The sequence below is a fragment of the Isoptericola dokdonensis DS-3 genome (genome assembly GCF_001636295.1).
Taxonomy (GTDB): domain Bacteria; phylum Actinomycetota; class Actinomycetes; order Actinomycetales; family Cellulomonadaceae; genus Isoptericola; species Isoptericola dokdonensis.
In genome coordinates, this window is sequence record NZ_CP014209.1 from 2,565,816 (window position 1) to 2,796,501 (window position 230,686).

Sequence of the window (230,686 nt, forward strand, 5' to 3'; positions counted from 1 at the left end):
GTCGATGTCGTCGTACCAGCGCATCATTCGCTCGATGACCGCGCGCGCCGGGACGTAGCCGCGGTTCTCCGCCAGGCTGCGGAAGTCGGGATGCAGGCGGCTCGCCTTGACCACAGGCGTAAAGAAGTCGACCGGTGCTCGGGTGTCGTCGTCCTGCCTGCGCAGCTCGTCGTAGTCGCTGTTCGCGTTAGCCGCCACGAAGCGCTCCATCGCCGCCTGCGCGGAGGCTGCGTCAAGGTGGCCCGGGTCGGCCATGAGAGCTCTGAGCCTCTCCTGCATGTCCGGCGCGAGCACGATTGCGACGAACTCGCTGTCGGTGTCGACCACGATGGTCGCGACGAAGCGCCCGTCCTCGGATTCATACCAGGCGAACTCTCGCCCGAACAGAGCTGCGGAAGGGAGCCGGGAGTAGCCCGCTAGCGCCTCGAAGCGCGCCCTACTGATCGGATGCACAGTCACACGATGGCGCGGGTTCTCACCGCGTGGCAAGACGCCGACTTGGACTCCTTACGATCTAATCGAGCGGCCCGTGCGCAGCGACGGGATCGCCACTGACTCGTCGTCGTGCCCCACCATGTTGCGCCCCGGGTCTGATGGAGGCTCTGGTGTGTCCCGCCTTCCTCGGAGTCGGATTACTGGATTCTTGTGCCACCTGACCCTGGAGGAGGGGCCTCGTGGGACGTCGTGGGTATCCGCCGGAGTTCCGGCGCAAGGTGTTGGACCTGCTCGAGTCGGGCCGCAAGGTCGCCGACGTGGCGCGCGATCTGGAGATCAGCGATCAGACGATCTACTCCTGGCGGCGCCAGGACCGCATCGACAAGGGCCTCGAGCCGGGCCTGACCAGTGCGGAGAAGGCCGAGCTGACCGCAGCCAGGAAGCGGATCACCGAGCTGGAGACCGAGCTAGCGATCCACCGGCGCGCGAGTGAGCTGCTGGGCAAGGTGGTGCCCCCAAAAGGCGGTTCGAAGCGATCGCGGTGATGGCCGACGAAGGCCTGCCGGTCCAGCCCGCGGCGCGGGTGCTGGGGTGCTCGGAGTCGGGCTACTACGCCTCGCGGGTGCGAGCACCATCGGCCCGCCGGGTGCGGCATGCCCTGCTCACCGAGACCATCCGCACCATCCACACCGCCTCGCGGGGCGTCTACGGCGCGCGGCGGGTTCATGCCGAGCTGACCAAAGGCCACGGCGTCCAGGTCTGGCATGGGACCGTGGAGATGCTCATGGCTCGCGCCGGGCTCAAGGGCATGGGCGGGCGCCCGAAGCGGCGTCGCGCCCGCCCGGATCTGATCTCGAACGATCTCGTCGATCGGCAGTTCGCCCGCGAGAGAGTCGACGAGCTGTGGGTCACCGACATCACCGAGCACCCGACCAGGGAGGGCAAGGTGTACTGCACCGTCGTGCTCGATGTGTGCTCGCGGCGAGTGGTCGGGTGGTCGATCGACTCCTCACCGACCGCCGCCCTGGTCACCAACGCGCTCGGCATGGCCATCGAGAACCGCCGGCCACCCGCCGGGACGATCATTCACTCGGACCATGGCGTTCAATTCGGATCCTGGGCCTTCACCACCCGGGCCAAGGAGTCCGGCCTGGTGCCGTCGATGGGATCGATCGGCGACTGCTACGACAATGCCGTCATCGAGAGCTTCTGGTCGCGCATGCAGGTCGAGCTCTTGGACCGTCGCCGCTGGCGCACCCGCCTGGAGCTCGCGAACGCGATCTTCGAGTACCTCGAGATCTTCCACAACCGCCAGCGCCGGCACTCCGCCCTCGGCTGGCTGACACCCGTAGAGTTCGAGAGCACAGCAACGATCACCGTGGCCTAGATTCCAGCAATCTGACTCCACGGAAGCCGGGGCACACCAGAACTCCGCAGGTCAGGCACGCGAGGACTCGCGAAGTTCACCCGGTCAATCGTTCAGCCGCGGCCGATCCAGCGGCGCTGACTCCGATGCCCGCTGTATCGTCGCCGCGTGGCAGCGAGTCTTCGAGTCAGAGACCAGCACATCGCCGTGTTCGGCGGGAGCGGCAGCGGCAAGACTGTTCTCGTCTCCTCGTTCTACGGGGCGACCCAGGAACCGTCGTTTGCCAAGGAGAGCCTGTTCCACGTCATCGCGGACGACACCGGCCAAGGACATCGCCTGCGTCAGATCTACCTGGGCATGAAGAACGACGCGAAGACGCCTCCGACGAATCGGTTCGCCGCCGAGCCCTACAAGTTCACGGTCAAGCTGAAGGACTCGGCGGACGCCAAGACTGCCAAGGCCCGGGCCTTCGACGCGCTGCGTCTGGTCTGGCATGACTACCCGGGCGAGTGGTTCGAGCAGGAGCCCAGCAGCGAGACCGAAGCGACGCGCCGGGTCGACACGTTCCGGTCTCTGCTCCGCTCGGACGTCGCCATGGTCCTCGTCGATGGGCAGAAGCTCCTCGATTACGCCGGGGACGAGGGGAAGTACCTGAAGTCCCTGTTTGGGGACCTGCGCGACGGACTGCTCCGGCTCAAGGACGAACTCCTGGACGACGGCGAGCGGCTGAAGGAGTTCCCGCGGGTGTGGATCATCGCCTTGTCCAAGGCCGACCTGCACCCCGAGTTGCACGCCCACGGCTTCCAGGACCTTCTCATCCAAAAGGCCGCCGGCGACGTCGCCGCACTGCGCGACGTCGTCACCGACCTGGTGCAGTTCCCCGAAGCCCTGTCGCTTGGGGAGGATTTCCTGCTCCTCTCGTCTGCCAAGTTCGAGCCCGAGAGGATCGAGGTCACCAAGCGCGTCGGCCTCGATCTCATCCTCCCGGTGGCCTCGATCCTGCCCCTGCAACGGCTGGTCCAGTGGTCGCAGCACTTCGAGGTCCCTCGCCGACTGCTCGACCACTTCGCCGACAACGCCGAGGCGATCGCGCTGGTTCTGGTGAGTGCGAAGTCTTTCCGGGACGTCATCGGCAAGATCCCCAAGGTCGGTCCACTGCTGGCGTCCGCGCTGCCCATGCTCGCCCAGGCGGCGCAGCTCAGCAGGTCCAAGATCGAAGCAGTGAACGCCACCGCACGGGCCAAGCACGACAACCTGGCAGCAGTCCTCTCGCAGTTCCAGCTCGATCTCGAGCGCGGCGAAGAGGACGGAACCTTTGTGAAGAGCAACAAGTGAACCTCATCTGGGCCACCCGCGGGCGCTCCTGGGGATTTCGGTTCCTCCTCGACAGCGGGTACGCCGACCCGCTGGACGCCTACGAGCGGGCTTTTGCCGGAACCGGCGACGCGGAGTTGACGTGCCGACGGGTGGGCGATCGTGTCGCGCTGCGGTTCCCGGACCCCGACGGTCGACTCGATCACGCAGGACGGGTCATCCCTCATGACGTCGTCGTCATGCCGCCCCACTCCACCGACATCCGCACCGTCCAGGACGGCCTGGCGAAGGTCTGGCCTCTGCTCGCCGCAGCCTTCGCTGCCGTATGGGATCTGCCGACAGCACCCGCCCAGAGGCAGATCGACGACCTGGTCGGCAGAGCGTCCTCGCACTGACGCCTCGACTCGACGGGCAGCCCCCAACCGCACCGCAGGTACCACGAGGGATGCAGACGACTATCGCACCGTCGCACCATTGTCGGACCGGTCTGCCACTCTGGTCGGATGCCGTCACAGATGACAGTCGCAGGCAAGACGATCGCTGACCCGTTCAAACAGCTGACTGAGTACGCGCATCGCTATAGCGGCACCCTCACGAAGTATGACCTGGGCGGTTCCGGAGACGCCAACGTGCTGACTGCCGACGAGGTGACACGAACCCGGATCATCGCGAGCCGAATCTCGGCCACGGAGAGCGCCTGGTTCGTCGAGCGGGGCCGCAGCGCGCCGTGGAGCCAAGTGGCCGCCGACGCCAGCCTGGCTAGTGCGGACCCGGCCGAGCCCGATGGGCTGTACGCAGCGGCCATCGCCCTCTACGACCACTTCCGCGAAGCCGCTCCCAAGGGCGTAGCGACCGCCAAAATCCACAAGGTGCTCCATCTCAAGCGCCCTGCTCTGATCCCGATCCTCGACAGCAGGCTGCTCGCCGCCTACGGGCCAGCCGCAGCCGAGGCCGCTCGACGCCACCCGGACCTCGGCGCTCGACGCCTGAACTGGGTAGCCATCCGCGAGGACCTCATCGACGAGAGCAACGCACGGGCACTCACCGAAGTGCGCGCCCGACTGGCTGCCGACGAGGACGCTACGGTCCGAGTGATGGCGCGGCTGACGGATCTGCGTCTGCTCGATGCCGTGGCTTGGAGAGCCGGCTGATGGAGTCAGGATCCGCGGACGAACGGCGTCCGCCTCGGCCCCGCCAGCTCGACGACCCCTACCCCGAGGCCCTCGAGTCGGCTTTGCACCACGTGGCCGATCGCGACATCGATGGCGCGCGGTCGGTACTGCAGGACATCCAGTTCGCGCCGGTGCCCCGGCGCCCAGAACGATGGCCCTCGACGTCGGTGATCGCGGGGATCTATGCGCGGGACTGCTACCAGTGCCGCTACTGCGGAGAGAAGACCGTCCTCACCCCGGTCATGCGGCTGCTGTCGAGGCTCTTCCCGGACGAGTTCCCCATGCACCCGAACTGGAAGTCCGATCAGACACACCCCGCCTTCGTCTCCCGATCCGCCACACTGGATCACGTCCAGTCCATCGCCGGCGGCGGTGATCCCGTGGCGGAGGACAACCTCGTCACTGCCTGCTGGGGCTGCAACCGTCGCAAGGGAGACCTGCGGCTCGACGAGCTTGGATGGGAGCTGCGCGACCCTGCAGACCCGCACTGGCGTGGACTGACCGAGCTCTACGAACCGGCATGGATCGCCGCCGGGCGACCAAAGCTGAGCGAGACCGAGATGACCTGGATGCGCGCAACCAAAGCACGCTGACACCCGCCAGCGGCGAGAACCCCAGCGCATCCGCCACGGCGAAGACCATAGCCTCGCGGCCCGAAGCGCGCCGCACGGCTGGCACCACAAGCAGATGTCGCCATGTGAGGGCGCTGGCCCGCTAGCGGGCTCGGCGGTCAGTACGCCGGCGGTCGAGCAGGACGACGACGCCGAACGTGAGCGCCAAGGCCACCGCCGCAGCAACCATCGAGAGCACCACGCTGGTACCGGAGAACAGCGCGATCGCGAGGACGACGGCGAACACGACGATCGGCAGGATCCAGTTACCCGTGACCTCGGAGTTCATGGTCCCCGATCCTATTTAGCAGCGACTGCACAGGCCACTCCCCAGCAGCGAGCCAAGACCGCCGGGCCATAAGACTTGATCACGATGTCCCCGATACGACTCGCCACGCAGACCAGCGCTCGCCGGTCACGCTGCACATGCCTTCACGGCAAGCGTGTCGCACGGAGCTAAGCCTCTGGGGCCAAGCGCGACGGGGTCAAGAGCGCGCCAGAGGCACCACATGGTGTCAGACCTGCATGTCGACGAACCGCGAGTAGTGGCCCTGGAACGCAACGGTGATCGTGTCCGTGGGGCCGTTTCGGTGCTTCGCCACGATCAGATCCGCCTCGCCCGCGCGAGGAGACTCCTTCTCGTAGGCGTCCTCGCGGTGCAGCAGGATGACCATGTCGGCGTCCTGCTCGATGCTGTTGTGGACGGCGATGCCGTTGGCGATGAAGTTGTGGGTGTCGAGCACGGTGGCGTCGAACACCTGCTTCTCCCCCATCGGCTCGACGGAGACGACGTCGTCCCAGACGAGATCGTTGACGGCCTCGATCTCCAGGTCGGCCTGGTCGAGCACGTCGGCGACAGCGCCGAGCCGCTGGCGGCCGTCGCTCTCGACGGCGCGGGTTCCGGCAGCCACCACCTGGGCGGTGAGGACGTCGCGGACCTCGTCCCACATGCGACGCGGCCCGAGGTCGCCGGACTTTCCCGATGCGGCCCTGACCTGAGCGAGCAGCTCGCCAGCGGCAGCGGCATCGGTCTCACCGAGGCCGATCTCCTGGAGGAAGCGGCGCAGGTCGTCGTCGCCCACGACGTCCAGGCGGGCGCCGTCGTCGCCGGCGGTGATCCGGACAGAGATGCCGAACCGCAGGAGCAGTCGGCTCAGGCCGTCGAGGACGACCCGGGAACCACGGACGACGACCCGGCCGCTCCCGGTTGTGTCGAGGACGACCTCTCCGCGAGTCTCCGCGATCGTGCGCAAGAACAGTGCGATCTGCTGCTTCGGGAGGTGGTGCACGCTCTCGGGGATGCGCAGCTCCCGGTCGAGCCAGGCCTCGTCACGGAGTGACTGGTACGACTGTTCGACGTCCGCGCCGCTGACGATGCGGGCGAGCATGACGACCTTCCGGTCGTCCCACTCGGCGTTCCGCTCCGGGCCGGGGACGTGCCGCGGCACGCCGACGCGGGAACCGACCTCGAGCTCGCCGAGCGGTGTCCAGCCGTCGTAGGTGAGGAACGGGTGGTTGGCGGTCGCCTCGATCTCCTTGCCGGATGCCAGCCGGAGCCGGTAGACGGGCTTGACCCCGGTCGGGAAGACGTGGGTGAGGTGCCGTCGCACGTACTGGAGGCGGTCGTTGAGCGCCCAGACGGGGACGTCCTTGGCGTTGAGGGCGAAGAGCTCGCCCATCGTCGTCTCGGCGCCGGTGTCCGCGCGCAGGATCCGCGTGTCCTCGGTGAGGCAGCCTGATTCACGGAGGTCCGACATCTGCGGCTTCTTGTCGCCGCGCTGCTCCGGGCCACGGTTCAGCTGCGACAGCGCGATGACGGGGACCTCGATCTCCTTCGCGAGCAGCTTGAGCGCGCGGGAGAACTCGGAGACCTCCTGCTGGCGGGACTCGACCTTCTTGCCGGACGACATCAGCTGGAGGTAGTCGATGACGACGAGCTTGAGGTCGTGCTTCTGCTTGAGTCGCCGGCACTTGGCGCGAATCTCGGTGAGCGACATGTTGGGCGAGTCGTCGATGAACATCGGCGCCTCGGACACCTTGCCCATGACGCCGGCGAGCTTCTGCCAGTCGTCGTCGCCCATGGAGCCGTTGCGCAGCTTCTGCAGGTGCACCCGCGCTTCGGCGGAGAGCAGACGCATCGTGATCTCGTTGCGGCTCATCTCCAGGGAGAAGACGACGGACGCCTTCTGGTTCTTGATGGAGGCAGCACGGGCGATGTCGATCGCGAGGGTCGAGTTGTGCGTCGGGATGCCGGCGTGCGACGCGAGGTAGAGGTGCGTCGGGTGGTCGATCTCGACGCAGCGTACGGGGACGGACTCCACGGCGCGGACGTCGACGATCTTCCAGGCGGCGTCGTGCCGGGCGACGGAGTGTGCGACACCGTCACGCATTGACGCGACGACGTCCTCGGTGGTGCGGACCTCGACGTCGGCTGGATCGCCGGAGGTGCTGGTCGCCCACTCGTGCCAGGCGTCCGCGACGATGGTCGTGCCGTCGTCGAAGACGACCTCGTAGCAGGGGCGGCCGGGCATGACCTCGGTCGCCCGCACGACGCGCGTCGGCGTCCCGTCGACGGCGACCAGCTCGTCGCCGACGGCGACGTCACCCATGGTGGTCCAGCCCGTCGGCGTGGGCAGGGGGTGTCGAGGGCGAGGGCCTTGCCCATGGCCGGACGGGCGGCGATGACGATCATCTGGCCGGGGTGCAGGCCGTTGGTGAGGCGGTCGAGGTCGGCGAACCCGGTGGGGACTCCGGTCATGCCCTCGCCGCGGTTCCCGGCAGCCTCGATCTCGTCCATGGTGCCGCCGATGATGTCGGCGAGCGGCATGTAGTCCTCGGACGTCTTGCGCTCGGTGACGGCGTAGATCTCCGCCTGCGCGTTGTTGACGACGGCGTCGACGTCGCCGCCGTCGGTGGCGTACCCGAGCTGGACGATCTTGGTGCCGGCGGCGACGAGGCGGCGCAGCACGGCGCGTTCCTGCACGATGCGGGCGTAGTAGCCGGCGTTCGCGGCGGTGGGGACGCCGGCCATGAGGTCGTGGATGTAGGAGGCGCCGCCGATGCGGCCGATCTCGCCGCGCTTGGTGAGCTCGGCGACGACGGTGATCGCGTCGGCGGGCTCGCCGCGGCCGTAGAGGTCGACGATCGCGTCGTAGACGGCCTCGTGCGCGGGGCGATAGAAGTCGTTGCCGCGGATCTGCTCGACGACGTCGGCGATGGCGTCCTTGGACAGCAGCATGCCGCCGAGCACGCTCATCTCGGCGTCGATGTCCTGTGGCGGGGTGCGGTCGAACGCGGCTCCGGACGACGAGCCGTAGCCCGCCTCGAGCTCATCGATCGACATGCTTCTCCCCCTTGCCGGCCCCCGCCGCACCTGACCCCGCGGCGAGCCTGCGGCCCGCCGTCGTGGTCTCGTTCTACCGTGCCCCACCGACACTCGGGACGACGCTAGGCGCGCCCGCGACCGTCTGCAACGGCGCCTGTGGACACAGGTGTGGAAGGGGTTGTGGAAGACTACCGACACCCTGTGCACAGACAGTGGACAACCCTGTGCACACCTGGGGACATCTCCTGTGTACAACCCGCGGATCGCCTGTGACCTGCGGTGATGCTGTTCCCAGGCTGTGGAGGAAAGAAAGGTGCGTGACGTGCGTCGGCTCGACCGCGACATCCTCGCCCTCGCGCTCCCCGCCCTCGGCGCACTCGTCGCCGAACCCCTCTTCGTCCTCGTCGACACCGCCGTCGTCGGGCACCTCGGCACCGCCGAGCTCGCGGGCCTGTCCCTCGCCTCGACGCTGCTGCTCACCCTCGTCGGGCTGTGCGTGTTCCTCGCCTACGCGACCACCGCGGCGGTCGCCCGCCGCCTCGGCGCCGGGGCCGAGCGCGAGGCGCTCCAGTCCGGGATCGACGGCCTGTGGCTCGCGCTCGGGCTCGGCGTCGTCCTCGCCGGGCTGCTCGTCGCCCTCGCCCCCGGGGCCGTCACGGCGATGGGCGCCGACGGCGAGGTCGCCGACCACGCCGTCACCTACCTGCGGTGGTCCGCCCCCGGCCTGCCCGGCATGCTGCTCGTGCTCGCCGCCACCGGCGTGCTGCGCGGCCTCCAGGACACCCGCACCCCCCTGTGGGTCGCGTCCGGCGGCGCCGTCTTCAACGCCGTCGGCTCCGTCACGCTCGTCTACGGCGTCGGCCTCGGGATCGCCGGGTCCGCGATCGCGACGTCGACGGCGCAGCTCGCCATGGCCGTCGTCCTCGGCGTCGTCGTGGTCCGCGGGGCGCGGCGCCGCGGCGCCTCCCTGCGCCCCCACCACGCCGGGATCTGGGCCAACGCCGTCGCCGGCGCCCCCCTGCTCGTGCGCACCATGTCGCTGCGCCTCGCCATCCTGCTCACCGTCTGGGTCGCCACCGGGCTCGGCGCCACCGCGCTCGCCGGGCACCAGGTCGTCAACAGCCTCTGGGGACTCGCCGCGTTCGCCCTCGACGCCCTCGCCATCGCCGCGCAGGCCCTCGTCGGGTTCGGGCTCGGCTCCGCCGACACCAGCCGCGTCCGCGAGGTGCTGCGGCGCTGCCTCCAGTGGGGCGTCGGCGCAGGAGTCGTCATCGGCGTCGTCCTCGCCGCCGGCGCCTGGTGGATCGCCCCGCTGTTCACCGCCGACCCCGACGTCCGCGTCGCCATCACCGCCGGGCTCGTCGTCACGGGTCTGCTCATGCCCATGGCCGGCTGGGTGTTCGTGCTCGACGGCGTCCTCATCGGCGCCGGGGACGGCCGCTACCTCGCCTGGGCGGGCATGCTCACCCTCGTTGCGTACGCGCCCGTCGCCCTCGCCGTCCGCGCCTGGGCACCCGACGGCGCCGTCGGGCTCGCGTGGCTGTGGGCCGCGTTCGCCGGCGTGTTCATGCTCGCCCGCGCTCTCACCACCGGCCTGCGGGCACGCGGCACCGCCTGGATGGTGACAGGAGCCTGAGCTTTCTCCGGCTCAGCGCTCGGATGCGCCGATCATCGGGAGGCCGAACGCCAGGCTCGCCGCGACGATGCCGCCCGCGAAGACGAACGGGGCGATGGCCGGGTCGGCGGTCGCGCCGATGCCGATGAGGACCAGGCCGCCGACGAACAGCACCATCGAGACGATGACCCGCCCCAGCATGGCTCCGGGGGCGTCGCTCTTCGGGGCCGGGTTCACCTGGAAGTCGCTCATGGGGAAAAGAGTAGTCCCCGCTCAGGGCAGCCGAGGCCTGCGGGCGGCGACCCCGGCCCGCGACGGGTCGAGCTCCACCGGGCTGACCAGCACCCCCGGCCCGCGGTGCAGCGTCCCGTCGGTCAGCGGCATGCAGCGCACGCCGCCCCGGCCCCGCAGCGCGTGGTGCGCACCGGGCGCGAGGACGCGGTCCATCCACGCGCACGGGTGCGCCGGGCGCCCGACGCGCAGCCGCACGGCACCACCTGCGGTCCGCAGCTCGACCTCCTCCCCCACGAGCGGCCCCAGCTCCGCCCCGCGCACCACGACGTTGCGGCGCGTCGCGAGCGGGTCGAGCGGGCCGGTGCCGAGGTCCTCCGCCACCGCCTCCAGCGCCTCCGCCGCGAACAGCGTCACCGCGGCATCCATGTGCGCCGCCTTGCCGAAGAACCGGTCCCCGACGATGCCCTTGCCCGCCACGACCCGCACCTCGTCCAGGTCCGACGTCGGGACGTCGGCTGCGCCGTCGCGCGGCCGCCCGAAGTAGGCGTGCTCGGGAGACACGAGCAGGTGCAGCACCTCGATCGGGTACTCGTGGACGGGCACCGGGCCAGTCTCCCCCACCCCGCGCCGGGCACGCTTCCGGTCGCGGGATCCGTTGCCCCGCGCGACCGTGGTGAGCCTGGACGTTCCTCCGGCCACCGAGAGGCAGGACCATGGACCACCGTAGTTCCGCACGTCAGACCCGCTCCGCCGAGCGACCGAGCGGCCGGCGCAGCGGCCCCCGGTTGCTCGCCGGCCTCACGGCGGTCACCCTCGCCGCGACCACCGCCGTCGCCACCACCGCGGTCGGCACGACCACCGCGAGCGCCCACCCGCCGTCGTCGAGCGCCGGGAAGGACCACGGCCGCTGGGACGACAAGGTGCCCACGGCGCGCGGGTTCGGAGGGGCGATCAGCACGGTCGACCCGGAGGCGAGCCGCGTGGGTCTGGACGTGCTGCGCCGGGGCGGGAACGCGGTGGACGCGGCGGTCGCGGCGGCGGCAGCGCTGGGGGTGACGGAGCCGTACAGCGCCGGCATCGGCGGGGGCGGGTTCTTCCTCCACTACGACGCCCGCTCGGGCGAGGTGTCGACGATCGACGGCCGGGAGACGGCGCCGGCGGCGATGCCGCGGGACGCGTTCATCGACCCGGCGACGGGCGCGCCCTACCGGTTCACGCCGGAGCTGGTGACGAGCGGGGTGTCCGTGGGGACGCCCGGCACGCCGGCGACGTGGGAGACGGCGCTGGACGAGTGGGGCACGTGGTCGCTGCGCAAGGCGCTGCGCCCGGCGACCACGCTGGCGCGGCGGGGGTTCGTCGTGGACGAGACGTTCCGGCAGCAAACCCTGGACAACGAGGCGCGGTTCGCGGCGTTCCCGGCGACGGCGGAGCTGTTCCTGCCGCGGGGTGACGCGCCGCGGGTGGGCAGCAGGTTCCGCAACCCGGACCTCGCGCGCACGTACGAGGAGCTGGCGAAGCGGGGCACCGACGCGTTCTACTCCGGTGCGCTGGCCGCCGAGATGGTGTCGGCGGTGCAGGACCCGGTCACGGACCCGGCGACGACGCTGCCGGTGCCGCCCGGCCACCTCGCGCTGGAGGACCTGGCGGGCTACCAGGCGCTGGTGCAGGCGCCCACGGTGTCGGACTACCGGGAGTTCGACGTGTACGGGATGGCACCGCCGTCGTCCGGCGGGTCGACGGTGGGCGAGGCGCTGAACATCCTGGAGACGTTCGACCTCGCGGGGATGTCGGACGTCGACTACCTGCACCACTACCTGGAGGCGAGCGCGCTGGCGTTCGCCGACCGTGGCGCCTACCTGGGTGACGCGGCGTTCGTCGACGTGCCGCTGGACACGCTGCTGTCGGACGAGTTCGCGGCCGAGCGCGCCTGCCTGCTCGACCCGACGACGGCCGCCACCAAGCCCGTGCCGCCCGGTGACGTGGACGCCGACGACGGGACCTGCGGCGAGACGCTCGCCCCCGAGCGCGAGGACACGGAGAACATCTCGACGACGAACCTGACGGTCGTGGACAAGTGGGGGAACGTCGTCGAGTACACCCTGACCATCGAGCAGACGGGCGGGTCGGGGATGGTCGTGCCGGGTCGCGGTTTCCTGCTCAACAACGAGCTGACCGACTTCTCGCCCGTGTGGGACGCCGACGACCCCAACCGGATCGAGCCGGGCAAGCGGCCCCGCTCCTCCATGGCCCCGACGCTGGTCCTGCGCGACGACGAGCCCGTCCTCGCGCTCGGCTCCCCCGGCGGGTCCACCATCATCACCACCGTCCTGCAGACGCTGACCAATCACCTCGACCGCGGCATGCCGATCGACCAGGCGCTCGCCGCGCCGCGGGCGACGCAGCGCAACACCGCGAACGTCACCGCGGAACCCGAGTTCATCAGCGCCTACGGCCCGGCGCTGACGGCGTACGGGCACACGCTCGTGGCGTCCGGCGACCAGTTCACCTCGGCCGCGGAGATCGGGGCCGCGACCGCCGTGCAGATCGGCGAGGACGGCCTGCTCACCGCCGTGTCCGAGCCCCGACGGCGAGGCGGCGGCGCCGCGATGGTCGTGCGGCCCGTGCGGGACTGAGGCACGTCCGGGACTGAGGCACGTCCGGGGCTGAGGCGCGTCCGGGGCCGAGGCGCGTCCGGCGGCCGGGCGGCGTCGTGACCGGTCCGCTAGGTTCGCGACGTGCCCGGACGCGCCGATCCGCCCGCCCTGCGCCGCGTCGTCGTCGCGGGCTCCCCGGGCGCGGGCAAGTCCACCCTGGCGCGCCGCCTCGCCGCCGTCCTCGACCTCCCCTACACCGACATCGACGCCCTGCACCACGGCCCGCGCTGGACGCCCCGGCCCGAGTTCCTCGACGACGTCCGGGCGCTCGCGGCGTCCGACGCGTGGGTGACCGAGTGGCTGTTCCCGCAGGCCAGACCCGTGCTGCTGGCCCGCGCCCAGGCGGTGGTGTGGCTCGATCTGCCCCCGTTGCTGGTCATGTGGCAGCTGCTGCGCCGCACCGTGCACCGGCACGTCCACCGCACCGAGCTGTGGGCGGGCAACCGGGAGGCGCCCCTGTGGACGGTCCTGACGGAGCCCAACCACGTCCTGCGGTGGGCCTGGCGCACCCGGCACGACACCGCCGCCCGGGTCGCCCGCTTCCCGCACGACGCACCCCACGTCGTCGTCGTGCGCCTGCGGAGCCACCGCGAGGCCGAGCGCTGGCTCGCCGGGCTCACCCGCTGACGCAGGCAGCGCGGCGACCCGGAGACAGGGCGGCACGCACGCGGTAACGTCGCGCGGTGCCCCACGACCACCGCTCCCCCGTCGGCCGCGCCCGCAGCGCGCGCCGCGTCCTCGTCGCGGGCACGGCCGGCGCGGGCAAGACCACCCTGGCGAGTCGGCTCGGGCAGATCCTCGACGTGCCGCACACCGAGATCGACGCCCTGTTCCACGGGCCCGGCTGGGTGCCGCGACCGGAGTTCCTCGACGACGTGACCGCGCTCGCGGCGTCGGAGGCCTGGATCACCGAGTGGCAGTACCAGCCCGTCCGCCCGCTCCTGCTGGAACGCGCCGAGCTGCTGGTGTGGCTCGACCTGCCCGTCCACGTCGTCATGCGGCAGGTGCTGCGCCGCACCCTCTCCCGCCGCTTCCGCCGCACGGTCCTGTGGAACGGGAACGTCGAGCCGCCCCTGTGGACGATCCTGCGGGACAAGGAGCACATCCTGCGGTGGGCGTGGCACACCCGTCACAAGTTCGACGGCCTGGTGGAGCACCTCGCCGACGTCGCGCCGCACGTCACCGTCGTCCGCCTGCGGAGCCACGCCGACGCCGACCGCTGGCTCGCCGACCTCGCGCTGACTCGCGACGGCCTGCGCTGACTGGCGGGGATGTGCGCTGACTCGCGATGGCCTGCGCTGACTGGTCGGACTCTGCGCTGACTCGGCGTCAGTCGGGCGGCGCGAGGCGCGCCGCGAGGGTCTCGACGATCGGGACGTCACCGTCGAGCCAGTCGACGGTCCACAGGGCGTCGTGCGCGAGCCACTCGAGGGCGTCGTGCTCGACGAGGGGGACGGGGTCACCCTGGTCGACGGTGGCGAACCACAGACGCATGACGTGCCGGTCGGTGATGAACCAGCCGCCGTCGTCGGGGCCGACGATCTCGTCGCCGAGGGTGACGGTGACGCCGAGCTCCTCGCGGATCTCGCGGTGGACGGCGTCGACGGGGGCCTCGCCCGGTTCGGCCTTGCCGCCGGGGAACTCCCACCGGCCGGCGAGCTCTGCCGGGCGGGAGCGGCGCGCGGCGAGCAGGCGGGTGGGGCGGTGCAGCGAGTCGACGATCGCCGTGGCGACCACGAGGCGTCGGGTCATGGGCGCGAGTCTGCCATCCGGCAGGTCACCGCCCCGTCTCTGTCCGGGGACGACACGAGCCCTGCCACCGACATCCCCCGAGTGGTGACAGGGCTCGTGACCGTGACAAGTGTCAGAACTGGCGGATCCCCGCCTCCTCGGCCCAGGCGACCGCGTCGGCGCGGGTCGAGACCCCGAGCTTGCGGTAGACGCTGCGCACCTGCGACTTCACCGTGTTCCGCGTGACGAAGAGGCGGCTGGCGATCTGCTCGAGGGTCACGTCCTCGGACAGGTTGGACAGCACGACCTGCTCGCGGCGGGTCAGACCGGGGTTCATGAACGTCCGGTCGAGCTCGATAGCACTCATCGTTCTTTCCTCCATCGACAGGCGCCGACCGGTGTTCGGTCGACCTGGGGATCTGCCGTCACGGGGAGAGAGTGCGAAGGCGGGGGTTCATGACGCGGATCACGTCGGCGAGTTTTCGCCTCGCGACGCCGCGAAGGCGTCACAAGGCGCCCCGGGCACACGACGACCCGGCATCGTCGCAGGTCAGCGGGCTGACGAACGCGTTGCCGGGTCGACGCGAAACTTACATCACGATATGGTCACGGACGCTCAGGCGGTGTGCTGGGCGTACTCCTCGGCGCTGAGGAGCTGACCCTCGCCCGACACCTCCACCTTGAACAGCCAGCCCGCGCCGAACGGGTCGGCGTTGACCACGGCCGGGTCGTCGACGGCGGCCGTGTTGACCTCGACCACCGTGCCCGACACCGGCGAGTACAGCTCCGAGACGGACTTGGTGGACTCGATCTCGCCGACGACGGTGCCCGCCTCGATCGTCGCGCCCACCTCCGGCAGCTCGAGGTAGACGACGTCGCCGAGCGCGTCGGCGGCCACCGACGTCACGCCGACGGTGGCGGGGGACGCGCCGTCGATCCACTCGTGCTCGACGGAGTAGCGCAGGTTCGCGGGGAAGTCGGCCATGATCAGGGCTCCTCTACGGGGAAGTTTGCGAAGGGTCGGGGACGTGGCTCAGCCACGACGGTAGAACGGCAGCGCCACGACGACGAACGGTTCGGCCCGCCCGCGCACGTCCACGGCGAGCTCGGTGCCCTCGGCGGACACCTCGGGCGTCACGTACGCCATCGCGACCGGGCTGCCGAGCGTGGGCGACGGGGCACCGGAGGTGACCGTGCCGACCTGCGGGCCGGCCGCGCCGTCGGCGCCGGGACGCACCACGGGGTACCCGGCGCGGGCCGGCCGCCGTCCGGTGCCCCGCAGGCCCACCAGCACGCGCGCCGGCGCGCTGTCCTTGCGGGCGGCCAGCGCCTCCCGGCCGACGAACTCCACGGGCGTGCCGTCGTCGGACGTCTTGTCGAGGCGCACGACGCGCCCCAGGCCCGCCTCGAACGGCGTGGTGGTCGTGTCGAGCTCGTGCCCGTACAGCGGCATGCCCGCCTCGAGGCGCAGCGAGTCCCGGGCGGACAGCCCGGCCGGGACCAGCCCGTACGGCTCCCCCGCGGCCAGGAACGCGCGCCACAGCGCGACGGCGTGCGGCACGTCGACCCACACCTCGAAGCCGTCCTCGCCGGTGTAGCCGGTGCGGCCCACCAGCACGGTCTCGTCGCCGAACCGCATGCCCAGGCAGGCGTAGTAGCGCAGGTCGTCCAGCGCGGTCCCGCCGGAGATCTCGTCGTCCTCGACCAGGACGGCGCGCAGGATCTCCTCGGCGCGGGGGCCTTGCACGGCGATCAGCGCCTGGCTCGCGGAGATGTCGCGGACCTGCGCGTCGAACCCGGCGGCACGCTCCAGCAGCGCCACGAGCACCGTGGCGGCGTTCGCGGCGTTGGCGACGACGAAGTACTCCCCCGGCGCGACGTGGTAGACGATGAGGTCGTCCAGCACTCCCCCGTCCGCGGCGCAGATCATCGTGTACCGGGCACGCATGACGGCCAGGCCCGACAGGTTGCCGACGAGCGCGTGGTCGAGGAAGGCTCCCGCGTCCGGCCCGGTGACGGAGATGCCACCCATGTGCGACAGGTCGAACAGCCCCGCGGCCTGACGGACCGCCTGGTGCTCGGCGAGGTCGGACGAGTACCGCAGCGGCATGAGCCAGCCGCCGAACTCGGTGAGGTTCGCCCCGAGGGCGACGTGCTCGTCGTGCAGGGGGGACAGCGTCTCGCTGGTCTCGGTCATGGGGGGTCCTCACTCGGCGTAGGCCGCGACGGGCGGGCAGGAGCACTGCAGGTTGCGGTCGCCGTGGGCCTGGTCGATGCGGCGCACCGGGGGCCAGTACTTGGCGTCCCGCAGGCGGGCGACGGGGAACGCCGCCTCCTCGCGGGTGTAAGGGTGGTCCCAGGCGTCGGTCATGACCGACGCGGCGGTGTGGGGCGCCTGCCGCAGCGGCGAGGACGCGACGTCCCAGCGCCCCTCGGCGACGGCGGCGATCTCGCCGCGGATGTGCACCATGGCCTCGACAAACCGGTCGAGCTCGGCCAGGTCCTCCGACTCCGTCGGCTCCACCATGAGGGTGCCCGCGACGGGGAACGCCATCGTCGGGGCGTGGAACCCGAGGTCGACGAGCCGCTTGGCGACGTCGTCGACGGTCACGCCGGTCTCGGCGGTCAGGGGGCGCAGGTCGAGGATGCACTCGTGCGCCACGAGGCCCGCGTGGCCGGTGTAGAGCACCGGGTAGTGCGCCGCCAGGCGCTGCGCGACGTAGTTGGCCGCGAGGACGGCGTGCTGGGTGGCGCGCACCAGGCCGTCCGGGCCCATGAGGGACAGGTAGGCGTAGGAGATCGGCAGGATGCCGGCCGAGCCGTGCGGCGCGGCGGACACGGCCGTGACCGCGGACGTCGCGGCCTTGCGACCCGGCGTCGGGTCGCCGGGCAGGAACGGCACGAGGTGCTCGGCCACCGCGACCGGGCCGACGCCGGGACCGCCGCCACCGTGCGGGATGCAGAACGTCTTGTGCAGGTTGAGGTGCGAGACGTCGCCGCCGAACTCGCCCGGACGCGCCAGCCCCACCAGCGCGTTGAGGTTCGCGCCGTCGATGTACACCTGGCCGCCAGCGTCGTGTACGGCACCGCACACCTCGCGCACGTGGTCCTCGAACACGCCGTGCGTCGAGGGGTAGGTGATCATGATCGCCGCGACGCGACCCGCGTGCTGCGCGAGCTTCGCGTGCAGGTCGGCCAGCTCGATCTCGCCGTCGTCGGCGGTGGCCACGACCACCGCGCGCAGACCCGCGAGCGTCGCCGACGCCGCGTTCGTGCCGTGCGCGGACGCCGGGATCAGCACGACGTCCCGCTGCGCCTCGCCGCGCGACGCGTGGTAGGCGCGGATGGCCAGCAGACCGGCGAGCTCGCCCTGCGAACCGGCGTTGGGCTGCACGGAGACCGCCGCGTACCCGGTGATCTCGGCGAGCTGGTCCTGCAGCGTCCCGACGAGCTCCGCGTAGCCCAGCGCCTGGTCGGCGGGCACGTACGGGTGGAGGTCGGCGAACTCCGGCCAGCTGATCGGCTCCATCTCGGCCGTCGCGTTGAGCTTCATCGTGCACGAGCCCAGCGGGATCATCGTGCGGTCGAGCGCGAGGTCCTTGTCGCTCAGCGCGCGCAGGTAGCGCAGCATCGCCGTCTCCGAGCGGTGCCGGTGGAAGACCGGGTGCTCGAGGTAGCCGGTGGTGCGCAGCAGCGCCTCGCCGAGGCCCAGGTCCTCGCCGGCGTCGGCGGCGCCCGCGCCGAACAGGCCGAGCAGGACGTCGACGTCCTCGCTGGTCGTGGTCTCGTCGCACGCGATCTGTACGTGGTCGGCATCCGCGATGTACAGGTTGTAGCCCGCCTCGACGGCGGCCGACCCGATCGCCTCGGCGCGGCCCGGCACGGCCACCCGGACCGTGTCGAAGAACGACTCGTGGACGACCGCCACCCCGGAGGCGCGCAGGCCCGCCGCCAGCGCCACGGCCCGGCCGTGGACCCGCTCGCCGATCGCCCGCAGACCCTGCGGCCCGTGGTAGACGGCGTACATCGACGCCACGTTCGCGAGCAGCGCCTGCGCCGTGCAGATGTTCGACGTCGCCTTCTCGCGGCGGATGTGCTGCTCACGCGTCGACAGGGCGAGGCGGTAGGCCACCGCGCCGTCCGCGTCCACGGAGACGCCCACCAGACGCCCCGGGAGCTGGCGCTCCAGCCCCTTGCGGACCGCGATGTACGCCGCGTGCGGACCCCCGTAGAACAGCGGCACGCCGAAGCGCTGCGCGGACCCCACCGCGACGTCGGCACCGAGCTCGCCCGGCGACGTCGTCAGGGTCAGCGCCAGCGGGTCGGTCGCGACCGTCACCAGCGCCCCGCGCTCCTTCGCCTCCGCGACCACGCCGCGCAGGTCCAGCACCCGGCCCGACGCGCCGCTCTGCTGCACGACCACGCCGACCAGGTCGCCGACGGGCAGCGGTCCCGCCGCGGCGAGCCCTGCCTCCAGGCCGTCCGAGAGGTCCGCGACCACGACCGGCAGGCCCACGGCGTCGGCCCGGCCGCGCGTCACCGCCAGCGACTGCGCGAACAGGTCGGCGTCGAGGACGACGAAGCCCTCCTTCGCGCGCGACACCCGCCACATCAGGGCGACGGCCTCCGCGACGGCCGTGGCCTCGTCCAGCAGCGACGCGCCCGCGATCTCCAGGCCCGTGAGGTCCTCGACGAGCTGCTGGAAGTTCAGCAGCGCCTCCAGGCGACCCTGCGAGATCTCCGGCTGGTACGGCGTGTACGCCGTGTACCAGGCGGGGGACTCCAGCAGGTTGCGGCGGATCACGGCCGGGGTGATCGCCGGGTAGTAGCCCTGCCCGATCATCTGGCGCTTGACCTGGTTCTTCGCGGCGATCTCGCGCAGGTGGGCGAGCACCTCGGTCTCCGTGCGCGCCGCCGGGAGGTCCAGCGCGGCGGGCTGCCGGATCGAGGCCGGGACGGCCGCGTCGACCAGGGCGTCGAGGTCCGCGTAGCCGAGGGCGGCCAGCATCGCCGCGGTCTCGTCGGCGCGCGGGCCGAGGTGCCGGTCGGCGAAGAGGTCCGGGTCGGCGGGGGAGTGGGACACGAGGGCGCTCCAGGGTCGGTCGACAGGGGCCCTCCCCGCTCTGTCATGGGACCTGAGAGTTTGGCCGGGCGCGTCGGCGTCCGGGTTGCCCCGTCGGTGGACCCGCCGTCGCCGACGGATCGCTTTTCAGAGGTGCCTCGCCGTGACGGTACTGGGGCCTGAGAGATTCCCGGGGAGGGCTTGCTCCTTCGGCGCTGCCGATCCCTCGGCAGGCTCTCCCGACACGGTTCGAGCGGCTGTGCGGTTGTGCGGGCGAGTCTACCGGGTCACCTCCGCGTCACCCTGAGCCCTTGCTCGGCCGAGGCTGCGGCTCCGCGCCCGGCGAGCGCTCGTTCCTCACCCTCACCGTCCGCTGCACCACCGCCTCAGCCGAGGTCGAGCTCGCGGGCGACGTCCACCATCGCGTCGACCACGGCGCGCACCGCCGGTCCGGGCTCGTGCCGGGTCGAGCGGTGCCGGGCCACGATGCGCCGCGATCCGAGGCCGGGCAGCGCGACGATCTGGGTTCCCTCGGGCGGCTCGGAGCGGCGCACGGCGAGCGCCGGGAGCATGGCGAGGCCCTGACCGGCGCCGACGAGCGCCAGCGCGGTGTCGAAGTCGAAGAACGAGTGCCGCACCTCCAGGGAGGTGCCGAGGGTGCGGCCGAGGCGGCGGAGCGCGAGGTCGGCGGCGGTGTTCGGCATGGCGCCCACCCACGGCATGTCGCGCAGGTCGTCGATCCGTTCGGGCGTGGGCAGGCTGAGCGGCACGACGAGCAGCCACGGCTCGTCGACGAGGGGCACGTCGTGGGAGCCGCGCGGGGCGGGGGAGTCGACGTCGACGTCGCGCTCCAGCAGCACCATGTCGAGGTCGCCGGCGCGCAGCATCCGCAGGGAGTCGGCGGGCTCGTGCTCGCGGACGTCGACGGTGACGCCGGGGTACTGCTCGGCGAGCGTCCCGAGGAGCGGGGCGACGACCGCACGGATCGCCGACTGGAAGGCGCCGATGGCGACGGAACCGGTCACGCCCTCGCCCAGGTTGGCGATGGCCTGACGCGCCTCGAGCAGCTCGGACTCGATCCGCTCGGCGGCGTCGGCGAGGACCCGGCCGGCCGGGGTGAGGGTGACGCCGCGAGGCCCTCGGTCGAGGACGGGGAAGCCCTCCTCACGCTCCAGACGGGCGATTTGCTGAGACACCGCGGACGGGGTCACATGCAGAAGATCTGCTGCCGCGAGCACGCCCCCGGCACGGTGCACGGCAAGGAGAAAGGCAAGTCTTCGTGGGTCCGCAGCCATGTAGCGATGCTAACTCCCGTTCGGAGAAGCATGAAATTGTGCTGAACGAAAATCTGCCGCACCATGGACGCAGCGCAGGCTCCGGGGACCACCCCGGAGGAACCCGGCTCCCGGGACCCTGCGCCTCCCCCTACCCCTGCCCTGGCAGCCTGCTGCCACCGTCGTGCCCGGAGCCAAGATGTCCCCCACCCTGCTCACCGTGATCACCGTCCTCGGCTGGATCGGCGCCGCCGCCGGTCTGGTCGCCTATGCCCAGGTGAGCCGGGGCCGCTGGACATCGAGCTCGTCGGCCTTCCAGGCCACCAACATCGTGGCCGCGATCCTCATGTGCGTCGTCGCGGGCGTCAACGGGGTGTGGCCCTCGGCCGCCGCCAACGTCGCGTGGATCGTCATCGGCATCCAGACCCTCCTCATGGCGCAGCGCGCCCGCCTCGCCGAGCAGCAGGCCGCCACCGCCACCGCCGGGACCGTGGCCGTCGAGCCCGCCGTGGTCTCCGTCGTCGAGCTCGACCTGCCCCTCGTCGAGACGCCGCTCGACCTCGCGACGGCCGAGCGCGTCGCCGAGTCGGTCACCCTCACCGGTGCCCTGCCGGTCGTCACGCCGTCGGTCACGACCGAGACCGCGCCGTCGGCGCTCCGCGTCCCGGCCACGGTCGCCTGACCGGCAGGTCCCCGCGCCCCGCACGCCCCGCCGTCCGTCCGGACCGCGGGGTGTCGGCGTCCCCGGAACAGCCCGGGTCGGCCCGGTTCAGCCGCCGTCAGCACTCGAGGGTCGCCTGCCAGGCGACGATCCGGTCCACGGCCCGCGCGACGACGTCCGGCGCCGCCGCGAACGACAGCCGCACCCAGTCCCGGCCGCGCTCGGCGTCGAAGTCGGTGCCCGGCGTGATGGCGACGTCCGCCTCGGCGAGCAGCCGCGCGCAGTAGGTGACGGCGTCGAGGCCGAACCGCGACACGTTCCCGTACAGGTAGAACGCGCCGTCGGCGGGTGCGACGGGCCGCCAGCCGAGCTCGTCGACGCGGTCCAGCAGCGCGGCCCGCGACGCGGCGTACGCGGCGACGTTCTCCGCGGCCGCGGCGTAGCCCGCAGGGGTGAACGCGGCGATGCCGGCGTGCTGGGCGAGCGCCGGGGGAGACAGGGCCACGTTGCCCGCCAGCGCGTCCACCGGCCCGACCAGCTCGTCCGGCAGCACCAGCCAGCCGAGCCGCCAGCCCGTCATCGCCCAGTACTTCGAGAACGAGTTGACGACGACGGCCCCGCGGTCGGTGTACGAGGCGGCGGTGGACTGCTGGACGTCGTCGGTGTACGCGATGCCGTGGTAGATCTCGTCGCTGATCAGCCGCACGTCGTGGTCGGCGCACCAGCCGGCGATCGCGTCGAGCTCGGCCGGCGTGATCATCGTGCCGGTCGGGTTCGCGGGGGAGGCCACGACGACCCCGTCCAGCCCGCCGCCGTAGTACGCCTCCATGAGCTGCGAGACCGTCGGCTGGTACCGGGTCTGCGGGCCGCAGTCGAGCTCCACGACCTCGCACCCCAGCGCCGACAGGATGTTCTTGTACGCCGGGTAGCCGGGGCGGGCGAGCGCCACCCGGTCGCCGACGTCGAACGCCGCGAGGAACGCCAGCACGAACCCGCCGCTGGACCCGGTGGTGACGGCGATGCGCGCCGGGTCCACCTCGACGTCGTACCAGCGGCGGTAGTGCCCGGCGATCTCGGCGCGCAGCGCGGGCACGCCCATCGCCTCGGTGTACCCGAGGTCCGCGCCGCGCAGCAGGTCGGCCGCGCGCTCGCGCACCACGTCGGACGCGCCCGTCGACGGCTCGCCCGCGCACAGGTTGAGCACGTCGTGCCCGGCGGCGCGCCGCGAGTTCGCGGCGGCGAGCACCTCCATCACGGCGAACGGGGGCACGTGGCTGCGGCGCGACACCTTCATGCGCCCATCATGCCCGCCCCGAGCCGCGCCGCGGGGGCGCCGGCCGGCGGCGCGCGGGTAGCGTGGACACCCGTGACGACGACGACGGCGGGCGACCTGGTCGCCCGCGCCACCGCGGCCCTGGGCGTGGCGGCCCGCCCCACCACCGTCGACGGCATCGACGCCGGCGACCCGGACGCTCGCGTGACAGGTGTCGCGGTCACGACGCTCGCCACCCTGGAGGTGCTGGAGCGCGCCGTCGCGGTGGGCGCCAACGTCGTGGTGACGCACGAGCCGCTGTACTACGACCACCAGGGCACGCAGGTGCCCGACCTCGTCGCCGAGGCCGACCCCGTGCAGGCCGCGAAGGCCGCGTACGTCGCGGCCCACGGTCTGGTGGTGTGGCGGATGCACGACGCGTGGCACGACCGCCGCCCGGACGGCATCGACGAGGGGTTCGCGCGGGCGCTGGGCTGGACTCTCGACGCCGCCGAGGCGGACCGTGGCACCGCGGTGTGCGACGTGCCGCCGACGACGCTCGGGGCTCTGGCCGGGAACATCGCCGAGACCTTCGGGGCGGACCAGCTGCGGTGCGCGGGCGACCCGCAGGCGCCGGTGCGGCGGGTCGCGCTCGACCTCGGGTTCCGCGGTTTCGCCCGCAACCGGGCGCTGCTGCGGCGCGACGACGTCGACGTCGTCGTCGTGGGGGAGGCGCACGAGTGGGAGACGGCGTCGTACGCCACCGACGCGGCGCGCGTGCTCGGCACGGGGCTGGTCGTCGTGGGGCACGTGCCGAGCGAGCAGGCCGGGATGAGCCTGTTCGCGGACCGGCTGCGCGACCTCGTCGACGTGCCCGTGACGTTCCTGGCGACGCCGGACCTGCTGCGCGCCGCCTGACGCCGCGTCGACGCACCGGCCGCACACCGGTCGCGGCCCGCCCGCGTCCCGCCTAGGTTCGGGCCATGGAGCCCGCCCCGCCGCCGACGTCGCCCGGCTGGGACCCGGACGTGCTGCCCGGCTTCGAGCAGCGCACCCTGCGGCTGGCCCCCGACTTCGAGGGCGACGTGGTCGCCACCGTGGTGCGGCGCACCCGGCCGGGCACGGCCGACGGCGTCCCGGACGCACGCACGGACGTGCTGTACGTGCACGGCTGGACGGACTACTTCTTCCAGACGCACCTCGCCGACTTCTGGGAACGCCGCGGCGTGCGGTTCCACGCGCTCGACCTGCGCAAGTACGGCCGCAGCATCCGCGAGCACCAGACGCCCGGGTTCGTCACGCGGCTGCGCACCTACGACGAGGACGTCGAGGCGGCGCTCGCCCTGATCGGGCACGGCCCCGAGAGCGGCCACGGGCGACGGCTGATCCTGCTGGGGCACTCGACCGGCGGGCTCGTGCTCAGCCTGTGGGCCGAGCACCGGCCCGGCCGCGCCGACGCGCTGGTGCTGAACAGCCCGTGGCTGGAGTTCCAGACCCGCCGGGTGGGCCGCATGGTGCTGGAGCCGGGGATGCGCGCCCAGGCGGCGCTCGCCCCGCGCCGGCAGCTCATGAACGTCGACCTCGGCTACTACGTGCGGTCCGTGTCGTCCCGGTTCGACGGCGAGTGGGACATCGACCCCGCCTGGCGTCCCGACGACGGCTGGCGGGCCACCCCCGCGTGGATGGCGGCCATCTTCTCCGGCCACGACCGGGTCGCCCGCGGCCTGCACATCGACGCCCCCGTGCTCGTGCTGCTGTCCAGCCGCTCCACGGCGCCCCTGCGCTGGAGCGAGGACATGCTGCGCACCGACACGGTGCTCGACGTCGAGGGCGTCGCCCGCCGCACCGTGCAGCTCGGCCCGCTGGTCATGCTCTGCCGCGTCGAGGGCGCCCTGCACGACGTCACCCTGTCCGCCGCGCCGGTGCGCGACGTCGTCTGGCGCGAGCTCGACCGGTGGTGGCGCGCCTACGTGCCGCCGCCCGCGCCGGAGGCGGCCCCCGAGCCGGAGCCCGAGCCGCGCGGGTGGCGGCGCTGGTTCGGGCGCCGCTGAGGCGGTGCTCGCCGGGCGCGACCACGACTGTTCTGACAGCGTGTCACCTGGTGTCGCCCGTGATGTCGTCGTGGAGGCTGAGGAATGGATGCTGATCTGACGCGTGCGGGGTCGGCCGACCCGGGCGACGGGGGACCGGCCGGCGACGACCGGGCGTACGCGAACCGGTGGCGGGCCCTCGTCGTGCTGTCGGTGGCGCTGTCGATGGTCGTCATCGACGGCACGATCGTCGCGGTCGCGATCCCGGACATCGTCGCGGACCTGGGCCTCGGGCTCAGCGACGCGCAGTGGGTGAGCGCGTCGTACGCCGTCGTGCTCGCCGGTCTGCTGCTGTCCGCCGGCCGGCTGGGCGACCGGATCGGGCGCCGCCTGCTGCTCGTCGTCGGCGTCGCCCTCTTCCTGGCCGGGTCCGTGATGTCCGCCGCGGCGGACGACGGCGGCACGCTCATCGGCGGCCGACTCGTCCAGGGCCTCGGCGCCGCGGCGATCCTGCCGACCACGCTGTCCACGGTGAACGCGACGTTCCGGGGCAAGGACCGCGCCGCGGCGTTCGGCGTGTGGGGCGCGGTGATCTCGGGGGCGGCGGCGATCGGCCCGCTGGCCGGCGGATGGCTGACGACGTCGTTCACCTGGCCGTGGATCTTCCTGGTGAACCTGCCGATCGGGGTGGCCGTCGTCGTGGGCGCCCTGCTGTGGGTCCCCGAGACCCGGACGAAGGTGGACGTGCCGGGCCTGGACGTCGACGGGCTGCTGCTGTCCGCGCTCGGCTTCGGGGCGCTGGTGTTCGGGCTCATCGAGGGCCAGACGCTGGGCTGGTGGGCGCCGAAGACCGACTTCCAGGTGCTCGGCATGACGTGGCCGGCCACGGCACCCGTGTCACCCGTGCCGGTGCTGCTCGCGCTCGGTCTGGGATTGTTGGTGCTGTTCGTCGTGTGGGAGCGGCACCGGGCCAGGGTCGGGCGCTCCGCGCTGCTGGACCTCGACCTGTTCCGCATCCCCACGTTCCGGTGGGGCAACGTCGCCGCGACCGCCGTGGCGGTGGGGGAGTTCGGCATCATCTTCGTGCTGCCGCTGTTCCTGGTGAACGTCCTGGCCCTGTCCACGATGGGCGCCGGCCTGGTGCTCGCGGCGATGGCGATCGGCGCCTTCCTGTCCGGGGCGTCGGCCCGCCACCTCGCCGCCCGGGTGGGTGCGCCGCTCGTCGTCGTGATCGGCCTCGTCCTGGAGGTGGTCGGTGTCGCCGCGGTCGCGCTCGTCGTGACACCGGACGTCTCGCCCTGGCTGCTCGCCGTCGTCCTCGTGGTCTACGGCGTCGGGCTCGGCCTCGCCTCCGCACAGCTGACGAGCACGACGCTCGCCCAGGTGCCCCCCGCGCAGTCGGGCCAGGGCTCGGCCACGCAGTCCACCGTGCGCCAGGTCGGCTCCGCGCTGGGCACCGCGCTGGTGGGGACGGCGCTCGCGGTGCTCCTCGCGACCACCGTGCCCGCGTCGCTCGACGGGCAGGGGTTGCCTGACGAGCAGGTGACCCAGCTCGCGGACGCGACGGCCGGGTCGGCGGGGAACGTGATCACCGGTCTGCGCGACCAGGGGACCGCCGGGGAGCTGGGCGAGCAGGGCCCGGCCGTGGTGGACGCGCTGTCGCAGGGCTTCGCCGACGCGACCCGCGGGTCGCTGCTGGTGGCCGGGGTGTTCCTGGTGGCCGGGCTCGTCGCCGCGACCGCCGTCGTGCGCGCGTCCCGGCGCCTCGAGGGCGCCGGGACGGGACAGAGCTGAGGCGGGTCGGTCAGGCCCGGGCGAGAGCCGCGGGGTCCTCGAGGCGGGCGTCGAGCATCCGCACGGTGGCGTCGACGGTCGCGAGTGTCGAGGCGTCGTGCGACACCAGCAGCGTCGCCGCCGACGTCTCGCGGGCGAGGTCGGTGATCAGCTCGACCACCTGGGTGCCCCGCTCGTGGTCGAGCGCGGACGTGGGCTCGTCGACGAGCAGCACCTCGGGCCGGCCGACGAGGGCGCGGGCGATCGCGACCCGCTGCCGCTGCCCGCCGGACAGCTGCGCCGGACGCTTCCCCGCATGGTCGGCCACGCCGACGGCGTCGAGCAGCTCCATCGCCCACGCGCGCACGGCGGCCGGGCGCCTGCCGCGCAGGTGGGCGTGCAGCTCGAGCTGCTCCAGCGCGGTGAGCGAGCCGAGCAGCTGCGGCGACTGGAACACCATGCCGATGCGCTCGAGCCGCACGCGCGTCGCCTGCGCCACCGAGGTGTCGGGCGTGAGCACGACGTCGTCGCCGATGGTCACCGTCCCGCGGCTCGGGCGGGTGAGCCCGGCCGCCACGGCCAGGAGGCTGGACTTGCCGGCCCCGGACGGGCCCAGCAGCGCGGTGGTCGTGCCGGCCGGGACGGTGAGGTCGACGTCGTCGACGGCCGTGAGGGTGCTCTCGCCGTCGGGGTAGACGAGGGTGACGTGCTCCAGGTGCAGGTCCACGGGTGGCTCCTTCGGTGCGGGCGAGGACGGTCAGCGGGCGGCGAGGGCCGCGTGCGGGTCGATGCGGGTGATGCGGGCCACGGAGACGCCGGCACCGACGAGGCCGAGCAGGATCAGGCCCGCGGCGGGCACGAGGGTGGTGGTGGCGGTGACGACGACGGGGACGGCGTCCGGCAGCAGGGTCGCGGCGGCCACGGAGAGCCCGGTACCGACGGCGACGCCGCCGACGAGCAGCACGGCGGCCTGGCCGAGCGCGTCGCGCAGCAGGTACCGGGTGGAGGCGCCGAGCGCCTTGAGCACCGCGATGTCGCCCGAGCGGCTGATCGTCCACACGGTGAAGAACGCGCCCACCACGAGGGCCGAGATGACCAGCAGGAACGCCTGCATCGTCGTCAGCGACGTGTTCTCCCCGGCGAACGACGAGACCGCCGAGCGGGCGTCCTGCGTCGTGACGGTCGTCGTGCCGAGCGCGTCGTCCGCGGCGGCCAGGTCGGCGTCGTCGGTCGTGGTCAGCGCGACGACGGTCGCCACCGGCTCCGCCCCGGCACCGGTCGCCGCGGAGCCGCGAGCGCCGATGTCCTGCCAGTCGTCCAGGGAGGTCCACACGACGGGGGTGTGGGAGAACGACTGGTCGGCGTCCACGGTCGCGGCGACGGTCAGCTCGGCTCCGCCGAGGATCACGGTGTCGCCCACCTGTGCGTCGAGGGCGTCCGCGGCCCCGGGGGTGAGCACGACCGTGCCGGGCTCGACGTCCCCGGGCCGGCCGTCGTCGCCCGCGGGCACCAGGGCGGTGCCGCCGGCCACCCCGAGGGCGGTGACGGACGCCGTGGTGCCGTCCGTCGCGGCGCGGGTGGTCGCCACGCCGAGCGGGTCGGCGGACTCGACGCCGTCGACGTCGGCCCAGCCCTCCCACTGGCCGGCCTCGACGCGCGAGGCGGTGAACTCGGGGTCGTCGCCCGCGGCGGGCATCGAGAACGCGAGGTGGTCGGCGGGCAGGTCCGTCACGGCGGACGTCGACTCGCGAGCCAGTCCCGCCGTCAGGGACGCCAGGAACGTGACGAGGAAGGTGATCAGCACGATCACCACGGACATCAGGACGAAGCGGCCTCGGGCATGCTGCAGATCGCGCAGGGCGACGAACACGGGAACCTCCACGGACGGTGCTGGGACTGCCTCCAGCCTCCGCGCCGCCGCGCCCGCGGTCATCGCGATCCGGGGTGATCCCGCGACGCCGGACGGTGGGTCCGCCGATCAACCTTTCGGACGATGCGCGGCCGCCGGGTCTGGCTACCGTGGACAGGTGATCCGCCATCCCTCGCCGTCGGCGACCCGGGGCCTCGTCCTGGGGCTGGACGTGCTGACCGCGGCGCTGGTCGTGGTCGCCGTCGTGCAGGCGCCGCCGGGCGTCGGGGTGCCCGTGCTGCTCGTCGCCGGCGGGTTCGGCGCCCTCTACGTCGCGGGGCGCCTGGTCGTGCGGGTGCACGAACGGCCCGTGGACACCCCGCGGGGGCGATGGTGGCCCGACGCCGCGTGGGTCGTCGCGCTCGTGGTCCCCTGGGCCGCGCTGCTGTGGCTGTCCCCGGCGGCGCTCTGGCTCGCGTTCCCGTTGATGCTGTGGCAGATGCACGTGCTCGGCCCCCACCGTGGCGTCGTCGCGGTCGCCGTCACCACGGCGCTCGCGGTCGCCGAAGGCCTGCTGGTGCAGGCCGGCGACGGCGAACCCTGGACCGGGTTCGTCCTCGGCCCGGTGCTCGGCGCGGCCGTCGCGGTGGGGGTGGTGCTGGGGATCGAGGCGTTCGTGCGCGAGTCCCAGACCCGGCAGCGCACCGTCGACGAGCTGACGCAGGTGCGCCGGCACCTCGCTCAGGCCGAGCGCGAGCGTGCCGTCACCGACGAACGGGCCCGCCTCGCCCGGGACATCCACGACACCCTGGCGCAGTCCCTGTCCGCGATCGAGCTGCTGCTGCGGGCCGCGGACGACGCGGTGGGCACCGACGACGTCAGGGCGCGGACGCTGATCGGCCAGGCGCGGGCGGCTGCGGGCGACGGCCTGGCGGAGGCACGGCGCGTCGTCGAGGACCTCACGCCCGGCGACCTCGACCGCACCACCCTCGTCGCGGCCCTGCGCCGGGTCGCGGAGCGCACCGGGACCACCGGCGACGACACCGACGGACGGCACGGGCCGTCGACCGTCTCCGTCCGGACCAGCGGGACTCCCCGCCCCCTGCCCGTGCCGCTGGAGACCGCGCTGCTGCGGATCGCCCAGTCGGCCCTCGCCAACGTCGCCGAGCACGCGGACGCCGCCCACGCGCACGTGACGCTCACGTACGAGGAGGACGCCGTCACCCTCGACGTCGTGGACGACGGCAGGGGGTTCGACGCCGCGCAGCCGGGCGACCGTGCCCACGGACGAGGGTTCGGCCTCCCCGCCATCCGCTCGCGCGCCCACGAGCTCGGAGGCACCGTGGCGCTGGAGAGCAGCCCGGGCGGCGGGACTGCCGTCGCCGTCACCCTGCCCGTCCGAGGGACGGAGGACGCCCGGTGATCGACATCGTCCTCGCCGACGACCATCCCGTCGTGCGCGCCGGGCTGCGCGCCGTCGTCGAGAGCCAGCCGGACATGCGCGTCGCGCACGAGACCTCGTCCGCCGAGGACCTGCTCGACTGGCTCGACGGCGGCGGCCGGGCCGACGTCATCCTGCTCGACCTCCGCTTCGGCGCCGGGCGCCTGGGCGGAGCGGCCGCCACCGGCACGATCGTCCGCCGGCACGCCGTCCCCGTGCTGGTCGTCACCACCTACGGCACCGACGCCGACATCCTCGCCGCCGTCGAGGCCGGCGCGACCGGGTACCTCCTCAAGGACGCGCCCACCGAGGAGCTCGCCCGCGCCGTCCGGTCCGCCGCCGCGGGGGAGGTCGCGCTCGGCGCCGACGTGCAGCGCCGGCTCCTCGGACGTCTGCGCGCGCCGGGCGAGAGCCTCAGCGCGCGCGAGCTCGAGGTGCTGCGGCTGGTGGCGGCGGGCCGGTCGAACGACGCCATCGCGCGCGAGCTCTTCGTCTCCGTCGCGACCGTCAAGTCGCACCTGGCGCACGTCAACACCAAGCTCGGCAGCCGGTCGCGCACCGAGGCCGCCGCCACCGCCCGCGAGCGCGGCATGCTCTGACCCCGGACGGGCCGCGCCCCGTCCACGGGGTGGAACGCCACGGCCCCCGACCGGCGGGCGCCCCACGTCGCACGTAGCGTGGCTCCATGAGGTGGTCGGCGGACGGGCTGGTGGCGGTGACGGGGGCGTCGGGGAGGCTCGGGTCGCGCCTCGCCTTCCGGCTGGCGGCCGAGGGCGCGCGGCAGCGCCTGGTGGTCCGGGACCTCGCCCGGGCGCCGCGCCTCGCGGACGGGCGGCCGCTGCCCGAGTGCGAGGTCGTCACCGCCGCCGGCTACGACGACGCCGTGGGGATGCGCGCAGCGTTCGAGGGCGTGCAGTCGGTGTTCCTCGTCAGCGCCCGCGAGTCCGCCGACCGGGTGACCGAGCACGTGGCCGCGATCGACGCCGCGGTCGCGGCAGGGGTGGAGCGCATCGTCTACGTGTCGTTCGTCGGCGCCGCCCCGGACGCCGTGTTCACGTTCGCGCGCGACCACTTCCACACCGAGGAGCACCTGCGCGGCACCGGGCTGCGCTGGACGGTGCTGCGCGACAACCTCTACCACCAGGCCCTCGCGTCGTTCGTCGGGCCCGACGGCGTCATCCGCGGCCCGGCGGGCACGGGCCGCGTCGCGTCGGTGTCGCACGACGACGTCGCGGACGTCGCGACCGCCGTCCTGCTCGACGAGGACCCGCGCCGCCACGACGGTGTCGTCTACTCCGTGACCGGCCCCACGGCCCTCACCCTCGCCGAGGTCGCGACGCTGCTGTCCGACGTGACGGGGCGGGAGATCCGGTACGAGGCCGAGACGGTGCGGCAGGCGTACGCGTCACGGGAGCACCTCGGGGCGTCCGCGGTGGAGCTCGCCGGGTGGATCTCGTCGTACGAGGCGATCGCCGCCGGGGAGCTCGCCGGGGTGTCCGGCGACGTCGCCCGCCTGGTCGGGCGACCTGCCCGGTCGTTCGAGCAGTGGCTGGACGACTACCCGGCCGAGTGGGAGCACCTGCTGGTACCGCCGTCGTCGGACGCCGGTGGCACCGACGCGTGACGCCGTCGGCGAAAAACGGTTGGCGGGTGCGGGGCGGGCGCCTAGCCTCGGAGCACGTACCGGAAAGGAGGTGATCCGAGAAGTGAAGACTCTTCGGACCAGCGAGGTGGTCGCGGGCTGAACCCCGCGACCACCGGGACCCGCGGGTGCCGTGCCCTCGTCCAGCACGGCAGGAGACGACCTCCGACCCGCGGGTCTCCCTATGCCCGGTCGCAGAACGTGCTGATGGCGTCGGCCGCGGCGTACTCGGCCACCGGGTCGGGCGTGTCCGTGCACGACGACAGCCCGGTCTCCATCAGCTCGAAGCTGGTCCACGCCACGTCGACGGCCTCGCTGCCGTCGGCGCACGACACGACGGCGTCCTGCGTGGAGTGCCGCGTGTACGAGTACTGGATGTACCTGCCCTTGCTCTTGCCGACCAGCAGCTCGGTCGGGTCCGCGAGCCGGGGCGCCCGCTCCGCCTCGAGCAGCCCTCCGGCGACGGCGTCCTCCACGACGGCGTGCTGGGCGTCCGTGGCTCCCTTCGCGACCCGGACGCCCGCGTCCTCCTGGCGGTCCCAGGAGTCCACGACCTTGATCGCGCCGGACCCGCTGACCGTGGACAGCACGATCGCGGTGTAGACCTTCTTCTCGGTGGGGGAGCCCTGCCACTCGACCACGACGCCGTCGGCGCAGGCGCTGGCCGAGGCGGGAGCGGCGTTCGCGGACGCCGAGGCGGACGACCCGGCGGCGGTCTCGGTGGTCTCGGTGCCGCCCGGCTCGTCGGCGCCGGCGCACCCGGCGACCAGCAGGGTGGTGGCCGCCAGGGCGGCACAGGGCAGGAGGTGGCGTCTCGCGTCGTTGCGTCTCACCCGCGGCAACCTAGCGGATGGAAAGCGCTTAACTCCAGAGTTCGCGGCGATCCGGTGGCAACGATCCCACAACGGTCGGCCATGGCCGGCGGGTCCGCGGCCTCATGCGCCGCCGGCGGCGCGGTGCCGTCGCCGCACGACGAGAGGCATGACCGCCCACAGCCCGAGCAGCAGCAGCGCCACGAACGACCCGACGACGATCCCCGCCACCCGGCCCAGGACGACGTCGAACACCAGCAGGGCGGTCGCCGCGAGCGCCACCGCCAGCAGCACCAGACCCACCCGCGTGAGCCGGTCGCCGCCCGTGACGATCGACGTCTTGAGGTGCTCCCGGAACAGCACCCGGTGCAGCGCGACCGGCGCGATGAACAGGCCCGTCGCGGTGATCGCGACCAGCACGTCGCCGAGGTAGACGGCGACCTGGAACGTGTCGAGCTCGGCGAACTTCGACTGGAACGGCAGGATCAGCAGGAAGCCCGTGAGGATCTGCACGCCCGTCTGCAGGACCCGCAGCTCCTGCAGCAGCTCGTTCCAGTTCCGGTCCGACCGCTCGTCCGGCGTCTCCGCCCGGCCGTCGTGCGACCGGCCCGTCGCGTCTCCGGACGACCGGCTCGTCGCGTCGTCGCTCATCGCGTCCCCCGTCTCGGATCGGCCCGGCGGCGTCCTGCGGCGCCGCCCTGCCGCTCATCGTCGCCGACGACGCCCGCCGCGTCGAGCACCCGTCGGCGCGAGTCAGCGCACACCGGGGCGAGTCAGCGCAGGTCGGCGCGAGTCAGCGCAGCCCGGCGGCTGCACTTCCTCAGCCATCGCCGTCGGGAAGCGTGAGGAGGTCCGACGGCGGACACGGCGGCGCTGCAGTTCCTCCGGTATCGCGGGGCTGATGGCTGAGGAACCGCAGCCCCGTCGACCGGCTCAGTACCCCGCGCGGCCCGGATCCTCGACGCCGACGAACCGGGCGGCGAGCGCCTCGGACCCGCGGGCGAGGAGGGCCACGTCGGCACCCACCAGCACGAACGACGCGCCGGCGGCGAGGTACGCCTCGGCGACGGCGGGGTCGAACGCGTTGACGCCGACCGGCTTGCCGGCGGCGCGGACGGCGTCGAAGGTGCGCAGGACGGCGGCGCGGACGTCCGGGTGGGTCTGCTGCCCGAGCAGCCCCAGGGAGGCGGCGAGGTCGGACGGTCCGACGAACACGCCGTCCACGCCGTCGACGGCGGCGATCTCCGCGGCGGCGGCCACGCCGTCGACGTCCTCGACCTGGACGAACAACGAGACGTGGTCGGCGGCGTCGGTCAGGTACCCGTCGACGCGGTTCCAGCGGCCGGAGCGGGCGAGCGCCGAGCCGACGCCGCGACGTCCCCGCGGCGGGTAGTGGACGGCCTCGACGGCAGCGCGCGCCTGGGCGGCGGACGACACCATGGGCACCAGCAGGTTCTGGGCGCCGAGGTCGAGCACCTGCTTGATCGTCACGGCGTCGTCCGACGGCACCCGCACGAGCGGCGCGACGGGGAAGGCGGCGACGGCCTGGAGCTGGGCCAGCACCGAGGGCAGGTCGTTGGGACCGTGCTCCATGTCGACGAGCAGCCAGTCGAGGCCGGCGTCGGCGCAGATCTCCGCGACGAGCGGGCTGCCCGAGCACACCCACATCCCGGCGAGGGGGCGGTCGGCGGCGGCCAGGGCCGCGCGGAAGGTCGGGTTCAGAGGAAGCGGCACGTGATCGTTCCCATCGGTCCGTAGTCGCACAGCACGGAGTCGCCGCGGGAGATCCACGTCGGGCGGGTGAACGACCCGGCGAGGATCGTCTCCCCGGCCTCCAGCCGGTCGCCGTGCTGGTGGAGCTTGTTCGCCAGCCAGGCGACGCCGGTGGCGGGGTGATTGAGGACGCCGGCGGCGACGCCGGTCTCCTCGATCGTCTCGTTGCGGTACAGCAGGGCGGACACCCAGCGCAGGTCGACGGCGTCGGGCGCGGTGGGGCTGCCGCCGAGGACCATCCCGCCGTACGCGGCGTTGTCGGCGATGGTGTCGACGATGGTGCGTCCCTCGAGCTCGACGTGCGAGTTGAGGATCTCCAGCGCGGGCACGACGTACTCGGTGGCGCGCAGCACGTCGACGAGCGAGCAGTGCGGACCCTCCAGCGGTCGGGCGAGGACGAAGGCGAGCTCGACCTCGATCCGCACGTTGGAGAAGTCGTCGAACGGGATCGTCGCGCCGGTGGACCACACGGTGTCGTCGAACATCACGCCGTAGTCGGGCTCCGTGATGCCGGTGGCGGCCTGCATGGCACGCGAGGTGAGCCCGATCTTGCGGCCCACGAGCCGCCGGCCGGCCGCGACGTTCTGCTCCCGCCACACGCGCTGGATCGCGTAGGAGTCCTCGACGGTCGCCTCCGGCCAGCGGGCGGTGATCCGCGGGACCACGCCGCGCTCACGGTCGGCGACGGCGAGCTCGGCCGCGATCTGCGCGATCGTCTCGGGGGAAGCATCGGTGCTCCTTCGGTGGGGTCGGGCGCCCGGACGGCCGGGGGACCGTCCGGGCGGGCTCAGGGGTTCAGGCGCGGGTGCTGCGCCACGCGTCGTAGGCGGAGCGCCACTCGCCGCTGGGCGGGAACAGGCCCTCGACCGGGTGTCCTGCGGCGACCTGCTCGGCCACCCAGGCGTCCTCGTCCTCCTTGGCGAGCGCGGCGTCGACCACCTGCTCGGCGAGATGGCGCGGGACGACGAGCACGCCGTCCGCGTCGCCCACCAGGACGTCGCCGGGCTGCACCGCGGTTCCCCCGCAGGCGACGGTGACGTCGGACTCCCAGGGCACGTGCCGGCGGCCGAGCACCGCGGGATGGGCGCCCGCGCAGTAGACGGGCAGCCCGACGGCGGTGACCGCGACGACGTCACGCACGCCGCCGTCGGTGACGACACCTGCCGCCCCGTTGCGCCGGGCCCGGATCGCGAGGATGTCGCCGAGCGTGCCCGAGCCAGGGTCGCGCCGGGCCTCGACGACGATCACCTCGCCCGGACCGACGCTGTCGAACAGCCGCTTCTGCGCGTTGTACCCGCCACCGTGGCTCGCGAAGAGGTCGGGGCGCGCGGGAACGAACCGCAGCGTGCGGGCCACGCCGACGAGCTTGCTCGCGGGGTGCAGCGGCGTGACGCCGTCGATCGTGACGTCGTCGTACCCGAGCGCCCGGAGCTGGGCGGACAGCGCCGCGACGGGAGCGCGCAGGTACTTGGCGCGCAGGTCGTCGGCGAGCGGTGCGGGGCGGTCGCCGGCGGTGTCCGACGACGTCGGGGGGCGCGTGGTCCGGCCCGGCGGGGCGGGGGTCGGCGGAGGGGTCGTCATCGTTCTCCTCGTGGTCCGGCGGCGGGCGTCGTCACCCGACCGGCTTCCTGGATCGTATACGATCGACGGTCGTCGGGATCGGGTGCACCTCAGTGCAGACCCAGGTACTGCTCCAGCGTCTCCGGGGTGGCGGTCAGCAGCGGCTCGCGCACCGCCTCGCCCGGGAACTCGCTGGCCTCGAAGAACCAGCGCTCGGAGGCCGGCAACCCCCACTGCTGCGCACGACGAGGGTTCGACACGTCCCAGCGGATCGGCTCGGACTCCAGGTCGATGAACTGGTAGTGCGTCGTGAACAGCTCGATGCGGTGCTGGTCCGGGTCACGCACGTAGAGGAACAGCGCGTTCGACAGGCCGTGCCGCCCTGGGCCACGGTCGATCTCGCGGCCGAACCCCTTCGAGCCGGTGACGTCCGCCGCATGGATCAGCGCCGTGGCGTCCGGGACCGTGTACGCGAAGTGGTGCAGGCGCGGCCCCCGGCCGTTGGTGAACACCAGGTCGTGCGTGTTGCCCTTCACCTCCAGCCAGGTGCCCCACAGCTCGTCGGTGCCGTCCTTCGCCGTGTACTCCGACATCCGCATACCCAGTCCGGCCCAGAAGTCCGTCGCCGTCTGCACGTCGTGCGTGACCACCTGGTAGTGGTCCAGCCGCTGCGGCGCACCGGCCCGGAAGTCGTGGAAGTCCGCCATCTTGCGGCGCACCGTCTCCATGGACGAGGTGATCTCCATGAGCGTGCCCACCGGGTCACGGAACTGCAGGGTCGCACCCTGGTGGTCCTGCTCGACCCGCCGGTGCTCGACGCCGGTCGCCCGGAAGTGGCGCTCGGCCGCCAGCACGTCGGCCTCCGTGCGGACCCGCAGGCCGATCCGGTGCGCCCACGCGTCGTCGGCGCGCTCCAGCACCAACGAGTGGTGGGCGTCCTCCTCCAGGCCACGCAGGTACACCGTGTCGTCGGTCTCCGCGGTGACGACCAGGCCGATGACGTCGGAGTAGAACGTGCGGCTGGCGTCGAGGTCCGTCACCCCGAGCCGGACGTGGCTCGCACGGGTGAGGGTGAACGGCGGTTCGAAGCTGGTCTGGGGAAGCATCGTCGACTCCTCGGGTCCACGGGCCGGGCAGCCCGTCCTGCGACCAGGCTGACACCTGGCGAGCCTTCCGGGAACTACCGATGTCCTCGCCCCGCCATAGCGATCATGTATGGCGCGACGGCGTAGCCTGGGGAGCATGGAGCTGCGCCAGCTGCGGTACTTCACGGCCGTCGTCGAATCCGGCTCGTTCACGGCGGCGGCCGAGGTCCTGCACCTGTCCCAGCCCCCGCTCAGCGTGGCGATCTCGAAGCTCGAGTCCGAGCTCGGCGTCCGGCTGCTCGACCGGGGACCGCGCGGCGTCGAGCCGACGAGCGCCGGCCGGTACCTGCTCGACGCCTCGTCCCGCATCCTCGGCGAGGTGGACGACCTGGTCGCCGGCCTCGGTCGGCACGCCGCCGGCACCGCGGGCACCCTGACGATCGCCGCCGTGCCGGTGCTCATGTGGCACCGGCTGCCCGCGCTCCTGCGGGAGCACGCGGCTTCGGCGCCCGACGTCGAGTTGCGGCTCGTGGACCCGCCGCCGTGGACCGCGATCGAGATGCTCCAGCAACGTCAGGTCGACCTGGCGGCCGTGGTCGTGGCGGACCCGCGCCGCTTCGCCGCCCGGCACCGCGACGTCCTCGACGTCGTCGACTGGGGGCCCGTCCCCCTGGTCGCCGTGCTGCCCCCGGACGAGGTCGACGCGCCCGACCCGTACCCGCTGCGGGCCCTCGACGGCACGGTGCTGCTCCTGCCGACCCGCACCGCGGCCGTGCCGAGCCTGCCGGAGGCGGTCGAGGCGACGCTGCACCGGCACGACGTCCGACCGCGGGAGATCCGCACCGTCCCGACCATCCAGGCCGGGCTCCCGCTCGTCGAGGCCGGCACCGCGCGGGCAGTCCTGCCCGACCCCGACGGGCGGAGCCTGGGACGCTTCGACGTGGTGGTGCGCGAGCTCGCCCCGGCCCCGCGGCCGATGCGCGCGCTGGTGCTCTGCCGGCGGGGCGGCGCCGCCGACCCGAAGATCCGACGGCTCCTCGAGCACGTCGGCGACACCAGCGGAAATCCTGTGTGATCTCCGATATGATCAGCCAGGTCAACTGACGCCCAGCGTGACCCGCGACGACGCGGCGAGTCACCGGCGCCGACACGAGAGGAAGTCCGAGCGTGGCAGCCAGCAAGGCCGACCAGTGCTACGAGATCCTGCGCCAGGGGATCATGGAGGGCACGTTCGCCCCCGGGCACCGCCTGGTCATCGACCAGCTCGCCCGCGACCACGGCATCAGCTCCGTCCCGTGGCGAGAGGCCATCCGCCGGCTCGAGGCCGAGGGGTGGGTCGACATCGTCCGCAACGCCGGCGCCGTCGTGAAGACCTTCGACACCGGCTCGTGGGAGCGCACCATGCAGCTCCTCGCCCGCCTCGAGGGGTACGCGACGGCCCTGTCCGCGCCGCACCTGACCCGGGACGAGCTCGACCGGGCCCGCACCCTCAACCGCGCGATGGGCGACGCCCTCCACGGCTTCGACCCCGCCCGGTTCGGCGAGCTCAACCGCGAGTTCCACCAGCTCCTGTGCTCCCGCTGCGACGACGCCCGCCTGGCCGGCCTGGTCTCCGACGAGTGGACCCGGCTCGAGCTCATCCGTCGCTCCGCGTTCTGGTACGCGCCCGGCCGTGCGCTCGCCTCCCTGGCCGAGCACGACGGCCTCATCGACCTCATCGAGGGCGGTGCCGACCCCGACGTCATCGAGAACGCCGCACGCCGTCACGAGCTCAACACCGTCATGGCGATCCACGAGCACGAGCGCCAGCACGCCGACGACCCCGCCGCGACGCACTGACCGCCGCCGCGCCTCCTCCGGCATCAGCTCCCGGTGCGTGAGGCGGGGCAGCGTGGTGAGGTCCGAGGTCGTGGATCCTCACGCATCAGCCGTCGACGCGTGAGGTTCCACGGCACCGGCTGATGTCCGGCGTCGAGCAGGCGGCCACGCCCGCCGGCCACGACAGCCGGGCACCCGGCACCCTGCACCCTGCACCCTGCACCCGGTCAGTCGTGGGAAGCGTCCCCGAGCTGGGCGAGGTAGGCGCGGCCGTAGTCGTTGCCGTTCGGCTGGCGCAGGGTGGTGTGGACGTGGAACCGGGCGGGCAGCCGGTTGGACAGCCAGACGCCGGCGTGGTGGTCGAGCTCGGCGAGGACGACGGGGCTGTGGATGCGCAGGTAGAAGGGCTGCGACCCGTCGGTGGCGCCGTACCAGGAGAGCCAGGTGTCGTCGCGGTGGGCGTCGACGTCGGCGAGCGTGAGTCGGCGCTGCGGCTCGGTGAGCAGCAGGTGGAAGTCCTCGACGATCGCCCGCAGGAGGGCCCACTGGTGGTCGTCGAGCGACGTGGCACGGATGCCCTCGGGCGGGACCACGCGGTTGTCGCGGAACGCCCCGGCAACGTGCCGCTCGTCGGCGGGGTGGAGTCGACCGGCGGGCATCGACGGGTCCAGGACGGAGCTGTACACCACAGCCTCGGCGCGCTGTACATCGGTGAGCGAGGACGCGAGCTCCAGGGCGGCGCGCTCCCGCGCGTCGAACAGCGGCGGCCGGGCGCCGTCGGACAGCGCGGGCTCGGCGCCGAGGAAGACGGGGGCGACGACGTGCCGCCCGGCCACGGACACGAACGACACGGCGACGTGATGGCCGAAGAGCTGCCATCCCCACGCGCCACCGGCCGACGGCGTCCCGAACACCGAGACCCAGTAGCTGCGCTCGTTCATGAGGTCGGGCAGGTCCACGAGATCGCCGAGGAACCCGTTGAGCGCCATCGCCTCCCGGACCCGCGCGTACCCCTCCGGGCTCAAGGACGCCTCGACCATCGCCAGGGCGGCCTGCGCGACGGGCTCGTCGAGCTCCTCCAGGCGCAGGCCTCCGTCGTGGATGACGAACTCGGGGTTGCTCCAGGCGCGCCAGCGCGGCGAGCCGACCGGGTGCTGCGCGACCGCCCGCCGGTCGTCGTCGAGCAGGGCGAGGAGCCGCTCGGCCGCGCGCGCGGCCTCCGGGGCGGCGTCGGTCACCGGCACGAGCCGGTGCACGTCCCGCACGACGCCGTCGGTCGTCACCCCGACGAACGGCTCGTCGTAGAGGTCCTGCCACGCACCGAGCAGCTCCTGCACGAACCCCGGCTCACGCTTGCGCCGCGAGAACTCGACGTAGTCGAGGCCCCGCCACTGCGCGAGGACGGGGTCGTCCAGGTCGTACAGGTGGTCGCGGTAGCCGCCCTGGTCGAGGGTGACGTCCTCGTCGCGGGCCGTCACCCGGTCGGAGGAGAAGAAGTCGTCGAGGTCGTTCTCGGTGCTCACGGATGCTCCTGGTCGATCAGGCGGCGTCGCGGGCCTCGCGACGGGCGGCCCGGCGCTCGGTGCGGCCCGCGGGGTGGGACGCGGGGCTCGCGGCCAGCAGGGCCCGCGTGTACTCGTGCTGCGGGTCGTCGAAGAGCGCGCGGGTGTCGCCCTGCTCGACGAGCTCACCGTTCCTCAGCACGCCGACCCGGTGGGAGATGTGCCGCACGACGCCCAGATCGTGCGTGATGAACAGGTAGCTGACGCCCGACGCGTCCTGGAGGTCCTTGAGCAGGTTGATGATCTGGCTCTGGGTGGACAGGTCGAGGGCGCTGACGGCCTCGTCGCAGACCACCAGCCGCGGCTCGAGGACAAGGGCGCGGGCGATGGCGACCCGCTGGAGCTGCCCGCCGGACATCTCGGACGGGTACCGGGTGAGGTGCGCGGCGGTGAGCCCGACCTGCTCGAAAGACGCGAGAGCCCTCGCACGCCGCTCCGCCCGGTCGCCGATGCCGTGCCGGGCCAGGGTCTCGGTGATCGCGCGGCCGACCCGGTGCCGCGGGTTGAGCGAGGCGATCGGGTCCTGGTAGACGGCCTGGACCTGCCGCCGGTAGGCCAGGGGCGTCTCCTTCGGCATCGTGGAGATGTCCTGGCCGTCGTAGCGCACCGTGCCGCCGCTGACGTCGGCGAGCCGCAGGATCGCCTTGCCGGTGGTGCTCTTGCCGGAGCCGGACTCGCCGACCAGGCCGTACGTCTCGCCCGGCGCGATGGTGAAGCTGACGCCCCGGACCACGGTGAGGGTACGGCGGCGCCAGGACGCCGCGCCGGCGACGTCGTAGTCGACGCGCAGGTCCTGGACGTCGAGCAGGGGCTGGTTCGCGGTCATCCGTGCATCACTTCCCGGTGAGGGCGCCGTCGACGACGAGGTGGTCGGCGATGGTCGGCAGCCGGTCGACGTCGTGGTCGGCGGAGGGGTGGGCGGCGAGCAGCGCCGCGGTGTACGGGTGGCGGGGACGGTCGAAGACCTGCTCGACGTCGCCGACCTCGAGGAGGTCGCCCCGGCAGAGGATCGCCAGCCGGTCGCAGGTCTCCGCCGCGACGCCCAGGTCGTGCGTGATGTTGACGATCCCCATGCCGAGCCGGTCGCGCAGGTCGAGCACCAGGTCGAGCACCTGGCTCTGCGTGGTGACGTCGAGCGCGGAGGTGGCCTCGTCCAGGACGAGCAGCTCGGGCTCCCCGGCCAGCGCGATCGCGATGGCGACGCGCTGCGCCATGCCGCCGGAGAACTGGTACGGGTACTGCTTGAGCCGGCGTGGGGCCTCGTCGACGCCGACGAGGGTGAGGAGCTCGGCGGCGCGGGTCCGCGCGGCGGACCTCGACGAGGCGCCGTGCGCACGCAGCACGTCGGTGAGGTGGCGACCCACGGTGTGCACGGGGGAGAGGTTGGCCTGCGGGTTCTGGAAGACGGCGCCGAGGCCGCTGCCGCGCAGGGTGCGCAGGGTGCGCTCGTCGCAGCCGACGAGCTCGCGGCCCTGGAGCCTGATCGACCCGCTCGCGACGCGCACGCCGGCGGGCAGGAGGCCGAGCACCGACCGGGCGAGCATGGACTTGCCGGAACCGGACTCGCCGAGGAGCCCGAGGATCTCGCCGCGGCCGACGGTGAACGAGACGTCGTCCACGAGGGTCATGGTCTCGCCGTCGGGGCGGTCCGCGACGATCGTGACGCCGCGCAGCTCGAGGACGGGCGCCGGGCCGTCCGCCTCCTGGGCGGCGGCGCGCACCGACGCGAGCGTCAGGTCGCTCTCGCCCCGCGGCGGGACGGCGCGGCCCAGGACCTTGGTGCGGCGGACGCGGCGACGCCCGGACAGGGCGTCGTTGATGCCGTCACCGACGAGGTTGAACGCGAGGACCGTCAGGACGATCGCGACGCCCGGGGCGACGGCCATGAACGGGTTGTCGGCCTGGTGCTGCGCGGCGACGCCGAGCATCCCGCCCCAGGACGGCTGGTCGTCGCCGAGCCCGAGGCCGAGGAACGACAGCGCCGCCTCGACCTTGATCGCCGACCCGAGGAAGACCGCGCCCTGGACGGCCAGCGGACCGGCGAGGTTCGGCAGCACGTGCCCGAACAGCACCTGGCGTTCGCGCAGCCCGGACACGCGGGCGGACTCGACGTAGAGCTTCTTGCGCTCGGACAGGGTGATCGCGCGGGTCATGCGGGCGAAGTTCATGCAGAAGATGAGGCCGATCGCGACGATCAGCGTGCCCATGCCCCGGCCGAGGATCGCGATGACGACGAACCCGACCATGAGGCCTGGCAGGGCGTCGGCGACGTCGAGGCCACGGGAGCCGATGCGGTCGTACCAGCCGCCCTTGTACCCGAGGACGAGACCGAGCGGCACGCCGATGACCATGGCGACCAGCACGGACCCGCCGGCGACGACGAGCGCCGTCTGCGCGCCGTAGATCAGCTGACTCAGCAGGTCCCGGCCCAGGTCGTCCGTCCCGAGGGGGTGCGCCGCGGTGGGTCCGGACAGCGGGGCCGTGAAGTCGGTCGCCTCCGGCGCGTAGGGCGCGATGAGCGGGGCCAGCACGGCGCACAGGGCGACGACGGCCAGCACGACCACGCCGAACAGGGTGGACGGCTGCGTGCTGAGCCGGCGCCAGGCCTGCCGGAGGGTGCGTGCCTGCTTGCGGGGGGCGGCCTCGGCCGCCGGTGCTCCGACGGTGGGGGGCGTGCTGGTCACTGGGGCCTCGCTTGGGGGTTGATCAGGCCGTAGGCGATGTCGAGGAGGAGGTTCACGGCGATCACGAGGACGGCCGTGACGAGCACGACCCCCTGCACGACCGGGAAGTCCTGGCTGATGACGCTGGTGAGCATGAGGCTGCCCAGCCCGGGCAGGGCGAACACCTTCTCGATGACGAAGCTGACGCCGATGAGGATGGCGAAGGTGACGCCGGTGGAGGCCAGCACGGGCACGAGGGCGTTCTTCACCCCGTACCGGGCCACCTGGACCCGGCGGGGGACCCCCGCCGCGGTGAGGGTGTCCATGAACGGCGAGGACATGGAGCTGACCATGGCGGCGCGGGTCTGCCGCGCGATGATCGCACCGCCCGTGACGCCGAGCGCGATCGACGGGAGCATGATGCCGACCAGCCACCCGGCGGGGTCGTCGACGAACGGCGTCCACGCGACGATCGGCACCCAGCCGAGCTGGACCGCGAACACCGTGGTGAGGAGCAGACCGAGCCAGAACTCGGGGATCGCGAGACCGAGGACGGTGCCCCCGGTGACGACGCGGTCCGCGAGGGTCCCGGGGCGGGTGCCGGTGAAGACACCGGCACCCACCCCGAGGAGGAAGGCCACGACCATGCCGCCGAAGACGATCGACAGGGTGGCCGGCACCCTGCTCTCCAGCAGGTCCGTCACCGGCATGCCCGCCCGGAAGGACGTGCCGAGGTCGCCCTGCAGCAGACCTCCGAACCACTCGACGAACCGCTCGAACGGCGGTCGGTCGAGCCCGAGCTGTGCCTCGACCTGGGCGATGGACTCGGGCGTCGCCGCGTTCCCCAGCATCGCCGCGGCCGGGGATCCCGGCACGAGGTACGTCAGGGAGAAGACGACCACGGAGATGATGACGAGCTGCGGGACGGCGAACGCCAGGCGGTAGGCGATGAGCTTCCCCATCGGATGTTGCTCCTCGTGTCGTGCGGTGCGTCAGCCGTTGGCCGGGCGCAGGTCGCGGTAGTTGACGAGGTTGGTCTCCCAGTGCTCGGTGGGAGCGGCGACACCCGTCACGGTCTCGGTGTTCCAGGCGATGAGCTCCTCACCGGCGACGTGCGCGCAGGTCAGGGCCTCGTCGGCGATGATCTTGGTGACCTCCGCCCACAGGGCGTCGGCCTCCTCGGAGGAGCCGGCGGCGATGGCCGCGTCGGCGGCCGCCTTCAGCTCGTCGCTCTCGGCGCCCGACGGGTTGCCGGGCGCGTCGGCGGCGAACCACGCGTTGTACCAGTCGTACGGGGTGAGCTCGTCGTTGCCGCCGAGCCCGAGCGGGTAGCGGCCCGAGTTCCACTCCGAGAAGTACTGGGGCGGCGGGGCGCTCTGCACGGTCACGTCCATGCCGATCTCGCCCATCTGCTCGGCGTAGATCTGCATCTGGTTCTCGTTGAACGTGGTGGCGAGCATCTCGGCGTCGACGGGCGGGTTCCCCGCGCCGTCGTACAGCTCCTGCGCCTTCGCCAGGTCGTGGGTGTATCCGGTGATGTCGGGGTTGTAGCCCTGCTCGCCCTCGGCGAAGTGCTGCGTGCGCACCTCCCAGTCGGGCTCGAGCGAGGCCAGCACCTGGGTGTCGATCGCGTAGCAGGCCGCCTGGCGGACGGCGACGTCCTCGAACATCCCCCCTGGGCCCCGGTCGAAGAACATCGGGTTGTTGCGGATGGCGGGGTAGCTGAGGTGGTCGAGCTGCTCGTCGCCGTCCATCGTCTGGAGCTGGTTGACCTCGGTGTCGGTGAGGTCGATCTCCCCGGTGGCCAGCGCGGCGGAGGCCGCGTTGTCCTCCGGGATGGCCACGATCTGGATCGTCTCGAAGCCGACCGGGTCGCCCCAGTAGTCGGCGTGGGGACCGAACACGAGGCGGGTGCCGACGACGGACGTGGCGGCGTCGTACGCCCACGGTCCGGTGCCGACCGGCGTCTGTGCGACGCTGCCGTCCTCGATGGCCGTCGGGCTGGCGATCGGCAGGGCGCGGGTCGTCATGGTGGTGAGCAGCGACGGCGCCGGCTGGGCGAGGTTCAGCGTGACGGTGTGGTCGTCGACGACGTCGATCGACTCGACGACCTGGAACGGCCCGGCGTAGGGCCCGGGGGTGTTCTTCACGGTCTCGATGTTGACCTTGACGGCCTCGGCGTCGAACGGGGTGCCGTCGTGGAACGTGACGCCCTCGCGCAGCGTGAGGGTGAGCGTCTCGTCGGTCTGCTCCCACGCGGTGGCCAGGACGGGCTGGATCTCGTTGTCGACGCGGGCCACGAGGTTCTCGTAGGGGACGCGCATGAAGCCCGCCTCCATCTCGGCGCCGGGCGCCCAGCTCTCCGGGAAGCCGCCCCAGTTGACGCGGAGCACGGAGCCGGGGACCGTCCCGGTGCCGACGGCCGTGACGTCCGCGGACGACGTCGGCTCGGTGGCCTCGCCGTCGGAGCCGGAGCACGCTCCGGCGAGGAGCGCCACGACCGCGGCGCTCACGGTGATCTGGGTCAAGCGTGTCGTCTTCGTCATGATGGGGGCGCCTCCTTGCGCCGAGCCTGACGTGAGAGGGGATCGTTCGGCCCGCCCGCCGGCGGGGTGCCGGCGGGCGTGGTGCGGTGCGGGTCAGATCGGGAGGTTGAAGAGCCGGGCGGCGTTGCCCGACAGGACGAGCTCTCGCTCGGCGTCGCTGATCTCGAGCTCGTTCTTGACGAACTCCACTCCCTGGCTCATCCAGCCGTAGAACACGGGGAACGAGGACCCGAACAGGTAGTGGTCGGCTCCGTTGATCTTGATGGCCGCCTCGACCTGGTCCTTGCCCCACGAGTGGGGGTGGGTCATGTCGAAGAAGATGTTCTGCTCGAGGTAGCTCTTGATCTTCTCGCCGCCGGTGGGGTCGAGACGGTCGAGCGCCTCGGCCTTGTTGGAGGCGTGCGGGGTGAGCAGCGCCGTGTTGGCGAACCAGTTGCCGCCCATCATCGTGTGGATGAAGCGCAGGCCCGGCATGCGGTCGAACATGCCGCTGAACAGCTCACGGCCCACCGCGGTGCCCTGGTCGAGGATGCGGCCGTACTCGCGGCGCAGGTTCGTGTAGTCGATGACGGACCGCCACTCGACCGGCAGCGGCGTGTGGTGCACGACGACGGGCACGTCGAGCTTCTCGATGACCTTGAGGTACGGCTCGAAGACCGGGTCGTCGAGGTAGAGCTGGCCGTAGTGGCAGGCGAGCTGGACGCCGACGGCGCCGAGCTCGTGCACGCAGCGCTCGAGCTCGTAGATGTTCTCCTTGCCACCCCACGGCGGCACGCAGGCGGTGGCGAACAGCCGCCCGTTCGACCGCTTGACGATGTCGGCAGCGTTGTCGTTGACCTCGCGGCAGATGTCCAGCGGCAGCCACTCCTGCCAGACGGGGACGCGCATGACGCCGTAGTCGACGCCGGCGTCGTCCATCGCGGCGAGCTTGGCCTCGACGGAGTAGTCCCCGTCGACGTAGTTGAGGTTCTGGTACCCGGCCGGCTTCTCGAGGACGAGCTGCTGCTTGCCCTGCGCGGTCGTCGCGACGCGGGCGATCTCGCCGAAGCCGCGAGGAGCGCTGTCGAGGAACCCGTTGAGGATCTTCTCGTTCGAGAACAGGTCCTCGGGCAGGTGGTGGATGTTGATGTCGACGACGGTCATGTCGTGTGCTGCTCCCGTCCTACGGTCGTTCTCCGGTGCACTCCGGCGTGCTTCCCCGCGACGCCGCGGGGACGGTGGTGACTCGCTTCCTCGGGTCGGCGTGGGTCGCGTCGGCACGACCGGCGGCTGACCGTCGGACGATCCGGTCGAGGTCCGGCGAGGTTCCGCCAGGCCCGGGGCCAGATCGTGTTGGAAATCATATGCAGGCCGTGACCGATCCGACAAGTCACGATCGAGCCACGACGCCCGGAGGCCGCCGATCGCGGGTCACCAGGGGCGGAAACACAGGCTTTCCCGGTCGCCCTCACGCCCTGGGACACGCTCTCCCCGTTGTGGGCATCGTCGAACTTCGTATACGATCCAGCCACGCTTCAGCGTTGAGCGACAGGCACGCGGCCCGACGACGGACCGCCGACGGCGCGGGGACGGACCCGACGCCACGCCGCACCACCTCGCTCGCCGCACGGACCGGAAGGTGGCCCATGAACGACCTGCACGTGCGGGACGTCGAGTACTCCCACGACGGGACCCGCATGATCGGGGCGCTGTGCGCGCCGACCACCGCCGTCGACGCTCCGACGGTGCTGCTGGTCCACGACGCGTTCGGTGTCTCGGACGAGATGCTCGCCGTCGCCCACGGGCTCGCCGAGCTCGGCCTCGCGGTGTTCGTCGCCGACGTGTGGGGCGAGCGCACCCTGCCGACCGCCGAGGACCAGATCGGCCCGCTCATCGGCGCGATGGTCGCCGACCGGTCGCGGTGGATCGGCCGCGTCGCCGCCGCGCACGAGGCCGCCGCCGCCCAGCCGGAGGTCGACGGCCGCGCCGTCGTCGCGCTCGGCTACTGCTTCGGCGGCTCGTCCGTGCTCGAATACCTGCGCACCGGCGGCGCCGTGCGGGGTGCGGTGGCGGTCCACGCCGGCCTCGACCTGCTCGACCCGGACGCCGACTGGTCCGCCGTCGACCCGACCGTGCCCGTGCTCGTGTGCACGGGCGCCGACGACCCCATGGCCACCGCCGCCCAGCGCACCACGCTCCAGGACGCCCTCGACCAGGCCGGCGTCGACTGGGAGCTCGACCTCTACAGCGGCACCGTGCACGCGTTCACCAGCCCGCACGCGGCGGGCTCCCCGCGACCGGACGTCGTCGCCTACCACCCCCGCAGCGCGGCCCGCGCCTGGCAGGCCACCACCCGGTTCCTGCACGAGCGCTTCCCCGCGCTCACGGTCACCGCGCACACCGCCGACCGCACCCCCACCGCCACCGGTCACCGCTGACCGGCGCCCGCCAGAGAACGAGGACACCATGCTCGACATCGCCATCATCGGCGCCGGCCCCGCCGGCCTCGCCGCCGCCCTGCGCCTGCACCAGCAGGGCTTCCGTCCCCGGATCTACGAGACCGTCGCGGAGCTGCGACCGCTCGGCGTCGGCATCGACGTCAAGGTCTACGGCACCAAGGAGCTGGAGGAGCTCGGCATCCTCCAGGAGTTCCGGGCGATGTCGGTGGACGCCAAGGAGTCGATCTTCTACAACAAGTACGGCCAGGAGATCTACGCCGAGCTGTGCGGCGTCCACATGGGCTACCTGCACGAGCAGCGCTTCGTGCACCGGGGCTACCTGCAGATGCTGCTCCACCGCACGGTGGTCGAACGACTCGGCGAGGACGCCGTCGTGCAGGGTGCCCGGACCCTGCGGTACACGAACAACGACGACAGCACGGTCACCCTGGACCTCCGGCACGCCGACGGCACCGAGAGCCGGGTGACCGCCGACCTCGTGATCGCCGCCGACGGCATCAACTCGGTCGTCCGCCGCCAGATGCACCCGGCCAGCGCCGACCCCGTCTACTCAGGTATCACCATGTGGCGCGGCACGACCCTCATGGAGCCGTTCGGCTCGGGCAGCACGATCCTGCACATCGGCGCCCCGCAGTCGTCGTCGATGATCGTCTACCCCATCGCGAACGACTTCGAGGGCACCGGCAAGGTCCTGGTGAACTGGGTGGTCGAGGCGATGCGCGACGAGACGGTCGAGGACTGGAACCAGGTCGGCACGGTCGACGAGATCATCGGCTACTACGACCAGACCGACATCCCGCTGCTCGACGTGCAGGAGATGCTGCGCAACGCCCGCGAGGTCTACCTGTTCCCCCTGATCCGCCACGACCCCCTCGACACGTGGATCGACGGCCGCGTGCTGCTGATCGGGGACGCCGCGCACGCGATGTACCCGCGCGGCGGCAACGGCGCCTGCCAGGCGATCGTCGACGGCGGGGCGCTCGCCCGGAACCTGGCGGCGACCGACGACGTGGACGCCGCCCTCAAGGCGTTCGAGGCGGAGCGGCTGGCGGCCGTGAACGGGATCGTCATGGCGCACCGTGGCGAGGGCTACGAGGTCATCCGCCGCATGGTCGAGGACCGCACCGGCGGGGAGCGCTTCACCGACGTCGAGGACGTCCTCCCGCTGGCGGAGGCCGACGAGATCTTCTCGAAGTACCACCGTCTCGTCGGGCAGCCGCGCCCGGGGTGGGAGGCCGGCCAGGCGACCGGCTACCGCACCGAGCACGCCCTGACCCGCTGACCCGACCACGGGGGAGGACCGTCCGATGGACCTCGGCATCGCCGGACGCCGCGCGTTCGTGGCCGCCTCGTCGCAGGGGCTCGGCCTCGCGTGCGCGCGCTCGTTGGCCCGGGAGGGCGTCGCGGTGACGATCAACGGACGCGACGCCGCGAAGCTGGCGGCGGTCGCGCGGTCCCTCGCCGACGAGGTCGACGAGGGGTCCGGCGGGACGGTCGGCGGGGCCCGGGTCTCCTGGGTCGCCGCCGACCTCACGACCGGGGATGGCCGCGCGGCGATCCGCGCCGCGGTGCCCGACGTCGACATCCTGGTCACCAACAACGCCGGGCCGCCGCCGGGCACGCTGGCCGACTGGGACGCCTCCGCCCTGACCGGGGCGCTCGCCGCGAACGCCGTCCCCGCCGTCGAGCTGATGCGCGCGTACGTCCCCGGCATGCGCGAGCGCGGCTTCGGGCGGGTCGTGCACCTCACCTCGGCGATGGTGAAGGCCCCGGCGGCCGACATGGGCCTGTCGGCCTCGGCGCGCGCCGCGCTCACCGCGATCAGCAAGGCCGTCTCCCGCGAGGTCGCGCGCGACGGCGTCACCGTCAACACCCTTCTCCCCGAACGCATCGACACCCCACGGCAGGAGCTCATGTCCCAGCGGCTCATGGACCGGCACGGCATCGACCGCGCCGAGGCCTTCCGACGCATCGCGTCCACGATCCCGGTCGGGCGGCTCGGCCGCCCCGAGGAGGTGGGCGACGCCTGCGCGTTCCTCTGCTCGGCCCGCGCCGGCTACCTCACCGGGCAGAACCTCCAGCTCGACGGCGGCTCCTACGGAGGCCTGCTGTGAGCGCCGTACGGGTCGCGGACGCCGCGACGCGCGCGGCCGTCCTGGCCACCGAGGACGCGCGCCGGGCCGCGCTGGTCGCGCACGACCTCGACGCGCTCGACGCCCTCTTCGACGACACCCTCGTGCACGTCCACGCCCCGGGCCTGATCCACACCAAGGCGCTGCTGATGGAGCACGTGGCCACCCGGCACGCGTACCTCGCCGTCACCCGCGACGACCTCGTCGTGCGCACGATCGGGGACGACGTCGCCGTGGTGACGGGCCGCATCGTCAACCGGCTGCGGACCGCCGAGGGCGGCGAACGCACCCTGGGCGGCGTCGCCACCCAGGTGCTCGTGCGCGGCGACGACGGCCGCTGGCGGTTCGTCAGCTTCCAGATGACCCCGGACGGGAAGCAGGAGTGGGGCGCCCTGCCCTCCCAGCTCGCGGCCGGCCCCGACGACCAGAAGGACTCCGCACGATGAAGATCGCACGCTTCCGCACCGGCGACGGCCCGGTGCGCCTCGGCCGCGTCGACGGCGACACCCTCACCGACATCTCCGACGTCCCCGGCGTCGGTACCTCGCTGCGGGCCCTCCTGCCCGACCTGCCCCTGCTCCGCGACGCGGTCCTCGCGGCCGACGGTGCGCGGCACGCGCTCGCCGACGTCGTCCTGGAGGCACCGGTCGACGACCCGCAGAAGTACCTCGGCATCGGCATGAACTATGCCGCGCACGCCGAGGAGGCGCGGCAGGCGGGGATCCCGGTCCCCGAGACGCAGATGTGGTTCAACAAGCAGGTGTCCTGCATCGTGGGCCCGTTCGCGGACGTCGAGCGGCCGGCCGTGTCGGAGCAGCTCGACTACGAGGTCGAGCTGGCCGTGGTGATCGGCCGCCGCTGCCGCCACGTCTCCCGCGCGGAGGCACCGGGCGTGATCGGCGGGTACATGGTCGCCAACGACGTGTCCGTGCGCGACTGGCTGGCGAAGCGCTCGCCGACGTTCACGCTCGGCAAGTCGTTCGACACGCACGGCCCGCTCGGCCCCTGGCTCACCACCGCGGACGAGGTACCGGACCCGCACGACCTCGAGCTCAGCCTCACCGTCAACGGCGAGGAGCGGCAGCGCGCCCGCACCGACGACCTCATCCACGACGTCTACGAGCAGATCGCCTACCTGTCGACCGTCATGACCCTCATGCCGGGGGACGTGCTCGCCACCGGCACCCCGGCGGGGATCGGGGCGCCGACGCAGCGGTGGCTGAAGCCGGGCGACGTGGTCCGCGCGACGGTCGAGGGCCTCGGGTCGATCGAGAACACGATCGTGGACGCGCCGTGACCTCCGGCGACCCGGGGCGCCCGCGCCGCGTCGTCGTCGACGTCCCCGGCTTCGGGCACGCCAACCCCGTGCCGGTCGCGAGCCGGATCGGGCCGTTCCTCGCCACCGGCGTCCTCACCGGCCGGGACCCCGCGACCGGGGAGATGCCGGTCGGCCTGGACGCGCAGTGCGCGAACATGTTCGCGCACGTCCGGGCCGTGCTGGCGGCGGCCGGCGGCTCCACCGACGACCTGCTGTCGATGACGGTGCGGCTCGTGGCCTTCCGCGACCGCGCGGCCCTCAACCGGGAGTGGACCGCCCTGTTCCCCGACCCGGCCACCCGGCCGGCGCGCCGGGTGGTCGCGGCGGAGCTCGACGGCGGCTCGCTCGTGCAGTGCGACCTGCTCGCCGTGCTGGCGGACTGAGCCCTGCACACCGGCGCGGTCGGACCGCGCCCACCCTTCCCCCGGGGTCGCCCCCGGACCTGCCCGACCAAGGAGATCTCATGAGCGACCCCCGTGAGGACGCGGTGCTGGCCGACGTCCCCGGCGACCTGTTCGTCGGCGGCACCTGGCGTCCGGCGCAGGACGGCGCCATCGTCGCCGTCGCCGACCCGGCCACCGGTCGCACCGTCGCGCACGTCGCCGACGCGACCGTCGCCGACGGCACCGCGGCCCTCGACGCGGCGTGCGCCGCCTTCCCCTCCTGGGCCGCGACCCCGGCCCGGACCCGCGGGGAGATCCTGCGGCGCGCGTTCGACCTGCTCGTCGAGCGGGCCGACGAGCTCGCGCTGATCATGACGGTCGAGATGGGCAAGCCGCTGGCGGAGGCACGCAGCGAGATCGCGTACGGCGGCGAGTTCCTGCGGTGGTTCGGCGAGGAGGCGCCGCGCGTCCAGGGCCGCTACGGCGCCAACCCGGCGGGCACGGGCCGGATGATCGTCACCCAGCACCCGGTGGGCCCCTGCTACCTGGTCACGCCGTGGAACTTCCCGCTGGCGATGGCGACCCGCAAGATCGCCCCGGCCCTGGCCGCCGGGTGCACGGTCGTCGTCAAGCCCGCGACGCTCACCCCGCTCACCACCCTGTTCCTCGCCCGCGTCCTCCAGGACGCGGGGGTGCCCGCGGGCGTGGTGAACGTCGTGACGACGACCCGCACCGCCGCCGTGTCCGAGGCGATCATCGGCGACCCGCGGCTGCGCAAGGTGTCGTTCACCGGGTCCACGCCGGTGGGGCGGACGCTGCTCAAGCAGGCCGCCGACGGCGTGCTGCGCACGTCCATGGAGCTCGGCGGCAACGCTCCGTTCGTCGTGTTCGACGACGCCGACCTCGACCTGGCGGTCGACGGCGCGATGGCGGCGAAGTTCCGCAACATCGGGCAGGCGTGCACGGCGGCCAACCGGTTCCTCGTGCACCGCTCCGTCGTCGAGGAGTTCACGCGCCGCGTCACGGCGCGGGTCGTGGAGCTCCGCACCGGTCGCGGGACGGAGCCCGGCGTCACCGTCGGCCCGCTCATCGACGACCGCGCGGTGGCGACGACCGACGCGCTCGTGCAGGACGCGGTGGCCCGCGGCGCGACGCTGTGCACGGGTGGCAAGCCGCTCGGCGGGCCGGGCTCCTTCTACGCGGCCACCGTGCTGTCGGACGTGCGGCCGGGCAGCGACATCCTGCGCGAGGAGATCTTCGGCCCGGTGCTCGCGATCGTCCCGTTCGACGACGAGGACGAGGCCGTCGCCCTCGCGAACGACACCGAGTACGGCCTCGTGTCCTACGTCTTCACGGTGGACCTGGCCCGCGGCCAGCGGATGGTCGAGCGCCTGGAGACGGGGATGATGGGCCTCAACGTGGGCGTGGTGTCCGACGCCGCGGCGCCGTTCGGCGGCTGGAAGCAGTCCGGCCTCGGGCGCGAGGGCGGCGCGGAGGGCATCGCCGAGTACCTGCAGACGAAGTACACGCTGACCCCCGACCCGTTCGCCGGACGGTCCCGCGCCGCCGGGCTCCGCGCGGGGGTCTGAGCGGACGCCGGCGCCGGGTGAAACCGGCGCCGGTCCTGTATCGGCCGTGCACCGGGGACCCTCTTCATCGGCATCAGCATCCTCCTCGTCCGGAGCGGTGGTCCCCATGTCCCGCACCTTGCGCAGTGCTGCGCGCGTCGCCCTCGTCGCGGCGGCCGCGGTCGCCTCGGCCGCCACGCTCGCCCTCGCCTCGCCGGCCGTCCCGGCGTCCGCCGAGCCCCGCCCGTTCCACGCGGGGCAGCTGCGGCCCGACGTCATGCTGACCGCGGCGCCGGCGCCGCTGTCCTGCACGGTGCGCCCGGGCGTCCGGGGCTGCACGTCCTTCGCGCCCGAGGCACCCGGGGTGCTGGTGGCGATCCTGTACTCCGAGCCCTGGTTCCGGGGCACCCGCGTCCTCGTGCACCTCGAGACCACGGGGGCCGGGTGCAGCGCCCGGACATCGGACGACGAGGGTGGCGGCGACCTCGCCGGCCCGCTGCTGGCGATGCTCGGCGCCGTCCGGTCCGTGCAGACCTTCCACCGGTGCGACGTCCGCCTGCACGAGGCCTTCCTCGACGAGGGCGGCACCTCGTCGGCCTGGCTGCACGAGGTCCCGGAGGTCACCGACCTGCAGGTCGCGGCGTTCACCGTGTCCTGACCTGCGCGCGCCGGAGCCCCGGCACGGTCCGTGGACCGCACCGGGGCTCGGCGTCGTCAGTCGTGCCGGGTGGGCCCGGTCAGCTCGTGTAGGTCTCGAGCTCGGCGATCCGGGGGGTGCCCGACGCGCCGGTGATGACGAGGCTGACCTTGTTCGTCGACGTCGCGGTGAAGCTCACCGTGCCGGGCGCGCCCGTGCCGGACTTCAGCACGGCCCCGTTGTCGTTGTTGACGATCTGCCACCCGGTGATGGAGCCGCTGCCGGACGCCGTCTTCACGACGACCTTCGAGACGGTCTTCGCCGAGTCCCACTTGATGGAGATGGTGCCGGTCGAGCCGCTGGGCGACCAGTAGGTCGACAGGCTGCCGTCACGGACGTTGCCGTAGCTGGTCCCGCTGGCCTTGCTCGACCCGTCCGAGCCGGCGCCGATCGACAGGTTGGTGCCGGTCGGCGGGGTCGTCGGGTCCGGCGTGGGGGTCGGGTCCGGCGTCGGGGTGGGGGTCGGCGTCGGGGTCGGCTGCGGGTTCGGGTTGCTGCCGCCGAAGGTCACCTGGAGGGTGCCGTCCGCCGCGAACGACCAGCCGAGCTCACCGGAGTAGCCCGCGCAGCGCGACCCGTTCGAACCGGTGTCGAACTGGTTGCCGCCCTGGTCGGTGCCGACCGTCTTGTCGTTCGAGCCCGAGTCGCAGGAGGTGTTCCCGCTGTACCGGTGGGTGCCCTCGTCGAAGGAGAAGTTGCGCTGGGCGTTGCCCACCGCGACGTTGTTCGCGACCGTGATCGAGCCCGGGTTCGAGTTGTAGGTGAACCCGTGCTTGCCGTTGTCCACCGCGTACGAGTTGCGGATGGTGTGGTTCACCGGGATGTCCTCGCCACCGAGCTTGTACCCGTTGCGGTCGCCGTTGCCGGCCTGGCCGCCGTTGGACAGCGTGCCGTTCTCCCACGCGAGGGAGTTCTCGATGGTGACCGTGCCGATGGGGCCGGTGTCGGACTTCGTGTACAGGTCCCAGCCGTCGTCGATGTTGTGGTGCGCGACGGTGTTGCGGAACACGTTGCCCGGGCCGGAGGTCAGCTTCGCGGCGAAGCCGTCCGCGTCCTCGCCGTCCGAGTCGACGTTGTCGTGCGACTCGCTGGAGAGGATGAGGTTGTTGGACGGCCACTCGCTCGACGGCGCCCCCGCGACGAGGCGGGAGAGCTGCAGGCCGGTGTCGGCGTTGTGACGGGTCACGACGCGCTCGATGATGTTGTTGTTGCCGCCCAGCAGGATGCCGTTGTCCCCGGCGTGCTCGACGACGATGCCGTAGACGTGCCACCAGTCGCCACCGATGGCGAGGCCGCGGTTGGCCGAGTCCTCGGCCTGCGCCGAGAAGTTCAGCACCGGCTTCTCGCCGGGGTACGCCGACAGCAGGGTGCGGTCGGTCGACTTCCCGTCGTTGCCCGGCTGGATCGTCACCGTCTGCGACAGATTGTACGTGCCGCCGCGCAGGAAGATCTCCCCGCCGGACGCGACGCGGGTGATCGCCGAGGCGAGCGTCGTGGGGGCGGCGAGGGTGCCGGCCGCGCTCGCGGAGCCGTTCGGGGCGACGTAGATCGTGCCCGTCGTCGGCTCGGGCTGCTCGGTGGGCTCGGACGTCGGCTCCGACGTGGGCTCCGAGGTGGGCTCGGACGTGGGCGTCGCGGTCGGGGTGACCGGCGAGCACGATCCGTCGGAGACCTTCATGCCCTTGTTCGCCCCGGCCGTGGCGGCCACGACCGACGGCACGCAGTTCGCGGCGTCCGTGGAGTACGAGTAGGGGACGGAGACGGACGTCGTCGAGGTGACGTTCGGACCGGCCGGGTTGATGTCCCCCGACTTCGGCGACCAGGTGATGTTGTCGAAGATGTTGCCGTCGACGTCCCACGTGCCCGGTTCGTCGGTGTAGAACGTGCCGAGGACGTCCTTGGAGTCCTTGAAGTAGTTGTCCTCCACCTTGGCCCTGGCCCCGGCCCGGGAGTTGATCCCGGACTCGTTCAGCTGGACGTAGTGGTTGTTGTAGATGTGGGCGACGCCGCCGCGCAGCAGCGGGGTCCGCGAGTCGATGTTCTGGTACAGGTTGTGGTGGAACGTGATGAAGCTGTTCGCCGTGTCGGACTCGCTGGAGCCGACGAGGCCTCCGCGACCCGAGTTCTTCAGCGTCGAGTAGGACAGCGTCACGTACTTGACGTCGGCCTTCATGTCGAAGAGGCCGTCGAAGCCCTCCGACTCGCCGCCCGAGGCCTCCAGGCTCACGTGGTCGACCCACACGTTGCGGACGCCGGACTCCATGCCGATCGCGTCGCCGCCGTTCGAGGTCGGGGAGCCCGACTTCTTGACGTTCTTGACGGTGACGTTCTGGATGATGATGTTCTCGGCCTCACGGATGTGGATGCCGAGCTGGTCGAACGTCGCACCGCTCCCGACGCCGACGATCGAGACGTTGCTGATCTGCTTGAGCTCGATCACCCCGTCGGCGGTGTTGCAGGAGTCGCCGGACACCTTCGAGGTGTTGCCGTGGTTGATGGTGCCCTCGACCTCGATGATGATCGGCGTGTCGTCGGCGGCCCGGTTGCACAGGGCCGCGTGGATCTGCGTGCCGGTCGTCGCGCGCACCGTCTGGCCGCCGGCGCCGCCGGTCGTGCCACCGTTCTGCGTGGCGAAGCCCGTGGCGCTGCCGGTCACGTCGGCCGCTGCCGGCATGAGGGTCGTGAATCCCACCGCGCCGGCCACGGCCACCGTGGCCCCGGCTGCGAGGATCTTGGAAGCGACTGATCGCCTCATCGTCGTCTCACCTTCGTCGTTGAACTGCGGGACTGATCTGCTGCGAACCTGCGTGCGGCGGGGACCGCCTGGCTCGGCGTCGACCGCTGGCTGCGGACGTCCACGTCGTCGTGCACGCTCCGGTTCGTGGTTGGTCGCATCAGTGCCGCCGTCGGTGGGCGAGGCGGCCCCAGTTCCGCCTCGCCCACCTCCGACGACTCGCCCCGAGCGCGTCCCGTGCTCCGTCGTTGGAGAGGACGCCCCGATGGACCCGTCACCGTGAGATACCGGTTTCCCGATCCTAGAGACCGGTTTCCCGTCGCGCAAGGCCTGAAACCATGGTCTTTGGTTCATTGATTCTTGACCGACTGGTGACGTATTCACCGCGCGCACGTTCCGCGCCGCGGAACCGTGACCCCGGTCGTACCGTTGAGCGGGCACAGGGGGAAAGGGGCCAGGATGGCTGACGACACGCCCGACGCGGCGCGCATCGAGCGGGAGCTGGTCGCGCGGATCCGGGCGGAGCACGGCGACCTGCCCCTGCCGGCGGGGCTCGCCGACGGCGGCGGCGAGATGCTCTCCCGCTGGCGCGCGCTGCGCGACGAGTTCCTGCACCTCCAGCTGCTCTACCGGTTCGGCATCCAGGAGATGTCGACCAAGATCGACATCCTGCGCCAGGAGTTCGAGAGCGTCTACGACTACAGCCCGATCGAGCACGTGCGGACCCGGCTGAAGTCTCCCGACAGCCTCTTCGCCAAGGCGGTCCGGCAGGGCACCGACCTGACCGTCGCGGCGATCCGCGCGGAGGTCCGCGACATCGCCGGCATCCGCATCACCTGCAGCTTCGTGTCCGACGTCTACTGGATCGCCGAGATGCTGGCCACCCAGGAGGACCTCACCGTCCTCGCGACGAAGGACTACGTCGCCGCCCCGAAGAAGAGCGGGTACCGGTCGCTGCACCTCATCGTCGAGGTGCCGATCTTCCTGTCCCGGACGGTCGAGCGGGTGCCGGTCGAGCTCCAGATCCGCACCATCGCCATGGACTTCTGGGCCTCGATCGAGCACAAGCTGCACTACAAGTACAGCGCCGACATGCCCCCGCACCTCGCGGCGGAGATCGAGGACGCCGGGCGGCTCGCGGCCGACCTGGACGCCCGGATGGGACGCCTGCGCGACGAGGTGCGGCCCTCGCCCCGCCACCCCGACGACCCGGCGCCCGCCGGCGGGGCGTGACGGCCACGACCTGCGGCCCGGCGTCGTCGTCGGGCGCGCGCACCCCGGTCGCGGCGGCGAGGATGGACCCGTGCCCACGGCCCCCGACGACGCCGAGATCGAGCTCATCCGACGCTCCGGCGTGGCGCTGCGCGTCGGCCGCCTGTCCCTGTCGGCCGGGACGGGCGCGTACCGCGTCAAGGCCTCGATGGCGCGGGTCGCGCACGCGCTGGGGGTCGAGCACCACCACGCGCACGTCACGCTGACGGAGATCACGACCACGTCGCACCGCGGGTCGAGCTTCCGCACCGAGGTGGCGGAGGTCCGCTCGGTCGGGATCGACGCGAACCGGCTCTGCGCGCTGGAACGGTTCGCGCAGGACATGGAGCGCCGGGCGCCGGTGACGGTCGAGGACGCCACCCGCGAGCTCGACCGCATCCAGGCGGCGCGGCCGCTGTACCCGACGGCGCTCAACGCGCTGTGGGCGGCGGTCGCGTGCGCCGCGTTCGCCTTCCTCAACAACGGCGGCGTCGTGGAGGTGGTCGGGGTGTTCCTCGGCGCGGGCGCCGGGCAGGCGCTGCGTCGCACGCTGGTCCACCGCGGTGGGAACCAGCTCGGCGTCACCATGCTGGCCGCCGCGCTGGCGACCCTCGTGTACGTCCTGTTCCTGGCGGCCTTCGGCGCGCTCGGCGGTGCGGCCACCAGCCACGAGGCGGGCTACGTGTCCGCCGTGCTGTTCCTCGTGCCGGGGTTCCCGCTGGTGACGGGCGCGCTCGACCTCGCCCGCCTCGACTTCTCCGCGGGGGTCGCGCGGCTCACGTACGCCCTGACGATCCTCACGTCGGCGGCGCTCGCCCTGTGGGCGGTGTCGATGCTGGTCGGTCTGGTGCCGGAGCCGGAGGCGCCGCCCGCGCTGGAGCCGGGCGTGCTGGTGTCCCTGCGGCTGCTGGCGAGCTTCCTCGGGGTGCTCGGGTTCGCCCTGATGTTCAACAGCCCGTGGACGATGGCGCTGGCGGCTGCCGCGATCGGCATGGTCGCGAACGTCGTGCGCCTGTGGATGGTCGACGCCGAGGTCCCCGTCCAGGCCGCCGCGGCGGCCGCCGCGCTGCTGGTCGGGCTGCTGGCCGCCGTCGTCGCCCCGCGCATGAACGTGCCGCGCGTGACGGTGTCCGTGCCCGCCGTGGTCATCATGGTGCCCGGCGCCACCGCGTACCGGGCGATCTACGACCTCTCCGTCGGGGAGACCGTGCAGGCCGTGGCGTACGCCGTCGAGGCCGCGCTGGTGGTGGCGTCCCTCGCGATCGGGCTGGCCGTGGCGCGCATGCTCACCGACCGCGAGTGGAGCCTCGAGCGCTGACGGCGACCGGACCGGTTGCTGTTGACAACCGTCGGACGGTGGGTGAGGGTAGGCGGGAAACCGCTTTCTCACCGTCGAGGAGTCGTCGTGCGCCCACTGGTCACCACCCGTCCCCCCGCCGCCGGGCGCCGTGCCCGTCGCCGGCACCCGCACGTCGCCGTCGCCACCGCGGCACTCACGATCGGCGCCCTCGCCGCGCCGCTCGGGGCCACCGCGCAGGCGGCCCCGCCCGCCGCGAGCGCCCCGCCCGCAGCCGTCCACGACCTCACTGACGACGCCGCCCCGACCGGGTGGGCCACCGCGAACGGCGGCACCGACGGGGGCGCGGGCGCTGCCGCGTCGAGCACCTACCTCGTGTCGACCCGCGCCGAGCTGCTCGCCGCGCTCGACAACGACGGTCGGCGCACGGAGCCCAAGGTCGTCTACGTCCAGGGCGTGATCGACGGCAACGAGCGGGCCGACGGCACCCTCATGGGCGAGCAGGACTACGCCCCGGGCTACGACCTGCAGAAGTACCTGAGCTGCTTCACCGATGCCGGCTGGAGCGACGCCGCCCACGACTACTGCGGGGACCAGCGGCGCAAGCGCCAGACCGGCAGCAACAACCTCAAGCGGCAGACGGAGATCTCCGTGCCGAGCAACACCACGATCCTCGGGGTCGGGGCGGACGCGGAGGTCCGCGGGGCCACGATCATGCTGCACCTGGCGCACGACGTCGTGATCCGCAACCTCACGGTCGAGGCGCCCCGGGACTTCTTCACGAGCTGGGACCCGTGGGACGGCGAGCAGGGCGCCTGGAACGCGCGGTTCGACGCCGTCTCCTCGGTGACCAGCACCAACATCTGGCTCGACCACGTCACGCTCACCGACGGGCGGTTCCCCGACAGCACCGCCCCGATCGGTCCCAGCGGCAAGCCGGTCAACTTCCACGACGGCCTGTTCGACCTCAAGGACGGCACCGACTTCGTGACGATGTCGAACAGCCGGGTCGAGGACCACGACAAGGCCATGCTCATCGGGTCGGGGGACGACAACGCCGACACCGACGAGGGCCGGCTCAACGTGACCTTCGTGCGGAACGCGTTCGACGGCGTCACCCAGCGCTCCCCGCGCGTGCGGTTCGGCAAGGCGCACGTCGTCAACAACTACTTCCGGGCGTCGGTGAACGACCCGGTCTCGCCGCTGAAGCCCGGCGCGGGGTACTTCATCGGGGTCGGCGTGGAGTCGCAGATCGTCTCGGAGCGCAACGTCTTCGACTACGTGGGGCCGGGCGCCGACGCGTCCGTGGCCGTCTGGGGCGCGGGTGGCGCGTTCGTCGACCGCGGCTCCTGGTTCCGCATGCGCCCCGTCGACCTGCGCTCGGTGCTCCCGGCCGAGATCACGTGGGGCGTGGACTGGGACCCGGCCGACGTCTACGACTACCAGGTGCTCCGTTCCCCGGCCGCCGTGAAGGCCCACGGCAAGCACCTCACCGGACCGATCCTGCCCGTCCGGGCACCGCGCGGCGCCGTCGTCCCCGCCGTGTCCTGAGCAGGACCGGGCCGTGGGGGCGCCACACCCACGGCCGTCACGGCGCAGGCCCGCACCGGACGCTTCCGGTGCGGGCCTGCGGCGTCCGGGCGTCCTGCGGAAGGCGGCGCTACCGCGTCACTTGCACCAACCGAGGGTGATGCACCACATCTCGCGCCAGTAGGTGGTGGAGACGTCCGGCCCGGTGCCGACCGAGACGACGACCGGTGCCGTCACAGGGGCGAGCTCGGCAGGTGCCTGAGCAGGTGTTCCGGCCAGCGCGGCGGCGACGAGCGCCCCGGCGATCGTGGAGGTGAGCATGTGACGACCTCTTCCGTGAGCGGTTCCCGGTTCATCCCGGTGACGGGTCGAGGATCGCGGGGCTCACGTCGAGATCCAATAGACGGAAGTCGACTTCTGCGCTGTACGAAAGTACAACCCGGCGCGATGGTGCCCGCGACCGGCTGCCGCGCGGCCCGGCAGGAGCCGCCGGGACACCTATCCTGACGAGCGTGACAGCGGTGACGGAGCGGGGGACGGCACAGGTCCGTCGCCTGCCCGGTGGGTGGGTCGCCAGGGCCCTGCTCGTGCTCGCGTTCGTCGGCCTCGTCGCGCTCGACGCGACCGGCGGCACGCTCCAGCTGACCTCCCTGCGCGGCGTCGTCGAGCTCCTGCTGCCCTACGTGCCGGTCCTCGCCCTCGCGGTGGGCATCGTGCCCGCCACCGCCACCTGGTTCGTGGCCTACGCGGCGATCCTCGCGCTGGGCGCCGACTCCCTGCTCGTGTCGGCGTTCGCCTTCCCGACGATCATCGTGCTCGGCTTCGCGGCCTACCTGCTGCCCTGGGTGCCCGCCCTCGTCGTCACGGCGTCCGCCGTCGCCACCATGCCGCTCGTCCTCGTGGCGAACCCGCAGGGCACGGTCCTCGCCGTCGGCCTCGCCGTCCTGACGCTCCTGGCCGCGACGGCCGGCCTCACGGTCAACTTCTTCCGGCTCCGCTCCGAGCGCAGCGAGACGCAAGTCCGCGAGCTCGAGGAACGGCAGGCCCGCATCCGCAACGAGGAGCGCACCCGGCTCGCCCACGAGCTGCACGACATCGTCGCCCACGACGTCACCGTCATCGCCATGCAGGCCCGGCGCGCAGAGTTCGTCGACGACCCCGCCACGACCGCCGCGATCCTCGACAACATCGGCCGGTCCGCGCAGCAGGCCCTGCAGAACCTGCGCAGCCTCGTCGTGCTCCTCAAGGAGGACGTCACGGCCGCCACGGCCGAGGCGGCCGACGGCACCCCGCCCGACCCCGCGGCGAGCGTCGTCGAGGCCCTCGAGATGTCCGGCGAGACCACGACCGCCGCCGCGTTCGTGCGCGACTTCCACGGCGTCGGCGACGCGCTGGAACGAGCGGGATTCACCGCGCACCTCACCACCACCGGGGCGGTGTCCCGCGTCCCCACCAGCCTGCGCCAGGCCCTGCGCCGCACGGTCCGCGAGCTGGCCACCAACATCCTCAAGCACGGCGACGCCACCCGTCCGGTGGAGCTCCGGCTCACCGTCGGGGCCGACGCCGTCACCCTGGCCTCGACGAACGTCGTCGCCACGGGCGCCCCGATCTCGTCGTCGCGGACCGGCCTGGAGGCCATGCGCGCCCGCTGCGAGGTGTTCGGGGGCGAGCTGGCCGCCGGTGCCGACGACGGCCGGTGGTGCACCACCATGACGATCCCGCTCGACGCGCGGGTCCGGCACACGACCGAGGGGGTCCCGAACGCATGATCCGGGTGCTGCTGGTGGACGACGAGTCCATGATCCGCGACACGCTGCGCGACTACCTGTCGGCCGACCCGTCGATCCAGGTCGTCGGCGAGGCGTCGAACGGCCGCGTCGCCGTGCAGCAGGCGGCGGCGCTGCGGCCGGACGTCGTGCTCATGGACATGCAGATGCCGGTGCTGGACGGCGTGGCCGCGACGGCGCAGATCCGCGCCGAGCACCCCGAGGTGGCGGTGCTCGGCCTGACGACCTTCTCGACGGACCGCTACGTCACCGAGCTGCTGCGGGCGGGCGCGTCCGGCTATCTCGTCAAGGACACCCTGCCGCGGGACATCGTCGCGGCCGTGCACACCGTGGCCTCCGGCGACGCGGTGCTGTCGCCCGAGGTGGCACGGCACGTCGTCCGCGGGCTGGAGGCGTCGGTGCCGGCCCAGGTGCGTCCCGACGCCGCGCTCCTGGCGTCGCTGACCGAGAAGGAGCTCGAGGTGATCCAGCTCCTGGCCCGCGGGATGAGCAACCGGGAGATCGCGCAGGAGCTCTTCGTCACCGAGTCGACCGTCAAGGCCCGGTTCGTCAAGGTGATGGAGAAGCTCGGGGTGCGTGACCGGGTGCAGATCCTCGTCGCCGCGACCCGGTACGGCCTCGTCGACCTCCGCGGCCGCGGCGCCTGAGGGTCAGCCCTCCCAGCCCAGGGCGTCCGCGACGGGGCGGACCAGCGCGGCCGTCGCCTCCGCGACGTCGGCGGGCTCGACGTCGTCCAGCGCGGCGTCCGGGGCCAGGAGCAGGTGCCCTCCCCAGCCCATCACCGCGTGCTCGGCGAGCGCGGCGGCCAGGACCTGCGATGAACGACGGACCCGGTGCAGGCTCTCGCGGGCGAGCTCCCGGGTCGCGTCGATCGCCCGCGGGTCCGCGGTCAGCCGCGGGTCCAGGAGCGTGGCCGCCAGGGTCTCCAGCGCCAGCATGCTGTCCCCGGCGCGGCACACGACGTGCCAGGTCACGACCGGTTCACCCTCGCGCAGGCCACGGACCGGCTGCACCGACGCACGCACCCCGGCGTCCGCCAACGCCTGCGGGACCAGGCTCCCGGGCCCGGCGGCCGCGCGGCACAGCGCCACCAGGGTGGCTGCGTGCCCGACCTCGGCGGCGGGGTCGGCCCCCGTGACGCAGACCTGGTCGAACCCCTGCACCCGGCTCTGCCGCATCATGCTCAGCACGGGCGACGCCGCGGGCCGCAGCCGCCGCGTGGTCAGCTCCGCGGTACCCGCCACGACCTCGGCCGGCCCGACGACGGCGACCACGGGGTCCGGGTGCTCGAGCCGCGAGCGGACGACGTCGACGAGCCCGGGCGCGGCCTCCACGGCCCGGCCGTGCGGCAGCACGAACGTCAGGAGGTCGGCGCCGGTGCCGGGCGACCAGACGAGGTCGACGACGTCCGGCCCGTGCTCGAGCACCTCCCGGGAGATCGCGGCCCGCCGCGCCTGCTCCACCGTCGTGGCGCCCGCGCGGTCGGGGGTGTCGTCGGCGGGCCACGCCAGGGCCAGCGCGGTGACGGCGGACCGGTCGTCCACCACCGCGAGCGGCGCGGCCACCGACACGCCGGGACCGGTCCGGCCGGCCACCTCACCGTGCACAGGCCCGCGCCGCACGTCGTACAACGCCGGGTGGTCGTCGTCAGGAAGGTACGTGCTGGTGAGCTGGAGACCCTGCATGTCGCTCCTCGACGTCGTCGTGTGCCAGGACACCCCCGACGGTAGGAACGTTCCGCGGCACGCCACCTGTACTTCGGTACAGTTCCGCGCCCGTGCCGCGGCCCGGCTCCTCAGGTGCCCAGCTTGTCCGGGGCCAGGACGATGTCGACCCGGGTCACCAGGCCGTCGTCGACGGTGACGGACACGACGACCAGGCGGCGGCCGTCGACGACGCCCACCAGGCCCGGCCGCCCGTTGACGAGCGCCGGCACGAGGGCGGCGTCGGGGACCTTGCGGACGATGCCCACCATGAACCGGGCGACGTGGTCGGGTCCGCGCACCGGGCGGCGTGCGGCGCTGACGACGCCACCGCCGTCGCTGGTGAGCACCACGTCCGGGTCGAGCAGGGACACCAGGCCGGCGACGTCGCCGCCGCCCGCCGCGGCCACGAAGGCCGTGACGACGCGCTCGTGGGTGTCCTGGTCGACCTCGACCCGGGGGGTGCCGTCCGCGACGTGCCGGCGGGCACGGCTGGCGAGCTGACGCACGGCGGCGGGCGAGCGGCCGACGGCGCGGGCGACGTCGTCGAACGGCATCCCGAACAGGTCGTGCAGCACCCAGGCGGTGCGCTCGGCGGGGGAGAGCTGCTCGAGGACGACGAGCAGGGCGTACCGGACGGTGTCGGCGAGGGTGACGCGGTCGGCGGGGTCCGGCTCCTGGACGTCGGGCTCCGGCAGCCACGGACCCACGTACGCCTCGCGGCGCACGCGGGCCGAGCGGAGCACGTCGATCGCGGCCCGTGACACCGCCACCGTGGACCAGCCGAGGACGTCGCGCACGGGATCACGGTCGTCGGCCGCGACGAGCCGCAACCAGGTGTCCGCGACGACGTCCTCCGCCTCGGCGCGGCTGCCGAGGATCGCGTACGCGACCCGCACCAGCCGCGGCCGGTGCTCCTCGAACTGCGCGGCGAGCGCCTCAGCGTCCACCCGCGCCCGCCGCCAGCCACCGGTCGAACGTGAGGCGGCCGAGGCGTGCGGCCGGGTCGCCCTGCGCGGTGAGGGAGCCGTCCCGCATGCCCCGGCCGGCCGCACCGGGCAGGGGGACCGGGAGCACCCGGCGGCCGAGCCCGCGCGCGCGGGACACCTGGCGCGCCAGCTCGTGCATCGGCAGCACCTCAGGGCCGGCGAGGTCGGGCACACGGCCCGACGGGCCCTGCTCCGCGAGCGCCACCAGGGCCTCGGCGACCTCCCGGGCGGCGACCGGCTGCGACGTCATCCGCGGCACGACGGAGACCGGCCCGATCCTCACGTAGCCGAGGGCCAGCTCGGCGAACTCGTGGAACTGCGCCGCGCGGAGCAGGCTCCACGGCCGGTCGCCCTCGACGATCAGCCGCTCCTGGAGGCGCTTGCCCTGGTAGTAGCCCCACGGCACGTCGTCGATCCCGATGATGGACAGGGCCACGTGGTGCCCGACGCCCGCCGAGCGTTCGGCCGCGAGCAGCGTCCGGGTGACGGACCCGAAGAACTCCTCCGCCGCCTCCTGCTGCTGCACGTTCGCGTTCGCCACGTCGATCACGACGTCGACGTCGGCGAGCCGCTCGGCCAGCCCGGCGCCGGTGGTGAGGTCGACGCCCGTCGACCGGGTCAGCGGCACGACGTCGTGGCCGCGCTCGCGCGCCACCTCCACGACGTGGTGCCCGGCCGTGCCCGTCGCCCCGGCGACCGCCATCCGCATGCGCCCCATCTTCTCCTGCTGGTTCTCGCTCATGCCCGGTGGACGGGGCAGCGGCGCGGAACGTGACATCGCCTCCCCGCGCGGTTCGTCGCCGTGTCTCGTACTGTCGACGCGTGGAGACGACGCCCGGGCGCCCGATGCACGCTGCGACCAGGCCACGTCGGCACCGGACCGGGGGCGTCGCCGCGGTCGGCGTCGTGCTGCTCGCCCTCCTCGCCACCCTGCTCCCCGGGTCGACCGCGGGTGCCGTGACGACGGCGGGGTGGGCGACGTGGGAGCCCCTGGGCGGGAGCGCCGGGCAATGGACGACGCGGATGCAGCTCCCGGCCGGCGGCTTCCCGGGCGCGACCGTGACGTCGGACTCGCGCGGCGGCCAGGTCGGGGTGCAGTCCGGGACCAGCGCGTGGCTCGGGTCGTCGACGCCGCCCGGGACGGTGTTCGGGTCCAGCCAGGGCGAGCCGTACCTCAACCTGCGCCCCCGCGCCGACAGCCCGTCGGCGCCGTCCACCACCACGTACACCTTCGACCGCCCCACGCCGGCGGGCGGGTGGGCGTTCGTGCTGGGCGACATCGACGCGGACCGGGCGGTCGTCATCGCCCGCGGCACGGACGGCGGGCTCCTCACCGGGGCCGAGCTCGGGTGGCAGGGCGGGTTCAACTACTGCGTGGGGACGGGGACGCCGTCCTGCCCGGGCGTGGAGACCGACGTCGCCACCTGGGACCCCGTCACCGGCGAGTTGATCGGGAACGCCGCCGGGGTCGACACCTCGGGGGCGGCCGGCTGGTTCCGGCCGAGCGTCCCGATCACCAGCCTGACCGTGTTCTTCTTCCAGCGCAGCGGCTTCCCCGTCTACCAGACGTGGTTCGCGTCCCTCGCCCGCGACATCACCGGCACGGTGGACCTCGTCGAGCAGGACGGCACCGCGGCGGGCGTCGTGCCGGGGGCGACCCTCACCCTCCTCGGCCCGGACGGCACCGCCCTCGCCACCACGACCTCCGGTGCGGACGGTTCCTACACGTTCGCCGGGTTCACGGCGGCGCCCGGGTACGCCGTCGAGCTGACGACGCTGCCGACGGGCGGGGACTTCCCCGCCGGCCTCGTGCCGTTCGGCGACCGCACGGCGACCGGGGTGGACCTGACCACGACCGACGCGACCGACGTCGACCTCGCGGCACGCGAGATCGTCCCCGTGCCCGTGAGCGGCACCGTCACGACCCCGGACGGCGAGCCCGTCCCCGGCGCGACGGTCGTGCTCACCGGCACCGACGGCGTCGAACGGTCCGCGACGACGAATTCTCTCGGCGAGTACGTCGTCGACGACGTCCCCGTGGGGGAGCACACCTTCACGGTGCTGCCCCCGGACGGGTACACCGTGGTCTCGGTGCCGGACCCGATCGACGTGCCGGCCGGGACGGAGGAACCGATCGGCGGGCAGGACGCCGTCGTGCGCGCCCCCGCCACCGTGGCCGGGTCGGTGCTCGCCGGGGACGCCCCCGTGCCGGGCGCCGTCGTCGAGCTCGTCGACACCGGCGGCGCCGTCGTCGCGACCGTGCCGACGGCGGCCGACGGCACGTACACGTTCGACGCGGTCGCGGCCGGTGAATGGACCGTCCGCATCGAGGTGCCCTTCGGGTACACCGCGGACGGACCCGTCGAGCAGGCGGTCGAGATCGGGGCCGACGACGTCACCGGGGTGGACTTCGCCCTGGCGCGTCCCGGCGCGATCGGCGGTGCGGTGCTGGACGACACCGGGGCACCGGTCGCCGGGGCGAGCGTCACGGTGAGCGGTCCGGACGGCGACGTCACGGTCGTGACCGACGACGCGGGCACCTACCTCGTGGACGGCCTCCCGCCCGGCGAGCACATCGCCACCCTCACCGTCCCCGCCGGGTACACCACGCCGGACGCCGACCGCGCGGTCACCCTCACCGCGGCCGGGGAGAACGTGCTCGACCAGGACTTCACGCTCACGGCCGACGTCGCGGAGCCGAGCCCCGAGCCGTCGCCGTCCGCCGAGCCGTCGAGCAGCCCGGCCCCGTCGAGCAGTCCCGAGCCGTCCCCCTCGACCGGCCCGCCCGGTAGCCCCGAGCCCACCGTCGACGCGACCGCGGACCCGACCGCCGTGCCTGCCGGCGGCAGCCCCGGCCCTCCGGGCGCACCGGGCGCACCAGGTCCCGGCGGGATGCCGGAGCTCGCGACGACCGGCTCCGACGTGGCGGTCGTCCTCGCCGTCGCCGGGCTGCTGCTCCTGACGGGTGCCGGGCTCCTCCTCGGGCGACGGCGCGTGGCGCAGCGGTAGCGTCCTGCGGTCCTCCCGGCCAACGCCGGGTGAAATGTCGGGATCGTGACGAAAGTCTCGCGGGCCGCCCCTGGAGCGCGGTGGGTGCGGGCGCTACGTTCGGCGCGCGACGACGCTCGGGTCGGCGCGCTCTCGAAGGGACGACGTTGCCCGCCTCACCTCTCCCCGCCGGACGGCGCCGCCGGTCCCGTGCGCTCCTCACCGCCACCACCGCTCTCGCCCTGCTCGTCGGCCCCACCCTCGGCGCCGTGCCGGCGTCCGCCGACGAGCCCGTCCCGGACCCGACCCCCAGCGTCTCGGCGCCCACGACGCCGGTCGTCGCGCCGGTCGTCGCGCCGGACCCGGCCGAGCTCGGGGTCGACGGGACCGCCGCGGTCGGGGGCAGCCTCGAGGTCGCCGAGGACGCCACCGTCTGGCAGCCGTCCGCGGGCCTGGTGTTCACGTACCAGTGGGTCGCCGACGACGTACCGATCGACGGTGCGACGGCCGCGACCTTCACCCCGGGGGCCGACCTCGCGGAGGCCGAGCTGGCCGTGGACGTCACCGGCACGCTGCCCGGCGACCCGCCGTCGTCGGCGACGGTGCGGGTGCCCGTCGGCACCGTCGCACCCGCGACCCTCACCGCCCCGACGCCGCGGATCACGGGCCGCACCGAGGTCGGGTCGACGGTGACCGCGGTGCCGGGCACCTGGGCCGGCGGGACCGCGCTGACCACCACCTGGCTCGTCGGCGGCGTCGCCGTGTCCACCGCACGAACCCTCACCCTGAAGGCCGAGCACGCCGGCCGGTCGCTCGTCCTGCAGGTCGACGGCAGGCTCGCCGGCCACACCGCCGCCTCCGCCCGGACCTCGCCCGTCACCGTCGCCGCCGCACCCGCGTGGCCCACGCCCCGCATCGCGGGCACCGTGCGGGTCGGGGCGAAGGTCACGGCGCAGGCCGGCACCTGGCCGACGGGGACGCGCCTCGCCTACCGCTGGTACGCCGACGGTCGTGCCGCCCCGGGCGCCGACTCCCGCACCCTCACGATCCCGGCCGCGCAGCGCGGCGACCGGCTCACCGTCAGGGTGACCGGCACCCGCTCCGGCGCCGCGGCGGTCACACGGACCAGCGCCGCACGGACCGTCGCCGCCGGCGTCCTGAAGACCGCCAGGCCCACCCTCTCCGGCCTCGTCGGCGGCAAGGCCAAGGTCGGCAAGAAGCTCACCGCCAAGCCGCGCACCGGCGCCTGGACCCCGGACCCGACCTCGGTCCGCTACCGCTGGAAGGCCGACGGCCGTGCGATCTCCGGCGCCACCCGCTCGACCTACACGCCGAAGGCCGGGCAGACCGGCAAGAAGATCACGGTCACCGTCACCGGGTACCGCTCCGGGTACACAGCCAAGGCGGCGTCCAGCAGCGCCGTCGTCGTCGCGAAGCCGTTCTCCCGCACGACGAAGCCCAGGATCACCGGGAACGTCCGCCTCGGCTCCACGCTGCGCGTCGTGCGCGGGACCTGGAAGCCGAACCCTGCGTCCCTCAGCTACCGGTGGAAGGCCAACGGCAAGCCGATCGCCGGCGCGACGGGCAAGACGTACCGGCTCCGCGCGGCCGACCTGAACAAGCGGATCACCGTCACCGTCACGGGCCACCGCAAGGCGAGCATCACCACGGCGCGCACCAGCGCGAAGACCGCACGGGTGCAGCTGCCGAAGCCGGCGCTCACCCGCGCCGGCACCTTCAAGGTCGGGCGGGACATCAAGCCCGGGACCTACGTGGCCTACGCCTACGGCGACACCTGGTGCACCTGGTCCCGGCGCGCCGACGCGAAGAACAACCGGCGGGGCGAGATCGCCAACGACTACGGCTACGGGCACCGGATCGTCACCATCAAGGCCTCCGACGAGTACTTCCGTACATCCGGGTGCGGCGCCTGGTACAAGTTCTATCCGGTCGGCGGACTGAAGAGCCGGACACCGACGGACAGCGTCCTGCAGGTCGGCTCCCAGCTCCGGCCGGGCCTCTACGAGACGTCCGGGCCGGCGTACGCCGACAACCAGTGCAACTGGAGCCGCCTGCGGTCGTTCACGGGCTACACCGCACCGAAGGGCAGCAAGAACGTCATCGCCCGCGGCGCGGCCCGCGCCGGTGACACCGTGAGGATCCGCAGCTCCGACGCGGGCTTCGAGACGTTCGGCTGCCGGTGGACGAGGATCAGCAACTGAGCCACGGAGCACGCGCACGGGCCCGCCGGGAGATCCCGGCGGGCCCGTCGTGTCCCCGCGGGCCGACCTCGCCGGACGGGGGAGCGGCCGTGCCCCGCCGCCTCGACGACGGGGCACGGCCGAGGGTCACCCGAGCGTGAACTCGTAGGTGCGGGTGTTGCCGGCGACGTCGTGGACGACGAGCGTGTTGGCGCCCGCCTTCGCGCCGAAGACGCCCGGCCGGACGAAGTTGACGTCCGACCACGCGTTGTCCGACAGGTCCTTCGGCACGCCGTTCAGCACGACCTTGTCGACCTTGCCGGCGTCGTGCAGCTTGAAGCTGACCTGGCCGTACACGTCCCCGGTGCGGGTGGTGAACGACGCGCCCTCCTTGACGGTCGCCGTCGGCGCGGTCGCGTCGACGGTCACGTCGAAGGTGCTGGTCCGGGACACGTTCCCGGCGAGATCGTGCGCGTTGTACCGCACGGTGTACGCGCCCGAGGGGAGCGCGACGGTCGCCGTGTGGGTGGCGACCTTCGCGCCGTCGGCCACGGCCGACTGCGTGCTCTTGACGAGCTTGCCGCCCGAGTAGACGTTCGCGACGACCTTCGCCAGGCCGCGGTCGTCGGTCGCGTCGACCTGGACCGCCAGCTCGCGCACCGGGCCGGGCGACGTCGGCGCCACGAGGGTCACCTCGGGGCGCGTCGTGTCGGGCTCGGTGACGGGCGGCTCCACGCCGGCCTCCGTGACCCACTTCTCGCCGTCGTCGGACTTCGTCACCGTGAACTCGTCGTACACCGCACCGACCGGCAGGTCCGTGGTGGCCGAGGCGGTCTTCTCCGCGAGGTAGGAGCGGTAGTGCAGCGAGTCGCCGGTCACGTCGATCACCTGGTAGGTCGTGACGCCCGCACCGCGCAGCACCTGGGTGGCGCCGTTGTTCGTCCAGACGTTCCTCTCGTCGGTCTCGAGCGCGTAGTGCTTCGCGCCCGAGTTCGAGACGATGTACACCGGGCCGTCGGTCACGCCCGGCGTGTCGGTGACGTCCTCGTCGTTGTAGCCGCGGGCGTAGGTGTGGTCGTGACCCATCATGACGAGGTCGATGTCGTGCTCCTGGAACACCGGCACCCAGTGCTCGCGCAGGATCGGCTCGTTGCGCCCGGCCGACGTCGAGTAGACCGGCTGGTGGAACGTCACGACGTTCCACTTCGACGGGGTCTGCGTCAGCACGTGGTCGAGCCACTCCGCCTGAAACTGCGTCCACAGGGCGGAGACCTTGCCGGACGGGCAGTCCGTGCCGGTGCACGCCGGGAGGCTGTCCGGCGTGAGGAACGTGGTGTCGCGGGTCGCGTTGATGGTGATGAACCGGACGCCCTGGTAGTCGGTGAAGTACACCGTCTCGGCGGCGAACTGCGACCAGTGCTCGAAGTACGCGGCATACTGCTTCGCCACGTCGGTGTCGCCGACGGCGAGGTCCGCGAGGTCACCGATCGTGTCGGTCGTCGGGTTGTTGTGCGGGTACTCGAAGTTCGCCTTCCACGCGGTGAGGAGCTTGTCGCCCGAGTACTCGTGGTTGCCGGGCGCCGCCATGACGTTCGTCGTGGCCGCCGACGTCTCCATGCCCGTGAACCAGCTCACCCACTGCGTCTCGTTGCCGCCGGTGTCGATGAGGTCGCCCGCGTGCACCGACCCGATGGAGTCCGGCGCGGACGCCTCCGCCATCTCCACGACCTTCGGCCAGGTCGAGTCGAGCCCGATCTGCGCGTCGCCGTAGTAGACGAACTGGAAGTCGGTGTCCGACGGGTCGGCGGTCGTGAACTCGTGCCACGGGCTCCACGCGCCCACGGTGCCGACCCGGTATGTGTACGCCGTCGCCGCGCTCAGCCCGTCGACCGTCGTCGAGTAGTGCTGCAACGGGTTGCCGTTGACGGCGCCCGCCGCGTACGCGTCGACCGTGCGGACGTCGCCGCCCGCCGCCGGGCGGATCTGCACCTGGCCCGTCGTCTGCGACGTGTGCCCGGCCAGCCACGAGAACGACTGGCTGGTCTCCGGCGTCTCCGTGGGCGTGAGGATCACGCGCGACGGCGGGGTCGGGTCGACGACGCCGGGAGCGAGCTCCTCCACCAGCCGGATCGACGGGACGTCCAGGTAGATGTCGCTCGACGTCGAACGGTCCTGGTACAACGCCACCGCGACCGTGTTCACGCCGTCGACGAGCACGTCGCCGTCCGCCGTGAAGCTCGCCGCCGTCGGGGCGTCCAGGCCCGACCCCGCGTACTGCAGGTTCGTGTCGTCCGTGACGCGGTCCGCGTGGAAGCCGGCCACCCGCTCGCCGTTGATCCACACCACGGCCCCGTCGTCGTAGACGAGGTCGCCGACGACGTCCGCCACCTGGTCGGCGACCCCCGCGTCGAGGGTGAAGTCCGTGCGGAAGAAGAAGGTCGGCACGTTCGGCGCCGCCGAGCCGTCGAGGTACTGGTTGAGCAGCGTCCGCGGCTGGCGCGGACCGACCGGGTCGAGCTTGCCGCGCTTCGCGCCGAAGCTTCCCGTCGCCGCCTTCCACGCCGAGTCGTCGAAGCCGGTCGTCGTCCACACCCGCAGGTCGGGGTCGCCCTGGGCCGGGTCGGCCCCGTCGTCGAGGTAGCGCCACGTGGTGCTCGCGTCGACCACCGGCGCCTCGGGCACGTCCGGCGCCGCTGCGGCGGGCGCCGCCAGAGCGCCGGCCACCAGACCCGTCAGCGTCATGCCGACGGCGGCACGGCGGCCCCACCGGCTCTTGGGGTTCGTCATCGTCTCCCTCTCGTCACTCGCGGAAGGACTCACCCGGGCCGCGGTCCGTGACCGCGCGCCCGGCAGGTCCGCTCCGATCGAAGAGGGTCGGCATGGCCGACGGGTGTCCGCGGCATGCCGCCGCGATGAACGTCTGCCCCGGGCATGCAGCGGCCGCGTCGTGGTTCCTCACGGATGACTCGGCCGATGCGCGAGGAACCGCGGCGTCGACGACCTCGTCGCGCGCCGGCCACGCCCTACGGGGCCCCGGAACGCAGAAGGTCCCGGCCAGGAGAACCTGACCGGGACCTTCTCTTCACGTGCGCGAGGGGGGAGTTGAACCCCCACGCCCTTTCGGGCACACGGACCTGAACCGTGCGCGTCTGCCTATTCCGCCACTCGCGCGTGCTGAAGGAGATTAGCACGGCGCGGGGGCGGGATCCCAACCCGATCGGCCCGCCCGTCCAGGGGCGTGCGTCACAGGACCGGGGGCCCTGCGCCCCGTGACCCGGCCGTGACCTCGGCGGGCGGGTCTGCGCGAGGCATTCGCACGAAATCCACAGGTTCGTGGGCGGGGTGGGTGCGCCGCTGCCTACGATCTGGATAGTCTGCCCGCAAACGGTTGCGGGTGACGGGAGGAGGTGGCATGGGCGCGCTGGACCGCTTCGAGAAGAGCGTGGAGCGACTGATGAACAACGCGTTCGCGAAGGTCGGTCGCGGTGGCGAGGTGAAAGCGGTGGAGCTCGCGAGCCGGCTGCGGCGCGAGATCGACGACCGTGCCGCCGTCGTCGGACGCGACCGCACGGTCGCCCCGAACGAGTTCACCATCGACCTGTCGCCGCCGGACTTCGAGCAGGTGCAGAACTGGGGCGCCGAGACCCTCGCGGACGAGCTCGCGACCAACCTGACGGAGTACGCGGCCTCGCAGCACTACGCGTTCGTCGGCCCGGTGAGCGTGACGTTCGAGCGGCACGACGAGCTGACGGGCGGCCGGTTCCAGATCCGGTCGGCGACGGTGCGCGGCAACGTGGCGCCCGCGACGAACCCGGCGCCGAGCACCCGCCACCCCCTGATCGACATCGACGGCCAGCGCTACCTGCTGACCGGCCCGGTGACGGTGATCGGCCGCGACGCGGAGGCTGACATCGTCGTGGACGACCCCGGCGTCTCCCGCCGCCACCTGGAGATCCGGGTCGCGCCGGAGGGCGTGGTCGCCACGGACCTCGGGTCGACGAACGGCCTGTTCGTGGAGGGACACCAGGTCCCGGCCGCGACACTCCTGGACGGGAACACGCTGACCATCGGCCGCACCCGCATCATGTTCTGGACCGGCACCCAGGCCGGCCGGCAGACCGAGGACTGGTGATCGACCGAGGATGAGCGAGCTGACGATCACCCTGCTGCGGCTGGGCTATCTCGTGCTGCTGTGGGTGTTCGTGCTCTCCGCGGTCGCCGTGCTGCGCCGCGACCTCGCCCTGCGCAACCCCCGCGGACGCCGCAAGTCCGCCGAGGAGCCTTCCGGGCCCGTGGAGCAGGTGGCCTCCCCACCGCGCACCGCCGCCCGGGCCTCGGGCCCGACCCGGCTGGTCGTGACCGCCGGGCCGCTCACCGGCACCACGCTCCCGCTGTCGACGTCGTCGATCCTCATCGGTCGCGCCCCGAGCTGCACCCTCGTGCTCGACGACGACTACTCGTCGTCGCGGCACGCCCGCATCTTCCCGCAGGGCGACCACTGGTACGTGGAAGACCTCGGCTCCACGAACGGCACCTACATGGGCGACGAGAAGGTCGGCGGACCCACGCACCTGCCCCCGGGCGTCGGCGTGCAGATCGGCCGTTCCGTCGTCGAGCTGCAGGGCTGATCCGGGATGCCCCTCGCCCTGCGCTACGCGGCGCGGTCCGACGTCGGTCTGGTGCGTCACGACAACCAGGACTCCGCCTACGCGGGCCCCAACCTCCTCGTCGTCGCGGACGGGATGGGTGGCCACGCGGGCGGTGACATCGCCTCCGCCCTGGCGGTCGCGGCCCTCGCCCCGCTGGACACCGACGACCACGGCCCCGAGCAGGCGCTGGCCGACCTCGAGCGGACCGTCGAGCAGGCCCGCCAGGACCTCGTGCACGCCTCCGAGGTCGACCCGGACCTCGCGGGCATGGGCACCACCGTGACCGCGCTGCTGCGCTCGGGCAACACGCTCGCGATGGCGCACCTGGGCGACTCGCGCGCCTACCTGCTGCGTGAGGACACGCTGACGCAGGTCACGGTCGATCACACGTTCGTGCAGCACCTGGTGGACACCGGCCGGATCTCCCCGGACGAGGCCGAGACCCACCCCCAGCGCAACGTCGTCATGCGGGTCCTCGGCGACTTCGACGTCGACCTCACGCCCGACATGTCGATCCGCGAGGCCCGCGCGGGCGACCGCTGGCTGCTCTGCTCGGACGGCCTGTCCGGGTTCGTCGGCGGCGAGCAGCTCGCCGACGTGCTGGTGGAGTCCGAGACCGTCGAGGAGGCCGCCGACCTCCTCATGACGCTCGCGATGACCGCGGGCAGCACCGACAACATCACCGTCGTGGTGGCCGAGGTCGTGGACACCGAGCAGGAGGCGCCGCCGGCCTCGACGACGCAGGTCGTCGGCGCCGCCGCGAAGGGCACCTCCCCGGCCCTCGCCCACCAGGAGGACCCCCCGGAGCCCGCCGCCGCAGAGTCGGACGACGACGAGGACGACGAGGAGGACCCGGCCGACGACGACGCCCGCCCCCGCCGCCGGCCCTGGCTGACGGTGCTCGTGTGGCTGGTCGTGCTGGGCGGGCTCGGCTACGCCGCCTGGTGGGCGTACGGGTGGACCCAGGACCAGTACTACGTGGGCATCGCGGACGGCCAGGTCGCCGTCTACCGCGGCATCCCGCAGGAGGCCGGCCCCCTCACGCTCTCGCAGCCGGTGGAGCTCACGGGCACGCCCGTCGACGACCTGCCCGCCTACTGGACGGAACGGCTCGACGGCACGATCCGCGCCTCGTCGCTCGACGAGGCGGTGGTGCGCGCCGACCAGCTCATCGCCGAGGCCCTGCCGACGCCCAGCCCGACACCGACCCCGAGCGTGAGCCCGTCGCCGAGCGTGGCCCCGTCGCCCAGCACCACGCCGTCGCCGCGCACCTCCCCGTCCCCCGACGCCGAGGAGGCGTCCGCGTGAGCGTCGAGAGCCCGACGGTGACGCCGCGGCAGCGGCGACCCCTGCGACTCGCCGAGATCTTCCTGCTGGTCCTCGCCCTCGCGGGCGGTGTGGGCGGGTTCGCGATGGTGGGGCTGTCGATCCGGGGCGAGCTGCCCGACGGGTTCTGGCGCAACAGCCTGCTGCTCGCCGCGATCGCCCTGGTCGCGCACCTCGTGCTGCGGTTCCGCGCACCGTGGGCCGACCAGGTGATCCTGCCCGCCGTCGTCCTGCTCAACGGCATCGGCCTGTCCATGATCTGGCGGCTGGAGATCTCCGGGTCGGCGAACATGGGACCCGCGGACGCCGCGGGCAACCTCCAGGCGTCCCTCATCGGCGCGGCGGTCGCGTTCGCGATGCTGTGGCTGCTGCGCGACCACCGGTGGCTGCGCCGCTACACGTACACGGCGATGCTCGTCGGCCTCGCCCTGGTCGCGCTCCCGCTGATCCCCGGTCTCGGCACGGAGATCAACGGTGCGCGCATCTGGATCACGGTCGGCGGCTTCTCGCTCCAGCCCGCCGAGTTCGCGAAGATCGCGTTCGCCGTGTTCTTCGCGGGCTACCTGGTGGTCAACCGCGACACCCTGGCCCTCGCCGGACCGAAGATCCTCGGCCTGCACCTGCCGCGCCTGCGCGACCTCGGCCCGATCCTCGTGGTGTGGGCCGCGTCCCTCATGGTCCTCGTGCTCCAGCGCGACCTCGGCACCTCGCTGCTGTTCTTCGGCCTGTTCGTCGCGATGCTCTACCAGGCGACGGCCCGGTCGAGCTGGATCCTGCTGGGTCTGACGATGTTCGCCGCCGGCGCGCTCGCCGCCGCCCAGCTCTTCCCGCACGTCGGGGCGCGCGTCGACGCCTGGCTGCACCCGTTCGACGCGGACCAGTACGAGGCCGCGACCGGTGGGTCGTACCAGCTCGTCCAGGGGATGTTCTCCATGGCGAACGGGGGCCTGTTCGGCACCGGCTGGGGCGAGGGCCGCCCGTTCCAGATCCCCTACGCGTTCTCCGACTTCATCTACGCGGCCCTCGGCGAGGAGCTCGGCCTGACCGGGCTCGCGGCGATCCTCCTGACCTATCTGCTCATCGTGCAGCGCGGCTTCAAGGCGGCGCTGTCGGTGCGGGACGGCTTCGGCAAGCTCCTGGCCGGCGGTCTGGCGGCGGTCATGGCACTGCAGATCTTCGTCGTCGTCGGCGGGATCACGCGCATCATCCCGATCACGGGCCTCACGCTGCCGTTCATGGCACAGGGCGGCTCGTCCCTGCTGGCCAACTGGATCGTGGTGGCGCTGCTGCTGCGGATCTCCGACAGCGCGCGCCGTCCCTCCGACCTGCCCGTGCGCGGCCAGGTGTCCACGGGCGGCATGCGGGAACCGGAACCGATCCTCGTCGGCGGGCCCGACGACGAGGCCGTCGAGGGCCCGGACGGCACGCCGGCCACCGGCAGCCCGCTGCCACGGCGCCGCATCGCCGACCGGGACGCCGACAGCACCGGCACCCCGGCGGCACCCACCGAGAGGATCGACCCGGACCACCCGCAGGGAGGTGAGCAGCGGTGAACACCACGACCCGACGCCTCGCGTCCATCGTCATGGTCATGTTCCTGGCCCTGCTGGTCTCCACCACGTGGATCCAGTTCTTCCGCGCCGACGACCTCAACTCCGACCCGCGCAACGCACGCGCCCTCTACGAGCAGTTCGGCACCGACCGCGGGCCGATCGTCGTGGGCGGCGAGGCCATCGCCAGCTCGGTCGCGGTGGACGACGAGTGGAACTACCAGCGCGAGTACGCCCAGGGTCGCCTGTACGCGCCGCTGACCGGCTACTACTCGCTGGTGAGCGGCACGTCCGGCATCGAGCGGGCCGAGAACGACTTCCTCGCCGGGACCGCCGACGCGCTGTGGGTGGACCGCCTGCAGAACCTCCTCACCGGCTCGGACGCCCAGGGGTCCTCGGTGGAGCTCACCATCGACGCGGAGGCGCAGCAGGCCGCCTGGGACGCGCTCGGGGACCAGCGTGGCGCCGTCGTCGCGCTGGAGCCCTCGACCGGACGGATCCTCGCGCTGGTCGCCAAGCCGACGTTCGACCCGAACGACCTCGCCACGCACGACACCGGGGCCGCCAACGACGCGTACGTCGACCTGCTCAACGACCCCGACGACCCGCTCATCAGCAACGCGACCAACGACATCTACCCGCCCGGGTCGACCTTCAAGCTCATCACGACGGCGGCCGCGCTCGAGAGCGGCGACTACACGCCCGACTCGGTCATCCCGGCGCCGTCGACGTACACCCTCACGGGCACGTCGACGCAGGTCGGCAACTTCGGCGGCACGTCGTGCGCGTCCTCGGGGGAGATGACGCTGGCCGACGCCCTGCGGATCTCCTGCAACACCGCCTACCTGGAGCTCGCGGGCGAGCTCGGCGCGGACGCCATGAACGAGCAGGCCGAGAAGTTCGGCTTCGGCAGCTCCTACACCGTGCCGTTCCAGACGTCGGCCAGCCAGTACGACCCCGACGTGGACGCCATGTCCACCGACAAGGTGGAGCTGTCGGGCATCGGGCAGGGCAGCGTGCTCGCCACCCCGCTGCAGGTCGCGATGACGTCGGCCGCGATCGCCAACGGCGGTGAGCTGATGGAGCCGTTCTCGGTCGACCGGGTGCGCAGCCCGGAGCTCGAGGTCGTGCAGGAGACCCGGCCGTCGAGCCTCGGCGACGCGATCTCCGAGGACACCGCGCGCCAGCTCACCGACATGATGGTCAGCGTCGTCGAGGACGGATCCGGCACGGAGGCCGCCATCTCCGGGGTCACGGTCGCCGGCAAGACCGGTACGGCGCAGCACGGCGACAACTCCGCGCCTCCGCACGTGTGGTTCACCGGGTTCGCGCCGGCCGACGACCCGCAGGTGGCCGTCGCGGTCGTCGTCGAGGAGGGCGGGGCACTGGGTTCCTCGGCGACGGGTGGCCGCGTCGCGGCCCCGATCGCCAAGGCCGTCATGGAGGCGGTGCTGAACGGATGAGGCCGGCTGTGGGCATCTCCCTGGGCGACCGCTACCGCCTGACGCGGCGCATCGCCGTCGGCGGCATGGGCGAGGTCTGGGTGGCCGACGACGGCTACCTGGGCCGCGACGTGGCCGTGAAGGTGCTGCGCGAGGAGTACACGGGCAACGAGGACTTCCTCAAGCGGCTGCGCACGGAGGCACGCAACAGCGCGGCCCTGTCGCACCCGAACATCGCGCAGATGTACGACTACGGCGAGCAGGACGGCGCGGGGTACCTCGTCATGGAGCTGGTGCTCGGCGAGCCGCTCGCCGACCTGCTGGAGCGCGAGCCCGTCATCGCGCCGCGCAAGCTGCTGCCGATCCTGTCCTCGACGGCGCGGGGTCTGCACCACGCGCACCTGGCGAAGGTGGTGCACCGGGACGTCAAGCCCGGCAACATCCTGCTGGAGCACGGCAACCGCGCGGTGAAGATCACCGACTTCGGGGTGTCGCTGGCGGCGAACCAGGCCACGATGACGGCGACCGGCATGGTCATGGGCACCGCCCAGTACCTCTCGCCGGAGCAGGCGGTCGGTCAGGCTGCCACGCCGGCGTCCGACCTGTACGCCCTGGGCATCGTCGCGTACGAGGCGACGGCGGGCCGGCGACCCTTCACCGGGTCGACCCCGGTGGACATCGCCGTCGCGCACGTGAACGCCGCCGTGCCGCCGCTGCCGACGACGGTGCACCCGGGCCTGGTCGACGTGATCATGCGGCTGCTCGCCAAGGACCCGGGCCGCCGCCCGGCGTCCGGCGAGGCGCTGGCGAACGAGCTCGACGCGCTGGCGCAGGAGATCGCGGAGGACCCGCTGGGCGCCCGGTCTCGCGCTGCGCGCCGCGCGGCCCGCACGGGCAAGCCGGCACCGGTGCGCCACGCCCGCCCCGACGACGGCCAGGGCCGCGCCGACACCCCGGTCGACGACGTCACGGCGGGCACCCGCCCCCGACCCCGTCCGGAGCCGGTGCCCGCGCGTTCCACGACGACGCCCGACGCGTCGGGCCGGGACGTCCCCGCCGCGGTCCCGCCCCGGTCGTACCCGGCGCGCCGGGACCACCACCGGTCGGCCGCCATGCACCGCCCGACACCGCCGCAGGGCACGCGCAGCCGCAGCGACCTGCACCGTCCGGAGGAGCCCGAGGTGACCCGGGCGTCCACCACGACGGGTCAGCGGCTCGGCCCGCTCGGCCGGTTCTCCTGGCCGCTCCTCGCCCTGCTGGGACTGCTGGTCGTGCTGGCCGTCGCGTCCCTCGTCAGCGGCATCCTCGGTGGTTCCGACGGCGACGACGGCGCCCGGGCGGCGCAGGCGTCGACGTGGGGCGCCGCCACGGTGATGTCGCAGCCCTCGACCGCGCCCGACTCTGGGATGATGCTCCCAGAACCGTCGTCCCTGCTGGGGACGACCATGACCGAGAAGGACGTCTGAGTGGTGGACAACACTCCCCGCGTGCTCGCGGGCCGGTACGAGGTCGGTGAGCTCATCGGCCGTGGCGGCATGGCCGAGGTGCACATCGGCCACGACGCACGCCTCGGCCGCACCGTCGCCATCAAGGTGCTGCGTTCCGACCTGGCCCGCGACCCGTCGTTCCTGGCCCGCTTCCGTCGTGAGGCGCAGTCGGCCGCGGCGCTGAACCACCCGGCGATCGTGGCCGTGTACGACACCGGCGAGGACATCTCCACCGACCCGACGGGCAACCAGGTCCACATCCCCTTCATCGTCATGGAGTACGTCGAGGGCCACACGGTCCGCGACATCCTCGCGGACGGCGCGGCGGTCCCGATCGAGGAGGCCGTGGAGATCACGGTCGGCATCCTGTCGGCCCTGGAGTACTCGCACCACGCGGGCATCGTGCACCGCGACATCAAGCCCGCGAACGTCATGATCACGCCGACCGGCGCGGTCAAGGTGATGGACTTCGGCATCGCGCGGGCCATCGCGGACTCCGCGGCGACCATGACGCAGGGGCAGGCCGTCATCGGCACGGCGCAGTACCTGTCGCCGGAGCAGGCGCGCGGCGAGCAGGTCGACGCCCGCAGCGACCTCTACTCCACCGGCTGCGTGCTGTTCGAGCTGCTCACGGGGCGCCCGCCGTTCGTCGGCGACTCGCCCGTCGCCCTCGCCTACCAGCACGTGGGCCAGGAGGCGCAGCGGCCGTCCGAGGTCGCGAGCGACGTCCCGGACGTCCTGGACCGCATCACCCTCAAGGCGCTGACGAAGAACCGCGACCACCGCTACTCGTCCGCCGCGGAGTTCCGCGCCGACCTCGAGTCCGCGATGCGGGGCGGCTCCGTGGCGGCGCCGATGCTCGGTTCGGCCGCCGCCGGCTACGCGGCGACGCAGGTGCTCGGCGACCCGTCGGGCACGCAGGTCATGAACCCGACGCAGGCCGCTCCGTGGGGTGCGACCGGGCTGCCCGCCGACTCCACGGGCGTCGGCACGCCGAACGCCCCCGACGAGGACGACAAGCCCAGCCGCAAGGGCCTGATGTGGACGCTGATCACCATCGGCGTGCTCGCGCTCGCGACGATCATCACCCTGCTCATCATCAACAGCGGGCCGGACGAGCCGGAGACGGTCGCCGTGCCGGAGCTCACCGCGACCATGAGCCGTGCCGACGCCCAGCGGGCGATCGAGGCCGTGAACCTGGTGTTCTCCGAGCGGGTCGACCAGGAGTCGGACGAACCCGAGGACACGCTGACGCGTTCCGAGCCCGCCTCCGGCGAGCAGGCGCCGGTCGGCAGCACCGTCGAGGTGTACTTCTCCGGCGGGCCGGAGACCTTCCCGATGCCCGACGTGACGGGCATGAGCCAGGAGGAGGCCGAGTCCGCGATCGAGGAGGCCGAGCTGACGGTCGGTGACGTCAGCGAGCAGGCGCAGGCGGGTGCCGACCAGGGCGAGGTCATCTCGTCCAGCCCGGCACCGCGCGAGGCCGTCAACCCCGGCGACTCCGTGGACCTCGTCGTCGCGAGCGGCCAGGTGGACCTGCCGAACCTCATCGGGCAGTCGCAGGAGGAGGCGGAGAACACCCTCGACGACCTCGGCCTCGACTCGTCGATCGAGAGGACGCCGGTCGACGACGGCAACGACGTCGGCCTCGTGGTGCAGCAGTCCCCCGAGGGCGGCACCGTCGGCCAGGACACCCGCGTCACCCTGACCATCGGCGAGGAGCCGGAGGCGGAGATGACGCAGCTCCCGAACGTCGTCGGGATGACAGTCGACGAGGCCCTGGAGGCGCTGAGCAGCCAGGCGAACGTCAACGCCAGGCAGACCACGGCGTCGTCCGAGGAGTACTGCTCCGGCTACGTCAGCGCGCAGGACCCGCCCGCCGGGTCCGAGGTCGAGGTCGGGAGCGACGTCACGATCACCGTCTCCACGGGAGCCCCGGGGCAGGACTGCTCCGCGGGCGGCCCGACGCCGGCCCCCGCCGTCGGCGACGACGGCGGGGACGAGGGCGACGGGGGCGACGACGACGAGGGGATCCTGCCGTCCCCTTGACGCGGACCGCCCGGACACCACGGAGCCCCGCCGCTGACACGAACCGTGTCGTCGGCGGGGCTCCGTCGTTCCCGCGGCCCCCGTCCGGGGCCGCCGGGCGTGTCAGGCCACGTGCACCAGGGGTGCCATGCCGGCCGAACGCTCGACCGCCCCGGCGTCCCCGCAGACGGCGAGCCAGTTGGCGAGCAGGCGGTGGCCGCCCTCGGTGAGGACGGACTCGGGGTGGAACTGCACGCCGTGCAGGGGCAGGTCACGGTGCTGGACGCCCATGACGACGCCGGTCGCGGTGGTGCAGGTGACCTCCAGCTCGGCGGGCACCGTGTGCGGCTCGACGGCCAGCGAGTGGTAGCGCGTCGCCGTGAACGGGGCGCCGAGGCCGTCGAGGACGCCGCCGCCGTCGTGCTCCACGAGGCTCGTCTTGCCGTGCATGAGCTCCGGCGCGTGCGACACGGTCGCGCCGTACACCTCGGCGAGGGCCTGGTGACCCAGGCAGACGCCCAGCATAGGGGTGGCGGAGCGGGCGCAGGCGCGGATGACGTCCTCCGACGCCCCCGCCTCCTTCGGCGTGCCCGGCCCGGGCGAGACGAGGACGCCGTCGAAGGGCGTGCCGTCGTCGTGCCAGAAGCGGCCGTCGGCGTCGGGCTCGGGGACGGCGTCGTTGCGCACCACGGTGGTGCGCGCGCCGAGCTGGTCGAGGTAGCCGACGATCGTGTAGACGAACGAGTCGTAGTTGTCGACGACGAGGATGGAGGTCATGGGTGCGCCTCGACGGTGTTGTCGTTGATGGGGACGTACTCGGAGAACCAGGGGAAGACCCACTCGAAGCAGACCCAGACGGCCGCGACGAGCAGGACCAGGACGAGCAGCACGCGGAGCCACACGGGGCCCGGCAGGGCGCGCCACAGCAGGCCGTACATCATCTCACCACCGTGGCGTCGAAGGAACCGCCCGCTGCCGCGGCCGCAGGGTCGAAGCCGACGTCGAGCAGCTCGGCCGGCGTACCCTCGCTGACGGGCGCCCAGTAGTCGAGCTCGCCGTGGATGATGTACCGCTGCGCGGCCGAGTACATCGGGTGACAGGCCGTCAGCGTGATGAAGCGTTGCGTCAGCTCGGGGATGGGCTCGCCGGGCATCAGCCCGGGCACGGGGGAGACCACCTCGACCTGGTTGGGCCACACGATGAGGTGCTCGGTCATCCTGTACACGTACCAGGTGTCCTTCGTCCGCACGACGAGCGCGTCGCCCGCCTCGAGCTCCGCGACCCGGTGGAACGGCTTGCCGTAGGTGGTGCGATGGCCGGCGAGGGCGAAGTTCCCGAGCCCGCCCGGCATCGCGGTGCCCGGGTAGTGGCCGATGCCGAGCCGGTCCAGCACGGACGCCTTGTCCACACCCTGGGCGATCGGCTCGACGTAGTCGGCGCCCCAGGCCGGGACGTAGAACCGGGCGAACACGTCCTCCAGCGGCGGCTCGTCCAGGACCGGCGGCTCGCCACGGTGCTCGGACGCGACGGCCGGGCCGTCGTCGGCCTGGACGACGGGCGGGTCCGGCCAGTCCTGCGCCGCCATCACCTCGGTGTGCACGCGGTCGGCCTGCACGTCCGTCCACCAGAGCTGCCACACCACGAACAGGCCGAGGAACACCCCGGCCGTGATGAGCAGCTCGCCCACGAAGCCCACGACCGACCCGACCAGCCCGCCGCGCCGACGGACCCGCCCGTGCGCGGGCGGCGCCGGGGCCCCGGCCGGCGGGCCGCTGCGCGCGGCGTCCCGCACGTGCCTCACGAGAACACGTCCGTGCCCTCGGGCACCTCGGCGTGCTCGAGCTCCTGGCCGCCGCTGTACGCGGGCATCTCGAGGGCGTCCTGCCGCGCGACGTCGTAGCCCAGGCCGATCCAGTCGACGTACTGCTGGTACACGGCCACGCCGGGCGACGAGTCGAGCGCGGCCTGGAGCCGGTCCGGGTCGCCGATCGCCTCGACGACGTACGGCGGGGAGTACACCTGGCCGTGCAGGAGCAGGATGTTGCCCGAGCAGCGGAAGGCGCTGGTCGACGTCACGCGCTGACCCTGGAGCGTCATCGCCTCCGCGCCCCCGGCCCACAGGGCGTTGATGACGTGCTGGAGGTCCTGCTGGTGCACCACCAGGTCGTCGGCGCGCACGCCGTCGATCTCGAGGGACGACGACGGCGCGTCCTCCAGCGCCACGGTCAGTCCCGGACCGCCCACGGGCCACGCGCCGGACGCCACCCCCTCGCGTGCGCGCAGGTCCGCGCCGCGCGTGGGGACGTCCTGGGCCACCGCGTCGCTCAGCTCGTCGATCTCGTCGTCGAGCGCCGTGACCTGCTCGTTCATCTGCGCGACGCGGTCCGACTCGTCGGCCACCACGGAGGCGAGGTCCTCGCTGTGCCGGTCCTCCTCGCCGTCGTCGAGCTGCGCCGACACGGTGAACAGGACGCCGGACAGGCCCAGCACCGTCCCGACGAGGATGCCGGAGCGGATCCGAGGGCTCATGGGCTGCGGCCTTCCTGGTCGTCGTCGTGCACGAGACTGGTGTGCTGACCACTACGCTAGACGACGAACCGTCGTCGGCGTGCGGGCCCGAGGCCCGCCGTCGCACCAGAGCTGACAGGAGTCCAGCCGTGTCCGAGTCGAAGTCGTCGAAGCCGGAGAAGAAGAAGGCCGAGTCCGTGGCCGTCCCCGGTCGTCCGGCGGTGAACCCGCGCTGGCTCGTCCCCACGATGCTGACGCTCATGCTCGTCGGTCTCGCGTGGATCGTCACGTACTACCTGACGAGCCAGAACCTGGGCCTGCCCATCCCCGCGCTGGGCAACTGGAACCTCGTCGTCGGCTTCGTGCTGATCATCGCCGGTTTCGGTCTGACCACCCGCTGGAAGTAGGGCTGTACAACTACACACGTGTGATTCCACACCTGTGTACAACCCTGGGGACAGCGGTCAGAGCAGGGCCCACGGCGGGACGGTCGCGTACTTCGCCACCGACAGCCCCACGAGCAGCACTCCGACGACGACGGGCAGCGCCCACCCGACGAGGCGCTGCCGCTCGCGGGGGGCGAACGCGTAGCCGGCCCCGATCGCCAGGCCCACGACGAGCCCGCCGACGTGCGCCTGCCAGGCGATGCCGCCGACGAAGAACGGCAGCGCCATGTTGATCGCGATGAGCACGACGATCTGGCGGGCGTCACGGCCGAGCTTCCGCAGCACCGGGATGATCGCGCCGAACAGCCCGAACACCGCGCCGGACGCGCCCACGACGGGCGTCACCCAGCTCCCGGAGAGCGGGTCGGCGAGCAGCAGCACCCCGACGGAGCCGCCGAGGGCGGCCAGCAGGTAGAGGGCCAGGAACCGCCCTCGGCCGAACGCCTGCTCGAGGAACGGCCCGACGAGCCACAGCGCGTACATGTTGAACAGGATGTGCAGCGGGCTCGTCGAGTGCAGGAACGCCGCCGTGAGGAACCGCCACGGCTCCGCCTGACCCACGACGGGCGCGAACGCCCACTGCTGCGTCCACGTGGCCGTGGTGAGCTGCAGGACCCAGCTGACCACGCACAGCCCGATGATCGTCAGCGTGACGACGGGCCGGCCCTCCCGCACCGTCGCCCCGAACGCGGTGCGCGCGCTGCGCGTCGACCGCGCCGCCTGCCCGACGCAGTCGACGCACTGCACACCGACCGCCGCGGGCCGCTGGCACTCCGGGCACGTGGGCCGTCCGCACCGCTGGCACCGGACGTACGACACCCGGTCCGGGTGCCGCGGGCAGACGGGGACCTCGCCGCCCTGCTGCGGGGCTGGCTGCGGGATGGAGATGGCTCGGCCCTCCGCGGGTCGGGTCGGTCGGGTGGCGCGGGAGAGGGTCAGTCCTCGATCGTCACCGAGTTGATGACGATGTCCTCGACCGGACGGTCGCCCGGACGGGTGCGGGTCGTGCCGATCGCGTCGACGACCGCGCGGGACTCGTCGTCCGCGACCTTGCCGAAGATCGTGTGCTTGCCGGTCAGCCACGGCGTCTCGGTGGTCGTGATGAAGAACTGGGAACCGTTGGTGCCCTCGACCTCGCCCGAGACCGGGTTGCGGCGCTTGCCCGCGTTCGCCATGGCGAGCAGGTACTTCTCGGTGAAGCCCAGCTCGGGGTGGATCTCGTCGTTGAACGTGTAGCCGGGGCCGCCGGTGCCGGTGCCCAGCGGGTCCCCGCCCTGGATCATGAAGCTGTCGATGACGCGGTGGAAGATCACGCCGTCGTAGAGCGGCTCGTGGCGCTCGGCGCCCGTGCGGGGGTCGGTCCAGGCCTTGGTGCCCTGGGCGAGCCCGACGAAGTTGGCGACCGTCTTCGGCGCGTGGTCCGGCAGGAGCTCGATGCGGATGTCACCGGCGGTGGTGTGCAGGGTTGCGAACATGCTGCCCATTCTGGCACCTGTGGGCGCACGACGGGCCGACGGGCGTGTGACGGTGCGCTCCCTGACCTGCGGTGGCAGAGTGGGGTCATGGTGCAGACCCCGAAGATCGACACGGACAAGGTGAAGGACTCGGCCGCCGAGGTCGCGGCCGCACTGGTCGGTGCGGGCTCCCGCGCCGCCGACGGTGCCCGCGACGCAGCCGGGCAGGCCAAGGACTGGGCCTCCCCGCGCTACGACGCGTTCGTCGAGTGGCTCCGGCCGCGCGCGGAGAAGGCCTGGAACGACAGCGTCCAGGCCGCCGCCCCGCGCGTCGAGCAGGCCGCCACGAAGGCCGGCCCGCTGGTGGACTCCGCCCACGACAAGATCGTGGAGGAGTACCTGCCGAAGCTGGTCGTGGCGTTCAACGCCGCGGCAGCCCGTGCGGGCGCCACCGCCGAGGAGGTGGCCAAGGCCGCGAAGAAGGCTGCGAAGGAGGCGGAGAAGGCCGCCAAGAAGGAGCAGCGCAAGGGACGCCGTCGCAAGGCCCTCGTCTGGACCGCCGTGCTCGGCGGCACCGCGGCGGCCGGGTACGCGTTCTACCGGCGTGCCCAGCCGCAGAACGACCCGTGGGCCGAGCCGTGGGAGCAGTCCACCGCCCCCGACTTCGACGGCGCCGCCCGCGACGCCCGGCACGTCGTCGGAGACGCCGCGGAGGCCGTCGGTGAGGCCGCCGGCGCCGCCGTCGCCAAGGGCAAGGAGGCCACCGAGAAGCTCTCGGAGAAGGCCGCCGAGGTCCGCGAGGACGTCGCCGCCCGCACGACGCGCGCGCGGAAGAAGACCGAGGACGCCGCCGCCGAGGCCGAGGCCGCGGTGGAGGACGCCGGCCGCGCGGTCGAGGACAAGGCCGACGACATCACGGACGACAAGAAGTAGTCCCCCGCGTCGTCAGACGACGAGAGCCCCCGTCCGCGTCGGACGGGGGCTCTCGTGCTGTGTGGTGGAGCCAGGGGGACTCGAACCCCCAACCCCCTGCTTGCAAAGCAGGTGCGCTACCAATTGCGCCATGGCCCCGAGGATCGATCGAGCCGGAGGCTCAGTCGAGGGTGTCGGTGACCTCGGTCCACAGGTCACGGTCGGCGGCGTCCGTCGAGACGCGCCGCCAGACGAGGTAGCCCGCCGCAGCGGCGAGCAGCACGATCATCAGCTTCTTCATGCTGGACCTCCTCGTCGGATGTGGGGCTAGGAGGACTTGAACCTCCGACCTCTTCCTTATCAGGGAAGCGCTCTAACCGTCTGAGCTATAGCCCCGCGCACCCGCTCCGAGAAGCGCGTGCAGCACGGAACATTACCGTACCGGGGGTCCTGCCCCCAAACCGGCGGGGGGCAGGACCGGTGTGACCTCCGTCGCGCCGGCGACGGGATCCGTCACTCGTCCGTGAGGGTGAGGTGGATGCCGCCGACCAGCGCTGCCGTGATGTTGTACAGCATCGTCATGATCGTGGCGATGGCGGTCAGCAGGACGATGTTCACCAGCGCGATGAGCGTCGCGAGAGACACCATGCGCTCGAACTCCACGAACTGCGTGAGGTTGACCGCCTGCGGCCCGAGCGTCTCGACCATGAACTCCTGGATCGTGGCGAACGTGCCCAACGAGTTCAGCGAGTACCAGACGACGATGGTCGCGACCACGGTCATGATGCCGATCGCCACGGACAGCAGGAACGCCAGCTTCATGATCGACCAGGGGTCGATCCGGGACACCGACAGTCGGACCCGGCGCGGGCTGCCCAGCGCCGGCTCCTCGACGTGCGCGGGGGAGTCCGGTGCCGGTGCCTGCGGCTCCGGCTGCGCCGTGCCGTGCACGCCCCCGGCCGCGTAGTGCATCTGGGGGCGCGGCGCCGACTCGGCGGCCTCGCCCGGAGGCGGGGTGGCCGACGAGGCCTGGGCGCCCGTCGTGGCGCCGGCCGACGCCGTCGACCCGGCGGACTGCACCTTCTTCGCGGCCGTGCGCGCGGCGGCCAGCGCCGCGGCGGCGGCCTTCACCGCCCCGTCCTTGACCGACGAGGCGGACGACGAGCCGTCGTCGGCGGACGCGGGCCGGACCGTCGCGACCTTCGTCGTGCCGGCAGCGGCGACGGGCTGCGCGGCGCCCTCGGGCTTGCCCTTCGCGGTCCCGTTCGTCGACGGGCCCGGCGCCTTGGCGTTCGTGCCCTTCGCCGGCGTGACGGCGTCGGACGTGGCGGCACCCGCGGCCCCGGCGTCCACCGGGGCGAGCGGCTGCGTGCTGTCCGCTCCTGCGTGCGCCGTCCCCGTCCCCGCCGTCGTCGAGGTGTTGTCGCTGGCCATCAGCTGTTACCGCCCGTGGTCTCGTCCTGCTGCTCCGGCGTGGTCGCCGAGGCGTCGTCCGCGAGCCCGCCGTCGACGGGCTGCTCCTCCACGCTAGCCGACTCGTCGTCGTCCCGACGCTCGACGTTCCGCGCGATCGCGATGATGCGGTCCTTCTTGGCCGGCTTGGCGAACGTGACGCCCTGGGTGTTGCGCCCGGTCAGGTTCACCTCGTCGACGCGGGACCGCACGATCTTGCCCTGCTGCATGATGACGAGCACCTCGGTGTCGTCCTCGGTGACCAGCGCCCCGACCAGGTCGCCGCGCGCCTCGACGAGGTTGGCCACCTTGATGCCGTAGCCGTTGCGGCCCTGCACGCGGTACTCGTCGATGCGGGTCCGCTTGGCGAAGCCGCCCTCGGTGACGACGAACAGGTCCTTCTCCGGGCGCACGACGTCCGCGGCGAGCAGCTCGTCGCCGTCGCGGAACTTCATGCCCGTGACGCCGGACGTTGCGCGACCCATCGGGCGCAGCGTCTCGTCGTCCGCGGGGAACCGGATCGACTGGCCCTTGCGGGACACGAGGATGAGCTCGTCGTCGGAGTCCACCAGGCGGGCCGCGACCAGCGCGTCGGCATTGCCGTCGTCGTCCTCGCGCAGGTTGATGGCGATGAGGCCGCCGCTGCGGGGGGAGTCGTAGTCCGTCAGGCGGGTCTTCTTCACCAGGCCGCGACGCGTGGCGAGCACCAGGTACTCGGCGGCGTCGTAGTCCCGCAGCGCCAGGACCTGGGCGATGCGCTCGCCCGGCTGGAACGCCAGCAGGTTCGCGACGTGCTGGCCCTTGGCGTCCCGGCCGCCCTCGGGCAGCTCGTAGCCCTTGGCCCGGTACACGCGGCCGGCGTCGGTGAAGAACAGCAGCCAGTTGTGCGTGGTGGTGACGAAGAAGTGCTCGACGATGTCGTCCTCGCGGAGCTTCGCGCCCGTCACGCCCTTGCCGCCGCGCCGCTGCGCCCGGTAGTTGTCCGTGCGGGTGCGCTTGGCGTAGCCGCCCCGGGTGATCGTGACGACCACGTCCTCCTCGGGGATGAGGTCCTCGACGGACATGTCGCCGTCGTAGGGCAGGATCGTCGTGCGGCGCTCGTCGCCCCACTTGTCGGTGACCTCGTCGAGCTCGGACCGCACGATGTCCCGCTGCCGCTCGGGGCGCGCGAGGATGTCGCGGCAGTCGAGGATGACGGCCTCGAGCTTGGCGTGCTCCTCGAGGATCTTCTGCCGCTCGAGCGCGGCCAGACGGCGCAGCTGGAGCGCGAGGATCGCGTTCGCCTGCACCTCGTCGATGCCGAGCAGCTCGATCAGGCCCGACCGCGCCTGCTCGACGTCGGGGGAACGACGGATGAGCGCGATGACCTCGTCCAGGGCGTCCAGGGCGCGGAGGTAGCCCACGTAGACGTGGATCTTGTCCTCGGCCTCCCGCAGCTCGAACGCGGTCCGCCGGCGCACGACGTCGATCTGGTGCGTCGTCCAGTGCCGGACGAACGCGTCGAGGCTCAGCGTGCGCGGCACCTCGTCGACGAGCGCGAGCATGTTCGCGCTGAAGTTCTCCTGCAACGGCGTGTGCTTGTACAGGTTGTTGAGGACGACCTTCGCCACCGCGTCGCGCTTGAGCACGATGACGAGGCGCTGGCCGGTGCGGCCCGACGTCTCGTCGCGGATGTTGGCGATGCCCTGGACGCGGCCGTCGTTGACGAGGTCCGCGATCTTCGAGGCGAGGTTGTCCGGGTTGACCATGTACGGCAGCTCGGTGATGACGAGGCAGATCCGGTTCTGGATCTCCTCGATGTTCACCACCGCGCGCATCGTGATGGAGCCGCGACCCGTGCGGTACGCCTCCTCGATGCCCTTGGTGCCGAGGATCTGCGCGCCGGACGGGAAGTCCGGGCCCTTGATCCGCTTGAGGAGGGCCGCGAGCAGCTCCTCCTTGCTCGCGTCGGGGTTCTCCAGGTGCCAGCGCACGCCCTCGGCCACCTCGCGCAGGTTGTGCGGAGGGATGTTGGTGGCCATGCCGACGGCGATGCCCGCAGAGCCGTTGACCAGCAGGTTCGGGATGCGGGACGGCAGGACGGTCGGCTCCTGCGTGCGGCCGTCGTAGTTGTCCTGGAACTCGACGGTGTCCTTCTCGATGTCCCGGACCATCTCCAGGGCCAGCGGCGCCATGCGGCACTCGGTGTACCGGGGGGCGGCGGCCGGGTCGTTGCCGGGGGAGCCGAAGTTCCCCTGGCCCGCGACCAGCGGGTAGCGCAGCACCCAGTCCTGCACGAGGCGGACCAGGGTGTCGTAGATCGCCGTGTCTCCGTGCGGGTGGTACTTGCCCATGACGTCGCCGACGACGCGGGAGCACTTCGAGAACGAGCGGTCCGGCCGGTAGCCGCCGTCGTACATCGCGTACAGCACGCGCCGGTGCACGGGCTTGAGCCCGTCCCGGACGTCGGGCAGCGCGCGCCCGACGATGACGCTCATCGCGTAGTCGAGGTAGCTCCGCTGCATCTCGAGCTGGAGGTCTACCTGCTCGATCCGCCCGTGGCGCACCGCCACGAGGCTGTCGGGGGAGGTGTCCTCGGGGAGCTCGTTGTCGGGGCCGGGAGTCTCGTCCGTCACCGTGTCATTCCTTCCTGCGCCGCCGGGGCGCGGATCCTGTCCTCGTCATCGGATGTACAACTGGCCGCGCACATCTGTACGCGGCCGTTCCGTCAGATGTCGAGGAACCGGACGTCCTTGGCGTTGCGCTGGATGAAGCTGCGGCGGGACTCGACGTCCTCGCCCATGAGCACCGAGAAGATCTCGTCCGCCGCGGCGGCGTCGTCCATCGTGACCTGCAGCAACGTGCGGTGCTCGGGGTCCATCGTGGTGTCCCACAGCTCGCTGTAGTCCATCTCGCCCAGACCCTTGTAGCGCTGGATCCCGTTCTCCTTCGGGATGCGCTTGCCGCTCGCCAGCCCCTCCTTGAGGAACGCGTCGCGCTCCCGGTCGGAGTACACGTAGTCGTGCGGGGCGTTCGACCACTTGAGCCTGTACAGCGGCGGCTGCGCGAGGTACACGTGGCCGTGCTCGATGAGCGGGCGCATGTAGCGGAACAGCAGCGTGAGCAGCAGGGTGCAGATGTGCTGGCCGTCGACGTCCGCGTCGGCCATGAGGACGATCTTGTGGTACCGCAGGCGGGCCAGGTCGAAGTCCTCGCCGATCCCCGTGCCGAAGGCCGTGATCAGGGCCTGCACCTCGGTGTTCGACAGGGCCTTGTCCAGGCGGGCCCGCTCCACGTTGAGGATCTTTCCGCGCAGCGGCAGGATCGCCTGGTGGTGCGGGTCGCGGCCACGGACCGCGGAACCACCCGCCGAGTCACCCTCGACGATGTAGATCTCGCACTCCTCCGGCCGGCCCGACTGGCAGTCCTTGAGCTTGCCGGGCATGCCGCCCGAGCTGAGGATCCCCTTGCGTCGCGTGGCCTCGCGCGCCTTGCGGGCCGCGATGCGGGCCTGCGACGCCGAGATCGCCTTGCGGATGACGTCGCGGGCCTCGTTCGGGTGGGAGTCGAACCAGTCGACCAGACGCTCACGGACGACGCGCTGCACGAACGACTTCGCCTCGGTGTTCCCGAGCTTCGTCTTCGTCTGCCCCTCGAACTGCGGCTCGCCGAGCTTCACGCTGAGCACCGCCGTCAGTCCCTCGCGGATGTCGTCGCCGGTGAGGTTCTCCTCCTTCTCCTTGAGGATCCCCTTGTCCCGGGCGTAGGTGTTGACCAGCGTGGTCAGCGCCGCACGGAAGCCCTCCTCGTGCGTGCCGCCCTCCGTCGTCGAGATCGTGTTCGCGAAGGTGTGGACCGACTCGCTGTACGCCGTCGTCCACTGCATGGCGATCTCCACCGAGATGCGCGCCTCGGTGTCCTCCGACTCGATGTCGATGACCTCGGGGTGGACGATCTCGGCCTTCTTGGCGCCGTTGATGTGCTTGACGTAGTCGATCAGGCCACCGTCGTACTTGAAGGTGACCGTGCGGACCGGGCCACCCACGGCGTCGGCGTCGTGCACCTCGTCGTCCGGCGACGCCGCCGCGGCCTCCGCCCCGTCCTGCACGGCCAGCGCCGCGACGACCTCCCGCGAGTCCAGGGCGCCCGTCACCTCGTCCGGCCCGGAGACGTGCTCGACGCGCTCGTCGGTGAGCGTGATCCGCAGACCCTTGTTGAGGAACGCCATCTGCTGGAACCGGGACCGGAGCGTCTCGAAGTCGTAGACCGTCGTCTCGAAGATTCCCGCGTCCGCCCAGAACGTCTGGGTCGTGCCCGTGGCGTCCGACTCGCCGAGCTGCTCCAGACCCGTCACCGGGGTGCCGCCGTCGGCGAACTCCTGGCGCCACGAGTGGCCGTCCCGCTGGACCTCGGTGACCACCCGCGACGAGAGGGCGTTGACCACCGAGATGCCGACACCGTGCAGACCGCCCGAGACGGCGTAGCCGCCGCCGCCGAACTTCCCGCCCGCGTGCAGGATCGTCATGACGACCTCGACCGTGGGCTTGCCCTCGGTGGGGTGCATGGCCACCGGGATGCCACGACCGTTGTCCTGCACCCGCACGCCGCCGTCGGCGAGCAGGGTCACGTCGATCGTGTCGGCGTGGCCGGCCAGCGCCTCGTCCACCGAGTTGTCCACGACCTCGTACACGAGGTGGTGGAGGCCCCTCTCGCCCGTGGACCCGATGTACATGCCGGGTCGCTTGCGGACTGCCTCGAGACCTTCGAGGACGGTGATGTTCCCGGCGTCGTAGGCGCCGTCGGATCGCTGTGCCACAGGCGGGAGCACTCCTCGTCGTTCACACGCACACGACACGGGCACCCGGACGCGTCCGGGCCGCAGCGCAAGAGAGTGGCACGGGGGTGATGTGCCGGCTGCTCGTCGGTGCTCGAATCGGCCCCGGGACGCCCCCCGGAACACCAGACGAGTCTACCGCGAAAGCGCGAGAAACCGCGGGTCCGCCGCCCCCGCGCGTGTGCGTTCGCACACGTTGTCCACAGGTTTCTCCACACCCACGGTGCAGGAGTCAGCCGTACGTGTCCCCCGGGCCCGGACCCCGCACCGAACGGCGCCCGCGACGGAAGCTCGGACCCGCCGGACCGAGCACCTGGACCTGCTCGACGACGCCCTCACCGACCTCCTCCGCGAGGCGGCGCAGCAGTGTCGGGACGAGCAGCCGCACCTGCGTCGCCCAGGCCGTGGAGTCCGTCCGGACCACCAGCACCTTGTCCTCGAACGTCTCCGGCACGCAGTGGTCGGCCACCTGGTCACCCACCACCTCGCGCCACCGCCCGATCACACCGCCCACCGAGACGTCCTGCGTCCACCCCTTGTCCCGCAGCAGGCGCCCGACGACGTCCGACAGCGTGCGCGGGTCCCGTGCCCCCGGCCCCTGGGACTCCGGTCGTGGCTCGGCGAGCGGGGACCGCCGCGAGGGCACCCCGGGGCGCAGACCCTTGGCGCGTGCCGCGGCCTTCGCCCTGTTCAGCGCCTCCCGGGCCACCTCCGCCGGCGGCGTCAGGTCGCCGCGCGCGGCGACCGGCCGCGGGTCCCGCTCCCGCGGACCGTCGTCGGCCGCACCCGCGGGCGACGCGTCAGACACGCCGCACCTGGCCCGGGGTGACCTCGAACCGCGCACCCGTCAACAGCTCGGGCACGTCCTGCGGCACCGCCGCCGTCACCAGCACCTGCCGGGCCGGCAGCACCAGCTCCGCCAGCCGCTCCCGGCGACGCACGTCGAGCTCCGCGAACACGTCGTCCAGGATCAGGACCGGGTCGGCGTCGGAGCCGTGGTCCGGGTCCCAGAACGCGGAGCTGCCCGTGAGGTCGTCCGCACCGCCCAGCAGCCGGAACGACGCCAGCCGCAGCGCCAGCGCGAAGGACCACGACTCGCCGTGGCTCGCGTACCCCTTGGCGGGCAGCCCGCCGAGCGTGAGGGCCAGGTCGTCCCGGTGCGGGCCGACGAGGCTCTGCCCGCGCTCCACCTCGGCGTCGCGGCGCTCCTGCACCGCGGCGAGCATCGCCTTCTCCAGCGCGCCCACGTCCGTCGCGTCCGCACCGTCGACGACCGCCGACCGGTACTCCACCACCGCCTCGCCGTCCGAGTCGCTGACCTGCGCGTACGCGTCCGCCACCAGCGGCGCCATCGACCGCACCAACGACGTCCGCCACGCCAGCACCTGGGCACCGAGCTGCGCGGCCCGGGCGTCCCACACCTCCAGGGTCGCGAGGTCGGGGGAACGACCCGCCGCCCGGTGCCCGCGCAGGGACTTCAGCAGCGCCGAACGCTGCCTCAGCACCCGCTCGTAGTCCGCGTGCACGCCCGCCGCCCGTGGCAGGAGCTGCACCACGAGCTGGTCGAGGAACCGGCGCCGTCCGTCCGGGTCGCCCTTGACCAGGGCCAGGTCCTCCGGCGCGAACAGCACCGTGCGCAGGATGCCGAGCACGTCCCGTGCCCGCCCCAGCTGGCCACGGTTGATGCGCGCCCGGTTCGCCTTACCGGCCGTGATCTCCAGCTCCAGGGTCGACGCGCGGTCGCCGCGCACCACGCGGGCCCGCACCACCGCTCGCTGCGCACCGGCACGGATCAGCGGGGCGTCGTTCGCCACCCGGTGGCTGCCCAGCGTCGCGACGTAGCCCACCGCCTCGACGAGGTTCGTCTTGCCACGCCCGTTGCGCCCCACGAACGCGTTCGGACCGGGCTCGAGCTCGACGTCGGCCGACTCGTACGAGCGGAAGTCCAGCAGCGACAGGTGCGAGACGTACATGGAACCGGTCTCGCCCCGACTACGAGGCGGGCTTGACCGCGTGGCCGCCGAACTGCTGGCGCAGCGCCGCGACCGCCTTCATGGCGGGCGACTCGGTCTGGCGGGAGGAGAAGCGCGCGAAGAGGGCGGCGGAGATCACCGGGAGCGGGACGGCGTTGTCGATGGCCTCGTCGACCGTCCACCGGCCCTCGCCCGAGTCGTCCACCCAGTCGTCGATCGCAGCGAGGCTCGGGTCCTGCTCCAGGGCGAGCACCATGAGGTCGAGCAGCCAGGACCGCACCACGGTGCCCCGCATCCAGGCCTTCATCGTGCCGTGCACGTCCGTGACCAGGCCGTCCTTCGCCGCGAGCAGCTCGTAGCCCTCCGCGTACGCCTGCATGAGCCCGTACTCGATGCCGTTGTGGACCATCTTCGCGAAGTGGCCCGCACCGACGCCGCCGGCGTGCACGAAACCCTCCTCGCGGGGCCCCTCCGGGCGCAGCGCGTCGAACACCGGCATGAGCAGCTCGACGTCGGCCGGCTCACCGCCGCACATCAGGCCGTAGCCGTTCTCCAGGCCCCACACCCCGCCGGACACGCCGACGTCGACATAGCCCACGCCGTGCGCCCCCAGCTCCGCGGCACGTGCCTGGTCCTCCGGGTAGTGCGAGTTTCCGCCCTCGACGACGACGTCGCCCTCCCCGAGGAGGGTCCCCAGCTCCTGCACCACCGACCGGGTCGGCTCGCCCGCGGGGACCATCACCCACACCACGCGCCGCGGACCGGGCAGCGCGGCCACGAGGTCGGCGAGAGTGGCGACGTCGGACACCTCGGGGCGCGGGTCGTAGCCCGTGACCTCGATGCCGCCGCGACGCAGGCGCTCGCGCATGTTGTTGCCCATCTTGCCCAGACCGACAAGACCCATGTGGGTGACCATGTGGAAAACCTCCGGTAGGCGTCGGTGCGAGCGTAGGGCGGGTCCGACGCCGCCGCTCGGGCTGCGCCGGACGCGCGTCAGGACGAGAAGCGGATCGGCACCAGCAGGTACCGGTACTCCGACGAGTCCTCGCCGTCGAGCGAGCCCTGACCGGTGAACTCGACGGGCTTGTTGGGGTGGGTGAACGACAGGCGCACGAAGTCGGTGCCCAGCGCACCGAGCCCGTCCAGCAGGAACTGCGGGTTGAAGGCCACCTGGATGTCCTCGCCCACGAGCACCGCCTCGAGGGCCTCGGAGGCCTGCGCGTCGTCGCCCTGACCGGCGTCGAGCACGACCTGTCCCTCGGAGAACGCGAGCCGGATCGGGGTGTTGCGCTCCGCGACCAGCGACACCCGCTTGGCGGCGTCGATGAGGGCCTGGGTGGGGACGACGGCGTGGATCGGGGTCGCGTCGGGGAACAGCCGGCGCACGGCGGGGTAGTCGCCGTCGACGAGCTGCGACGTGGTCTGGCGGCCGCCGGCCTCGAAGCCGATGAGGTCCAGACCCTCGCCCGTGGACAGGCCGATGTTGACCAGCCCGCCACCGGAGCCGAGGGACTTCGCGACGTCGTTGAGCGTGCGGGCCCGCACCAGCGCGACCGTCGAGTACCCGGGTGTCGCGGGCGTCCACGTGAGCTCGCGCAGCGCCAGCCGGTAGCGGTCGGTGGCGAGGAGCGTGATGCGCTCACCCTCGATCTCCACGCGCACGCCGGTCAGCAGGGGCAGGGTGTCGTCACGGCTCGCCGCGACGCTGACCTGCGCCACCGCGTGCGTCAGGGCGTCCCCGGAGACCGTGCCGGTCAGCTCCGGGAGCGTGGGCAGCGTGGGGTACTCCTCCACGGGCATCGTCAGCAGGGTGAAGCGAGAGGCCCCGCAGGTCAGGACGACCTTGTTCCCCTCCACCGAGACGTCCACGGGCTTGTTGGGCAGGGCCCGGGAGATCTCCGCGAGGAGACGACCGGAGACGAGCACCGTCCCGGGCTCGGCCACCTCGGCCGCGATCTCGGACCGGGCGGAGACCTCGTAGTCGAAGCTGGCCAGGACGATGGTGCCGGAGGCGTCCGCCTCGATGCGGACTCCCGCGAGCACCGGTGCCGGGGGTCGCGTGGGGAGGGTGCGGGCCGTCCAGGTCACGGCCTCGGCCAGGACGTCTCGCTCGACGCGGAACTTCATCCCACTCCTCAGGTGTCTCGTGCGGTGCGGCGTCCCCGTCCGGGCAGGTGGAGGTGGCGACGCAGCCCTCAGAGTACCGCGCCGAACCGTCCCTGGTCCGATGCCCCGGTCGTGCGGCGCCGGGTGATGAAGGCGGGTGATCCATCTCCGGGAAGAAACACGTTCATCGTCGTCGTAGCACCTGTGGAAGTTGGGGAGAACCGATGTCCTCGCAGGTCAGCGGCCGTGTCGGCGTGTGGGTAGCGGGTGGGGACAACCTGTGGGCGACGACGCGCGCCTGTGGGCGACGAAAGTTGTCCCCACAGGCGTCCACCGTTCACCGGGTGTTCGTCCACCGCGCCGACGGCGTGTTCCACAGGCATCCACAGATCTGTCCACAGGTGTGCACGAGCCTGGTCGGCGCGGACGACGAGTTTTCCACTCCGCCTGTCCACACCGTGGGGACGAGCGGGGGTGGATCGGGACGATCTCGCGCACCGCGCTGTGGGCAACTCTGTGGGAACGCGTGATCCACACCGTGTGGACGGTGTGGATCACGGGGTGGATCAGCCGCGATGCTGCTGCTTGATGCGGCTCGTGAGCTCCGTGACCTGGTTGTACGTCGAACGGCGCTCCGCCATCTGGCCGGCGATCTTGCGGTTCGCGTGCATCACCGTGGTGTGGTCGCGACCGCCGAACTGCTGGCCGATCTTCGGCAGCGACAGGTCCGTCAGCTCGCGGCACAGGTACATCGCGATCTGCCGCGCCGTCACCAGCACGCGGGACCGCGACGTCCCGCAGAGGTCCTCGATCGTCAGCCCGAAGTACGCGGCCGTCTGCGCGATGACCACGGCGGGCGTGATCTCGGCAGCCTGGTCGTCGTCCGTCAGCAGGTCCTTGAGGACGATCTCCGCCAGCGCGAGGTCCACCTGCTGCTTGTTGAGGTTCGCGAACGCCGTCACCCGGATCAGCGCGCCCTCGAGCTCGCGGATGTTGGTCGAGATGCGCGAACCGATATAGCTGAGGACCTCGGCCGGCACGTCGAGCCGCTCGCTCGCCGCCTTCTTGCGCAGGATGGCGATGCGGGTCTCGAGGTCCGGCGGCTGGACGTCCGTGATCAGGCCCCACTCGAAGCGCGAACGCAGGCGGTCCTCGAAGCCGTCCAGCTTCTTCGGCGGCACGTCGGACGTGATCACGACCTGCTTGTCGGCGTTGTGCAGCGCGTTGAAGGTGTGGAAGAACTCCTCCATCGTCTGCTCCTTGCCCTGCAGGAACTGGATGTCGTCGATGAGGAGGACGTCGACGTCGCGGTAGCGGCGCTGGAACGCCCCCGTGCGGCCGTCACCGATGCTGTTGATGAAGTCGTTCGTGAACTCCTCCGAGTTCACGTAGCGCACGCGCACGTGGGGATAGAGGTTGTGGGCGTAGTGCCCGATGGCGTGCAGCAGGTGCGTCTTGCCCAGACCGGAGTCCCCGTAGATGAAGAGCGGGTTGTACGCCTTCGCCGGCGCCTCGGCCACGGCGACCGCGGCTGCGTGGGCGAACCGGTTGGACGAGCCGATGACGAACGTCTCGAAGATGTACTTCGGGTGCAGGCGGGTCGGCTCGACCCTGTCCTTGCGGTCGGCCGGCAGCGGGGACACGGGCATCGCGGCCGGGGTGTCCGGCTCGGTGGGGGTCTCCACGGGCGGGGCGTAGTCCTGGGCGGGACCCGTCAGCGACTCGTGGCTGAGCTCCGGGTCCACGGTGATGCCGAAGCGCACGTCGCGTCCGAGTGTCGACGACATCGCCGACACGAGCTGGTCGCGAGCACTGGTCTCGAGATAGGTGCGGGTCTGCTCGTGCGGCACCGCGATGAAGACGGTGTCCTCCAGGATGGCCATCGGCTTGGCCAGCCGGATGAACGCGAGCTGCCGGGCGGAGATGTCCGAACGGGCCTCGAGGGTCGCCAACGTCTGGGACCAGACGTCGGTGATGTTGGCGTCGGACTGTGCCACGGGTTCCTCCGGCTCTCAGGTGCAGTGTCCACATAGTTTTCCACACCCTGTGGACCCTGTGGACAGCGGTGTGGAAACACCACGATCGTGCGGCTCGTGTCACCGTCGTCACGTCGGCGCCGGTTGACCTGAGAGCCCCCGACGGCGTAACGTCGGACAGCCGTTCCAGGTACTTCTGCGCGCCCTTACCCGAGCGCAGTCCTCGGGTCGGCCCGGTCACCGCACTGGTCGACCTGCAACCAGACCGACATCGTCGAGGACAGACGGTGTACCTCCCCGACGTTTCTTGGAGTACCTCGTGAGCAAGCGGACCTTCCAGCCGAACACCCGCCGTCGTGCCAAGACCCACGGCTTCCGCCTTCGCATGCGCACCCGTGCCGGCCGCGCCATCCTGGCGAACCGCCGCCGCAAGGGTCGCGTCGAGCTCTCTGCCTGAGCGATGCTCCCCGCGGCGCGCCGCATGCGCCGCTCCGTCGACTTCGAACGGGCGGTGCGCGGCGGCGCGCGCGCGGGGCGACCGACGGTGGTCGTCCACCTGGCCCGTGACACGGACCGGACGGACGGACCGCTCGTCGGTCTCGTCGTCTCCAAGGCCGTGGGCAACGCCGTGCACCGCAACCTCGTGAAGCGTCGTCTGCGGACCGCCGCAGCACAGCGGATCGACGTGCTGCCCGACGACACCCTCGTCGTGCTGCGCGCGCTTCCGCGCGCCCTCGACGTGGAGTACGCCCAGCTCCAGCGGGACGTCACCCGCGGCATCGACCGCGCGCTCGACCGTGCGCCCCGGCCGGTCCGATGAGCAACCCCGTGATCTCGCGGAGCCGAGAGCTCCTGCGCATCGTGCCCGCCGCCGTCCTCGTGGGCGCGATCCGGGTGTATCAGGCGGTCGTGTCGCCGATGACCGGCCCGACCTGCAAGTACTACCCGTCCTGCTCCAACTACGCGCTCGTCGCGATCCGCACGCACGGACCGCTGCGCGGTACCGGGCTGGCCCTCTGGCGGATCCTGCGGTGCAACCCCTGGAGCCTCGGCGGCGTCGACGACGTCCCGCCGGCTCGCACGCACGAGCACCGCGGCGCCCACACTCACTGAGCCCCGGGACGCGCCGCCCGGAGCACAGACTTCCGACAGAGGAGACATACCGGGATGATCGACACCATCCTGTACCCGATCCAATGGGTCGTGGCCTGGATCATGTACGGCTCTCACCAGGTGCTCACCGCCCTGGGGATGCAGGACGGGCCGGGCCTCGCCTGGGTGCTGTCCATCGTCGCCCTGACGATCGTCATCCGCATCCTGCTCATCCCGCTGTTCTTCAAGCAGATCAAGGCGTCCCGCGGGATGCAGATCATGCAGCCCGAGCTGCAGGCGATCCAGAAGAAGTACAAGGGCAAGACCGACCCGTCGGCACGTGAGGCCATGGGCCGCGAGACGATGGAGCTGTACCGCAAGCACGGGACGAACCCGTTCGCCTCCTGCATGCCGATCCTGCTGCAGTCGCCCATCTTCTTCGCGCTGTTCCGGGTGCTGTACAACTTGCAGCCGATCGCCGAGGGCACGAAGGACCCGATCGGTCCGATCAACGCCGCCGTGGCGAGCGACATCGAGAACTCCGACCTCCTCGGTGCCAAGCTCTCCGACGTCTTCATGCAGACCGAGGACTGGGGCGTGCGCGCCGTCATCCTCGTGCTCATCGTCGCCATGAGCGCCACGACGTTCTTCACGCAGCGCCAGCTCACCATGAAGAACATGCCGAAGGCCGCGCTCGAGGGCCCCATGGCGAACACGCAGAAGATCATGCTGTACGCGCTGCCGCTGATCTTCCTCGTCTCCGGCGTGAACTTCCCCGTCGGCGTGCTCATCTACTGGACCACGACGAACCTGTGGTCCATGGGTCAGCAGTTCTATACGATCCGGCGGATGCCTGCTCCGGGCTCCGAGGCCGAGCGGCTGCTCAACGAGCGCAAGGCCGCCAAGGCGTCCAAGAAGGGCGTGGTCGTCGTCGAGGACGAAGCGCCCGAGGCGCCGGAGATCCGCGGGCAGCGGCAGCAGCCCGTGCGGAAGAACCGCCAGAAGAAGAGGAAGTGAGGTCGGCCCGATGACGGCAGACACGACCCCGGAGAAGTCCACGGTCGCCCGGCTCGAGGAGGAAGGCGAGGTCGCGGCCGACTACCTCGAGGAGCTCCTCGACATCGCCGACCTCGACGGCGACATCGACCTGGACATCAAGCACGACCGCGCCGCCGTCGAGATCGTCTCCGAGGATGCACCGGAGCTGCTCTCGCCGCTGGTCGGACGGGACGGCGAAGTCCTGGAAGCACTGCAGGACCTCACCCGCCTCGCGGTGCTGGCGCGGACGGGGGAGCGCAGCCGTCTCATGCTCGACGTCGCCGGCTACCGTTCCGGCCGCCGCACCGAGCTGGAGGGCGTCGCCCAGGACGCCGTCACCCGCGTCCGGGAGAACGGAGAGAGCGTCTCGCTCGCCCCGATGAACGCGTTCGAGCGCAAGGTCGTGCACGACGTCGTCACCGCCGCCGGGCTGGTCAGCGACTCGGCCGGAGTCGAGCCGAACCGGCACGTCGTGATCCGCGCGGCGCCCGCTCACTGAGTGCTCTGAGGAAGGCCCGTCGTTTCACGTGAAACGACGGGCCTTCGTCTGCCGGTCAAGGAGAACCCGTCGCACAGCACGCGACGAGACGAAGACAGGAGAGGAAGCATGGGCACGGACGACACGACCCACGGCGCACCGCTCGGCTCCGACGAGACCATCGGAGCGAGCGCCGAGGTCAGGGACTTCTTCGGTGACTCGTATGCCGCAGCGGCTCGGTTCCACGACAGGTTGCGCGACGAGGGAGAGACCCGCGGACTGATCGGGCCGCGCGAGGTAGAGCGACTCTGGGAGCGACACCTGCTCAACTCCGCCGCCGTGGTGCCGCACCTCGGTGCTGCGGCGTCTGTCGCCGACATCGGTTCGGGCGCGGGTCTGCCGGGCATCGTCATCGCCTTTATGCGTCCCGAGACCCGCGTGTACCTCGTCGAGCCGATGGAACGGCGCGTCGCGTGGTTGACCGAGATCGCCGAGGACCTCGGCCTGGCGAACGTCGAGGTCAAGCACGGGCGGGCCGAGGAGTACGACGGTGCCTTCGAGGTGGACGTGGTGACCTCTCGCGCTGTCGCCGCACTGTCGAAGCTCGCGCGGATGAGCATGCCGCTGCTGCGTCGCGGTGGCGAGATGATCATCCTCAAGGGTCGCAACGTCGACAAGGAGATCGAGCCCGCGCGCAAGGTGCTCCGAGCGTTCCGCGCGTCAGAGCCGGAGATCCTCGACGGTGTGACCGTGCCGGGTGTGGAGTCGACGACCATCCTGAGGGTGCGCCGCGGCTGACCCGGCACGGCACGGTGGCCTGTGTTCACCGGTCGCCGGTCGCGACTCCTGTGGTTCGCGTGGGGCGGGTCGCACCGCTTGCGAGGCGGGCTACGGGGTGAGGACTGCAGGCCTTCGGCGTGATCGGCGGCGCACGGTGCGCGACCTGTCGGTGACGCTCACGTCGCAGGTTCGGAGGGTGAGGACGCGACGACTCGCGCACTCCCGCGCGATCCCTGCGAAGGGTGTCCCCGCAGGTGGGGCGCGGACATGGCCCCTCCACGGGCCTGACCGTTCAGGATGCTGACCTGCTTCCCCGAGGGGTGTCAGGGCGTCGTGGCGCCCGCCCGGAGGTGACGTTCCATGGATGGGCGGGAGGACGATGTCAGGCTGGCGGTGGTGGTGCAGTCCCTGGGCGAGGAAGCCAGCGTGGGGAGGTCAGTCGTGCCACGGTGGCCGACGGCACCGGTCGAGGCTCTCGATGCGCGAGATCTTCGCTCGGGCGTGAGGCGAGAACGAGGCAGTCCATTCAGGCCCGCTGCTGCCGGCCGAGACGGCGAGGACGTCTTGGTCTCCGCTGATCGCCTCGACCCGAGCGCGGTGTCGGCGGTGAGTGAGGGAGCCGCCCACCAGCGCGCGCTCGGTGTCGCAGGGTACGTTTCACGTGAAACGTGAGATCTGGTGCTTGTGCTGGTGCCGATCCCCATGCGTGGGGTGCGGGGTGGACGGTGCGCTCGAACCGCTCGCGCCACCGCAGGGAACACGTAGGTTCTGAGCCCCGCGAGAGGCTCACATGCTCACGCCGCGCGGGCCGGAGTCACGAGGTGGGCGGGGTGCTGCATGACGGCGAGGGCGTTCTGCCGCGAAGCATCCAGGAATGCCCTGTTCTCCCAGCCCATGCAGGGTCAGCGCCGCACAACCGGAGTCAGTAAGGGTGTGGCGGCGGACCTCCCTGACGGTCAGGGATGGGTGGCCGCGCGACGAAGTCCCGCCTCGAGGAGCGCTCGGCGCCTGACCACGCCGCGCAGGGCGATGAGCCGCACGTTCCACGTGAAACGGCACCACCGCGAGCTGTGGACAGGCGGAGCGAGTTGCCACGTCAGGGCGGTCAACAGGATGGATCGAGCTCGGAGCCTGTCGGACTGTCGGCCGTCCGCGCGAGCCGTGGAGCCCGTAGAGTGAACGCGGCATGGAGTACCGACGTGGAGGACACCGGTGAGCATGAGAGCGGAGCACCCCGACGTGCCGTCGGAGGGGCGTTGGGCGGACGGTACCGACACCGACGTTTCACGTGAAACAGGGGAGGGGTGGACTGTTCCGGCCATCCCGGATCCAGAGGCGCAGCGTGAGGCGCTCATCGACTCGGTCCCCACGATGGACGAGGAGACGCCCCTCGCTGCGCAGCTCGCGCTCGACGCGCGCAGACGGATCGACCTGGCGGGCCGGCAGTTCCCTCGACCCTCGCAGACGCGCATCATCACGGTCGCGAATCAGAAGGGTGGCGTCGGTAAGACGACTACGACGGTCAACCTTGCCGCTGGCCTGGCTCGCGCGGGCTTGAAGGTCCTCGTGATCGACAACGATCCGCAGGGGAACGCGTCGACGGCGTTGGGTATCGATCACCGGGCGGGCACGCCGTCGATCTACGAGGTGCTGGTCGACGACGCGCCGTTGGCGAGTGCGGTGCAGGCATGCCCTGACGTCGATGGGCTGTGGGCTGTCCCCGCGACGATCGACCTGTCGGGCGCGGAGATCGAGCTGGTCTCCCTCGTCTCCCGGGAGACCCGACTGCGCAAGGCGCTCGACGTGTATCTCCGCGAGAGGATCGAGAACGGGGAGGACCCGATCGACTACGTGCTCGTCGACTGCCCGCCGAGCCTGGGCCTGCTCACGGTGAACGCGTTCGTGACCGGGCGAGAGGTCCTCATCCCGATCCAGTGCGAGTACTACGCGCTGGAGGGACTGAGCCAGCTCCTCAAGACGATCGAGCTCATCAAGGCGCACCTGAACCCGGAACTTGTCGTGTCCACCATCCTCCTGACGATGTACGACGGGAGGACCAACCTGGCGCAGCAGGTCGCCACCGAGGTGCGGACGCACTTCCCGGAGCAGACGCTGCGGACCACCGTTCCGCGCTCCGTGCGGATCTCCGAGGCGCCCTCCCACGGGCAGACGGTCATGACGTACGATCCTGGGTCAACCGGTGCGCTGGCATACCTCGAGGCTGCCCGCGAGCTGGCAGAGCATGCAGTTCAGCGCGCTGACCTGCAGTGACGCGCGTAGCATCATGAACATCGACACGAACTGCGCGGCACCGACACTGCGCACGACGAGCTTGAACGGCAGGGCCGGAAGCCCTGTCGGTGACCAGGAGGCTGGGGGATCATGAGCCAGAAGAAGCGCGGACTAGGTCGCGGACTGGGTGCTCTGATCCCGCAGGGGCCGCCGCAGGAGAAGCCCGTCGACGTGTTCTTCCCGTCGACTGACGCGACGCCGGCGGCACCGACGACGGTGGTCGAGGAAGACTCCACCCTTCGGGACGGCGCGCCTGACTCGGCGTCGAGCGCCAGTCGGGGCGACCGCCGCACGGCGTCGTGGGACTCGGCTATCGCCGGTGGACGGTTGGCGATCAACAGCCAACCCCGTGGTGCGGCCGGCGACTCGTCGCCCGATGCGCTGTCAGAGCTTGCCGGGCTGGCGACGCGTCTGGAGGCGGAGGCCTCGGACTCCGGGATCGTCCAGGACCTGGGCGTCGTGACCACGGTGATGGTGGCCGAGCACGACGCTCCCGAAGATCTGGCCGCCGCCACCGCCACGGGTGAGCTTCCCCAGGTGGCTGCGGAGTCGGTGACGCCTCTGGGGACCAGCGACGACGACCTGGTGCCGGTGCCGGGTGCACGGTTCGCAGAGATCTCCGTCGGAGCGATCCGGCCGAACGCCCGTCAGCCACGGACGGTGTTCGACGAGAGCGACCTCGACGAGCTGGTCGACTCGATCTCGCAGATCGGCGTGCTCCAGCCGATCATCGTTCGCCCTGACCCCGAGGTCGACGGCACCTACGAACTCATCATGGGTGAGAGGCGCTGGCGGGCCTCTCAGGCGGCCGGACTCGAGGTCATCCCGGCGATCGTCCGCGAGACCGAGGACTCACAGATGCTCCGGGATGCACTCCTGGAGAACCTGCACAGGGCGGCCCTGAACCCGCTCGAAGAGGCAGCTGCGTATCGGCAGCTTCTCGACGACTTCGGCTGTACCCATGAAGAGCTCGCCGTCCGGATCGCGCGCTCGCGACCCCAGATCTCCAACACCCTCCGACTGCTCAAGCTCCCTCCACTGGTGCAGCGGCGTGTGGCAGCTGGCGTACTCTCCGCGGGTCATGCACGGGCTCTGCTCGGCCTGACGGATGGCGCAGAGATCGAGCGCCTCGCGCAGAGGATCGTGTCCGAAGGGCTCTCTGTCCGCGCGACCGAGGAGATCGTCACCTTGCTGGCCGACGGCAGCGAGGAGAAGGCTGCCCGCCGATCGCCACGTGCCGGCCAGCGGAGCGAAGCCATGACGGAGCTGGCCACCCGCCTGTCGGATCGCTTCGAGACGCGCGTGAAGGTCGACCTCGGCAAGACCAAGGGACGGATGACGGTGGAGTTCGCCTCGGTGGAGGACCTCAACCGCATCCTCGCCGTCATGGCGCCGTCTGACCCCGGGCTGTTGAAGCCCTGAAGCCTTCGGAGGGTGCGCTCAGGGTCCGCTGTTTCACGTGAAACAGCGGACCCTGTTGCTTGCGGGTCGCATGGTGAGTGGTGTGGCTGGTGTCCGTCGAAGCGCGGCGCCGCGGCCGTCGAGGGCCTCGGCTCCCTGATCAGCCCCTCGCCGCCGAGCCACGGCCGCAGCAGCGGCGGGGTAGTCCCGTGCCCGCGGAGGTCCGTCCGGACAAAGAGCATGATGCCTGTGCGATGTACCGCATACCAGTCCATAGCCGACATGAGCGAGCAGCGGCCAGGCGTCGTTCATGACGCACGTCGTCGGGCCGTCAGCGCCGCAGGAGACGGGTTCGGGCTCGATGTCCTGGCGTTCCACGTGAAACATGCCGGGATGGCGAGATCGCGAGTCGGGCGGGCTCACGCGGTCAACAGGAGACCGTCATCTCTGTCCTTTGCCGGACCAGGTCAGGGCACAGATCGCGCCAGTGGGAGGCGTGTTGTCGCCGCCGGAAGCGACAGCATCGCGCGTCCCGCACGCCGGGGATGACGCCTCGGGTGCGGTCGATCTGCGACAAGTATCGAGCCCGGCGACCCGTGGCCGAAGCAGGCGGGCGAACGACCTCGTGCTGACTCGCGCAGGCCTGCGCTGACTGGTGCCGGCCTGCGCTGACTGGTGCCGGCCTGCGCTGACTCGCGCCTTGCCCAGCGCTGACTCGCGCCTTGCCAGCGGGGGACAGGGTGCAGGGTGGTGGGGGAGACGACGATGGCCGCCGCCCCTGTGGGGCGGCGGCCATCCTCGGTGGTTCAGCAGGTGGGCCCGGAGGTCAGGTCGCGGGGGAGGAGGCGAGGACCTGCTCGATCTCCTCGGTGAGGGCGCGCTTGGGGCGGGCGCCGATGATCGACTTCACGATCTCCCCGCCGGAGTAGACGTTGAGCGTGGGGATCGAGGTGATGCCGTAGGCCATCGTGGTGGCCTGGTTGGCGTCGGTGTCGAGCTTGACGATCTTGACCTTGCCCGCGTACTCCTCGGAGAGCTCCTCGAGGATGGGCGCGACCATGCGGCACGGGCCGCACCAGGTGGCCCAGAAGTCCACCAGGACGGGGACGTCGGACTCGAGGACCTCGGACTTGAAGGTCTCGTCGGTGACGGCGACGGTGGCCATGTGTGCGCTCCTTCGGTGGTGGGTAGGGAAGTCTGCTCAGCCGGCGACCGCGTCGAGGGCGGCCGGGAGCTCCTCGGGGTCGGGCTGGTCCTGGCCGGCGAGGTCGGCGAGGTAGGCCTGGGCGTCGAGGGCGGCGGCGCAGCCGGACCCGGCGGCGGTGATGGCCTGGCGGTAGGTGTGGTCGACGAGGTCGCCGCAGGCGAACACGCCGGGCTGGTTGGTGCGGGTGGTGCGTCCTTCGACCAGGACGTAGCCGTCGTCGTCGAGGTCGATCTGCCCGGCGAGGAGCTCGCTGCGGGGGTCGTGGCCGATGGCGACGAACAGGCCGGTGGCGTCCAGGTCGGTCTCGACGCCGGTGACGGTGTCGTGCAGGCGCACGCCGGTGACCTTGTCCTGGCCGTGGATGGCCACCACGGCGCTGTTCCACGCGAAGTCGATCTTGGGGTCGGCGGTGGCGCGGTCGGCCATGATCTTGGAGGCGCGCAGCGCGTCGCGGCGGTGCACCACGGTGACCTTCGAGGCGAACCGGGTCAGGAAGGTCGCTTCCTCCATGGCGGAGTCGCCGCCGCCGACGACCACGACGTGCTGGTCGCGGAAGAAGAATCCGTCGCAGGTCGCGCACCAGGACACCCCGCGCCCGGACAGGCGCTTCTCGTCGTCCAGGCCGAGCTCGCGGTAGGCGGACCCGGTGGCCAGGACGACGGCGCGGGCACGGAACGTCTCCCCGCCGCCGGTGGTGACCGTCTTGACCTGGCCGGTCAGCTCCAGGGTCTCGGCGTCGTCCCACAGGACCTTCGCGCCGAACTTCTCGGCCTGCTCGCGCAGCTGTTCCATGAGGTCGGGGCCCTGCACCCCGGTGGGGAACCCGGGGAAGTTCTCCACCTCGGTGGTGTTCATCAGGGCGCCACCGGCGGTCACCGAACCCGCGACCACGACCGGGGCGAGCCCGGCACGGGCCGCGTAGATCGCCGCGGTGTACCCGGCAGGGCCGGAACCCACGATGACGATGTCGTGCGTCGGGGACGAGGTCGACTGGTCGGTCACGTTCGCTCCAGGTGGTCGGTCAGGATCCGGCGCCGGGAGGTGGGTCCCGGGTCGCCAGGGTTGTCAACACACCGGCGGCGCCGTGTGTTCCAGGGTCAGGACAGGGTGATCTCGTTGAGCTCGAGCCGGTAGTCGCCGTCGGTGGTGGGGAGCTCGGTGATCCACAGGACCATGTCGCCGACGATGACGGGCTCGTCCAGCTCGATCGCGGTCTCGGCGTCGAAGGAGCCCTCGGCGAGGAGGTCGCCGCCGGTCGGGTCGTCACCGGTGGTCGCGCGCAGCTCCCAGCGGCCGCCCTGGCTGTTGGTGAGGAGGTCGACGCGGGACACGGGGGCGTTCTCCCGGAGCTGGACCTCGTAGCCGAGTCCCTCCTTGAGCCCGCCGAAGACCGGGTTGTTGCGGTACGTGTACGTGTACCAGAACGTCGACGGGTCGGAGTCGTACGCGAGCTCGGCGGCCTCGGGCTTGTCGGCCTCCGCGTCACCGAGCGCGACGACGGTGCCGGCGTCGATGATCGGCCGCACCTCGGGCGTCTCCTCCTCGGTGGGCTCCGGCTCCTCGCTGGAGGTGGCGCCGTCGGTGGGGGCCGCGCTGGTGCTGGTCTCGGCGACGGGCGGCGGGGCGTCGAACGGCCTGATCGCCTGGCTGACCGCCCAGATCGCGGCGAGCACGACGAGCACCAGGATGATGCCGAGGACGATGGGCGTCGGGTTGACGCCGCGGCGCTTCGGTGCGGCGGTGGACGAGAACGACCCGGTCGTGGGGCTGCCGGACCCGGGGGGCGCGGTGTACCCGCCGGGCGGCGGCGGGACGGGCGCGTGCTGCTGGGTGGCGCCCGGCTGCCCGGCGTAGGCCTGCTGGGGCGCGGGCTGCTGCGGGTACGCGGTGGGTGCGGGCGGGGCGACCGGCGGGGTGCCGTAGCCGGCGGCCGGCGAGTACGCGGCGGTGGGTGCGGCCTGACCGTAGGCGGACCCGGCCACGGCACCGACGGCTCCCGCACGTGCGATGCGCCCGGTGGTCGAGGGGCGTCGCACGGGGGGTGCGGGCGGCGGCGTCCCGGGACGGCTCTCGGCGGAGCTGCCCGTGCCGAGGACGGACGCGCGCACGGGCCGGTCCGGCGCGGGCTGCACGAACTGGGGCAGAGCGGCCATGACGGACACCTGACCCCACGGCTCGAGGGCCGCGACGACGTCGCCGGGTCCGGCGGGGACGTCGTCCCCGGTGCCGAAGGCGCGGCGGGCCAGCGCGTCGAGCTCGGGGTCGACGTGGGGGACCAGCGCGGACAGCGGGACCGCGCCGTCGGCGTCGCCCTGGGCAGGCAGGGGGCGGACGGCGTCGGGCGCGATCCAGGGGTTGTCGAGCGGTTCGCCCGGCCAGCGGGCCGTGAGGGCGTAGTAGCCGAGCGCGACGAGGCCGCGCGCGTCGGTGGCCCCGGCGTCGACGTCGGAGGCCTCGACGCCGGCGAGCCCGGCGTCGATCCCGAGCCCGGTGACGACGACCCGGTGCCCGTCGACGCGGACGGCCTCGGGACGCAGGGCGAGGTGGTGGACGCCGCGCTGGCGGGCCGCCTCGAGGGCGGTGGCGGCCTCGCCGACGAGGGCGCGGGCCTGCTGGGCGTCGACGAGCCCGCGGGAGACGATCTGGGTGAGCGACTCGCCGGCGTAGGGCTCGGTGATGACGTAGGAGGTCTCGCCGGACCCGAGGTCGGTGCTGCCGACGTCGAGCACGCGGCACAGGCGGGGGTCGGCGACGAGGGCGGCGCGGCGGGCGGCGTCCATGGCGGCCGAGGCGTTCGGGCCGGTGACGAAGGTGACGCGGACGGCGCGGTCCAGGATCTGGTCCTGCGCCTCCCAGGCCTCCGCCTCCGCGAGGTCGGTCGCGGCGGGGCGGGTCAGCCGGTAACGGTCGACCATGACGGTCCCGGGCTGGACGTTGCTCACCTGGACGCCTCCGTGGTGGTGTGGTGGGGGTGCGGACCTGGGCCGGACCAGCAGGTGTGCCGCTCCGTCGGTCCATGGTAGGGGGAAGTGCTCACGGCGCGGCCCGTCACGCGGCGTTCCGACGAACCCTGCGCAGGATCGGCGCAAGCGCGTCGTCGAGCTCGCGTGCGCGCAGCAGCTTGAGCAGGGCGACGTAGACGGCGGTCATGAGGAGCCCGGCGGTGGCGGTGACGAGCAGCGCCCACGGCCAGGACGATCCGGCGGAGCCGCCGAGCAGGTCGACGACGAGCCAGCCGAGCCCTGCGGCGACGAGGGCGGACAGCGCGGCCTTGCCGTAGAGGCCGAGGACGCGTGCGGCGTCCATGCCCTGGAGCTTGCGGCTCATGCCGCGCACGCGCAGCAGGAGGGAGATCCAGGTGGCCAGGGCGAACGCGCCGCCGGCGGCGACGGCCCAGTACTCGACGGGCAGCAGCTCGACGGCGATCCACAGGGCGACGACCATCGAGACGGTGGCGAAGATCTGGATGACGAAGACGCTGCGGCCGTCCTCGAACGCGAAGTACATGCGGCGCACCAGGACGGTGGCGCCGAGGGCGATGCAGCCCACGGCCATCGCCTGCAGGATCGGCGCGATGGCGTCCACGGCGACGTCGGACGCGGTGGGGACGAGCGTCTTGACCAGCGGGTGCGCCAACGTGACGAGGGCGGCCGCGGAGAACACGGAGAAGATGCCGGCGGAGCGCAGGCCGAGCGACATGTCGCGGCGCACGGCGGGCAGGTCCCCGGCGGTCACGGCGGCGCTCATCCGGGGGAACAGGACGGTGACGATGGAGACCACCACGAGGGAGTGGGGGAGCAGGTAGATCGTCATCGCGTTGGTGTAGGCGGCGTTGCCGGCGACGGCGTCGCCCGCCGCGGTGACGGTCTGGCCGGCGGCACCCAGCACGTTCGTCAGGTACAGGACGCCGAGCTGTTCCAGCACGACGGCGCCGATGGTCCACCCGACGACCTTCCCGGCGGAGCGCAGACCGATCCCGCGCAGGCCGAGGCGGAAGCCCCAGCGGAACCCGGCGCGGCGCAGCGGGACGACGAGCAGCAGCGCCTGGGCGGCGATGCCGAGCGTGGCGGTCCCGGCGAGCAGCACCGTCTGCGTCGTCGTCCACCCGGCGATCTCGTCGATGCCCGCGTCGGGGGCGCTGCCGAACAGGACGAGGAACGCCCCGAAGCCGACGAAGGAGACGACGTTGTTCGCGACCGGCGCCCACCCGTAGGCGGCGAACCGGCCGTGCGCGCCGAGCACCTGCCCGAGCAGCGTGTACAGCCCGTAGAAGAAGACCTGCGGCAGGCACCAGTAGGCGAAGACGGTGGCGAGCTCGCGTGCCTCGGGCGTCCACTCACCGCTGAGGGTGAACAGGTGCACGACGACCGGCGCCGCCGCGACCAGCACGATCGTGCCGGACAGCAGGCCCAGCCCGGACAGGGTGAGCAGCTTGTCGAGTCGCTCACGGGCGTTGTGCGCCTGCATGGACTTGAGGATCTGCGGCACGAGGACGGACTGGAGCACGCCCGCCGAGATGAGGGCGAACAGCATGTTGGGCAGCTTGTTCGCGATGTCGAACGCGTTCGCGGCGGTCCCGGTGGCGCCCACGCACGCGACGAGCAGCATGGTGCGCACGAGGCCGGACGCGCGGGACGCGGTGGTGCCCAGGGACATCGCCAGGGAGCTGCGGCCCAGGCTGCTGCGCCGCACCCCGGGGGTGCTCGCGGCGGCGGGCGCCCCGGGGTCGTCGGGCGACGGCCCGGCGGCGTTCGGCACGGGCGGCTCGGCGGTCATGGTGCGCGGTCCTCCGGGAGGTCGTCGTCGGTGGGGAGGGTGTGCTGCGGGCCGGTGGGGACGGCGGCCTCGGTGACCTGCTCCCCGGTGGTGCGCCGGTCGGACCGGCCGCGACGGACGGTCCGCCAGATGCCGGCGACGAACAGCAGCCCGACGCCGCCCGCGAGGACCGCGGTCCCCACCGTCTCCCACCCGGCGCGGACCTTGACGGTGAGCTCGGTGGGGTCGGTGACGGCGACGCCGCTCGGGGCGAGGACCTCGACGTCGAGCGTGACGTCGCCGGACCCGATGGCGCGGACGCGGATCTCGGCGTCGCGGGACGTCCCGGCGGGCACGACGATCGTCGGGTTGGTCTCGACGACCAGCCGGGGGTCGTCGGGGGTGAGGCGGACCGACACGGTGGCGTCGACGGGCAGCTCGTTCCGGATGCGCACGGGCAGGTTGCCGGCGTCGCTGATGAGGGTGACGTCGGCGCGGTCGGCGACGTCGATCCCGTCCTGGAGCTGGTCGGCCTGGGCGGTCGCGAGCCCGACGGCGGTGGCCCGCGCGTCGGGGTCGGTCCGGTAGGCGATCGACATCGGGGCGGTGAGGTCCCGGTCCGCGGTGCCGGTGAGCGCGGCCGGGTCGGCGGCGACGGTGGCGAACGACGCGAGGCCGGTGCGGGTGGTGACGAGGTCCGCCACCGACGCGGGGTCGAGCTCCGCCTCGCTCACGGTGGAGCGCTCGACCCGGTACTCGGTGCCGGGGACCGCGTCGAGCACCTGCGTGAAGGGGGAGACGTCCACCCAGTCCTGCGCGGCGAGCGTGGTGAGCACGGTGTCGAACGTCGGCACGTCCGGCGCCCACCCGCGGGGCATGGCGGCGACGACGTCGCGGTCGCCCGCCGGCGACCGCTGCTCTCCGGCGAGCACGGCGGTGTCCGCCAGGAGGTGCTGGACAAGCTCTGTGGTGGAGGCGCCCGTGCCGGTCCCGGCGACCAGCGCTCCGAGGGTCTCGTCGGCGACGACGACGGGGACGTCGCGACCACCGGCGGGCGCGGTGCCGACGGCGGACGCCGCCCCCTCGGCGGTGGGGCGGGCCCCGGACTCGACGACGACGTGCTGCGCACCGGCCGCGGCGGCGGTCGCCAGGGTGGGCCGGTCGGGCGCGCCGACCGGCCAGGCGACCGAGGTGGTCCAGCGGCCTGGCGCCGCCCAGTCGTCGGCGACGAGGTCCAGGGAGGTCGTCGCGGCGACGTCCGTGGCGGTGACGTCGGCGTGGGCGAGGGCTGCGAGGTCGGTGTCGTACGGCGGCAGCACGGCGACGTCGGCGCCGCCGGCACGCTGGAGGCGACCGGCCCACCCGTTGGCGGTGTCGTCGGTGCTGGTGGCGGCCGCGGCGACGACGGCGGGGTCGACGGCCAGCGACAGCGCGGCGCTGCCGGTGGTGGCGGCGTCGAGGAGGCGGGCGTAGGTGCCGCCGGCACCGGTGGCGTCGGCGACCGCGTCGACGTACTCGGCGGGCGCGGCCGGGTCGAGCGCGGGCCCCGTGAGGGGTGCCACGACGGCGAGCCCGATCGCGTCGGGTGCCGTGCGTCCGGCGCGCGGCGTGCCGCCGTCAGGGTCGTACAGCAGGAACGAGTGCAGGACGGCGACCGTGCCGCTGCCGTCGGTGACGCGGACGGACATCTCGCGGGGGCCCCACTCGGCGTCGGCGCCGAGCTGGAGGGTGGCGACGTCGAGCTCGAACGTGACCTCGGTGGACTCACCCGGGTCGAGGTCGTCGAGGGGGAGGTCGAGCTGGCCGGTCGCGACGCCCCGGCCGCCGTCCGCCCACGCGGCGACGTCGGCCCGGGTCGACACGACCCGCCAGCCGACGCCGAGCTCGGCGCGCAGGCCCGTCACCGGGTCGGTGCCGGGGTTGGTGACCCGGGCGGTCACGCGCTGCGTTGCGTCGGGGCCGACGACGGTGGGCGCGACGGCGACGAGCTCGACCGTGACGTCGTCGGCGTCCGCGGACGCGGGCCCGACCGGCACCCCGACGAGCAGGGCCAGCAGCAGCAGGAGCGCGGGCACGACGGCCAGGACGCGGGGCAGGTGCCCGGCGGGGAGGGAAGGGTTCACGCGCGCACGCTCACTCGACGAGCTCCGGCGCGCGGTCCAGCACCTGGAGCGCCGTCGCGGCGAGCCGCTGCTCGTTGGGGTAGGCCAGGAGGTCGGGCAGGTCGGCGAGCGGCACCCACCGCGCGTCCTCCGCCTCGCCGTCGGGGTCGCCGTCGGCGGTGATGAGGCCCCCTTCGGCGCGCAGCAGGAAGTGGTGGACGACCTTGTGGACGCGGCGGTCGTCGCCGCTGAACCAGTAGTCGATGACGCCCAGGGTGCTGCGCACGGACCCGATGATGCCGGTCTCCTCACGGATCTCGCGGACGGCCGCCTCCGCCGGGGTCTCCCGGCCCTCCAGGTGTCCCTTGGGCAGGCACATCTCGAGGCGCCCCGCCCGGTTGCGCCGCAGGATGACCGCGGCGCGGGGGCCGGCGGCGTGCCGGGCGACGACGAGACCCCCGGCGGACGTCTCGTCGACGACGGGCAGCTGCCCGGCGGGGGTGCCCGTCGCAGGCCCGACGGTGCCGGTGGCCAGGCGCGCCGGGTCGACCCGCAGGGGGTGCCCGCCGGGCGGGACGGGAACCGGCACGGAAGGACGCCCCTCGGGGCCCCCTGGTGCCGGTACCGCGGATGACATGGGGCCACCCTACCGAGTTCACCCGTGGCGGCGGACGAGCGGCCGACGTCGTCGCGCCGCTGGTCGCGGACGCCTGGCGCCCCGGGCGTCCGGGCGGGCCGGTCGCGCCGGTGCGCGACCACGGCGCGGATCTGGGAGGATCGGACGTCGTGTCGACTCCTGAACCTCTGCCCCCCGCGGCCCTGCTGCGACGCGCGCTGGGCGTGCTCACCGAGATGGCGCCCGCCGCGATCGAGCTGGGCGAGGTGTTCACCGCCGCCGGGCACGAGCTGGCGCTCGTCGGCGGGCCGGTCCGCGACGCCTTCCTGGGCCGCGCGAGCGCCGACCTGGACTTCGCGACGTCCGCCTCGCCGGACGAGACGCAGCGCCTCCTGGCCCGGTGGGGCGACGCGCACTGGGACATCGGCAAGGAGTTCGGCACCATCGGCGCCCGCCGCTTCGGCCGCGACGGCGCGGACGACGTCGTCGTCGAGGTGACGACGTACCGCACCGACGAGTACGACCCGTCCTCCCGCAAGCCCCTGGTGGCGTTCGGGGACACCCTGGACGGCGACCTGTCCCGCCGCGACTTCACCGTGAACGCGATGGCGGTCCGGCTGCCCGACCTGACGTTCGTCGACCCGTTCGACGGCCTGACCGACCTCGCGGCCGGCGTGCTGCGGACCCCGATCGCGCCGGAGCGGTCCTTCGACGACGACCCGCTGCGCATGCTGCGTGCCGCCCGGTTCGCGGCGCAGCTCGGGTTCGCGGTCGAGCCGGGCACCCGCGCGGCGATCGAGCAGATGGCGTCCCGCCTGGACATCGTGTCGGCGGAGCGCGGGCAGGCCGAGCTGACGAAGCTGCTGTGCGCGGCGTCGCCCCGCGAGGGCCTGCGGGTGCTGGTCGACACCGGCATGGCCGACGAGGTGCTGCCGGAGCTGCCCGCGCTGCGGCTCGAGATCGACGAGCACCACCGCCACAAGGACGTCTACGAGCACTCCCTCATCGTGCTCGACCAGGCCATCGCGCAGGAGACCGGGCCCGGCGGCGCCGTCCCCGCCCCCGACCTGGTGCTGCGCCTCGCCGCGCTGCTGCACGACATCGGCAAGCCCGCGACGCGCCGGTTCGAGGCCGGCGGCGGCGTCAGCTTCCACCACCACGAGGTCGTCGGGGCCAAGCTCGTCGCGAAGCGGCTGCGTGCACTGAAGTTCGAGAAGCAGGTCGTCAAGGACGTCGCGCGGCTCGTGGAGCTGCACCTGCGGTTCCACGGCTACGGCGACGGCGCCTGGACCGACTCGGCGGTGCGCCGCTACGTCACCGACGCCGGACCCCTGCTGGAGCGCCTGCACCGCCTCACCCGCGCCGACTGCACGACGCGGAACAAGCGCAAGGCGAAGCGCCTGGCGGACGCCTACACCGACCTCGAGCAGCGCATCGCGCAGCTGCGCGAGCAGGAGGAGCTCGACGCGATCCGCCCCGACCTCGACGGCACCCAGATCATGGCGATCCTCGGCATCGCCCCCGGTCGGGAGGTCGGGCAGGCGTACCAGCACCTGCTCGCGCTACGCATGGAGCACGGGCCGCTGGGCGAGGAGCGCGCCACCGCCGAGCTCCGCGCCTGGTGGGGGGCTCGTCAGGCCTGACCTGCGGCCCTAGGGTGAGCCCGGGACCCCGCGGCGGAGCGGGGGCACGGGCGAGCGGAGGCTCACGTGGGGACCGATCGCAGGGTGCGCACGGCGACGAGCGCGTTCTTCTTCGTGCAGGGTCTCTGCTTCGCGGGGCTGCTGGCCCAGGTGCCGACGCTGCAGCGCGGGCTGGGGATCTCCGACGCCGAGCTCACCCTCGTGCTGCTCGTCGTCCCCGTCGTGGCGGGCGTCGGCAGCGTCCTCGCCGGACATCTCGCGCCGCGGACCGGCAGCGCCGTCCTGCTGCGCACCGCCGGGCCGCTCGTCGCGCTGGCGGTGCTCGCGACCGCCTTCGCGCCGTCCGCAGCCCTGCTGTACCCGGTCGTGGCGGTCGTCGGGCTGCTGCTCGGCGTCGTCGACGCGACGATGAACATGCAGGGCGTCGCCGTGCAGCGGCGCTACGGCCGGAGCCTCCTCAACTCCTTCCACGGCTGGTGGAGCGTCGGCGGCATCCTCGGGGCGCTCGCTGCCGTGCTCGCGCACTCCCTGGACTGGAGCCTGGTGGCGGGCCTCGCGCTGGTCGCCACCACGGGAGCGGTGCTCGACCTGGCCGCGGGGTCGTCGCTCGACGGCGCGGCCGACGGCCCGGCGCCGACGCCGGGGCAGGTGTCGGACGACGCACCCTCGGTGCTGGTGCCGTGGCGGCCGGTGCTGCTCGTGGGCGTCGCCGTGGCGATCGTCTACCTCGCCGACTCGGCGGTCTCGAGCTGGTCGACGAAGTACGTCGAGGACGTCCTGTCCGGCCCGGACGCCGTGGCACCGCTCGGGCTCGCCGCCTACCTGGGCTGCCAGCTCGTCGGGCGCCTCGTGGCCGACCACCTGGTCGACCGAGCGGGACCGGTGCCGACCGTCGTGGGCGGCGGCGGGGTGGGGGCCGCGGGTCTCGCCCTGGTGGCGGTCGCCCCGGCGCCCTGGGTCGCCGTGATCGGGTTCGGCGCCACCGGGCTCGGGCTCAGCGTCGTCGTGCCGCTGGCGTTCTCCGTGGCCGGTGCGCTCGACCGGACCGGGGTCGCGGTGGCGCGGGTCAACCTCTTCAACTACGTCGGGTTCGTGCTCGGCGCCGCCGTGGTCGGTGGGGTCGCCGAGCTGACGAGCCTGCGGTGGGCGTTCGCGGTGCCCGCCGTGCTCGCGCTCGGCGTCGTCGCGCTGGCGCCGGCGTTCCGGCCGGTGCCGGCCACCGCGCCGGGCCTCCCGGAGGTGCAGCGCACCCCGCCGGGCTGAGCCCGACGGGGTGCGTGACGTGCGGTGGCCGACGCCTCAGTGCGCGGGTGCGCCCGCCGGTGCGTCCGCCTTGCGCAGCCGGAGCGCCAGCACGACGGCGCCGACCATGACGGCCGCACCCACCAGGAAGGCGAGCTGCGCGCCACCGGCCGTGGCCTCCGCCGCGGAGGCGCCGCCGTCGGACAGCGTCACGGACCGGATGGTCAGCAGCGCGACGAACGTGGCGGTACCGGCCGCCCCCGCGAGCTGCTGCACGGTGCTGATGGTGGCCGAACCGTGGGAGTACAGCGACGGGACGAGCCCGCCGAGCGAGGACGTGAACGTCGGCGTGAAGATGCACGCCAGGCCGAGGCTCAGCACCAGGTGGCCGGCGAGCACCCACACCAGCGTCGACCCCGGGCCCAGGGTCGAGAACATCAGCATGGCCAGCCCGACGGCGATCACGCCCGGCAGGACCAGGGGGCGCGGCCCGACCCGGTCGTACAGACGCCCGACGACGGGACCGAGCAGACCCATGAGGAGGCCGCCCGGCAGCATGATCAGGCCGGCGGTCAACGGGGGGAGACCCATCGCCTCCTGCAGCACGAGCGGCAGGCCGATGATCATGCCGAACATGGCGATCATGCTCACCGCGAGGACCAGGAGGCCCGCGGTGAACCCGGGAGCGCGGAAGACGCGCAGGTCCAGCAGGGCGGCGTCCGTGCGCTGCAGCACGAGCTGGCGCCACACGAACAGTGCCAGCGCCACCACACCCACGGCGATCGGCACCAGCGGGTTGACCGGCATCTCGTGCTGCGCGGACTCGCCCAGCGCCGACAGGCCGTACACCAGGCCGCCGAACGCGAAGACGGAGACGACCAGGGACAGCACGTCGAGCCGGGTCCGGGCCCGGGTCGACACGTCGCGGACGAGGACCGCCCCGAGGACCAGGGCCGCCAGGGAGATGGGCAGGACCACCCAGAAGATGGCGCGCCATCCCAGCGACGAGGCGACCGCGCCGGACATCGTCGGGCCGAGCGCCGGCGCGACGGCGATCACCAGCGACACGTTGCCCATGACCCGCCCGCGGTGGTGCGGCGGGACGAGCGTCATCACCGTCGTCATGAGCAGCGGCATCATGATGGCGGTGCCGGTGGCCTGCACCACGCGCGCCGTCACGAGCAGGCCGAACGTGGGTGCCAGCGGGGCGAGCAGCGTCCCGGCGCTGAACAGCGACATCGCCAGGATGAACGCCCCCCGGGTGCCGAGCCGCTGCAGCAGCCAACCGGTGGTGGGGATGACGATCGCCATCGTCAGCAGGAACGCCGTCGTCAGCCACTGGCCCGCCGCCGCCGTGATGCCGAGGTCCTCCATGATGACCGGCAGGGCGATGCCCATGGTGGTCTCGTTGAGGATCACCACGAAACCCGAGACGAGCAGGAGCGAGATCACGCTCAGGTGCGCGCGCGAGAGCCTGCCGTCGTCGTGCGCGGGCGGGGCGACGGCGCCGGGCGGGGCCTCGGTGGTACGTGCAGTCATGGTCCCTCTCAAAGTTCGGCTGCCTGGAGCGGGCCACGCTGCGCACGCCAGAGTTCTCCCAGAAGAAGTGCTTGTCGAGCGTGCCGTATTCCCGCCACGGGGGTCGACCTCATTTCCGCGTCGCACTCATCGGTGCGGCGTGCGGCGTGCGGGCGGACGTTCAGGCGGTGGCGCGTTCCGGGCCGGCGACCGCCGGCACGTCCGCCGCGACACGGGCGCCGCGCAACCCCAGCCACGCCGCGACCAGCACGTACGCGACGGCCAGCACGACGAACAACCCGCGCGACCAGCCGTCGTCGGGCACCACCCAGGCCGCCAGCACCGCCGCTCCGACGAACGCCGCGTTGTACAGCACGTCGTAGAACGCGAACGCGCGGCCCCGGTAGTCGTCGTGGGTGTCGCGCTGCACGATCGTGTCGACGGCGATCTTGGCGCTCTGCGCGGGCAGGCCGAGCAACCCGGCCCCCACCAGCACCACCGTGCGCGACGGGACCGTCGCCAGCAGCAGCTGGGAGGCGGCCGCCAGCAGGAGCATCCACACGATCCAGCCCTGCGGACCCGTGCGCCGCGAGAACACCGGCGTGACCAGCACCGCCGCGGCACCGCCGATGCCCGTCATCGCGATGACCATCGCGAAGTTCGCGAGACCCGCCGACGTGTCGCCCGGTGCGGCCAGCAGGTTGCGGGAGATGAGGATGGCGGCGATGAACACGACGCCGTAGAGGAACCGGTGCGCCGCCATGACGAGCAGACCCTGCCCCGGGGTGCGACGCGCCACCAGATAGCGGGCGCCGTCGGCCAGACCGTGCGCCACCGCCGCGACCTCCGCCACCAGGGGTGCGCGCGACGGGTGGTCGGGACCCAGCTCGTCGCGGCCGAGGCGCAGGGTGAGCAGCGCCGCGAGCCCGAAGACCACCGACGCGCACACCAGAGCGGCCGCGTCGTGCAACCCGCCCGGAGGGATGCCGAGCCCCAGGACGAACCCGATGCCGCCACCCACGAACAGCGCCCCCGCCCCGAGGGTCGGGGTGAGGGCGTTGGCCGTGAGCAGCAGCGGGCCGTCGACCACCCGGGGCAGGCCGGCGCTCAGGGCGGCCAGCAGGAACCGGTTGACGCTCAGCGCCACCAGGCCCAGCACGATCACGGTCGCCTCGCCGCCGCCGTCCAACCCGACCGTCAGCATCACGGTCGCCATCGTCGCCGTCACGACCACGCGCACCGCGTTGCCGACCGCCAGCACCTGACGACGGCGCCAACGGTCCAGCAGCACTCCCGCGAACGGGCCCACCAGCGTGAACGGCGCCAGCATGATCGCGAACGCGCCGGCCACCCCCGCCGCCGTGCCCGCCCGCTCGGGCGAGAAGAACAGCAGCGACGCCAGGCCCACCTGGAACATGCCGTCGCCCGCCTGCGAGACCAGCCGGACCGCGAACAGCCGGCGGAACCTCGGCAGGCGGAGCAGGTCGCGCAGGTCGTGCGCCGTCTCTCGCAGTGCCCCCACGCGTCCAGCCTCCCATGTCGTCCGTCCGCGGGTCGGCGCGGTGGTGCCGAGTCAGCGCACACCGGCGCCAGTCAGCGCAAGCTCCCGCGAGTCAGCGCTCGTGGTCGTGAGTCAGCGCGGCGGGTGGTGCGTCCCGCGCGTCGTCGCGTTCACGGGCCCCAGGGGGCCCTCCACTCCGGGTCTGACGACGACGCGCGGGACGCACCACCCGCCGTCGGCACCTCGCCGCTCGCTGGGCGAACCCGGCGTCGGCGCGAGTCAGCGCAGGCTCTCGCGAGTCAGCGTGGGCTGCGCCGAGTCAGCGCAAGGGCGCGCGAGTCAGCGCGTCCTGCGCTGACTCGCGCCGATGAGCGCTGACTCGCGCCGTGCTCGCCAGCTCGCTCCAGGTCAGCGCACACCTGGATGGTCGCGATCGTCCTGCACTCGCCAGCTCGCTCCGGACTATCGCTCCACCTGGATGGTCGCGCTGACCTTGCACTCGCCAGCTCGCTCCAGGTCAGCGCTCCACGTCACCGCGGATGAAGGCCTCCAGGTGCGCGCGACCCTCGGTGTCCTCCATCTGGACGGGCGGCGACTTCATGAAGTACGTCGACGCCGACAGGATGGGGCCGCCGACGCCGCGGTCCTTGGCGATCTTCGCCGCACGGATGGCGTCGATGATGATGCCGGCGGAGTTGGGGGAGTCCCACACCTCGAGCTTGTACTCCAGGTTCAGGGGCACCTCGCCGAAAGCGCGGCCCTCGAGGCGGACGTACGCCCACTTGCGGTCGTCGAGCCACGCCACGTAGTCCGACGGACCGATGTGGACGTTGCGGTCCTCCTTCTTGCCGGCGAGGGTGCCGGTGAGGTTGGAGGTGACGGCCTGCGTCTTGGAGACCTTCTTCGACTCCAGGCGGTCGCGCTGCAGCATGTTCTTGAAGTCCATGTTGCCGCCGACGTTCAGCTGGTAGGTGCGGTCCAGCGCGACGCCGCGGTCCTCGAACAGCTTCGCGAGGACGCGGTGCGTGATGGTGGCACCCACCTGCGACTTGATGTCGTCGCCGACGATCGGCACACCGGCGTCCTCGAACTTCTTCGCCCACTCGGGGTCCGAGGCGATGAAGACGGGCAGGGCGTTGACGAAGCCGACGCCGGCGTCGATGGCGCACTGGGCGTAGAACTTGTCGGCGTCCTCGGAACCCACCGGGAGGTAGGAGACGAGCACGTCGACCTTCGCGTCCTTCAGCGCCTGCACGACGTCGACCGGGTCGCCCGAGGCCTCGTCGATGGTCGCGGCGTAGTACTGGCCGAGACCGTCCAGGGTGTGGCCCCGCTGGACGATGACGCCGGTGGGCGGCACGTCCGCGAACTTGATGGTGTTGTTCTCCGAGGCGTGGATCGCCTCGGCCAGGTCGAAGCCGACCTTCTTCGCGTCGACGTCGAACGCCGCCACGAACTCGAGGTCCCGCACGTGGTAGTCACCGAACTGCACGTGCATGAGGCCCGGGACGGTGCTGGCGGGGTCGGCGTCGCGGTAGAACTGCACTCCCTGTACCAGGGACGACGCGCAGTTCCCGACTCCGACGATGGCAACGCGGACGGAGGTCATCCTCGCTCCTTGTTTCTCTGGGCCGGGGCGTCGTGCGCCCCGGCGTTTCGGTCGCGGTCGCGGCCGCTCACGCGGTCGCGCTCTGTGGTGATGAGCCCGTCGAGCCAGCGCACCTCGCGCTCGACCTGCTCCAGCCCGTGCCGCTGCAGCTCGAGCGTGTACTCGTCGAGCCGCTCGCGGGTCCGGGCGGCGGACTCCCGGACTGCCTCCAGCCGCTCGGTCAGCCGGGTGCGCCGGCCCTCGAGGATGCGGAGGCGGGTCTCGGCGTCCGTCTGCGCGAAGAACGCGAACCGGACGTCGAAGCTCTCGTCCTCCCAGGCGGCAGGCCCGGCGGAGGCGAGAGTGGTCTGAAGGTGCTCCTTGCCCTCGGCGGTGAGCCGGTAGACGATCCGTCCGTGGCGGCCGGCGAGCGGCTTGTTCCCCGCGGCCGGGCGTCCCGACGCGGAGGCGGCCGCCCGCGCCGGTGCCGGCTCGGGGTCGACGGTCTCGATGAGGCCGCGGGCCACGAGCGACTTGAGGGCGGGGTAGAGCGTCCCGTAGGAGAACGCGCGGAACGACCCGAGGAGCAGGTTGAGCCGCTTGCGCAGCTCGTAGCCGTGCAGGGGCGAGGAGGACAGGAGGCCGAGGACGGCGGTCTCGAGCACGTTGGAACGGCTGCGCACGAGGCTCCCTCCCTCCGGTGTCCCTGACGATCGTCGACTCGTTGTATCGAGTCGATACATCGCGAGGATAGGCCTGTGCGTGGCACGGGGCAACGCGGCCCGCCGTGCGCGGCGCCGACGGTCGACCGTACGCCTGTTTGTGAAGGGGACGTGGAGCCGCGGCCAGAGGTCTGCGGACGGAGCGCGAGAAAGCCGGTCAGGCGTTGTTCGGCCTGGACACCCCGCCAGGACGATCCCCTAGGGTTCCTCTGGCTGCTCATGCCCTCACGAGGGTGGGCACCGAGCAACCGACCGATCGAAAGGTGGACGTGGCGAACATGCGCATGCGTCGCTTCTGGAACTATCCCCGCCGCGGCAAGGGTGTCGTCCAGCGGTGGCTGCCGTCGTGGCGCTTCGTCGTCGGCTGCCTGCTCGCCGGCATCGCCCTGGGCGGCGGCGTCTTCTTCGCCGCGTGGACGTCGACGGAGATCCCCGACGACCTCGACGAGGTGCAGAACCAGGCCACGACCGTCTACTACGGGAACGGCAAGGAGGTCGGCACGTTCTCGGAGATGCAGCGGGAGATCGTCGACCTCGAGACGCTCCCGGAGTACGTGGGCAACGCGGTGGTCGCGTCGGAGAACGAGTCCTTCTGGGAGGACCCGGGCATCGACGTCAAGGCGCTGGCCCGCGCCATGGTGAACAACGTGACGAACCCGGGAGCACGCCAGGGTGGTTCGACGCTCACGCAGCAGTACGTGGAGCGGTACTACCTGGGCAGCACCACCGACCTGGTCGGCAAGGCCCGCGAGGCGATCATCGCGCTCAAGATCACGCAGACCCAGGACAAGGAACTCATCCTGGAGCGCTACCTCAACACCATCTACTTCGGTCGCGGCGCCTACGGCATCCAGGCGGCCGCGCAGGCGTACTTCGACAAGGACGCCGCCGACCTCACCTACTCCGAGGCGGCGATGCTGTCCGGCATCATCCCGTCGCCGGTGCGGTACGACCCGTCCGTCGGCCCCGACCTGGCGACGGCGCGCTGGGAGCGCAGCCTGAACCGCATGGCGGAGCAGGGCTACATCACCGCGGACGAGGCGGCCACCGCCCAGGCCGAGGGTCTGCCCGACTTCGTCGAGAAGGAGGACGGGACCAACAGCCTGGGCGGCCAGCGCGGCTACGTCATGGCCGCGGTGAAGAAGGAGCTGCGGGCGAACGGCTTCACCGACGAGGAGATCGAGTCCGGCGGGCTGCGCATCTACACGACGATCAAGCCGAAGCTCCAGCGCGAGGCCGCGAAGATCGTCAAGAACATGCCCGACGACACGAACAAGAAGATCCGCGCCTCCATCGTCTCCATCGACCCCGAGACGGGCGCGGTCGTGGCCGCCTACGGCGGTGCGGACTACATCAAGCAGTCCCTCAACACGGCGACCGACGACCACGTCCAGGGCGGGTCGACGTTCAAGCCGTTCACCCTCATCGGTGCCCTCGAGGAGGGCCACGAGCTCTCCGAGACGTTCGACGGCAACTCGCCCGGGCAGTTCATCGAGGACGGCAAGCCGTGGCCGACGAACTTCGGCCTCACCGACTACGGCACGATCGACCTGGTCAAGGCGACCGCGAACTCCGTCAACACGGTGTACGCGACCCTCAACGACGAGATCGGACCCGAGAAGACCGCCGAGGTCGCGCACCGGCTCGGCATCCGCGAGGACACCGTCATCGACCCTGTGAAGTCGAACGTGCTGGGCACGGCGGACGTGTACCCGATCGACCTCGCGTCGGCGTACGCGACGATCGCGTCGGGCGGGTACTACACGAAGCCGCACTTCGTGGAGAAGGTGGAGCACCTCGACGGCTCGCTGCGCTACGAGCCGGAGATGACGGCGGAGCAGCGGTTCAAGGCCGACGTCATCACGCCCGCCACCTACGCGATGACGCAGGTCGTCGAGCAGGGCTCCGGGCGGGCCGCGCTGGAGCTCACCGGCCCGGACGGCGAGCGACGCCCTGTCGCCGGCAAGACGGGGACGTCCAACGACAACGTGACCGCGTGGTTCGCCGGGTTCACCCCGCAGCTCGCCACGGTGGTCAACGTGCGCCAGTACAAGAACCTGGACCTCGAGGCGGGCATCCTCGGCGGGTGGGAGCCGATCGAGACGTTCGGCGGCTACGACGAGATCACCGGCTCCACGTGGCCCTCCGAGGCCTGGACCGAGTTCATGCAGGTCGCGCTCGACGGCAAGGAGGTCGCGGAGTTCCCCGAGTACACGCCGCCGCGCCCGTCGTTCTCGCCGTCGCCGTCGCCCAGCGAGTCCACCCCGGAGTGGGTGGAGCTGCCGGGGAACCTCGTCGGCATGGACGTCGCGCGGGCGACGAGCCTGCTGAAGGACCTGGGGCTGAACGTCTCGACGCAGGCGCAGGACGACGACTCGCCCAAGGGCACGGTCGTCAACGTCAGTAACCAGGGTCGGGTGCCGGCGGGGTCGAGCATCACGCTGTGGGTCTCGACGGGCCAGTCGGCCGAGCCGGAGGGCGTGGCCGTGCCGGACGTCAACGGGCAGAACGTGTTCGCCGCGCAGAACCAGCTGCGGCGGGTCGGTCTCCAGGTGAGCACCGTCGAGGAGTACAGCGACCAGCCGGCGGGCACCGTCATCGGGATGGACCCGGGGGCCGGGAACACGGTCGACGACGGCAGCACGGTGACGATCACCGTGTCCCGCGGCCCCGAGGTGGTCGAGGAGGAGCCGACGACGGAGCCCGAGCCCGAACCGGAGCCCACGGCGTCCGAGGACCCCGGGGACGAGGGCGAGGACCCCGGCAACGGCGGCGGACCCGGCGGTGGTGAGGGCGGCGGTGGCGAGGGTGACTGACGCCACGTGACCACGAGTTCGCCCGGGATGCCCGCCGGCGGGTATCCTGGACGACTGGCCGTGTCCACCGGACGCGGCCGACGCACGCACTAACCCTCCTGCCACGGAACGACCGTGGCCGTTGAGACCAGAGGAGGTGGGTTGAACTCATGCGTCAGTACGAACTGATGGTGATCCTGGACCCGGAGGTCGAGGAGCGCACCGTTGCCCCGTCGCTGGACAAGCTGCTGACGGTCATCAAGACCGATGGCGGTTCCGTCGACAACGTGGACATCTGGGGTCGTCGCCGTATGGCCTACGACATCAACAAGCGCTCCGAGGGCATCTACGCCGTCGTCGACTTCACGTCGACCTCGGACACCGCGAAGGAGCTGGACCGCCAGCTCGGCCTGAACGAGGCCGTGCTGCGTACCAAGATCCTGCGCGCCGACGCTCGCTGAGACCAGCTGAGCCGAGACGCCGGCATCCCCGGGTGGGCACCTGTCGGTGCCCCGTGATGGGATGCCACCTGGAAATCGTGCACAGCCGAACCTCGCGGACGAACGAAGGAGATTGGCATGGCTGGTGAGACCGTCATCACGGTCGTCGGAAACCTGACCGCGGACCCGGAGCTTCGCTTCACCCCGTCGGGTGCAGCCGTCGCCAACTTCACGATCGCGTCCACCCCGCGCACGTTCGACCGTCAGTCGAACGAGTGGAAGGACGGAGAGGCGCTGTTCCTGCGCTGCTCCATCTGGCGCGAGGCTGCGGAGAACGTCGCCGAGTCGTTGACGAAGGGCATGCGCGTCATCGCGCAGGGCCGTCTGACGCAGCGCTCGTACGAGACCCGCGAGGGCGAGAAGCGCACCGTCGTCGAGCTGCAGGTGGACGAGATCGGTCCGTCGCTGAGGTACGCCTCGGCGAAGGTCACTCGTGCCCAGCGCAGCGGTGGCGGCGGTGGAGGTTTCGGCGGTGGCGGTGGCTACAGCGGCGGCGGCAACGCCGGCGGTGGTGGCAACCAGGGAGGCGGCTTCGGCTCGTCCGGCGGCGGTCAGCAGCAGAACGACCCGTGGGCGACGGCAGGTCCGTCGAACGCGGGTGGCGGGTTCTCGGACGAACCCCCGTTCTGATCGTCGTCCACACCCACGATCACCCGTCCCCGTGAGGGGACCGCACCTGTGAAGGAGCAACCACCATGGCAAAGCCTGTGGTGCGCAAGCCCAAGAAGAAGGCCAACCCGCTCAAGGCGGCCAAGATCGAGTCGGTGGACTACAAGGACACCGCTCTTCTGCGCAAGTTCATCTCCGACCGCGGCAAGATCCGTGCCCGTCGCGTGACCGGCGTCTCCGTCCAGGAGCAGCGCCAGATCGCCAAGGCCGTCAAGAACGCGCGCGAGATGGCCCTGCTGCCGTACTCGTCGTCGGCCCGCTGACCGGAAGGATCACAGATCATGGCAAAGCTGATCCTGACCCACGAGGTGACCGGCCTCGGTGAGCCCGGCGACGTCGTCGAGGTGAAGGACGGGTACGCCCGTAACTTCCTCGTCCCGCGTTCGCTGGCGACGCCGTGGACCAAGGGCGCCGAGTCGCAGGTCTCCGCGATCCGCAAGGCTCGCAAGGCCCGCGAGATCGCCTCGCGCGACGACGCCCAGTCGGCCGCCGAGTCGATCCAGTCGCGCACGTACACCGTCGAGGCGCACGCCGGCGAGTCCGGCCGCCTGTTCGGTGCCGTGACGACGGCCGACATCGCCGCCGCGGTCTCGGCCGCCGGTGGTCCGTCGGTCGACAAGCGCAAGATCGAGATCGGCCAGCCGATCAAGTCGACCGGTGCCTACACCGTGTCGGTCCGCCTGCACCCCGAGGTGTCGGCGAAGATCGCGCTCGAGGTCGTCGCGGGCTGACCGCCCGACGCTCGACGAAGGCCCCGGCTCCCTGGTGGAGCCGGGGCCTTTCGCGTCCTCGGACGCTCGTGAGCGTGCGCTGACTCGCGGTTTCGTGCGCTGACTCGCGAGCGCTGTTCGCTCACAGCGAACAGCGCTCGCGAGGTGGGCGCACGAGGTCAGAGGGTCGCGCGCACGGCCTTCGCGGCGGCGACGAGGTGCTCCAGCGACGGGACCGTCTCCTCGTACCGCCGCGTCTTCAGCCCGCAGTCGGGGTTGACCCACACCACGCGCGGGTCGATGGACGTCGCCGCGAGCTGCAGCAGCTCGGTGACCTCGTCGACGGACGGCACGCGGGGGGAGTGGATGTCGTACACGCCCGGGCCGATGCCGCGCGCGTACCCGGCGCCGCGCAGCTCGGGCACGATCTCCATGCGGGAGCGGGCCGCCTCGACGGACGTCACGTCGGCGTCGAGGCCGTCGATCGCCCCGATGACCTCGCCGAACTCCGAGTAGCACAGGTGGGTGTGGATCTGCGTGCCCGCCTCGACCCCGGACGTGGCGAGGCGGAACGAGCGCACCGACCAGTCGAGGTAGGCGGGCTGGTCGGCCCGGCGCAGGGGCAGCAGCTCGCGCAGGGCGGGCTCGTCGACCTGCACGATGCCGATGCCGGCGGCCTCCAGGTCGGCGATCTCGTCCCGGAGGGCGAGGCCGACCTGGTTCGCGGTGTCGCCGAGAGGCTGGTCGTCGCGGACGAACGACCAGGCCAGGATCGTCACCGGACCGGTGAGCATGCCCTTGACCGGCTTGTCGGTGAGCGACGCGGTGTACGCCGACCACTCGACGGTGATGGGGGCCGGGCGCTGCACGTCGCCCCACAGGATCGGCGGGCGGACGCAGCGCGAGCCGTACGACTGCACCCAGCCGTTCGCCGTGACGGCGAACCCGTCGAGGTGCTCGGCGAAGTACTGCACCATGTCGTTGCGCTCGGGCTCGCCGTGCACGAGCACGTCGAGGCCGAGGTCCTCCTGGATCCGCACGACCCGGGCGACCTCCTCGCGCATGGCGGTCGTGTAGTCGGCGTCCGACAGCTGGCCCTTCGTCCACTGGGCGCGGGCGCGGCGGATCTCGGGCGTCTGCGGGAACGACCCGATGGTGGTCGTGGGCAGGGCGGGGAGGTCCAGCCGCGCCGACTGCGCCGCGGCGCGCTCGGCGTACGGGCCGCGGGCGAAGTCGTCGTCGGTGAGCGCGGCGGCACGGTCGCGGACTGCCGGGACGACGACGCCCTCGGCGGTCGCGCGGGACGCGACGGCGGCGGAAGACGCGGCGAGGGCGTCGGCGACGGCGTCCCGGCCGTCGACGACGGCGCGCGCGAGGGTGACGACCTCGGCCACCTTCTGGTCGGCGAACGCGAGCCAGTCGCGCAGGCGCGGGTCCAGCACGGTGCCCGGGGTCCCCGGGCCGCCGAACACCTCGTCGTCGACGTCGTGCGGGACGTGCAGCAGCGACGTGGACGTGCCGACGGCGACCGCACCGGCACCGAGGCCGGCGAGGGAATCCACGACGTCGAGCTTCGCGGCGAGGTCGGCCCGCCACACGTTGTGGCCGTCGACGACGCCTGCCACGAGGGTCTTCGACGCGAGCCCGGCGACGGCGCCCGTCGGCACCGCGCCCTTGACGAGGTCGATCGCGACCGCGTCGACGTCGGTGCCGGCGAGCAGCGCGAGGCCGTCGCGCGCGTCACCGCCGGCCAGCGGCGCGCCCCGGAGGTCGCCGAACGGCGCCGTGACGAGGATCGCGGGCCGGTCGGTCCCGGCCGTGAGGTCGGTCGCGAGCGCGCCGTAGGCGCGGGCGACGGCGTCGGACAGCTCGGGGAACGCCACGTCGACCGAGTCGGTGACCAGGGCGGGCTCGTCGAGCTGCACCCACGGGGCGCCGGCCGCGGCCAGCGCACGCAGCAGGTCGGCGTACGCGGCGACGACGTCGTCGAGCCGGTCGAGCGGGCGGAAGCCCTCGGGGGCGCCGTCGGCCGCCTTGGACAGGGCGAGGAACGTCACCGGTCCGACGACGACGGGGCGCGTCACCACGCCCGCCGCGCGCGCCTCGGAGAACGCGGCGACGAAGCGGTCGTCGACGAACGAGATCGGGGTGTCCGGGCCGATCTCGGGCACGAGGTAGTGGTAGTTCGTGTCGAACCACTTGGTCATCTCGAGCGGTGCGTCGTCGCCGGCGCCCCGTGCCACCGTGAAGTAGGCGGCGGCGTCGAGCCGACCCGCGGCGTCGGTGAGGGGGGTGAACCGGGCGGGCACGGCGCCGAGCGTCGCGACGACGTCGAGCACCTGGTCGTAGGACGAGAACGACCCGGGCACGGAGCCGTCGGACGGGTCGAGCCCGAGCTCGACGAGCCGTTGCACGGTGGCGAGCCGCAGGTCGGCGGCCGTGGCCTCGAGCTCGGCGGCGGTGGTGCGCCCGGCCCAGAACGCCTCGACGGCGCGCTTGAGCTCGCGGCGCCGCCCGATGCGGGGGTAGCCGAGGACGGTGCCGCCGGGGAAGGCGGGCGACGTGGACGCAGGGACGGGGGTGACGCTGGTGGACATGAGCTCTCCTCAGATGGGTAGACGCCGCCGGGGTACGCCACGGCAACCGTCGTCCCGGGGGACGACGGGGAGCCGCTGCGGTCAGCGGGTCAGACTGCGGGGATGCTCGGTACCCACGGCCTTCTGGCCAGGTCGACGCCGTCGGACGGCGTACCGCCGAGGTTGACACCCTCGAGCAGGTCCAGAGCGGGACGGAACTGGTTGAACGTGTACACGTGCAGGCCGGGGGCGCCGGCGTCGAGCACGCGCTGGGCGAGCTCGGTGCCGTAGGCCGTGCCGTAGGCGTGCTGCGCCTCGGCGTCCGGCAGGGCGTCGAGCGCGTCCAGCAGGTGCTGGGGCGCGCGGACGCCGGTGAGCTCCTCGACGCGACGGAGCCGGCGCGGGTCCGTCGTGGGCAGCAGCCCGGCGAGGATCGGGATCGTCACCCCGGCCGCGCGGGCCGCAGTGACGAAGTCGGTGTACGAGGTGGCCTCGTAGAACAGCTGGGTGATGGCGAAGGACGCCCCGGCCTGCTGCTTCTCCAGCAGGCGCTGCACCTCCTGGGCGCGCGTGGTGCCGGCCTGGACGTTGCCGTCGACGAACGTGGCGACGGCGATGGTCAGGGGGCGGGCGGCACCGCGCAGCGCCGTGGAGGGGTCGGACTCGCAGCGGCGCGCCTCGACCTCCCGCAGCAGGGCGATGAGCTCGAGCGAGGAGTGCACGCCGTCGGCGGGAGGCCGCCAGTCGGGCTGGTCCTTCGGGGGGTCCCCGCGCAGCGCGAGCACGGTGCGGACCCCGGCCTCGAGGAACGTGTCGATGACCGCCGAGACGTCCTCGCGGGACGCCCCGACGCAGGTGAGGTGCGCGACGGGCAGCACGGAGGTGCCGGCCAGGAGCGTGGCGACGACGTCGCGTGCCGTGTCGCGGTCACCGCCGCCGGCGCCGTACGTGACCGACACGAAGTCGGGCCGCGCGTCGACCAGACGGCGGGCCGTCTCCCAGAACCTGGGCGCGGCGGCGGGCCGCCGCGGCGGCATGAGCTCGAAGCTCACCGTCGGACGGTGCGGGTGCGGTAGTGCCTCTGCGACCATGCGTCACTCCATCGGGCCTGGTGTTGAGCACCTTCGTCCTCGGGAGGCTTCCGTCGGAGAACGGGTTGCTGCGGCGTCGTCGAGCCAGGACTCTCGGCCGCTCTGGATGGCTTGGCGACGACTCTAGAGCCTGTTCGACCAGCGGACAACACTCTCCACATCGTGAGACGCCCGTGTCTGCTCTCCGACGACGGCGCGACGACCGACTCACCAGGCGCGAGCCCGCCGACCTTCCTAGCATGACCCCATGGCGCTGCCCCGGCTGCACGAGCACGTCGTCGCCGACGTCGTCGACGGCGTCCGCGCGGGGACCAGCACCGTCGTGACCGGCCTGCCCGGGGCCGGCCGCACCGCCGTCCTGCGCCGCGTCGGCGACCTGCTCGGCGACGACGGGTACCGGCTGCTGACCGTCCGCGGAGCCCGTGCCCTCCAGGACAGGCCGCTCGAGGCGCTCGCGGTCAGCACGCTGGGCGTCGAGCGGCCCGCCCGCGGCCCGTCGCTGCTCGCCACCTACGTGACCGCGCTCGAACGACAGGCCGAGGGCGGCCGCCTCGTGCTCCTCGTCGACGACGTCGACGACCTCGACGCGGACTCCGTCGGCGCGCTGGTCGCCGCCTGGGGGCGGGTCCCGTTCCCCGTCGTCGCCACCTCGCGGCCCGCGCTGCCGGCCTCCGACGGTCGCGGGCTCGTCGCCTCCGTCACGCCGGTCGACCTGGTCGAGCTGCCGCCGCTGTCCTACGAGGACTCCGCGCGCCTCGCCGAGAGCGTCGTCGGCGGCCCCCTCGCCGCCGAGACCGCCGGGCGCATCCATGCCAAATCCGGCGGGATGCCGGGTTTCGTCGCCGGCATCGCGCGCACCGCGCGCCGCGGCGGTCGCCTCGTCCGCGTGGACGGCGTCTGGCGGGCCCACGGCGAGCTCTGGGCGCCCGCGCTGGCCGCCACCGTCGACCGGCTCACCGCCGGGCTCGACACCGAGACGCTGCACGCCGCCCAGGTCCTGGCGCTCGCCGGACCGGTCACCACGACCGTCGCCCGGCGGCTCGTGCCCTGGCCGGTCCTCGAGCAGCTCGACGGTCACGGCCTGCTGCGCACCCTGCGGCAGGCCGACCGCGACCACGTCGCGCTCTACCCGCCCCTCGTCGCCGAGCAGCTCCAGCACGCCGGGCGCAGCACGCTGCGGCTGCGCGTCACCCAGGAGATCAGCCGCGCCCTGTCCGGCGACGTCCCCGAAGGTCTCAGCGGACCTGTCGAGGCGCGGCAGGTGCGGGCCGGCCTCGAGGTGTCCACCGCCGAGGGCCGCGAGACCAGCACGCTGCGCAACCGGCTCATCGCCGAGCACGTGCTGCGGCAGCGCGCCGTCCGCGGCGCCGAGTGGGAGCACGACCGCACCGCGGCCACCGCCGTCCCCTACCTGGAGACCCTGCTCGTCCAGGGCGGCAAGGGCTCGGCGGAGGTCGTCGCGGGCACCCGGGAGGTCGGCGACCCCACCGCCGTCGCCCTGCTGCGGGCCATGGAGGCGGTCCGGCTCGCGGTCGAGGTCGGGGACGTCGACGCGGCCCACCGCGCCCTCTCCGCCCCGCTGCCCGCCGCGATCGCCCGCGAACCCGGTCTCGACCGGCTCCTCGCGGCCCTCGACCGGCGCCTGAGCCTCGTCGTCGAGGGTGTCGGGACTGGTGCCGCAGAGCCGGACGCCCCGGTCGTGCGGCCCGCCGACGACGAACCGAGCAGCGTCGGGGCGCTCGGCACCGAGGTCGGGGGAGTCGTCCAGGCCGAGCGGCTCGTCGCCGAGGGGCACGCCGCCGACGCGCTCGCCCTGCTGGACACCGTCCCGCGGACCGGCGCGTGGGAGCGGCCGCGCCAGGCCGCCGTCGGGCTCGCGAAGGTGCTCGCCGGGCGCCCCGCCGAGGCGCTCGCGGAGGCCGACAGACGCCTCGACGAGTCCCTCGACGACCTCGACCTCGACGGCATCTGGGTGCACGGGTACACCCGCGCTCTCGCACTGGCGGCCCTCGGCCGGTTCACCGAGCTGCGTGACCACGTCGGCGCGGTGATGTCCGTGGGCATCATCCCGCTGCGACAGTTCCACCACGCCGTCGGCAACCTCGCTCTCGGCGCGTACGCCGCGCTCCAGCAGGGTGCTGTCGACAGCGCCCTGCTCCTGGCACGCCAGGCGCTGGACGTCACCACCGTGCCCGGTCCGTGGCCGATGATGTCCGTCACCTGGATCGAGCCGGTCGTCGCGGCGCGCGTGGCGGGCGACCCGCAGGCCGAGGCCGACGCCTACTGGGCCGAGGCCGACATGCTCGCCGGTCGGGGCTTCGCCGCCGCTGCCGGGGTGGCGGGGATCCTCGCCCTCGGCACCGCCTCCGACGGTGGGCGGGCCGCACGGGTCGCCCGCTGCCTGCCCGCCGGGCAGGGCGACGGGATCGACGACATGATCGCCCTGGCGCGCGTCGGCACGGCGGACGCCCCCGGGCCCGCCCTCGACCTGTACCGCGACGCCCTCGCCCGCGGGGCGGTCCTCGTCGCCGGGCGAGCGCTCGCCCACGCGGTCCGCATCGGCCGGGCCACGGGGGACGGCGCCGTGGACCGGTGGGTGACCGACGCCGGCCGGGTGCTGCCTCCCGAGCTGCTCGCGACGCTCACGCCCGCCGTCGACCTGGAGGCGCTCACCGCACGTGAGCTCGACGTCACGCGGCTCGTGGAGGCCGGGCTGTCCAACCAGCAGGCCGCGCGACGCCTCGGCATCTCCGTCTCCACCGTGGAGAACCACCTCAACCGCGTCTACCGGAAGCTCGGCGCCGACGGCCGCCACGAGCTCGTGGTGCTGCTGCGCGACCGTCGCGGCGGGTGACGGGACGGTCGCGCAGGCCTGCCGGTCGACGACGGCGCGGGGCGGAGGCCCCGCGGCCGGGCGTCAGCGGGTCAGCCGGCGCCGCACCAGCAGCACGATCCCGCCGACCAGCACCAGGCCGCCCGCCGCGACCCCCAGGGGCAGCGCCGTCGACCCCGTCCAGGGGAGACGGTCGACGACCTGCTCCTGCTCCTGCGTCGCGGCGCCCTGCGTGTCACGCGTCGCCGTGGACCCCGCCGAGGGGCTCCCCGCCGGGTCGTCGGTGTCGACCACCGTCGTCGAGCCGTCCGTGCCGGGCACCGTCGGGACGGACGGCACCGTCGGCGTGACCGGGTCGGTCGGGTCCGTCGGTGTGACGGTGTCGGTCGGGTCCGGGGTGGGGGTCACCGGGACGGACGGCGTGGGGGTGGGCTCCGTCGGGTCCGGGGTCGGGGTGACCGGGTCGGTGGGCTCCGGCGTCGGATCCGTGGGCAGCGGGCTGGGCTCGGGCTCCGGGAAGGGTGTGGGCGTCGGCGTCGGATCCGTGGGCAGCGGGCTGGGCTCAGGCTCCGGGAAGGGCGTCGGTGTCGGCGTCGGGTCGGTGGGTTCCGGCGTGGGCTCGGGCTCCGGATCGGTCGTGCAGACCGGCTCCTGACCGCCCTCGCCGAAGTGCTCGTCGAAGTCCGACACCTGCACCCAGGTGATGCAGTAGTCGTCGTCGTCGATGAGGTACGACCACGGCAGGAAGCTCTGACCGATGAACTGCCCGGACGGCTGGTCGTTCAGCGACTCGAAGTGCACGCCCGCCGACTTCTCCACCCCGTCGACGGTGTACTTGATGTTGACGTGCTCGTGGTCCTCGAAGGTGTTCCCCGCGGGCAGCGTCAGCCCGTCCGGCGAGACGTCGTAGGGGACCGGCGCGTCGGACCCGCCGGCGACGGCGGCGCCCACGGGGAGCAGCACGAGGGTGGTCGCGGCGGTGGCGGCGAGGGAGGTACGGACGGTCTTCGCGAGGTCACGCATGGTCGTCTCCTGGGTTCGGTGTACCCAGGTTCGACGACCCCCCGCGCGCGCACGGGCCCCGGCTGCCCCGGTGGGTGGTGCCGGTGACCGGAGTGGGTGGTGCCGGTGGAGGGTCCGGGTGCGGGACCGTCGGTGCGGTGCGGCGCCCCGGCGCGGCATAGGCTGGCGGGCATGGACACCGAAGAGCGCCTGGCAGTCTTCCTCGACTACGAGAACCTGGCGCTGGGTGCGCGGGAGCACCTGGGCGGGATGCAGTTCGACTTCCAGCCGATCGCCGACGCCCTCGCCGTGCGCGGCCGGGTGGTGACGCGTCGCGCCTACGCGGACTGGTCGTACTTCGACGAGGACCGCCGCGCGCTGACCCGCCACCAGGTCGAGCTCATCGAGATGCCGCAGCGCATGGGGGCCTCCCGCAAGAACGCCGCCGACATCAAGATGGTCGTCGACGCGATCGAGATGGCGTTCGAGCGGGACTACATCTCGACGTTCGTCATGTGCACGGGCGACTCCGACTTCTCCCCGCTCGTCCACAAGCTGCGGGAGCTGAACAAGCGCGTCATCGGTGTCGGCGTGGAGAACTCCACGTCCCGCCTGCTGCCGTCCGCGTGCGACGAGTTCATCTTCTACGACCGGCTCGAGGGCGTGGACGTCCCCGACGAGTCCGAGCGCAAGCGGTCCGGCCGCGGGGGTTCCTCCCGGCGGTCCGGCTCGACGTCCGGTGGCCGCGGCGGTCGTTCCCGGGCGAGCGCCGCCACGACGTCGTCCGCCCCGGAGGCCCCGGCCGCGGAGGCGCCCGTCGAGGCCGCCCCCGAGGCCCCGGACGCGATCGAGGAGACCGCACCGCCGTCGTCGGGCGGCCGGAGCCGCCGCCGCAAGGCCGACGCGACCCCCGCCCCGGAACCCGTCGAGGCGCCCGTGCCCGACGAGGACGACGACGCGCCCGCCGGCGACCCCCCCACCATGGAGGTCAAGGTCGCGCAGACCCTCGCCGGGCTGCACGCCTCGTCGTCGGGCTCGATCACGGCGTCGCAGCTCAAGCGCACCCTGGTGCGCAAGGAGCCGACGTTCTCCGAGGCCGACTACGGGTTCCGCACCTTCACCGAGTTCCTGCGCTACCTCGCCGAGCGGGACGTCGTCGTGCTGTCCGAGGGGCCGTCCACGGGCGACCCCGTCGTCGCGCTGCCCGAGCAGCAGGACGGTGCGGGGGCGTTCGACCTGCTGCGGTCCGTCGTCCAGGAGGAGGGCGGTTCCGCCCAGCTCTCCGGCCTGAAGAACCACCTGCGCAAGCGCCGCCCCGACTTCTCCGAGAAGGCGCTCGGCTACCGCGGGTTCCTGCAGTTCTGCAAGGGGGCCGAGGCCGCCGGTGCCGTGGCCCTGGCCTGGGACGACGACGCCGACGACTACCTCGTGACGCTCGGCACGGCGGCCTGACGACCGCGTGACGTCCGGCACCGGCCGCCCGGGATGCCCGGGACCGGCCGGTGCCGGGGGCACAATGGTGCGGTGACCTACCGTGTGCTCAAGCTGATCGCGTCGCTCCTGGTGGCCGTCTTCCTGCGGCCACGGGTGACCGGACTGCACCACATCCCGGTGCGCGGTCCCGTCATCATCGCCAGCAACCACCTGTCGTTCATCGACTCGATCATCCTGCCCCTGGTGGTGCCGCGGCACGTCACGTTCATCGCGAAGGCCGAGTACTGGACGGGGCGCGGGATCAAGGGGCGCGTCTCCCGCTGGTTCTTCACCACGATGGGCCACATCCCCGTCGACCGCACCGACCCGCGCGCCGGCCAGCGTTCCCTCGAGGACGCCCTGGCCGTGCTCCAGCGCGGCGGCGCGTTCGGCATCTACCCCGAGGGCACCCGGTCGCGCGACGGCCGCCTCCAGAAGGGGCACACCGGGGTCGCGTGGCTGGCCCTGGCCGGGTCGACGCCGGTCGTGCCCGTCGCGCTGCGCGGCACCGACCGCGTCCAGCCCGTCGGAAAGATGCCGCGACCCGTCCGCGGCGTCGAGGTCACGTTCGGGCCGCCCCTCGACCCCTCCCGGCAGATCGCGGCGGGCACCAGGCCCGCACAGGCGCGGCGCGAGCTCACCGACCAGGTCATGGCCTCCATCCACGCGATGAGCGGCCAGGAGCTCGTCGCCTGACCCACCCCGGTCCGCCGCCCTGGCGAGTCGCACGCCCCCGGCGCAGCATCGGGGGATGGACGACACCCGGGCCACCGACGTCGCGCCGGTCGCGGACGACGAGCCCCGCGAACCGCTGGCCGACCGCGTCTTCGAGGTCGGCGTCGCCGCGATGGAGTGCCTGTCCATCCACCTCGGGGACAAGCTCGGCTGGTACCGCGAGCTCGCCGCCTCCGGCCCGCTGACCCCTGCCGACCTCGCCGCCCGTACCCGCACCCAGGAGCGGTACGCGCGCGAGTGGTGCGAGCAGCAGGCCGTCGCCGGGTTCCTCGTGGCCGACGAGACCGGCCCTGACCGCCGGTTCCGCCTCGACGACGAGGGCGTCGCCGTCTTCACCGACGCCGCGTCCACCGACTTCCTCGCGCCCCTCGCCCGGTTCGTCACCGCCGCCACCGTGCAGGCACCCGCGCTGCTCGACGCCTACCGGGACGGGGGAGGCGTGTCCTGGGACCAGCTCGGCGACGACGTCCGCGCCGGCCAGGCCGACATGAACCGCCCCTGGTTCGAGCAGGTCCTGCCCGGCGAGCTCGCCGCCGTGCCCCACCTGCACGAGATCCTGTCCCGTCCGGGCGCGCTCGTCGCCGACGTCGGCTGCGGGTTCGGCTGGTCCACGATCGCCCTCGCCCGCGCCTATCCCCAGGCCCGGTTCGTCGGCGTCGACGTCGACGCCCCCTCCGTGGAGGCCGCCCGCGTCAACGCGCTCGACGCCGGCACCGTCAACGCCACCTTCGAGACCTCCTGGCAGGACGCCCCCGCCGGCCCTTACGACCTCGCGTTCCTCTTCGAGTGCCTGCACGACATGCCCCACCCCGTCGATGTCCTCACCGAGGTCAGGGCGTCGCTGGCGGACGGCGGTCGTGTCGTCGTGATGGACGAGGCGGCCGACGACGTCTACACCGCGCCCGGCGACCAGGTGCAGCGTGCCCTGTACGGGTACAGCGTGCTGTGCTGCCTGCCCGACAGCCTCAGCCACGTCGGGTCGGTCGGCACCGGCACCGTGATGCGGCGCGGCACCCTCGCGCGGTACGCCCGCCAGGCCGGGTTCGCCGTCGTCGAGGACCTGCCGATCGAGGACTTCGGTTTCTGGCGGTTCACCGAGCTGCGCTGACCGGGGCGCGACGCTAGCGGTCGGCGCCGGGGGAGCCGAGGACGCCGGGGACGTCGACGAGCTGTTCGCCGAGCCCGATCCCGTCGGGCGCGCGGACGACGGGGACGTCGTCGTCGAGCAGGCCGTCGAGCTGGTCCTCGGCGACGGGCCGGCCGCCCCCCACCTGCCGGATCGCGACGGCCCGCACCCGCCCGGGCCAGCGCTCGACGGCGCGCGCGTAGATCTCCGGGTCGTGCTGGCCGTCGTCGCCGACGAGCAGCCACCGCACGTCGGGGAACCGGGACATGAGCAGGTCGAGGCTGGACGACTTGTGCTCCGGGCCGCTGCGGAACCAGCCGGTGAGCGTGGGCCCCCAGTCGGTGAGCAGCAGCGGACCGGCCGGGTAGCCGTTGCGGGACAGGAAGGCGCGCAGCGCGCCGGCGATGTTCCACGCGCCGTTCGACAGGTAGACGACGAGCGGCTCGTCGTGGGCGTCCCGCAGCTTCCGGTAGAGCTCCGGCATGCCGGTCACGGCCCGGCGGGACGTCCCGTGCCGCACGAACGTGTTCCACGTCGCGAGGAGCGGCCGGGGGACCGCGGTGACGAGGGTCGTGTCGTCGATGTCGCTGACCAGCCCGAAGCGGGTGTCCGGGCCCACCACCAGCAGCGGCGCGACCGCGCGCTCGCCCACGACGTCGCGCACCGGGTCGCGGGGCTCGATCGTCACCTCCCGCCACCCGGGCTCCAGCGGGGCGTCGGGATCCAGGCCGATCTCGACGTCGACGTACCCGGACCGGTCGGTGACGACCTCGACGGTGCAGCCCTCGACGTGCAGCCGCACGTCGTTCTGCGGTGCCGGCACCGTGAGGAAGTGCCGGAACCCGCGCCGGGCCGCCCGGCGCTCGTCGCGGCGCGCCGCCTGCGGGGGAGCGAGCAGCACCCGGGCCAGGACGCGCACCCGCTCCGGCGACCCGTGGCCGGTGAAGGGCTGCACCCGGGGACGCCACCCGAGCCGGCGCAGGACCGCGCCCAGCAGGTCGTAGCACCAGTCCTCGACGAGGGCCGCCAGGTGGGGCCGCTGCGTCGGGTGCGGGGTGGGGGAGGCGGTCGGTCCGGCGTACGGCGGCCGGTCCGGCGGATGCGTCATCTCAACCACCCACCTGCGAGAGCCCGAACGCCGTCGCGAAACCCAGCACCGTCACCAGTCCTCCCACCGGGCCGGCGAACTCCGCCGCCTCCGGGATCATCGTGTCCACCAACATCGTCAGGAGGGCCCCGGCGGCGAACGCCTGCACCAGCGCCACCGTCGTCCCGGACGCCGACCCGAGCGCCAGGTAGCCGACGCCCGCCGCGACCGCCGAGACCAGGGTCGTGCCGCCCCACAGCACGAACAACCGCGACCGCGACGTGCCCGCCTTGAGCAGACCCGCCGTCGCCGACATCGCCTCCGGCAGGTTCGACAGGAACACCGCCGCGAGCAGCGCCACGCTGACACCGCCACCGCCCACCAGGGTCGACCCCAGCACCACGGACTCGGGGATGCCGTCGAGCACGGTGCCGAGCGCGATCGCCCCGCCGGCCCCCTGCTGCTGTGCGCCCGTCGAACGCTTGCGGTCCGCGCCACCCCGGCGGTCGATGAGCAGGTCGCCGACGAAGAACGTCAGCGCCCCCGCGGCCAGTCCGGCCAGCAGCACCCAGCCGCCGTCGGTGGCGTCCGCGGCGTCCTCCACCAGGTCGTACGCGACGGCACTGATGAGGATGCCGGAGCCGAACGCCATGACCAGCCCCACCACCCGCTGGCTCAGGGGCCGGACCATCACGATCGCGGCGCCGATGAGCAGCGACGAGCTGCCCACCAGTCCCCACCAGAAGCCCTCCACCGGAACATTCGACCAGATCAGCGGCGCTCCCGCCGTCCGACCCCGCCGCGCCCGCCTCCGTGGAGGTGCCACAGGTGCGGCGCGCCGCGTCCGGTGGAAGCATCGCGGCATGGACCTCGCCGAGCTGACGAAGCAGACCCCGACCTCGATCCCGCAGACCCTCGGCCGTGTCGCCCTCGGCCTCGCGCTCGCCGGTGCGGGCATCACGCACCTCACGGTGGCGCGCGAGGAGTTCCAGGCGCAGGTGCCCTCCTGGTTCCCGGTGGACGAGGACGTCACCGTGCTGGCGTCCGGCGTCGTCGAGATCGTCATCGGCGGTGCGCTGGTCGCCCTGCCGCGGTGGAAGGTGGCCGTCGGCCTGGTCGCCGCGGCGTTCTTCGTCGTCATCTTCCCGGGCAACGTCGCGCAGTGGCTGGAGCACAAGGACGGGTTCGGCCTCGACACCGACGCGAAGCGCCTCGCCCGGCTGCCGTTCCAGGCGGTGCTCGTCGCGCTCGCCCTGTGGTCGACGGGCGCCTGGTCGGCGACGCGCCGCGCGCTGCACCGCGACTGAGCCCGGTCCACCCGGGCGCGGCCCGCCTCAGCCCCGGACGACGCCGGCCCCGAGCACGACGGGACAGGTGGCCAGGTGGTCGTCCACCAGGCCGCACGCCTGCATGGCGGCGTACGCCGTCGTCGGGCCGAAGAACCGGAACCCCTCCTTCTTCAGCGCCTTCGCCAGGGCCTTCGACTCGTCGGTCAGGGCGGGCACGTCCGTCCACGTCGCGACGCGCGCGGCCCGCGGCGGGGGAGCGAAGGACCAGAACAGCTCGTCGAGCGAGCGTCCGGCGTCGTGCAGGGCGAGGACGGCACGGCCGTTGGCGATCGTCGCCTCGATCTTCGCGCGGTTGCGCACGATCCGGGCGTCACCCAGCAGCCGTTCGACGTCGTCCGGCCCCAGCGCGGCGACCCGTTCCGGGTCGAAGCGGGCGAAGACCTCCCGGAAGGCGTCCCGCTTGCGCAGGATCGTCAGCCACGACAACCCCGACTGGAACCCCTCGAGCGCGATCCGCTCCAGCAGCTCGGCCTCCCCGTGGACGGGCAGGCCCCACTCCGTGTCGTGGTACTGCTCGTACAGCGGGTCGCCGTCACCGAAGCAGCGCCCGGCGTGGGGGGTCGGCGGTGCGGCCGGGGCCGTGCCCGACGGGTTCTCGACGTCTGTGGTCATGCCCCCAGGCTGCCGTACGCGACCGACACCAGGGCGGTCGTCCACAGGGGGTCACGATCCCCGCCCGTCGAGCGTCTCTGACAGTCCGGTATCCCGGCCGGATGCGTGACATCCAGAGACGCTCGACGGGCAAGGGGGGTGATCAGTCGCCCCAGCCCGCCCGGGCGGCGTGCCAGCCCAGCTGTGCCCGCGTGCGCACGCCCGCGCGGTCCATGAGCTCACGGACGCGCCGCTGCACGGTCCGCGGCGAGATCCCGAGCTGGTTCGCCGCCGACTCGTCGGTGTACCCGGCGAGCAGCAGGGACAGCAGGCGGGCGTCGACGTCGTCGGCCACCCCCACGGCGGGCACACCGGACGGCAGGTCGAGGACGACGGGCGCCGCGCGCGTCCACAGGGTGTCGAAGAGGGTGACGAGGCCGGTGAGCAGCGAGCTCGGCCGCACGAGCATCGCCGCGGCGGCGGCGTGCGACGGATCGGTGAGCACCGGCAGGAGCGCGAGGTCGCGGTCCGCGATCACCATGCGCAGCGGCAACGACCCCGTCACCCGCGCGGACTCCCCGGCCCGCAGCCCGGCGGCGAACGCGTCGAGCCCGCCGGGAAAGGCGTCCAGCATGGCCTGCTCGAACAGCACCCGGTACTGGACGCCGCGGCGCACCAGGTCGTCCTCCACGTGGTTCTCGTCCGCTCCCGTCACCGCCACCGGGTGCTGCACGAACGCCATCACCTCGGACCGGGCCCCGGACTGCACCCGCGCGAACCAGTGCGCCACCTCGGCGGCGCCGTGCACCACCTGCACGACGTCGTCCGCCCCGCCCTCGGCCCCGGCGAGTCGGTACATCTGCTCCAGGGTGTCCAGCTCGGCCTGCGCACGCCGCATCGCGACCTCGTGCGCCGCCAACCGGGTGCCGAGCACCAGCGACGGGGGCGCCGCCACGTAGCGGGCCTCGGCCGTGCCGGCGTCCTGCGTCCCGACCGCCCGGCCGACGAACCCCAGGTCCGCGAGGGCCCGGAGGCGCTCGCGGGCGTCGTCGGGCCCGACGTCCAGCGCCGCCGCCACCCGGCCGACCGTGGCGTACGGCGCCGCCACCAGCACGCGGTACGCGGCCAGCAGGGCGGGGGTGAGCCCGACTCCGCTGTCGAGGAGGTCGAGGACGTCGTCCCCGGGGCCGTCGTCGGTCATCGTGCCTCCCTCCGGCGCGGCCCCTGCGGGTTCGCGCCATGTCGCATTCTCGCCAGCGTCCGCCATTGTGCCCACCCGGTGTTGCCTGGAAGTGTCCCGAGGCATCGATGTAGTCCTCCGAAAGGCGACACCATGCGACCACTCGTCCGAGCCGGGATCGCCGCGACCGCGGCGGGTGCCGCGCTGGCCGCGGGAGTGCTTCCCGGCTGGGGAGCGAACCCGCCCACCGAGACCGACCCCGACACCTCCGCCCACGGCGAGGCGACGACCGTCACCCTCGTCACCGGGGACGTCGTCCGGGTCACCACGACGGCTGACGGTCAGGAGGTCTACGCCGTCGAGCCGGCACCCGGCTCCACGGGCACGGCGCAGACCCTGATGGTCGGCGACGACACCTACGTCCTGCCCGACGCCGCCCTGCCGTACCTCGCGTCGGGCGCGCTCGACCAGGAGCTGTTCAACGTCAGCGACCTCGTCGAGTTCGGTTACGACGACGCGTCGGGCGGCATCCCCGTCATCGCGCAGCACTCCGCGCGGCTGCGCTCGGCGCCGCGCGCCCCCGCCGGCAGCGAGAAGGTCCTCGACCTGCCGTCCGTCGACGCCACCGCCCTGGTCAGGGCCGCCGACGAGGCCGACGAGTTCTGGGCCGCCGTCACCGGGGCCGCCACCACCGGCCGGGCGCGGGCCGCGGTCGCGCCGGGCACCCTGGCGGGCGGCCTCACCGCCCTCTGGCTCGACGGTCGGGTGGAGTCGACGCTGGACGTGAGCGTCCCGCTCGTCGGCGCCCCCGAGGCCTGGGCCGGCGGCAACGACGGCACCGGCGCGCGCGTCGCCGTGCTCGACTCGGGCGTGGACCCCGAGCACCCCGACCTGGTCGACGCCGTCACGACCATGCAGTCGTTCGTCCCCGGCGAGGAGGTGACCGACGCCAACGGTCACGGGACCCACGTGGCGTCCACGGTGGCCGGGTCCGGCGCCGCGAGCGACGGCCGGCACACCGGCGTGGCACCGGGAGCCGAGCTCGCCGTCGGCAAGGTGCTGGGCGACGACGGTTACGGCCAGGACTCGTGGATCATCGCCGGGATGGAGTGGGCGGTCACGCAGGCCGACGCCGACGTCGTCAGCATGAGCCTCGGCGACGACTCCCGGACCGACCAGACCGACCCGATCGCGCAGTCCCTCAACGCGCTGTCCGCCGAGCACGACACGCTGTTCGTCGTCGCGGCGGGCAACGCGGGCGCCGTGGGCTCCGTCCACAGCCCGGGCACCGCCGACGCGGCCCTGACCATCGCGGCGACGGACGACCGCGACGCCCGCGCGTCGTTCTCGTCGCAGGGCCCGCGCGGTCTCGACGACGGCCTCAAGCCCGACATGGCGGCGCCGGGCGTCGGCATCACCGCGGCGCGGTCGCAGTTCTCGTCCGGCTCGGGCGCGTACCGCTCGCTGAACGGCACGTCGATGGCGACGCCGCACGTCGCGGGCGCTGCGGCCCTCCTGACCGTCCAGCACCCCGACTGGGGCGCGCAGCGGCTCAAGGACGCGCTCATGTCCTCCACGCACGAGATCGCCGGCACGCACTACGAGGTCGGCACCGGCCGCCTCGACGTGCCCGCCGCGCTCGACGACATCGCCGCGACCGGCTCGGTCTACTTCGGCATGGTCTCCTGGGGCGACGCCGACCCGGAGCCGCAGACACGCACGATCACGTACACGAACGACACCGACGCCGACGTGGCGCTCGACCTGACCACGGCCACCGACGGCGCCACCGATGTCGTCCGGCTGTCCGCCGCCGAGGTCGTCGTGCCGGCGCACGGGTCGGCCTCCGTCGAGGCGACCGCGTCGTACGCCGACGCCCCGGAGCCCGGCCACTACCTCGGCGAGGTCGTCGCGACCGACGCCGCAGGGACGGTCGTCGCCCGCACGAGCACCGGCCTGACGCGGGAGACCGAGAAGTACGACCTCGACGTCACCGTCCTCGACCTCGCCGGCAAGCCCGTCGTCGGTGCCCAGATCATGGGCTACGACTACCAGGGCGCGCGCTTCGGCTACTGGTACACGGGCGCGGACGGCTCCGTGGGCGCCCGACGCGTGGAGCCCGGCGCCTGGGCGGTCTCCACGAAGATCCGCGTGGCCGACGCCGACGGCACCGACCGCCTCTTCTGGCTGGCGGATCCGCGCGTCGACGTCGTCGACGGCGACGTGAGCGTCGTCCTCGACGCCCGGGAGGCCACCGAAGTCCGCCTCGACACCCCCTTGCCGTCCGAGGCGTACGCCGGGCGGATCGACTGGTACCACGCCCCGGCCGAAGGGACGTCCCTGCTCATGGCGAACCCCGTGAACCGCGGGGTGGAGACCTGGGTGCTCCCGACGGACGACGTCCCGGACGGCGAGCTCTACACCACCGCCCGGTGGTCGCGGACGGCACCCCTGCTCGACCTGCGCGCGTGGAGCCCGCAGCCCCGCGCCATCGAGCCGGTCTACCAGTCGGGCAGCACGCGGCTCGACGGCCGGGTCGACCTGCGGGTCGTGACGGCGGGCGAGGGCACCCCCGCGGAGATCGCCGCGGTGGACGCCACCGGGAAGGCCCTCGTGGTCACCGCCGGCGGCGACGTCACGCCCGCCGCCCGCGCCGCCGCCGCGCAGGCCGCGGGGGCCGAGCTGCTCGTCGTCGTCGCCGACGGGCCGGGCACGTTGTTCGAGCCCGCGGGCGGCACGACGCTCCCCGTCGTGTCCGTGAGCGTCGAGGAGGGCGAGCGACTGCTCTCCGGCTCGTCGAAGGGGCGGCTCCGCGGCTGGGCGGACGCCTTCCCCGAGTACGCCTACGACTACGCGCACACGTGGGAGGGGAGCACGCCGGAGCGGATGGTCCTCGCCCCGCGCACGCGGGACCTGGCGCAGGTGACGGACCGGTTCGTCGACACGCAGGAGCGGATCGCGTTCCTGTCGCGGGCCGACTGCCCCGACTACCTGCTCCGCTGCCAGGCCATCGCCGTGCCGTGGCAGACGGCGGACGAGCACGTCACGTTCCTCAGCGCGGGTGTCGACGGCGCCGGGACGGTGTGGGGCGCGAGCGTCCTCGGGGAGAACCTGTGGGACGTGCGCGACACCACCCGGCAGTACGCGCCCGGCGAGCGGGACACGCTGAACTGGTTCGGCGTCGCGGCGCCGCGCCAGGGCGACGGCTTCTGGAAGTCGTCGAACACCGGGACGATGCTGCGGATGAACGTGCCGCCGGCGAGCCCGGGGGGCGGCATGACTGGGACGTTCGGGTCGGGGCGGACCGTCGCCTCGCGCCTCTACCACGACGACACCCTGCTGCGGTCGGCCTCCTCGCAGGCCATGAACCAGCTCCGCTCCGACGGGACAGGACCGCAGACGTACCGCTACGAGATGGACGTGACCGTCGACCCGTCGACGTGGGCGTGGTCGTCGCGGACGTCGACGGCGTGGACCTTCGTCACCGACCGGGCGGCGCCCGGCGACCTGCCGCTGCTGGGCGTCGAGTACGACGTGCCCACACGGCTGGACGGCACGGTGCGGGGCGGCCGGACGACCGTCGGCCTCACCGTGGGCCACGTCCCCGACGCCGTGGGCACCGGCACCGTGACGGACGTCGCGCTCGAGGTGTCCTACGACGAGGGCGCGACCTGGTCGGACGCGACCGTCCGCACGGACGGTGACGGCTGGTCGGCGCAGCTGCGCACCCCGAAGAGCGCGGACTCGGTGTCGTTGCGCACCACCGCGCACGACGACGCCGGCAACGCCGTCACGCAGGAGGTCGTGCGGGCGTTCGGCGTGAGCTGACGTCTCGGCCCTGACGACGCGACGAGCGTGCAGGTTCGGTACCCCAAACCTCGGTTTGAGGTACCGAACCTGCACGCTCGTTGCGTCGAGGGGTGGCGGGCAGAGGTCGAAGGTCGACGACTCGACGGACCGACGCGTCAGGCGCGGGACAGCACCAGCGCGGAGCTGTGCCCGCCGAACCCGAAGGCGTCGACCAGCGCGTGCCGGGCGGACGTCGGGCGGGCGGCGGTGACGACGTCGAGGTCGACGCCGGGGTCCTGCTCGTCGAGGTTGAGGGTGGGCGGCACGACGGCGTCGCCGAACGCACCGAGGCCGCCGAGCGCGGCGAGCACGCCGAGCGGCCCGGACGCGCCGAGCAGGTGGCCGGTGGAGGCCTTGGTCGCGGTGACGGGCGGCGGGTCCCCGAACACGGACCGCAGGGCGCGGGCCTCGTTGAGGTCGCCGGCGGGGGTGGACGTGGCGTGGGCGTGGACGAGCCCGACGTCGGCGGGATCGAGCCCCGCGGACCGCAGCGCGAGGCGGATGGTGCGTGCCTGGTTGACGGGCTCCCCGCCGACGATGTCGTGGGCGTCGGAGGTCAGGGACCCGCCCTCGACGACGCCGTGGACGCGCGCCCCGCGGGCGCGGGCGTGCTCCTCGGCCTCCAGCACCACGAGCACGCAGCCCTCGCCCATGACGAACCCGTCGCGGCCGGCGTCGAACGGCCGGGAGGCGCGTTCGGGCTCGTCGTTGCGGGTGGACATCGCGCGGGACCGGGCGAACGCGGAGACGCACAGGTCGACGATGGTGGCCTCGACGCCGCCGCACACGACGATGTCGGCCTCGCCGTCACGGATCATGGACCGTCCGGCGAGGATCGCCTCGACCCCGGCGGCGCAGGCGCTGACGGGTGCGCGCGCGCCGGCCTTCGCGCCGAGGTCGATGGACACCCAGGCGGCCGGTCCGTTGTTCATCACCATGGTCACCGCGTGCGGGCTGACGGCGCGGTGCCCCTGCCCCTTGAGCAGCAGGTGCTGGCGCAGGGTGGTGCCGAACCCGCCGTTGGCGGTGCCGATAGCGACGCCGAGGCGTTCCGGTTCGACGTCCGGTGCTCCGGCGTCGTCCCACGCCTGGCGCCCGGTGACCAGGGCGAGCTGTTCGCCGCGGTCGGTGCGGCGCTGCTCGCGGACCTGGAGCGCGTCGACGAACCGGTCGTCGACGCGGGCGCCGATCCGGACGGGGACGTCCTGCGGCCAGTCGTCGTCGAGCGGCGCGACCCCGGACCTCCCGGCGAGCAGCGCCGCCCACGTCTGCGGCCCCGTGAGACCCAGGGGCGTGACCGCCCCGATACCCGTGACCACCGTCCGTCGCACCTGCGGACACCTCCGTCGCTGGGTGGCCCCGTCGTCGGCGAGGCCTGCACACGCCCACCCTGCCCTATCGGGACGGCCGGGTTCCAGTGACACGCGCAAGGCCGTGACCTGGGGATTCGTGGCAGGGAAGCGTTTCGACGACGTCGCGGTCGTCAGCCGACGGCGTCGCCCGTCCGTCGGCGCAGGTAGACCTCGATGCCGTCGAGGACGATGCCGATCCCGAACGCCGCGTCGTCCACGGGGTCCGGCGGTGCGGCGTCGGGGTCCCAGGCGGCGGCGGTGGCGAACAGGTGGGGGTACTGGTCGGGCGTCGCGAGCCGGGTGAGGACGGTCTCGAAGTCGTAGTAGGGGTTGGCGCGGTCGACGGCGTCCGGGTCGAGCTCGGTGTCCGGCACGTCGGGGGCGACGCCGGAGGTGCGCCGCACGCGCTCGACGGCGGCGCGGCGCGTGTCGGCCTGCACCTGCGCCTCGCCGAGCACGTGCTGGGCGAGGAGCCCGATGAGGGCCAGCTTCTCGTCGAAGGGGAGCGGCACGTCGGAGAGCGCCTCGAGGGCGTGGTCGAACCAGCGCAGCCGGTTCGGGCCGGGGAACGCGGTGGCGAGCGGCAGGTCGAGGTACCAGGGGTGCGCGACGACGAGCTCGATCTGGAGCCGGGTCCACAGCTCGAGCCCGGCACGCCAGCCGAGCCCGGCGGGCAGCGGGGGGAGCAGGGCGGCGACGCGGTCGGTGAGCAGCACCAGCAGCTCGTCCTTGCCGGCGACGTGCCGGTAGAGGGCCATGGGGGAGCAGCCGACCGTCTCGGCGACGCGGGCCATCGACAGGGCGTCGAGCCCGTCGGCCTCCGCGATCTCGAAGGCGGCCTCGACGATCTGCTCGGCGCTCAGGGCGGGCTTGGGCCCGCGGCGGGGGCGGGGCTGCTGCCCCCAGAGGCGCTGCACCGTCAGGTCCGGTGTCGGTGGGTCGGTGCTCATCGGCTCCATGGTGGCCTACCCGTCGGTTCCTGTCCGTCGCGGGGTCGCGACGGGCCGCGCTCTTGACGCGACCCTCCCTACTGTGTATAGCATCCGCAGTAGCGCGTATCCCATAAACAGTTTCCCATCCACGCAGATTCCCGGAGGCAAGCCATGACAAACCACCGCGACGTCGTCGTGCGGGCCGAGGCCCTCACCAAGGCCTACGGCACCGGCCGACGACGCAAGCCCGTCCTCCAGGGCGTCGACCTCACGCTGCACCGCGGCGAGGTCCTCGCCCTGCTCGGCCCCAACGGCGCCGGCAAGACCACGACCGTCCGCATCCTCGCGACGCTCCTGCCGCCCGACTCCGGCCGCCTCACCGTCGCCGGCTACGACGTCGTCACGCAGGCGAAGCAGGTGCGCGAGCGCATCAGCCTCACCGGTCAGTACGCCGCCGTCGACGACAAGCAGACCGGCCACGAGAACCTCGCGATGATGGCCCGCCTCGCCCACCTGACGCACCGGGCCGCCCAGACCCGTGTGCTCGACCTGCTCGACGCGTTCGACCTCACGGACGCCGCCGACCGGCAGGTCGGCACCTACTCCGGCGGGATGCGCCGTCGCCTCGACCTCGCCGCCGGGCTGCTCACCCGCCCCGAGGTGCTGTTCCTCGACGAACCCACCACCGGCCTCGACCCGCGTTCGCGCCAGGCCATGTGGGAGGTGGTGCGGGACGTCGTCGCGCAGGGCACGAGCCTGTTCCTCACCACCCAGTACCTCGAGGAGGCCGACCGCCTCGCCGACCGCGTCGCGCTGATCGACGACGGCCGCGTCGCCGCGGAGGGCACCCCCGGCGAGCTGAAGCGCCGCGTCGGGGAGGCCGGGATCGACCTGGTGCTGGCCGGTACCGACGACGCCGATCGCCTCGCCCGCGAGCTCGGCGTCCCCGTGGTCGCCGAGAGCCCCACCCGGCTGCGCGTCCCCACCGACGGCAGCGTCGGGCACGTGCGGGACCTGCTCGGACGCGTCGAGGCCACCGGCGTCGCGCCCGTGCGCTGGGACCTCACCGCCCCCACGCTCGACGACGTCTTCCTCACCCTCACCGGCCGGCACACCCGCGGTGCCGACGACGCCACCCCGGCGGGCGACGCTGGCACGGGCGCGCCCGCCACCCGCACCGCGAAGGAGGTGGCGGCATGACCGCCCTCGCCCTGCCCGCCCGCACCGACGTCCACGTCGGGGCCGTCCGCGGCCTCGCCGCCGACCTCGGCGCCATGACGTCCCGCGCCGTCCGCCTCACCGTGCGCGACGTCGACTCGATGATCACCGCCGCCGTGCTGCCCGTGGTCATCCTGCTGATGTTCACGTACGTGTTCGGCGGTGCGATGGACGTCGGCACGTCGTACGTCACCTACGCGACGCCCGGCATCATCCTGCTCGCCGCCGGGTTCGGCGCCGCCTCCACCGCGCTGTTCGTCGAGCGCGACATGTCCGGCGGCATGATCGACCGCATCCGGTCCATGCCCGTCGTGCCGTGGACGGTGCTCACCGGGCACGTCGTGGCCAGCCTCGCGAAGAACCTGCTCACCACCGCCGTCGTGTTCGCCGTCGCCTGGGCCATCGGGTTCCGGCCGACCGCCGGCCTCCCCGAGTGGCTCGGCGCCGTCGGGATCCTCGTGCTGTTCCTGCATGCCATCACCTGGTCGGCCGTGCTCGTCGGCGTGCTCGTGCGCTCGCCCGACGCCGCCAGCGGCTTCACGTTCTTCGTCATGTTCCTGCCGTACGTGTCCAGCGCGTTCGTGCCCGTCGAGACCATGCCGACGTGGCTGCGCGGCTTCGCGGAGCACCAGCCCGTCACCCCCGTCATCGAGTCCGTCCGCGGCCTCCTCGTCGGCGGCACCCCCGGCGCGCCCACCGGTGACGCCCTCACCGACGCGATCGTCCTCGCCGTCGTCTGGTGCGTGGGGCTGTCGGTCGTCTTCATGACCGCCTCGGGCTTCGCGTTCCGGCGACGCCGGTAGCCGGTTCTCGTCGCGAGTCCGCCCGGGTGTCGGGGGGACTCGGAAGGCTCCCGCTCAACGGGGATCGCCTCCAGAGACCTTCGGCTTGCTCACCGTGCCGAGGAATCCTCCGAGGTCGGCCCTCGTGAGAGCCGCGTCACCACGTGAGACAACGCTTTCCGTGGGCTCGTGCGGGCTCTAGGATCCCGGGAATGACCTACGCCCCGGCGATCCTGCCCTCGACGAGGAGGCTGCCGATTCACGCGCGTTCCCGGGACGTTCGTCGTCAGTCGCGCTGCGACCCTGACCGGACGCTACTCGTCTCAGGGTCCGGCACGGTGACGCACGGAGAGGTAGCAGAAGCGATCGGCACCGCCCGGAGATGAGACGACGACGTTCGAACGCCCCCAGGGCTCGGCACCCGCACGCACAAGCGCACGTCCGCAATCAGCGTGGCCTCTTCGCCAGGTCCTACGTGTTCCAGGTTGTCGGAGGGGTCGCGCCACTCTTTCAGGTGCTGCTCCTGCGGTCGATCATCGATGCCCTCGTTGCCGGCGGAGCGATGGGGAGCGAGGTCACCTGGCAGATCGCGGGGATGCTGGCCCTGGGCCTGGTCGCCGTCTGGTCGACGTTCGCGGCGAGCGTCATGTCGGCAAGAGCGGCCGGTGTCGCGATCGCCGGGATGCAGTCGGCCATGTTCCGACGCCTGACCACGATGCCGATCCACTTCTACACGACGGTCCGCCCCGGGGCGATCGTCAGTCGACTGACCAGCGACGCCATCGGGGCAGAGGCGATGTACACGTCGGTGATCCCGGTCGTCGTGTCCAGCGTGACGACGATCGTCACCTCGGTGGCCATCGTCGCCTTCGTCGATCCGCGCCTGGTGCTGCTGCTGATCGCCGTCCCGGCGGCCATCTTCTACGTCCGCAAGGCCGAGTCGCGCATCAACGAGATCATCACCAGGTCCTTCGACGTCACCAAGGAGCTCGCCTCCAGCGCCGAGACCTTCGTCAGTCGCGACGGCGCGATCCTTGCGCGGCAGAACGGCCGGACCGCGCGCGAGCAGGCACAGTTCGAGGAGAAGGCGAGCGAACTGGCGAGTCTCTCGGCGGCGACCAGGCGTGCCGCCGCGACGGCGGGTGCGAGCTACGGGACGGCGTTCGTCGTCATCACCGCAGGGGCCCTGGCGATGGGTGTGGGGCTCGCGACGACGCAGAGCGTGACGGTGGGCAGCGTCATCCTCGTGGTGCTCTATCTCCAGCAGCTCCAGGCCCCGGTCCAGGCGCTGCTCGGGACCCGCTACCCGAAGATGCGCGCGAGCATCGCGCTCGATCGGGTCGAGGCAGTTCTCGCCGCGAGCCCCGGGAACCCTGCGAGCAGCGACGGCGCTCCGGCCGAGGGGCCGAACTCTGCCGAGCCGTCCACCACGGCTCTCCGGATCGACGGAGTCAGGTACCGCTATCCGGCGGTGTCCTCGTACTCGATCGAGGGCCTCTCGCACGCCGGCGACGCGCTGTCCATCCCGTGGTTGCCGATCTCCGGCATGTCAGGGGACGACGGGGTGACGGACGACCCCGGCCGTAGGGGTCCGGCCAGCGGAAACGCCCTGGACGGCCTGTGCCTGTCCGTCGGGCGGGGTGAGGTCGTGGCGGTGGTCGGGCCGTCGGGCGCCGGCAAGTCGACACTCGCAGGCATCGCCTCGGGACTCGTGCGACCCGACGAGGGCATCGTCGAGATCGGGGGCGTCACCATCGCCGAGCTGGACGAGCATCGCCGCGCCTCGCTCGTCGCCTATATTCCCCAGGAACCGTACGTGCTGCATGCGAGCGTCCGTGACAACCTGCGGTACGCCAAGCCGGGCGCCTCGGACGCCGAGCTGATGGAGGTGTGCAACAAGGTCGCTCTCGACGGTCTCGTCCGCCAGCTCGAGGACGGACTCGACACCGTGATCGGCGAGAAGGGCCACCGCCTCTCCGGGGGCGAACGGCAACGGTTGGCCATAGCCAGGGCCGCGCTCAAGCAGCCCGCTCTCGTGGTGCTCGACGAACCCACCGCGCATCTCGACACCGCCACAGAGTCCCGGGTCCGGGCTTCGATGGGTGAGCTCTTCGGTCAGGCCGGCGTGCTGATGATCGCGCATCGGCTCTCCACCGTCCGCGACGCGGATCGCATCGTCGTTGTCGACGGTGGGAGGATCGTCCAGTCCGGCCGGCACGAGGAACTCGTCGAGGACCCACGTGGAAGCTACCGGATGCTGCTCGACGCGGGAGCAGACCTGGCGTCCTGACGTGGTGAGCTCGGACAGCAGGGCTTCACCTGGACGTCTGATTCACCGAATCTCTGGGTCCCGACCTCAGTGACCACCCTCCGCAAGGCGCGTGGGTCAGGATCGGCCACCGCGCCGACGATTCCGTCGCAGGACCTGGCGGCCTCGAAGTGAGTCACCTGCGGTACGGGGCCTCGGTGTGCGAATTCAACCGGCCGACGCAACTTCGGGTTGTTGGAGTGATCCCTCGCCACATGCCCGCCGGGCCAGGTCCCGGCGTCGTTCGACGCGCGGGATCCGTCGCCCGGGGGTTCCATGGATGCATTCCCGACATCCGGGACGTGACGGACGAGGAGGTCAGGCATGAGCGCGACGACCGAGACGCCAGGGCAGGGCGGCAACCCCGCCGAGCCCGGGCTGAAGCGCGTCATGGGACGCAAGCTCCTGCTGCTGTTCATCGTCGGGGACATCCTCGGCACCGGGGTGTACGCCCTGACCGGGCAGGTCGCCGGCGAGGTCGGCGGCGCCGCGTGGGCGCCGTTCCTCATCGCGTTCGTCGTCGCCACGATCACGGCGTTCTCGTACCTGGAACTGGTGACGAAGTACCCGCAGGCGGCCGGCGCGGCGCTGTACACGCACAAGGCGTTCGGCATCCATCTCGTCACGTTCGTCATCGCGTTCATGGTGATGAGCTCGGGCATCACGTCGGCGTCGACGGCGTCGAACGCGTTCGCCGGGTTCCTCAACGACGGGTTCGGGCTGGGCATGGAGGACGGCTCGACGCCGCTGCTGCTCATCGCGCTCGGGTTCATGACGCTCGTGGCGCTGGTGAACTTCCGGGGCGTGGGGGAGAGCGTCAAGGCGAACGTGGTGCTGACGCTCGTGGAGCTGTCCGGCCTGCTGCTGGTGATCTTCGTGGGCCTGTGGGGCATGACGCAGGGGCGGGCCGACTTCTCCCGCGTCGTCGTCTTCGAGAGCGCCGACGACAAGTCGGTGTTCCTCGCGGTGACGGCGGCGACGACCTTGGCGTTCTTCGCGATGGTGGGCTTCGAGGACTCCGTGAACATGGCGGAGGAGTGCAAGGACCCGGTGAAGGACTTCCCGCGGGTGATGCTCACCGGCCTGTCCGTCACCGGACTCATCTACGTGCTCGTCGCGATCACCGCGGTGGCGCTGGTGCCGGTGGGTGACCTGACCGACCCGACGAAGGCGTCGGCGCTGACGCAGGTCGTCGCGGCCGGCGCGCCGAACCTCCCGTTCGACGTCATCTTCCCGTTCATCGGCATGTTCGCCGTCGCGAACTCCGCCCTCATCAACATGCTCATGGCCTCCCGCCTGCTGTACGGCCTCGCGAACCAGGGCGTCCTGCCGCGCGCCTTCGGCAAGGTGCACCGCACCCGGCGGACCCCCTGGGTGTCGATCGTCGTCACCACGCTCATCTCGTACGGGCTCATCACCTACGTCGTCCTGCAGAGCGGCACCGAGGGCGGCTCGGACTCCATCGCCCTGCTCGGCGGCACGACGTCGCTGCTGCTGCTCGTCGTGTTCACCGTCGTGAACATCGCCCTGCTCGTGCTGCGCCGCAAGACCGTCGACCACTCGCACTTCCGCACCTGGACGCCGCTCGCCGTCATCGGCGCGCTCACCTGCGCGTTCCTCGCCGGCCCCTGGGCGCGCAGCGCCGAGCAGCAGGAGCAGTACGTCATCGCCGGCGGGCTCGTCGCCGTCGGCCTCGTCCTGTCGTTCTTCACGTGGCTGTACCGGCGCACCGCCAAGCACGAGAAGATCGGCTTCGAGCACCCCGAGGACCTCGACGCCGACAAGCCGCAGGCTGGCTACCCGAAGCGCTGACCGCGTCCTGCTGCGCCGCGTCGAGGACCCGGGCGTCGACAGGGCGCCGCCGGATCGTGCAGGACCGTCGGCGGCGATCCGGTCGGCACCGCACGAGGCGCAGGCGTGCGGGACGGCTGCCCGTCCGATACTATTTCGATGTGACGCGAAATAGCGAAGAAGCGGCGAGCGGACTGTTCGCCGCCCTCGCGCACGAGGGAAGGCGGGACGTCCTGCGCTTCCTGCGCGACCGGGACTACGTGCGCGCCGGCGACATCGGTACGGCGCTCGCGATCGGGCCGAGCACGCTGTCGGGCCACCTCAAGGTGCTCCGACAGGCCGGGCTCGTCGAGTCCCGCCGACGCGGTACGGAGATCCAGTACCGACTCCGGATGAGCCTCGTGGACGAGGCGATCCTGGCGCTCATGGCCCTGCGTCGCGAGCAGGGCGCCCCGGGCCCCGACGACCCCGAGCACGTCTCGTCCCCGACGGACGAACGAGAGGAGCCGATCCGATGAGCACGACGCACAGGACCGCGGACGCCCAGGGCAGCACGGCACCGCCGTGGCTGATGATCCCCTGGCCCGGGGCCGCGATCGCTCTCGGGGCCGTCGCCGCCATGGTGACGACGTCGATCGTCGCCTGGCCCGAGATGTCCGCCGAGATCGTCACGCGTGCCGCGGACGGACGGCACGGCGAGAGCGTGTCGAGCCGGGGCATGACGGCCGTCGCCCTGCCGCTGGCGCTGCTCGTGCTGACCGCACTGCTGTCCGTCGTCCCCCGGCTCGACCACGAGCTGCTCCACCGCACACCGCTCGGCCAGGACCGCGACCCGGAGCGGGCGCGGCGCGTCCTCAGCTGGACGCTGAGCGGGCTGTCCGTCGTGCTGCTCGTCCTGCACGTCGGGCTGGTCTCGCAGCACACCGGGGACGCCTTCCCCCTGGAGCAGGCGGTGGCGGGTGCTGTCGGCGCCTTCCTGGTCTGCCTGGGCGTGGCACTGCCCCTGGCGGCGCCGGGTGGGCGGTTCGACGGTCGCGTCGAGCGCTTCCGGGCCGCGCTCGGACCCGCCTACCGCGTCGCGGGGATCGTCCTCGTCGTCGGCGGCGTGGCCACGGTGATGGCAGCCGTCGTCTCCTCGCAGGCGGCGATGGCGACCGCGGTGACCGCGGTCGTGGTCACGTTCCTCGTGCTGCTCGGTCTGGCGCTGGGTCGCCGGTGGTCGCGCGACGGGAAGAGCTGAGAGCGCCGCTCGGTCGCCGCCAGGTCGTCAGGCGGACAGGGCGTCCTCGAACGTCGCCATGACGTCGGCGCTGAACAGCACGAAGCGGACCTCGTCGATCGCTCCCGGGTTCTCGTCGTGCCAGGTGCTGACGGCGTCGACGGCGATCCGCGCGACGTCGGCCGGGTCCCAGCCGTAGACGCCCGCGCTCACCGCGGGGAACGCGACCGTGCGGGCCTTCGCGTCCGCGGTGACGTCGAGCGAGCGCGTGAAGCAGGACGCGAGACGGCGCGGGTTCGTCTGGCCGCGGTGCCGGTTCGGGCCCACCGTGTGCACCACCCACATCGCGGGCAGGTCGAAGCCCGGGGTGACGACGGCGTCCCCGACGTCGAGCCCGTCCGGCAGCGTGGTGCTCCGCAGCTCCTGGCACGCCGCCAGCAGCCGCGGACCCGCCGCGGCGTGGATCGCGCCGTCCACCCCGCCCCCGCCCAGCAGCGAGGAGTTCGCCGCGTTGATCGCCTCGGTCGTGGCGGTGGTGATGTCGCCCTGCTCGGCGGTGATGCGCATGGTGGCCTCCTGTCGGCGAGAGCCCCGGCCGGAGCGCAGGGCGGCGTGCTGTCCAGGTCGTCCTACGACCGTAGGCCGTGACGCGCCGCACGGAAAGTCCGGCCCACCTAGGCGGCCGCGCCGCGAGCCGGACGGGTGATGCGTCGACGACGCGCCTGCCGGAGGCCTCCCGGACCTGCGCGTCAGGCGACCCCTGCCGGCCGGGCCTCCCTGGCGCGCGCCACGGCGCCGTGCCAGCACGCCCCCGTCACGGCTGCGGCGAGCACCAAACCCTGGACGCCCGCGACGGCGGCAGCCACCGCGCCGTGGTGCAGGTCGTCCGCACCGGCGAGCGCGACGGCCCCCGCGACGACGGCCACCGCGGGGGCCACGAGGAACCAGAGCAGCGGCCGGGCCACCCGGGAGGCCCGCGGTGCGACCGGCTCCCTGGCGATCCAGCGGACCGTGTACGTCGCGACGACCAGGAGTCCCAGCACCCCGGACGCCCACTGCGCCCACTGCGCGCCCGCGATCCCGGCGTGCTCGCTCGCGAGCCACGGCACGTGCGTCGCGATCCATCGACCCTCGTGCGTCGCCGAGTCCCACACGACGTGCGTCAGCGCCCCCAGCGCGGCCGCCACCGGCACGAGGGTCCACTGCCGGGAGGTGAGCCGCGCCCGCGCCGGGACCCGGTCCCGCACCCACGGCGTGACGTCCGCGTACGCGTCCCGCACCAGCGCGAACCACAGCCAGACCGCCACCGACGCCAGCAGCACGTCCAGGGTGAGCACCGCCCACAGGCTGTGGGTGACGTCGTAGCCCGGGCGGCCGGGCAGGAACATCGGCAGGTCCGGCACCGTGGCCCCCGCGACCAGGGCGCTGAGCGGCAGGCCGAGCCGCCGGAGCGGCAGCACGACGGCTGCATGGGCAGGGGTGAACGGCATGGCGTCACCGTAGTGCGCTCCCGGCGATCACCTGAGTCGGCGTGCCCGACGCCGGGTTCGCCCGGCGGCAGGCAGCGGTCACCAGCCGCCGGGGCTGAGGATCTTGCGGATGCGCTTCTCGCTGACGCTGCCGTCGGTGCCGAGCTGCTGGGCGAACAGCGAGACGCGCAGCTCCTCCAGCAGCCAGCGGACGTCGGCGAGCTCGGCCGCGCGGGCCGGGTCGGGCGCCCCGGCCGCGTACGTCGCACGGGCCTGGGTGTACACGCCGGTGACGTCGCGGATGCGCCAGGCGAGCTCCCCGTCCCGGACCGGGTTGGCCTGCGCCTTGTCGAGCCGGTAGGAGTCGGCCCGCAGGTAGCGCACCAGGTGCGGGAGGCGCCGGGGCGGCGTCGCGGAGACGAAGCCGTCGTGCACCAGCGTGGCCACGTGCTCGCGCACGTCCTGCAACGTGCTGAGCAGCGCGAGCGACGACGACGCCCGCACCTCGCCCTCGACGGTGCGCCACGCGGTCAGCGCGGCGACCACGTGCCCGACGACGCGGTGCACCTCGTCCTCCAGGTGCTGCCGCACGAAGGTCAGCGCAGACTTGTACGACTCGGCGTCCCGAATATGTACAGCATCCGGCCCGCCTGTCGGCGTGCCGGGCGCCTTCTCACCGTCCGGGCTGGTCAGCGCGATCACGGCGGCGAGCTGGAGGTCTGCCACGAGCGCGTCGGTGTTCTTGTACGGTGCCGCGGCGAGCGTCAGCGCCTGGTTCCCCGACCATCGCGACGACACCCGACCCGTCGCCAGCGCCACTTCGGACAGCAGCAGCCGGCGCACGCCGCGCGCGTGCACGACGTCCCGCTCGGTCACGTCGGCCAGCACCCGCAGCGCCACCGACGGCGCAGCCTTCGATCCCGAGCCCTTCGCTCCCGGCTCCTCGACGAGCGCCGGGTACCCCCGCACCACCACCCCGCCGCCGAGGTCCGTCGACACCGCCGCGGGCAGCACGCCGTCGGCGAGCGAAGCCGGCCACGTCGCCAACCCGGACTCCTCGCGCACCACGGAGCCCGTACCGGACGAAGCGCCGGGTGTCCCCTCCGCGGAACCGGGCGCTGAGGGTGTCGGTGCGCCGCCGTCAAGCCGTAGCGGAGGGCCCCCCGGGGCCCGTGAGCGAGGCGGCGCACCGACACCCTCAGCACCCGGCGAACCAGCCGCCTGCGCCGACGCACCAGCACCTGCCGCGGACGACGACCGTGCCTCCTCGAGCGCGAGACCCACAGCCCCCTTGACGGCGGCCCGGACCGCTTCCTCCGCCTGGGCCGCGAACCGCTTCTGGAGCGAGAGCAGGTCCTTCGACTCGCCGAGGACGACGGGCTTGCCCGACGGTCCGGCGTCGTGGCCCCGGCCAGGTCGTCGACCGCGCCCCTTGCCGGCTCGGCCGGCACCGGTGTCGGCGGGGGCCGGACCCTCGACGCGGAACGTCATGCGCAGGTGCGCGGGCAGGCGTTCGACGCGCTCGGCGTCCCACACGTCGTCGTCGATGACGACGTCGCGCAGGGCACGCACGGCGCGCGTGAACTCGACGTGGAACGGCGGCGCCATCTCCCCGGCGCGGGTCATGTCGGACCAGGAGGGGGTGTTCTCGCGCAGCCAGCCGGCGACGGCGGCGCCGACGTCGGGCGCGGGGACGAGCTCGCGGCGGACCGCCTTGGGCAGTGACCGGATGGTGGCGACGCACAGCTCGTCGATCAGGCCGGGCACCATGCGGTCGAACCCGGCGGGGGAGACGCGGTTGAGGATCGACACGGGGACGTGCACGGTGACGCCGTCGGCGTCGGCGCCGGGGGAGAACTGGTAGGTGAGCGGCAGGGTGACCTCGCCCTGCGTCCACGTCTCCGGGAACTGGGTGGTGTCGACGGCGTCGGCGTCGACGAGCTGTGCGAGCGTGAAGGTGAGCAGGTCGGGGTCGTCCCGCTGCGCGGACTTCCACCAGGTGTCGAAGTGGCGGGCGCTGACGACGTCGGCGGGGACCCGCTCGTCGTAGAAGGCGAACAGGTCGTCCTCGGAGGCGACGAGGCCGCGCTGCCGGGACCGCGCCTCGAGCTCCTCGGCCTCGGCGAGCAGCCGCCGGTTCTCGGCGAAGAACCGATGGTGGGTCGTCCACTGGCCCTCGACGAGCGCGTGCCGGACGAACATCTCGCGGGCCGCCTCGGGGTCGACCTTGGCGAACAGCACGGGCCGGTCGGCGACGATGGGCACGCCGTAGAGCAGCACCTTCTCCGTCGCCATGGCGGCGCCCTGCCGGGTGGACCAGTGCGGGTCGGAGTAGGTGCGCTTCGCGAGGTCGCCGGCGAGCGACTCGGCCCACTCGGGCTGGATCTTCGCGACGTCGCGCGCCCACAGCCGGGACGTCTCGACGAGCTCGCCCGCCATGATCCACTCGGGCGGCTTCTTGCTCAGCGGCGACCCGGGGAAGATCGCGAACCGCGCCCCGCGCGCGCCCAGGTACTCGTTGCGGGCCCGCTTCGCGGCCTGCCGCAGCGCCCGGGCCCGCGCCTCGCCCCGCAGGTGCGCGACGGAGGACGCCTTGATCTCCCCGGTGTCCTGCATCCCGATCTGCGACAGCATGCCGCTCAGCAGCGCCCGGTGCACGGTGTCGCCGTCCCAGACGCGCCGCCAGTCCTGCGTGTCCCCTCCGGCTGTCGCGTCTCTGCCATCCGACGCCGGTCGAGAGTCGTCCGTGCCATTCGACGAAGCGGGTCCGGTGGAGGTCGGTGCGCCGCCGTCAAGCCGTAGCGGAGGGCCCCCTGGGGCCCGTGAGCGAGGCGGCGCACCGACCTCCACCGGACCCGCGGCCCGCGGACGGTACGAGATGTCGATGTCGAGCTGCTTCGCCATCTGGCGGAGCTGCGCGACGACGTCCTGCCACTCGCGGATGCGCAGGAAGTTGAGGTGCTCGGACTTGCAGAGGCGGCGGAACGCCGACGACCCCATGGCGTGCTGCTGCTCGCGCAGGTACTCCCAGAGGTTGAGGTAGCTGAGGAAGTCCGACGTCGGGTCGGTGAACCGGCGGTGGAGCTGGTCGGCCTGCTCGCGGCCCTCGGCGGGACGTTCGCGCGGGTCCTGGATGGACAGGGCGGCGGCGATGATCGCGACCTCGTGGGCGACGCCGAGCCTCGCGCCCTCGATGACCATGCGGGCGAGCCGGGGGTCCATGGGGAGGCGGGCGAGGGTGCGGCCGACGTCGGTGAGGTGCACGTCGTTCGACGCCGTGCCGTCGCGCCCGTGTCGACGGCCGAGCGCGCCGAGCTCGGTGAGGAGCTGGACGCCGTCGCGCACGGAGCGCGTGTCCGGGGGTTCGACGAAGGGGAACTTGGCGACGTCGTCGGGGGTGGCGACGACCCCGACGGAGATCATCTGGAGCAGCACGGACGCGAGCGAGGTCCGCAGGATCTCCGGTTCGGTGAACTCGGGGCGGGACACGTAGTCGTCGGCGGAGTAGAGGCGGATCGCGACGCCGTCGGCGACGCGGCCGGAGCGGCCGGAGCGCTGGTTCGCGGACGCCTGGCTGATGGGCTCGATGGGGAGCCGCTGCACCTTGGTCGCCTTGGAGTAGCGGGAGATGCGGGCGGTGCCGGGGTCGACGACGTAGTGGATGCCGGGCACCGTCAGGGACGTCTCGGCGACGTTGGTGGACAGCACGATGCGGCGGCCGGGGTGCGACTGGAAGACGCGGTGCTGCTCGGCGGCGGACAGTCGCGAGTACAGCGGCAGGATCTCGACGTGCTGCGGGTGCTTGACGTCCCGCACGCGCTCCTTGAGGTGACCTTCGAGGGCGTCGGCGGCGTCGTGGATCTCCCGCTCGCCGGACAGGAAGACGAGGATGTCGCCGGGGCCCTCGCGCATCAGCTCGTCGCAGGCCTCGACGATGCCGGTGACGAGGTCCTTCTCCTCGCCCTTCTTCTTGGCGGGGGCCGCCGGGTCGGGGTCCGGGGTGAGGGGGCGGTACCGGATCTCGACGGGGTAGGTGCGCCCGGAGACCTCGACGACGGGGGCGGCGTCGGGCAGGACGTCGACGACGGCCTGCGGGGCCCCGCCGATCTCGGCGAGGTGCGACGGCGAGAAGTGCTCGGCGAACCGCGCGGAGTCGATCGTCGCGGACGTGATGACGACCTTGAGGTCGGGGCGGCGCGGCAGCAGGCGGGAGAGGTAGCCGAGCAGGAAGTCGATGTTGAGGGACCGCTCGTGCGCCTCGTCGATGACGATGGTGTCGTAGGCGAGCAGGTCGGGGTCGCGCTGGATCTGCGCGAGGAGGATGCCGTCCGTCATCACCTTGACGAGGGTGTCCTCGCCGGACGTGTCCGTGAACCGCACCTGGTACCCGACGACGCCGCCCAGCTCGCCCCCGAGCTCCTCGGCGATGCGCTCGGCCACGGAGCGGGCCGCGATGCGGCGGGGCTGGGTGTGCCCGATCTGCCCGGCGCGGCCCCGGCCGAGGTCGAGGAGGATCTTCGGCAGCTGCGTCGTCTTGCCGGAGCCGGTCTCGCCCGCGACGATCACGACCTGGTGCTCGCGGATCGCGTCGGCGATCTCCGCACGGCGGGCGGAGACGGGGAGCTGCTCGGGGTAGACGATGGGCGGGACGACGACGGCGGCGCGCAGCGCTGCCGCCTTGTCGAGCTGCTCACGGCTGACGCGTGCGGGCCCCCCGGTGCGGGCGCGGCCCTGGCCGGTGCGGCGTCCGCGACGTCGGCCCTCGCCCCGGCCGCCGTCCTGGCGCCGCTCGCCGTGCGCCGCGCCGTCCGGGTGCGGACGGCGGTCAGGAGTGTCGCCGTCCGTGCGGGACGATGCGGCGGGGGAGGGCTCGGTGCTCACGGCGCACCATTCTCCCAGCCGGTGCAAACCGTTATCCCCACCGGGCGTGGACAGGGGGTGCGCACGCCCCTGACCTCCTGACATGCTCGGACAGGGACGAGGGAGGGCGACCGGTGAGCGACGGACTACGGGTGGACGGCGACGGGGTCGCGGGGGTGACGGCGGGACTGCGCGCCCTCGCTGCGGCGTGGTCGCCTTCGCGCGGCGCCACGGACATCGCCGGCGTGGGCTCCGGCGTGGCCGACACGGCGGACGAGGCCGCGGCCCGCTGGTCGACCGAGCTGACGACGGCGGGCGACGGGCTGCAGGACCTGGCCGACGTCGTCGATGCCGCCGTGGCCGAGGTCGCCGCGACCGACGCCGGCCTCGCCCGGGCCGCGCAGGGCGGCCGGCGGCAGGAGGCCGTATGACCGCCGCGAGCCCGGTGGCGGCGCCGGCGCCGCCGGAAGCGGGCGGAGCGCCGTCGGACACCGTGCCGTGGGACGCCCGCGACGTCGCCCGCTGGGTGGGACGGCTGGGCATCGCCGGGATCTCGTGGCCTACGACGCGTCGCCTCGCCGTCGCCGTCGACCTGGCGGGCATCGCCCGGGTCGCGGCCCTGGGGGACGCCGTGGTGGAGGGATCGCCGGCGGGTCGGACCGTGGTGCAGGCGCTGCTCGCCGAGGTCCGGCCGCTCCCCGTCCCGGCGGACTTCCTCCACCAGGTGGCGCGCACGCAACGGCTGGTGTCCCGCGACGGCTCCGGGGAGGGACCCGAATGAGCTTGCAGGACGGGATCGATCGTTGCGAGGAGATCCTGCGCTGGGCGCAGCAGGCGCGGCACGGCTCCTTCGCGGCACCCACGACCGGCGGGGTGATCGTGCGGCTGCAGGACATGCAGGCCCTGGCCCACGGGTGGGGTGGCGCGGCGGTCGTCGCACCGGACGGCTCGCCCGCCGACGTCCGGCGCAGTGCCGCCACGTACGGGGTGACGGCCGACAGCCTGCGGTCGGCCGCCACCCGGCTCCGGGAGGAGGCGGCCGCCGTCGAGGACGTGCTGGAGGGCGACGCCGCCCAGGCTGCGGTCGTCGCGGTCGCTGCGTTCGCGGACCTCGCGGAGCTCGAGGCCACCGGGGCGGACGTGGTCGGTGACGCCCTGGCGTCGTACGCGTCGGCGCTCGCCGCGGCCCAGGCCGCGCACGCGACGTCGGCCGGGGCGCTCGACGACGCGCGCTCGGCGGTGCTCGGGCTGGACGTGCCCGACTGGTCCGACGACCTGGAGCCGGGGGAGTGCCGTGCCCTGATCGCGCGGGCCGACGGCCTGCTCGACGAGGCGATCGGCGCCGCGACCGGCTGCCGGGACGCCCTGCGCGACGCGCTCGACGCCGAGACCACGCTGCGGTTCGCGCTCGGGGACGCGGCCGGGCACGCCCGCCTCGCCGGCTTCACGCCGTCCACGGCCACGACCACGGTCGACGCCGTGCTGGCGCTCGCGGCAGGCGTGGACGACCCGGACCAGGCCGTCGTCTCCGCCGACGAGTGGGCCGCCTACCTCGTCGCGCGCCAGGAGCTGTCCGCGGCGGACCGGGACCGGCTGGACGCGGCGCTCGCGGACGCGCGTAGCCCGGAGGAGCGGCAGATGGTCATCTCCGCCGTCGCCACGGGTGCGGGCCTCGCACTCACCCTCGCGCTGGCCCGGCGTCTGAGCGAGATGTCGAGCGACGACGTGCGGCGGATCGGGACGATGGGGATCCTGTCGCAGGACCGTGACTTCGAGTCGCGGGTGCGGACCATCGACGGGTCGGTGGTGAAGCAGCGGACGGGCACCACCTGCGGGTCCGCGTCCCTCCTCATGCTCGCCGCCCAGCGTGACCCGTTCCTTGCGTTGTTCCTGGCGCGGGGCGAGCTGGTCGACGGACACGTGCCGGAGTATGTGTCGGATGTCCCGCTGGTCCACCTGATGCCGGACGCCGGCCTCACGTCTGCCCAGCGGCTCGAGTACCTGCAGACCCAGATCCGGATCCAGACGAACAGGTTCACGTTCTGGCCGGGCTCGGTCGTGGGGTCGTCACCGTGGGGGTACGGGGACGAGGTGAGCCGCGTCGTCGGAGCGGACGTCGCGATGGAGTACAGCCTGCTGGGTCCGCACGACGACCCCGCCGACCTTGTCGATCGTGCCGTCGCCGCCGTCGATGCGGGGACACCCGTGCCGTTCCTCGTCGGCCCGGCAGGCACAGACGTCCCCCGGCACTACGTGCTGCTCGTGGGTCATGCGGACGGAGTGCTGGAGTTCTACGAGCCCGGCGTCGGTGCGATCCACACCCTGGCGCTCGACGATGCGCGAGCCGGTGGAGCGGACGGAGCCCGTGCCTTCGGCGGGTGGGACGCGATCTACGGTGCGGCCGTCCCTCGGTGACGTGTCGCCCGGCCGCTGAAACGTCAGGAGCCGGGGATGCTGCCGAAGGGGTCCGGGCCGAGGTCGGGACCGGTCGTCGTGGTGCTGGCCGGGGGTGCCGTGCTGTCGAGGCACGTCTCGCCGGTGAGGGGCTCCAGCTCCCAGGGGTCGGTGGGCTCGGTATGGAACGGAGCGTGGAGGGTGACCCCGCCTCCCCGCTCGACGACCCCGGCCGACACGGCCGCCGTGAAGACGTCGACGGGCAGGGTTCCGGCGAGCTTCACGGCGGTGACGTGTCCCTGACGGGCGTCGACCTCGCAGGTGACGGTGACCAGGGTGACCCCGGCGTCGACCAGCCGGTCCCGCAGGGCGACGCCCGCGTCGAAGATCGGTGGTGGATCGTCCGCCAGGGGGTCGTCGAGGTCGACCTGCTCGTCGGTGAGGTCGTCCCACGGCAGCTCGACGCGGGCCGACGGTCGTTCGGCGACGTAGGCGACCGAGGAACCACGGAGGTCGCGGAGCTCGAGGTCGACGTCGCCGTCGACGGGCATGGCGCTCTCCAGCGCCGCGAGCCGGGCTTCGTCGGTCTCGTCGGGGCCGATCTTGTCGGTGCCGAACGCGCAACCGGTGAGGGTCAGGGCGACGGCGGCCGCGGTGACCGTGGCGCCGCCGCGGCGGACCTGCCACCTCGTGGTCGGGCCCACTCAGTAGCCGGTCATCGAGAACGGGACGGCGAGCAGCACGCCGAACCAGGCGATGAAGACGAGCGCACCGAGCACGGTGAAGATGATCGACAGCCACAGACCCCACGCGCCGATGGCGTTGGGCACCTGCGCTCTGCGTGACGCGGACAGCGACATGGCGGAGACCACGATCCCGGCGACGGGCATGACGAAGGCCAGCACGAGCCCGACGATGCCGAGGGTGCGGCCGGGCGGCTCCGGGGGCTGACCGTAGGCCGGGACGCCGTAGCCGGGCGGCGCGGGATACGAAGCGCCCTGGGCCGAGCCGTACCCGTACCCAGGAGCCGGGGCGGAAGGGTCACCCGGGGTGCCCTGCCACCCACCCGGGGGTGGCGTGCTCTGGCCCGTGTATCCGGTGTACGCGGGCGGCTGGTACCCCTCGTAGGGCTGCTGGCGCGGGTCGCTCATGCGCACAGTGTGGCGGAGCGGGTCGGTGCCGCGCCAGGACCGCGGCGCCGGAGGCAGGGCGCTGCCCCCGGCGTCGGTCCGGTGCTAGCATTCTGCTGTCAGTGGACGGAGGGGTGGCGATGGCGACGGTGACGGTGCGCGGCCTGGACGATGGCGTGAAGGCGCGCCTCCAGGCGATGGCGGTGCGGCACGGGCGGTCCATGGAGGCGGAGGTGCGGGCGATCCTCGCGTCTGCGGCGGGCTCGTCCAGTGCGGTGGAGCGACACCTTGCGCGCGGTGTCGCCGGCGCCGCGACGAGCGCCGACTGGGTGGACCGGGCGCGTGACCTGCTGGAGCGCGCCTGGGACGAGCCGGAGTGGGACGACGACTGGCTCCCGGCGCGGGGCGGCGGGGCCCGACCCCCGGTCGACCTCGGATGAGCTGGCTGGTCGACACGAACGTCCTGTCGGAGCTGACCCGTCGTGCCCCCGACAGGCGCGTGCTCGACTGGGTGGCCGCGCACGCCGATGACCTGGTCACGGCCGCCCCGGTCGTCGCAGAGCTCCTGTACGGCGTCGCGCGCCTGCCGGCCGGCCGCCGCCGGGACGCGCTCTCGCTCGCCGTGGTCACCCTCCTCGAACCCTTCCGCGGTGGGCGTGTGCTGCCCTTCGACGAGCATGCCGCCGTCGAGCTGGCCGCCGTCCGTGTCGCCCGGGAGCGGCGCGGGATGCCCGTCGGGGACGTGGACCTCATGATCGCCGCGACCTGCCGGGCCCACGACGTACCGCTGGTGACGCGGAACGTGCAGGACTTCGTGGGCACGGGCGTGCAGGTCGTCGACCCGTGGCAGGGTCCGTGACGTCCGTGGGCGGCGGCCGTCGTGATGGAATCGAACGGTGACCTCTCGACCGCGCACCGACCTCGACCTGATCCCGCGCCGTGCGCGCGTGCACGCCGTGCGGCGACTCTCGGGCACGATCGTGCGCACGACGCTGCGCGACGTGGCGGGCGCCGACCCGGCGGCGCCGTCGTCGCTCGCGGCGCTGCGCGCCCCGGGGCCGGACGACCACGTGAAGGTCTTCCTCCCGGACCCGGAGACGGGCGTGCTGCACGCGCCGACGCTCGCACCGGACGGCGGGGTCCAGCGGCCGACGGGGGTCGTGTCGATCTCGCGGGAGCTGACGGTCCGCGCGACGCGCACCGTCGACGGCGTCGCGGAGGTCGACCTGGACTGGGTGCTGCACGGCGACGCGGGCCCCGCCTCCGCCTGGGCGGGCCGGGCAGCCGTGGGGGACGAGATCGTTCTCGTCGGACCGGGCACCAGCCGGGGCCTCCCCGAGGGGATCGGCCGGCTGACGATCGCCGTGGACGAGACGGGCCTGCCTGCCGCCGCCCGCTGGCTCGCCGCCGTCGGACCCGACGTGCGCGTCACCGCCGTCGTGGAGATCGGCGACGACGTCGACGAGGCGTTCGTCGAGGACGAGCTCGACGGCGCCGACCTCGAGATCCTCTACCGGACGGACGGCCCGGGGCAGCTCGCCGACGCGGTGCGCTCGCTGGGCGCCCCGGAGCCCGACGAGCACGTCGTCGGATACGGCGAGGCGGGCGACCTGGTGCCGGTGCGTCGGCACCTGCGCTCGTGCGGCGTCGGCCCGGACCGGTCGACGGTCGTCGGCCACTGGCGCCGCGGCACCGTCAACCTGGCGCCCGACGCTCCGCTGGACCCGACCGACCCGGACTGACGGCGCCGGGCACCGTCACCCCGGCCGGCGGAACAGCGCCACCGTGAGGAAGTCGTGCGTGAACACCGGCTCGGCGACGTCCGCCTGCGGCGGGATCGGCCCGATGGCGACCGGTTCGAGCCAGGAGAAGACGTCGACCAGCTCGGCCTCCGTGTAGCCGACCCCCTCGCCGACCCGCCCGGACCGCAGCAGGTCGGCGTCGTCGGCGGTGGACCCCATCCGGCCGGCGGCGAACGTGCAGATCCCGAACCACCCGCCGGGGCGGAGCGCCGAGCGCAGCGTGCGCAGGTAGGAGATGCGGCGGTGCGGGGCCAGGTGGTGGAAGCAGCCGGAGTCGTAGACGAGGTCGAACGGCCCCCCGGGGACGGGCTCGCGCAGCACGTCGACGTCGGCGAACGTGACGTCGAGCCCGGCGGACAGGGTGCGGGCGCGGCCCAGGGTGGTGGCGGCGATGTCGACGCCCGTCGTGCGGACGCCCTGCGCCGCGAGCCACCGGCTGTTGCGGCCGAGCCCGCAGCCGACGTCGAGGGCGGTCGCGATCGTGTCGAGGGGCAGCAGCCCGGCGTCGCGCCAGGCGACGAGGTTCGCGTCGGGCAGGTCGACGGCGAGCGGGTGACCGGGGCGGGTGTACATCGTGTCCCAGTGCTCCGTCGCCGCCCGGCTGGTCGCATCCTCGCGGTCGTCGAACAGTGTGTCGAGCAGGTCCAGCAGGGCGTCGACGCCAGTCAGCCGGTCCACGCGCATCTCCCTCGGTGGCGGTCGGGTCGGACCCGACGCTAGCGAGCGGGCCGCGCGCCGTCGAGGGGTGTTGGGCAGGATGGGCGCGTGAGCGCACTGAGCACCGCCGAGCTGACGGCGATCTACACGGACCTGCACGCCCACCCCGAGCTGGCGTTCGCCGAGCACCGCACCGCGGGGATCGTCGCGGAACGGCTGCGCGGCCTCGGCTACGACGTCCACGGCGGCGTGGGCGGCACCGGCGTCGTCGGTGTGCTGGCCAACGGCGCCGGCCCGCGCGTCCTGCTGCGGGCCGAAATGGACGGCCTGCCCGTCACCGAGCGGACGGGCCTGCCCTACGCGTCGACGGACACGGCGGTCACGCCCGACGGTCACGCCACGGGAACGATGCACGCGTGCGGCCACGACGTGCACGTCACCTGCCTGCTGGGCGCCGCGGCCGAGCTCGCGGACCGCCGGGCCGAGTGGTCCGGCACCGTCGTGGCGCTGTTCCAGCCCGCCGAGGAGGTGGGCGGCGGCGCCCGGGCGATGGTCGACGACGGTCTCTTCGACCGCGTCGGGACGCCCGACGTCGTGCTCGGCCAGCACGTCATGCCGCTGCCCGTCGGCGTCGTCAACCTGACGCCCGGCACCGCGATGGCCGCGACCGACTCCGAGCGCATCACCCTGCACGGCAAGGGCGGGCACGGGTCCAGCCCCGAGGCGACCGTCGACCCCGTCCTCATGGCGGCCGCGACGATCCAGCGGCTCCAGGGCATCGTGTCCCGCGAGGTCGGGGCGGGGGAGAAGGCCGTCGTCACCGTCGGGTCGGTGCGCGCCGGGACGCAGGCGAACATCATCCCGGACCGCGCCGAGCTGCTCGTCAACGTGCGTACGTTCGACGCGGGCGTGCGGGAGCGGGTGCTGGCCGCGATCCACCGGATCGTCGCCGCCGAGGCGGCGGCTTCGGGCGCCCCGCAGCAGCCGGACCACGAGAGCATCGCGACGTTCCGCCTCATGGTCAACGACCCGGCGGCCTCCGAGCGCACCGGGGCCGTCCTCGCCCGCACGCTGGAGCGGCACCGCGGCACCATCGAGGCGGCCGGCGGCACCCCCGCGCTGATCGCGATGCCGCCGCTGCCCGGCTCCGAGGACGTCGGCGACCTCGCGACCGCCGCGGGCGTCCCGCTCGTCTACTGGAACCTCGGCGGGTTCGACACCGCGCTCTTCGCGGGCTTCGACCTGGCCGCGGCCACCGGCATGGGGAACCTGCCCGACGGCGTCGCACCGAACCACTCGCCGTTCTTCGCGCCCGTGCCCGAGCCCACCCTCGACCTGGGTGTCGCGCTGCTGGTCGCCGCCGCGCAGGAGTGGCTCGACGCCGTCTGACGGCCCGCGGGGCGCCGCCGGGCCGGACGGCTCAGCCGGCGGCGCTCTCCGTCTCGCCGCGCAGCGCGTCGATCTGCTCCTGGATCTGCGCGAGGAGGTCCGCGACCTGGTCGGCGCCGTCCTGCCGCGCCTGCTCGGTCACGTGCTTGACCTCGGCGCTCGCGGCCTCCAGCGCGACCTGCGCGTCCTCGAGGGCGACCACGGCGCCGTCCTCGGCGGTCGAGGCCTGCTCGAGCGCCGTGCGGGCCTCGTCGGTGGCGGCCTGGGCGGAGGCGACGGCGTCGGTGACCTGGCCCTGCAGCTCGGCGGGGACCCCGGTGACCTGCTCCTCGAGGGACTGGATGTCCTCCTCGATCGCCTCGGCCTGGCTCTGCGCGTCGGCGATGAACTGCTGGACGTCGACGCTCGTCGAGCACCCGGTGAGCATCATGGCGAGGGCCAGCAGGCCGGCCGCGGCGAAGCGCGAGGTGCCGTGCACGCGGGTGGAGGTCGTCGTCGACGTCATGGCGGCCATTCTGCCTGGTCCGGAGCGATCCGTGGTGCGTCGTGGGTCACAGATCCTGTCGAGATCGTGTGACGGCCTCCGGCGCCGCCTTCACGCCGGGTCGTCCGGGGGTGCGTCGAAGTGCAGCCGCGCCCCCTCGGGGAGCTGCCCGAGCAGCCACCGGTGGGACGCCGCGACGACCGCGACCACCGGGTAGCCGCCGGTCTGCGGGTGGTCGGGGCCGAACAGCAGGGGCTGCCCGCCCGGCGGGACCTGCACCCCGCCCGTGCCGACGCCCTCGCTGGGGAGCTCGCGGCCCACGGCCTCAGGCCGCCGGTCGAGCGGCACCGCGCCGCGCAGCCGGGTGCCGACGCGGTCCGCCAGCGCCGTCACCTCCCACTCCTGGGTGAGCAGGCGCCGCAGGGCGGCGGCGGTGAACCAGTCGTCGCGCGGTCCGAGCGTCACGGGGAGCCGGACGACGTCACCGGGCGCGGGCAGGGCACCGGGGTCGGGCGCACCGCCGTCGTCCGCCGCGACGGCACCGCCCGGCGGTGGCCCGACGGGCAGCACGGCCCCGACCGCCAGCGGTGCGGGGCCGATCCCGCCGAGCAGGTCGGTGGAGCGGGAGCCGAGGACGGGCGTCGCCGCGAGACCTCCGCGCACCGCCACGTAGACGGACAGGCCGCGCTCGACCGCGCCGACGACGAGGTCGTCGCCGTCGGCGAGCCGGACCGCGTGCGCCCAGGGCACCGGGCGGTCACGACCGTCCGGCGAGCGCACCGTGACGGGCACGGCGGCGCCCGTCACCGCCACGACCAGCGTCCCGCGGGCCCGCAGCCGCAGCCCGCCGTGGGTCTCCACGGCGGCGTCGTCGGGCCGGGTGCCGACGGCGCGCAGCGCTGCCCGGAGGCTGCGCGGGTCGGCGGCGCCGGACGCGCCGACCCCGAGGTCCGCCAGCCCGGGGCGGCCGAGGTCCTGGAGCAGCGAGTGCGTGCCGGGGTCGACGACCTCGACGGCGGCGCGGCCGGGTGCGCCGTCCGGTGCGGGCGTGCGGGCGGGCGCGACGCCGTCCGTACCGTCGCGGGCCGGGACGGTACGGACGACGTCCCGCACGGCCCGGAACCGCACCCGGTCGCCGGGTGCCCAGGCGACCGGCGGGTCGCGGTCGAGGTCCCACAGGACGGCGCCGGTGCGGCCCAGGAGCTGCCACCCGCCCGGCCCCTCGCGCGGGTAGACGCCGGAGTACGCGCCCGCCAGCGCCACCGACCCGGCGGGCACCCGGGTCCGGGGTACGTCCCGCCGCGGCACGACGAGCCCGGCGTCCGTCCCGGTGAGGTAGCCGAAACCGGGCGCGAACCCCATGAACGCGACGGTCCACACGGCCTCGGTGTGCCGCCGCACCACCTCCTCGACGGACGTCCCGAGCAGGTCGGCGACGTCGGCGAGGTCGGTGCCGTCGTAGACGACCGGCAGGTCGAGCGTGCGCGGCGGCCCGGTGTCGGCGGCGGGGCCGTGCGCGCCGAGACGGGCGGCCAGCAGCCCCTCGAGGGCCGTCCGGTCGACCCGTGCGGGGTCGTGGACGACGAGCAGCGTGCTCGCCCCGGGCACGGTCGGGCCCACCCCCGCCACGGGCCGGTCCGTGAGGGAGCGGTGCAGGGCCACCGCCTCGGCGGCCGACGCGCACTCGACGAGGACGGCGTCGTCGCCCGCGGGCCGGAGCCGCACGTCAGGCGTCCACGAAGGGACGCAGGTCGACGCCCGCCGCCGTGAGCACGGCGCGCACGCGCACCGCCATCTCGACGGCTCCGGGGGTGTCGCCGTGCACGCACACGGAGTCCGCGCGGACGGTCACGAGCGACCCGTCGGTCGCCTCGACGACCCCGTCGGTGGCCAGGCGCAGCACCCGCCGGGCCACCTGCTCGGGGTCGTGCAGCACGGCACCCGGTTCCGAGCGCGCCACCAGGCGGCCCTCGGGCGTGTACGCGCGGTCGGCGAACGCCTCGGCGGCGACGGGCAGCCCCGCGGCCGCGGCGGCGTCCAGCGCGACGCTCCCCGGCAGCCCGAGCAGCACCAGCGTCGGGTCGACGGCGGCGACCGCGGCGGCGACGTCCTCGGCGACGCGCGGGTCGACGGCCGCCGTGTTGTACAAGGCGCCGTGCGGTTTGACGTAGGTGACGCGGCCGCCCTCGGCCGCCGCCACCGCCTGGAGCGCCCCGAGCTGGTAGACGACGTCGGCGCGGAGCTCCTCGCTCGGCACGTCCATCCGGCGGCGGCCGAACCCGACGAGGTCCCGGTAGGCGACGTGCGCGCCGAGCGCCGCCCCCCGCGCGACGGCCGCCCGCACGGTGTGTCGCATCGTCGCCGGGTCGCCGGCGTGGAAGCCGCAGGCCACGTTCGCGCTCGTCACGACGTCCAGCATCCGGACGTCGTCGCCGAGCCGCCACGCGCCGAAGCCCTCGCCCAGGTCGCTGTTCAGGTCGAGGCGGGCGGGCGTGTGCGCAGGTCGCCGGTCCATGGGCACCAGTCTGCCCCGCCCGGCGTCCGCGGTCGGGGAAAGTTCGCCCACAGGTTCAGCCGCTCCAGGGCTGGCGGTCTGCGGCGGTGTCACGCAGAGTGGTGAAGGCGACACCTTCGTGTGCGAAGATGCGACCGCCAGCACCGGTGCTCGGGGAGAGGTTCCACGTGATTGTCGAGGACAGCGACGCTCCGGACGAGCACGGCGCCACGCCGTCCGGCCCGGGTGTCGCGCGTGCGCAGGACCACGGCGCACTCCGACGCACTCTCGTCGCCGGCGCCCTGACCGTCGCCCTGGCCTGCGGTTTCATGGGTGTCTCGGCCGCCGCGCTGCCGTGGAACACGTTCGGCGCGCACCCCGACTTCACCGAGCCGCTCCCGTCCGACGAGGTCCCCGACGTACCGGTGGTGGGCACCTCGTCGTCGACCGGCCCGAGGACGGTCGCGCAGGTGCTCGACGCCGTCGGTCGTGCCGAGGTCGTCGCCGCGGAGGCCGGCCGCTCGGCCGCCCCGGACGTCCAGCAGGCCGCCGCCGAGCTGGGGCTGCTCCTGGTCACCTACGTGGCCCAGCAGGAGGCCCAGGTCGAGCCGCGCGTGGGCGCGCCCGCCGTCCGCACGGACGTGCTGGACCTCGGGGAGACGCCGGCCCCCGAGCTGCCGCTCGTCGAGGCGGGCGGCGTCGCACCCGACCCGACCGACCCGCTCGTGCCGTCCCCGCTGCGGCCTCCGGCCGAGGTCGCGCCCGACGCGGACGGCGCGGGCGATTCCGTGGACGGTGCTCTCGACGGCTCCCCCGACAGCGGGGCCGGCACCGCGCCCGGGACGCAGGACGTCCCCGCGCTCGACGCGCCGACCCTCGAGTCGCCGGAGCCGAGCGTGCCGGGCCCCGACGGCGAGGGCGCCGCGTTCAGCGCCGCCTCGACCGTCTCGAACGTCGTCCAGCCGGACCTCGGCTCCACGGAACCGCGTACCACGGACGACGCGACGGAGGACCCGGAGACCATGCACGACCCGGGCGCCGGGTCCGACGCGGTCACCGGCACGACGCCGGGGGCGCACCCCGACGACGAGTCGGACGGCCACGAGCACCCCGACGAGGCCGTGACGTTCGACGACGTCGTCATCGCCGCGACCAACCTGACGACCCTGCTCGACCCGGCCACCGCCACCTACGTGCTGGACGTGCGCCCCGCGATCACCGAGCTGCCGGACGGCACGCTGGTCAACGACGAGGGGCTGCCGGTCGACGCGAACGGTCTCCCGATCGGGCTGGGGACGCCGGGCCTCACGGACGCGCTGCAGACGGTCGTGGACCGGTACGCGGGCACGACGGCCGGCTACGCGAACGGCCGGATCCCGGCGTCCGTGCTCTGCGAGATCCCCTGGGCGCCGTGGCACATGCTGCGCTGCGACGCCGCCGCCCAGCTCGAGTCCCTCAACACCGCCTACCGGGCCGAGTTCGGCACCGACATCCCCATCACCGACTCGTACCGCTCGTACGACGCGCAGGTCGCGGTGCGTGCCGCCAAGCCGACGCTCGCCGCGGTGCCGGGCACGTCGAACCACGGCTGGGGGCTCGCCCTCGACCTGTCGACGCCGATCTCCGGCGGTACGTCCGCGGAGTACGCGTGGCTACGGGTGCACGGCCCGGACTACGGCTGGGACAACCCGACGTGGGCACGTCCCGACGGACGCAAGCCGGAGCCGTGGCACTTCGAGTTCTTCGCGGCGGGCCCGATCCCGGACCGTGCGTCGACCGACTACGGCACGGACTGGGCGTCGGGCACCGGGTCGACCGGCGCGACGTCGCAGCCCGCCGACACGGAGGCCGACGGCGACAAGGACAAGGCCGAGGGCTCCGGTCAGGGCAAGGACAAGGGCAAGGACAAGGACACGAAGCAGGGCGACAAGGGCGCGGACAAGGGCACGGGCTCGGGCGGCGCCACGAAGGGCGACGACCCGAAGGGCGACAAGGACACGACGCCGACGCCGAAGCCGAAGCCCACCCCGACCCCCGGGCCGACCCCGAAGCCCACGGCCACGCCGAAGCCCAGCCCGACGCCGAAGCCGACCTCCTCGCCGAAGCCCAGCCCGTCGCCGGAGCCCAGCCCGACGGAGACGGCTGAGCCGACGCCGGAGCCGACGCCGACCGAGACGGCCAAGCCGACCCCGGAGCCGACGCCGACCGAGACCGCCGAGCCGGCGCCCGAACCCGAGCCCGAGCCGACCGAGGACGCATCCGAGCCCACCCCGGAGGCGTCGCCGAGCGAGGCCGCACCCGAGCCCGAGCAGGACGGCGGCGGGTCCGGCGACGAGGAGCCGGCCGGCACGGCCGCTGCCGCGCCGTCCACCACCAACGGTCGCTCCCGCGCCGGCCGGCCGACGCCCGACCGCGGAGGGGACGGCGAGCAGGAGTGACCGAGGGCGCCCCCGTCGGCGACCCTCGACGGTTCCTCACCGACGGCCGCCTGGAGCGCTCGCCGCGCCGGTGGCGTGACAAGGTCGCCGTGACCCGCTACCTCGCGACGGTCGCGCTGCCCCGGCTGCTCGACCCCGTGCCGGAGCGGGAGCTCACCGACCGGCTGGCGCGGGTCGCCCGCGACCCGGTCGGTCTCCGCCGCGCGATGGTGGACCTCGGGGTCGTGTCCCGCACCCGTGACGGCGCGGAGTACTGGCGGACCGAACGCACCGAGCACGACGACGACCCCGACGTCCTGGAGCTGGCCGCCCGGGTGCTGGAGGAGGACGGATGACCGACGATTCCCCTGCGGAGCGGCGCGCCCGCGAGGCGCTGGAGGCCGCCGCCGTCGCGCACGTCATCACCCGGAACGGGCCGGTCCGTTCGCTCGCTGAGGCGGCTGCCGCGCGCGGGCTGGAGCCCGACCAGATCCTCAAGTCGTTGGTCGTGCGGCGTGGTGACGACGACTACCTGTTCGTCCTCGTCCCGGGTGGGCGCACGATCTCCTGGCCGCGGTTGCGTGCCCTCCTGGGGGTGAACCGGCTGTCGATGCCGGACGCCGCCGTGGCCCGTGACGTCACCGGCTACGAGCGGGGGACGATCACCCCGTTCGGTTCGACGCGACCGTGGCCCGTGGTGGCCGACGCGACCGTCCCGGGACGGGGTACGGTGTCGGTCGGGGCCGGTGGTCACGGCGTCGCGGCGTCGCTGGACGCCGACGATCTCCTGCGCGTCCTCCGCGCTCAGGTGGCGGACGTGACCGACCCGGAACCCTCACAGGACTGACGTGGCACCACCCCGTCGTGTCGACGCGTAGCACTGGACGAATCGACGCGGCGGGTGAACACTCGATCAGTGGTTGTCGGGACCGGGGGGCGACAACCGCCCTGCCTGCTTGCCGACGGCACGACTGGAGCAGCCTTCCCGATGGACACCGACCGCACCTCCGAACTCGAGCCCGACCCGGACGCCGGGTCGGGGATCTCCTGCCAGCACCAGGAGGACGCGACCTACATCACGCTGTGGGGCGAGGTGGACGCCGCGCTGCGCGAGGCCGCCAGCGACGCGATGTCCGCGGTCGTCTCCCGGCCTGCGCAGACACCGCTGGCGGTGGACGCCCGCGACGTGACGTTCCTGGACTCGTCCGGCGTCGCCTTCATCCTCCAGCTCTACATGCTGGGTCAGGAGACGGGCGCCCCGGTGCACCTCCTGGAGCCGTCGGAGGCGGTGACCGAGGTGCTGGAGATGATCGGCATGGGCGGCCGCATCCCGATCAAGCACGAGGAGCAGCACGCCGGCGCGTGACCCGCGCGGCTCGACGAGCGCCCGTCCGGACCTCCGGGCGGGCGTTCGTCGTCCCCGGGTGGTGCGGACGGGAATCGGACGCCGCCCGCTCAGGCGACCGGTCGCGTGCTGCCGCGCACGACCAGCCGCACGGGCGCGACGACGTGCTCGCCGGTGCGGCCGGGGTCACCGGCGCCGCCCGGGCCGGCCGGCCCGGCCTGCCGGTCGAGGAGCCGCAGCGCCGCGTGCGCCATCGCGTCGTGGCCGGGGTCGACGGTGGTGAGGGCGGGGACGGTGAACCCGCTCGCCGCGAGGTCGTCGAACCCGACGACCTGGACGTCGTCGGGCACGCGCAGCCCGGCCTCGGCGAGACCGGCGAGGACGCCGGTGGCGAGTGTGTCGGTGACGGCGAGGACTCCGTCGAAGGGGACGTCGGCGGCGACGAGCCGGCGCACGGCGTCCCGGCCGTCCGCGAGGTCGGCGCGGGGTGCCGGCACGACGAGCGCCGGGTCGGGCTCGATCCCCGCCGCGGCGTGCGCGGCGACCCACCCGGCCGTGCGCGCGGGCATCATGCCGGCGTCGGGATCGGGGTCGGCGCCGCCGACGACGGCGACGCGGCGGGAGCCGGCGGCGAGCAGGTGGGCGGTGGCGATCCGGGCGCCACGCACGTTGTCCATGCGGACGTGGTCGTGGCGGGCGGGCATCCGCTGCTCGCCGAGGAGCACGAGCGGCGCGGAGGTCCGTACGGAGTCGAGGTCGGCGGGGGTGAGGCCGACGACGGACAGCAGGACGCCGTCGTAGAGCTGCCAGCGCGCCTGCGTGAGCGCGGCGAGCTCTCCGTGCGGGCCGGCGTCGGTCTGCTCGACGGCGAGGTGGCGGCCCTGCGGGGCGAGGAGGCCGGTGAGGCGGGCGGCGAGCTCGCCGTAGTACGGGTGGTCGAGGCGGGGGACGACGAGTGCGACGGTGTCGGTGCGGCCCGCCCGGAGGTGCCGGGCGGTGAGGTTGAGCTCGTAGCCGAGCTCGGCGGCGGCGGCCTCGACCCGGGCGCGGGTGGCGGGGCTGACCGGGCGGCGGCCGGTGAGGACGTTGGAGACGGTCATCGCGGACACGCCGGCGGCGCGCGCCACGTCGCTCATGGTCGGTCTCACGGGCGTCACGGTACCCCCTTCCCGACTCCGTAGTTTATCGATAAAGTCCGGCGCATGGACACGACAACGGCCGTCATCGACCTGGACCTGCCCGGACCCCGCATCTCCCGCCACGTCTACGGGCACTTCGCCGAGCACCTCGGCCGCTGCATCTACGGGGGCTTCTACGTCGGCGAGGACGCCGACGTCCCGCACGTGCGCGGCATCCGGCTCGACGTCGTCGAGGCGCTGCGCGAGCTCGCGATCCCCAACCTGCGCTGGCCCGGCGGCTGCTTCGCCGACGACTACCACTGGCGCGACGGCATCGGCCCCCGCGACGAGCGCCCCCGCATGGTCAACTCGCACTGGGGCGACGTCGTCGAGGACAACGCGTTCGGCACCCACGAGTTCATGGACCTGTGCGAGCTGCTCGGCGCCGAGGCGTACGTCGCCGGGAACGTCGGCTCCGGCACCGTCGCCGAGATGAGCGAGTGGATCGAGTACCTCACCCGCGCCGACGACTCCCCGATGGCCGCGCTGCGCCGCGCGAACGGCCGCGACGAGCCCTGGAAGGTGCCGTTCTTCGGCGTCGGGAACGAGGCGTGGGGCTGCGGCGGGAACCTGCGCGTCGAGCAGTTCGCCTCCCTGGCCCGCCAGTACTCGACGTACGTGCGCGACCACGCGGGCAACGAGGTCTACCGCATCGCCGCCGGGGCGTCCGACGGCGACCTGCACTGGACCGAGGTCCTCATGCAGTCGTTCGGCCCGCTCGACGGCCCGGCCGACGCCGCCGCCCCGGCCGCGCCCTTCCAGGGCATCTCCCTGCACTACTACACGTTCACCGGCACCTGGCAGGACAAGGGCTCCGCGACGGGGTTCACCGAGGACGAGTGGTACCTCGCGCTGCAGAAGGCGTCCTTCATGGAGCACCTGCTCACGCGGCACGGCCAGGTCATGGACCGCTACGACCCGGCGCGGCGGGTCGGGCTCGTCGTCGACGAGTGGGGCACCTGGTGGAACGTCGAGCCCGGCACCAACCCCGGGTTCCTGTACCAGCAGAACACCCTGCGCGACGCCCTCGTGGCCTCCGTCCACCTCGACGCGTTCCACCGGCACGCGGACCGCGTCGTCATGGCCAACATCGCCCAGACGGTCAACGTGCTCCAGGCGATGCTGCTCACCGACCCGGACACCGGGGCGCTGGTGCGCACCCCGAGCTTCCACGTGTTCGCGATGAACCGCCCGCACCACGACGCCGACTCCCTCGCCGTGCACCTGCGCGACGTCCCCGAGCGGGAGGTCGACGGCGACGCGCTGCCGCTGGTGTCGGCGTCCGCGTCGGTCAAGGGCGACGCCGCGTGCGTCTCGCTGACCAACCTCGACGCCGACGCCGCCCGGACCGTCGTGCTCGACCTGCGCGGCCGGGACGTCGTCGGGCACGCCGCGACCGTGCTGACGGCCGCGGCGACGTCGTCGCACAACACGCCCGACGACCCGGCCGCCGTCGCGCCGGCCCCGCTGGACTCGGTGCGGGCGCACGAGCGCGGCCTGGAGGTCACGCTGCCCGCGCACTCGTACGTGACGGTGACGCTGACGCTCGGCTGAGACGCCGGTCCGACGGCGCGGTTCCTCACGTATCCCGCCCCGACACGTGAGGAACCGCGCTGTCACGGCTGACCGTGCTGCTCTTCCTCACCCGTCGCGTCCTGATGGCTGAGGAACCGCGGCACCGGGGCGGCGGCGTCGGTGGCCGGTGGCAGGGTGGGGCCATGAGCGTCGACGCCCCCGCAGTCCTCGCCGCGCGGCTGCGCGCCCACCGGCTGCGGGACCCCGACCTGCCCGACGTCGCGGCCGCCGTCCGGCACCTGCTGGCCGTGCAGGGGCAGGAGCTCCGGCCCACGCTGTACGGGCTGGACCAGCGGCTCTCCCCGGGCCGTCGCGGCGGCCCTGCGCTCGACGTGCTCGCCGACGGCCGGGTGCTGCGCACGCACGTCCTGCGGCCCACGTGGCACCTCGTCGGGTCCGACGACGTCCGCTGGCTGCTCGAGCTCACCGGGCCCCGGGTGGGACGCGTGATGGCGTCCACCGAGAAGTCGTGGGGCCTGGGCAGCCCCGACGCGGCGATCGCCGTCGTCGTCGACCTGCTCGCCGGGGGGCCGCGCACCCGCGACGACCTCGCCGCCGCCCTGGTGGACCAGGGGGTGCTCGCCGTGGACGCGCCCGGCATCGTGCTCACCCACCTGCTCATGCATGCCGAGCTGCGCCGCCTCGTCGTCAGCGGGCCGCCGGCGGGAGGCCGCCACACGTACGCCCGGTTCGACGACCGGGTGCCGGCCGGGTACGGGCCGCTCGGGTCGTCCTTCGACCGGGAGTCCGCCGTCCTGGAGCTGTGGCGCCGCTACCTGCCCGGTCGGGGGTACGCCACCGTGAAGGACCTGGCGCAGTGGAGCGGCCTGACCCTCACCGAGCTGCGCGCGGGCCTGGCCGTGCTGCTCGACGCGGGGGAGGCGACGGAGGTCGCGGGCACGGACGGGCTCGCCGGGCTCACCCTCGTCGTGGCCGCCGACGGCGTGGGACCGGCCGGGGCTGACGCCGCACGGCGCGCGAGCACCTCCGCGCGACCTGCCGCCGGGGACGCGCCGGTCGCGGACCTGCTGTGCGCGTACGACGAGATCGTGTGCTCGTACGGTGAGTCGAGGGGAGTCCTGGCGGACCCGCGCGCCCCGGAGCCGGGTCGTGTGGGCGCGTTCGTGCACACGGTGACGATCGACGGGCTGCGGGCCGCCAGGTGGCGCTGGCCCGCGCGGGTGCCCGCCACCGGCGACGTCGACCTGGACGTGCAGTGGCAGCGGGAGCCGACGCCCGCGGACCTCGCGGCGGTCGCCGACGCGGCCGCCGACCTGACCGTTCACCTGCGAGGACGCGTGGCAGGCTAGGCGGATGCGGAACTGGGCCGGCAACCTCACCTATGCCTCGACGAACCTGCGCCGACCGGCCTCGCTCGCCGAGCTGGCCGACGCGCTGGCCGGGTCGGGGCCGGTGCGGGCGCTGGGCTCGCGCCACTCCTTCAACGACGTCGCGGACACCACCGGCGTGCACGTACAGGTGGACCAGCTGGACGACGGCCGGCCCGCCGTGGACCTCGACCCGGCGACGGGCGTGGTGTCCGTCAACGCGGGCCTGCGGTACGGCGAGGTGTCGCGGGCGCTGGAGGCGCAGGGGCGGGCGCTGGGGAACCTGGCGTCGCTGCCGCACATCTCGGTCGCGGGGGCGGTGGCGACGGCGACCCACGGCTCGGGTGACGCGAACCGGTGCCTGGCCGGTGACGTCGTCGGGCTGGAGATGATGACGACCGCCGGCGAGCTGCGCCGGGTCACGCGCGCCGACCACCCGGACGTGTTCGGCGGGACGGTCGTGTCGCTCGGCGCGCTGGGTGTCGTCACGCGCGTGGAGCTGGCCACGGCGCCGACGTTCGCCGTGCGGCAGGACGTCGCGCTGGACGTGCCGTGGGACGCCGTGCTGGGCAGCCTCGACGCGGTGACGGGCGCGGCGTACTCGGTCAGCCTCTTCACGTCGTGGGACGAGCCGGCGGTCCGGCAGGTCTGGTTCAAGTCGCGGGTGGACGACGGCGTCGGGGTGCGCCCGGAGCCCGTGGCTGGCCTGGCCTGGGCGACCACGGAGGTGCACCCGCTGCCCGGTGTCGACCCGGCCGCGTGCACGCCCCAGCTCGGGGCGGCCGGGCCGTGGAACGAGCGGCTGAGCCACTTCCGGCTCGAGTTCACGCCGTCGGCCGGGGAGGAGCTGCAGTCGGAGTACCTGCTGCCCCGCGCGAGCGCGGTCGCGGCGATCGAGGCGGTGCGGGCGCTCGGGCCCCGGGTCGCCCCGCTGCTCCAGACGTCGGAGATCCGCACGGTCGCGGCCGACGACCACTGGCTGAGCCCGTTCGACGAGGACTCGGTGGCCCTCCACTTCACCTGGCACCCTCGCGGCGCGGAGGTCGCCGCCGTCCTGCCGCTGCTGGAGGAGGCGCTGCTGCCGCTCGGCGCCCGTCCGCACTGGGGCAAGCTCTTCGCCGTCGACGCGGCCGACCTGGGGGCGCTCTACCCCCGCTTCGCGGACTTCCGTGAGCTCGCCGCGAGGTTCGACCCGGAGGGCCGGCTGCACGGCGGCTACCTGCGACGACTCCTGCGGTGACCACATCGTGAGACGGCCCGCGCGTCGAATGTTCGGCGTCGCGAAGGGCCGCGCAGCGCCCTGACGTGCAGTTCGACGTGCCAGCGTGACGTCGGTCACGCATCATCGAAGCCGAGTGGTTTGACCAGCGTCGAGACAGCACGAAAGGTGTGTGACCCGTGAGTGCTGAACACAAGGCCGCCCCGCGCGAGCAGTTCACCGGACAGGTGGGATTCATCCTGTCGGCGATCGGCTCGGCCGTGGGCCTCGGCAACATCTGGCGGTTCCCCGGCGTCGCCTACGAGAACGGTGGCGGCGCCTTCATGGTGCCCTACCTGATCGCACTGCTGACCGCGGGCATCCCCATCCTCTTCCTCGACTACGCCCTCGGGCACCGCTTCCGCGGAGGCGCCCCCCAGGCCTTCCGCCGCGTCAAGGGCTGGCTCGAGTCCCTCGGCTGGTTCCAGGTGATGATCTGCATCCTCATCGCCGTCTACTACGCCGCCGTCGTCGCCTGGGCGGGGAGCTTCTTCGTCTACTCGTTCGGGCTCGACTGGGGTGACGACGCCGCCGCCTTCTTCGTCGGCGAGCACCTCCAGCTCGCGGACGTCGGCGGCGCCGACCCGTGGCTGACGTTCGACTTCGTCGCCGCCGTGCTCATCCCGCTGGTCATCGTGTGGATCGCGGTCATCGCCGTCCTCGCCGCCGGCGTGGTCAAGGGTGTCCAGCGGGCCAACGTCGTCTTCATCCCGCTGCTCGTCGTCGCGTTCGGCATCCTCGTCGTGCGCTCGCTGTTCCTCGAGGGCGCCATCGACGGGCTCAACGTCCTGTTCACGCCCGACTGGAGCGCGCTGGGCGACGCCGACGTGTGGATCGCCGCCTACGGGCAGATCTTCTTCTCGCTGTCCGTCGCGTTCGGCATCATGATCACGTACTCGTCGTACCGGGCCCGCAAGGCCAACATGACGAGCCCCGGGCTGGTCGTCGCGTTCTCCAACTCCGGCTTCGAGCTGCTCGCCGGCATCGGCGTGTTCTCCGCCCTCGGGTTCCTCGCGTCGCAGGAGGGCGTGACCGTCGCCGACCTCAACTTCCAGGGTGTCCTGCTCGCGTTCGTAACCTTCCCGACGATCGTGTCCGAGATGCCCGGCGGCGCGTTCTTCGGCGCGCTGTTCTTCGGGTCGCTCGTCATGGCGGGCTTCACCTCGCTCGTGTCGATCCTCCAGGTGGTCTCCGCGGCGCTCCAGGAGAAGTTCGCGCTCTCCCGCCGCGCCGCGACGCTCGGGATGGGCCTGGTCCTCGGGGCGGTGTCGGTCCTCGGCTTCTCCACGACCACCGGCCTCGTCCTGCTCGACACCGTCGACGCGTTCGTCAACAACATCGGCATCGTGGCGTCCGCGGTCTTCATGTGCGTGTTCGTCGTGTGGGTCTACCGCAAGGCCCCCGAGCTGCGGTACCACCTCAACGCGGTGTCGACGACGCAGGTGGGTCGCTGGTGGTACGCCTGCGTCGGCGTGATCGTCCCGGTCATGCTCGTCGTCATGCTCGTGCAGTACGTGATCCTGCGCATCGACGAGCCGTACGAGGGCTACGACACCACCTACCTGCTGTACGCGGGCTGGGGCTCGGTGCTGCTGCTCTTCGTCGGAGCCATCCTGTTCACCCTGCCGCGCTGGCGCGGGGCCACCGCGTTCACCGCCTGGCCGACGTACCCGCCGACCCAGGACCCCGCCGTCATGAAGGAGGCCTCGCGATGAGCACCGAGGCAGTGCTGATGATGATCGTCGCCCTGGTCATCGTGTGGGGCGGGCTGGTCGTGAGCATCCTCGCCCTGCGCGCCCGCCCCGAGCGGGCCGACTATCCCGCCGGCGGCGAGGACGACCACCGCGAGGACACGGAGATCCTGCGCCACGACACGTAGTCCGGTGGTGTGGGTCCGGGGTGGTGGGGTGTTCGGGCGCGGTCGCGCTCACGGTCGCTGCGCGACCTCCGCTTCCGGTCCGACGACCGCGCCCGAACACCCCACCACCCCCGTCCTGGGTTCAGCACGAAGGGGCCGGATCGGCAGCTCGAGCTGCCGATCCGGCCCCTTTCTGCCGATCTGACGGGCGTCCGCGGCGGCCGGCGTGACGGATGCCACGGGGGCGCGGTTTGATCCCGGGCGGAATATGTATTCATACTGCTGCATAGGCGCGCCGACTCTCGGACCCGGGAACCCCCGGCGCACACCCCCCCGAGACCCCTGGGAGAACGCCATGCGCACCCGCTACGCCCTGCCGCTGTCCGCGCTCGCCGTCGCCGCCCTGCTGACCGGCTGCACCACCGCCTCGCAGGACCTCGGCTCGACCTCCGCCGAGACCGGCGCCGCCGACGCCGAGGCCTTCGACCCCGCGGCCGTCGCCGAGGACCCCGAGCTCGCCGCGATGGTGCCGGACGCCGTCGCCGAGGACGGCGTCCTCACCGTCGGTGCCGAGCTGTCGTACGCCCCCGCGGAGTTCCTCGACGCCGACGGCGTGACCCCCGTCGGGTTCGACGTCGACATCGCCGCCGCCGTCGCCGCGACGCTGGGCCTCGAGTCGCAGGTCGAGTCCTCCACGTTCGACGCGATCATCCCCGCCGTCGGCACGAAGTACGAGGTCGGCATCTCCGGCTTCACCATCGACGCGGAGCGGCTGAAGGTCGCGCACATGATCAGCTACTTCGACGCCGGCTCGCAGTTCGCCGTCCAGACCGGCAACCCGGAGGGCGTCGACACCGCCGACCTGTGCGGCACCACGATGGGCGTGCAGACCGGCACCGTGCAGCAGGGCGAGCTCGACGAGCTGTCCGCGCAGTGCGAGGCCGACGGCGCCGAGCCGATCGAGGTCCTCCCGTACGACTCGCAGGCCGACGTCACCACGAACCTCGTCGGCGGCAAGGTGCAGGGCATGTACGCCGACTCCCCGGTGACGGCCTACGCCGTCGAGCAGGCCGGCGGGTCCATCGAGACCCTCGGCGAGATCACCGACGCGGCCCCGTACGGCGTCGTCGTCGCCCAGGACGACGACGAGCTCGCCGCCGCCGTCCAGGCCGCCCTCCAGCAGCTCATGGACGACGGCACCCTCACCCAGATCCTCGACGGGTGGGGCAACGCCGAGGGCGCGCTGACCACCGCCGAGCTCGACCCGGGCGCCTGACATGACCGCCGACACCGCGGGCCGGACCCTCCCCGAACCCCTGACCGCCCGGCCGGTGCCCCGGCCCGGCCGCTGGGTGTCGGGTGCGGTCGTCGCCGTGCTCGCCGCGATGGTGGTGCACGCGCTGGTCACGAACCCGAACTTCCGCTGGGACACCGTCTGGTTGTACCTGCGCGACGTCAACGTGGTCCGCGGTGTCGGCTGGACCCTCGTCCTCACCTTCGGGTCGATGGCGATCGCCGTCGTCCTGGCCGTCCTGCTCGCGGTGATGCGGCGCAGCGACAACCCGGTCATGCGCTGGGTGTCGTGGACGTACATCTGGTTCTTCCGCGGCACCCCCATCTACACGCAGCTCGTGTTCTGGGGCCTCATCTCGGTGCTCTACCCGCGCCTCAGCCTGGGGGTCCCGTTCGGGCCGGAGTTCTTCGTCTTCGACACCCGGGACGTCATCACCGCGTTCTGGGCCGCCCTGATCGGCCTGGCGCTCAACGAGGCCGCCTACCTCGCGGAGATCGTGCGCGCCGGCCTCGGGTCCGTCGACCCCGGCCAGTCGGAGGCGGCCCGCGCCCTCGGCATGAAGGAGAGCAAGATCCTGCGCCGCATCGTGCTGCCGCAGGCGATGCGCGTCATCGTGCCCCCCACCGGCAACGAGACGATCTCCATGCTCAAGACGACGTCGCTGGTCGTCGCCGTACCGTTCACCCTCGAGCTCACGTACGCGACCAGCGCCATCGGCACGCGCACCTTCCAGCCCATCCCGCTGCTCATCGTCGCCGCCCTGTGGTACCTGCTCATCACGTCGGTCCTCATGGTCGGCCAGCACTACCTCGAGCGGTACTACGGACGCGGGTTCGACGGCGGCACCTCCGCCGGGCGTGGACGTGGCCGCGGGCGCGGCCCGGCCGGGCGCCGCGGCGGCCGGCTCGGCCGCCAGGAGGCCATCCGGTCCGCCGGCACCACCCACGACGACCCCTTCGCGGAGGTGACCCCGTGAGCGAGACCCCCACCCCGACGTCGGGCACGCACGAACCCATGGTCCAGGTGACCGGCGTCCACAAGGTGTTCGGCCACGGCGACGACGCGGTGCACGTGCTGCGCGGCGTCGACCTGGAGGTCCCGCGTGGCAGCGTCACCGTCGTGCTCGGCCCGTCCGGCTCCGGCAAGTCCACCCTGCTGCGCTGCCTCAACGAGCTCGAGCAGATCACCGCCGGCGAAGTGCGGATCGACGGCGAGCTCCTCGGCTACCGCCGGGACGGCCAGGGCGTGCTGCACCGCCTGCACCCGAAGAAGATCGCCGCGCAGCGGTCCCGTATCGGCATGGTGTTCCAGCGGTTCCACCTGTTCGGCCACCTGACGGCGCTGGAGAACGTCATGGAGGCCCCCGTCCAGGTGCGCGGGCTGACCAAGGCGGCGGCCCGCGAGCGGGCCCTCGACCTCCTCGAGCGCGTCGGCCTCGCCGACCGCACCGACCACTACCCGGCGCAGCTCTCCGGCGGTCAGCAGCAGCGCGTCGCCATCGCCCGCGCGCTGGCCATGGACCCCGAGCTCATGCTGTTCGACGAGCCGACGTCCGCGCTCGACCCCGAGCTCGTCGGCGAGGTGCTCGCCGTCATGCAGGACCTCGCCCGCTCCGGCATGACGATGGTCGTGGTGACCCACGAGATCGGGTTCGCCCGCGAGGTCGCCGACCACGTCGTCTTCATGGACGACGGCGTCGTCGTCGAGCAGGGCGCCCCCGCCGACGTGCTGGACTCGCCGTCGGAACCGCGCCTCCGGGAGTTCCTCGCGCACGTCCTCTGAGGCCGGGCCGCGTCAGAGCTTCGAGCAGGCCCGACCCCAGTCGGTGTGGCCGATGGCCACCTTCTTCCAGATGTGCGCCGAGTAGCCCGAGTAGGTGGTGCGCGCCTTGGAGACGGAGCGTGTCATGCCGCTCGACCAGGTGGCGGACGGCCCGGTGAGCCAGGTGTCGCCGCGGTAGCAGGAGTCCGCCGAGGTGGGGATGCGGTAGATGCGCAGGAACCCGGAGACGCTGCCGCTGCCGGAGTACTTCCACGACGCGTAGATGCGGCCGCCGGAGGAGCTGACGCAGATCGTCCCGGGCCCGTGGGTCGACGCGCACCGGTTGCCGCTGCCGATGGCCTGGGTGCTGACCTTGTCGGAGGACGTGAGCCCGCCGGTCGCGAGAGCGCCGGCGTCGGCCTCGGGGCACTCCTCGACCATGTCGACGCGGTGGGTGGAGAGGTCGGCGGGGGCGCCCATGGCGGCGTTGTAGGCGGCGTCGACCTCGTCGACGACGGTCGCCTCGACGAGGGTGCAGCCGCGCGATCGGGAGTCGGCGGCCCAGTCGGTCTGCTCGGCCTGCGCGCGCTCGGCGTCGGCCCACTCCTGCCAGGCGGCGTCGGTGCTGCCGGGCGCGGGCACGCCGGGGAGGTTCTCGGAGGCTGCCCCGGCCGGGGAGACGGTGGCGACGGCGGCCGCTGCGGCCAGCGCTGCCACGGCGAGACCTGCTGAGATGCGGCGTCCGGGGGTCCTGCGCATGCCGAGCTCCTCACGTCGTCGGGCCCGCGGCGCGCGGCACGGGTCGTTCCTGAGACTAGCGAACGCTTGGATCCGGGCAACGATCTGCCAGTACGGTGTAGCAAACCTGCCCCTGCCGGCAATGTCCGGGTGAAGGACCGAGAGGACGATCGTGGACGATGCCGAGGCGCGTGCGTTCCTGACGCGGCTGTGGGTCGACCACCACGAGGACGTGGTGCGGTTCGTGGCCCGCCGCGCCTCGCCGGACGTCGTGGACGACGTCGTCTCGGAGACCTACCTGGTGGCCTGGAGAAGGGTGGACGACGTGCCGACGGACGCACGGCCGTGGCTGTTCGGGGTGGCGCGCAACGTGCTCGCCACGCAGGTGCGCACGCACGGACGCTGGCGGGCGCTCGGGGTGCGGCTGGAGCAGCAGCCGTCGGCGGAGCACGAGGGGGCGGACGACGCCGCGGTGGAGCGGGCGGACCTGCGGCGCGCCTGGGAGCTGTTGGACCCGGCGGACCGGGAGGTGATCGCGCTGGTGGCGTGGGACGGGTTGACGACGACGCAGGCCGCGTCGGTGCTGGGCTGCCGGCCGTCGACGTTCTCGGTGCGGCTGACGCGTGCGCGCAAGCGGCTCCTGGCGTTCTCGGAGGTCCCGAGCGGGACGGCGGACGTGCTGCGGAACCTGCAGCAGGAGGCGCGATGAGGTCGCCGCTGATCGACCAGCTGTCCGGCCTGGACCCTGCGCGCCACGTGCGTGCGCCGGGTGGCCGCGACGACGCGGAGCTGCACGACATCCTCTCGACGGACCGGCACGTGCGGGTGCGACGCAAGGCGCGGCCGGGCATGGTCGCGGCGACCGCCGCGGGCGCCGTGGTCGCGGTGGGGGTCGCGGTGTCGCTGAGCTCCGTGCTGGGGGCCGTCCCGGCGTACGCGTCGTGGACGCCGGTACCCGCCGTCGTGGCCGACCCGCTGCAGGTCGCGCTGGACGCCGGCTGCCCGACGTCGGCGACGGAGATCGTCGGGGAGGGGGCCGACGCCGACATCGCGGAGGTCGCGCTGACGCCCGTCCTGGCGGAGACCCGCGGCGACTACACGTACGTCGTGCTCACCGGGGACGACGCGGCGGGCGACTGCTTCGTCTCCGCGACCGACGACGTGCCGGACGTGTACGCGTCGAGCAGCGTCGGCACCCCGCTGCCCGTGCCGGGCGCCCGGGAGGTGACGGTCGCGGTGAGCGGCACGGCGTCGTGGTCCGCCGGGGACGCCGGCGAGGGCGCGGTGACGTCGGCGTACGGCCGCGCCGGGACCGACGTCGTCGAGGTGACGGCGGTGCTCGACGACGGCGAGCAGGTCGTCGCGTCCGTCGAGGGCGGCTGGTGGGCGCTCTGGGCGCCCGGCGAGGAGTCGTTCGGTGCCGACGTCCAGGTCACGTTCACCGACGGCACGACGACGCAGGTCGCGCTCGCGCCGTGAGGCCGGAGCAGGTGGGCCCGTCGGGAGCCGGACGTCGATCCGGTGGAACCTGACGGGCCCCTGCTGCGTGTTCCCGGTGTGACGACCACGAGACCCGCGGCCACGGCGCCGCGTCGGGCCGCCCCGCCGCCGCCCGAGCCCGCCGACGTCGTCGTGCAGGTGACGCACCTCGACCGGAACGCCGAGTTCACGGCGTTCATGCGCGAGGCCGCCGACCCGCTGCACCGGATGGCGTACCTGCTGTGCGGCGACCGGCACCGCGCCGAGGAGCTCGTGCAGCAGACGTTCGAGCGCACCTACCGGCACTGGGGCCGCGCCCGCCAGGGCGAGCCGATCGCGTACGCCCGCCGTGTGCTCGCGAACCTGCGCGTCGACACGTGGCGGCGCACCCGGCGGGAGGTGCCCGCGGACCACGACGGCCTCACCGCCGCCTCGTCGTCGCGGGCCGCGCCCGACGGCGGCACCCGGCACGTGGAGGAGCGGGACGCCGTCGTGCGCGCCCTGCTCCTGCTGCCCGTCAAGCAACGCCGCGTCGTGGTGATGCGGCACCTCGTCGGCCTGACCGAGGCCGAGGTGTCCCACGAGCTCGGCATCCCCGTCGGCACCGTGAAGTCCACCGCCTCCCGCGCCCTGGCGCACCTGCGCGCCCTCCTCGACCTCGACGACCTCCGGAGCACCTGATGAACGACGACGCCCTCCTCGACCGCCTGCGCCGTGCCGCCGCCGACGTGCCGCCGTCCACCCTCGACCTGACCGCCGTGCTGCGCTCCGCGCGGCGCAAGCGGACCCGCCACCGCACCGTCGTGGCGTCCGGGTGCGTGGCCGCCGTCGCCGGCGTGGGGGCCGTGGCGCCCGCGCTGCCGGGGCTCCTGCCGCCGGGGCCGGTGGCCGACGTCGCCGCCGCGGCGCTCGGCCCGAGCTGTCCCGGCGAGATCGTCCTGGACTGGGACCGCATGGAGATCGAGCCGGTCGTCCGAGCCACCCACGTCGCGGGTGTCGACGTGGACGGGACGAGCCGGACGCTGGGCAGCTCCCGGCGGGACGATGGCCCGACGGTGCAGGCGTCCGCTGAGCTGCCGGGTCGGGTGCGCGACGCCGTCCTCCGGGCGGCCCGTGAGCAGGACGAGGCAGGGATCTACTACGACGGCGAGCTGTTCGACGAGGTCGGCGGGAGGATCTTTCCCACCGACGAGGAGCTCTACTCGTCGGAGCCGCCGTTCGCGGGCTTCGTCGCCGCCGAGGACGGCGGCGACCCCGGTCTGGTGCCGTTGCCCGCAGGGCTCGGCCCGGGGGTCCACGTCGCCTTCGAGGAAGGGCTGCGCCACACCGCCACGGGTACCGCCCGCTGCGGCGGGACGCAGCACCTCTTCCGGCTGACGTACACCGAGCCGACCGGCGGCGGGAAGATCGACTGCCGCGACCCGGTGCTGGGGATCGTCGAGCTGGCCGTGCAGGCGGCCCGGTGCCCCGACGGTGTGCCGGCGCACCGCGCCGACGGCGACCGGCTGACCGAGGCGGAGATCGCCGACCTCGTCACCGACCTGGAGCTGGAGCCCGCCGTCGGGTGACGTGCGGGCACTGCTCCCGGCGAGCTGTCCCCGTCGAGGCGGCGGCTCGCCGGGAGGCGGCACCGTCCGTCGCGGGCGACGGCGCCGCTACTCGCCGTCCTCGCAGGCGAGGCCGTTGTTGTTCGGGTCGAGGCTGCCCCGGTAGCCGGGCTGGCCGTTCTGGATGGGCGCGGCACCGGCGTTGCGGGCGTCGTCGCAGCTCCAGTAGAACCACTGGGTGTTCTGGTCCGGCTGCGGCTGCTGCTGTTGCTGCTCCGCCTGCTGGGCGGCCTGGTCGTCGAGCTCCTGCTGGCGGGTGGTGAGCGCGGCCTCCTGCTCGGCGACGGTGTCCTCGCGCTCCTTGAGGGCGTTCTCCCGCTCGTCGAGGGAGGTGGACCGCTCCTCGAGCGTGGTGCGCTCGGCGTCGACCTGGGCCTGCGCCTCGGCCGCGGCGGCGACCTCCCGCTCGGCGTCGGCCACGGCCTGCCGGGCGTCGGAGGTCTGCCCCATGGAGAACACGGCGCCGAGGATGATGCCGAGGGCGAGGCACGCTGCCGCCACGCCCGCGACGAGCCCGGTGGGCGTCCGCTTTCGACGCGGCGGTCCGTCGGCGGACCGGGTGGCGGCGCGCGACGGCGTGCGCTCGGCCGGGGGCAGCGGCGCGGTGCCGTGCTCGGTCGGGTGCGCGTCGCGCTGCGGCGCCGGGGGAGCGGGTGGCGGCGGGGGCGTGGGCACCGGCGTGGCCGACGAGCGCGCGGAGACCGCGGACCGGGTGGGACCACCGGGCGACGCGGACACCGGCGACAGGACGGACGTGGCCGACGGGTCCGCGTGGTGCGCCGGGGCGGACGCCCCGGCGACGACCATCGTGCGGGCGGCGGCGGGCTCGTCCTCGACCCAGTACTCCCATCCCGGGGGTGCGGGCGGCCACGAGGGGTCGGGCGACCACCCGGCGTCGGGCCGGAAGCCCGGGGGGACCTGCCAGCCGGGCGGGGGGTTGAAGCGCGCGGTCATGGTTCTCCTTCGGCGGCGTGCGCGGTCCACTATGGCGGAAACCCTCCCCGAAGGTCCATGTCGGACGGCGCTGGTAGACCTGGGTCATGTTCCTCCTGGGTGCGCGCGACGACGCCGACGGACCGGTCGAGGGGTCGGGGGACCGGCCCTCGCTGGTCTTCTCGGCGAGCGACCTGGTGGTCGCCGCCGAGTGCGAGCACGCGCTGCTGCGCCGTCTCGACGAGGTGCTGGGGCGCGTTCCCGCTGCTCCCCGCGCGCCGGACGAGATGCTGCGTCGCGCCGTCGACCTCGGGGCGGCGCACGAGCAGCAGGTGCTCGACGGACTCGTCGAACAGTTCGGGGCCGGCGTCGTCGAACCCGCCGCCCCGGCCACCACGGCCGTCCACGACCTCGTCGCCGCCCACGAGCGGACCCTGGCGGCGATGGCGGGCGGCGCCGACGTCGTCTCCCAGGGCACGCTGTTCGACGGCGGCTTCCTGGGGCGTGCGGACTTCCTCGTGCGCGACGGCGTCGCCGCCGACGGGCGGCCCCGCTACGCCGTCTGGGACACCAAGCTCGCCCGCCGTGAGAAGGTGCGGGCCGTCCTGCAGGTCGCGGCCTACGCCGAGCTGCTCCAGGAGTCCGGGGTCGACCCCACCGAGCACGCGCACCTCGTGCTCGGCACCGGCGAACGGACGGCCCACCTGCTCGCCGAGGTGCTGCCCGTGCTGCGGTCGAGGCGCGCGCGGCTGCTCGACCTCGTGGACCGGCACGTCGAGGCCGGCGAACCCGTGGTCTGGGACGCCCCCGGGCACCGGGCCTGCCAGCGCCTGGGCGCGTGCCCCGACTGCGCGGCCGCGGCGGAGGCCCACTCCGACGTGCTGCTGGTGGCGGGCGTGTACGGCCCGCAGCGCGCCCGGCTGGCGGAGGCCGGGATCACCACGATGAAGGGCCTCGCCGAGGCCGCCGACGCGCCCGCAGGGATCGGCACCGACCGATTCGCCGGCCTCCGGCGGCAGGCCGGCCTCCAGCTCTGCACGGACCCCGGCGACGGGGCGGTCGTCGTCGCGGGCGAGGACGGGCCGGCCGAGCTGCGCTGGGCGCTCACCGACCCCCGCGCCGTCGAGCGGATCCCGCCGCCCAGCGTCGGCGACGTGTTCTTCGACTTCGAGGGCGACCCGCTGTGGGTGCCGCCGGACGTCGTCGGTCCGGCCGTCTCGGGGATCGACTACCTGTTCGGCTGGGTGACGCGCGACCTCGACGCCGAGGGCCGGCCGACCTTCCACAGCCTGTGGGCCGACTCGCTCGCCGAGGAGGCCGCCGCGCTGCGCGAGTTCGTCGACGAGATCGCCGAGCGTCGTCGCCGATGGCCCGACATGCACGTCTACCACTACGCCGCGTACGAGCGCACCCATCTGCTGTCCATCGCCGCGCGCCACGGCGTCTACGAGGAGGAGGTCGACGAGCTGCTGCGCTCCGGTGTCCTCGTCGACCTCTACGCGACCGTGCGGGCCGGGCTGCGGATCTCGCACCGGTCGCGCTCCATCAAGAAGCTCGAACCCCTCTACATGGGTGACGAGGCCGCGCGCGCCGGGGTCACCGACGCCGCGACGTCCGTCGTGGAGTACGCCGAGTACTGCGACCTGCTCGCCGCGGGCGACGCCGCCGCGGCCGCCCACCGCCGTGCCGAGATCCTCGACTACAACCGCTACGACTGCCTGTCCACCCTGCGCCTGCTCGACTGGCTGCGCGCCGCGCACGACACCGTCGTCGGACCCGTCGAGGTCGCGGTCGCGGCCCCGCTGGAGGTCGCCGCCCCGCCACCACCGGACGAGCGCGCCGCGCTCGAGGCGCGCGTGCGGGAGGTCGCCGAGCACGAGCACCCGCACACCCCGGCCGACCGGGCCGCCGTCCGCGCCCTCAGCCTGCTGGGCGCCGCCGTCGGGTACCACCGGCGCGAGAACAAGGCCTACTGGCAGGCCCACTACGCGCGCCTCGAGCTGCCCCCCGAGGAGTGGCCCGGTCGTCGGTCGTCGGCCGTGGTCGAGTCCGGGCGCGTGGTGCGGGACTGGGAGGTCGAACCCGGCAAGCGCACCCCGTCCCGTGTGGTCGAGCTGCGCGTCCACGCCGTCGAGGGCTCCGAGCTCCGCCCCGGCGTGCGGGCGTACCTGTTGTACGAGGCGCCCGGCCCCGCCGTGATCGGGGAGATCGGGCCGCGCGCCGTGCGCGGCTGCCACAACAAGGTGAGCATCACCGGCGTCCGACGGGAGACCGACGGACGGCGCGACGTCGACGTGCTCACCGTCCGGGAGGCCGTCGGGGCGAAGGACGAGCCGCACCACGAGCTGCCCTCGGGGCTGGCCGTCGACGGGTTCGTCCCGGCCGACCCGCAGCAGCGCGCCACCGCGGAGGCCGCGGACGCCGCGCTGACCGCCTGGCAGGCCGCCGCGGCCACCGGCGCGCCCGCGGCCCGGCGACTGCCCGCCGGACCCATGACGGACCTCCTGCAGCGCCGCGACCCCCGCGTGCGGGGCGGCCTCCCCGTCCCCGCCGCCGGGCCGGACGGCGAACCGGACCTCGTCGCCGCCGTGCAGGAGGCGGTACGACGCCTCGACCGGTCGTACCTCGCCGTGCAGGGACCGCCCGGGACCGGCAAGACCTACCTCGCGTCCCACGTCGTCGCCGCGCTCGTCGCCGACGGCTGGCGCGTCGGCGTCGTGGCGCAGTCGCACGCGGTCGTCGAGAACCTGCTCACGGGGATCCTCGCCGCCGGGGTGCCCGCCGAGCAGGTCGCCAAGAAGGGCGGCAGCAAGCCCGACGCCGTCCCGTGGCAGGTCGTCTCCGCCGACGCCCTCGCCGCGTTCGCCGACACCGCCCAGCAGGAGGCCCGGGGCTGCGTCGTCGGCGGCACCGCCTGGGACTTCGCCCACGACCGCTGGCCCGCCGACGGCCTCGACCTCCTCGTCGTCGACGAGGCCGGACAGTTCTCCGTCGCGAACACCGTGGCCGTCGCGCGGGCCGCGCAGCGGCTCCTGCTCCTCGGCGACCCTCAGCAGCTCCCGCAGGTCTCCCAGGGCACGCACCCCGACCCCGCCGTCGCGGACTCCGCGCTCGGCTGGCTCGCCGACGGGCACGAGACCCTGCCGTCCGCGCTCGGGTACTTCCTGCCCGCCTCCCGGCGCATGCACCCCGCGCTGTGCGCCGCCGTGTCGGACCTCGCCTACTCCGGGCGGCTGCACGCCCACCCGTCGGCCGCCGGCCGCGCGCTCGACGGCATCGTCCCCGGCGTGCACGAGGTGCTGGTCGAGCACACCGGTCGCGCCGTCTCCTCCGCCGAGGAGGCCGACGAGGTCGTCGCGCAGGTCCGGACCGTCCTCGGCCGGTCGTGGTTGTCCGGGGCAGGGGCTGACCCGCGGCCGCTCGGGCCGACCGACGTCATCGTCGTGGCCGCCTACAACGCCCAGGTGTGGACGGTCCGCCGTGCGCTCGCCGCAGCCGGGCTGGCCGACGTGCCCGTGGGCACCGTCGACCGCTTCCAGGGGCAGGAGGCGCCCGTCGCCATCCTCACCATGGCGGCGTCCTCGCCCCAGGACGTGCCGCGTGGCATGGCGTTCCTCCTCGACCGGCACCGCCTCAACGTCGCCGTGTCCCGCGGCAAGTGGTGCGCCGTGGTCGTCCGCTCGCCCCACCTCACCGACTACCTGCCGACGTCCGTCGCCGACCTCCACCAGCTCGGCGCGTTCCACGCGCTGCTCGCCCGACCGCCCGCCACCTCGTAGGGGGGGCGCAACTGTCGGGTCCGGTGCGCGCTGTCGGGTGCCGGTCGGCGGAGGTGCGCTGTCGGGTTCCGGCCGGCGGAGGGGGACGCGCGTCGTCGCGTTCACGTGCCCCAGGGGGCCTCCCCTTTCGGTCTGACGACGACGCGCGTCCCCCTCCGCCGACGTTCGCCGCTGAGTCAGCGCTCGATGGCGTGAGTCAGCGTGGGTGGGCGCCAGTCAGCGCTCGATGGCGTGAGTCAGCGTGGATCGGCGCCAGTCAGCGCAGGTGACGGTCAGAACCCGCCGAAGTCCCCTCCGCCGAAGTCGCCGCCACCACCGTCACCGCCGAAGAAGCCGCCGAACAGGCCCTCGTCGGCTCCCGCGTCCGCAGCCCCGACGTCTCCACCACCATCGGCACCGGCGTCCGTGGCCCCCGCGTCCTCCACGCCGGCTCCCTCGTCACCGGCCGCTGCGGCGTCCTCGGCGACGGGGGTCGACGGGTCACCGAACGCGGGACCGAACAGCATGTTCGCGACGGCCGAGCCGATGACGACACCCGCGACGGTGCCCAGCAGGCTGGACCCCACCATCGAGCCGAAGCCCATCCCCCCGGGCGCGCCGCCCCGGAACGACTTTTCCAGCGTTCCCGGGTTGCGCAGCTCGGCGCGGGTCGCCATGCGGGCCAGCGACTGCGGGTCGTCGGACGTCGCCCGCTCGGACGGCGGCAGCGTCGCCCCGACCTCGGTGAGCACCTGACGGCGCTGCTCCGGCGTGAGCTGCGCGAACGCCTCGGCGTGCGCCTGCTCGACGGCGTCCGGCGGTGCCGTGCGCAGCAGGTAGCGGTAGCGGTCGATCGCCACGTCGTCGGGGTTGCGCGCGGCGGTCTGCCCGGGTGAGGCCTGCTGCTGCCACTGGGGCGCCTGCGTCGGGGAGGCGTAGCCGCGCGGGGCCGCGCCGCCCGTCATGCCGGGCACGGAGGGGTGGCGGTCGTCGGACCTGCCGAGCAGGCGGTCGAGGAATCCCATACTGGTCGAACGTCGCGCCGCGATGAAGCGTTCCCGGGGACGACGAACGGCCCGCACCTTCGCCGTCTGGCGAGGATACGGGCCGTGCGTGGCTCAGCAGACGTCACCGTGAAGTGACGTCACCACAGCATCAGAGGGGGCGAACGTTCTCCGCCTGCGGGCCCTTCGGGCCCTGGGTGACGTCGAACTCGACCTTCTGCTCCTCCTCCAGGCTGCGGTAGCCCTGGGACTGGATGGCGGAGAAGTGGACGAACACGTCAGCGGTGCCGTCCTCGGGGGCGATGAAGCCGTAGCCCTTCTCGCTGTTGAACCACTTCACGGTTCCGGTGGCCATGGGTACTCCTTCAAGAGGTGGCGCCTCCGCTCGTCGGAGGCGCGCATCACGGTGTTCGTCGTCAACTCTTGAGGGTCCAAGGTCCGTCGGTGGGGCCACGTCAATCCTGACGACGCAACCTTGCCGACGCAGGACGGAGTCCGTCCGGTACGAGCAACACACTGCAACGACGACAACGGTACGCGAGCGGGCGGCCTCGCACCAGCACGGACGGCAAAAAGTTGGGTCCGGAACGCCACCGGCACCCTCGACGGCGGCCCGCGGGCCCTCGGAGCAGCCCCGGCGAGGTGCCCTCGCCGGACATCGGCCCGCGGCGACGACCGGTTGCTCGTCCGACATCGGGCGCCGATCCGACCGCGGTGCACGACGTCGGCGAGCGTTCCGACGCGGCAGGGTTCCGAGCGGGAGCTCGCGCGCGGGAGCGGCCGTCACCGCGGCGGGTGCGACCCGTGCCGGGCGTGCGGGGGCCCCGGAGGCCCGTGAGGGCCGCCAGCGTGCGCCTGGCCTCGGCGGACGTCGTCGTGCCGAGGTCCGCGGACAGGGCCGGACGGCCGGGCGCCGGCCTGCCCCGCGACGGTCCTGACCGCTGCGACGTCGGAAGGGGCGTCGACCCGCCGCCGGTGGCGCCTTGCCGGGGGCGTCGTGCGGTCCGTCCGGACGGGCGCCGACCGTGCGCGGACGACGCGAGCCCCGGACAGGACCGTGCGTGTCCCCGGGAGGTCACGTGATCGGGCTGTGACGTGCATAACAGGTTTGTCACGATCTGGGCCCAGAGTTGGGTGTGTCACATTCCCGTCACACATTCGGGTTAGGTTCAGCGCCACTACATGCGGCATTGAGTGCCGTGCGAGGTCACGAGCCCCGAAGGGGAAGAACATGATTCGACGCATGACGGCCGCGAAGGGCATCGCCCTCGCCGCGGTCCTCGGACTCGGGCTGACCGCCTGTGCTTCCGACGATCCGGCCGAGGAGACCACCTCGGAGGCGACCGCCGCCGAGGGCGGCGACGCCGAGCCGCTGACCATCGGCACGATCCTGCCGGTGACCGGCACCCTGGCGTTCCTCGGCCCGCCCGAGATCGCCGGTGTCGGCCTCGCGGTGGAGGACATCAACGAGGCCGGGGGTGTGCTCGGCAACGACGTCTCGGTCGAGTGGGGCGACTCCGGCGACACGACCGACACGTCGGTGGCGAGCTCCACCGCGACCGACCTCATCGGCAAGGGCGTCTCGGCCGTCATCGGTGCGGCGTCCTCCGGCGTCTCGCTGGCGGTCGTCGACACGTTCGAAGAGGCCGGGGTCATGCAGATCTCGCCGGCGAACACGGCCGCCGACCTGTCGGGCTACGGTCCGTTCTTCGCGCGCACCGCCCCGCCGGACACCGTCCAGGGCGCGGCCCTCGGCTCGCTCGTCCTCGACGGCGGCCACACGAACGTCGCGATGCTCGTCCAGAACGAGGCGTACGGCACCGGCCTGCGCGACCACACGCAGTCGGCCATCGAGGCCGGTGGCGGCACGGTCGTCTACGGCGCCAACGGTGAGGCACAGGAGTTCCCCCGGGTGAGACGAACTTCGGTGCGCAGGTCACCGCGGCACTCGCCTCCGAGCCGGACGCGATCGTCATCATCGCCTTCGAGGAGACGGTCGCGATCGTCAACGAGCTCGTCGCCCAGGGCTGGGAGTTCGACGGCACCACGTACTTCTGCGACGGCAACCTGTCGAACTACGGCGACCAGTTCGACCCGGGCACCCTCGCCGGCGTCCAGGGCACCCTGCCGGGCGCCCAGGCCGACGACTCCTTCAAGGAGCGCCTGAGCACCTGGTACTCCGAGAACGAGTCCGGCGAGCTGGCCGACTTCTCGTACTCCGCGGAGTCGTACGACGCCACGATGCTCGCCGCGCTCGCCGCGGTGAAGGGTGGGGCGACCGACGGCACCACGATCTCCGAGAACATCGGTGCGGTCTCCGGTGCCACCGGTGGCGCCGAGGTCACGTCCTTCGCTGACGCCGTCGCGGCCATCGAGGCCGGTGACGACATCACCTATGTCGGCCCGTCCGGCATCGGCCCGCTGAACGGCGACAACGACCCGTCGTCGGCGTTCATCGGCATCTACGAGTACGGCGACGACAACACGTACACCTACTCGAAGCAGATCGAGGGCACGACCGAGTGATCGCCTGATCCCACGGTCCACCCCTGACGGCGGCCCGGTCACCTCTTCGGTGGCCGGGCCGTCGTCCTGCCGCGAGTCAGCGCAGGACGGTGCGAGTCAGCGCAGAGTGAGCCGAGTCAGCGCAGGACGGCGTGAGTCAGCGCAGGACGGTGTCGTCGAATGAGCGGGACGGAGCGGACGGCGACGCACCGTGCCACCGCTCGCGAACTTCCACAGGTTCGGGGTGTCCACAGCTTCTGCCGACGGCGCGACGACGGCGTCACGGAACGCGACAAGGTCGGGCCATGCCCGAAGCGCCGCACGCCCCCGCGATCCGCCGCATCACGTCGATCCTTTCCGACCTGCACGACCCGTCGTCGCCGTCGGCGGGGATGTTCACCGCCGAGCTGGGTGCCCCGACCGTGCCGGCGGTGCTGGACACGTCGCTCGCCGACTCCCGTCATGTCGCCGACCAGGTGGCGTCCGGCGCGCTGCGCGAGGTGCGGCCGGGCGTCCTGCTGCCCGCTGCCGTCGTCGGCGCCGACCCCGCCGGCCATGACGAGACGCTCCTCGCCGAGGTCCGCGGCGTGCTCGCTGCGTCCCGCAGCAGGCTGTGGTTCAGCCACGCCACGGCGGCACGACTGCTCGGCGCCTGGACGTACGCGACGCCCTGCCTCGTGGACGTCACCCACACGTTCAAGCCGCACGTCGCGGGAGGACGCGAGCCGCTCGTGCGTCGCCACTTCACCACGCTGCCGCCCCGGGAGCGAGCCACGGTCGGTGGCATCCCGGTGACGTCGCCGGAGCGGACGCTCGTCGACTGTCTCCGCACCCTGACCCCCGCGGGTGGGCTCGCCGTCGCCGACTCGCTGTTCCGGCTCGGTGCGGATCCGGCGGAGGTGTCCCGCATCATGACGGCGTCCGCCGGCAAGCGGGGAATGGTGCGAGCACGTCGTCTGCTCGAGCTGTGCGACCCGCGCTCCGGTTCGCCGGGCGAGAGCGTCGCGCGGCTCGTCGCCGCCGACGACGGGCTGCCGCGTCCGGTCTGCCAGATCCCCGTGGTGACGGCGTCGGGCACCTGGTACGTCGACTTCGGATGGCCCGACGTCGGGCTCGGCGTCGAGTTCGACGGTGCCGTGAAGTATGCGGGCGGCCGCTACGGGGACCCGGAGATGGTTCGTCGTCGTCAGGAACGGCGTGCGGCGGCGATCCTCGACGCGGGATACGAGCTCGTCCGCGTCGGCTGGTCCGAGCTGGCCGATCCCTTGACGCTGGGCCACACGTTGCGGGCCGCCTACACGGAGGCTTGGCGCGCTGCGCGGTCCGACGCCGGCCGTCGCCCGGCCCGTGCGGGTCTGCGCTGACTCGCGCCTGCCTGCGCTGACTCGCGCCGTACGGACGACGGCGGCCGGCACTCGAGGAAGAGTGCCGGCCGCCGCCGTTCAGGCCGTGCGCTGACTCGCGCCGTCGTGCGCTGACTGGCGCCCGCTTGCGCTGACTGGCGCCCCACCGCCCCCGGGCGCTCGAGGAGCTGGGCGCCCGGGGGCGGGGGTCAGACGAGGTCGGGCCGGGTGTCCTTGTCGGCCTGCTCGACGTCCTCGGCGAGGGTGCCGAGGTACAGCGAGATGACCTTGGGGTCGGCCTGGAGCTCCCGACCGGTGCCGGTGTACGCGTCCTTGCCCTGGTCGAGGACGTAGCCGCGGTCGCAGATCTGCAGGCAGCGGCGGGCGTTCTGCTCGACCATGACCACCGAGACGCCGGCCTTGTTGATCATGCGGGTCCGCAGGAACGTCTCGTCCTGACGGACGGGGGAGAGGCCGGCGGACGGCTCGTCGAGCAGCAGCACCGACGGGTTCATCATGAGGGCGCGGGCCATGGCGACCATCTGGCGCTCACCGCCCGACATGGCACCGGCCCGCTGCGAGCGGCGGTCGTGGAGCACCGGGAACAGGTCGCCGATGAACTTCCAGCGGTCGTCGAACACCTTGGGCCGCAGGAAGGTCCCCATCCGCATGTTCTCCTCGACGGTCAGCGAGGGGAACACGTTGTTCGTCTGGGGCACGAACCCGACGCCGCGGGCGACGAGCTGGTTGGCCTTCTTGTTGGTGATGTCCTGGCCGTCGAGGGTGACGGTGCCGGAGTGGACCTTGACGAGGCCGAACAGGGCCTTGAGCAGGGTCGACTTGCCGGCGCCGTTGGGCCCGATGATCCCGACGAGCTCGCCCTTGGCGACCTCGAGGGAGCAGCCGTTGAGGATGTTCACGCCGGGCAGGTAGCCGGCGACGAGGTTGTCCGCGTGCAGGAGCAGGTCCTTGCGGGGGGCGGACGGGGTCGTCTCGGCGACGATGGCGGTGTCGGTCATCGCTTCTCCTCCTCGGCCTCGAGCCGGGCGAGCACCTCGGGGTCGAGCAGGGCGTCGTCCCCGAGGTCGGTGTCGTGGTGGGCGCCGAGGTAGGCGTCCACCACGGCCTGGTCCTTCATGACGGTGCCGGGCGGGCCCTCGGCGACGATCCGGCCCTCGGCCATGACGACGACCCAGTCGGAGATGTGCCGGACGGCGTGCATGTCGTGCTCGACGAACAGCACGGTCATGCCCTCGTCGCGCAGCGCCTGGACGTGCCCGAGCAGCGACTGCACGAGGGCGGGGTTCACGCCGGCCATCGGCTCGTCGAGCATGATGATCTTCGGGTCGGTCATGAGCGCGCGCGCCATCTCGAGGAGCTTGCGCTGGCCGCCGGAGAGGGAGCCCGCGTAGTCCTGCGCCTTGGTGTCGAGCTTGAACCGGGCGAGGATCTCCATGGCCTTGGCGGTGGCCTCGGCCTCGTGCTTCTTCCACAGGAACGGCAGCCAGGACAGCACGAACCGTTCGCCGGGGTTGTTCGGCGAGGCGAGCAGCATGTTCTGCAGCACGGTGAGGCGCGAGAGCGCCTTGGTGAGCTGGAACGTGCGGACCATGCCGGACTTCGCGACGGACGCCGCGCTCTTGCCGGACAGGGACCGGCCCTCGAAGCTCCACTTCCCGCTGTTGGGGGCGTCGAACCCGGTGAGCAGGTTGAAGAACGTCGTCTTGCCAGCACCGTTGGGGCCGATGAGCGCCGTGATGACGCCCTTCTGCACCTCGAGATGGTCGACGTCGACGGCGGTCATGCCGCCGAACCGGCGCACGACGTCGTCGGCGATGATGATCGGGTCGGGCTTGGCGGCGCCGGGGACGTGCTCGACGTCCTGCAGGACGGCGGCCACGGGCAGGGTCGTCGTGTCATCGGACATTGAACGCCAGCTCCTTCTTGTTCCCGAGGATGCCCTGAGGTCGGAAGATCACGAGCAGCATGAGGGTGACGCCGACGAGCATGCCTCCGATCTGCTCGACGTTGGTGGTCGAGATGACCTCACCGACGGGCGTGTTCTCGGCGAGGGCACGCATGCCGGTGCGCATGAACATGTAGGCGGCGAAGAAGATCATCGACCCGAGGACGGGCCCGAACACGGTGGCCGCGCCGCCGAGCAGCAGGATCGTCCAGACGAAGAATGTCATGGTGCGACCCATCGAGTCCGGCGCGATGGCTGATGGCAGGGCGAAGACGACGCCGCCGAGGGCGCCGATCGCGCCGCCGATGACGAGCGCCTGGAGCTTGTAGGAGAAGACGTTCTTGCCGAGGGCGCGCACGGCGTCCTCGTCCTCGCGGATGCCCTTGAGCACGCGGCCCCAGGGGCTGCGGGCGATGAGCCAGACGAACAGCAGCACGAGGGCGACGAGGCCCCACGCGAAGATGCGGGTCCACCAGGAGTCGGAGCCGGTGTTGATGTACTCGAACGGGCCGAGGGCGAAGCGTCCGTCGGGCAGCGGCGACAGGTCCTGGAACGCGTCCTTGTAGTCGCGTCCCTGGAGGCCGGAGGCCCCGCCGGTCCACTCCTGCCAGACGGTGGAGCGGCCGAGCCAGCGGATGATCTCCGCGGCGGAGATCGTGACGATCGCGAGGTAGTCGCCGCGCAGCTGGAGCGTGGGCAGGCCGAGCAGCAGGGCGAACAGCACCCCGGCGAGGACGGCGACGAGCAGCGCGAGCCAGAACGACCCGCCCGCGATGATGGTGATGCCGAACCCGTAGGCGCCGAGCAGCATGAAGCCGGCCTGGCCCATGTTCAGCAGGCCCGTGTACCCGAAGTGCAGGTTGAGGCCGATGGCGGCGAGCGCGTAGGCGGCCGTCGCGGGCGCGAGGAGCTCGCCGACGGACTGGGTGAGGATGCGGAGGAACTCTTCCATGATGGGTCTCCTTTCAGCCGATCCGCTCGCGGCGGCCGAGGATGCCCTGCGGCCTGAACAGGAGCACGAGGATGAGGATCACCAGCGCGGACGCGTAGCGCAGGTCGCTGGGGATCACGAGGTTGGAGAGCTCGACGACGAGCCCGATGAGGATCGAGCCGACGAGCGCACCGAACGCGGTGCCGAGCCCGCCGAGCGTGACGGCGGCGAACATCAGCAGCAGGAGCTGCACGCCGAGCTGCCAGTTGAACGACCCGAACGAGATGCCCCACATGAGGCCGGCGAGGGCCGCGAAGCCGGTCGCCATGATCCACACGATGCGGACGATCTTGTCGGGGTCGATGCCGGTGGCGGACGCGAGCGCGGGGTTGTCGGACACGGCGCGGGTGGCGCGGCCGATGCGGGTCCGGGTGAGGAACCAGGCGATGCCGATGATGCAGACGAGCGCGACCACCATGGAGATCCAGGAGACGGTGCTGAGCGTGATCCCGGCGAGGGTGAGCGGCCGGGGGTTGCTCGACAGGATGCGCTCGGAGCCGCCGCCGATGAGCAGCTGGATGACGTACTGCAGCGTGATCGACAGTCCGATGGAGACGATCATGAGCTGCATGACGGGCACGTTGCGGCGTCGCAGCGGTCGCCAGATCCCGGCGTCCTGGGCGAGGCCGGTGAGGGAGCAGGCGACGAGGGTGACGATCGCGCCGAGCCAGATCGGCATCCCCATCTGGTTGATGGTGATGAAGCCGAGGGCGGCGCCGAGCGCGAACTGCTCGCCGTGCGCGAAGTTCGACAGCCCGGTGGTGCCGAAGATGAGGTTGAGGCCGATGGAGGCGAGCGCCAGGAGGAGCCCGAACCGCAGCCCGGAGCCGATCTGCTGCCACACCTGGGCGAGGGAGAGCGTGCGCTCGGAGGCGTCGCCCTCGGGTGCCGCGCCGACGCCCTCGCCGTCGGCCGGCTGCTCGCCGGCCTCGGTCCCGGTGTCGCCGGAGGTGCCGCCACCGGTGGTGGCGCTCTCCGTGGGCGACTCGGCGACGGCGGCCCCGGCCCCGACGCGGAACACGGCGCGGGCGTTGCCGCCGGTCTGCGCGGTGACCTCGATCTCGGCGGGGGAGCCCTCGGGGAGGGGCTGGTCGTCGGGAAGCGTGGCCGGGTCGAGGGCGACGGTGTAGCGCCCGACGTCGGGCACGGCGACGGACACGGGTTCGTCGGCCGTGGTGAGGTCGGCGCTGAAGTCGGCGCCGGTCACGGTGACGGCCACGTCACCGACCCGGTCGTTGTCCTCCGTGAGCACCATGACGGTGACGCAGGCGGTGGTGTCGTCGGGTTCGCAGGCAGCCTCGGTGCTCGCCGTCGCGGGTGGTGCGGCGAGCAGGGCCGGTAGCAGCGCGAGGGACGCGGCGGCCAGGAGGTGGCGCAGCCGGCTCGCAGTGGTGGGTCGGTCCGCTGTCATCGGACGTGGTCCTCCGTCGGTTCATGGTCAGGTGCCCGGGGCCTCCGGGACGACGCCGACCCACCGTGGACGATTCAGGCCTGCTGAACGGCCTGTTGACGCCACGACGGGGCCGACGTGCCGGGAAGTGTATCCAGGTGGTGTGACCTGCATGACACCGGCACGTCACGGGACGGCGTCTCACAGGTCGAAATCCTGGGCAGACACGCGGAAACGCCCCGGGGTGGGCTGCAAACCGTTGCAGAGCCGTGACCAAGGCGACCGGTCCGGGGCGGCCCCGTACGCTGACCGGGTGACCGACGCCGCCCTGCCCGAGCCCGTGTCCACCGCTCCGAACCCTGCCCCGCAGGCCGCCACGGCACCGCCCACGGCGGCCCGTCGTCCGCACGAGCGGACCCATCACGGCCACACCTTCGTCGACGACTACGAGTGGCTGCGCGCCAAGGACGACCCCGAGGTGGTCGCGCACCTCGAGGCGGAGAACGCCTGGACGCAGTCTCAGGTGGCGCACCTGGAGCCGCTGCGCCGGAAGGTCTTCGCGGAGATCAAGGACCGCACGCTGGAGACCGACCTCTCGGTGCCGACCCGCCACGGCGGGTTCTGGTACTACTCGCGCACCCGCGAGGGCAGCCAGTACCCCCTGCACGCCCGGGTGCCGGTGGCCGACGTGGACGACTGGACGCCGCCGGCGATCGAGCCGGGGGAGACGCCGTCGGGCGAGCAGGTGCTGCTGGACGAGAACGCGGCGGCCGCGGGCCACGACTTCTTCTCGCTGGGTTCGTTCGCCGTGTCGGGCGACGGGCGGCTGCTCGTGTACGCCGTGGACGTCACGGGCGACGAGCGGTACACGCTGCGGGTGCGCGACCTGGACGCGGGCACCGACCTGCCGGACGAGGTCCCCGGGACGTTCCCGGGCGCCGTCGTGACGCCGGACGGGCGGTACGTGTTCTACCCGACGGTGGACGACGCGTGGCGCCCGTACCGGATCTGGCGGCACGAGATCGGCACGCCGACCTCCGACGACGTGGTCGTGCTGGAGGAGCCGGACGAGCGGTTCTGGGTCGGTGTGGGGCTGTCGCGCTCGCAGCGGTTCCTGCAGATCGAGCTGGGCTCGAAGAACACGAGCGAGTCGTGGCTGCTGGAGGCCGACGACCCCACGGGCGAGTTCCGGGTGGTGTGGACGCGCCGCGAGGGCGTGGAGTACACGGTGGAGCACGCCCACGTCGACGGTGCGGACGTCTTGCTCGCGCTGCACGACGACGACGCCCGCAACTTCGCGCTGGTCGCGCTCGACGTGCCGGCCCCGGGCTCCGGGCCGGCCGACCCGGCCGACGCGCGCGTCGTGGTGCCGCACGACCCGCAGGCCCGCCTGGAGAGCGTGGACGCGTTCGCCGGGCACGTCGTGCTGGGGCTGCGCCGGGGTGCGACGCCGCGGGTCGCCGTCGTCACGCTGGACGAGGTGCGCGCCGACGCACCGTGGGAGCCGCGCGAGCTGGAGTTCGACGAGCCGCTGTACTCGGCGGCGCTGGGGGCGAACCCGGAGCCCGACGCACCGCTGCTGCGCGTGACGGGCACGTCGTTCGTCACGCCGCCCACGGTGTTCGACGTCGACCTGGCCACGGGGGAACGGGTGGTGCGCCGGCAGCAGCCGGTGCTCGGCGGCTACGACCCGGCCGACTACGCGCAGCGCCGCGAGTGGGCGACCGCGGAGGACGGCACGAGGATCCCGGTCTCGCTGGTGTGGCGTCGTGACGCGGTGACGCTGGACGCGGCGGGGACGGGCGCCGACCCCGCGCCGCTGCTGCTGTACGGGTACGGCGCGTACGAGATCAGCATGGACCCGTACTTCTCGGTGCCGCGGCTGTCGCTGCTGGACCGGGGCGTCGTGTTCGCCGTCGCGCACGTGCGCGGCGGCGGCGAGATGGGGCGCGCCTGGTACGAGGAGGGCCGCACCGACCGCAAGATGAACACGTTCACCGACTTCGTGGCGTGCGCGCGACACCTGGTGGGGACGGGCTGGACGGCTCCCGACCGCATGGTCGCCGACGGCGGCAGCGCGGGCGGGCTGCTCATGGGCGCGGTGACGAACCTGGCGCCCGAGATGTTCGCGGGCGTGCTCGCGGGGGTCCCGTTCGTCGACGCGCTGACGTCGATCCTCGACCCGTCGCTGCCGCTGACGGTCGTCGAGTGGGAGGAGTGGGGCAACCCGCTGGCCGACCCGGCCGTGTACGAGTACATGCGCTCGTACAGCCCGTACGAGAACGTGCCCGACGACGCGTCCCACTACCCGCGGATCCTCGCGGTGACCTCGTTGCACGACACGCGCGTGCTGTACGTGGAGCCGGCGAAGTGGGTGGCGCGGCTGCGGGCGGCGGGTGCGCCCGCGCTGCTGAAGATCGAGATGTCGGCGGGTCACGGCGGCGTCTCGGGCCGGTACGCCCGCTGGGAGGAGATCGCGTTCGAGCACGCGTGGACGCTCGACGTGCTCGGCCTGGCGCAGGTCGACTGAGCCCTACGGCCGCACGAGGCGCAGCGGCTCCGCGCCGCACCGGACGGTGACGCGCTGCCCCCAGGCGGCGTCGAGCCGGTCGTCCTCGATGCCGTCGCCGAACACCACCAGCCGGTCCGAGGCGACGGTGAGCTCGACGGCGTCGCCCGCCTCCACGGTGCCCTCGGTGAGCCGCACGCCCGTGCCGGGCGACGGCCACGCCTCGCGGACGAACCAGCCGAGCCGGTCGTCGGCACGCCCGGGGGCGGCGCGGCCGCCGCGGTCGTGGGCCAGCGACGCCCACCAGCCGGTCGCGCCGGTGCCCGTGGCGACCAGCAGCCCCGACGACGACTGCCGCTCGCTCCCCGCGGCGCACCGCAGCGTGTACCGGGCGCTCTGGTGCGACGGGTGCCCGACGAACACCTCGTTGAGCGCGGTGAGGTGCTGGCCGTCGTCGAGGTCGGCCCGCACCGTGGTGAGGGCGTCCACGGGCAGCAGGGCCGTACGGTCGGGGGCGGTCGTGCCGGCCGGGACGGGCCCGTCGAGGCCGCGCAGCAGCGCGGCCGCGGCGTCCACGGAGTGCCGCACGAGCACGCCCGCGTTGACCCCTGGCTCGGGGTCCACGCCGACGACCGGCTGACCGCGCAGGTACTTCGCGACGTTCGCCACGAGGCCGTCCTGGCCGACCACCACGACGACGTCCTCCGGGGCGACGAGGAACCGGGGCAGGTCCGCCCGTTCGACGTCGGTGCGCGCCCAGTCGCCGGGCAGCGCCGCGACGACGGCGGCCCGCGCGGCGGCGACGGCGTCGTGGCGAGACTGCACGTCGTCGAGCGTGCGGCCGCGCGAGCGGAGGAAGAACTCGGCCTGACCGCGCGTCCCGTGGCGGTCGAGCAGCTCGTCCAGCTCGGTCCGGCGGTGGACGACGACGGCGCGACGGCGGAGCATCTCAGCGCTCCGTCCGCGCCGTCGTGCCGGCACCGCCGGCCGTGACGACGCTGCCGGCCCCGCCGACCAGCGTGCCGAGCACGCCCGTGAGCAGGTCGGGCGTGACCGTGAGGTGCTGCACGCTCGGCAGCGACCGGGCGGCGTCGCGCAGGGCGAGCGCACGCAGCGTCTCCTGCCCGGCCCGGGCGTACACCTCCATGCGGGCCTGCTCGGCCGTCGCCTCCGCCGCGCCGACCTCCCGCACCTGCGCGGCCTTCGCCTCGGTCGTCAGCCGTGACCGCTCCACGCTCGCCCGGGTGTCCACCAGCGCGGCGGCGGCCTTCTCCTGCGCCTCGCGGCGGGCGTTGGCGCCCTCCTGCTCCACGAGGCGCTCGCGGCGGGTGGCGAGCTCGATCTGGCTGGCGAGCTCGTTCTCGGCGATCGTGCGCTCGCGTTCGACGGCGAGGGCGCGCCGCTCGTAGGTGGCCCGGTCGGCCTCGGCCTGGACGTGCTCACGGGCGGGGGTCTGCAGGGCGCGCTCGACGTCCTTCTCGGGGCGGACGGCGAGCACCTGGACGCCGAGGACGGCGATGCCGGTGGCGGCGAGGCGGGGGTCGGCGGGGAGCGCGTCGACGAGCAGGGCACGGACGCGGGGGACCCCGGCCGTCATGGCGTCGGCGAGCGTCAGCGTGGCGAGGAGGTCGGTGGCGTGGCTCTGCGCGAGCCGCCCGACGATGGCGGTGACCTGGTCCCGGCCGGCGGTCGAGGTGCTGCCGTCGTGCGGGTCGACGGCGAAGTCGAGCCGCTGGGAGACGGTGACGGGGTCGACGTACCGGTAGGTGACCCCGGCCTGGACGGTGACGTCCTGGTGGTCGGCGGTGGCGGCGTGGAAGAAGACGGGCAGCTCCTGGTCGTCGACGGGGACCTCGCTGAGCACCGAGGTCGTGGGGCGGAACCAGAACGCCTGGCCGACGCCCTCGTGGGCGAGGCGGCCGCGTCGCAGGTGGACGACGTGGCCGGTGGGGGTGCCGAGGAAGTGGCGGACCCAGGGGTAGGTGCGGACGGTGGCCATGAGGTGTGCTCCTTGTTCTCGTCGGGACGACGATTAGTTGCCGTCGAGACGACGATAAGCCTCGCTGCCCTTATCGTCAAGATGACATCAAACGGGTAGGCTGGACGCATGACCGTCGTGCCGCCCACCGCTGCCACGCTGCCCGTCACCGTCGACGTCGTCGCCCTCACCGTCCGCGACGACACCCTCCAGGTGCTCCTCGTCGAGCGCGCGGTCGAGCCGCACCGCGGTGCGCTCGCCCTGCCCGGCGGGTTCGTCCTGCCGGGGGAGGACCTCGTGACCGCCGCCGCGCGCGAGCTCGCCGAGGAGACCGGGGTGACCCCGCCCGGGCACCTCGAGCAGCTGCGCACCTACGGCCCCCTCGGCCGCGACCCCCGCGGGCCCGTGCTGTCCGTGGCGTACCTGCTCGTGGCGCCGCACTTCGGCGTCGTCGAGGCCGGCTCGGACGCCGCGGCCGCCGGCTGGCACCCCGTCGCCGCGGTGCTGCCCGCCGACGGCGAGGGTGCGGGCGCGGCACGGCTCGCCTTCGACCACGCGCGCATCCTCGCCGACGGCGTCGAACGCACGCGCTCCAAGCTCGAGTACTCGGCGCTCGCCACCGCCTTCTGCGCCGACGAGTTCACCGTCACCGACCTGCGCCGCGTCTACGAGGCGGTCTGGGGGGTCCGGCTCGACCCCCGCAACTTCTCCCGGAAGGCCACCGGCACGCCCGGGCTGCTCCGGGAGACCGGGCGCACGACGTCCGGCGGGACCGGCCGGCCCGCCGCGCTGTACCGCGCCGCGCGGCCCGTCGTGCGCGCGGGCGGGCTGGCGGACGCCGCGGCGGACGTCACCGCGCTCCTCAACCCCCCGCTGCTGCGTCCGGCACCGTGACCGCTGCGGGGACCCCGCGGTGACCCTCGGGTGACCCCTGCGGTGACCTGACGGTGTGACGGCGTCGGCGCGAGTCGGGCATGCCGGGCGTGCAAGATGAACAGAAGGTGAACAACGCAGGAATAATGAGGCGTGACCTCGGCAGACGTCTACCTGGGGTTTCCTTCTGGCCCCACCATGGTCAACGTGACCGAGACGCTTCTCCTCGTGCTCGTCGTCGTGACCGCGCTGGCCTTCGACTTCACGAACGGCTTCCACGACACGGGCAACGCCATGGCAACCTCCATCGCGACCCGAGCCCTCAAGCCCAAGACCGCAGTCCTGCTGTCCGCCGTGCTCAACATGGCGGGCGCCTTCCTGTCCCTGGCCGTCGCCGCGACGATCGCCAAGGGACTGGTCGACGCCGGTGCCATCAACCTCGAGGTCGTGTTCGCCGGCCTCGTCGGCGGCATCGTGTGGAACCTGCTGACCTGGCTGCTGGGCCTCCCGTCCAGCTCGTCCCACGCCCTCGTGGGTGGCGTCATCGGCGCCGTCCTGGCCGCCGCCGGCACGTCCGGCGTCATCTGGTCCGGCGTCGTGTCGAAGGTGCTCGCACCCGCGCTGCTGGCACCGGTGATCGCGATCGGCGTCGCCGCCGTCGGCACGTTCCTCGTCGCCCGCCTCACCAAGGGCGTCTCGCAGGACGTCACCAGCCGCGGGTTCCGCTGGGGCCAGGTCGGCTCCGCGTCCCTCGTCTCCCTCGCGCACGGCACCAACGACGCGCAGAAGTCGATGGGCATCATCCTGCTGGCCCTCATCACCGCCGGTGCCGTCCCCGCCGACTCCAGCGTCCCGTTCTGGGTGATCCTGTCCTGCGCCTTCTTCATGGCGCTCGGCACCTACCTCGGCGGCTGGCGGATCATCCGCACCCTCGGCAAGGGCCTCGTCGAGATCGACTCCCGCCAGGGCATGGCCGCCGAGACGTCGTCCGCCGCCGTCATCCTGCTCTCCAGCCACTTCGGCTTCTCCCTGTCGACCACGCACGTCGCCACGGGCTCCATCCTCGGCTCCGGCGTCGGCATGCCCGGCGCCAAGGTCCGCTGGGGCGTCGCGGGCCGCATGCTCGCCGCCTGGGGGCTCACGCTCCCCGCCGCCGGCATCGTCGGCGCGGTCTGCTACTGGATCCAGCACGGCGTCGGCGGGGTGCTCGGCACCCTCATCGTCCTCGCCTTGCTGCTCGGCGTCTCGTTCACCATCTGGACCGCGTCGCGCCGCAAGCCGGTCGACCACAGCAACGTCAACGAGGAGTGGGACGAGACCAAGGGCGCCAAGCTCCAGGTCGAGGTGCCCACCACCGGTGAGGTCGGGGACCCGCAGGTCGGGCCCGTCGTCGACGAGCGCCGCGCCGCCGTCGTCTCCGCCATCGCCGCCGGACCGTCCGAAGGGAACACCAAGTGAGCATCGACTGGAGCGCCCTCGGCCAGGTCGTCGTCGCCGGACTGATCGTCGGCGCCGGCCTGCCCGCCCTGTTCGCCCTCGGGCTGCGACTCGTCGCCGGCACCGGGGAGCACCCCAGCGCCGGCAAGGGAGAGACCACCGGACCGGTCGTCATCGCGCGGCCGTCCCCGCTGCGGATGATCGGCGCGCTGCTGTGCTTCGGCACCGTCGTCGGCGCCGTCGCCGCCGGCATCGTCTTCCTCGCGTCCGGCGGCCACTGACCCTGCGCCCTGCCGCCTGACGCCCCACCGACGACACGCCCGACACGAGACGGGCGTGTCGTCGGCGTTCAGGTACCTCTAAGATCCAGCCGTCAGGTCGCACGCCTCGCCGATGTCGCACGCGCCAGGAGCCGGGCCGACGACGCAGCCCCGTGCTGCGCGTGGGACAGCATCTCCGGTGGGTCGACGACCTTCCCCCGCCCCGCGCGCACCTTCCGGGCCCGCCGTCACGTGGCCGACACGTCCGGTAACTCTGGAAGGAACCACATGCGCTCTCTCGTCCGGCTCGCAGCCACCTCCGTGGCCGCGGCATCGCTCCTGCTCGGCACCCTCGTGGCGCCCGCAGCGGCGGCGACCTCCCCGATCAACGTCACGTCGGTGTCGATCAAGGCCAGCTACGGCGGCCCCGCGATCTCCGCGAAGACGAAGTACTACGAGTTCACCACCAAGGCCTCGGGCAGCGTCTCCCAGGGCTGGGTGGACATCGTCGGCGACGTCTACCGCGGCAGCACCAAGGTCGCCTCGAACATCGAGCTCGGCTACGTCTACTCGGGCGGCAAGGACCTCACGGGGTACGTCCTCGCGAAGAACTCGTGGGGCCGCGGCACGTTCAAGGTCAAGAACGTGCGGGTCGTTCACGACCTCTACAACAACACCGTCAAGACGTACAAGGACACGACCGTCTCCGGCGGGACCTTCTACATCAAGTCCGCCATCAACGGGAACCTCACCAAGTACGGCACGGTCATCCAGGTGAAGACCAGCGGCTCCAAGAAGACCGTCAAGGTCGGCATCAAGCAGTACACGGTGAAGAAGGCCTGGGAGCCCTACAAGGGCAAGAAGGTCAAGATCCAGCAGAAGAAGGGCGGCAAGTGGGTGACCAAGAAGACCGTCAAGCTGAACTCGAAGGGCAAGGCGACGTACAAGCTGACGTCGGCGAAGAAGTACAAGTACCGCGTGCTCGTCCCCGGTTCCAGCACGGTCGTGGGCGGTTACTCGCAGGGCACCCCGAAGCTCTGACGTCGGGCGTCACCCAGCCGGCGGCCCCGGCCGCCGGGTGACAGCCAGCCCCCACCCCACCCCTCCCGTCTCGGCAACGAGCGTGCAGACTTCGCACCTCATGCGTCGTCTTGAGGTGCCGAGCCTGCACGCCCGTTGCCGAGCAGGGGTTGGGGCGGGGGCTCTCGTCGTCCCGTCCGCCGCGACGGTTCAGTCGTCGATCTCCGCCTTCGCGGCCAGGACCCGCCCGACGGCGTCGTCGACGAGGGCGGCGAAGTCCGGGTCGGCCTCGGCGCGCGCCACGAGGGCGTCGGCCATCTCCGGGACCACCGTCGGGTCCGCGGACGCCAGGACGAGGTCGACCCCGGCCGCCACGGCGTCGACCGCCCGATCGCCGGGGGACCGGTCGTCGACGGCGGCAGCGGCCGACACGTCGTCGGTGACGATCACGCCGTCGAACCCGAGGTCGGCACGCAGCAGATCCACGACCGCGGGCGAGAACGTCGCCTGCTCGTCCGGGTCGATCTTCGTGTAGGTCGCGTTGGACAGCATGACGAAGCGCGCCCCCGCGTCGACGCCGGCGCCGAACACCTCGACCGAGCGGGACGCCGGTCCCACGGCGTCGTCGGTGACGCCCTCGGTGGTGTCCGTGTTCTCGGTGACGTGCCCCAGGCCCGGGAAGTGCTTGATCACGGGCTCGACACCGGACGCCTGCATGCCCTCGGAGAACGCCGTGGCGCCGTCCACCACGCTGCGCGCCGTGTTGCCGTAGTTCCGCGAGAAGTAGCCGATCGGCGCGTTCGCCTCCTGGTTCGCGGGGGGACGAGGTCCATCACCGGCGCGAGGTTCAGGTTGATGCCCGCCTCGGCGAGCTCCGTACCCCAGGCGGTCGCCTCCTCGACCAGGCGCGACCGTTCCCACGACGCCTGCTCCGTCGCCCGCGGGATCTCCGAGAACCCCGGGCCGCGCAGCACCTGGACGAGCCCGCCCTCCTGGTCCGTCGCGACCAGCATCGGCGTGCCGTGGGGCGCGAGGTCCGTCGCCGAGCGCACCAGGTCGCGGGTCGCGTCCACGCCCCGCTCGCTGCGGCCGTGCAGGAACACGTTGCCGACCTGGTGGTCCACCAGCGCCGCCCGGGTCGCGTCGCTCACCTCGGCCGCGTCGGCGGGCGTGCCGACCATGAGGATCTGCCCGACCTTGCGCTCCACCGACCAGCCGGCCGGCGGGGCGTCGGCGCCGGGAGCAGGGCCCGGCGAGCCGTCGGGCGTGCCCGACGGCGAAGGGCGCGACGTGCCCGACGGCGAGGGGCTCGACGGCGACGTGCTCGCCGTACCCGGGGTGGCCGACGGCGGGGGTGCCGGCGTGCCGGACGGGCCAGGGGACGGCGACGGCGCCGTGCACGCCGCGAGAAGAGTGGCGGTCACGGCGAGCAGCGCGAGACGCCGACCCCTCACGAGGTCGACGGTGCGTCGTCCGACGTCACGGCCGACGGGGACGCCGCCGACGAGGGCGCCGTGTCCGAGTGGGCGAGCGTCGCGAGCGCACCACGCCAGTTCTGCGCGGCCCGGTCGGCGCGGTCGCGGGTGCTGATGTTCGCCTGCCGCACCTCGATCGCCGTGCCGCCGTCGTCCGCCGTGAGGATGATGCGGATGTCGTGATAGCTCTCCGGGACGTCCGGCAGGTCACCCAGCGGCGAGAAGTGCGTGAAGTGCAGCAGCCGCGCGCGCTCGACCGCGATCACCTCGCCCTTGTCGGCGAACTGCCGGCCGAAGAAGTGGCCCTCGAACGTGATCGGGCTGCCCGGTCGCAGGTCGGACTCGATGTTCGCGCCCAGCATCCAGCGGGCGCCCGGGTGCAGCAGCTCCGCCCACACCCGCTCCGGCGGCTGCGCGACATGGGCCGACGCGGTGGCGGTGAACGTGGCAGATCCCTCGGCGTGCATGGCGCCTCCTCACGGTCGGTCGTCGTCGGGTGCGCCCTTGCGTCCCGTCGGCACGACCGTAACCCCACCGGCGCGGCCGGGCCGAATCCGGGCCGGTGCCGCCGCTGCTCAGGCCGTGGTGCGCACGGCGTCGACGACGGCCTCGACGAACCCGTCCACGGCCTCCGGCGGCGTCGCCCACGCACACATCCACCGCACCTCGACCCGGTCCGGCGACTCGCCCGGCGCCCAGTCGTAGAACCGGGCCCGCTCGCGCAGCCGGTCCGCCGCCGCCCGGGGGAGCGTGGCGAACACGGCGTTGGCCTCGACGGGGCGGCTCACCCGCACCAGGGCGTCGACCGGCGCCGCGGCGTCGGTCAGCACGCCCGCCGCGGCCAGCCCGTCGCGCAGGCGGCCCGCCATCGCGTTCGCGTGCGCGGCCGTGCGCCACCACAGCGGGGCGTCGTCCGCCGTCGTCCCCGCGGACGAGCCGTCGAGCACGGTACCCGGCTCGCCCAGCAGCGCCAGGAGCTGCGCGGACACGAACCGCGACTTCGACGCGAGCTGCATCGTCGCCTTGCGCAGGAACGGCACGGCGTCCGCCGCGCGCCGTCGTACCGCCGCGCCGTCGTAGCCCGACCCCGGGAACGCCGGGGCGTCGTCGGGCCCGAGGACGACGACCGCCTCACCCAGCATGCCGCCGTTCTTCGCCGCGCCGAACGACAGCACGTCCACCCCGACGTCGGTCGTCAGGGCGCGCAGCGAGCAGCCGAGCGACACCGCCGCGTTCGCCAGCCGCGACCCGTCGACGTGCACCGCCATGCCGAGCCGGTGCGCCGTCGTCGCGAGGTCGTGCAGGGCGGCCAGGTCGTAGACGGTGCCCAGCTCCGTGGACTGCGTGAGCGTCAGCACGCCCGGGTGTGCGCGGTGCACGTCATGACGCTGCCCCGCCCACCGCTCGACGTCGGCCGGGGTGATGCGGCCGTCCGTCGACGGGCAGGGCAGCACCTTGAGGCCGCCGACCCGCTCCGGCGCGCCGTTCTCGTCCGTGTTGGCGTGCGCCACGTCCGAGGCGACCACGCCGCCCCACCGCTCCGAGACCGCCATCAGCGACACGACGTTCGCGCCCGTGCCGTTGAGGACGCCGAACGCCCGCGTCCCGGCACCGAAGACCTCCTCGACCCGGGCGCCCAGACGCTCCGTCCACAGGTCGTCGCCGTACGCGACGGCGAACCCGTCGTCCGCCCCCGCCACCGCCGCGAGGACCTCGGGGTGCGTCCCCGCGTAGTTGTCGGAACCGAACGGGGGGAGCGAGGTCTGCGGCACCGGACCAGCGTACGGGCGCCCACGGCCCGCGCCGGCTCGCGCGGACGTGCGCTGACTCGCGCGGATGTGCGCTGACTCGCGCGGATGTGCGCTGACTCGCGCGGATGTGCGCTGACTCGCGCGGATGTGCGCTGACTCGCGAGTCAGCGCGGGGCTGGTGCGACGCAGCGCACACATGGTGGATTGGAACGGCGCGGCCGCGCCGGTCGTCCTACTCTCGATGACGGGTGTCGTCGCGCCCGCCGTGCCGGACACCTGTCGCAGGGGAGCCGGTGAACTGCTGTCGTTCCGGGCGCGCTCCCGGAGGTCTGGAGCTCGAGTGTCAGGGAACGCCACCACCCGGTTCGCCAACGTCTCGCTGCTGTCCGTGGCGAGCCGGCTGCCCGGCCGGGTGCGGACGTCGGCCGACGTCCAGGATCGTCTCGCCCCCGCGCTGCGTCGTCTCGGGCTGCCCCGCACGCTGCTCCAGCGCGTCGCCGGGGTGCACGAGCGTCGCGCCTGGGGACCGGACGAGGACGTCACCACCGCCACCGTCGCCGCGGGGGAGGAGGCGCTGCAGGTCGCGGGCGTCGACCCCAGCGACGTCGGGCTCATCATCAACACGTCGGTGACCCGCAAGCACCTCGAGCCGTCGGTCGCCGTCGGGCTGCACCACGGTCTCGGCCTGCCGAGCTCCGCCGTGAACTTCGACGTCGCCAACGCCTGCCTCGGGTTCATCAACGGCATGAGCATCGCCGCCGGGATGATCGAGTCCGGGCAGATCCGGTACGCGATCGTCGTCGACGGCGAGGACGCCGACGACGTCCAGGACGCCACCGTCGAACGGCTGCTGCACGCCGACGCCGGCCGCGACGACTTCATGGCGGAGTTCGCCACCCTCACCCTCGGTTCCGGCGCGGCCGCGGCCGTGCTGGGTCGTGCCGACGAGCACCCGGACGGCCACCGGATCCTCGGCGGCGTCACCCGTGCCGCGACGCAGCACCACCTGCTGTGCGTCGGCAGCACCGACGGCATGTTCACCGACGCGCAGGCGCTGCTGGAGGGCGGGCTGGAGCTCGTCGTCGACGCCTGGAAGGACGCGGTGGCGGAGTGGGACTGGGCGGCGATGGACCGCTACGTCACGCACCAGGTGTCCAAGGTGCACACCCGCGCGATCACCGAGGCGGTCGGTCTCGACCGTTCGCGGGTGCCCGTCACGTTCCCCACGCTGGGCAACGTCGGCCCGGCGTCGGTGCCCATCACGCTCGCCGCGGAGCAGGAGTCGCTGCGCGCCGGCGACCGGGTGCTTCTCATGGGCGTCGGGTCCGGCATCAACACGGCGATGATGGAGCTGGCCTGGTGACGACGCACGCCGCGAGCCCGGTCCCGCCCGGGCTCCCGGGCCTCGACGTGCGCTTCAGCCACGTCCGCACCGTCCCCGAGGCCCGCCGAGCGTCTCCGGACGTCGCACATCGGGCCCCCGACGACGACCTTCAGAGACGCTCGACGGACGGGACCGGCGACGACGTCGAGTGGCACTACCTCGACAACGGGCCCGTCCTCGCGGCGCACGGCATCGAACCCGTCGGCACGGTGCTCGCCGTGCACGGCAACCCCACGTGGTCGTACCTGTGGAGAAGCCTCGTCGAGCTCACCACCGACAGCGCGGTCGAGGCCGCCGCCGCGGACGGCGAACGTCCCGACGCCGTCCACAGGGCGTGGCGCGTGGTCGCCGTCGACCAGCTCGAGATGGGGCTGTCCGCCCGCACGGGCCGCCGCCGTACCCTGCCCCAGCGCGTCGCCGACCTCGGCGCGTTCACCGACTCCCTCGGCCTCACCGGCCCCGTCGTCACCCTCGGCCACGACTGGGGCGGCGTCGTCTCCCTGGGCTGGGCGGTCGACCACCCGGACCTGCTGGCCGGCGTGACCCTGCTCAACACGGCCGTCCACCAGCCCGCGGGCGTCCCGATCCCCGCGCCCCTGCGCCTCGCGCTCGCCCGCGGCGTCCACCGGCTCGGCACCAGCACCACCGGCGCGTTCCTCGAGACCACGCTCGCGCTCGCCCGGCCCCGCCTCGACCACGACGTCGCCGACGCCTACCGGCTGCCGTACCGCACCGCCGCCGACCGGGCCGGCATCGAGGACTTCGTCGCCGACATCCCCGCGACCCTCGAGCACCCCAGCCGCCCCGAGCTCGACCGCATCGCCGCCGGGGTCGCGCGCCTCGACGTGCCCGCCCTCCTGCTCTGGGGCCCGCACGACCCGATCTTCTCCGACCGCTACCTCGCCGACCTCGTCGGCCGTCTCCCGCACGCCCGCGTGCACCGGTTCTCCGCCGCCGGGCACCTGATCGCGGAGGACGTCGAGTGGGCTCCGCCCGTGGTCGACTGGTTGGGGTCGGTCGCTTCGGTCGTCTCGGTCGGGTCGCCGGTCGGGCCGGACGTCGCGCGCGCGGACGCGTTCACGGGCCCCGGGGGGCCCTCCACTTCGGGACTGACGTCCGCGCGCGCGACGTCCGACCCGACCGACTCGAGTGAGGCCGTCGCGTCGGCAAGATCGTCGGACGGGAGAGCGGAGCCGGGTATGGCCGGTCCGGGGGAGGGCGTCGGCTCAGGCACGACGACGGCCGGTGGGTACCGGCCGATGTGGGCCGGGCTGGACGAGCGGGCGGCGTCGGCGTCGGCGGGGGAGCCGGCGGTGCTCGACCAGTCCGGCACCGGACCGGCGAGCGTGAGCTGGCGGGCGCTGGACCGGCAGGTGCGGCGCATCGCGGCGGGGCTGCACGGCATCGGCGTGCGCCGCGGCGACCGGGTGTCGCTGCTCGTGCAGCCCGGGCCGACGCTCACCGCGCTCGTGTACGCGTGCCTGCGGATCGGTGCGGTCGTCGTCGTCGCGGACGCCGGTCTGGGCGTGAAGGGGCTGACGCGCGCCCAGCGGGGCGCCTGGCCCGGCTACCTGGTCGGGCAGCGGAAGGCGCTCGCGGCGGCGCGAGCGTTCGGCTGGCCGGGGGTGCGGATCTCCGCGGACCCGCTCGAACCCGTGCTGCGGCGCGCGCTGGGCGTCGACCACGAGCTGGTCGACGTCGCGCGGGCCGGCGACGTGCTGGACCTGCCTCCCGAGCCGGGACCGGACGACGAGGCCGCCGTGCTGTTCACGTCCGGCTCGACCGGACCCGCGAAGGGCGTCGTCTACACGCACGCGCGGCTCGCGGCGCTCCGGGACGCCCTGGCCGGGCACTTCGCCGTCGGCCCCGACACCGGGCTGGTCACCGGGTTCGCGCCGTTCGCGCTGCTCGGTCCGGCGCTCGGCACGCGGTCCGTCACGCCCGACATGGACGTGTCCGCGCCGCGCACCCTCACGGCGCGGGCGGTCGCGGACGCCGTCCGGGCGTCCGACGCGCGCATGGTGTTCCTGTCGCCGGCGGCGATCCTGAACGTCGTCGACACGGCGTCCGCGCTGGACGCCGACGACCGCGACGCCCTCGGCCGGGTCGAGACGTTCCTGTCCACCGGGGCGCCGATCAGCGCGGCCATGCTCACGGCAGCGCAGCGGCTCATGCCCGCCGCGAACCCGCACACGCCGTACGGCATGACGGAGTGCCTGCTCGTCTCCGACATCACGCTCGACGGCGTGCGGGCCGCGGCGGACGCCCCGGACGCCGGGGTGTGCGTCGGCCGTCCCGTTGGCGAGGGTCGAGTGCTGATCAGCGCCCTCGACGCCGACGGCGCCGCGACGGGTGCGCCGTCCGACGTGCCCGGCGTGCTCGGCGAGGTGCTCGTCAGCGCCCCGCACCTCAAGGAGCGCTACGACCGGCTCTGGCTGACGGACGTCGCCGCCGAGCGTGACACCCCGGCCGGGCACTGGCACCGCACGGGCGACGTCGGGCACCTCGACGCCGACGGCCGCCTGTGGATCGAGGGGCGGCTCGCGCACGTCCTCGTCACCGCCGACGGGCCGCTCGCCCCCGTGGGACCCGAGCAGGGCGTGGAGCGGGCCGACGGCGTGCGCCGCGCCGCCGTCGTCGGCGTCGGCCCCGCGGGTGTGCAGCAGGCCGTCGCCGTCGTCGAGACCGTCCCGCCCACCCGGCGTCCCGGCCTCGCACCCGACGACGTCGACGCGGCCGTCCGCGCGTCGTCGCCGGTGCCGCTCGCCGCCGTCCTCGCCGTGCCGGTCATGCCCACCGACGTGCGCCACAACTCCAAGATCGACCGTGCGCGCCTCGCCGCCTGGGCGGCCGGGGTCCTCGGCGGCGGCCGGGTGGGGGCACCGTGACCGTGCTGGTGACGGGCGCGTCCGGGCTGCTCGGCGGCGCGGTCGCCCGGGTGCTCGTCGAGCGCGGCGAGGCCGTGCGGACGTTCCAGCGCCGCCCGTCCGGGGTGGTGGGCGCCGAGGACGCCGCCGGGTCGTTGATCGACGCGGCCGCCGTCGCGGACGCGCTGGACGGCGTGACCGGCGTCGTCCACCTCGCGGCGAAGGTGTCCCTCGCGGGGGACCCGGCCGAGTTCGAGGCGGTGAACGTCGGCGGCACCGGCCTGCTGCTGGATGCCGCAGAGCGGGCCGGGGTGTCGCGGTTCGTGCAGGTGTCCTCGCCGTCGGTGGCGCACTCCGGGTCGTCGCTCGTCGGGGTGGGTGCGGAGCCCGCCGACCCCGCCCGCGCCCGAGGCGAGTACGCGCGCACCAAGGCGGCGTCCGAGGTGCTGGCGCTCGCCCGCGACCGCGGGCCGTCGTCCTCCGACGGCGGTCGCGGGTTCTCCGTCGTCGCCGTGCGGCCGCACATCGTGTGGGGGCCGGGGGACACCCAGCTCGTGGAACGGGTGCTGGACCGGGCGGCGTCGGGCCGCCTGCCGCTCCTCGGCCAGGGTGCCGCCCTCATCGACACCACCTACCTCGACAACGCCGCCACCGGCATCGCCGCCGCCCTCGACCGCGCCGACGACGTCCACGGCCGCGCCTACGTGATCACCAACGGCGAGCCCCGCACCGTGGCCGACCTGTTGGCCGGCATCTGCCGCGCCGGCGGTGTCGAACCGCCCCGGTGGCGGGTCCCCGCCGGGCTGGCACGTGCGGCCGGGGGAGCGGTCGAGGCGCTGTGGAGCGTGCGTCCCGGCGCCGACGAACCCCCGATGACGCGGTTCCTCGCCGAACAGCTGTCCACAGCCCACTGGTTCGACCAGCGCGCCACCCGCGCCGACCTGCACTGGCGGCCCGCCGTCAGCGTCGACGAGGGCTTCCGGCGGCTCGCCGCCCACTACGGCGGCACCGCCCGCTGACGCCCAGGGTGCCCAGGTCCGCCGAGCGTCTCTGAACGTCGGCCATCAGCGGCCGACTCGCGACATCCAGAGACGCTCGGCGACAGGTGGCGTGGCGGCCGGGTGGCCAGCGGCCCAGGCGGCCGCGTCGCCGCGGAATTCCCGTGCACGCGCGCCGGCCGATCGGCAGACTCTCCCGATGACGCTCATCCTGCGACCGCCCACCGTCGACGACGAGCCCGCACTGCGCCGCCTGCACGTCGAGCTCGCCGCGGAGGGGTTCACGTTCCTCCTGGCGGACGGCACGTGGGACGAGATGCTGGCGACGTTCCGGCGCGAGGCCTCGGGCGCGGACCTGCCGCCGGGCCGGGTGCGTGCCGACTTCCTCGTGGCGGAGGTGGACGGCGTCCCCGTCGGCCGGGTGTCGGTCCGGCACGCGCTGAACGACTACCTGCGTGAGGTCGGCGGGCACGTCGGGTACGCCGTCGGGCGGGACCACCGGGGACGCGGGTACGCCACCGAGATGCTCCGGCGTTCCGTCGAACGGCTCGCCGGGCTGGGTGTCGAGCGGGTCCTGGTGACCTGCGACGACGACAACGCCGCCTCGGCCGCCGTCATCGAGCGGTGCGGCGGCGTGCTGGACGACGTGCGCGTCGTCGGCGACGGTGCCCCGAAGCGGCGCTACTGGATCGACACCGCGCACATCGACACGAGCAGCGCCGCCGGGCGTCTCTGAACGTCGGCCGTCAGCGGCTGACCCGCGACATCCAGAGACGCTCGACGGCAGGGTGGGGTCAGACGCGCACGTCCACCCACACCAGGCGGTGGTCGCTGGAGGGGAACGGGTAGACGCCGGTCAGGCGGGACAGCGGGTCGGCGAGCGTCGGCCAGAACACGCCCGCGTCCCGCACCCGCAGGTCGCGGGACGGCAGCACGTAGTCGGCCCGCAGGTTGCCCGGCGTGGTGTCCGCGAAGTCCGCGGTGTCGAGCGCCGGGTCACCGGTGTGCGCCGCGTTCGCGCCGCCCTGCACCGCGGCGGCCTCGACCGCACCGGCCGACGTCGGCGCCGGGTCCTGGATCCGCCGGTGCTCCAGGAGCTGGTCGATCGCCACGTCGTACGAGTCGCCGTCCGCCGGGTCCGCGTTCTGGTCGCCGACGACGACGAAGCTCGCGCCGCGCTCCAGGCCGCCGCGCCCGCCGTCGTCGTCGTACACGTAGCGGGCCGTCCGCCCGCCCGTCACGTAGTCCGCCCAGAAGCGGATCTCGTCGTGGTTGCGGCGGCCGTTGCGGTCCTCCGGGCCGTCGAACGTCGGCGGCGTCGGGTGCGACGCCAGCACGTGCACCGTCTCGCGGCCCACCTTCACCGGCACGTCCCAGTGCGACTTGCTCGACAGCCGCACCACGTCCAGCTCGTCCTCGGTGAACCAGTCGTCGGGGGCCGGCGTCGACGGGTCGTCCGGGAGCAGCGCTCCCGGCATGTCCTTCCACAGGAAGTCCTGGAACGTGCGCACCTCACGCGTGTCGATCGGGTACTTCGACAGCACCGCCATCCCGTACTGCCCCTCGAACAGCCCGAACCCGAACGCGTCGTCGCCGCCGCCCACCGTGCCGTCGTTGTTGAGGTCGAACCCGCTCGCCACGCCCGTGTTCGACGGCGCGCTGTACGCGTACCGGTAGCGCACCGGGTCGGCACCACCCTGGCCGACCTCCAGGTAGTTCTCCCGGAACAGGTCCACCGCCAGGCCCTCGGCATCGAAGTCGAACTCGTTGAGGAGCACCACGTCCGGGTCCGCCCGCTGGATCACCTCGGCGACCGTGCGCGCCTGCACGTCGTCGGGCGTCGACAGGTCCGCGACCAGCTCGCCCTCGGTCGCCCGGTTCAGCGACAGGTTGTACGTCGCCACCCGCAGCGTGCGGTCCTTGCCCTGACCGTGGCCGTGGCCGGGCGAGCCGTGGCCCGGGTGGTGCCCGCCATGACCGTGCGAGCCACGGTCCCGGGCGTCGTCGCGGCCGTGGGCGCTCGCGGCCGGCGGGACCAGCGTGCCGGACAGGGCCACGGCCAGCGCCGTGGCGGTGAGGAGGAGGCGTCGTCGCGTCATGCGGTCACGCTAGGCGCCGGGCGTGACATCGGCATCAACGGGCGGTGAACTCCGTCGTCCGGCACGACGGGCGCCGGGATCCGACGACGAGGGGAGACGCACCTCGGGGACCGGGGACCGTCCGGTCCCGGTCCCCGAGGCGTTCGACGGTGCGACCGTCAGTGGTGCCGGTGGCCGCCCAGCGAGTACCGCACGAGCTGGCCGTCCGGCGGTGCTCCCTCACCCGGCAGGACGTTCACCGTGGCGAGCAGGCCCTTGCCGTCGAGCTCCAGCGCGCCCGGCAGCGGGACCGACACGAACGTCGAGTCGTGGTGCCGGCCCGTCTTCGAGATCTCGCCGCCGAAGAGCTGCGCGACGTAGATCGTCCCGGAGCGGTCGACCGCGATCCCGGTGGGGGAGAGCAGGTCGTCGACGACGGTGCGCGACCGGCCCGACCACGGCGAGACGACGACGACGGAGCCGCGGGCCCCGAGCGAGTCGTCCTCCGGGCCGCCCGGCAGCAGGGAGACGTAGAGCAGGCCGGACGGCCCCACCTCGACGTCGGTGGGCACCGGCTCGAACCAGTACTTGTATCCGGCGGCGCAGGCCGGCAGCCCCAGGCCCGCGAGGGCCTCGGCGGTGACCTTGACGGGCTGCGCGGGCAGGACCGCGACCGTGCGGACCTTGCCGCGGCGGTCGACGGACAGGATGGTGTTGCCCGCCGCGTCGGCGACGTACGTGGTGCTGCGGTGCGTGGCGGTCGCGTAGGGGTGGGACTCCACGATGCCGGTGTACTTCGCCGGGAAGTCCTCCGGGAACTGCGCGGCGCAGGAGCGCGGCAGGGTGCGGAAGCCGTAGAGCGCCTTCGCGTCGGGGTTCTTCGTCGCCTCGTAGGCGCCGAGGTCCGCGACCGTGCGGGCCGTGCCCAGCGGGGCGCCCCTGCGATCGACGCGGATCTTCTTGAGGACGGTCGCCGGGCCGGTCTCGGCGAACGTGACGACGCCGTCGTCGTAGCTGAGGGCGCCGACCTCCTCCCCGCCGGCCGAGGTGTGGACGACGCCGACCGTGCCGTCCCTGGCGACGGAGCTGAGCATCCCGCCGAAGTTCTGGCTGACGAACGTGGTGCCCTTCGGGCCCACGGCGAGGCTGAGCGGGGTGAGCAGGCCGGCCGCGATCGTCTCCGACGACGGCGGGCGGGGGTCTCTCGACCCGTGGGCCGTCGCGGGGGTGACGGCGAGGACGAGCGCGGCGGTCGTGGCCGCGAGGACGGACAGGGGACGTCTCATGGGGTGCACTCCTGGGTGCGCAGGACAAAGGGGGAAGCTTCGCGGCCGAAGGCGGCGCGGTGGCGCTCGACGCTGACGCGGGTGCGCGGGACGGCCAGGGGCCGGGGCGGGTGCGCGTCCACCTCGACGCGCCACTCCTGTCGAGTGTCGGCCCGCCCCCGGTGATACACCAGCGCATTCCCGGGTGATTCCCGGGGCACCTGTCGGTGCCCCGGGGCACGATGGCAGGACCGACCTGGAGGACGACATGAGCGCACCGAGCGGCATCCCGGCACGGACCTATCCGCAGGGCGTGCCCTGCTGGATCGACCTGGAGGTGGACGACGTCGACGCCGCCCTCGCGTTCTACGGCGCGCTGTGCGGGTGGCGGTTCACCGAGAAGCTGCCGCCGGGGGCGCCCGGACGGTACGCCGTCGCGTCGTGGGACGGCACCGACGCGACCGCGATCGCCGCGATCGCCTCGCCGTCGGCGTCCGGTGCGTCCCGTTCCACGTGGAACACGTACCTCGCGGTCGACGACGCGGCCGCGTCGGCGGCCCGGGTCCTCGGGCTGGGCGGGACCCTCGACAGCGTCGTCGAGGTGGTCGGCCCTCCGGAGGCGCCCGCAGGCCACCTGGTCCGGTTCCGCGACCCGCAGGGCGTGCCGTCCCGGCTGTGGCAGGCGGGCACCCGGCTCGGCGCGCAGCGCGTCAACGAGCCCGGCACCTGGAACTTCAGCAACCTGCTCACCGACGACCAGGACGCGGCGCTGGCCTTCTACGGGCCGCTGCTGGGCTGGACGGTCGGCGAGCTCGGGTACGGGATGGTGCGCGTCGAGGGGTACGGCGCCCACCTCGCGGCGACCGTCGACCCGGGCATCCTCGACCGGCAGGAGCACGTGCCGGCCGGCTTCGCGGACGTCGTCGCGGGGATCGGGCCGGCCGAGGGGGCGCCCCGCTGGGCCCTGGTGCTCGCCGTCGCCGACCGGGACGCCGCCGCGGCGACCGCCGTCGACGCCGGAGCCACCCTGCTCGCCACCGACGACACCGAGTGGACCCGGGAGGCCACGATCCGGGACCCGTGCGGCGCCGAGCTGGTGCTGTCCCAGTTCGACCCGCCCGAGGAATACCTCGCCGCGGAGGCGGCCGCGGAGGGCTGACGGCCGGCGCCGAAGATGGGCCCGGGCGGCCGGTGCCGCGCGCGTGCCGTCAGGCGCGGCGCGCCTGCACGAACACCACCTCGTCGCCGAGCAGCGGCATCCGCCCGACGGCGCGGGCGTCCGTCAGGCCCGCACCGGCCAGCAGCCGCTCGATCCCGCCGTCCGCGTTGTCGGCGTCGTGGGTGCGGCTGCCCGGGCCGTGCCCCGGCTGACGTCCGCCCGGGCGGTGCCGGTGCGCGCCGTCGTCGTGCGCGTGGGGTCCGCCGGGCTCCGCGTGCGAGGAGCGGGCGTCCGGCCCGTCGTGCGCGGCGTCGCCGTGCCCGTGGTGGTGGGCCGACCCGTGGTCGCCCGCGAAGTCGGCGATCGTCACGGTTCCGCCGGGGCCCAGCACGCGGGCGATCTCGCCCGCGAGCAGCACCTTCTCCGCGAGCGGCACGTGGTGCAGCGCCAAGGACGACACGACGTGGTCCTGGCTCCCGTCCGCCACGGGCAGCCGGTGGGCGAACCCGCGCACCAGCGTCACCTCCGCCGGGCGGCGCCGGAGCTTGCCCGCGGCGCGGCGCAGCGAGTCGCCGTCCGGGTCCAGGCCGGTCACGACGGCGTCGGGCGCCGTGCGCAGGATCTCGCGCGTCAGGTTCCCGGTGCCGCAGCCGACGTCGAGCACGTGCTCACCGGGCCGGACCCCGGCCACCACTGCCGTGCGGCGGTACAGGCGACCGAGCCCCCGGAAGCGAGCCACGACGTCGTACCAGGGCATCAGCCACCCCCGGGACATGCCCGGCAGGAACGGGTGGTCCGACTCGTCCGGGCGGACGTCGTCGAGCAGGGTCACGGGCACGAGCAGCCTCCACAGGGACGAAGTCCTCCCATGGTGCCCCCACCGTCCGCCATCGTGACAACGGGCTTGCCGGACCGGCAAACGTGCGACCATCGGGACGATCCACCCCAGGACGAGAGGTAGCACCGTGCTGCGCAGCACCGACCGCATCGAGACCACCCACGCCGGCTCCCTGCCGCGCACCCCCGAGCTGATCGCCGCCAACGCGGCCCGCGACGCCGGGGACGCCGACGGCGCCTTCGACTCCCTGCTGCGCGACGCCGTCGCCGGTGTCGTGCGCCGCCAGCAGGAGGCCGGCATCACCGTCGTCGGTGACGGCGAGTACGGCAAGTCCATGTCGTCCCCCGTCGACTACGGCGCCTGGTGGTCCTACTCGTTCCAGCGCACCGGCGGGCTCGAGCTCGACACCGACGCGAGCTGGGTGCTCGCCGACGTGCGGTCCGCGCCCGGGGACGTGCGCCTCACCGGGTTCGGCAACCGTCGTGACCAGGCCCGTTTCCGCGAGGCGTACACCGACCCGACGTCCGGCATCTTCGGCGGTGCCGGCCCCGGCGCGTTCCCGAAGGTCACCGGCCCGCTCACCTACACCGGCCAGGCCGCCGTCGCCGCGGACGCCGCGAACCTGCGCGCCGCCGCCGACGCCGCCGGCGTGACCGACGCGTTCGTCACCGCCATCGCGCCCGGGTCGGCCACCCGCATCCACAACGAGCACTACGCCACCCACGAGGAGTACGCGTACGCGTGGGCCGACGTGCTGCGCGAGGAGTACCTCGCCATCGTCGACGCCGGGCTCGTCGTGCAGATCGACGACCCGGGCCTCGCCGAGTCCTGGGACCAGATCACCCCCGAGCCGACCGTCGAGGACTACCTCGCGTTCTCCCGCATCCACGTCGAGGCGCTCAACCACGCGCTGCGCGGCATCCCCGAGGACAAGGTCCGCTACCACCTGTGCTGGGGCTCCTGGCACGGCCCGCACTCCACCGACCTGCCGATGCGAGACATCGTCGGACTCATGCTCCAGATCGACGCCGGCGCCTACTCGTTCGAGGCGGCCAACGTGCGCCACGAGCACGAGTACCGCGTGTGGGACGACGTGCGGCTCCCCGAGGGCAAGGTCCTGCTGCCGGGCGTCGTGTCGCACGCGACCAACGTGCTGGAGCACCCCGAGCTCGTCGCCGACCGCATCGAACGGTTCGCCACCCGCGTCGGTCGCGAGAACGTGCTGGCCTCCACCGACTGCGGCCTCGGCGGGCGCGTCCACCCGCAGATCGCGTGGGCGAAGCTCGAGTCCCTCGCCGAGGGTGCGCGGATCGCGTCGGAGCGACTCTGGCGCTGACCGGCCTCCCGGTTCCCGGGGCGCGCGAGCGTCTCTGAACGCCCTCCTTCACGGCTGTTTCGGGGACGTTCAGAGACGCCCGAGGTTCGCTCCGGGCCGCCGCAGGTGGACGGAACGGCCCTGATAGCATCTGCTATCGGAGGTGGCCATGCCCCAGACCCACGGCGACGACTCGGCAGTCGAGCGTGCCTTTGCCGAGTACCTGAACGCGCTCGGAACGTCGGCCGATGCCCTGCGTGCGGAGGCGAGCCGAACGCTGGAACGAGGTGCGAGGCAGGCTCGCGAGCTCGGGTGGAGTCAGCGTCGGATCGCCCGGGCGCTCGGCCGTAGCCAGCCCGAGGTCAAGAGGTTGCTCGACCGTGGGCCCGAGGCTCCGGAGCCCTCTGAGCCGGAGGTCCGCGCGACGCTGATGGACCAGGTGCTTCGCCGACGACGGGACGAGATCGTCCAGGCCGCGGCCCGGCGCGGCGTACATCACCTGCGGTTGTTCGGATCGGTCGCCTCCGGGACGGACCACGACACCTCCGACGTGGATCTCCTCGTCGATGTCGACGAGGGGGTCGGCCTCTTCACACTCGGTGCGCTGGAGGCCGAGCTGTCGGCGATCCTTGGTCGGCCGGTCGACGTCGTCCCTGCTCGTTCGCTCCGGCCGGCAGTCCGCGCACAGGTGCAGGCGATCCCCTTGTGAAGCGGTCCGATGGCGACCATGCGGGTGAGGCGTTGGAGCACCTGGAGATTCTTCGGGCCCACGTCGAGGCCGGTTCCTGGGAGGACCAGGTGACGGTCGACGCGGTATGCCTCCGCCTCGCTGCAGCGATCGACGCCTCGTCCCGGCTCAGCGAGGCCGCCCGCGCCGAAGCATTCGGAACCCTGTGGCCGGCGGTTCGAGCGACACGGAACCGGATCGTCCACGGCTACGTCACCGTCGATGCCGAGATCGTCCGAGCGACGGTCGAGCACGATCTGGACGGGTTCGCGGCAGCACTCCGGCGCATCGGCCGTGACACGTGAGCTTCCGTACGATGGCGTGATGCCTGTGGATGGAGCCCGCCCGCCCAGCACCGCCTATCTCGACCACCTCGCCGCCGAGACCGAGCTGCGCCGCCGGGCCGCCGAGCCCGGCCCCGGGGAACCCGACGGCGGGACGCCCGGCGGGGCTCCCGCCGTGCTCGCCGGGGTGGTCGACGCCGCGGCGTCGGCGCTGGAACCGGAGCTCGCCACCGTCGTCCGCACCCTGCACGCCCACCCGGAGACGGCGTTCGAGGAGCACGACAGCGCGCGGCTGCTCGTCGACCTGCTCGGCCGGCACGGCATCGCGGCCGAGACGGGGACCGGCGGGGTCGCGACGGCGTTCCGCGCGACGCTCGGACCGGGCGGTGGCCCGACGATCGCGATCTGCGCCGAGTACGACGCCCTGCCGGAGATCGGCCACGCGTGCGGCCACAACGTCATCGCGGCGGCGGGCGTCGGCGCGTTCCTCGCGCTCAAGGACGTCCTGCAGGCCACGGAC

The 230,686-nt window shown here is 73.2% G+C and carries 202 protein-coding genes, 3 tRNA genes, 2 pseudogenes and 2 riboswitches (2 of these 209 only partly in view); of the genes and pseudogenes, 110 read left to right on the top strand and 97 right to left on the bottom strand.

Going from position 1 to position 230,686, the window contains the following annotated elements:
* On the bottom strand, nt 1-453 hold the beginning of the coding sequence (locus tag I598_RS11980) for a hypothetical protein (protein WP_083973230.1). The gene continues 897 nt to the left of window position 1, outside the view; the window shows 453 of its 1,350 coding nt (coding positions 1-453); it begins with the start codon at nt 451-453; its stop codon lies off the left edge, out of view.
* Between the two features lie 221 nt (nt 454-674).
* Here I598_RS11980 and I598_RS11990 point away from each other — a divergent pair.
* The 5 genes and pseudogenes from I598_RS11990 (at nt 675) to I598_RS12010 (ending at nt 4,880) form a co-directional block, all read left to right on the top strand.
* Nucleotides 675-1,822: pseudogene (locus I598_RS11990) on the top strand (IS3 family transposase).
* A gap of 147 nt (nt 1,823-1,969) precedes the next feature.
* Nucleotides 1,970-3,136, top strand: coding sequence for a TRAFAC clade GTPase domain-containing protein (locus tag I598_RS11995; protein WP_083973232.1), 1,167 nt, complete (start codon nt 1,970-1,972; stop codon nt 3,134-3,136).
* Nucleotides 3,133-3,510, top strand: a complete 378-nt coding sequence (locus I598_RS12000; protein WP_068203158.1) for a hypothetical protein — start codon at nt 3,133-3,135, stop codon at nt 3,508-3,510. Before I598_RS11995 ends, I598_RS12000 begins: the two co-directional genes overlap by 4 nt.
* 108 nt (nt 3,511-3,618) lie before the next feature.
* A complete protein-coding gene (locus tag I598_RS12005; protein ID WP_068203159.1) occupies nt 3,619-4,266 on the top strand; it encodes a DUF6308 family protein in 648 nt (215 codons plus the stop codon).
* A 92-nt stretch (nt 4,267-4,358) separates the two neighbouring features.
* Nucleotides 4,359-4,880, top strand: a complete 522-nt coding sequence (locus tag I598_RS12010; protein WP_198155688.1) for an HNH endonuclease — start codon at nt 4,359-4,361, stop codon at nt 4,878-4,880.
* A gap of 121 nt (nt 4,881-5,001) precedes the next feature.
* Here the strand turns inward: I598_RS12010 and I598_RS12015 are convergent, their stop codons facing one another.
* From I598_RS12015 to I598_RS18110, 3 genes are all read right to left on the bottom strand, one after another.
* On the bottom strand, nt 5,002-5,187 hold the full coding sequence (locus tag I598_RS12015) for a hypothetical protein (RefSeq protein ID WP_068203161.1): 186 nt from the start codon (nt 5,185-5,187) through the stop codon (nt 5,002-5,004).
* A gap of 226 nt (nt 5,188-5,413) precedes the next feature.
* Nucleotides 5,414-7,147 (bottom strand): DnaB-like helicase C-terminal domain-containing protein, encoded by a 1,734-nt coding sequence (locus tag I598_RS18105; RefSeq protein WP_472382568.1) that lies wholly within the window; start codon nt 7,145-7,147, stop codon nt 5,414-5,416.
* A complete protein-coding gene (locus tag I598_RS18110; RefSeq protein WP_232314144.1) occupies nt 7,054-8,241 on the bottom strand; it encodes a DnaB-like helicase N-terminal domain-containing protein in 1,188 nt (395 codons plus the stop codon). The genes I598_RS18105 and I598_RS18110 overlap by 94 nt, the downstream gene beginning before the upstream one ends.
* Before the next feature lie 295 nt (nt 8,242-8,536).
* Here I598_RS18110 and I598_RS12025 point away from each other — a divergent pair, with 295 nt between their 5' ends.
* Nucleotides 8,537-9,859, top strand: a complete 1,323-nt coding sequence (locus tag I598_RS12025) for an MATE family efflux transporter (protein ID WP_068203162.1) — start codon at nt 8,537-8,539, stop codon at nt 9,857-9,859.
* A gap of 12 nt (nt 9,860-9,871) precedes the next feature.
* On the opposite strand, the gene I598_RS12030 is transcribed toward I598_RS12025, so the two are convergent.
* Nucleotides 9,872-10,090: a hypothetical protein gene (locus tag I598_RS12030; RefSeq protein WP_068203163.1), complete on the bottom strand. Its 219-nt coding sequence runs from the start codon at nt 10,088-10,090 to the stop codon at nt 9,872-9,874.
* Nucleotides 10,091-10,111: 21 nt separating this feature from the next.
* Complete coding sequence (locus tag I598_RS12035; protein WP_068203164.1) at nt 10,112-10,675, bottom strand: MOSC domain-containing protein; 564 nt, start codon at nt 10,673-10,675, stop codon at nt 10,112-10,114.
* Nucleotides 10,676-10,785: 110 nt separating this feature from the next.
* On the opposite strand from I598_RS12035, the gene ggt reads away from it, so the two are divergent.
* The 3 genes from ggt to I598_RS12050 all read left to right on the top strand — a co-directional run bounded on the left by ggt (nt 10,786) and on the right by I598_RS12050 (nt 13,988).
* Complete coding sequence (ggt, locus tag I598_RS12040; RefSeq protein WP_083973234.1) at nt 10,786-12,705, top strand: gamma-glutamyltransferase; 1,920 nt, start codon at nt 10,786-10,788, stop codon at nt 12,703-12,705.
* 102 nt (nt 12,706-12,807) lie between these two features.
* Nucleotides 12,808-13,353 carry a P-loop NTPase family protein gene (locus I598_RS12045; protein ID WP_068203166.1) on the top strand — a complete coding sequence of 182 codons (546 nt, stop codon included), beginning with the start codon at nt 12,808-12,810 and terminating at the stop codon, nt 13,351-13,353.
* A gap of 56 nt (nt 13,354-13,409) precedes the next feature.
* Entirely contained in the window at nt 13,410-13,988 is a 579-nt protein-coding gene (locus I598_RS12050; protein ID WP_068203167.1) for a P-loop NTPase family protein, read from the top strand.
* Nucleotides 13,989-14,055: 67 nt separating this feature from the next.
* Here I598_RS12050 and I598_RS12055 read toward each other — a convergent pair whose 3' ends face one another.
* The 6 genes from I598_RS12055 to I598_RS12080 all read right to left on the bottom strand — a co-directional run bounded on the left by I598_RS12055 (nt 14,056) and on the right by I598_RS12080 (nt 20,814).
* Complete coding sequence (locus I598_RS12055; RefSeq protein ID WP_068203168.1) at nt 14,056-14,478, bottom strand: (deoxy)nucleoside triphosphate pyrophosphohydrolase; 423 nt, start codon at nt 14,476-14,478, stop codon at nt 14,056-14,058.
* A 112-nt stretch (nt 14,479-14,590) separates the two neighbouring features.
* Complete coding sequence (locus I598_RS12060) at nt 14,591-14,824, bottom strand: helix-turn-helix domain-containing protein (RefSeq protein WP_068203169.1); 234 nt, start codon at nt 14,822-14,824, stop codon at nt 14,591-14,593.
* 249 nt (nt 14,825-15,073) lie between these two features.
* Nucleotides 15,074-15,442 carry a glycine cleavage system protein GcvH gene (gcvH, locus tag I598_RS12065; protein ID WP_068203170.1) on the bottom strand — a complete coding sequence of 123 codons (369 nt, stop codon included), beginning with the start codon at nt 15,440-15,442 and terminating at the stop codon, nt 15,074-15,076.
* A 48-nt stretch (nt 15,443-15,490) separates the two neighbouring features.
* Entirely contained in the window at nt 15,491-16,654 is a 1,164-nt protein-coding gene (gcvT, locus tag I598_RS12070) for a glycine cleavage system aminomethyltransferase GcvT (protein ID WP_068203171.1), read from the bottom strand.
* A gap of 9 nt (nt 16,655-16,663) precedes the next feature.
* Entirely contained in the window at nt 16,664-19,540 is a 2,877-nt protein-coding gene (gene gcvP / locus I598_RS12075) for an aminomethyl-transferring glycine dehydrogenase (RefSeq protein ID WP_068203172.1), read from the bottom strand.
* Nucleotides 19,541-19,676: 136 nt separating this feature from the next.
* A riboswitch (glycine riboswitch) is annotated at nt 19,677-19,771 on the bottom strand.
* A gap of 134 nt (nt 19,772-19,905) precedes the next feature.
* Nucleotides 19,906-20,814: a LysR family transcriptional regulator gene (locus tag I598_RS12080; RefSeq protein WP_068203173.1), complete on the bottom strand. Its 909-nt coding sequence runs from the start codon at nt 20,812-20,814 to the stop codon at nt 19,906-19,908.
* Between the two features lie 178 nt (nt 20,815-20,992).
* Here I598_RS12080 and I598_RS17900 point away from each other — a divergent pair, with 178 nt between their 5' ends.
* On the top strand, nt 20,993-21,475 hold the full coding sequence (locus I598_RS17900) for a CBU_0592 family membrane protein (RefSeq protein WP_068203174.1): 483 nt from the start codon (nt 20,993-20,995) through the stop codon (nt 21,473-21,475).
* A gap of 97 nt (nt 21,476-21,572) precedes the next feature.
* On the opposite strand, the gene I598_RS12090 is transcribed toward I598_RS17900, so the two are convergent.
* Nucleotides 21,573-22,748, bottom strand: a complete 1,176-nt coding sequence (locus I598_RS12090; protein ID WP_068203175.1) for a pyridoxal phosphate-dependent aminotransferase — start codon at nt 22,746-22,748, stop codon at nt 21,573-21,575.
* A 72-nt stretch (nt 22,749-22,820) separates the two neighbouring features.
* On the opposite strand from I598_RS12090, the gene I598_RS12095 reads away from it, so the two are divergent.
* From I598_RS12095 to I598_RS12105, 3 genes are all read left to right on the top strand, one after another.
* A complete protein-coding gene (locus tag I598_RS12095) occupies nt 22,821-23,624 on the top strand; it encodes a Nif3-like dinuclear metal center hexameric protein (protein ID WP_068203176.1) in 804 nt (267 codons plus the stop codon).
* 65 nt (nt 23,625-23,689) lie between these two features.
* Complete coding sequence (locus I598_RS12100) at nt 23,690-24,757, top strand: alpha/beta hydrolase (RefSeq protein ID WP_068203177.1); 1,068 nt, start codon at nt 23,690-23,692, stop codon at nt 24,755-24,757.
* An 84-nt stretch (nt 24,758-24,841) separates the two neighbouring features.
* Nucleotides 24,842-26,530, top strand: a complete 1,689-nt coding sequence (locus I598_RS12105) for a DHA2 family efflux MFS transporter permease subunit (protein WP_083973236.1) — start codon at nt 24,842-24,844, stop codon at nt 26,528-26,530.
* 10 nt (nt 26,531-26,540) lie between these two features.
* Here I598_RS12105 and I598_RS12110 read toward each other — a convergent pair whose 3' ends face one another.
* Both I598_RS12110 and I598_RS12115 read right to left on the bottom strand, forming a co-directional pair.
* A complete protein-coding gene (locus tag I598_RS12110) occupies nt 26,541-27,236 on the bottom strand; it encodes an ABC transporter ATP-binding protein (RefSeq protein WP_068203178.1) in 696 nt (231 codons plus the stop codon).
* Between the two features lie 30 nt (nt 27,237-27,266).
* Entirely contained in the window at nt 27,267-28,391 is a 1,125-nt protein-coding gene (locus I598_RS12115) for an ABC transporter permease (RefSeq protein ID WP_232314145.1), read from the bottom strand.
* 145 nt (nt 28,392-28,536) lie between these two features.
* Between I598_RS12115 and I598_RS17670 the strand changes: the two genes are divergently transcribed.
* The 3 genes from I598_RS17670 (at nt 28,537) to I598_RS12130 (ending at nt 31,423) form a co-directional block, all read left to right on the top strand.
* Nucleotides 28,537-29,781 carry a sensor histidine kinase gene (locus tag I598_RS17670; protein ID WP_068203180.1) on the top strand — a complete coding sequence of 415 codons (1,245 nt, stop codon included), beginning with the start codon at nt 28,537-28,539 and terminating at the stop codon, nt 29,779-29,781.
* Nucleotides 29,778-30,398, top strand: a complete 621-nt coding sequence (locus tag I598_RS17675) for a response regulator (protein WP_068203181.1) — start codon at nt 29,778-29,780, stop codon at nt 30,396-30,398. Before I598_RS17670 ends, I598_RS17675 begins: the two co-directional genes overlap by 4 nt.
* A gap of 86 nt (nt 30,399-30,484) precedes the next feature.
* Nucleotides 30,485-31,423 carry an SDR family oxidoreductase gene (locus tag I598_RS12130; RefSeq protein WP_068203182.1) on the top strand — a complete coding sequence of 313 codons (939 nt, stop codon included), beginning with the start codon at nt 30,485-30,487 and terminating at the stop codon, nt 31,421-31,423.
* 200 nt (nt 31,424-31,623) lie between these two features.
* Here I598_RS12130 and I598_RS12135 read toward each other — a convergent pair whose 3' ends face one another.
* The 6 genes and pseudogenes from I598_RS12135 to hpaD form a co-directional block, all read right to left on the bottom strand.
* Nucleotides 31,624-32,274 carry a hypothetical protein gene (locus I598_RS12135; RefSeq protein ID WP_068203183.1) on the bottom strand — a complete coding sequence of 217 codons (651 nt, stop codon included), beginning with the start codon at nt 32,272-32,274 and terminating at the stop codon, nt 31,624-31,626.
* 102 nt (nt 32,275-32,376) lie between these two features.
* Nucleotides 32,377-32,904, bottom strand: coding sequence for a DUF6328 family protein (locus I598_RS12140; RefSeq protein WP_068203184.1), 528 nt, complete (start codon nt 32,902-32,904; stop codon nt 32,377-32,379).
* Between the two features lie 282 nt (nt 32,905-33,186).
* On the bottom strand, nt 33,187-33,987 hold the full coding sequence (locus I598_RS12145) for an HpcH/HpaI aldolase family protein (protein WP_068203185.1): 801 nt from the start codon (nt 33,985-33,987) through the stop codon (nt 33,187-33,189).
* A complete protein-coding gene (locus tag I598_RS12150) occupies nt 33,972-34,739 on the bottom strand; it encodes a fumarylacetoacetate hydrolase family protein (protein ID WP_068205254.1) in 768 nt (255 codons plus the stop codon). Before I598_RS12150 ends, I598_RS12145 begins: the two co-directional genes overlap by 16 nt.
* Before the next feature lie 82 nt (nt 34,740-34,821).
* Nucleotides 34,822-35,547, bottom strand: a pseudogene (locus I598_RS12155) (RraA family protein); the annotation flags it as partial.
* Between the two features lie 149 nt (nt 35,548-35,696).
* Nucleotides 35,697-36,692 (bottom strand): 3,4-dihydroxyphenylacetate 2,3-dioxygenase, encoded by a 996-nt coding sequence (gene hpaD / locus I598_RS12160; RefSeq protein WP_068203186.1) that lies wholly within the window; start codon nt 36,690-36,692, stop codon nt 35,697-35,699.
* 136 nt (nt 36,693-36,828) lie between these two features.
* Here hpaD and I598_RS12165 point away from each other — a divergent pair, with 136 nt between their 5' ends.
* Complete coding sequence (locus I598_RS12165) at nt 36,829-37,746, top strand: LysR family transcriptional regulator (RefSeq protein ID WP_068203187.1); 918 nt, start codon at nt 36,829-36,831, stop codon at nt 37,744-37,746.
* Between the two features lie 92 nt (nt 37,747-37,838).
* On the top strand, nt 37,839-38,510 hold the full coding sequence (locus I598_RS12170; protein ID WP_068203188.1) for a GntR family transcriptional regulator: 672 nt from the start codon (nt 37,839-37,841) through the stop codon (nt 38,508-38,510).
* A 206-nt stretch (nt 38,511-38,716) separates the two neighbouring features.
* Here I598_RS12170 and I598_RS12175 read toward each other — a convergent pair whose 3' ends face one another.
* The 6 genes from I598_RS12175 to I598_RS12200 form a co-directional block, all read right to left on the bottom strand.
* Complete coding sequence (locus I598_RS12175; RefSeq protein ID WP_083973242.1) at nt 38,717-40,012, bottom strand: DUF3500 domain-containing protein; 1,296 nt, start codon at nt 40,010-40,012, stop codon at nt 38,717-38,719.
* Nucleotides 40,013-40,028: 16 nt separating this feature from the next.
* The gene (locus tag I598_RS12180; protein ID WP_068203189.1) at nt 40,029-40,877 is read right to left on the bottom strand and encodes an ATP-binding cassette domain-containing protein; all 849 of its coding nucleotides are present in this window, start codon (nt 40,875-40,877) and stop codon (nt 40,029-40,031) included.
* Nucleotides 40,878-40,884: 7 nt separating this feature from the next.
* The gene (locus I598_RS12185; RefSeq protein ID WP_068203190.1) at nt 40,885-42,735 is read right to left on the bottom strand and encodes a dipeptide/oligopeptide/nickel ABC transporter permease/ATP-binding protein; all 1,851 of its coding nucleotides are present in this window, start codon (nt 42,733-42,735) and stop codon (nt 40,885-40,887) included.
* Nucleotides 42,732-43,676: an ABC transporter permease gene (locus I598_RS12190; protein WP_068203191.1), complete on the bottom strand. Its 945-nt coding sequence runs from the start codon at nt 43,674-43,676 to the stop codon at nt 42,732-42,734. Before I598_RS12190 ends, I598_RS12185 begins: the two co-directional genes overlap by 4 nt.
* A 30-nt stretch (nt 43,677-43,706) precedes the next feature.
* Entirely contained in the window at nt 43,707-45,242 is a 1,536-nt protein-coding gene (locus I598_RS12195; protein ID WP_198155689.1) for an ABC transporter substrate-binding protein, read from the bottom strand.
* 111 nt (nt 45,243-45,353) lie between these two features.
* Nucleotides 45,354-46,403, bottom strand: coding sequence for an amidohydrolase family protein (locus I598_RS12200; RefSeq protein ID WP_068203193.1), 1,050 nt, complete (start codon nt 46,401-46,403; stop codon nt 45,354-45,356).
* A gap of 482 nt (nt 46,404-46,885) precedes the next feature.
* Here I598_RS12200 and I598_RS12205 point away from each other — a divergent pair, with 482 nt between their 5' ends.
* From I598_RS12205 to I598_RS12240, 8 genes are all read left to right on the top strand, one after another.
* Nucleotides 46,886-47,677: a dienelactone hydrolase family protein gene (locus I598_RS12205; protein ID WP_068203194.1), complete on the top strand. Its 792-nt coding sequence runs from the start codon at nt 46,886-46,888 to the stop codon at nt 47,675-47,677.
* Nucleotides 47,678-47,705: 28 nt separating this feature from the next.
* Complete coding sequence (locus I598_RS12210) at nt 47,706-48,980, top strand: FAD-dependent monooxygenase (RefSeq protein ID WP_068203195.1); 1,275 nt, start codon at nt 47,706-47,708, stop codon at nt 48,978-48,980.
* 25 nt (nt 48,981-49,005) lie between these two features.
* Nucleotides 49,006-49,812, top strand: a complete 807-nt coding sequence (locus I598_RS12215) for an SDR family oxidoreductase (protein ID WP_068203196.1) — start codon at nt 49,006-49,008, stop codon at nt 49,810-49,812.
* Nucleotides 49,809-50,276, top strand: a complete 468-nt coding sequence (locus I598_RS12220; RefSeq protein ID WP_068203197.1) for a YybH family protein — start codon at nt 49,809-49,811, stop codon at nt 50,274-50,276. The genes I598_RS12215 and I598_RS12220 overlap by 4 nt, the downstream gene beginning before the upstream one ends.
* Nucleotides 50,273-51,127, top strand: a complete 855-nt coding sequence (locus I598_RS12225; RefSeq protein WP_068203198.1) for a fumarylacetoacetate hydrolase family protein — start codon at nt 50,273-50,275, stop codon at nt 51,125-51,127. The genes I598_RS12220 and I598_RS12225 overlap by 4 nt, the downstream gene beginning before the upstream one ends.
* Nucleotides 51,124-51,531: a RidA family protein gene (locus I598_RS12230; protein WP_068203199.1), complete on the top strand. Its 408-nt coding sequence runs from the start codon at nt 51,124-51,126 to the stop codon at nt 51,529-51,531. The genes I598_RS12225 and I598_RS12230 overlap by 4 nt, the downstream gene beginning before the upstream one ends.
* Nucleotides 51,532-51,611: 80 nt before the next feature.
* Nucleotides 51,612-53,120, top strand: coding sequence for an NAD-dependent succinate-semialdehyde dehydrogenase (locus I598_RS12235; RefSeq protein WP_068203200.1), 1,509 nt, complete (start codon nt 51,612-51,614; stop codon nt 53,118-53,120).
* 106 nt (nt 53,121-53,226) lie between these two features.
* On the top strand, nt 53,227-53,757 hold the full coding sequence (locus tag I598_RS12240; RefSeq protein ID WP_068203201.1) for a hypothetical protein: 531 nt from the start codon (nt 53,227-53,229) through the stop codon (nt 53,755-53,757).
* 79 nt (nt 53,758-53,836) lie between these two features.
* Here the strand turns inward: I598_RS12240 and I598_RS17450 are convergent, their stop codons facing one another.
* Nucleotides 53,837-56,551, bottom strand: a complete 2,715-nt coding sequence (locus I598_RS17450) for a pectate lyase family protein (protein WP_083973246.1) — start codon at nt 56,549-56,551, stop codon at nt 53,837-53,839.
* Between the two features lie 438 nt (nt 56,552-56,989).
* On the opposite strand from I598_RS17450, the gene I598_RS12250 reads away from it, so the two are divergent.
* The 3 genes from I598_RS12250 to I598_RS12260 all read left to right on the top strand — a co-directional run bounded on the left by I598_RS12250 (nt 56,990) and on the right by I598_RS12260 (nt 60,629).
* Nucleotides 56,990-57,763, top strand: a complete 774-nt coding sequence (locus I598_RS12250) for a GTP pyrophosphokinase (protein WP_083973248.1) — start codon at nt 56,990-56,992, stop codon at nt 57,761-57,763.
* Nucleotides 57,764-57,833: 70 nt separating this feature from the next.
* The gene (locus I598_RS12255; RefSeq protein ID WP_068203202.1) at nt 57,834-59,099 is read left to right on the top strand and encodes a threonine/serine exporter family protein; all 1,266 of its coding nucleotides are present in this window, start codon (nt 57,834-57,836) and stop codon (nt 59,097-59,099) included.
* A gap of 87 nt (nt 59,100-59,186) precedes the next feature.
* Complete coding sequence (locus I598_RS12260; RefSeq protein ID WP_232314146.1) at nt 59,187-60,629, top strand: pectate lyase family protein; 1,443 nt, start codon at nt 59,187-59,189, stop codon at nt 60,627-60,629.
* Nucleotides 60,630-60,746: 117 nt separating this feature from the next.
* Here I598_RS12260 and I598_RS12265 read toward each other — a convergent pair whose 3' ends face one another.
* Nucleotides 60,747-60,929: a hypothetical protein gene (locus I598_RS12265; RefSeq protein WP_068203203.1), complete on the bottom strand. Its 183-nt coding sequence runs from the start codon at nt 60,927-60,929 to the stop codon at nt 60,747-60,749.
* 191 nt (nt 60,930-61,120) lie between these two features.
* Here I598_RS12265 and I598_RS12270 point away from each other — a divergent pair, with 191 nt between their 5' ends.
* Together I598_RS12270 and I598_RS12275 are read left to right on the top strand one after the other, a co-directional pair.
* Complete coding sequence (locus I598_RS12270; protein ID WP_232314147.1) at nt 61,121-62,377, top strand: sensor histidine kinase; 1,257 nt, start codon at nt 61,121-61,123, stop codon at nt 62,375-62,377.
* On the top strand, nt 62,374-63,042 hold the full coding sequence (locus tag I598_RS12275) for a response regulator (RefSeq protein WP_068203205.1): 669 nt from the start codon (nt 62,374-62,376) through the stop codon (nt 63,040-63,042). Before I598_RS12270 ends, I598_RS12275 begins: the two co-directional genes overlap by 4 nt.
* Before the next feature lie 3 nt (nt 63,043-63,045).
* Here the strand turns inward: I598_RS12275 and I598_RS12280 are convergent, their stop codons facing one another.
* The 3 genes from I598_RS12280 to I598_RS12290 form a co-directional block, all read right to left on the bottom strand.
* Nucleotides 63,046-64,080 carry a hypothetical protein gene (locus tag I598_RS12280; RefSeq protein ID WP_068203206.1) on the bottom strand — a complete coding sequence of 345 codons (1,035 nt, stop codon included), beginning with the start codon at nt 64,078-64,080 and terminating at the stop codon, nt 63,046-63,048.
* A gap of 110 nt (nt 64,081-64,190) precedes the next feature.
* The gene (sigJ, locus tag I598_RS12285; RefSeq protein WP_068203207.1) at nt 64,191-65,048 is read right to left on the bottom strand and encodes an RNA polymerase sigma factor SigJ; all 858 of its coding nucleotides are present in this window, start codon (nt 65,046-65,048) and stop codon (nt 64,191-64,193) included.
* Nucleotides 65,038-65,829 carry an SDR family oxidoreductase gene (locus I598_RS12290; RefSeq protein WP_232314148.1) on the bottom strand — a complete coding sequence of 264 codons (792 nt, stop codon included), beginning with the start codon at nt 65,827-65,829 and terminating at the stop codon, nt 65,038-65,040. Before I598_RS12290 ends, sigJ begins: the two co-directional genes overlap by 11 nt.
* 80 nt (nt 65,830-65,909) lie before the next feature.
* Between I598_RS12290 and I598_RS12295 the strand changes: the two genes are divergently transcribed.
* Both I598_RS12295 and I598_RS18265 read left to right on the top strand, forming a co-directional pair.
* Nucleotides 65,910-68,096, top strand: coding sequence for an MSCRAMM family protein (locus I598_RS12295; protein ID WP_068203208.1), 2,187 nt, complete (start codon nt 65,910-65,912; stop codon nt 68,094-68,096).
* A 146-nt stretch (nt 68,097-68,242) separates the two neighbouring features.
* Nucleotides 68,243-70,297: a hypothetical protein gene (locus I598_RS18265; protein ID WP_068203209.1), complete on the top strand. Its 2,055-nt coding sequence runs from the start codon at nt 68,243-68,245 to the stop codon at nt 70,295-70,297.
* A 126-nt stretch (nt 70,298-70,423) separates the two neighbouring features.
* Here I598_RS18265 and I598_RS12305 read toward each other — a convergent pair whose 3' ends face one another.
* Together I598_RS12305 and I598_RS12310 are read right to left on the bottom strand one after the other, a co-directional pair.
* Nucleotides 70,424-73,063, bottom strand: coding sequence for a fibronectin type III domain-containing protein (locus I598_RS12305; RefSeq protein WP_068203210.1), 2,640 nt, complete (start codon nt 73,061-73,063; stop codon nt 70,424-70,426).
* A 300-nt stretch (nt 73,064-73,363) separates the two neighbouring features.
* A tRNA-Leu gene (locus tag I598_RS12310) sits at nt 73,364-73,447 on the bottom strand.
* Between the two features lie 241 nt (nt 73,448-73,688).
* On the opposite strand from I598_RS12310, the gene I598_RS12315 reads away from it, so the two are divergent.
* Genes I598_RS12315 through pknB form a run of 7 tightly spaced genes read left to right on the top strand, consistent with a single transcriptional unit; the run spans nt 73,689 to nt 82,779 of the window.
* Nucleotides 73,689-74,408 (top strand): FhaA domain-containing protein, encoded by a 720-nt coding sequence (locus I598_RS12315; RefSeq protein WP_068203211.1) that lies wholly within the window; start codon nt 73,689-73,691, stop codon nt 74,406-74,408.
* A gap of 10 nt (nt 74,409-74,418) precedes the next feature.
* On the top strand, nt 74,419-74,904 hold the full coding sequence (locus I598_RS12320; RefSeq protein ID WP_068203212.1) for an FHA domain-containing protein FhaB/FipA: 486 nt from the start codon (nt 74,419-74,421) through the stop codon (nt 74,902-74,904).
* Between the two features lie 6 nt (nt 74,905-74,910).
* The gene (locus I598_RS12325) at nt 74,911-76,233 is read left to right on the top strand and encodes a PP2C family protein-serine/threonine phosphatase (protein WP_068203213.1); all 1,323 of its coding nucleotides are present in this window, start codon (nt 74,911-74,913) and stop codon (nt 76,231-76,233) included.
* Complete coding sequence (locus tag I598_RS12330) at nt 76,230-77,804, top strand: FtsW/RodA/SpoVE family cell cycle protein (protein ID WP_068203214.1); 1,575 nt, start codon at nt 76,230-76,232, stop codon at nt 77,802-77,804. The genes I598_RS12325 and I598_RS12330 overlap by 4 nt, the downstream gene beginning before the upstream one ends.
* Nucleotides 77,801-79,264 (top strand): peptidoglycan D,D-transpeptidase FtsI family protein, encoded by a 1,464-nt coding sequence (locus I598_RS12335; RefSeq protein ID WP_068203215.1) that lies wholly within the window; start codon nt 77,801-77,803, stop codon nt 79,262-79,264. The genes I598_RS12330 and I598_RS12335 overlap by 4 nt, the downstream gene beginning before the upstream one ends.
* An 8-nt stretch (nt 79,265-79,272) precedes the next feature.
* A complete protein-coding gene (locus I598_RS12340; protein ID WP_335583260.1) occupies nt 79,273-80,709 on the top strand; it encodes a serine/threonine-protein kinase in 1,437 nt (478 codons plus the stop codon).
* The gene (gene pknB, locus I598_RS12345; RefSeq protein WP_068203217.1) at nt 80,710-82,779 is read left to right on the top strand and encodes a Stk1 family PASTA domain-containing Ser/Thr kinase; all 2,070 of its coding nucleotides are present in this window, start codon (nt 80,710-80,712) and stop codon (nt 82,777-82,779) included. It abuts the gene before it with no gap.
* Nucleotides 82,780-82,881: 102 nt separating this feature from the next.
* On the opposite strand, the gene I598_RS12350 is transcribed toward pknB, so the two are convergent.
* From I598_RS12350 to I598_RS17910, 4 genes are read right to left on the bottom strand one after another with little or no spacing between them, the layout of a single operon-like run.
* Nucleotides 82,882-83,535, bottom strand: coding sequence for an aminodeoxychorismate/anthranilate synthase component II (locus I598_RS12350; protein ID WP_068203218.1), 654 nt, complete (start codon nt 83,533-83,535; stop codon nt 82,882-82,884).
* Nucleotides 83,532-83,699, bottom strand: coding sequence for a hypothetical protein (locus tag I598_RS17680; RefSeq protein ID WP_157557227.1), 168 nt, complete (start codon nt 83,697-83,699; stop codon nt 83,532-83,534). The genes I598_RS12350 and I598_RS17680 overlap by 4 nt, the downstream gene beginning before the upstream one ends.
* On the bottom strand, nt 83,696-84,559 hold the full coding sequence (locus tag I598_RS17905) for a class E sortase (RefSeq protein ID WP_232314149.1): 864 nt from the start codon (nt 84,557-84,559) through the stop codon (nt 83,696-83,698). The genes I598_RS17680 and I598_RS17905 overlap by 4 nt, the downstream gene beginning before the upstream one ends.
* Complete coding sequence (locus tag I598_RS17910) at nt 84,556-85,287, bottom strand: DUF881 domain-containing protein (protein ID WP_068203219.1); 732 nt, start codon at nt 85,285-85,287, stop codon at nt 84,556-84,558. Before I598_RS17910 ends, I598_RS17905 begins: the two co-directional genes overlap by 4 nt.
* A gap of 128 nt (nt 85,288-85,415) precedes the next feature.
* Between I598_RS17910 and I598_RS12365 the strand changes: the two genes are divergently transcribed.
* Entirely contained in the window at nt 85,416-85,673 is a 258-nt protein-coding gene (locus tag I598_RS12365; protein WP_068203220.1) for a cell division protein CrgA, read from the top strand.
* Between the two features lie 57 nt (nt 85,674-85,730).
* On the opposite strand, the gene I598_RS12370 is transcribed toward I598_RS12365, so the two are convergent.
* Together I598_RS12370 and I598_RS12375 are read right to left on the bottom strand one after the other, a co-directional pair.
* Nucleotides 85,731-86,459 carry a rhomboid family intramembrane serine protease gene (locus tag I598_RS12370; RefSeq protein WP_335583261.1) on the bottom strand — a complete coding sequence of 243 codons (729 nt, stop codon included), beginning with the start codon at nt 86,457-86,459 and terminating at the stop codon, nt 85,731-85,733.
* A 188-nt stretch (nt 86,460-86,647) separates the two neighbouring features.
* The gene (locus I598_RS12375) at nt 86,648-87,187 is read right to left on the bottom strand and encodes a peptidylprolyl isomerase (RefSeq protein ID WP_068205261.1); all 540 of its coding nucleotides are present in this window, start codon (nt 87,185-87,187) and stop codon (nt 86,648-86,650) included.
* Between the two features lie 87 nt (nt 87,188-87,274).
* Here I598_RS12375 and I598_RS12380 point away from each other — a divergent pair, with 87 nt between their 5' ends.
* Nucleotides 87,275-88,099: a hypothetical protein gene (locus tag I598_RS12380; RefSeq protein WP_068203221.1), complete on the top strand. Its 825-nt coding sequence runs from the start codon at nt 87,275-87,277 to the stop codon at nt 88,097-88,099.
* A 62-nt stretch (nt 88,100-88,161) separates the two neighbouring features.
* Here I598_RS12380 and I598_RS12385 read toward each other — a convergent pair.
* The 11 genes from I598_RS12385 to dnaA all read right to left on the bottom strand — a co-directional run bounded on the left by I598_RS12385 (nt 88,162) and on the right by dnaA (nt 100,419).
* Nucleotides 88,162-88,237 (bottom strand) — tRNA-Ala (locus I598_RS12385).
* A 22-nt stretch (nt 88,238-88,259) separates the two neighbouring features.
* Nucleotides 88,260-88,379 carry a DLW-39 family protein gene (locus I598_RS18120; protein ID WP_211287427.1) on the bottom strand — a complete coding sequence of 40 codons (120 nt, stop codon included), beginning with the start codon at nt 88,377-88,379 and terminating at the stop codon, nt 88,260-88,262.
* 21 nt (nt 88,380-88,400) lie between these two features.
* Nucleotides 88,401-88,474: transfer RNA gene (locus tag I598_RS12390), tRNA-Ile, on the bottom strand.
* 117 nt (nt 88,475-88,591) lie between these two features.
* A complete protein-coding gene (locus I598_RS18125; RefSeq protein WP_232314150.1) occupies nt 88,592-89,512 on the bottom strand; it encodes a DUF3566 domain-containing protein in 921 nt (306 codons plus the stop codon).
* Nucleotides 89,512-92,145 carry a DNA gyrase subunit A gene (gyrA, locus tag I598_RS12400; RefSeq protein WP_068203222.1) on the bottom strand — a complete coding sequence of 878 codons (2,634 nt, stop codon included), beginning with the start codon at nt 92,143-92,145 and terminating at the stop codon, nt 89,512-89,514. Before gyrA ends, I598_RS18125 begins: the two co-directional genes overlap by 1 nt.
* 92 nt (nt 92,146-92,237) lie before the next feature.
* Complete coding sequence (gene gyrB, locus I598_RS12405; protein WP_068203223.1) at nt 92,238-94,325, bottom strand: DNA topoisomerase (ATP-hydrolyzing) subunit B; 2,088 nt, start codon at nt 94,323-94,325, stop codon at nt 92,238-92,240.
* Nucleotides 94,326-94,575: 250 nt separating this feature from the next.
* The gene (locus I598_RS12410; RefSeq protein WP_068205263.1) at nt 94,576-95,070 is read right to left on the bottom strand and encodes a DciA family protein; all 495 of its coding nucleotides are present in this window, start codon (nt 95,068-95,070) and stop codon (nt 94,576-94,578) included.
* Nucleotides 95,071-95,143: 73 nt separating this feature from the next.
* Complete coding sequence (gene recF, locus I598_RS12415) at nt 95,144-96,316, bottom strand: DNA replication/repair protein RecF (protein WP_068203224.1); 1,173 nt, start codon at nt 96,314-96,316, stop codon at nt 95,144-95,146.
* A gap of 19 nt (nt 96,317-96,335) precedes the next feature.
* Nucleotides 96,336-97,232: a phosphogluconate dehydrogenase (NAD(+)-dependent, decarboxylating) gene (gene gnd, locus I598_RS12420; protein WP_068203225.1), complete on the bottom strand. Its 897-nt coding sequence runs from the start codon at nt 97,230-97,232 to the stop codon at nt 96,336-96,338.
* A 77-nt stretch (nt 97,233-97,309) separates the two neighbouring features.
* Nucleotides 97,310-98,443, bottom strand: a complete 1,134-nt coding sequence (gene dnaN, locus I598_RS12425; protein WP_068203226.1) for a DNA polymerase III subunit beta — start codon at nt 98,441-98,443, stop codon at nt 97,310-97,312.
* A gap of 545 nt (nt 98,444-98,988) precedes the next feature.
* Nucleotides 98,989-100,419, bottom strand: a complete 1,431-nt coding sequence (dnaA, locus tag I598_RS12430) for a chromosomal replication initiator protein DnaA (RefSeq protein WP_068203227.1) — start codon at nt 100,417-100,419, stop codon at nt 98,989-98,991.
* 298 nt (nt 100,420-100,717) lie between these two features.
* Between dnaA and rpmH the strand changes: the two genes are divergently transcribed.
* The 8 genes from rpmH to I598_RS12470 all read left to right on the top strand — a co-directional run bounded on the left by rpmH (nt 100,718) and on the right by I598_RS12470 (nt 107,500).
* Entirely contained in the window at nt 100,718-100,855 is a 138-nt protein-coding gene (gene rpmH, locus I598_RS12435; protein ID WP_068205264.1) for a 50S ribosomal protein L34, read from the top strand.
* Nucleotides 100,856-100,858: 3 nt separating this feature from the next.
* Nucleotides 100,859-101,218: a ribonuclease P protein component gene (gene rnpA, locus I598_RS12440; RefSeq protein ID WP_068203228.1), complete on the top strand. Its 360-nt coding sequence runs from the start codon at nt 100,859-100,861 to the stop codon at nt 101,216-101,218.
* Entirely contained in the window at nt 101,215-101,511 is a 297-nt protein-coding gene (gene yidD / locus I598_RS12445) for a membrane protein insertion efficiency factor YidD (RefSeq protein WP_068203229.1), read from the top strand. Before rnpA ends, yidD begins: the two co-directional genes overlap by 4 nt.
* A 54-nt stretch (nt 101,512-101,565) precedes the next feature.
* Nucleotides 101,566-102,507 carry a membrane protein insertase YidC gene (yidC, locus tag I598_RS12450; RefSeq protein ID WP_068203230.1) on the top strand — a complete coding sequence of 314 codons (942 nt, stop codon included), beginning with the start codon at nt 101,566-101,568 and terminating at the stop codon, nt 102,505-102,507.
* Nucleotides 102,508-102,517: 10 nt separating this feature from the next.
* The gene (locus I598_RS12455; protein ID WP_068203231.1) at nt 102,518-103,027 is read left to right on the top strand and encodes a Jag family protein; all 510 of its coding nucleotides are present in this window, start codon (nt 102,518-102,520) and stop codon (nt 103,025-103,027) included.
* A 108-nt stretch (nt 103,028-103,135) separates the two neighbouring features.
* Nucleotides 103,136-103,804 carry a 16S rRNA (guanine(527)-N(7))-methyltransferase RsmG gene (gene rsmG, locus I598_RS12460; RefSeq protein ID WP_068203232.1) on the top strand — a complete coding sequence of 223 codons (669 nt, stop codon included), beginning with the start codon at nt 103,136-103,138 and terminating at the stop codon, nt 103,802-103,804.
* A 1,200-nt stretch (nt 103,805-105,004) separates the two neighbouring features.
* Nucleotides 105,005-106,057 (top strand): ParA family protein, encoded by a 1,053-nt coding sequence (locus tag I598_RS12465; RefSeq protein WP_083973605.1) that lies wholly within the window; start codon nt 105,005-105,007, stop codon nt 106,055-106,057.
* Nucleotides 106,058-106,168: 111 nt separating this feature from the next.
* Nucleotides 106,169-107,500 carry a ParB/RepB/Spo0J family partition protein gene (locus tag I598_RS12470; RefSeq protein WP_068203233.1) on the top strand — a complete coding sequence of 444 codons (1,332 nt, stop codon included), beginning with the start codon at nt 106,169-106,171 and terminating at the stop codon, nt 107,498-107,500.
* Nucleotides 107,501-108,305: 805 nt separating this feature from the next.
* On the opposite strand, the gene trxA is transcribed toward I598_RS12470, so the two are convergent.
* From trxA to I598_RS12500, 6 genes are all read right to left on the bottom strand, one after another.
* Nucleotides 108,306-108,644 (bottom strand): thioredoxin, encoded by a 339-nt coding sequence (trxA, locus tag I598_RS12475; RefSeq protein WP_068203234.1) that lies wholly within the window; start codon nt 108,642-108,644, stop codon nt 108,306-108,308.
* Nucleotides 108,645-108,680: 36 nt separating this feature from the next.
* Nucleotides 108,681-109,688: a thioredoxin-disulfide reductase gene (gene trxB, locus I598_RS12480; RefSeq protein WP_068203235.1), complete on the bottom strand. Its 1,008-nt coding sequence runs from the start codon at nt 109,686-109,688 to the stop codon at nt 108,681-108,683.
* Between the two features lie 95 nt (nt 109,689-109,783).
* Nucleotides 109,784-111,628, bottom strand: a complete 1,845-nt coding sequence (locus tag I598_RS12485) for a protein kinase family protein (protein ID WP_068203236.1) — start codon at nt 111,626-111,628, stop codon at nt 109,784-109,786.
* 106 nt (nt 111,629-111,734) lie between these two features.
* The gene (murJ, locus tag I598_RS12490) at nt 111,735-113,462 is read right to left on the bottom strand and encodes a murein biosynthesis integral membrane protein MurJ (RefSeq protein ID WP_083973249.1); all 1,728 of its coding nucleotides are present in this window, start codon (nt 113,460-113,462) and stop codon (nt 111,735-111,737) included.
* Nucleotides 113,459-115,564: a DUF6049 family protein gene (locus tag I598_RS12495; protein WP_068203237.1), complete on the bottom strand. Its 2,106-nt coding sequence runs from the start codon at nt 115,562-115,564 to the stop codon at nt 113,459-113,461. Before I598_RS12495 ends, murJ begins: the two co-directional genes overlap by 4 nt.
* A gap of 10 nt (nt 115,565-115,574) precedes the next feature.
* On the bottom strand, nt 115,575-116,180 hold the full coding sequence (locus I598_RS12500) for an NUDIX hydrolase (RefSeq protein ID WP_068203238.1): 606 nt from the start codon (nt 116,178-116,180) through the stop codon (nt 115,575-115,577).
* 215 nt (nt 116,181-116,395) lie between these two features.
* Between I598_RS12500 and I598_RS12505 the strand changes: the two genes are divergently transcribed.
* Both I598_RS12505 and I598_RS12510 read left to right on the top strand, forming a co-directional pair.
* Nucleotides 116,396-117,802, top strand: a complete 1,407-nt coding sequence (locus tag I598_RS12505; RefSeq protein ID WP_232314341.1) for a CCA tRNA nucleotidyltransferase — start codon at nt 116,396-116,398, stop codon at nt 117,800-117,802.
* Between the two features lie 84 nt (nt 117,803-117,886).
* Complete coding sequence (locus I598_RS12510) at nt 117,887-119,065, top strand: MFS transporter (protein WP_198155690.1); 1,179 nt, start codon at nt 117,887-117,889, stop codon at nt 119,063-119,065.
* A gap of 36 nt (nt 119,066-119,101) precedes the next feature.
* Here I598_RS12510 and I598_RS12515 read toward each other — a convergent pair whose 3' ends face one another.
* The 4 genes from I598_RS12515 to I598_RS12530 all read right to left on the bottom strand — a co-directional run bounded on the left by I598_RS12515 (nt 119,102) and on the right by I598_RS12530 (nt 124,334).
* Nucleotides 119,102-120,583 (bottom strand): DHA2 family efflux MFS transporter permease subunit, encoded by a 1,482-nt coding sequence (locus I598_RS12515; protein ID WP_068203240.1) that lies wholly within the window; start codon nt 120,581-120,583, stop codon nt 119,102-119,104.
* A gap of 160 nt (nt 120,584-120,743) precedes the next feature.
* Nucleotides 120,744-122,084, bottom strand: a complete 1,341-nt coding sequence (locus tag I598_RS12520; protein WP_068203241.1) for an MFS transporter — start codon at nt 122,082-122,084, stop codon at nt 120,744-120,746.
* 496 nt (nt 122,085-122,580) lie between these two features.
* Nucleotides 122,581-123,672, bottom strand: coding sequence for an inositol-3-phosphate synthase (locus I598_RS12525; protein WP_068203242.1), 1,092 nt, complete (start codon nt 123,670-123,672; stop codon nt 122,581-122,583).
* The gene (locus I598_RS12530; protein ID WP_068203243.1) at nt 123,669-124,334 is read right to left on the bottom strand and encodes a PadR family transcriptional regulator; all 666 of its coding nucleotides are present in this window, start codon (nt 124,332-124,334) and stop codon (nt 123,669-123,671) included. Before I598_RS12530 ends, I598_RS12525 begins: the two co-directional genes overlap by 4 nt.
* Before the next feature lie 317 nt (nt 124,335-124,651).
* On the opposite strand from I598_RS12530, the gene I598_RS12535 reads away from it, so the two are divergent.
* The 5 genes from I598_RS12535 to rplI all read left to right on the top strand — a co-directional run bounded on the left by I598_RS12535 (nt 124,652) and on the right by rplI (nt 129,068).
* The gene (locus I598_RS12535; RefSeq protein WP_157557228.1) at nt 124,652-127,189 is read left to right on the top strand and encodes a transglycosylase domain-containing protein; all 2,538 of its coding nucleotides are present in this window, start codon (nt 124,652-124,654) and stop codon (nt 127,187-127,189) included.
* A gap of 149 nt (nt 127,190-127,338) precedes the next feature.
* Nucleotides 127,339-127,629, top strand: coding sequence for a 30S ribosomal protein S6 (rpsF, locus tag I598_RS12540; RefSeq protein ID WP_068203245.1), 291 nt, complete (start codon nt 127,339-127,341; stop codon nt 127,627-127,629).
* Nucleotides 127,630-127,746: 117 nt separating this feature from the next.
* The gene (locus I598_RS12545; protein ID WP_068203246.1) at nt 127,747-128,298 is read left to right on the top strand and encodes a single-stranded DNA-binding protein; all 552 of its coding nucleotides are present in this window, start codon (nt 127,747-127,749) and stop codon (nt 128,296-128,298) included.
* 65 nt (nt 128,299-128,363) lie between these two features.
* On the top strand, nt 128,364-128,600 hold the full coding sequence (gene rpsR, locus I598_RS12550) for a 30S ribosomal protein S18 (protein ID WP_068203247.1): 237 nt from the start codon (nt 128,364-128,366) through the stop codon (nt 128,598-128,600).
* 18 nt (nt 128,601-128,618) lie between these two features.
* Nucleotides 128,619-129,068, top strand: coding sequence for a 50S ribosomal protein L9 (rplI, locus tag I598_RS12555; protein ID WP_068203248.1), 450 nt, complete (start codon nt 128,619-128,621; stop codon nt 129,066-129,068).
* Between the two features lie 158 nt (nt 129,069-129,226).
* On the opposite strand, the gene metE is transcribed toward rplI, so the two are convergent.
* Both metE and I598_RS12565 read right to left on the bottom strand, forming a co-directional pair.
* Nucleotides 129,227-131,644, bottom strand: a complete 2,418-nt coding sequence (gene metE, locus I598_RS12560; RefSeq protein WP_068203249.1) for a 5-methyltetrahydropteroyltriglutamate--homocysteine S-methyltransferase — start codon at nt 131,642-131,644, stop codon at nt 129,227-129,229.
* Nucleotides 131,645-131,733: 89 nt separating this feature from the next.
* Nucleotides 131,734-132,675, bottom strand: a complete 942-nt coding sequence (locus tag I598_RS12565) for a methylenetetrahydrofolate reductase (RefSeq protein WP_232314152.1) — start codon at nt 132,673-132,675, stop codon at nt 131,734-131,736.
* Between the two features lie 44 nt (nt 132,676-132,719).
* A riboswitch (SAM riboswitch) is annotated at nt 132,720-132,827 on the bottom strand.
* Nucleotides 132,828-132,961: 134 nt separating this feature from the next.
* Between I598_RS12565 and I598_RS12570 the strand changes: the two genes are divergently transcribed.
* On the top strand, nt 132,962-135,568 hold the full coding sequence (locus I598_RS12570) for a LuxR C-terminal-related transcriptional regulator (protein ID WP_068203251.1): 2,607 nt from the start codon (nt 132,962-132,964) through the stop codon (nt 135,566-135,568).
* Between the two features lie 63 nt (nt 135,569-135,631).
* Here the strand turns inward: I598_RS12570 and I598_RS17690 are convergent, their stop codons facing one another.
* On the bottom strand, nt 135,632-136,570 hold the full coding sequence (locus I598_RS17690) for an LPXTG cell wall anchor domain-containing protein (protein WP_068203252.1): 939 nt from the start codon (nt 136,568-136,570) through the stop codon (nt 135,632-135,634).
* A 171-nt stretch (nt 136,571-136,741) separates the two neighbouring features.
* Between I598_RS17690 and I598_RS12580 the strand changes: the two genes are divergently transcribed.
* The 3 genes from I598_RS12580 (at nt 136,742) to I598_RS12590 (ending at nt 139,865) form a co-directional block, all read left to right on the top strand.
* Entirely contained in the window at nt 136,742-138,001 is a 1,260-nt protein-coding gene (locus tag I598_RS12580) for an NYN domain-containing protein (RefSeq protein ID WP_068203253.1), read from the top strand.
* A gap of 72 nt (nt 138,002-138,073) precedes the next feature.
* The gene (locus I598_RS12585; RefSeq protein WP_068203254.1) at nt 138,074-138,718 is read left to right on the top strand and encodes a lysophospholipid acyltransferase family protein; all 645 of its coding nucleotides are present in this window, start codon (nt 138,074-138,076) and stop codon (nt 138,716-138,718) included.
* Nucleotides 138,719-138,773: 55 nt separating this feature from the next.
* Complete coding sequence (locus tag I598_RS12590; RefSeq protein WP_068203255.1) at nt 138,774-139,865, top strand: class I SAM-dependent methyltransferase; 1,092 nt, start codon at nt 138,774-138,776, stop codon at nt 139,863-139,865.
* Nucleotides 139,866-139,878: 13 nt separating this feature from the next.
* On the opposite strand, the gene I598_RS12595 is transcribed toward I598_RS12590, so the two are convergent.
* Both I598_RS12595 and I598_RS12600 read right to left on the bottom strand, forming a co-directional pair.
* Complete coding sequence (locus I598_RS12595) at nt 139,879-140,991, bottom strand: App1 family protein (protein ID WP_068203256.1); 1,113 nt, start codon at nt 140,989-140,991, stop codon at nt 139,879-139,881.
* Between the two features lies 1 nt (nt 140,992).
* Entirely contained in the window at nt 140,993-141,724 is a 732-nt protein-coding gene (locus I598_RS12600) for a ZIP family metal transporter (protein ID WP_068203257.1), read from the bottom strand.
* Nucleotides 141,725-141,833: 109 nt separating this feature from the next.
* Here I598_RS12600 and I598_RS12605 point away from each other — a divergent pair, with 109 nt between their 5' ends.
* Nucleotides 141,834-142,277, top strand: coding sequence for a DoxX family protein (locus I598_RS12605; protein ID WP_068203258.1), 444 nt, complete (start codon nt 141,834-141,836; stop codon nt 142,275-142,277).
* Nucleotides 142,278-142,304: 27 nt separating this feature from the next.
* Here the strand turns inward: I598_RS12605 and I598_RS12610 are convergent, their stop codons facing one another.
* The gene (locus I598_RS12610) at nt 142,305-142,931 is read right to left on the bottom strand and encodes a DNA-3-methyladenine glycosylase I (RefSeq protein ID WP_068203259.1); all 627 of its coding nucleotides are present in this window, start codon (nt 142,929-142,931) and stop codon (nt 142,305-142,307) included.
* 142 nt (nt 142,932-143,073) lie between these two features.
* Nucleotides 143,074-144,111, bottom strand: coding sequence for a helix-turn-helix domain-containing protein (locus I598_RS12615; protein WP_068203260.1), 1,038 nt, complete (start codon nt 144,109-144,111; stop codon nt 143,074-143,076).
* A 132-nt stretch (nt 144,112-144,243) separates the two neighbouring features.
* Between I598_RS12615 and I598_RS12620 the strand changes: the two genes are divergently transcribed.
* Nucleotides 144,244-147,918, top strand: a complete 3,675-nt coding sequence (locus tag I598_RS12620) for a S8 family serine peptidase (protein ID WP_068203261.1) — start codon at nt 144,244-144,246, stop codon at nt 147,916-147,918.
* A gap of 137 nt (nt 147,919-148,055) precedes the next feature.
* Here the strand turns inward: I598_RS12620 and I598_RS12625 are convergent, their stop codons facing one another.
* Together I598_RS12625 and I598_RS12630 are read right to left on the bottom strand one after the other, a co-directional pair.
* Nucleotides 148,056-149,270: a beta-ketoacyl-[acyl-carrier-protein] synthase family protein gene (locus I598_RS12625; protein ID WP_068203262.1), complete on the bottom strand. Its 1,215-nt coding sequence runs from the start codon at nt 149,268-149,270 to the stop codon at nt 148,056-148,058.
* A 152-nt stretch (nt 149,271-149,422) separates the two neighbouring features.
* Nucleotides 149,423-150,241 (bottom strand): TetR/AcrR family transcriptional regulator, encoded by an 819-nt coding sequence (locus I598_RS12630; RefSeq protein WP_232314153.1) that lies wholly within the window; start codon nt 150,239-150,241, stop codon nt 149,423-149,425.
* A 153-nt stretch (nt 150,242-150,394) separates the two neighbouring features.
* Between I598_RS12630 and I598_RS12635 the strand changes: the two genes are divergently transcribed.
* The 6 genes from I598_RS12635 (at nt 150,395) to I598_RS12660 (ending at nt 157,562) form a co-directional block, all read left to right on the top strand.
* Complete coding sequence (locus I598_RS12635) at nt 150,395-151,423, top strand: ATP-binding cassette domain-containing protein (protein ID WP_068203264.1); 1,029 nt, start codon at nt 150,395-150,397, stop codon at nt 151,421-151,423.
* Nucleotides 151,420-152,244, top strand: coding sequence for an ABC transporter permease (locus tag I598_RS12640; protein ID WP_068203265.1), 825 nt, complete (start codon nt 151,420-151,422; stop codon nt 152,242-152,244). The genes I598_RS12635 and I598_RS12640 overlap by 4 nt, the downstream gene beginning before the upstream one ends.
* Before the next feature lie 493 nt (nt 152,245-152,737).
* The gene (locus I598_RS12645) at nt 152,738-154,513 is read left to right on the top strand and encodes an ABC transporter ATP-binding protein (protein WP_198155691.1); all 1,776 of its coding nucleotides are present in this window, start codon (nt 152,738-152,740) and stop codon (nt 154,511-154,513) included.
* A 342-nt stretch (nt 154,514-154,855) separates the two neighbouring features.
* On the top strand, nt 154,856-156,343 hold the full coding sequence (locus I598_RS12650; RefSeq protein WP_068203267.1) for an APC family permease: 1,488 nt from the start codon (nt 154,856-154,858) through the stop codon (nt 156,341-156,343).
* Nucleotides 156,344-156,483: 140 nt separating this feature from the next.
* The gene (locus I598_RS12655) at nt 156,484-156,840 is read left to right on the top strand and encodes an ArsR/SmtB family transcription factor (RefSeq protein WP_068203268.1); all 357 of its coding nucleotides are present in this window, start codon (nt 156,484-156,486) and stop codon (nt 156,838-156,840) included.
* The gene (locus tag I598_RS12660) at nt 156,837-157,562 is read left to right on the top strand and encodes a hypothetical protein (protein ID WP_068203269.1); all 726 of its coding nucleotides are present in this window, start codon (nt 156,837-156,839) and stop codon (nt 157,560-157,562) included. Before I598_RS12655 ends, I598_RS12660 begins: the two co-directional genes overlap by 4 nt.
* A gap of 27 nt (nt 157,563-157,589) precedes the next feature.
* On the opposite strand, the gene I598_RS12665 is transcribed toward I598_RS12660, so the two are convergent.
* The 3 genes from I598_RS12665 to hrpA form a co-directional block, all read right to left on the bottom strand.
* Nucleotides 157,590-158,108 (bottom strand): O-acetyl-ADP-ribose deacetylase, encoded by a 519-nt coding sequence (locus I598_RS12665; protein ID WP_068203270.1) that lies wholly within the window; start codon nt 158,106-158,108, stop codon nt 157,590-157,592.
* A 182-nt stretch (nt 158,109-158,290) separates the two neighbouring features.
* Nucleotides 158,291-159,031, bottom strand: a complete 741-nt coding sequence (locus I598_RS12670; protein ID WP_068203271.1) for a DUF4184 family protein — start codon at nt 159,029-159,031, stop codon at nt 158,291-158,293.
* Nucleotides 159,032-159,109: 78 nt separating this feature from the next.
* The gene (gene hrpA / locus I598_RS12675) at nt 159,110-163,891 is read right to left on the bottom strand and encodes an ATP-dependent RNA helicase HrpA (RefSeq protein ID WP_418268495.1); all 4,782 of its coding nucleotides are present in this window, start codon (nt 163,889-163,891) and stop codon (nt 159,110-159,112) included.
* A gap of 113 nt (nt 163,892-164,004) precedes the next feature.
* Here hrpA and I598_RS12680 point away from each other — a divergent pair, with 113 nt between their 5' ends.
* The 3 genes from I598_RS12680 to I598_RS12690 are packed head-to-tail and all read left to right on the top strand — an operon-like array spanning nt 164,005 to nt 166,285.
* Nucleotides 164,005-164,301, top strand: coding sequence for a hypothetical protein (locus I598_RS12680; RefSeq protein WP_157557229.1), 297 nt, complete (start codon nt 164,005-164,007; stop codon nt 164,299-164,301).
* Nucleotides 164,298-164,651, top strand: coding sequence for a hypothetical protein (locus I598_RS12685; RefSeq protein ID WP_068203273.1), 354 nt, complete (start codon nt 164,298-164,300; stop codon nt 164,649-164,651). Before I598_RS12680 ends, I598_RS12685 begins: the two co-directional genes overlap by 4 nt.
* Nucleotides 164,648-166,285 (top strand): hypothetical protein, encoded by a 1,638-nt coding sequence (locus I598_RS12690; protein ID WP_157557230.1) that lies wholly within the window; start codon nt 164,648-164,650, stop codon nt 166,283-166,285. Before I598_RS12685 ends, I598_RS12690 begins: the two co-directional genes overlap by 4 nt.
* Before the next feature lie 23 nt (nt 166,286-166,308).
* Here the strand turns inward: I598_RS12690 and I598_RS12695 are convergent, their stop codons facing one another.
* Both I598_RS12695 and I598_RS12700 read right to left on the bottom strand, forming a co-directional pair.
* Nucleotides 166,309-166,968 carry a hypothetical protein gene (locus I598_RS12695; protein ID WP_068203275.1) on the bottom strand — a complete coding sequence of 220 codons (660 nt, stop codon included), beginning with the start codon at nt 166,966-166,968 and terminating at the stop codon, nt 166,309-166,311.
* Nucleotides 166,969-167,415 (bottom strand): hypothetical protein, encoded by a 447-nt coding sequence (locus tag I598_RS12700; RefSeq protein WP_068203276.1) that lies wholly within the window; start codon nt 167,413-167,415, stop codon nt 166,969-166,971.
* 101 nt (nt 167,416-167,516) lie between these two features.
* Here I598_RS12700 and I598_RS17915 point away from each other — a divergent pair, with 101 nt between their 5' ends.
* Genes I598_RS17915 through I598_RS12715 form a run of 3 tightly spaced genes read left to right on the top strand, consistent with a single transcriptional unit; the run spans nt 167,517 to nt 169,136 of the window.
* Complete coding sequence (locus I598_RS17915) at nt 167,517-167,834, top strand: FitA-like ribbon-helix-helix domain-containing protein (RefSeq protein WP_198155692.1); 318 nt, start codon at nt 167,517-167,519, stop codon at nt 167,832-167,834.
* Nucleotides 167,831-168,253, top strand: a complete 423-nt coding sequence (locus I598_RS12710; RefSeq protein ID WP_068203277.1) for a type II toxin-antitoxin system VapC family toxin — start codon at nt 167,831-167,833, stop codon at nt 168,251-168,253. Before I598_RS17915 ends, I598_RS12710 begins: the two co-directional genes overlap by 4 nt.
* Before the next feature lie 37 nt (nt 168,254-168,290).
* On the top strand, nt 168,291-169,136 hold the full coding sequence (locus I598_RS12715) for a siderophore-interacting protein (RefSeq protein ID WP_068203278.1): 846 nt from the start codon (nt 168,291-168,293) through the stop codon (nt 169,134-169,136).
* Between the two features lie 15 nt (nt 169,137-169,151).
* On the opposite strand, the gene I598_RS12720 is transcribed toward I598_RS12715, so the two are convergent.
* A complete protein-coding gene (locus tag I598_RS12720) occupies nt 169,152-169,874 on the bottom strand; it encodes a class I SAM-dependent methyltransferase (RefSeq protein WP_418268496.1) in 723 nt (240 codons plus the stop codon).
* Between the two features lie 87 nt (nt 169,875-169,961).
* Here I598_RS12720 and I598_RS12725 point away from each other — a divergent pair, with 87 nt between their 5' ends.
* Nucleotides 169,962-171,242: an amidohydrolase gene (locus tag I598_RS12725; protein WP_198155693.1), complete on the top strand. Its 1,281-nt coding sequence runs from the start codon at nt 169,962-169,964 to the stop codon at nt 171,240-171,242.
* A gap of 31 nt (nt 171,243-171,273) precedes the next feature.
* Here the strand turns inward: I598_RS12725 and I598_RS12730 are convergent, their stop codons facing one another.
* From I598_RS12730 to I598_RS12740, 3 genes are all read right to left on the bottom strand, one after another.
* Complete coding sequence (locus I598_RS12730; protein ID WP_157557231.1) at nt 171,274-171,747, bottom strand: hypothetical protein; 474 nt, start codon at nt 171,745-171,747, stop codon at nt 171,274-171,276.
* Between the two features lie 90 nt (nt 171,748-171,837).
* Nucleotides 171,838-173,451, bottom strand: coding sequence for a 5-oxoprolinase subunit B/C family protein (locus tag I598_RS12735; protein ID WP_068203281.1), 1,614 nt, complete (start codon nt 173,449-173,451; stop codon nt 171,838-171,840).
* 1 nt (nt 173,452) lies between these two features.
* Complete coding sequence (locus tag I598_RS12740; RefSeq protein ID WP_068203282.1) at nt 173,453-174,241, bottom strand: LamB/YcsF family protein; 789 nt, start codon at nt 174,239-174,241, stop codon at nt 173,453-173,455.
* Between the two features lie 167 nt (nt 174,242-174,408).
* On the opposite strand from I598_RS12740, the gene I598_RS12745 reads away from it, so the two are divergent.
* From I598_RS12745 to I598_RS12760, 4 genes are all read left to right on the top strand, one after another.
* Nucleotides 174,409-176,658 (top strand): M15 family metallopeptidase, encoded by a 2,250-nt coding sequence (locus I598_RS12745; RefSeq protein WP_068203283.1) that lies wholly within the window; start codon nt 174,409-174,411, stop codon nt 176,656-176,658.
* Nucleotides 176,655-176,993: a DUF2087 domain-containing protein gene (locus I598_RS12750; RefSeq protein WP_068203284.1), complete on the top strand. Its 339-nt coding sequence runs from the start codon at nt 176,655-176,657 to the stop codon at nt 176,991-176,993. Before I598_RS12745 ends, I598_RS12750 begins: the two co-directional genes overlap by 4 nt.
* Entirely contained in the window at nt 176,990-177,484 is a 495-nt protein-coding gene (locus tag I598_RS12755) for an aminoacyl-tRNA deacylase (RefSeq protein ID WP_068203285.1), read from the top strand. The genes I598_RS12750 and I598_RS12755 overlap by 4 nt, the downstream gene beginning before the upstream one ends.
* A gap of 141 nt (nt 177,485-177,625) precedes the next feature.
* Nucleotides 177,626-178,003, top strand: coding sequence for an STAS domain-containing protein (locus tag I598_RS12760; protein ID WP_068203286.1), 378 nt, complete (start codon nt 177,626-177,628; stop codon nt 178,001-178,003).
* A gap of 89 nt (nt 178,004-178,092) precedes the next feature.
* On the opposite strand, the gene I598_RS12765 is transcribed toward I598_RS12760, so the two are convergent.
* Entirely contained in the window at nt 178,093-179,130 is a 1,038-nt protein-coding gene (locus I598_RS12765) for a LacI family DNA-binding transcriptional regulator (protein ID WP_232314154.1), read from the bottom strand.
* Nucleotides 179,131-179,184: 54 nt separating this feature from the next.
* On the opposite strand from I598_RS12765, the gene I598_RS12770 reads away from it, so the two are divergent.
* The 8 genes from I598_RS12770 to I598_RS12800 all read left to right on the top strand — a co-directional run bounded on the left by I598_RS12770 (nt 179,185) and on the right by I598_RS12800 (nt 188,255).
* Nucleotides 179,185-180,714, top strand: a complete 1,530-nt coding sequence (locus I598_RS12770) for an alpha-N-arabinofuranosidase (RefSeq protein ID WP_068203288.1) — start codon at nt 179,185-179,187, stop codon at nt 180,712-180,714.
* Nucleotides 180,715-180,878: 164 nt separating this feature from the next.
* Complete coding sequence (locus I598_RS12775) at nt 180,879-182,045, top strand: winged helix DNA-binding domain-containing protein (protein ID WP_198155694.1); 1,167 nt, start codon at nt 180,879-180,881, stop codon at nt 182,043-182,045.
* A gap of 4 nt (nt 182,046-182,049) precedes the next feature.
* The gene (locus tag I598_RS12780; RefSeq protein ID WP_068203290.1) at nt 182,050-183,303 is read left to right on the top strand and encodes an FAD-binding protein; all 1,254 of its coding nucleotides are present in this window, start codon (nt 182,050-182,052) and stop codon (nt 183,301-183,303) included.
* A gap of 158 nt (nt 183,304-183,461) precedes the next feature.
* The gene (locus I598_RS12785; protein WP_068203291.1) at nt 183,462-185,036 is read left to right on the top strand and encodes a sodium-dependent transporter; all 1,575 of its coding nucleotides are present in this window, start codon (nt 183,462-183,464) and stop codon (nt 185,034-185,036) included.
* Complete coding sequence (locus I598_RS17460; protein ID WP_083973253.1) at nt 185,033-185,200, top strand: methionine/alanine import family NSS transporter small subunit; 168 nt, start codon at nt 185,033-185,035, stop codon at nt 185,198-185,200. The genes I598_RS12785 and I598_RS17460 overlap by 4 nt, the downstream gene beginning before the upstream one ends.
* 334 nt (nt 185,201-185,534) lie before the next feature.
* Nucleotides 185,535-186,455: a transporter substrate-binding domain-containing protein gene (locus tag I598_RS12790; RefSeq protein ID WP_068203292.1), complete on the top strand. Its 921-nt coding sequence runs from the start codon at nt 185,535-185,537 to the stop codon at nt 186,453-186,455.
* Nucleotide 186,456: 1 nt separating this feature from the next.
* Nucleotides 186,457-187,449: an amino acid ABC transporter permease gene (locus I598_RS12795; RefSeq protein WP_068203293.1), complete on the top strand. Its 993-nt coding sequence runs from the start codon at nt 186,457-186,459 to the stop codon at nt 187,447-187,449.
* Nucleotides 187,450-187,487: 38 nt separating this feature from the next.
* Nucleotides 187,488-188,255: an amino acid ABC transporter ATP-binding protein gene (locus I598_RS12800; protein WP_068205270.1), complete on the top strand. Its 768-nt coding sequence runs from the start codon at nt 187,488-187,490 to the stop codon at nt 188,253-188,255.
* Between the two features lie 12 nt (nt 188,256-188,267).
* Here I598_RS12800 and I598_RS12805 read toward each other — a convergent pair whose 3' ends face one another.
* Nucleotides 188,268-188,993, bottom strand: a complete 726-nt coding sequence (locus tag I598_RS12805) for a hypothetical protein (protein WP_157557233.1) — start codon at nt 188,991-188,993, stop codon at nt 188,268-188,270.
* Between the two features lie 151 nt (nt 188,994-189,144).
* Between I598_RS12805 and I598_RS12810 the strand changes: the two genes are divergently transcribed.
* From I598_RS12810 to I598_RS12825, 4 genes are all read left to right on the top strand, one after another.
* Nucleotides 189,145-189,681 carry an RNA polymerase sigma factor gene (locus tag I598_RS12810; protein ID WP_198155695.1) on the top strand — a complete coding sequence of 179 codons (537 nt, stop codon included), beginning with the start codon at nt 189,145-189,147 and terminating at the stop codon, nt 189,679-189,681.
* The gene (locus I598_RS12815; protein ID WP_068203296.1) at nt 189,678-190,451 is read left to right on the top strand and encodes a hypothetical protein; all 774 of its coding nucleotides are present in this window, start codon (nt 189,678-189,680) and stop codon (nt 190,449-190,451) included. Before I598_RS12810 ends, I598_RS12815 begins: the two co-directional genes overlap by 4 nt.
* Before the next feature lie 78 nt (nt 190,452-190,529).
* Entirely contained in the window at nt 190,530-191,132 is a 603-nt protein-coding gene (locus I598_RS12820) for a SigE family RNA polymerase sigma factor (protein WP_232314155.1), read from the top strand.
* Nucleotides 191,132-192,019, top strand: coding sequence for a hypothetical protein (locus I598_RS12825; RefSeq protein WP_068203297.1), 888 nt, complete (start codon nt 191,132-191,134; stop codon nt 192,017-192,019). The genes I598_RS12820 and I598_RS12825 overlap by 1 nt, the downstream gene beginning before the upstream one ends.
* A gap of 87 nt (nt 192,020-192,106) precedes the next feature.
* Here I598_RS12825 and I598_RS12830 read toward each other — a convergent pair whose 3' ends face one another.
* Nucleotides 192,107-193,012: an excalibur calcium-binding domain-containing protein gene (locus I598_RS12830; RefSeq protein ID WP_068203298.1), complete on the bottom strand. Its 906-nt coding sequence runs from the start codon at nt 193,010-193,012 to the stop codon at nt 192,107-192,109.
* Nucleotides 193,013-193,098: 86 nt separating this feature from the next.
* On the opposite strand from I598_RS12830, the gene I598_RS12835 reads away from it, so the two are divergent.
* Nucleotides 193,099-196,770 carry a TM0106 family RecB-like putative nuclease gene (locus I598_RS12835; protein ID WP_068203299.1) on the top strand — a complete coding sequence of 1,224 codons (3,672 nt, stop codon included), beginning with the start codon at nt 193,099-193,101 and terminating at the stop codon, nt 196,768-196,770.
* 272 nt (nt 196,771-197,042) lie between these two features.
* Here I598_RS12835 and I598_RS12840 read toward each other — a convergent pair whose 3' ends face one another.
* Both I598_RS12840 and cspE read right to left on the bottom strand, forming a co-directional pair.
* Complete coding sequence (locus I598_RS12840) at nt 197,043-197,774, bottom strand: hypothetical protein (RefSeq protein WP_068203300.1); 732 nt, start codon at nt 197,772-197,774, stop codon at nt 197,043-197,045.
* A gap of 130 nt (nt 197,775-197,904) precedes the next feature.
* Complete coding sequence (gene cspE / locus I598_RS12845; protein ID WP_068203301.1) at nt 197,905-198,108, bottom strand: transcription antiterminator/RNA stability regulator CspE; 204 nt, start codon at nt 198,106-198,108, stop codon at nt 197,905-197,907.
* Between the two features lie 888 nt (nt 198,109-198,996).
* Between cspE and I598_RS12850 the strand changes: the two genes are divergently transcribed.
* From I598_RS12850 to I598_RS12855, 3 genes are all read left to right on the top strand, one after another.
* Nucleotides 198,997-199,920 carry an ABC transporter substrate-binding protein gene (locus I598_RS12850; RefSeq protein WP_335583263.1) on the top strand — a complete coding sequence of 308 codons (924 nt, stop codon included), beginning with the start codon at nt 198,997-198,999 and terminating at the stop codon, nt 199,918-199,920.
* Between the two features lie 74 nt (nt 199,921-199,994).
* A complete protein-coding gene (locus I598_RS18360; RefSeq protein WP_335583264.1) occupies nt 199,995-200,279 on the top strand; it encodes a hypothetical protein in 285 nt (94 codons plus the stop codon).
* A gap of 284 nt (nt 200,280-200,563) precedes the next feature.
* Nucleotides 200,564-201,622 (top strand): type IV toxin-antitoxin system AbiEi family antitoxin, encoded by a 1,059-nt coding sequence (locus tag I598_RS12855; RefSeq protein ID WP_068203302.1) that lies wholly within the window; start codon nt 200,564-200,566, stop codon nt 201,620-201,622.
* Nucleotides 201,623-201,810: 188 nt separating this feature from the next.
* Here I598_RS12855 and I598_RS12860 read toward each other — a convergent pair whose 3' ends face one another.
* Genes I598_RS12860 through I598_RS12875 form a run of 4 tightly spaced genes read right to left on the bottom strand, consistent with a single transcriptional unit; the run spans nt 201,811 to nt 205,969 of the window.
* Nucleotides 201,811-202,620: an ABC transporter ATP-binding protein gene (locus I598_RS12860; protein WP_068203303.1), complete on the bottom strand. Its 810-nt coding sequence runs from the start codon at nt 202,618-202,620 to the stop codon at nt 201,811-201,813.
* A complete protein-coding gene (locus tag I598_RS12865) occupies nt 202,617-203,528 on the bottom strand; it encodes an ABC transporter ATP-binding protein (RefSeq protein ID WP_068203304.1) in 912 nt (303 codons plus the stop codon). The genes I598_RS12860 and I598_RS12865 overlap by 4 nt, the downstream gene beginning before the upstream one ends.
* Nucleotides 203,518-204,519: a branched-chain amino acid ABC transporter permease gene (locus I598_RS12870; protein ID WP_068203305.1), complete on the bottom strand. Its 1,002-nt coding sequence runs from the start codon at nt 204,517-204,519 to the stop codon at nt 203,518-203,520. The genes I598_RS12865 and I598_RS12870 overlap by 11 nt, the downstream gene beginning before the upstream one ends.
* Nucleotides 204,520-204,532: 13 nt before the next feature.
* On the bottom strand, nt 204,533-205,969 hold the full coding sequence (locus tag I598_RS12875; RefSeq protein ID WP_068203306.1) for a branched-chain amino acid ABC transporter permease: 1,437 nt from the start codon (nt 205,967-205,969) through the stop codon (nt 204,533-204,535).
* A gap of 292 nt (nt 205,970-206,261) precedes the next feature.
* Between I598_RS12875 and I598_RS12880 the strand changes: the two genes are divergently transcribed.
* The gene (locus tag I598_RS12880) at nt 206,262-208,478 is read left to right on the top strand and encodes a S9 family peptidase (protein WP_068203307.1); all 2,217 of its coding nucleotides are present in this window, start codon (nt 206,262-206,264) and stop codon (nt 208,476-208,478) included.
* Between the two features lie 3 nt (nt 208,479-208,481).
* On the opposite strand, the gene I598_RS12885 is transcribed toward I598_RS12880, so the two are convergent.
* Nucleotides 208,482-209,405, bottom strand: coding sequence for a diacylglycerol kinase catalytic domain-containing protein (locus I598_RS12885; protein WP_068203308.1), 924 nt, complete (start codon nt 209,403-209,405; stop codon nt 208,482-208,484).
* 1 nt (nt 209,406) lies between these two features.
* Complete coding sequence (locus I598_RS12890; protein WP_068203309.1) at nt 209,407-210,456, bottom strand: SPFH domain-containing protein; 1,050 nt, start codon at nt 210,454-210,456, stop codon at nt 209,407-209,409.
* A 108-nt stretch (nt 210,457-210,564) separates the two neighbouring features.
* Between I598_RS12890 and I598_RS12895 the strand changes: the two genes are divergently transcribed.
* From I598_RS12895 to I598_RS12910, 4 genes are all read left to right on the top strand, one after another.
* Nucleotides 210,565-211,329, top strand: a complete 765-nt coding sequence (locus I598_RS12895) for an NUDIX hydrolase (protein ID WP_068203310.1) — start codon at nt 210,565-210,567, stop codon at nt 211,327-211,329.
* Nucleotides 211,330-211,506: 177 nt separating this feature from the next.
* Complete coding sequence (locus I598_RS12900; protein WP_068203311.1) at nt 211,507-212,766, top strand: inorganic phosphate transporter; 1,260 nt, start codon at nt 211,507-211,509, stop codon at nt 212,764-212,766.
* A complete protein-coding gene (locus I598_RS12905; RefSeq protein ID WP_068203312.1) occupies nt 212,763-213,026 on the top strand; it encodes a hypothetical protein in 264 nt (87 codons plus the stop codon). Before I598_RS12900 ends, I598_RS12905 begins: the two co-directional genes overlap by 4 nt.
* Before the next feature lie 267 nt (nt 213,027-213,293).
* Nucleotides 213,294-214,046, top strand: a complete 753-nt coding sequence (locus I598_RS12910; RefSeq protein WP_068203313.1) for a hypothetical protein — start codon at nt 213,294-213,296, stop codon at nt 214,044-214,046.
* A 189-nt stretch (nt 214,047-214,235) separates the two neighbouring features.
* On the opposite strand, the gene I598_RS18130 is transcribed toward I598_RS12910, so the two are convergent.
* From I598_RS18130 to I598_RS12925, 4 genes are all read right to left on the bottom strand, one after another.
* On the bottom strand, nt 214,236-214,775 hold the full coding sequence (locus I598_RS18130) for a glycoside hydrolase family 3 N-terminal domain-containing protein (RefSeq protein ID WP_232314156.1): 540 nt from the start codon (nt 214,773-214,775) through the stop codon (nt 214,236-214,238).
* The gene (locus I598_RS18135) at nt 214,715-215,479 is read right to left on the bottom strand and encodes a glycoside hydrolase family 3 N-terminal domain-containing protein (protein ID WP_232314157.1); all 765 of its coding nucleotides are present in this window, start codon (nt 215,477-215,479) and stop codon (nt 214,715-214,717) included. The genes I598_RS18130 and I598_RS18135 overlap by 61 nt, the downstream gene beginning before the upstream one ends.
* Entirely contained in the window at nt 215,476-215,967 is a 492-nt protein-coding gene (locus I598_RS12920; RefSeq protein WP_068203314.1) for an SRPBCC family protein, read from the bottom strand. Before I598_RS12920 ends, I598_RS18135 begins: the two co-directional genes overlap by 4 nt.
* 108 nt (nt 215,968-216,075) lie before the next feature.
* Nucleotides 216,076-217,272 carry a threonine aldolase family protein gene (locus I598_RS12925; RefSeq protein ID WP_068203315.1) on the bottom strand — a complete coding sequence of 399 codons (1,197 nt, stop codon included), beginning with the start codon at nt 217,270-217,272 and terminating at the stop codon, nt 216,076-216,078.
* A 319-nt stretch (nt 217,273-217,591) separates the two neighbouring features.
* On the opposite strand from I598_RS12925, the gene I598_RS12930 reads away from it, so the two are divergent.
* The 4 genes from I598_RS12930 (at nt 217,592) to I598_RS12945 (ending at nt 223,236) form a co-directional block, all read left to right on the top strand.
* Nucleotides 217,592-218,614 (top strand): 3-oxoacyl-ACP synthase III, encoded by a 1,023-nt coding sequence (locus I598_RS12930; protein WP_068205272.1) that lies wholly within the window; start codon nt 217,592-217,594, stop codon nt 218,612-218,614.
* A complete protein-coding gene (locus I598_RS12935) occupies nt 218,611-221,523 on the top strand; it encodes an alpha/beta fold hydrolase (protein ID WP_157557234.1) in 2,913 nt (970 codons plus the stop codon). The genes I598_RS12930 and I598_RS12935 overlap by 4 nt, the downstream gene beginning before the upstream one ends.
* Nucleotides 221,520-222,521, top strand: a complete 1,002-nt coding sequence (locus I598_RS12940) for an NAD-dependent epimerase/dehydratase family protein (RefSeq protein ID WP_068203316.1) — start codon at nt 221,520-221,522, stop codon at nt 222,519-222,521. Before I598_RS12935 ends, I598_RS12940 begins: the two co-directional genes overlap by 4 nt.
* 178 nt (nt 222,522-222,699) lie before the next feature.
* Nucleotides 222,700-223,236 carry a GNAT family N-acetyltransferase gene (locus tag I598_RS12945; protein WP_068203317.1) on the top strand — a complete coding sequence of 179 codons (537 nt, stop codon included), beginning with the start codon at nt 222,700-222,702 and terminating at the stop codon, nt 223,234-223,236.
* A gap of 58 nt (nt 223,237-223,294) precedes the next feature.
* Here the strand turns inward: I598_RS12945 and I598_RS12950 are convergent, their stop codons facing one another.
* Together I598_RS12950 and I598_RS12955 are read right to left on the bottom strand one after the other, a co-directional pair.
* Complete coding sequence (locus I598_RS12950) at nt 223,295-224,599, bottom strand: endonuclease/exonuclease/phosphatase family protein (RefSeq protein ID WP_068203318.1); 1,305 nt, start codon at nt 224,597-224,599, stop codon at nt 223,295-223,297.
* Nucleotides 224,600-224,757: 158 nt separating this feature from the next.
* A complete protein-coding gene (locus tag I598_RS12955) occupies nt 224,758-225,864 on the bottom strand; it encodes a ScyD/ScyE family protein (protein WP_068203319.1) in 1,107 nt (368 codons plus the stop codon).
* 247 nt (nt 225,865-226,111) lie between these two features.
* Here I598_RS12955 and I598_RS12960 point away from each other — a divergent pair, with 247 nt between their 5' ends.
* Nucleotides 226,112-227,002 carry a VOC family protein gene (locus tag I598_RS12960; RefSeq protein ID WP_068203320.1) on the top strand — a complete coding sequence of 297 codons (891 nt, stop codon included), beginning with the start codon at nt 226,112-226,114 and terminating at the stop codon, nt 227,000-227,002.
* A gap of 49 nt (nt 227,003-227,051) precedes the next feature.
* Here the strand turns inward: I598_RS12960 and I598_RS12965 are convergent, their stop codons facing one another.
* On the bottom strand, nt 227,052-227,834 hold the full coding sequence (locus I598_RS12965; protein WP_198155696.1) for a class I SAM-dependent methyltransferase: 783 nt from the start codon (nt 227,832-227,834) through the stop codon (nt 227,052-227,054).
* 133 nt (nt 227,835-227,967) lie between these two features.
* On the opposite strand from I598_RS12965, the gene I598_RS12970 reads away from it, so the two are divergent.
* The 4 genes from I598_RS12970 to I598_RS12985 all read left to right on the top strand — a co-directional run.
* Nucleotides 227,968-229,176: a cobalamin-independent methionine synthase II family protein gene (locus I598_RS12970; protein WP_068203322.1), complete on the top strand. Its 1,209-nt coding sequence runs from the start codon at nt 227,968-227,970 to the stop codon at nt 229,174-229,176.
* Between the two features lie 148 nt (nt 229,177-229,324).
* Nucleotides 229,325-229,864: a nucleotidyltransferase family protein gene (locus tag I598_RS12975; RefSeq protein ID WP_068205274.1), complete on the top strand. Its 540-nt coding sequence runs from the start codon at nt 229,325-229,327 to the stop codon at nt 229,862-229,864.
* 32 nt (nt 229,865-229,896) lie between these two features.
* Nucleotides 229,897-230,187 carry a HepT-like ribonuclease domain-containing protein gene (locus I598_RS12980; protein ID WP_198155697.1) on the top strand — a complete coding sequence of 97 codons (291 nt, stop codon included), beginning with the start codon at nt 229,897-229,899 and terminating at the stop codon, nt 230,185-230,187.
* 19 nt (nt 230,188-230,206) lie between these two features.
* On the top strand, nt 230,207-230,686 hold the 5' portion of the coding sequence (locus tag I598_RS12985) for a M20 family metallopeptidase (protein ID WP_068203324.1). Its footprint extends 870 nt past the window's final position; the window shows 480 of its 1,350 coding nt (coding positions 1-480); the start codon lies at nt 230,207-230,209; its stop codon lies beyond the right edge, outside the window.

Excerpts from the sequence above, each read along its gene's own strand:
- I598_RS12005 (WP_068203159.1), top strand. The coding sequence starts at position 3,619 with ATGCCGTCACAGATGACAGTCGCAGGCAAGACGATCGCTGACCCGTTC.
- I598_RS12015 (WP_068203161.1), bottom strand. The coding sequence starts at position 5,187 with ATGAACTCCGAGGTCACGGGTAACTGGATCCTGCCGATCGTCGTGTTC.
- I598_RS18110 (WP_232314144.1), bottom strand. The coding sequence starts at position 8,241 with ATGTCGATCGATGAGCTCGAGGCGGGCTACGGCTCGTCGTCCGGAGCC.
- I598_RS12030 (WP_068203163.1), bottom strand. The coding sequence starts at position 10,090 with ATGAGCGACTTCCAGGTGAACCCGGCCCCGAAGAGCGACGCCCCCGGA.
- ggt (WP_083973234.1), top strand. The coding sequence starts at position 10,786 with ATGGACCACCGTAGTTCCGCACGTCAGACCCGCTCCGCCGAGCGACCG.
- I598_RS12055 (WP_068203168.1), bottom strand. The coding sequence starts at position 14,478 with ATGACCCGACGCCTCGTGGTCGCCACGGCGATCGTCGACTCGCTGCAC.
- I598_RS12060 (WP_068203169.1), bottom strand. The coding sequence starts at position 14,824 with ATGAGTGCTATCGAGCTCGACCGGACGTTCATGAACCCCGGTCTGACC.
- gcvH (WP_068203170.1), bottom strand. The coding sequence starts at position 15,442 with ATGGCCGACTTCCCCGCGAACCTGCGCTACTCCGTCGAGCACGAGTGG.
- gcvT (WP_068203171.1), bottom strand. The coding sequence starts at position 16,654 with ATGACCGAGACCAGCGAGACGCTGTCCCCCCTGCACGACGAGCACGTC.
- I598_RS12080 (WP_068203173.1), bottom strand. The coding sequence starts at position 20,814 with ATGGCTGCGGACCCACGAAGACTTGCCTTTCTCCTTGCCGTGCACCGT.
- I598_RS17900 (WP_068203174.1), top strand. The coding sequence starts at position 20,993 with ATGTCCCCCACCCTGCTCACCGTGATCACCGTCCTCGGCTGGATCGGC.
- I598_RS12090 (WP_068203175.1), bottom strand. The coding sequence starts at position 22,748 with ATGAAGGTGTCGCGCCGCAGCCACGTGCCCCCGTTCGCCGTGATGGAG.
- I598_RS12100 (WP_068203177.1), top strand. The coding sequence starts at position 23,690 with ATGGAGCCCGCCCCGCCGCCGACGTCGCCCGGCTGGGACCCGGACGTG.
- I598_RS12105 (WP_083973236.1), top strand. The coding sequence starts at position 24,842 with ATGGATGCTGATCTGACGCGTGCGGGGTCGGCCGACCCGGGCGACGGG.
- I598_RS12130 (WP_068203182.1), top strand. The coding sequence starts at position 30,485 with ATGAGGTGGTCGGCGGACGGGCTGGTGGCGGTGACGGGGGCGTCGGGG.
- I598_RS12140 (WP_068203184.1), bottom strand. The coding sequence starts at position 32,904 with ATGAGCGACGACGCGACGAGCCGGTCGTCCGGAGACGCGACGGGCCGG.
- hpaD (WP_068203186.1), bottom strand. The coding sequence starts at position 36,692 with ATGCTTCCCCAGACCAGCTTCGAACCGCCGTTCACCCTCACCCGTGCG.
- I598_RS12165 (WP_068203187.1), top strand. The coding sequence starts at position 36,829 with ATGGAGCTGCGCCAGCTGCGGTACTTCACGGCCGTCGTCGAATCCGGC.
- I598_RS12180 (WP_068203189.1), bottom strand. The coding sequence starts at position 40,877 with ATGACCGCGAACCAGCCCCTGCTCGACGTCCAGGACCTGCGCGTCGAC.
- I598_RS12190 (WP_068203191.1), bottom strand. The coding sequence starts at position 43,676 with ATGGGGAAGCTCATCGCCTACCGCCTGGCGTTCGCCGTCCCGCAGCTC.
- I598_RS12200 (WP_068203193.1), bottom strand. The coding sequence starts at position 46,403 with ATGACCGTCGTCGACATCAACATCCACCACCTGCCCGAGGACCTGTTC.
- I598_RS12205 (WP_068203194.1), top strand. The coding sequence starts at position 46,886 with ATGAACGACCTGCACGTGCGGGACGTCGAGTACTCCCACGACGGGACC.
- I598_RS12210 (WP_068203195.1), top strand. The coding sequence starts at position 47,706 with ATGCTCGACATCGCCATCATCGGCGCCGGCCCCGCCGGCCTCGCCGCC.
- I598_RS12215 (WP_068203196.1), top strand. The coding sequence starts at position 49,006 with ATGGACCTCGGCATCGCCGGACGCCGCGCGTTCGTGGCCGCCTCGTCG.
- I598_RS12225 (WP_068203198.1), top strand. The coding sequence starts at position 50,273 with ATGAAGATCGCACGCTTCCGCACCGGCGACGGCCCGGTGCGCCTCGGC.
- I598_RS12235 (WP_068203200.1), top strand. The coding sequence starts at position 51,612 with ATGAGCGACCCCCGTGAGGACGCGGTGCTGGCCGACGTCCCCGGCGAC.
- I598_RS12240 (WP_068203201.1), top strand. The coding sequence starts at position 53,227 with ATGTCCCGCACCTTGCGCAGTGCTGCGCGCGTCGCCCTCGTCGCGGCG.
- I598_RS17450 (WP_083973246.1), bottom strand. The coding sequence starts at position 56,551 with ATGAGGCGATCAGTCGCTTCCAAGATCCTCGCAGCCGGGGCCACGGTG.
- I598_RS12250 (WP_083973248.1), top strand. The coding sequence starts at position 56,990 with ATGGCTGACGACACGCCCGACGCGGCGCGCATCGAGCGGGAGCTGGTC.
- I598_RS12265 (WP_068203203.1), bottom strand. The coding sequence starts at position 60,929 with ATGCTCACCTCCACGATCGCCGGGGCGCTCGTCGCCGCCGCGCTGGCC.
- I598_RS12275 (WP_068203205.1), top strand. The coding sequence starts at position 62,374 with ATGATCCGGGTGCTGCTGGTGGACGACGAGTCCATGATCCGCGACACG.
- I598_RS12280 (WP_068203206.1), bottom strand. The coding sequence starts at position 64,080 with ATGCAGGGTCTCCAGCTCACCAGCACGTACCTTCCTGACGACGACCAC.
- I598_RS12290 (WP_232314148.1), bottom strand. The coding sequence starts at position 65,829 with ATGAGCGAGAACCAGCAGGAGAAGATGGGGCGCATGCGGATGGCGGTC.
- I598_RS12305 (WP_068203210.1), bottom strand. The coding sequence starts at position 73,063 with ATGACGAACCCCAAGAGCCGGTGGGGCCGCCGTGCCGCCGTCGGCATG.
- I598_RS12315 (WP_068203211.1), top strand. The coding sequence starts at position 73,689 with ATGGGCGCGCTGGACCGCTTCGAGAAGAGCGTGGAGCGACTGATGAAC.
- I598_RS12320 (WP_068203212.1), top strand. The coding sequence starts at position 74,419 with ATGAGCGAGCTGACGATCACCCTGCTGCGGCTGGGCTATCTCGTGCTG.
- I598_RS12325 (WP_068203213.1), top strand. The coding sequence starts at position 74,911 with ATGCCCCTCGCCCTGCGCTACGCGGCGCGGTCCGACGTCGGTCTGGTG.
- I598_RS12350 (WP_068203218.1), bottom strand. The coding sequence starts at position 83,535 with ATGACCTCCATCCTCGTCGTCGACAACTACGACTCGTTCGTCTACACG.
- I598_RS17680 (WP_157557227.1), bottom strand. The coding sequence starts at position 83,699 with ATGATGTACGGCCTGCTGTGGCGCGCCCTGCCGGGCCCCGTGTGGCTC.
- I598_RS17910 (WP_068203219.1), bottom strand. The coding sequence starts at position 85,287 with ATGAGCCCTCGGATCCGCTCCGGCATCCTCGTCGGGACGGTGCTGGGC.
- I598_RS12375 (WP_068205261.1), bottom strand. The coding sequence starts at position 87,187 with ATGTTCGCAACCCTGCACACCACCGCCGGTGACATCCGCATCGAGCTC.
- I598_RS12380 (WP_068203221.1), top strand. The coding sequence starts at position 87,275 with ATGGTGCAGACCCCGAAGATCGACACGGACAAGGTGAAGGACTCGGCC.
- I598_RS18120 (WP_211287427.1), bottom strand. The coding sequence starts at position 88,379 with ATGAAGAAGCTGATGATCGTGCTGCTCGCCGCTGCGGCGGGCTACCTC.
- I598_RS18125 (WP_232314150.1), bottom strand. The coding sequence starts at position 89,512 with ATGGCCAGCGACAACACCTCGACGACGGCGGGGACGGGGACGGCGCAC.
- recF (WP_068203224.1), bottom strand. The coding sequence starts at position 96,316 with ATGTACGTCTCGCACCTGTCGCTGCTGGACTTCCGCTCGTACGAGTCG.
- gnd (WP_068203225.1), bottom strand. The coding sequence starts at position 97,232 with ATGGTCACCCACATGGGTCTTGTCGGTCTGGGCAAGATGGGCAACAAC.
- dnaN (WP_068203226.1), bottom strand. The coding sequence starts at position 98,443 with ATGAAGTTCCGCGTCGAGCGAGACGTCCTGGCCGAGGCCGTGACCTGG.
- rnpA (WP_068203228.1), top strand. The coding sequence starts at position 100,859 with ATGCTCCCCGCGGCGCGCCGCATGCGCCGCTCCGTCGACTTCGAACGG.
- yidD (WP_068203229.1), top strand. The coding sequence starts at position 101,215 with ATGAGCAACCCCGTGATCTCGCGGAGCCGAGAGCTCCTGCGCATCGTG.
- yidC (WP_068203230.1), top strand. The coding sequence starts at position 101,566 with ATGATCGACACCATCCTGTACCCGATCCAATGGGTCGTGGCCTGGATC.
- I598_RS12455 (WP_068203231.1), top strand. The coding sequence starts at position 102,518 with ATGACGGCAGACACGACCCCGGAGAAGTCCACGGTCGCCCGGCTCGAG.
- rsmG (WP_068203232.1), top strand. The coding sequence starts at position 103,136 with ATGGGCACGGACGACACGACCCACGGCGCACCGCTCGGCTCCGACGAG.
- I598_RS12465 (WP_083973605.1), top strand. The coding sequence starts at position 105,005 with ATGAGAGCGGAGCACCCCGACGTGCCGTCGGAGGGGCGTTGGGCGGAC.
- I598_RS12470 (WP_068203233.1), top strand. The coding sequence starts at position 106,169 with ATGAGCCAGAAGAAGCGCGGACTAGGTCGCGGACTGGGTGCTCTGATC.
- trxA (WP_068203234.1), bottom strand. The coding sequence starts at position 108,644 with ATGGCCACCGTCGCCGTCACCGACGAGACCTTCAAGTCCGAGGTCCTC.
- murJ (WP_083973249.1), bottom strand. The coding sequence starts at position 113,462 with ATGACCGCCGAGCCGCCCGTGCCGAACGCCGCCGGGCCGTCGCCCGAC.
- I598_RS12500 (WP_068203238.1), bottom strand. The coding sequence starts at position 116,180 with ATGTCATCCGCGGTACCGGCACCAGGGGGCCCCGAGGGGCGTCCTTCC.
- I598_RS12505 (WP_232314341.1), top strand. The coding sequence starts at position 116,396 with ATGGCGCCCGCCGCGATCGAGCTGGGCGAGGTGTTCACCGCCGCCGGG.
- I598_RS12515 (WP_068203240.1), bottom strand. The coding sequence starts at position 120,583 with ATGACTGCACGTACCACCGAGGCCCCGCCCGGCGCCGTCGCCCCGCCC.
- I598_RS12525 (WP_068203242.1), bottom strand. The coding sequence starts at position 123,672 with ATGACCTCCGTCCGCGTTGCCATCGTCGGAGTCGGGAACTGCGCGTCG.
- I598_RS12535 (WP_157557228.1), top strand. The coding sequence starts at position 124,652 with ATGCGCATGCGTCGCTTCTGGAACTATCCCCGCCGCGGCAAGGGTGTC.
- rpsF (WP_068203245.1), top strand. The coding sequence starts at position 127,339 with ATGCGTCAGTACGAACTGATGGTGATCCTGGACCCGGAGGTCGAGGAG.
- I598_RS12545 (WP_068203246.1), top strand. The coding sequence starts at position 127,747 with ATGGCTGGTGAGACCGTCATCACGGTCGTCGGAAACCTGACCGCGGAC.
- rpsR (WP_068203247.1), top strand. The coding sequence starts at position 128,364 with ATGGCAAAGCCTGTGGTGCGCAAGCCCAAGAAGAAGGCCAACCCGCTC.
- rplI (WP_068203248.1), top strand. The coding sequence starts at position 128,619 with ATGGCAAAGCTGATCCTGACCCACGAGGTGACCGGCCTCGGTGAGCCC.
- metE (WP_068203249.1), bottom strand. The coding sequence starts at position 131,644 with ATGTCCACCAGCGTCACCCCCGTCCCTGCGTCCACGTCGCCCGCCTTC.
- I598_RS12570 (WP_068203251.1), top strand. The coding sequence starts at position 132,962 with ATGGCGCTGCCCCGGCTGCACGAGCACGTCGTCGCCGACGTCGTCGAC.
- I598_RS17690 (WP_068203252.1), bottom strand. The coding sequence starts at position 136,570 with ATGCGTGACCTCGCGAAGACCGTCCGTACCTCCCTCGCCGCCACCGCC.
- I598_RS12580 (WP_068203253.1), top strand. The coding sequence starts at position 136,742 with ATGGACACCGAAGAGCGCCTGGCAGTCTTCCTCGACTACGAGAACCTG.
- I598_RS12590 (WP_068203255.1), top strand. The coding sequence starts at position 138,774 with ATGGACGACACCCGGGCCACCGACGTCGCGCCGGTCGCGGACGACGAG.
- I598_RS12595 (WP_068203256.1), bottom strand. The coding sequence starts at position 140,991 with ATGACGCATCCGCCGGACCGGCCGCCGTACGCCGGACCGACCGCCTCC.
- I598_RS12605 (WP_068203258.1), top strand. The coding sequence starts at position 141,834 with ATGGACCTCGCCGAGCTGACGAAGCAGACCCCGACCTCGATCCCGCAG.
- I598_RS12610 (WP_068203259.1), bottom strand. The coding sequence starts at position 142,931 with ATGACCACAGACGTCGAGAACCCGTCGGGCACGGCCCCGGCCGCACCG.
- I598_RS12615 (WP_068203260.1), bottom strand. The coding sequence starts at position 144,111 with ATGACCGACGACGGCCCCGGGGACGACGTCCTCGACCTCCTCGACAGC.
- I598_RS12620 (WP_068203261.1), top strand. The coding sequence starts at position 144,244 with ATGCGACCACTCGTCCGAGCCGGGATCGCCGCGACCGCGGCGGGTGCC.
- I598_RS12630 (WP_232314153.1), bottom strand. The coding sequence starts at position 150,241 with ATGAGCACCGACCCACCGACACCGGACCTGACGGTGCAGCGCCTCTGG.
- I598_RS12635 (WP_068203264.1), top strand. The coding sequence starts at position 150,395 with ATGACAAACCACCGCGACGTCGTCGTGCGGGCCGAGGCCCTCACCAAG.
- I598_RS12640 (WP_068203265.1), top strand. The coding sequence starts at position 151,420 with ATGACCGCCCTCGCCCTGCCCGCCCGCACCGACGTCCACGTCGGGGCC.
- I598_RS12650 (WP_068203267.1), top strand. The coding sequence starts at position 154,856 with ATGAGCGCGACGACCGAGACGCCAGGGCAGGGCGGCAACCCCGCCGAG.
- I598_RS12660 (WP_068203269.1), top strand. The coding sequence starts at position 156,837 with ATGAGCACGACGCACAGGACCGCGGACGCCCAGGGCAGCACGGCACCG.
- I598_RS12665 (WP_068203270.1), bottom strand. The coding sequence starts at position 158,108 with ATGCGCATCACCGCCGAGCAGGGCGACATCACCACCGCCACGACCGAG.
- I598_RS12670 (WP_068203271.1), bottom strand. The coding sequence starts at position 159,031 with ATGCCGTTCACCCCTGCCCATGCAGCCGTCGTGCTGCCGCTCCGGCGG.
- I598_RS12685 (WP_068203273.1), top strand. The coding sequence starts at position 164,298 with ATGACCGCCGCGAGCCCGGTGGCGGCGCCGGCGCCGCCGGAAGCGGGC.
- I598_RS12690 (WP_157557230.1), top strand. The coding sequence starts at position 164,648 with ATGAGCTTGCAGGACGGGATCGATCGTTGCGAGGAGATCCTGCGCTGG.
- I598_RS12700 (WP_068203276.1), bottom strand. The coding sequence starts at position 167,415 with ATGAGCGACCCGCGCCAGCAGCCCTACGAGGGGTACCAGCCGCCCGCG.
- I598_RS12710 (WP_068203277.1), top strand. The coding sequence starts at position 167,831 with ATGAGCTGGCTGGTCGACACGAACGTCCTGTCGGAGCTGACCCGTCGT.
- I598_RS12730 (WP_157557231.1), bottom strand. The coding sequence starts at position 171,747 with ATGACGTCGACGACGACCTCCACCCGCGTGCACGGCACCTCGCGCTTC.
- I598_RS12740 (WP_068203282.1), bottom strand. The coding sequence starts at position 174,241 with ATGGACCGGCGACCTGCGCACACGCCCGCCCGCCTCGACCTGAACAGC.
- I598_RS12755 (WP_068203285.1), top strand. The coding sequence starts at position 176,990 with ATGACCGACGATTCCCCTGCGGAGCGGCGCGCCCGCGAGGCGCTGGAG.
- I598_RS12760 (WP_068203286.1), top strand. The coding sequence starts at position 177,626 with ATGGACACCGACCGCACCTCCGAACTCGAGCCCGACCCGGACGCCGGG.
- I598_RS12770 (WP_068203288.1), top strand. The coding sequence starts at position 179,185 with ATGGACACGACAACGGCCGTCATCGACCTGGACCTGCCCGGACCCCGC.
- I598_RS12775 (WP_198155694.1), top strand. The coding sequence starts at position 180,879 with ATGAGCGTCGACGCCCCCGCAGTCCTCGCCGCGCGGCTGCGCGCCCAC.
- I598_RS12780 (WP_068203290.1), top strand. The coding sequence starts at position 182,050 with ATGCGGAACTGGGCCGGCAACCTCACCTATGCCTCGACGAACCTGCGC.
- I598_RS17460 (WP_083973253.1), top strand. The coding sequence starts at position 185,033 with ATGAGCACCGAGGCAGTGCTGATGATGATCGTCGCCCTGGTCATCGTG.
- I598_RS12790 (WP_068203292.1), top strand. The coding sequence starts at position 185,535 with ATGCGCACCCGCTACGCCCTGCCGCTGTCCGCGCTCGCCGTCGCCGCC.
- I598_RS12795 (WP_068203293.1), top strand. The coding sequence starts at position 186,457 with ATGACCGCCGACACCGCGGGCCGGACCCTCCCCGAACCCCTGACCGCC.
- I598_RS12800 (WP_068205270.1), top strand. The coding sequence starts at position 187,488 with ATGGTCCAGGTGACCGGCGTCCACAAGGTGTTCGGCCACGGCGACGAC.
- I598_RS12805 (WP_157557233.1), bottom strand. The coding sequence starts at position 188,993 with ATGCGCAGGACCCCCGGACGCCGCATCTCAGCAGGTCTCGCCGTGGCA.
- I598_RS12815 (WP_068203296.1), top strand. The coding sequence starts at position 189,678 with ATGAGGTCGCCGCTGATCGACCAGCTGTCCGGCCTGGACCCTGCGCGC.
- I598_RS12825 (WP_068203297.1), top strand. The coding sequence starts at position 191,132 with ATGAACGACGACGCCCTCCTCGACCGCCTGCGCCGTGCCGCCGCCGAC.
- I598_RS12830 (WP_068203298.1), bottom strand. The coding sequence starts at position 193,012 with ATGACCGCGCGCTTCAACCCCCCGCCCGGCTGGCAGGTCCCCCCGGGC.
- I598_RS12835 (WP_068203299.1), top strand. The coding sequence starts at position 193,099 with ATGTTCCTCCTGGGTGCGCGCGACGACGCCGACGGACCGGTCGAGGGG.
- I598_RS12840 (WP_068203300.1), bottom strand. The coding sequence starts at position 197,774 with ATGGGATTCCTCGACCGCCTGCTCGGCAGGTCCGACGACCGCCACCCC.
- cspE (WP_068203301.1), bottom strand. The coding sequence starts at position 198,108 with ATGGCCACCGGAACCGTGAAGTGGTTCAACAGCGAGAAGGGCTACGGC.
- I598_RS12850 (WP_335583263.1), top strand. The coding sequence starts at position 198,997 with ATGACGGCCGCGAAGGGCATCGCCCTCGCCGCGGTCCTCGGACTCGGG.
- I598_RS18360 (WP_335583264.1), top strand. The coding sequence starts at position 199,995 with ATGCTCGCCGCGCTCGCCGCGGTGAAGGGTGGGGCGACCGACGGCACC.
- I598_RS12855 (WP_068203302.1), top strand. The coding sequence starts at position 200,564 with ATGCCCGAAGCGCCGCACGCCCCCGCGATCCGCCGCATCACGTCGATC.
- I598_RS12860 (WP_068203303.1), bottom strand. The coding sequence starts at position 202,620 with ATGACCGACACCGCCATCGTCGCCGAGACGACCCCGTCCGCCCCCCGC.
- I598_RS12865 (WP_068203304.1), bottom strand. The coding sequence starts at position 203,528 with ATGTCCGATGACACGACGACCCTGCCCGTGGCCGCCGTCCTGCAGGAC.
- I598_RS12870 (WP_068203305.1), bottom strand. The coding sequence starts at position 204,519 with ATGGAAGAGTTCCTCCGCATCCTCACCCAGTCCGTCGGCGAGCTCCTC.
- I598_RS12875 (WP_068203306.1), bottom strand. The coding sequence starts at position 205,969 with ATGACAGCGGACCGACCCACCACTGCGAGCCGGCTGCGCCACCTCCTG.
- I598_RS12885 (WP_068203308.1), bottom strand. The coding sequence starts at position 209,405 with ATGCTCCGCCGTCGCGCCGTCGTCGTCCACCGCCGGACCGAGCTGGAC.
- I598_RS12890 (WP_068203309.1), bottom strand. The coding sequence starts at position 210,456 with ATGGCCACCGTCCGCACCTACCCCTGGGTCCGCCACTTCCTCGGCACC.
- I598_RS12895 (WP_068203310.1), top strand. The coding sequence starts at position 210,565 with ATGACCGTCGTGCCGCCCACCGCTGCCACGCTGCCCGTCACCGTCGAC.
- I598_RS12900 (WP_068203311.1), top strand. The coding sequence starts at position 211,507 with ATGGTCAACGTGACCGAGACGCTTCTCCTCGTGCTCGTCGTCGTGACC.
- I598_RS12910 (WP_068203313.1), top strand. The coding sequence starts at position 213,294 with ATGCGCTCTCTCGTCCGGCTCGCAGCCACCTCCGTGGCCGCGGCATCG.
- I598_RS12920 (WP_068203314.1), bottom strand. The coding sequence starts at position 215,967 with ATGCACGCCGAGGGATCTGCCACGTTCACCGCCACCGCGTCGGCCCAT.
- I598_RS12945 (WP_068203317.1), top strand. The coding sequence starts at position 222,700 with ATGACGCTCATCCTGCGACCGCCCACCGTCGACGACGAGCCCGCACTG.
- I598_RS12950 (WP_068203318.1), bottom strand. The coding sequence starts at position 224,599 with ATGACGCGACGACGCCTCCTCCTCACCGCCACGGCGCTGGCCGTGGCC.
- I598_RS12955 (WP_068203319.1), bottom strand. The coding sequence starts at position 225,864 with ATGAGACGTCCCCTGTCCGTCCTCGCGGCCACGACCGCCGCGCTCGTC.
- I598_RS12960 (WP_068203320.1), top strand. The coding sequence starts at position 226,112 with ATGAGCGCACCGAGCGGCATCCCGGCACGGACCTATCCGCAGGGCGTG.
- I598_RS12975 (WP_068205274.1), top strand. The coding sequence starts at position 229,325 with ATGCCCCAGACCCACGGCGACGACTCGGCAGTCGAGCGTGCCTTTGCC.